The sequence below is a fragment of the Dactylosporangium sp. NPDC051087 genome, from assembly GCF_055586325.1.
The window spans coordinates 86,962-251,918 of record NZ_JBVJIJ010000011.1; the positions used below are offsets into that span (position 1 = coordinate 86,962).

General features: G+C 72.3%; 147 protein-coding genes, 1 tRNA gene, 1 other RNA gene and 2 pseudogenes. 85 read left to right on the forward strand and 66 right to left on the reverse strand.

Annotated elements, in window-relative coordinates:
- Positions 1 to 127 precede the first annotated feature (127 nt).
- The gene (locus ACZ6TV_RS21870; protein ID WP_465299050.1) at positions 128 to 2,068 is read right to left on the reverse strand and encodes a S9 family peptidase; all 1,941 of its coding nucleotides are present in this window, start codon (positions 2,066 to 2,068) and stop codon (positions 128 to 130) included.
- Between the two features lie 68 nt (positions 2,069 to 2,136).
- Here ACZ6TV_RS21870 and ACZ6TV_RS21875 point away from each other — a divergent pair, with 68 nt between their 5' ends.
- The gene (locus tag ACZ6TV_RS21875; protein WP_465299051.1) at positions 2,137 to 2,979 is read left to right on the forward strand and encodes an alpha/beta hydrolase family protein; all 843 of its coding nucleotides are present in this window, start codon (positions 2,137 to 2,139) and stop codon (positions 2,977 to 2,979) included.
- Positions 2,980 to 3,064: 85 nt separating this feature from the next.
- Here ACZ6TV_RS21875 and ACZ6TV_RS21880 read toward each other — a convergent pair whose 3' ends face one another.
- From ACZ6TV_RS21880 to ctaE, 5 genes are all read right to left on the reverse strand, one after another.
- Positions 3,065 to 3,772, reverse strand: coding sequence for an MBL fold metallo-hydrolase (locus ACZ6TV_RS21880; protein ID WP_465299052.1), 708 nt, complete (start codon positions 3,770 to 3,772; stop codon positions 3,065 to 3,067).
- A 376-nt stretch (positions 3,773 to 4,148) separates the two neighbouring features.
- Positions 4,149 to 5,783: a cytochrome bc1 complex cytochrome b subunit gene (gene qcrB / locus ACZ6TV_RS21885; RefSeq protein WP_465299053.1), complete on the reverse strand. Its 1,635-nt coding sequence runs from the start codon at positions 5,781 to 5,783 to the stop codon at positions 4,149 to 4,151.
- On the reverse strand, positions 5,780 to 6,874 hold the full coding sequence (gene qcrA, locus ACZ6TV_RS21890) for a cytochrome bc1 complex Rieske iron-sulfur subunit (protein ID WP_465299054.1): 1,095 nt from the start codon (positions 6,872 to 6,874) through the stop codon (positions 5,780 to 5,782). Before qcrA ends, qcrB begins: the two co-directional genes overlap by 4 nt.
- Entirely contained in the window at positions 6,871 to 7,737 is an 867-nt protein-coding gene (gene qcrC, locus ACZ6TV_RS21895) for a cytochrome bc1 complex diheme cytochrome c subunit (protein ID WP_465299055.1), read from the reverse strand. The genes qcrA and qcrC overlap by 4 nt, the downstream gene beginning before the upstream one ends.
- Positions 7,738 to 7,851: 114 nt before the next feature.
- A complete protein-coding gene (gene ctaE / locus ACZ6TV_RS21900; protein WP_465299056.1) occupies positions 7,852 to 8,451 on the reverse strand; it encodes an aa3-type cytochrome oxidase subunit III in 600 nt (199 codons plus the stop codon).
- 90 nt (positions 8,452 to 8,541) lie between these two features.
- Here ctaE and ACZ6TV_RS21905 point away from each other — a divergent pair, with 90 nt between their 5' ends.
- The 6 genes from ACZ6TV_RS21905 to ACZ6TV_RS21930 all read left to right on the forward strand — a co-directional run bounded on the left by ACZ6TV_RS21905 (position 8,542) and on the right by ACZ6TV_RS21930 (position 13,229).
- Complete coding sequence (locus ACZ6TV_RS21905; protein WP_465299282.1) at positions 8,542 to 9,507, forward strand: cytochrome c oxidase assembly protein; 966 nt, start codon at positions 8,542 to 8,544, stop codon at positions 9,505 to 9,507.
- Positions 9,504 to 9,896 carry a hypothetical protein gene (locus ACZ6TV_RS21910; RefSeq protein WP_354782960.1) on the forward strand — a complete coding sequence of 131 codons (393 nt, stop codon included), beginning with the start codon at positions 9,504 to 9,506 and terminating at the stop codon, positions 9,894 to 9,896. The genes ACZ6TV_RS21905 and ACZ6TV_RS21910 overlap by 4 nt, the downstream gene beginning before the upstream one ends.
- Positions 9,897 to 9,898: 2 nt before the next feature.
- Positions 9,899 to 10,939 (forward strand): anthranilate phosphoribosyltransferase, encoded by a 1,041-nt coding sequence (gene trpD / locus ACZ6TV_RS21915; protein WP_465299057.1) that lies wholly within the window; start codon positions 9,899 to 9,901, stop codon positions 10,937 to 10,939.
- 616 nt (positions 10,940 to 11,555) lie between these two features.
- Complete coding sequence (locus ACZ6TV_RS21920) at positions 11,556 to 12,356, forward strand: hypothetical protein (protein ID WP_465299058.1); 801 nt, start codon at positions 11,556 to 11,558, stop codon at positions 12,354 to 12,356.
- Positions 12,357 to 12,405: 49 nt separating this feature from the next.
- Positions 12,406 to 12,609: a hypothetical protein gene (locus ACZ6TV_RS21925; RefSeq protein WP_465299059.1), complete on the forward strand. Its 204-nt coding sequence runs from the start codon at positions 12,406 to 12,408 to the stop codon at positions 12,607 to 12,609.
- A gap of 77 nt (positions 12,610 to 12,686) precedes the next feature.
- Entirely contained in the window at positions 12,687 to 13,229 is a 543-nt protein-coding gene (locus tag ACZ6TV_RS21930; RefSeq protein ID WP_465299060.1) for a phospholipase, read from the forward strand.
- Positions 13,230 to 13,270: 41 nt separating this feature from the next.
- Here ACZ6TV_RS21930 and ACZ6TV_RS21935 read toward each other — a convergent pair whose 3' ends face one another.
- Complete coding sequence (locus ACZ6TV_RS21935) at positions 13,271 to 13,714, reverse strand: cytochrome c oxidase subunit 4 (RefSeq protein WP_465299061.1); 444 nt, start codon at positions 13,712 to 13,714, stop codon at positions 13,271 to 13,273.
- Between the two features lie 16 nt (positions 13,715 to 13,730).
- A complete protein-coding gene (gene ctaC, locus ACZ6TV_RS21940; protein WP_465299062.1) occupies positions 13,731 to 14,609 on the reverse strand; it encodes an aa3-type cytochrome oxidase subunit II in 879 nt (292 codons plus the stop codon).
- Between the two features lie 88 nt (positions 14,610 to 14,697).
- Here ctaC and ACZ6TV_RS21945 point away from each other — a divergent pair, with 88 nt between their 5' ends.
- Positions 14,698 to 15,834 carry a cysteine desulfurase family protein gene (locus ACZ6TV_RS21945; protein WP_465299063.1) on the forward strand — a complete coding sequence of 379 codons (1,137 nt, stop codon included), beginning with the start codon at positions 14,698 to 14,700 and terminating at the stop codon, positions 15,832 to 15,834.
- Entirely contained in the window at positions 15,831 to 16,040 is a 210-nt protein-coding gene (locus tag ACZ6TV_RS21950; protein ID WP_465299064.1) for a sulfurtransferase TusA family protein, read from the forward strand. The genes ACZ6TV_RS21945 and ACZ6TV_RS21950 overlap by 4 nt, the downstream gene beginning before the upstream one ends.
- Before the next feature lie 138 nt (positions 16,041 to 16,178).
- On the opposite strand, the gene ACZ6TV_RS21955 is transcribed toward ACZ6TV_RS21950, so the two are convergent.
- The 5 genes from ACZ6TV_RS21955 to ACZ6TV_RS21975 form a co-directional block, all read right to left on the reverse strand.
- Positions 16,179 to 16,586 carry a DUF4395 domain-containing protein gene (locus ACZ6TV_RS21955; RefSeq protein WP_465299065.1) on the reverse strand — a complete coding sequence of 136 codons (408 nt, stop codon included), beginning with the start codon at positions 16,584 to 16,586 and terminating at the stop codon, positions 16,179 to 16,181.
- Positions 16,583 to 16,981, reverse strand: a complete 399-nt coding sequence (locus ACZ6TV_RS21960; protein WP_465299066.1) for a thioredoxin family protein — start codon at positions 16,979 to 16,981, stop codon at positions 16,583 to 16,585. The genes ACZ6TV_RS21955 and ACZ6TV_RS21960 overlap by 4 nt, the downstream gene beginning before the upstream one ends.
- A 44-nt stretch (positions 16,982 to 17,025) precedes the next feature.
- Positions 17,026 to 18,006: a carbohydrate kinase family protein gene (locus ACZ6TV_RS21965; RefSeq protein ID WP_465299067.1), complete on the reverse strand. Its 981-nt coding sequence runs from the start codon at positions 18,004 to 18,006 to the stop codon at positions 17,026 to 17,028.
- Between the two features lie 156 nt (positions 18,007 to 18,162).
- On the reverse strand, positions 18,163 to 18,531 hold the full coding sequence (locus tag ACZ6TV_RS21970; protein WP_465299068.1) for a HesB/IscA family protein: 369 nt from the start codon (positions 18,529 to 18,531) through the stop codon (positions 18,163 to 18,165).
- 94 nt (positions 18,532 to 18,625) lie between these two features.
- Entirely contained in the window at positions 18,626 to 19,744 is a 1,119-nt protein-coding gene (locus tag ACZ6TV_RS21975) for a glycerate kinase family protein (RefSeq protein ID WP_465299069.1), read from the reverse strand.
- 56 nt (positions 19,745 to 19,800) lie between these two features.
- Between ACZ6TV_RS21975 and nadA the strand changes: the two genes are divergently transcribed.
- From nadA to ACZ6TV_RS22000, 5 genes are all read left to right on the forward strand, one after another.
- Positions 19,801 to 20,964 (forward strand): quinolinate synthase NadA, encoded by a 1,164-nt coding sequence (gene nadA / locus ACZ6TV_RS21980; RefSeq protein WP_465299070.1) that lies wholly within the window; start codon positions 19,801 to 19,803, stop codon positions 20,962 to 20,964.
- A gap of 190 nt (positions 20,965 to 21,154) precedes the next feature.
- Positions 21,155 to 22,498 (forward strand): UDP-N-acetylglucosamine 1-carboxyvinyltransferase, encoded by a 1,344-nt coding sequence (gene murA, locus ACZ6TV_RS21985; RefSeq protein ID WP_465299071.1) that lies wholly within the window; start codon positions 21,155 to 21,157, stop codon positions 22,496 to 22,498.
- A 67-nt stretch (positions 22,499 to 22,565) separates the two neighbouring features.
- Positions 22,566 to 23,189 (forward strand): DUF3043 domain-containing protein, encoded by a 624-nt coding sequence (locus ACZ6TV_RS21990; protein ID WP_465299072.1) that lies wholly within the window; start codon positions 22,566 to 22,568, stop codon positions 23,187 to 23,189.
- A 200-nt stretch (positions 23,190 to 23,389) separates the two neighbouring features.
- On the forward strand, positions 23,390 to 26,794 hold the full coding sequence (locus tag ACZ6TV_RS21995; protein ID WP_465299073.1) for a WG repeat-containing protein: 3,405 nt from the start codon (positions 23,390 to 23,392) through the stop codon (positions 26,792 to 26,794).
- Between the two features lie 38 nt (positions 26,795 to 26,832).
- A complete protein-coding gene (locus ACZ6TV_RS22000) occupies positions 26,833 to 27,831 on the forward strand; it encodes an aldo/keto reductase family protein (protein WP_465299074.1) in 999 nt (332 codons plus the stop codon).
- Between the two features lie 34 nt (positions 27,832 to 27,865).
- On the opposite strand, the gene ACZ6TV_RS22005 is transcribed toward ACZ6TV_RS22000, so the two are convergent.
- Both ACZ6TV_RS22005 and ACZ6TV_RS22010 read right to left on the reverse strand, forming a co-directional pair.
- On the reverse strand, positions 27,866 to 28,654 hold the full coding sequence (locus ACZ6TV_RS22005; RefSeq protein WP_465299075.1) for a site-2 protease family protein: 789 nt from the start codon (positions 28,652 to 28,654) through the stop codon (positions 27,866 to 27,868).
- Between the two features lie 5 nt (positions 28,655 to 28,659).
- Positions 28,660 to 28,860 carry a hypothetical protein gene (locus ACZ6TV_RS22010; RefSeq protein WP_465299076.1) on the reverse strand — a complete coding sequence of 67 codons (201 nt, stop codon included), beginning with the start codon at positions 28,858 to 28,860 and terminating at the stop codon, positions 28,660 to 28,662.
- 106 nt (positions 28,861 to 28,966) lie between these two features.
- On the opposite strand from ACZ6TV_RS22010, the gene ACZ6TV_RS22015 reads away from it, so the two are divergent.
- Together ACZ6TV_RS22015 and cobS are read left to right on the forward strand one after the other, a co-directional pair.
- Complete coding sequence (locus tag ACZ6TV_RS22015; protein ID WP_465299077.1) at positions 28,967 to 30,727, forward strand: bifunctional adenosylcobinamide kinase/adenosylcobinamide-phosphate guanylyltransferase; 1,761 nt, start codon at positions 28,967 to 28,969, stop codon at positions 30,725 to 30,727.
- Positions 30,715 to 31,461, forward strand: a complete 747-nt coding sequence (gene cobS / locus ACZ6TV_RS22020; protein ID WP_465299078.1) for an adenosylcobinamide-GDP ribazoletransferase — start codon at positions 30,715 to 30,717, stop codon at positions 31,459 to 31,461. Before ACZ6TV_RS22015 ends, cobS begins: the two co-directional genes overlap by 13 nt.
- Before the next feature lie 76 nt (positions 31,462 to 31,537).
- Here cobS and gcvT read toward each other — a convergent pair whose 3' ends face one another.
- Positions 31,538 to 32,635 carry a glycine cleavage system aminomethyltransferase GcvT gene (gcvT, locus tag ACZ6TV_RS22025; RefSeq protein ID WP_465299079.1) on the reverse strand — a complete coding sequence of 366 codons (1,098 nt, stop codon included), beginning with the start codon at positions 32,633 to 32,635 and terminating at the stop codon, positions 31,538 to 31,540.
- A gap of 117 nt (positions 32,636 to 32,752) precedes the next feature.
- Here gcvT and ACZ6TV_RS22030 point away from each other — a divergent pair, with 117 nt between their 5' ends.
- Complete coding sequence (locus tag ACZ6TV_RS22030; protein ID WP_465299080.1) at positions 32,753 to 34,312, forward strand: leucyl aminopeptidase; 1,560 nt, start codon at positions 32,753 to 32,755, stop codon at positions 34,310 to 34,312.
- Here the strand turns inward: ACZ6TV_RS22030 and ACZ6TV_RS22035 are convergent.
- Positions 34,309 to 34,617, reverse strand: coding sequence for a hypothetical protein (locus ACZ6TV_RS22035; protein ID WP_465299081.1), 309 nt, complete (start codon positions 34,615 to 34,617; stop codon positions 34,309 to 34,311). The two genes, ACZ6TV_RS22030 and ACZ6TV_RS22035, sit on opposite strands and share 4 nt — an antisense overlap.
- Positions 34,618 to 34,787: 170 nt before the next feature.
- Here ACZ6TV_RS22035 and lpdA point away from each other — a divergent pair, with 170 nt between their 5' ends.
- The 3 genes from lpdA (at position 34,788) to ACZ6TV_RS22050 (ending at position 39,031) form a co-directional block, all read left to right on the forward strand.
- Positions 34,788 to 36,170: a dihydrolipoyl dehydrogenase gene (lpdA, locus tag ACZ6TV_RS22040; RefSeq protein ID WP_465299082.1), complete on the forward strand. Its 1,383-nt coding sequence runs from the start codon at positions 34,788 to 34,790 to the stop codon at positions 36,168 to 36,170.
- Positions 36,171 to 36,218: 48 nt separating this feature from the next.
- Entirely contained in the window at positions 36,219 to 38,036 is a 1,818-nt protein-coding gene (gene sucB / locus ACZ6TV_RS22045; protein ID WP_465299083.1) for a 2-oxoglutarate dehydrogenase, E2 component, dihydrolipoamide succinyltransferase, read from the forward strand.
- Positions 38,037 to 38,131: 95 nt separating this feature from the next.
- Positions 38,132 to 39,031 carry a TIGR01777 family oxidoreductase gene (locus ACZ6TV_RS22050; RefSeq protein WP_465299084.1) on the forward strand — a complete coding sequence of 300 codons (900 nt, stop codon included), beginning with the start codon at positions 38,132 to 38,134 and terminating at the stop codon, positions 39,029 to 39,031.
- Here the strand turns inward: ACZ6TV_RS22050 and ACZ6TV_RS22055 are convergent.
- Positions 39,004 to 40,218: an extracellular catalytic domain type 1 short-chain-length polyhydroxyalkanoate depolymerase gene (locus ACZ6TV_RS22055; protein ID WP_465299085.1), complete on the reverse strand. Its 1,215-nt coding sequence runs from the start codon at positions 40,216 to 40,218 to the stop codon at positions 39,004 to 39,006. The genes ACZ6TV_RS22050 and ACZ6TV_RS22055 overlap by 28 nt on opposite strands.
- A gap of 122 nt (positions 40,219 to 40,340) precedes the next feature.
- Here ACZ6TV_RS22055 and lipB point away from each other — a divergent pair, with 122 nt between their 5' ends.
- The gene (gene lipB, locus ACZ6TV_RS22060; RefSeq protein ID WP_465299086.1) at positions 40,341 to 40,973 is read left to right on the forward strand and encodes a lipoyl(octanoyl) transferase LipB; all 633 of its coding nucleotides are present in this window, start codon (positions 40,341 to 40,343) and stop codon (positions 40,971 to 40,973) included.
- Between the two features lie 131 nt (positions 40,974 to 41,104).
- Here lipB and ACZ6TV_RS22065 read toward each other — a convergent pair whose 3' ends face one another.
- Positions 41,105 to 41,680, reverse strand: coding sequence for a DUF6928 family protein (locus tag ACZ6TV_RS22065; protein ID WP_465299087.1), 576 nt, complete (start codon positions 41,678 to 41,680; stop codon positions 41,105 to 41,107).
- 100 nt (positions 41,681 to 41,780) lie between these two features.
- Between ACZ6TV_RS22065 and lipA the strand changes: the two genes are divergently transcribed.
- Entirely contained in the window at positions 41,781 to 42,716 is a 936-nt protein-coding gene (lipA, locus tag ACZ6TV_RS22070; RefSeq protein WP_465299088.1) for a lipoyl synthase, read from the forward strand.
- A gap of 166 nt (positions 42,717 to 42,882) precedes the next feature.
- On the forward strand, positions 42,883 to 43,581 hold the full coding sequence (locus ACZ6TV_RS22075) for a DUF4191 domain-containing protein (RefSeq protein WP_465299089.1): 699 nt from the start codon (positions 42,883 to 42,885) through the stop codon (positions 43,579 to 43,581).
- A gap of 3 nt (positions 43,582 to 43,584) precedes the next feature.
- Here the strand turns inward: ACZ6TV_RS22075 and ACZ6TV_RS22080 are convergent, their stop codons facing one another.
- A complete protein-coding gene (locus tag ACZ6TV_RS22080; protein WP_465299090.1) occupies positions 43,585 to 43,953 on the reverse strand; it encodes an RDD family protein in 369 nt (122 codons plus the stop codon).
- A 182-nt stretch (positions 43,954 to 44,135) separates the two neighbouring features.
- Between ACZ6TV_RS22080 and glnA (ACZ6TV_RS22085) the strand changes: the two genes are divergently transcribed.
- Positions 44,136 to 45,560: a type I glutamate--ammonia ligase gene (gene glnA, locus ACZ6TV_RS22085; RefSeq protein ID WP_465299091.1), complete on the forward strand. Its 1,425-nt coding sequence runs from the start codon at positions 44,136 to 44,138 to the stop codon at positions 45,558 to 45,560.
- A 139-nt stretch (positions 45,561 to 45,699) separates the two neighbouring features.
- On the opposite strand, the gene ACZ6TV_RS22090 is transcribed toward glnA (ACZ6TV_RS22085), so the two are convergent.
- The gene (locus ACZ6TV_RS22090) at positions 45,700 to 48,606 is read right to left on the reverse strand and encodes a bifunctional [glutamine synthetase] adenylyltransferase/[glutamine synthetase]-adenylyl-L-tyrosine phosphorylase (RefSeq protein WP_465299092.1); all 2,907 of its coding nucleotides are present in this window, start codon (positions 48,604 to 48,606) and stop codon (positions 45,700 to 45,702) included.
- Positions 48,606 to 49,406 carry a type 1 glutamine amidotransferase gene (locus ACZ6TV_RS22095; RefSeq protein WP_465299093.1) on the reverse strand — a complete coding sequence of 267 codons (801 nt, stop codon included), beginning with the start codon at positions 49,404 to 49,406 and terminating at the stop codon, positions 48,606 to 48,608. Before ACZ6TV_RS22095 ends, ACZ6TV_RS22090 begins: the two co-directional genes overlap by 1 nt.
- A 17-nt stretch (positions 49,407 to 49,423) precedes the next feature.
- Here ACZ6TV_RS22095 and ACZ6TV_RS22100 point away from each other — a divergent pair, with 17 nt between their 5' ends.
- Genes ACZ6TV_RS22100 through ACZ6TV_RS22110 form a run of 3 tightly spaced genes read left to right on the forward strand, consistent with a single transcriptional unit; the run spans position 49,424 to position 51,640 of the window.
- Positions 49,424 to 50,326 (forward strand): S66 peptidase family protein, encoded by a 903-nt coding sequence (locus ACZ6TV_RS22100; RefSeq protein WP_465299094.1) that lies wholly within the window; start codon positions 49,424 to 49,426, stop codon positions 50,324 to 50,326.
- Positions 50,327 to 50,360: 34 nt separating this feature from the next.
- Positions 50,361 to 50,960, forward strand: coding sequence for a sulfite oxidase-like oxidoreductase (locus ACZ6TV_RS22105; protein ID WP_465299095.1), 600 nt, complete (start codon positions 50,361 to 50,363; stop codon positions 50,958 to 50,960).
- Positions 50,930 to 51,640, forward strand: coding sequence for a ferredoxin reductase (locus ACZ6TV_RS22110; RefSeq protein WP_465299096.1), 711 nt, complete (start codon positions 50,930 to 50,932; stop codon positions 51,638 to 51,640). The genes ACZ6TV_RS22105 and ACZ6TV_RS22110 overlap by 31 nt, the downstream gene beginning before the upstream one ends.
- 1 nt (position 51,641) lies before the next feature.
- Here ACZ6TV_RS22110 and glnA (ACZ6TV_RS22115) read toward each other — a convergent pair whose 3' ends face one another.
- Positions 51,642 to 52,994 carry a type I glutamate--ammonia ligase gene (glnA, locus tag ACZ6TV_RS22115; RefSeq protein ID WP_465299097.1) on the reverse strand — a complete coding sequence of 451 codons (1,353 nt, stop codon included), beginning with the start codon at positions 52,992 to 52,994 and terminating at the stop codon, positions 51,642 to 51,644.
- 170 nt (positions 52,995 to 53,164) lie between these two features.
- Here glnA (ACZ6TV_RS22115) and ACZ6TV_RS22120 point away from each other — a divergent pair, with 170 nt between their 5' ends.
- Positions 53,165 to 54,889: an NAD+ synthase gene (locus ACZ6TV_RS22120; protein ID WP_465299098.1), complete on the forward strand. Its 1,725-nt coding sequence runs from the start codon at positions 53,165 to 53,167 to the stop codon at positions 54,887 to 54,889.
- Positions 54,890 to 55,242: 353 nt separating this feature from the next.
- Complete coding sequence (gene panB, locus ACZ6TV_RS22125) at positions 55,243 to 56,073, forward strand: 3-methyl-2-oxobutanoate hydroxymethyltransferase (RefSeq protein ID WP_465299099.1); 831 nt, start codon at positions 55,243 to 55,245, stop codon at positions 56,071 to 56,073.
- Positions 56,074 to 56,124: 51 nt separating this feature from the next.
- Here the strand turns inward: panB and ACZ6TV_RS22130 are convergent, their stop codons facing one another.
- The 4 genes from ACZ6TV_RS22130 to ACZ6TV_RS22145 form a co-directional block, all read right to left on the reverse strand.
- Positions 56,125 to 57,315: a cytochrome P450 gene (locus tag ACZ6TV_RS22130; protein WP_465299100.1), complete on the reverse strand. Its 1,191-nt coding sequence runs from the start codon at positions 57,313 to 57,315 to the stop codon at positions 56,125 to 56,127.
- Positions 57,312 to 58,004: an NADPH-dependent F420 reductase gene (gene npdG, locus ACZ6TV_RS22135; protein ID WP_465299101.1), complete on the reverse strand. Its 693-nt coding sequence runs from the start codon at positions 58,002 to 58,004 to the stop codon at positions 57,312 to 57,314. Before npdG ends, ACZ6TV_RS22130 begins: the two co-directional genes overlap by 4 nt.
- Positions 58,001 to 59,413, reverse strand: coding sequence for an RNB domain-containing ribonuclease (locus ACZ6TV_RS22140; protein ID WP_465299102.1), 1,413 nt, complete (start codon positions 59,411 to 59,413; stop codon positions 58,001 to 58,003). Before ACZ6TV_RS22140 ends, npdG begins: the two co-directional genes overlap by 4 nt.
- An 82-nt stretch (positions 59,414 to 59,495) precedes the next feature.
- Entirely contained in the window at positions 59,496 to 59,834 is a 339-nt protein-coding gene (locus tag ACZ6TV_RS22145) for a hypothetical protein (protein ID WP_465299103.1), read from the reverse strand.
- On the opposite strand from ACZ6TV_RS22145, the gene ACZ6TV_RS22150 reads away from it, so the two are divergent.
- Entirely contained in the window at positions 59,812 to 62,622 is a 2,811-nt protein-coding gene (locus ACZ6TV_RS22150; RefSeq protein WP_465299104.1) for a hypothetical protein, read from the forward strand. The two genes, ACZ6TV_RS22145 and ACZ6TV_RS22150, sit on opposite strands and share 23 nt — an antisense overlap.
- Positions 62,623 to 62,676: 54 nt before the next feature.
- Here ACZ6TV_RS22150 and ACZ6TV_RS22155 read toward each other — a convergent pair whose 3' ends face one another.
- Positions 62,677 to 62,874 carry a hypothetical protein gene (locus ACZ6TV_RS22155; protein ID WP_465299105.1) on the reverse strand — a complete coding sequence of 66 codons (198 nt, stop codon included), beginning with the start codon at positions 62,872 to 62,874 and terminating at the stop codon, positions 62,677 to 62,679.
- A gap of 367 nt (positions 62,875 to 63,241) precedes the next feature.
- Here ACZ6TV_RS22155 and ACZ6TV_RS22160 point away from each other — a divergent pair, with 367 nt between their 5' ends.
- From ACZ6TV_RS22160 to ACZ6TV_RS22175, 4 genes are all read left to right on the forward strand, one after another.
- Positions 63,242 to 63,622, forward strand: coding sequence for a hypothetical protein (locus ACZ6TV_RS22160; RefSeq protein ID WP_465299106.1), 381 nt, complete (start codon positions 63,242 to 63,244; stop codon positions 63,620 to 63,622).
- 73 nt (positions 63,623 to 63,695) lie between these two features.
- The gene (aroA, locus tag ACZ6TV_RS22165) at positions 63,696 to 64,970 is read left to right on the forward strand and encodes a 3-phosphoshikimate 1-carboxyvinyltransferase (protein WP_465299107.1); all 1,275 of its coding nucleotides are present in this window, start codon (positions 63,696 to 63,698) and stop codon (positions 64,968 to 64,970) included.
- Positions 64,967 to 65,758: an inositol monophosphatase family protein gene (locus ACZ6TV_RS22170; RefSeq protein ID WP_465299108.1), complete on the forward strand. Its 792-nt coding sequence runs from the start codon at positions 64,967 to 64,969 to the stop codon at positions 65,756 to 65,758. Before aroA ends, ACZ6TV_RS22170 begins: the two co-directional genes overlap by 4 nt.
- Positions 65,759 to 65,822: 64 nt before the next feature.
- The gene (locus ACZ6TV_RS22175; protein WP_465299109.1) at positions 65,823 to 66,491 is read left to right on the forward strand and encodes a fascin domain-containing protein; all 669 of its coding nucleotides are present in this window, start codon (positions 65,823 to 65,825) and stop codon (positions 66,489 to 66,491) included.
- Here ACZ6TV_RS22175 and ACZ6TV_RS22180 read toward each other — a convergent pair.
- Positions 66,475 to 66,915, reverse strand: a complete 441-nt coding sequence (locus ACZ6TV_RS22180) for a pyridoxamine 5'-phosphate oxidase family protein (RefSeq protein WP_465299110.1) — start codon at positions 66,913 to 66,915, stop codon at positions 66,475 to 66,477. The genes ACZ6TV_RS22175 and ACZ6TV_RS22180 overlap by 17 nt on opposite strands.
- A gap of 56 nt (positions 66,916 to 66,971) precedes the next feature.
- On the opposite strand from ACZ6TV_RS22180, the gene ACZ6TV_RS22185 reads away from it, so the two are divergent.
- Positions 66,972 to 67,859 (forward strand): sigma-70 family RNA polymerase sigma factor, encoded by an 888-nt coding sequence (locus ACZ6TV_RS22185; RefSeq protein ID WP_465299111.1) that lies wholly within the window; start codon positions 66,972 to 66,974, stop codon positions 67,857 to 67,859.
- 57 nt (positions 67,860 to 67,916) lie between these two features.
- Positions 67,917 to 68,387 carry an NUDIX domain-containing protein gene (locus tag ACZ6TV_RS22190; protein ID WP_465299112.1) on the forward strand — a complete coding sequence of 157 codons (471 nt, stop codon included), beginning with the start codon at positions 67,917 to 67,919 and terminating at the stop codon, positions 68,385 to 68,387.
- 210 nt (positions 68,388 to 68,597) lie between these two features.
- Here the strand turns inward: ACZ6TV_RS22190 and rnpB are convergent.
- Positions 68,598 to 68,964: RNase P RNA component class A (gene rnpB, locus ACZ6TV_RS22195), an RNA gene on the reverse strand.
- A gap of 29 nt (positions 68,965 to 68,993) precedes the next feature.
- Here rnpB and ACZ6TV_RS22200 point away from each other — a divergent pair.
- Positions 68,994 to 69,755, forward strand: coding sequence for a sulfite exporter TauE/SafE family protein (locus tag ACZ6TV_RS22200; protein ID WP_465299113.1), 762 nt, complete (start codon positions 68,994 to 68,996; stop codon positions 69,753 to 69,755).
- A gap of 32 nt (positions 69,756 to 69,787) precedes the next feature.
- Here ACZ6TV_RS22200 and ACZ6TV_RS22205 read toward each other — a convergent pair whose 3' ends face one another.
- From ACZ6TV_RS22205 to ACZ6TV_RS22225, 5 genes are read right to left on the reverse strand one after another with little or no spacing between them, the layout of a single operon-like run.
- On the reverse strand, positions 69,788 to 71,146 hold the full coding sequence (locus ACZ6TV_RS22205) for a bifunctional RNase H/acid phosphatase (RefSeq protein ID WP_465299114.1): 1,359 nt from the start codon (positions 71,144 to 71,146) through the stop codon (positions 69,788 to 69,790).
- Positions 71,147 to 71,189: 43 nt separating this feature from the next.
- Entirely contained in the window at positions 71,190 to 71,930 is a 741-nt protein-coding gene (locus tag ACZ6TV_RS22210; protein ID WP_465299115.1) for a zinc ribbon domain-containing protein, read from the reverse strand.
- Positions 71,927 to 72,745: a Nif3-like dinuclear metal center hexameric protein gene (locus ACZ6TV_RS22215; protein WP_465299116.1), complete on the reverse strand. Its 819-nt coding sequence runs from the start codon at positions 72,743 to 72,745 to the stop codon at positions 71,927 to 71,929. Before ACZ6TV_RS22215 ends, ACZ6TV_RS22210 begins: the two co-directional genes overlap by 4 nt.
- 9 nt (positions 72,746 to 72,754) lie before the next feature.
- Positions 72,755 to 73,297: a flavoprotein gene (locus tag ACZ6TV_RS22220; protein WP_465299117.1), complete on the reverse strand. Its 543-nt coding sequence runs from the start codon at positions 73,295 to 73,297 to the stop codon at positions 72,755 to 72,757.
- A 23-nt stretch (positions 73,298 to 73,320) separates the two neighbouring features.
- Positions 73,321 to 74,553 (reverse strand): helix-turn-helix domain-containing protein, encoded by a 1,233-nt coding sequence (locus tag ACZ6TV_RS22225; protein WP_465299118.1) that lies wholly within the window; start codon positions 74,551 to 74,553, stop codon positions 73,321 to 73,323.
- Positions 74,554 to 74,746: 193 nt separating this feature from the next.
- On the opposite strand from ACZ6TV_RS22225, the gene ACZ6TV_RS22230 reads away from it, so the two are divergent.
- Entirely contained in the window at positions 74,747 to 75,394 is a 648-nt protein-coding gene (locus ACZ6TV_RS22230) for a bifunctional DNA primase/polymerase (RefSeq protein WP_465299119.1), read from the forward strand.
- Positions 75,395 to 75,674: 280 nt separating this feature from the next.
- Here ACZ6TV_RS22230 and ACZ6TV_RS22235 read toward each other — a convergent pair whose 3' ends face one another.
- The 6 genes from ACZ6TV_RS22235 to aceE all read right to left on the reverse strand — a co-directional run bounded on the left by ACZ6TV_RS22235 (position 75,675) and on the right by aceE (position 81,807).
- Positions 75,675 to 76,085, reverse strand: coding sequence for a hypothetical protein (locus tag ACZ6TV_RS22235; protein WP_465299120.1), 411 nt, complete (start codon positions 76,083 to 76,085; stop codon positions 75,675 to 75,677).
- Positions 76,086 to 76,440: 355 nt separating this feature from the next.
- The gene (locus tag ACZ6TV_RS22240; RefSeq protein ID WP_465299121.1) at positions 76,441 to 77,178 is read right to left on the reverse strand and encodes an ABC transporter permease; all 738 of its coding nucleotides are present in this window, start codon (positions 77,176 to 77,178) and stop codon (positions 76,441 to 76,443) included.
- A 3-nt stretch (positions 77,179 to 77,181) separates the two neighbouring features.
- On the reverse strand, positions 77,182 to 78,045 hold the full coding sequence (locus ACZ6TV_RS22245; RefSeq protein WP_465299122.1) for an ABC transporter ATP-binding protein: 864 nt from the start codon (positions 78,043 to 78,045) through the stop codon (positions 77,182 to 77,184).
- Positions 78,045 to 78,347 (reverse strand): transcriptional regulator, encoded by a 303-nt coding sequence (locus tag ACZ6TV_RS22250; RefSeq protein WP_465299123.1) that lies wholly within the window; start codon positions 78,345 to 78,347, stop codon positions 78,045 to 78,047. Before ACZ6TV_RS22250 ends, ACZ6TV_RS22245 begins: the two co-directional genes overlap by 1 nt.
- The gene (locus ACZ6TV_RS22255; RefSeq protein WP_465299124.1) at positions 78,340 to 78,984 is read right to left on the reverse strand and encodes a transporter; all 645 of its coding nucleotides are present in this window, start codon (positions 78,982 to 78,984) and stop codon (positions 78,340 to 78,342) included. Before ACZ6TV_RS22255 ends, ACZ6TV_RS22250 begins: the two co-directional genes overlap by 8 nt.
- An 81-nt stretch (positions 78,985 to 79,065) precedes the next feature.
- A complete protein-coding gene (gene aceE, locus ACZ6TV_RS22260) occupies positions 79,066 to 81,807 on the reverse strand; it encodes a pyruvate dehydrogenase (acetyl-transferring), homodimeric type (RefSeq protein ID WP_465299125.1) in 2,742 nt (913 codons plus the stop codon).
- A gap of 251 nt (positions 81,808 to 82,058) precedes the next feature.
- Here aceE and ACZ6TV_RS22265 point away from each other — a divergent pair, with 251 nt between their 5' ends.
- The 6 genes and pseudogenes from ACZ6TV_RS22265 (at position 82,059) to ACZ6TV_RS22290 (ending at position 86,592) form a co-directional block, all read left to right on the forward strand.
- The gene (locus ACZ6TV_RS22265) at positions 82,059 to 82,475 is read left to right on the forward strand and encodes a hypothetical protein (RefSeq protein WP_465299126.1); all 417 of its coding nucleotides are present in this window, start codon (positions 82,059 to 82,061) and stop codon (positions 82,473 to 82,475) included.
- Positions 82,476 to 82,488: 13 nt separating this feature from the next.
- Complete coding sequence (locus tag ACZ6TV_RS22270; RefSeq protein ID WP_465299127.1) at positions 82,489 to 82,902, forward strand: YjbQ family protein; 414 nt, start codon at positions 82,489 to 82,491, stop codon at positions 82,900 to 82,902.
- Positions 82,903 to 82,962: 60 nt separating this feature from the next.
- Entirely contained in the window at positions 82,963 to 83,406 is a 444-nt protein-coding gene (locus ACZ6TV_RS22275; RefSeq protein WP_465299128.1) for an NUDIX hydrolase, read from the forward strand.
- Positions 83,407 to 83,460: 54 nt separating this feature from the next.
- Positions 83,461 to 84,558: pseudogene (locus ACZ6TV_RS22280) on the forward strand (thiamine pyrophosphate-dependent enzyme); the annotation flags it as partial.
- Positions 84,559 to 84,888: 330 nt separating this feature from the next.
- A pseudogene (locus ACZ6TV_RS22285) lies at positions 84,889 to 86,055 on the forward strand (alpha-ketoacid dehydrogenase subunit beta); the annotation flags it as partial.
- 105 nt (positions 86,056 to 86,160) lie between these two features.
- Positions 86,161 to 86,592 carry a DUF3052 domain-containing protein gene (locus ACZ6TV_RS22290; protein WP_033362448.1) on the forward strand — a complete coding sequence of 144 codons (432 nt, stop codon included), beginning with the start codon at positions 86,161 to 86,163 and terminating at the stop codon, positions 86,590 to 86,592.
- Positions 86,593 to 88,120: 1,528 nt separating this feature from the next.
- On the opposite strand, the gene ACZ6TV_RS22295 is transcribed toward ACZ6TV_RS22290, so the two are convergent.
- Positions 88,121 to 90,748 (reverse strand): Hsp70 family protein, encoded by a 2,628-nt coding sequence (locus ACZ6TV_RS22295; protein WP_465299129.1) that lies wholly within the window; start codon positions 90,746 to 90,748, stop codon positions 88,121 to 88,123.
- Between the two features lie 47 nt (positions 90,749 to 90,795).
- Here ACZ6TV_RS22295 and ACZ6TV_RS22300 point away from each other — a divergent pair, with 47 nt between their 5' ends.
- Both ACZ6TV_RS22300 and ACZ6TV_RS22305 read left to right on the forward strand, forming a co-directional pair.
- The gene (locus ACZ6TV_RS22300) at positions 90,796 to 91,248 is read left to right on the forward strand and encodes a peroxiredoxin (protein WP_465299130.1); all 453 of its coding nucleotides are present in this window, start codon (positions 90,796 to 90,798) and stop codon (positions 91,246 to 91,248) included.
- A 60-nt stretch (positions 91,249 to 91,308) separates the two neighbouring features.
- Positions 91,309 to 91,380: transfer RNA gene (locus tag ACZ6TV_RS22305), tRNA-Val, on the forward strand.
- 24 nt (positions 91,381 to 91,404) lie between these two features.
- On the opposite strand, the gene ACZ6TV_RS22310 is transcribed toward ACZ6TV_RS22305, so the two are convergent.
- Both ACZ6TV_RS22310 and ACZ6TV_RS22315 read right to left on the reverse strand, forming a co-directional pair.
- Positions 91,405 to 91,815: a hypothetical protein gene (locus ACZ6TV_RS22310; RefSeq protein WP_465299131.1), complete on the reverse strand. Its 411-nt coding sequence runs from the start codon at positions 91,813 to 91,815 to the stop codon at positions 91,405 to 91,407.
- A gap of 68 nt (positions 91,816 to 91,883) precedes the next feature.
- A complete protein-coding gene (locus ACZ6TV_RS22315) occupies positions 91,884 to 93,233 on the reverse strand; it encodes a GH1 family beta-glucosidase (protein WP_465299132.1) in 1,350 nt (449 codons plus the stop codon).
- 53 nt (positions 93,234 to 93,286) lie between these two features.
- Here ACZ6TV_RS22315 and ACZ6TV_RS22320 point away from each other — a divergent pair, with 53 nt between their 5' ends.
- A complete protein-coding gene (locus ACZ6TV_RS22320) occupies positions 93,287 to 94,060 on the forward strand; it encodes an aldo/keto reductase (protein WP_465299133.1) in 774 nt (257 codons plus the stop codon).
- Here ACZ6TV_RS22320 and ACZ6TV_RS22325 read toward each other — a convergent pair.
- Positions 94,047 to 94,502 carry a hypothetical protein gene (locus tag ACZ6TV_RS22325; protein WP_465299134.1) on the reverse strand — a complete coding sequence of 152 codons (456 nt, stop codon included), beginning with the start codon at positions 94,500 to 94,502 and terminating at the stop codon, positions 94,047 to 94,049. The genes ACZ6TV_RS22320 and ACZ6TV_RS22325 overlap by 14 nt on opposite strands.
- A gap of 84 nt (positions 94,503 to 94,586) precedes the next feature.
- On the opposite strand from ACZ6TV_RS22325, the gene ACZ6TV_RS22330 reads away from it, so the two are divergent.
- Together ACZ6TV_RS22330 and ACZ6TV_RS22335 are read left to right on the forward strand one after the other, a co-directional pair.
- On the forward strand, positions 94,587 to 96,155 hold the full coding sequence (locus tag ACZ6TV_RS22330) for a methyl-accepting chemotaxis protein (protein ID WP_465299135.1): 1,569 nt from the start codon (positions 94,587 to 94,589) through the stop codon (positions 96,153 to 96,155).
- A 21-nt stretch (positions 96,156 to 96,176) separates the two neighbouring features.
- A complete protein-coding gene (locus ACZ6TV_RS22335; RefSeq protein ID WP_465299136.1) occupies positions 96,177 to 97,760 on the forward strand; it encodes a methyl-accepting chemotaxis protein in 1,584 nt (527 codons plus the stop codon).
- 49 nt (positions 97,761 to 97,809) lie between these two features.
- Here the strand turns inward: ACZ6TV_RS22335 and ACZ6TV_RS22340 are convergent, their stop codons facing one another.
- Complete coding sequence (locus ACZ6TV_RS22340; protein ID WP_465299137.1) at positions 97,810 to 100,986, reverse strand: efflux RND transporter permease subunit; 3,177 nt, start codon at positions 100,984 to 100,986, stop codon at positions 97,810 to 97,812.
- Positions 100,987 to 101,084: 98 nt separating this feature from the next.
- Here ACZ6TV_RS22340 and ACZ6TV_RS22345 point away from each other — a divergent pair, with 98 nt between their 5' ends.
- From ACZ6TV_RS22345 to ACZ6TV_RS22355, 3 genes are all read left to right on the forward strand, one after another.
- Positions 101,085 to 101,579, forward strand: a complete 495-nt coding sequence (locus tag ACZ6TV_RS22345; RefSeq protein WP_465299138.1) for a MarR family winged helix-turn-helix transcriptional regulator — start codon at positions 101,085 to 101,087, stop codon at positions 101,577 to 101,579.
- An 8-nt stretch (positions 101,580 to 101,587) separates the two neighbouring features.
- Positions 101,588 to 103,000 carry a glutamate--tRNA ligase gene (gene gltX / locus ACZ6TV_RS22350; RefSeq protein WP_465299139.1) on the forward strand — a complete coding sequence of 471 codons (1,413 nt, stop codon included), beginning with the start codon at positions 101,588 to 101,590 and terminating at the stop codon, positions 102,998 to 103,000.
- Between the two features lie 68 nt (positions 103,001 to 103,068).
- Positions 103,069 to 104,340, forward strand: a complete 1,272-nt coding sequence (locus ACZ6TV_RS22355; RefSeq protein ID WP_465299140.1) for a cellulase family glycosylhydrolase — start codon at positions 103,069 to 103,071, stop codon at positions 104,338 to 104,340.
- Here the strand turns inward: ACZ6TV_RS22355 and ACZ6TV_RS22360 are convergent.
- The 3 genes from ACZ6TV_RS22360 to ACZ6TV_RS22370 all read right to left on the reverse strand — a co-directional run bounded on the left by ACZ6TV_RS22360 (position 104,321) and on the right by ACZ6TV_RS22370 (position 107,555).
- Positions 104,321 to 105,664 carry a TIGR04013 family B12-binding domain/radical SAM domain-containing protein gene (locus ACZ6TV_RS22360; RefSeq protein ID WP_465299141.1) on the reverse strand — a complete coding sequence of 448 codons (1,344 nt, stop codon included), beginning with the start codon at positions 105,662 to 105,664 and terminating at the stop codon, positions 104,321 to 104,323. The two genes, ACZ6TV_RS22355 and ACZ6TV_RS22360, sit on opposite strands and share 20 nt — an antisense overlap.
- Positions 105,665 to 105,728: 64 nt before the next feature.
- Complete coding sequence (locus ACZ6TV_RS22365) at positions 105,729 to 106,613, reverse strand: hypothetical protein (RefSeq protein ID WP_465299142.1); 885 nt, start codon at positions 106,611 to 106,613, stop codon at positions 105,729 to 105,731.
- A 9-nt stretch (positions 106,614 to 106,622) separates the two neighbouring features.
- Positions 106,623 to 107,555, reverse strand: a complete 933-nt coding sequence (locus ACZ6TV_RS22370; protein WP_465299143.1) for a sulfotransferase family protein — start codon at positions 107,553 to 107,555, stop codon at positions 106,623 to 106,625.
- A 94-nt stretch (positions 107,556 to 107,649) separates the two neighbouring features.
- On the opposite strand from ACZ6TV_RS22370, the gene ACZ6TV_RS22375 reads away from it, so the two are divergent.
- Both ACZ6TV_RS22375 and ACZ6TV_RS22380 read left to right on the forward strand, forming a co-directional pair.
- Positions 107,650 to 108,546 (forward strand): ParA family protein, encoded by an 897-nt coding sequence (locus ACZ6TV_RS22375; RefSeq protein WP_465299144.1) that lies wholly within the window; start codon positions 107,650 to 107,652, stop codon positions 108,544 to 108,546.
- A 14-nt stretch (positions 108,547 to 108,560) separates the two neighbouring features.
- Complete coding sequence (locus ACZ6TV_RS22380) at positions 108,561 to 108,986, forward strand: hypothetical protein (RefSeq protein WP_465299145.1); 426 nt, start codon at positions 108,561 to 108,563, stop codon at positions 108,984 to 108,986.
- Here the strand turns inward: ACZ6TV_RS22380 and ACZ6TV_RS22385 are convergent.
- Together ACZ6TV_RS22385 and ACZ6TV_RS22390 are read right to left on the reverse strand one after the other, a co-directional pair.
- Positions 108,976 to 110,997 (reverse strand): diguanylate cyclase domain-containing protein, encoded by a 2,022-nt coding sequence (locus tag ACZ6TV_RS22385; protein ID WP_465299146.1) that lies wholly within the window; start codon positions 110,995 to 110,997, stop codon positions 108,976 to 108,978. The two genes, ACZ6TV_RS22380 and ACZ6TV_RS22385, sit on opposite strands and share 11 nt — an antisense overlap.
- An 81-nt stretch (positions 110,998 to 111,078) precedes the next feature.
- Positions 111,079 to 113,295, reverse strand: coding sequence for a HelD family protein (locus ACZ6TV_RS22390; protein ID WP_465299147.1), 2,217 nt, complete (start codon positions 113,293 to 113,295; stop codon positions 111,079 to 111,081).
- 110 nt (positions 113,296 to 113,405) lie between these two features.
- On the opposite strand from ACZ6TV_RS22390, the gene ACZ6TV_RS22395 reads away from it, so the two are divergent.
- The 6 genes from ACZ6TV_RS22395 (at position 113,406) to fabF (ending at position 119,696) form a co-directional block, all read left to right on the forward strand.
- Positions 113,406 to 114,464: a cellulase family glycosylhydrolase gene (locus ACZ6TV_RS22395; protein WP_465299148.1), complete on the forward strand. Its 1,059-nt coding sequence runs from the start codon at positions 113,406 to 113,408 to the stop codon at positions 114,462 to 114,464.
- Positions 114,465 to 114,515: 51 nt separating this feature from the next.
- Positions 114,516 to 115,742, forward strand: coding sequence for a PucR family transcriptional regulator (locus ACZ6TV_RS22400; RefSeq protein WP_465299149.1), 1,227 nt, complete (start codon positions 114,516 to 114,518; stop codon positions 115,740 to 115,742).
- A 184-nt stretch (positions 115,743 to 115,926) separates the two neighbouring features.
- Positions 115,927 to 117,087 carry an acyltransferase domain-containing protein gene (locus tag ACZ6TV_RS22405; RefSeq protein ID WP_465299150.1) on the forward strand — a complete coding sequence of 387 codons (1,161 nt, stop codon included), beginning with the start codon at positions 115,927 to 115,929 and terminating at the stop codon, positions 117,085 to 117,087.
- Positions 117,084 to 118,037: a beta-ketoacyl-ACP synthase III gene (locus ACZ6TV_RS22410; protein ID WP_465299151.1), complete on the forward strand. Its 954-nt coding sequence runs from the start codon at positions 117,084 to 117,086 to the stop codon at positions 118,035 to 118,037. Before ACZ6TV_RS22405 ends, ACZ6TV_RS22410 begins: the two co-directional genes overlap by 4 nt.
- Positions 118,038 to 118,126: 89 nt before the next feature.
- A complete protein-coding gene (locus tag ACZ6TV_RS22415; RefSeq protein WP_203847813.1) occupies positions 118,127 to 118,372 on the forward strand; it encodes an acyl carrier protein in 246 nt (81 codons plus the stop codon).
- A 106-nt stretch (positions 118,373 to 118,478) separates the two neighbouring features.
- Positions 118,479 to 119,696: a beta-ketoacyl-ACP synthase II gene (fabF, locus tag ACZ6TV_RS22420; RefSeq protein WP_465299152.1), complete on the forward strand. Its 1,218-nt coding sequence runs from the start codon at positions 118,479 to 118,481 to the stop codon at positions 119,694 to 119,696.
- 84 nt (positions 119,697 to 119,780) lie between these two features.
- On the opposite strand, the gene ACZ6TV_RS22425 is transcribed toward fabF, so the two are convergent.
- From ACZ6TV_RS22425 to ACZ6TV_RS22435, 3 genes are all read right to left on the reverse strand, one after another.
- On the reverse strand, positions 119,781 to 121,538 hold the full coding sequence (locus tag ACZ6TV_RS22425) for a DUF8189 domain-containing protein (RefSeq protein ID WP_465299153.1): 1,758 nt from the start codon (positions 121,536 to 121,538) through the stop codon (positions 119,781 to 119,783).
- A gap of 202 nt (positions 121,539 to 121,740) precedes the next feature.
- Positions 121,741 to 123,432, reverse strand: coding sequence for a glycoside hydrolase family 3 protein (locus tag ACZ6TV_RS22430; protein ID WP_465299154.1), 1,692 nt, complete (start codon positions 123,430 to 123,432; stop codon positions 121,741 to 121,743).
- A gap of 36 nt (positions 123,433 to 123,468) precedes the next feature.
- Positions 123,469 to 123,960, reverse strand: coding sequence for a DUF3145 domain-containing protein (locus tag ACZ6TV_RS22435; protein ID WP_465299155.1), 492 nt, complete (start codon positions 123,958 to 123,960; stop codon positions 123,469 to 123,471).
- A gap of 277 nt (positions 123,961 to 124,237) precedes the next feature.
- On the opposite strand from ACZ6TV_RS22435, the gene ACZ6TV_RS22440 reads away from it, so the two are divergent.
- Together ACZ6TV_RS22440 and ACZ6TV_RS22445 are read left to right on the forward strand one after the other, a co-directional pair.
- Positions 124,238 to 124,570, forward strand: coding sequence for a hypothetical protein (locus ACZ6TV_RS22440; RefSeq protein WP_465299156.1), 333 nt, complete (start codon positions 124,238 to 124,240; stop codon positions 124,568 to 124,570).
- A gap of 160 nt (positions 124,571 to 124,730) precedes the next feature.
- Entirely contained in the window at positions 124,731 to 126,287 is a 1,557-nt protein-coding gene (locus ACZ6TV_RS22445; protein ID WP_465299157.1) for an alpha/beta fold hydrolase, read from the forward strand.
- A gap of 119 nt (positions 126,288 to 126,406) precedes the next feature.
- Here the strand turns inward: ACZ6TV_RS22445 and ACZ6TV_RS22450 are convergent, their stop codons facing one another.
- On the reverse strand, positions 126,407 to 127,402 hold the full coding sequence (locus ACZ6TV_RS22450) for a saccharopine dehydrogenase family protein (protein WP_465299283.1): 996 nt from the start codon (positions 127,400 to 127,402) through the stop codon (positions 126,407 to 126,409).
- A gap of 61 nt (positions 127,403 to 127,463) precedes the next feature.
- Between ACZ6TV_RS22450 and ACZ6TV_RS22455 the strand changes: the two genes are divergently transcribed.
- From ACZ6TV_RS22455 to galK, 5 genes are all read left to right on the forward strand, one after another.
- Positions 127,464 to 128,120 carry a DedA family protein gene (locus ACZ6TV_RS22455; RefSeq protein WP_465299158.1) on the forward strand — a complete coding sequence of 219 codons (657 nt, stop codon included), beginning with the start codon at positions 127,464 to 127,466 and terminating at the stop codon, positions 128,118 to 128,120.
- Positions 128,121 to 128,277: 157 nt separating this feature from the next.
- Positions 128,278 to 130,446 carry a HelD family protein gene (locus ACZ6TV_RS22460; protein WP_465299159.1) on the forward strand — a complete coding sequence of 723 codons (2,169 nt, stop codon included), beginning with the start codon at positions 128,278 to 128,280 and terminating at the stop codon, positions 130,444 to 130,446.
- 241 nt (positions 130,447 to 130,687) lie between these two features.
- Positions 130,688 to 131,467 (forward strand): DeoR/GlpR family DNA-binding transcription regulator, encoded by a 780-nt coding sequence (locus ACZ6TV_RS22465; RefSeq protein WP_354782746.1) that lies wholly within the window; start codon positions 130,688 to 130,690, stop codon positions 131,465 to 131,467.
- 20 nt (positions 131,468 to 131,487) lie between these two features.
- Positions 131,488 to 132,561 (forward strand): galactose-1-phosphate uridylyltransferase, encoded by a 1,074-nt coding sequence (gene galT, locus ACZ6TV_RS22470; protein ID WP_465299160.1) that lies wholly within the window; start codon positions 131,488 to 131,490, stop codon positions 132,559 to 132,561.
- Positions 132,558 to 133,703 (forward strand): galactokinase, encoded by a 1,146-nt coding sequence (galK, locus tag ACZ6TV_RS22475; protein WP_465299161.1) that lies wholly within the window; start codon positions 132,558 to 132,560, stop codon positions 133,701 to 133,703. The genes galT and galK overlap by 4 nt, the downstream gene beginning before the upstream one ends.
- 1 nt (position 133,704) lies before the next feature.
- Here the strand turns inward: galK and ACZ6TV_RS22480 are convergent, their stop codons facing one another.
- Entirely contained in the window at positions 133,705 to 135,663 is a 1,959-nt protein-coding gene (locus ACZ6TV_RS22480; protein ID WP_465299162.1) for an NPCBM/NEW2 domain-containing protein, read from the reverse strand.
- Here ACZ6TV_RS22480 and ACZ6TV_RS22485 point away from each other — a divergent pair.
- The 6 genes from ACZ6TV_RS22485 to ACZ6TV_RS22510 all read left to right on the forward strand — a co-directional run bounded on the left by ACZ6TV_RS22485 (position 135,626) and on the right by ACZ6TV_RS22510 (position 142,309).
- Positions 135,626 to 135,871 carry a hypothetical protein gene (locus ACZ6TV_RS22485; protein WP_465299163.1) on the forward strand — a complete coding sequence of 82 codons (246 nt, stop codon included), beginning with the start codon at positions 135,626 to 135,628 and terminating at the stop codon, positions 135,869 to 135,871. The two genes, ACZ6TV_RS22480 and ACZ6TV_RS22485, sit on opposite strands and share 38 nt — an antisense overlap.
- Before the next feature lie 188 nt (positions 135,872 to 136,059).
- The gene (locus tag ACZ6TV_RS22490; RefSeq protein WP_465299164.1) at positions 136,060 to 137,145 is read left to right on the forward strand and encodes an ABC transporter substrate-binding protein; all 1,086 of its coding nucleotides are present in this window, start codon (positions 136,060 to 136,062) and stop codon (positions 137,143 to 137,145) included.
- A 77-nt stretch (positions 137,146 to 137,222) separates the two neighbouring features.
- Complete coding sequence (locus ACZ6TV_RS22495) at positions 137,223 to 138,749, forward strand: sugar ABC transporter ATP-binding protein (protein ID WP_465299165.1); 1,527 nt, start codon at positions 137,223 to 137,225, stop codon at positions 138,747 to 138,749.
- 76 nt (positions 138,750 to 138,825) lie between these two features.
- Positions 138,826 to 139,809 carry an ABC transporter permease gene (locus ACZ6TV_RS22500; RefSeq protein WP_465299166.1) on the forward strand — a complete coding sequence of 328 codons (984 nt, stop codon included), beginning with the start codon at positions 138,826 to 138,828 and terminating at the stop codon, positions 139,807 to 139,809.
- Positions 139,806 to 140,822, forward strand: coding sequence for an ABC transporter permease (locus tag ACZ6TV_RS22505; RefSeq protein WP_465299167.1), 1,017 nt, complete (start codon positions 139,806 to 139,808; stop codon positions 140,820 to 140,822). The genes ACZ6TV_RS22500 and ACZ6TV_RS22505 overlap by 4 nt, the downstream gene beginning before the upstream one ends.
- Before the next feature lie 203 nt (positions 140,823 to 141,025).
- The gene (locus ACZ6TV_RS22510) at positions 141,026 to 142,309 is read left to right on the forward strand and encodes a nitric oxide synthase oxygenase (RefSeq protein WP_465299168.1); all 1,284 of its coding nucleotides are present in this window, start codon (positions 141,026 to 141,028) and stop codon (positions 142,307 to 142,309) included.
- A gap of 10 nt (positions 142,310 to 142,319) precedes the next feature.
- Here ACZ6TV_RS22510 and rocD read toward each other — a convergent pair whose 3' ends face one another.
- From rocD to ACZ6TV_RS22525, 3 genes are all read right to left on the reverse strand, one after another.
- Entirely contained in the window at positions 142,320 to 143,531 is a 1,212-nt protein-coding gene (gene rocD / locus ACZ6TV_RS22515) for an ornithine--oxo-acid transaminase (protein ID WP_465299169.1), read from the reverse strand.
- 174 nt (positions 143,532 to 143,705) lie between these two features.
- On the reverse strand, positions 143,706 to 144,497 hold the full coding sequence (gene ddaH / locus ACZ6TV_RS22520; protein ID WP_465299170.1) for a dimethylargininase: 792 nt from the start codon (positions 144,495 to 144,497) through the stop codon (positions 143,706 to 143,708).
- 162 nt (positions 144,498 to 144,659) lie between these two features.
- Positions 144,660 to 144,875: a hypothetical protein gene (locus tag ACZ6TV_RS22525; RefSeq protein WP_327008940.1), complete on the reverse strand. Its 216-nt coding sequence runs from the start codon at positions 144,873 to 144,875 to the stop codon at positions 144,660 to 144,662.
- Between the two features lie 142 nt (positions 144,876 to 145,017).
- On the opposite strand from ACZ6TV_RS22525, the gene ACZ6TV_RS22530 reads away from it, so the two are divergent.
- The 4 genes from ACZ6TV_RS22530 to ACZ6TV_RS22545 are packed head-to-tail and all read left to right on the forward strand — an operon-like array spanning position 145,018 to position 147,016.
- Positions 145,018 to 145,392, forward strand: a complete 375-nt coding sequence (locus ACZ6TV_RS22530; RefSeq protein WP_465299171.1) for a hemerythrin domain-containing protein — start codon at positions 145,018 to 145,020, stop codon at positions 145,390 to 145,392.
- Between the two features lie 22 nt (positions 145,393 to 145,414).
- Positions 145,415 to 146,014, forward strand: a complete 600-nt coding sequence (locus tag ACZ6TV_RS22535) for a nucleotidyltransferase domain-containing protein (RefSeq protein ID WP_465299172.1) — start codon at positions 145,415 to 145,417, stop codon at positions 146,012 to 146,014.
- A gap of 10 nt (positions 146,015 to 146,024) precedes the next feature.
- A complete protein-coding gene (locus tag ACZ6TV_RS22540; RefSeq protein ID WP_465299173.1) occupies positions 146,025 to 146,270 on the forward strand; it encodes a hypothetical protein in 246 nt (81 codons plus the stop codon).
- A complete protein-coding gene (locus ACZ6TV_RS22545; RefSeq protein ID WP_465299174.1) occupies positions 146,267 to 147,016 on the forward strand; it encodes a metallophosphoesterase family protein in 750 nt (249 codons plus the stop codon). The genes ACZ6TV_RS22540 and ACZ6TV_RS22545 overlap by 4 nt, the downstream gene beginning before the upstream one ends.
- Before the next feature lie 31 nt (positions 147,017 to 147,047).
- Here the strand turns inward: ACZ6TV_RS22545 and ACZ6TV_RS22550 are convergent, their stop codons facing one another.
- Both ACZ6TV_RS22550 and ACZ6TV_RS22555 read right to left on the reverse strand, forming a co-directional pair.
- A complete protein-coding gene (locus ACZ6TV_RS22550) occupies positions 147,048 to 147,872 on the reverse strand; it encodes an RNA polymerase sigma factor SigF (protein ID WP_465299175.1) in 825 nt (274 codons plus the stop codon).
- Between the two features lie 208 nt (positions 147,873 to 148,080).
- The gene (locus tag ACZ6TV_RS22555; protein ID WP_465299176.1) at positions 148,081 to 149,340 is read right to left on the reverse strand and encodes a glycosyltransferase; all 1,260 of its coding nucleotides are present in this window, start codon (positions 149,338 to 149,340) and stop codon (positions 148,081 to 148,083) included.
- A gap of 285 nt (positions 149,341 to 149,625) precedes the next feature.
- Here ACZ6TV_RS22555 and ACZ6TV_RS22560 point away from each other — a divergent pair, with 285 nt between their 5' ends.
- Positions 149,626 to 152,088, forward strand: a complete 2,463-nt coding sequence (locus tag ACZ6TV_RS22560) for a SpoIIE family protein phosphatase (protein WP_465299177.1) — start codon at positions 149,626 to 149,628, stop codon at positions 152,086 to 152,088.
- Between the two features lie 37 nt (positions 152,089 to 152,125).
- Here the strand turns inward: ACZ6TV_RS22560 and ACZ6TV_RS22565 are convergent, their stop codons facing one another.
- Positions 152,126 to 152,743: a hypothetical protein gene (locus ACZ6TV_RS22565; protein WP_465299178.1), complete on the reverse strand. Its 618-nt coding sequence runs from the start codon at positions 152,741 to 152,743 to the stop codon at positions 152,126 to 152,128.
- Between the two features lie 98 nt (positions 152,744 to 152,841).
- Here ACZ6TV_RS22565 and ACZ6TV_RS22570 point away from each other — a divergent pair, with 98 nt between their 5' ends.
- The 3 genes from ACZ6TV_RS22570 (at position 152,842) to ACZ6TV_RS22580 (ending at position 156,595) form a co-directional block, all read left to right on the forward strand.
- The gene (locus ACZ6TV_RS22570; RefSeq protein ID WP_465299179.1) at positions 152,842 to 155,121 is read left to right on the forward strand and encodes a TRAP transporter permease; all 2,280 of its coding nucleotides are present in this window, start codon (positions 152,842 to 152,844) and stop codon (positions 155,119 to 155,121) included.
- Complete coding sequence (locus ACZ6TV_RS22575; RefSeq protein ID WP_465299180.1) at positions 155,118 to 156,122, forward strand: TAXI family TRAP transporter solute-binding subunit; 1,005 nt, start codon at positions 155,118 to 155,120, stop codon at positions 156,120 to 156,122. The genes ACZ6TV_RS22570 and ACZ6TV_RS22575 overlap by 4 nt, the downstream gene beginning before the upstream one ends.
- 131 nt (positions 156,123 to 156,253) lie before the next feature.
- On the forward strand, positions 156,254 to 156,595 hold the full coding sequence (locus ACZ6TV_RS22580) for a hypothetical protein (protein ID WP_465299181.1): 342 nt from the start codon (positions 156,254 to 156,256) through the stop codon (positions 156,593 to 156,595).
- Positions 156,596 to 158,402: 1,807 nt separating this feature from the next.
- On the opposite strand, the gene ACZ6TV_RS22585 is transcribed toward ACZ6TV_RS22580, so the two are convergent.
- Positions 158,403 to 160,727, reverse strand: a complete 2,325-nt coding sequence (locus ACZ6TV_RS22585; protein ID WP_465299182.1) for a M28 family peptidase — start codon at positions 160,725 to 160,727, stop codon at positions 158,403 to 158,405.
- A 152-nt stretch (positions 160,728 to 160,879) separates the two neighbouring features.
- Between ACZ6TV_RS22585 and ACZ6TV_RS22590 the strand changes: the two genes are divergently transcribed.
- Positions 160,880 to 161,260, forward strand: a complete 381-nt coding sequence (locus ACZ6TV_RS22590) for a DUF6401 family natural product biosynthesis protein (protein ID WP_465299183.1) — start codon at positions 160,880 to 160,882, stop codon at positions 161,258 to 161,260.
- Positions 161,261 to 161,307: 47 nt separating this feature from the next.
- On the forward strand, positions 161,308 to 161,877 hold the full coding sequence (locus ACZ6TV_RS22595; protein WP_465299184.1) for an AMIN-like domain-containing (lipo)protein: 570 nt from the start codon (positions 161,308 to 161,310) through the stop codon (positions 161,875 to 161,877).
- Here the strand turns inward: ACZ6TV_RS22595 and ACZ6TV_RS22600 are convergent.
- Genes ACZ6TV_RS22600 through ACZ6TV_RS22610 form a run of 3 tightly spaced genes read right to left on the reverse strand, consistent with a single transcriptional unit; the run spans position 161,874 to position 162,993 of the window.
- Positions 161,874 to 162,152, reverse strand: a complete 279-nt coding sequence (locus ACZ6TV_RS22600; protein ID WP_465299185.1) for a Smr/MutS family protein — start codon at positions 162,150 to 162,152, stop codon at positions 161,874 to 161,876. The genes ACZ6TV_RS22595 and ACZ6TV_RS22600 overlap by 4 nt on opposite strands.
- A gap of 5 nt (positions 162,153 to 162,157) precedes the next feature.
- A complete protein-coding gene (locus tag ACZ6TV_RS22605) occupies positions 162,158 to 162,541 on the reverse strand; it encodes a rhodanese-like domain-containing protein (RefSeq protein ID WP_465299186.1) in 384 nt (127 codons plus the stop codon).
- Entirely contained in the window at positions 162,538 to 162,993 is a 456-nt protein-coding gene (locus ACZ6TV_RS22610) for a cysteine dioxygenase (RefSeq protein ID WP_465299187.1), read from the reverse strand. Before ACZ6TV_RS22610 ends, ACZ6TV_RS22605 begins: the two co-directional genes overlap by 4 nt.
- Before the next feature lie 145 nt (positions 162,994 to 163,138).
- Between ACZ6TV_RS22610 and ACZ6TV_RS22615 the strand changes: the two genes are divergently transcribed.
- Positions 163,139 to 164,092: an ATP-binding cassette domain-containing protein gene (locus tag ACZ6TV_RS22615; protein WP_465299188.1), complete on the forward strand. Its 954-nt coding sequence runs from the start codon at positions 163,139 to 163,141 to the stop codon at positions 164,090 to 164,092.
- Positions 164,089 to 164,880: an ABC transporter permease gene (locus ACZ6TV_RS22620; RefSeq protein WP_465299189.1), complete on the forward strand. Its 792-nt coding sequence runs from the start codon at positions 164,089 to 164,091 to the stop codon at positions 164,878 to 164,880. The genes ACZ6TV_RS22615 and ACZ6TV_RS22620 overlap by 4 nt, the downstream gene beginning before the upstream one ends.
- Positions 164,881 to 164,957: the final 77 nt, after the last annotated feature.

Genomic DNA, 164,957 nt, shown 5'->3' on the forward strand with positions numbered 1-164,957 from the left:
ACGTGGCTTGTCTTCTTTTGTCTAAAAGAACACCTGGAGGAGGGGGCCTTCCCTCGCCTCCGGCCGGATGCACGGTTTTGGGGGGGGGGGGGGGGGGGGGGTCCCCCCCCCCCCCCCCCCGCCACCGTCAGACGTGCCGGCCGAACCAGTCCAGGATCGCGTCGAAGCGGGCGACCCGGTGCGACGGCCGCCCGGTGCGCGACAGCTCGTGCCCCTCGCCGGGGAACAGCAGCAGCTCGACCGGTGTCCCCCGCCGTTTCAGCGCCACGAACAGCCGCTGCGCCTGTTCGACCGGGCAGCGCCAGTCCTGCTCCGAGTGGATGATCAGCATCGGGATGTCGATCTTCCCGGCGTACGTGAGCGGGCTCTGCACCTCGAACGAGCCGCCGTCGGCGCCGTACAGCGAGTCCGCGAACACCCAGCCGATGTCCGAGCTGCCCTGGAAGCTGTCGATCGCGTTGACGGCCCGCTCGGAGACGGCGGCCTTGAACCGGTCGCCGTGCCGGCCCGCGAGCCAGGTGGTCATGAACCCGCCGTGCGACCCGCCGAGCACCCCGACCCGGTCGCCGTCGAGGTCGTCGGCGGTCAGCGCCTCGTCGAGCAGGGCGAGCAGGTCGGCGGCGGAGACCTCGCCGACGTTGCCGCGGACCGCCCGGCCGTGCGCCTCGCCGTAGCCGGACGAGCCGCGCGGGTTGCCGTAGACGACCGCGTAGCCGGCGCCCGCGTACACCTGCGCCTCGTCGAAGAGCCGCCAGCCGTACTGCGCGAACGGCCCGCCGTGGATCATCAGCAGCACCGGGTGCGGGCCGTCGCCGGCGGGCCGGACGACCCAGCCGTGGACCGGGTAGCCGTCGGGCGCGGTCCCCGTCAGCTCGACCTGGTCGAGGGCCGTGACACCGGCGGAGAAGGTCGTCAGCCTGACGTCGCCGGCGTAGACCTCGCCCCAGTCGGCGGGCCCGGCGATCGTGGCGACGAGGGTCCCGTCCGCGGTCTCGCCGAAGCCGGCGACCTGCCGCTGCCCGTCGATCACGACGTCGGGGGTTCCGCCGTCGTACGGCACGCGCAGCAGCTGGACGGCGCCGCGGTCCTCGTTGGAGAACAGCACGCCGCTCGCGGTGGCGGCGATGTCCCCGCCGGGCGCGGCGAGGGTGTACCGCTCCGGGTCGAGCAGCTGCCGGGCCGGCCCGCCGTCCAGCGGCACGGACCACAGCGACTCGTTGCGCACCACCGGGTCGACGCGGCCCTCGCCGGCGAGGCTGGCGGTGAACAGGACCGAGCGCCCGTCGTGCGCCCACCGGCACAGCCCGGCGCTGTACGTGGTGTCGGTCAGCACCCTGATGTCGCCGCCGGCGGCGGGCATGACGCACACGTCGGACGCGAGGTCGTCGCCCCACGTGTCGTGCTGGTCCGACACGAACGCCAGGGTCCGCCCGTCGGGGCTCCAGTCGGGGTCGCCGTGGCCGCGCTCACCGTCGGTCAGCTGCGTGACGGTGCCGTCGAGGTCGGCGACGTGCACGTGCGCCGGGCGGTCCAGGAGGAAGCCCAGACCGTCGACACGGTAGAAGTACCGGGTGATCCGTCTCGGGGCCTCCCCGTCCGCCCCGATCGTCTCGCCCTCCTCGGTCTTTCCTGTCCCGTAGCGCCCCGCTTCCGGTACACGGGCGGAGAACGCGATGCGGGCGCTGTCGGGCGACCAGGCCGGCGTGCCGGCGCCCAGTGGCAGGTCCGTCAGGCGGCGCGGCTCACCCCCGGCGATCGGCATGACGCACAGCTGCGGCGGGCCCTCGTGCTCCGCCTTCGCGCCCCCGGCCCGGCTGCCCGCCGCCTTCGTCGCGCGCAGGAACGCGAGCCACCGCCCGTCCGGCGAGATCCGCGGCGCGCTGTCGTGCCACCCGTGGGTGAGCTGGACCGGCTCGGCACCGCCGTCGGTCCGCAGGAGCCAGAGCTGGGAGGTGTACGAGTCCGCGGCGAACTCGAGCCGGGTCACCGGCACGACGGCGATCGTGCCGTCCGGGCCGACCGTCGGCGCGCCGGGTAGGCGCATTTGGGACAGATCGATTGGCTTCACGTTCCGCACAGTAGTCTGGGTCACAGTTCTTACTCACCAGTAACCTCCTACCCCTACCCTACGAATCCATGGAGTCGTTGGAGTTCCTGGCCCGCGGTGACGATCAGCTCGCGCTGCACCCGTTCCCGGTGGACGACGCCGCGACCCTGGCCGTCCTGTGGCCCGCGATGGGCGTCCCGGCCCGCTACTACCGGCACTTCGCCGCCGCGCTGAACGCCGCCGGCGTCGAGGTCGTCGTCGCCGACCTGCGCGGCACCGGCGCCAGCACCCCACGCCCGTCCCGCGCCTCCCGTTACGGGCTCGCCGAGCTCACCGGCGACGTCGAGGCGGTCCTGGACGCGTTGAAGCCCCGCCGGGCCGGCCGCCGGTGCGTGCTGGTCGGGCACTCCCTCGGCGGGCAGGTCTGCGCGCTGCACCTCGCGGCCCGCCACGCGGCCGGCCTCGACCCCGGCGTCGACGGGCTCGCCCTGCTTGCCGTCGGGCTGCCGTACTGGCGCTGCTACCCGGGCCGGATGGGGCCCGGCACGCTCGCCTTCACCTCGACCCTTTCGCTGACGTCCTCGGTCCTCGGCGTCTGGCCGGGCTGGGGATTCGGCGGCCGGCAGGCGCGCGGCGTGATCCGCGAGTGGGCCTTCACCGCGCGGACCGGCCGCTACCCGACCCTGGCCGGGGTGGACGTCGAGGCGGCGCTCGGCGGGGTGCGGGTGCCGGTGCTCGCGGTCGACATGGAGACGGACCAGTACACGCCCGCGCCGACGGTGGACCACCTGACGGCGAAGATGACCGCGGCGACGGTCGAGCGGTCGCACTACTCGGCGGCGGAGGCCGGCTCGCCGATCGACCACTTCACCTGGGCGCGGCACGGCACACCCCTCGCCGGGCACGTCGCCGCCTGGGCCGCCGCCCTCTGACGCCGTTCCGCCGCAGCCCGCCCGGCTTTTCAGCGCGCGGCGGCGTTCAGCGTGGCGGCGTTCAGGACGGCGGCGGCCGGGTGGGTCAGCCCGCGGCGGCCTTCAGGGTGGCGGCCGTGTGCTCGGTGAGCGGGGCGCCGTGGCCGAAGCAGGCGATCGACGGGTCCAGGGCGGCCTGCCTGCACAACGACTCGGCGGCCCGGGGCGGGTCGGTGTTGAAGACGCCGAGGATGACGGTGCCGTCCGGGGTGCGGGCGATCGTGTCGCCGGTGAAGAGGACGCCCGGCCCCGGGAGGTGGTACGCGACGCTGCCCGCGGTGTGGCCCGGCACGGCCACGGCGACGGCATCGACGCCGCCGCCCAGGTCGACGGTGTCGCCGTCGTGGAGCTCCCGGTCGACGTGGACGGGTGGCGGCGCGACGGCGGGCACGGTCGCGTGGACCTGGTCGTAGAGGTCCTGCTCCCAGCCCGGCGCCAGCAGCGGCGGCGGGACGGTCGCCTCGCCGCGGATGACCGGCGCGTCGGCGTGGTGGGCGTGGACGGTGACCTCACCCCAGGCCGCGACGTCCGCGGCGGCGCCGTGGTGGTCCGGGTGGGCGTGGGTCAGCAGGACACGGCGCAGGTCGTGACGGTGGCGGCCGAGGGACTCGACGGCCCGCGCGATCCGGGGCGCGGACCCTGGGAGGCCGGTGTCGACGAGGGTCAGGCCGTCGGGGGCGCACCAGAGGTAGGCGTGGCCGACGGGGAACGCGAGCTGATACAGGCGGCGGGGCAGCAACTCGACCAGGTCCATCCTCGGACCGTAGGCGGGGCCGGGTGCCGTTGCCCAGGCCGCTCTGCCGTCAGCAGATCCGCCACCGGCGAACCGGACGCTCAGCCGTTCGGCGGGCACACAGCCAGGCGGCGAAGCGGGTGGCGACTCATGAGGTGAGCGGGGCACGCGGCCGGGTGGCACGGTCCCGGCCCGCAGCCCGCCCAGCGGCGGGCGCGGGGTTTGTCGCGGCCGGAAGGCCGCGGTCCACGGTGACCGCAGGCGGCGGGAGAGGGAAGGCCGTCTGCGGCCTGACCGGCGGCTGACGGGAGCGACGGAGGTCCGCCACGGCGGGCGTGAGCAGGGAAAACGACGAAGCCCTCAGCTGTGGTGGGCTGAGGGCTTCGTGCGGGGTGGTTCAGTGGCCGCTGGTGATCTCTTCGCGGTCACGGTCGTGGTCGGCGTCGAGCTGGCGCGGCTTGGGGGCCGGGCCGGCCTTTTCGATCGGGTAGAAGAAGCCCTTGACCGTCGGGGCGAGGGCGCCGAGGCGGTTCATCTTCTTGGGCACGACCCAGCCGGCGTAGTCGAGGCCGTGGTGCTCTTCGTCCGCCGGGCCGTGGCCGTTGCCGGTGGGCAGCGGCTGGTGGATCTCGACGAACTTGCCGTCGGGGAGGCGGCGGATGATGCCGGTCTCCACGCCGTGCGCGAGGACCTCGCGGTCGTGCTGCTGCAGGCCGAGCGCGATGCGGAACGCCACGTAGTACGCCAGCGGCGGGAGGACCAGGATGCCGATGCGGCCGGCCCAGGTCATCGCGTTGAGGCTGATGTGGAACTTGTCCGCGAAGACGTCGTTGCCGCCGGAGATCAGCAGGACGACGTAGAACGCGATGGCCATGGCGCCGAGCGCCGTGCGCAGCGGGTTGTCGCGGGGGCGCTGCAGGAGGTTGTGGACAGACTTGTCCTTCGAGAAGCGCGCCTCGATGAACGGATAGAAGATCGGCAGCATCGTCAGGATGCCTGGTAGCACCACCGTGGGCCAGAAGATCGGCGGGATGGTGTAGCCGTCACCGTAGAAGAAGTCGAACCGGATCTCCCAGGCCGGGAAGAGGCGGGTCGAGCCGTCGAGGAACATGACGTACCAGTCGGGCTGGCTCGCCGCCGAGACGACCGCCGCCTTGTAGGGCCCGAACAGCCAGATCGGGTTGATCTGGAAGAGGCCCGCGAGCGCCGCGATCACGGCGAACACGATCATGAAGAAGCCGCCGGCCTTGGCCGCGAAGCCGGGGAACATGCGCACCCCGACGACGTTGTTGTTGGTGCGGCCGGGGCCGGGCCACTGGGTGTGCTTCTGCTTCACCAGCAGGCCCATGTGCACGCTGATCAGGCCGAGCAGCGCACCCGGGACGAGCAGCACGTGGACGATGTACAGGCGGTCGAGGATGACCTCACCCGGGAACTCACCACCGAACAGTGACGTGGTCACCCAGGTGCCGACGATCGGGATGGACAGCATGATCGCGCTGGCGATGCGCAGGCCGGTGCCGGACAGCGCGTCGTCGGGCAGCGAGTAGCCGCCGAAGCCCTCGAGGAAGCCCATCCAGAAGAGCAGGACGCCGACGATCCAGTTGGCCTCGCGCGGCTTGCGGAACGCGCCGGTGAAGAAGACCCGGAACATGTGCACCACGATCGCGGCCATGAACAGCAGCGCGGCCCAGTGGTGCATCTGGCGCATGAACAGGCCGCCGCGCACGTCGAACGAGATGTGCAGGGCGGTGTTGTACGCCTGGGACATCTCCACGCCCTTGAGCGGGGCGTAGCTGCCGTCGTAGACGACCTCGCGCAGCGACGGGTCGAAGAACAGCGCCAGGAAGATGCCGCTGAGCAGCAGCACGATGAACGAGTAGAGCGCGATCTCACCCAGCAGGAACGACCAGTGGTCGGGGAAGACCTTGTTCATCAGCCGCCGGAGCGGGGTGGCCGCCTGGAACCGCTCGTCGAGGGCCTTGGCAGAGTTTGCCGGGAGTGCCCGGACGTCGATCTTGCGCCGTTTCATGGCCGCTCCCAGAAGGCCGGTCCGACCGGAATCTTGTAGTCCGAGGTCGCGATGAAGTACCCCTCATCGTCCACCGTAATAGGCAGCTGGGGCAAGGCGCGGCTGGCCGGACCGAAGATGGGCCGCGCGTTGTCCGTGATCTGGAACTGCGACTGGTGGCAGGGGCACAGCAGGCGGTTGGTCTGCTGCTCGTACAGGCTGGCGGGGCAGCCGGCGTGCGTGCAGATCTTCGAGTAGGCCACGTAGTTCTGCCACTGGGAGCCCTTGTTGATCTCCTTGGCGTTGCCCAGCGTCGCCTCGGCGTCCACCTCGCGGAGGTGGATGAGCAGCGTCGGCGAGTCGGCCCACTTGTTGGTGGCACCGTGCGGGATGCCGGGGAAGACGGTGATCTGACCGCCGACGCTGACGTCGGCGGGGCGGATCGGGGTGCCGTCCTCGTGGGTGAGGCGCACCGGCTTGCCGTCGTTGTGCTTGGGGTCCCAGCCGGTGGTGAAGAAGACGTTCTCGCCGTTCTGCGTCGGCGCCTTGATCAGCGAGCCGACCAGGAGGGCACCGGCGACCGCGCCGAGCGGCGCGGCACCGGCGAGGAACGCCAGGCCGACGAAGCGGCGGCGCCGGAGGCCGAGCTCGTCGCCCATGTTGAGGATCGTGGCCGAGGTCAGCACCTGCTCGGTGCTGTCCGACGGGCCGTCGTGCCGCTCCTGGATCGAGACCTCTTCGGGCAGGAGCTTCTTGCTCCACACCACGATGCCGAGGCCCAGGGTGAGCAGGGCCAGGCCGAGCGTCGCGCCGAGGACCGGCGTGTAGTACGGGTACAGCGAGCGGTAGGTCGAGTCGCCTTCGCCGTACTTCCACGGCCAGGCGATGTAGGCGACCACGAACGCGGTCCCGGCCAGGCCCGTGAGCAGGAACAGGAACGCCAGGAGGCGCTCGATGCGGCGCTCCGCGCGGGTCCCCGGCACCGGGAACCGCGGCACGTAGTGCACGATCTGCACGCCGTCGCGGCGCGCGCCCTCCTTGACCAGGTCGAACCTGGTCAGCGACGCGTCACTGGCGTCGAACTCGTCGTCGGACGGGTGGTGGGTGGTCATGACTTCCCTGCAATCCACAGCGTGGCGAACACGAGCGCCGCGATACCGACGAGGAAGATGACGAGGCCTTCGGGCACCGGGCCGTACCGGCCGAGGTTCCAGCCGCCCGGGTCGCTCGCCTGGTTCTTGTTGAGGTCCTGGATGTAGGCGATGATCGCGGCCTTGTCGTCGGGGCTCAGCTGGTTGTTGCCGAACACCGGCATGTTCTGCGGGCCGGTCAGCATCGCCGCGTAGATGTCGCGGTTGGTCGAGTGCTGCAGCGACGGGGCGAACTTGCCGGAGGACAGCGCGCCGCCGCCGGTGGAGAACGCGTGGCACGAGGAGCAGTTGACCCGGTAGAGCTCGCCGCCGTGGGCGAGGATCTTGTCGCTGCCCGCGGCCTTCTTGATCTCTTCGTCGAGGCTCTCGGCGCTGGGCAGCTGCGGACCGCCGCCGAGCTCCTGGATGTACGCGCCGAGCTGCGCGGCCTGGTCCTCGTTGAACTGCGGCTGCTTGCGCTCGGCCTGCGCCTCCTGGCGCGCGAGGGGCATGCGGCCGGTGTTGACCTGGAACTCCACGGCGGCGGAGCCGACGCCGATGAGGCTCGGTCCGCGGTTGTCCACACCCTGGGCGTTGCGCCCGTGGCAGGTGATGCAGCTGACCTCGTAGATCGCCTTGCCCTCTGCCGCGGACTCGGACAGCTTCACGGTCTCTTCGGCGCGGCCGACACCCGGTGCGTACGCGGTGTAGAGGCCTCCGGCCAGCGTGAGCGCCGCGACCAGCCGCACAGCAGCTGACAACCGCCGGCGAAGCTTGCCCCGCGCCGCGCGCGCGCCACCCGGCACCAGCCGGGCAAGCGGCCGCTTGCTCTGCTCAGAAGTCATGGCCTCACCTTTGTCGTCATCACCTATGTCGTCTCGTTGCGGTCCCCGCCCGGCTGCGCCGGTCGCGGCTCTGCGGTCGTGGTCTCGGGAGCGTGTGACGCGGCCCGCGGACCGTTACCTCAGGAAGTAGATCATTGCGAACAGTGCGATCCACACCACGTCGACGAAGTGCCAGTAGTAGGACACGACGATCGCCGCGGTCGCCTGGGCGGGGGTGAACCGGCCCATGGTGGTGCGGATCAGATAGATGATGAAGGCGATGAGGCCGCCCGTGACGTGCAGGCCGTGGAAGCCCGTCGTCAGGTAGAACATCGAGCCGTAGCCGTCACCGTTGATCTTCACACCCTCGGAGACCAGGGTGACGTACTCGTTGGCCTGCCCGAGCACGAAGATCAGGCCCATCACGAAGGTCAGCGCGAACCACCGGCGCAGGCCGTGCACGTCACCGCGCTCGGCGCGGAACACGCCGATCTGGCAGGTGATGGACGACAGCACCAGGATCGTGGTGAAGGTCAGCGCGTACCAGACGTTGAGGACGTGCGTGTGCTTCTCCCACAGCTCAGGAGCCGCCGCACGGATCGAGAAATACATCGCGAACAGCGCCGCGAAGAACATCAACTCGCTGGAGAGCCACACGATCGTCCCGACACTCACCATGTTGGGCCTGGTCAGTGAGTGGATCTGGCTCTTGGCAATAGCTGGGGCCGCAGTCACGCCGTCATTATTGCCCCCCGATCATCACCGACTTTTCACGGGGTCCACCAGAGAGGGACGTTTCGGCCTCCGGCATAGGCTGTGCACGTGTTGCGAGCTGCAGAACCAGGGCCTCCGACGGCGACGGCGATCCTCGGGTCCTTCCACGTGTCGTGGCTGACGCTGCTGCTGGTCGTCGCCGCCGGCCTGTACCTGACGGGCGTGCTGAGCCTGCGCAGGCGCGGCGACAACTGGCCTGTCGCCAGGGTCGTGCTCTTCCTCGGGCCGGGTCTCGGCTCGATCGCCGCGGTGACCATGACCGGCGTCGAGGAGTACGACACGACGCTGCTGAGCGTCCACATGGTCCAGCACATGATGCTGTCGATGATCGCGCCGATCTTCCTCGCCCTCGGCGCGCCGGTGACCCTCGCGCTGCGCACGCTGCCGCCGCGCGGCCGCGGGATCCTGCTCGCCGTGGTGCACTCGCGGCCGGCCCGCGTCCTGGCGTTCCCGCTGGTCGCGTTCGGGTTCTTCGTCGTGACGCCGTTCGCGTTGTACTTCACGGACCTGTACGAGCTGACGATGCGCCACGCGTGGGTGCACGAGCTGACGCACGCGCACTTCATCGCCGTCGGCTGCCTGTTCTTCTGGCCGCTCATCGGCCTGGACCCGCTGCCGGGGCGCTGGCCGTACCCGGCGCGGGCGCTGCTGATGTTCCTGTCCACGCCGTTCCACACGGTCCTCGGGCTGACCATCATGCAGAGCAAGGAGCTGCTCGGCGGCGACTGGTACCCGTCGCTGGGCCTGGCCTGGGCCGACCCCGCGCACGACCAGGTCGTCGCCGGCGGCGTCCTCTGGGCCGGTGGGGAGATCGTCTCCGTGACGATGCTCGCCGTGCTGGTCGTGCAGTGGATGCGCCAGTCGGACCGGGAGGCGCGCCGCGTCGACCGGCGCCTGGACCGCGAGGAGCGGCAACGGCTCGAGGAGCGGGAGTGGTCCGCCCGCACCGGTATCGCCATCACCGATGACGGTACGATCCCCGAGGCACCCGCCACACGAGGAGCAGCGCGCACATGACACAGCACACGGTCCTGCTGTACAGCGACGATCCCGAGGTCCGCGACCGCATGCGGCTGGCCATCGGCAGCCGTCCCGCGGCCGACCTGTCGGTGAAGTTCGTCGACGCCTCCACCTACGCCGAGGTCGTCGGCCTCGTCGACGACACCGACGTGGACCTGCTGGTCCTCGACGGCGAGGCGACCCCCGGCGGCGGTCTCGGCATCGCCCGCCAGCTCAAGGACGAGATCACCGACCCGCCGCCGGTCGTCCTGGCGATCGCCCGCGCCGCCGACCGCTGGCTGGCGTCCTACGCGCGCGTCGAGGGCACGATCATGTATCCCCTCGACCCCGTCACCACCGGCAAGACGGTGTCGGACCTCCTGCGTTCGCTCCCCGTCCAGGGCTGAGCATGGGCGAGCGGACCTGGCCCCAGCTGCTCAACGCCCTGCTCCGGGGCGAGGACCTGTCGCTGGACGACGCCGGCTGGGCGATGGGCGAGGTGATGGCCGGCTCGGCCACCCCGAGCCAGATCGCCGCGTTCGTCGTCGCGCTGCGCGCCAAGGGTGAGACGATCACCGAGGTGGCCGGCGTCGCCGAGATGATGCTGTCCATCGCGCCGAAGGTCCCGCTGACCGCGGCGCAGCGCGACGCCGCCGTCGACATCGTCGGCACCGGCGGCGACCGCGCCAACACCGTCAACATCTCGACGATGGCCGCCGTCGTCACCGCCGCCGCGGGTGTGCCGGTCGTGAAGCACGGCAACCGCGCCGCCTCCTCCTCCACCGGCGCCGCCGACCTGCTCGAAGCCCTCGGGGTCACCATCGACCTGGGCCCGGACGACGTCGCCCGCTGTGTCGCCGAGGTCGGGATCGGGTTCTGCTTCGCGGCCCGCTTCCACCCCGGCATGCGCCACGCCTCCGCCACCCGCCGCGAGATGGGTGTGCCCACGGTCTTCAACTTCCTCGGCCCGCTGACCAACCCGGCCCAGCCGACCGCCGCGACCGTCGGATGTTTCGACACGCGCATGGCGTCGGTGATGGCGTCGGTACTGGCGGGGCGCGGCTTCTCCGTCCTGCTCGTCCGAGGCGAGGACGGCCTGGACGAGTTCACGACCGGCGCGCCGACCAGGGTGTGGGCGGTCAGCGGCGGCACGGTCACCGAGTCGGTCCTGGACTCCGCCGACCTGGGCCTGCCCCGATCGGCCCCGGGCGACCTGCGCGGCGGCGACCCGGCCCACAACGTGGCCGTGGCGCACCGCATGTTCGCCGGCGAGACCGGCCCGGTCCGCGACGCCGTGCTGCTGAACGCGGCCGCGGCGATCGCCGCCCGCGACGGCCTGTCCACCGACCTGCCCGCCCAGCTGCGAGCGGGCATCGCCCGCGCCGCGGCCGCGGTCGACTCGGGCGCGGCGACGGACCTCGTCGCCCGCTGGGCCGCCTTCAAGCCGTAACCGGCCCACCCGCGATCCGGAAGACCTCCGCGCCACCCCGGCACCAGGTCTTCCGGATCACGACCAGCAACCGGCCGCGACCGCCCCAGCGCCGCGCGACCGGCGTGCCCGCCGCCTGCGCCGGGCTCGACCATGATCCGGAAGACTTTGTGTCGCCCTGGCCGCAACAGGTCTTCCGGATCACGAACAACCCGCACGGCAACACCCACGACGCCCAGCCACCATCCCGCCCCGCAGCCCGACTCCCCCATGATCCGGAAGACCTTGAGCACCCCTGGCTACACAAACTCTTCCGGATCATGGAAAGCAACCCGCAGCGATCACGACTGAGTCAGGTCGGCCATGATCCGGAAGAGATTTCGTCGCCCTGACGACCAAAAGTCTTCCGGATCATGAAAACGCGGCGGCGAGCCACCGGGGGATGGCACGCGGATGCGTAGGAAGCTGCCGCGCGCTCTGCGCGCTGGCAGTGCGTCGCGGAGCGACGCATTGGGGGGCTCCGGGGGTGAGAATCCCCCCGGCGGGACCCGCGGAGCGTGGGGCAGCGAGCCTATCGCCGGAGGCGACAGAGCGGGTAACAGCGTGACCCAATGGTGGGGGGCGGCGTTGACGATGCGTGGGCAACACTCCTAATTCGCAGAAGAAGGCGCTGCTTTCGGCCGTTGTGGCCGGGGCGCTGACGCTCGGCTTCGCCGGCATGATGGCGAAGTCGTGCGGGGCGCCGGTCAAGGAGCAGGCGGAGGCCGCCAACCCCGCCCTGGAGCTCGTCGACAGTCTCGCGTCGCGGCTGGTGCTCGGCCTGCAGACGGACGCGACGATCCAGTACCAGACCGCGGGCGGGGTCAACGTCGTCGTGTCGCAGTCGATGCCGCGCAGGGCGTACCGCGGGGCGGGGGTCACGTACATCTCGACGCCGGACGGCACGTATCACTGCAGGACCGTGACGCCGTCCCCGTCGCCGAAGGTCAAGAAGAGCCCTCAGCCGGTCGCTCAGTGCGATGAGGGCCCGGGGGCGGACACGATGTCCCCCTCGCAGGCGAAGGCGATCAGCGACGCGTTCGGGGGCGAGTTCATGGCGCCTGAGGCGGCGATGGGCAGGCTGGCGACGATCGCGCAGGGCGAGGAGGTCCGGACCGGGACGTCCAAGCGGGGCGACGCCCAGTGCGTGTCGGTGACGGCGAGGGGCGTCCGCACGGAGACCGCGTGCGTCAACCCGGCGGGGCTGCTGGCGTACTTCGACGGCACCACGGACGCCGGGAAGTACACGCAGCTCACGTTGCAGTACACGACGCCGAGCGTCAGCGACGAGGCGTTCCTGCCGCCGGGGGCGAAGGCACCCGGGACCACGGCGGGCCCGAAAAGCCCGAGCCCGAAGGCCCCGAGCCCGAATCCCAGGCCGAGTGGTACCGAAAAGTGATGCGACACGCCGCCGGCGCTGCCTGGACGCGGACGCCGGCGGTGGCAGCGTGACGGGCATGGAGCTGCACTGCGACACCTGCTCCCGGCAGCGGATCTTCGAGCGGCCGGCCTGTTCGGACCATCCCCGGGCGACCTGCCCCGACCGGGCCTGCACGGCCTGCGGCGCGGCGATCGTGGTCGCGCCCGTCATCCTGCTGATGGACCGCCGGTCGAGGGTCACGCTCCGGCGAGGACAGCAGAAAGCGGCCTGAACGACCGTTCAGCTCTCCGTGCCGACCGTTCGGCGCAAGTTCCGCGCGGGTACACATCGAGGCTGGAGAATCTGTTCATGAATCTCCGGCGCGCCGCCGTCCTTGCGCTCACCCTTGCGCTGGCCGGCATCGTCACCCCCGCATCCCCCGCCGCCGCGGCCGGCATCAACGAGAAGCTGGCCGTCATGTCCACCTGGTCGCAGCCGACGGCCGGGAGCTACAACGCCTGGAACACCGCCCGCCAGCACCGGTCCGACTGGGCGTCCTACGCCTTCGACTGGTCGACCGACTACTGCTCGACCAGCCCCGACCAGCCGCTCGGCTTCGACTTCCGGTTGTCGTGCCAGCGGCACGACTTCGGGTACCGCAACTACAAGGCGGTCGGGCAGTTCCCGGCCAACAAGTCCCGCATCGACAGCGCGTTCTACTACGACCTGAAGGCGAAGTGCGCCACGTACAACGCCGTCGTGCGGCCCGCCTGCACCAGTCTGGCGTGGACGTACTACCAGGCCGTCTCGGCGTTCGGCAGCCTCGCGTCGGTCAGCGACGCCGACCTGCAGCGCGCCGCCGACATGAAGGAACGTGCCGAGCTCGCCGCCGCCGCCAAGTCGAGGGCATGAAAAAAGGGGGCCCCGACCAGGGGCCCCCTTCCGTCACAGCTTCAGTGCTCGGCGCCGCGCCGGGTGCCGGTGTAGTACTCGAACATCAGTCCGCACGTGGCGACGATGACCGAGACCAGCCCGACCGCCACCAGCCACCACTGGTCGAACGCGAGGCCCAGGCTGGCGGTCGCCGCGGCGAGCGCGATGCCGACCGGCCAGTAGCTGCCCGGGCTGAAGAAGCCCAGGTCGCCGGCGCCCTCGTGGATCTCCGCCTCGGGCCGGTCCTCGGGACGCGGCTCGATGCGGCGCGAGATCAGCCACAGCGCGCTGCCGACCATCGTGAGCAGCAGGCCCGACAGGATCAGCGCGACCACGCCGATCCACTCCACGCCGCGGTGTCCGGTCTGCTCGTGCGGCGCGACGTTGGTCCACCAGCCGTAGAGCGCGGCCATCGCGAACACGAACAACGCGAGCACGAAGAACAGGCGTCCTTCTGACTTCATCGCCGTGCGCCCTTTCTCAGCTCGAGGACCGCTTGGTGCGGTCGGTGTCGAACGGGTGCGTCGTCGTCGCATACCCCTGGTTCGGGAAGCCCAGCTGCGCGAGGGCCTCCGGCGTGCTCTTGCCCGAGCCGCGCAGGTCCAGGTACTGCTGGTACTGCTCCGCCGAGACGACCCGCAGCTCGAAGTTCATCATCGAGTGGTAGGTGCCGCACAGCTCCGCGCACCGGCCGACGTAGGCGCCGGCGGCGTTGTCCTTGAGCTTGATCTCGAACCTGTTCTCGACACCGGGGATGACGTCCCGCTTGAACAGGATGTCCGGCACCCAGAACGAGTGGATGACGTCCCGCGAGGTCTCCTTGAACTGCACCGACTTGCCCGCCGGGAGCACCAGGACCGGGATGTAGTCGTCGGCGCCGACCGTCGTGATCGGCTTGCCGTCCGGACCCTTGGTGTCGCTGTAGACGAACTGCCAGTTCCACTTCGAGGCGATGACCTCGACGTTGACGTCCGGGTTCTTGGACAGCCGGTCCACGTCGGTCTGGATGATCGCGGTGTAGAAGAACAACACGGCGATGACCACGAACGGCGCGACCGTGTAGAGGATCTCGAACGGCATGTTGTAGCGCGTCTGGGGCGGCAGCTCGTCGCCGCGCTTGCGATAGCGCACGACGCACCAGAAGATCAGGCCCCACACGAAGACGCCGACCACGAGCGCGGCGACCACGGACCCGATCCACAGGTCATACATGCGGTCGCCCTGCTGGGTGATGCCCTTCGGCCAGCCGAACCCGGCGAACGCGTCATCGACGGAGCACCCGGCGAGCAGGGTCGTCACCGCGACGGCCGAGACGACGAGCCCGACGGCGCGCGCGGGGCTCAAACCCTTTGAGACCACCTGCTCCTGCCTCCTTAGCAGCGCCGCGCGGCCCGTTCCCAGGTCGTCGCGCGGCAAGCCTCACCAACGCTGGCGAGCGTACTCGACCATGGGAGGTCCGCCCGGCTTGGGGTGGTCGTGTCCGGCTCGCGATAGCGTTGCGGGGGTGGGTGTCTACTTCGACGCCGCCACCGCGATGCCGCCGCATCCCGTTGCGCGGCAAGCATTTCTGGCCGCACTGGACGACGGCTGGGCCGATCCCGGCAAGCTCTACACCCCCGCCCGCCGGTCCCGTCAGCTGCTGGACGCGGCCCGGGCCACGGTCGCCGAGGTGCTCGGTGTCCGCCCCGACGAGCTGCACTTCACCGCCGGCGGCACCGACGCGGTCCGCAGCGCGATCGCGGGCGTCAGGAGGGCCCGGGGCCGCCGGCGTGTGGTGCACAGCGCGGTCGAGCACTCCGCCGTCATCAAGGCCGCCGGGGACGACGCGGTCGCGGTGCCGGTGTCGCCGACCGGCCGGGTCGACCTCGACGCCCTGCGGATCGCGCTGCATTCGCCGGAAGTGGCCGTGGCCGCGGTCCAGAGCGCGAATCATGAGGTGGGGACGGTGCAACCCGTCGCCGAGGCCGCTCGGCTGGCGGCTGCGGCAGCTGTACCGCTGCTGGTCGACGCCGCGCAGTCGATCGGCCGCGCGCCGGTGCCCGGCGGCTGGTCCCTGCTGACCGGCAGCGCCCGCAAGTGGGGCGGGCCGGCCGGCGTCGGCGTCCTCGCCGTGCGCAAGGGCACCCGCTGGGAGCCGCCCTGGGAGCCGGCGACGGACGTGCCGGCGATCCTCGCGGCCGCCGCGTCGCTGCGCGCGGTGCACGCCGAGGCCGCGGCGGAGTCGGCCCGGCTGAGCGCGCTCGTCCAGGAGATCCGCGCCACGGTCGCCGCGACCGTGCCGGACGTCGAGGTCGTCGGCGAGCCCGAGCTGCGGCTCCCGCACATCGTCACGTTCTCCTGTCTCTATGCCGACGGCGAGGTCCTGCTGCACGCCCTCGACAAGGCGGGGTTCGCGGTGTCGTCCGGCTCCGCCTGCACCAGCGACACGCTGCGGCCCTCGCACGTCCTGGCCGCGATGGGCGTCCTCACCCACGGCAACGTGCGGGTGTCCCTGCACAGCGGCGTGTCCGCCGAGGACGTCCGGCGGTTCCTCGCGGTGCTGCCGGGCCTGGTCGCCGGCGTGCGGGCGGAGGTGGGCATGTGAGCCTGGTCGTCGAGGCGCTCGGGAAGCGCTGTCCCCTGCCGGTCGTCATGCTGGCGAAGCTCGCCGCGACCCAGCCGCCGGGCACCCGCATCGTGGTGCTCGCCGACGACCCGGCCGCAGCGATCGACATCCCGGCCTGGTGCCGGATGCGCGGGCACACGTTCGTCTCCACCGAGGGCGACCGTCATACTGTCGAAGTACGCTGATCCCGTCTCGCGTGGACTGGCAGCGGACACTACGGACGGTGGCCGTCTCGAAGATCGATTAGGACGCTTCGGGTAGGGTCAGAGAAAGCGGAGCCTGACACCGGCACCCGATCGATCCGTGCCTGTCACGCGGGACTGTCACGCGGGGCGCATGCGCTTGATCAGCAGGTATGCCTCGCAGCCGAGGCAGAGGCCGAAAACCGCGTTCAGGAATGCGGCGACCAGGGCGAACGACGCGCCCACGATGCCGAGCGCCGCCGGGCCGGCGAGGTAGCCGAGCACGGTGAGCACCGTGAAGAGCAGGCCGACGGCCTGGGCGAAGCGGACCGGGGCGCCGTCCTCCCGCTCGGCCGGCGGCGCGAGGCGCGGCGCGACGAGGTAGCGGTAGAGCAGTCCGTAAGGGGTCAGCCGCGGGTCGTACGCGCCGATGGCGAAGATCACAGCCTGGGCGAGGGCGAGCCAGCCGTTGCCGGTGAGCAGGACGACGACGAAGACGATCGTGGTCAGCCCGGCGGAGAACCGGGGGCCGCGCGGGTCGAGGGTCATGCGGCGAGCACCTCCGTGACGGTGGCGCGCAGCGCGGCCCGGTCGGGCACGCCGACGGTGCGCTGCGCGATGCGGCCGCCGCGGTCGACGACCAGCAGCGTCGGCAGGCGCCAGATGCCGAGGTCGCGGACGGCGTCGAGGTGCTCGTCGGCGTCGAGCTCGACGTGGCGGACCCCGGCGACGGCCGAGGCCAGGTCGGCGCAGACGGCGCGGACCTGGCGGCACGGCGCGCACGTCGCGGACGAGAAGTGCAGCAGGGTGACCGTGTCGCGGGCCGGGCCGAGCAGGCCCGCGGGCAGGTCACCCCCGGCCGCGCGGAGCTTGCCGTAGCGGGCCCGGTAGACGAGCCCGACCACGGTGGCGAGGGCGAGCAGCGCCACGACCACGATCGTCACAGCGGCAACTGTACGCCTTTCCCTACTGGACCGATAGGGATGGTTCAGGCGGGCAGGAAGGCGCGGATCTCGTCGGCGGCGGTGTCGCCGTACGACTCGGCGATGCGCTTCGTGAACTCGGCCGGCAGGATCTCGTACTCCTGCGGGCCGACGGTCTCCAGGACCAGCGCGGCGACCATCGAGCCGACCTGCGCGGCGCGCTCCAGGCCCAGGCCCCAGGACAGGGCGGCGAAGAAGCCGGCGCGGAAGCCGTCGCCGACACCGGTCGGGTCGTTGGCGACGACGCCCTTCGCGACCGGGACGTGGATCTCGGCGGGCAGGTCGCGGCCCCGGATGAGGGCGCCGTCCTTGCCGAGGGTGGTGACGAGGACGCCGACCTTGTCCAGCAGCGACTCGGTGGTCAGGCCCGTCTTCGACTCGAGGAGTTCCTTCTCGTAGTCGTTGGTCAGCAGATACGCCGCGCCGTCGATCAGCTTGCGGATCTCCTCGGCGGACATGCGGGCCAGCTGCTGGGAGCAGTCGGCGGCGAACGGCACGCCGAGCGCCCGCGCCTCCTCCGTGTGCCGGACCATCGCGATCGGGTCGTTGGCGCTGATCAGGACCAGGTCGATGCCGCCGACGCGGGTGTTGACCGGGGAGAGCTCGATGTTGCGGGCCTCCGACATCGCGCCTGCGTAGAACGACGCGATCTGGCACATGTCGTCGTCGGTCGTGCAGACGAAGCGGGCGGTGTGGGCGATCTCGCTCACGTACACCGAGTCGCAGTCGACGCCGTGGCGGGTCAGCCAGCTGCGGTAGTCGCCGAAGTCGGCGCCGACGGCACCCACGAGGATCGGCTTGAGGCCGAGCAGGGCCATCCCGTACGCGATGTTGGGGGCGATCCCGCCGCGGCGCACCGTGAGGTCGTCGACGAGGAACGACAGCGAGACCTTGTGCAGCTGGTCGGGCAGGAGCTGCTCAGCGAAACGGCCCGGGAAGTGCATCAGGTGGTCGGTCGCGATCGAGCCGGTGACGACGATCTTCATGGAAACCTCGGTCTCAAGACAACAGGGCCTGCACAGAGTAGTAGCCGCCCGGGCTAGGGGCGCGCTCGAGTCCCACAAGCTAGAAGCATCATCAAAAGCTCTTGATCAGCACAAAGCCGCCCTCCGAAGGCTCGGAGAGCGGCTCTGGAAAGCGGCTTAGTGGAAGGAGTCGCCGCAGGCGCAGGAGCCCTGGGCGTTGGGGTTGTCGATGGTGAAGCCCTGCGCGTCGATCCGGTCGGCGAAGTCGATCGTCGCGCCGGTGAGGTAGGGCACGCTCATGCGGTCGACGACGACCTCGAAGCCGTCGTAGGTGCTGACCTTGTCCCCGTCGAGCGAACGCTCGTCGAAGAAGAGCTGGTAGCGCAGGCCGGAGCAGCCGCCGGGCTGGACCGCGACGCGCAGCCGCAGGTCGTCCCGGCCTTCCTGCTCGAGCAGGCCCTTCACCTTGACAGCGGCTTCCTCGGTGAGGCCGATGCCGGCCGGGTTGTCCGTCTGAACAGGCTCGGCAAACTTCGAAGCGGTCACGATCAAGGCTCCCTGCGGTGATGTCTACAGTTCCATCGGATGCCAACGCGGAGGCGACCGACGGCATTCCCCCCCATAGTGACACGCTTTCGTGCTAGCGGCTCCACTGCAGAGCCAGGCGTTCCCCCAGTTCTCGCAGGCCGTCGGCCGGGTGGGCGAGCGCCCGTTCGACGCTGCCGAAGTGCTCGACCAGGGAGTGCGCCTCGGTGACGCCGATGCTGGCGGCCTCCCGGCGGCCCGCGTCGACCCGCCCGGCGACGACCACGCAGGGCACGCCGAGGTCCCGTGCGGCGTTCGCCACACCCGCCACGACCTTGCCGCGCAGGGACTGCTCGTCGAAGGCGCCCTCACCGGTCACGACCAGGGACACCTCCTCCAGTTCGGCGTCGAGGCGGGTCAGCTCGCGGACCAGGCCGACGCCTGAGGTGACCCGGCCGCCGAGGGCGAGCAGCGCGGCGCCGAGCCCGCCCGCGGCGCCCGCCCCGGGCAGGTCCGCGAGGCCCGCGGGAGCGCCGGGCAGCGTCCGCAGCACGTCGGCCCAGCGGGTCAGCGCCGCGTCGAGCTGGAACACGTCCTCCCTGGTGGCGCCCTTCTGCGGGCCGTAGACGGCGCTGGCACCGTGCAGCCCGAGCAGCGGGCTGTCCACGTCGGTGGCGGCCACGATCGAAGCGGACCGCAGCCTCGGCTCGCCGCCCAGCGCGGCACAGTCGATGAGGGCGGCTCCCCCGTACGGCAGCGCGTAGCCGGACGCGGACAGCGGCGCGGCGCCGAGCGCGGCGAGCAGGCCGGCGCCGCCGTCGTTGGTGCCGCTGCCACCGAGCCCGACGACCACCGTGGTGGCCCCGGCCTCGACGGCGGCGAGCAGCAGCGTGCCCAGCCCGAAGGTCGTGGTGTGCTTCGGGTCACGTTCGCCGCCGGCGAGCAGGTGCAGCCCGCACGTCTCGGCGCTCTCCACGTACGCGGTGGTGCCGTCCAGCACCACATGGCCTTCGGCCGGGTGGCCGAGCGGGCCGGTGGCCGCGACCGTGAGGACGCGGGCGTGCGGCAGCGCGGCGGCCAGTACCCCCGCGAAACCCGGGCCTCCGTCCGACAGCGGCCGCAGGACCAGGTCGTCGCCGGGCTTGACCTTCAGCCAGCCGGCGGCGAACGCCTCGGCCGCGTCGACGGCCGGGATCGTCCCGGCGAACTTGTCCGGGCACACGAGGACGCGCATCCGGACATTGTCCACGTCACAGTTGCCTGGTAGTGCGGGCGTGGGACGATTGGGGGGTGACCTGGGCTGAACCATCGTCGACCGCCACCGCGCTGCTGCTCCTCGGCCGCGGCACCGACCCTGACACCGAGAAGGGTGTCGAGTGCCCCGGCGACCTGCCCGCACCGAGCGACCCCGGCCTCGTCGAGCGGGCGAGGGCCGCGAAGGCCGCCCTCGGTGACCGCGTCTTCGTGCTCGGCCACCACTACCAGCGCGACGAGGTGATCCAGTTCGCCGACGTGACCGGCGACTCGTTCAAGCTGGCACGGGAGGCCGCCGCCCGGCCCGACGCCGAATACATCGTGTTCTGCGGCGTGCACTTCATGGCCGAGAGCGCCGACATCCTGACCTCCGACTCGCAGCGGGTCGTGCTGCCGGACCTGGCCGCGGGCTGCTCGATGGCCGACATGGCCGCGCTCGTCCAGGTGGAGAAGGCGTGGGAGCACTTCACCGCGCTCGGCATCGCCGGTGACGTGGTGCCGGTCACGTACATGAACTCGACCGCCGACATCAAGGGCTTCGTCGGGCGCAACGACGGCGTGGTGTGCACGTCGTCCAACGCGGAGACGGCGCTGAAGTGGTCGTTCGAGCGCGGCTCGAAGGTGTTCTTCCTGCCCGACCAGCACCTGGGCCGCAACACGGCCGTGTTGAAGATGGGCATGAGCCTCGCCGACTGCGTGTTGTACGACCCGCACAAGCCCGGCGGCGGGCTGACCGACCAGCAGCTGCGCGACGCGAAGATGATCCTGTGGCGCGGGCACTGCTCGGTGCACGGCCGCTTCACCCTCGACAGCGTCCGTGACGTGCGCGAGCGGGTCCCGGGCGTCAACGTGCTGGTGCACCCGGAGTGCAAGCACGAGGTCGTCACGGCCGCCGACCACGTCGGCTCGACCGAATACATCATCCGCATGATCGAGGCGGCGCCGGCCGGCTCGGCGTGGGCGGTCGGGACCGAGCTCAACCTGGTCCGCCGGCTCGCGCTCGCCCACCCGGACAAGCAGATCATGTTCCTGGACCGCAACGTCTGCTACTGCTCGACGATGAACCGCATCGACCTGCCGCACCTCGTGTGGGCCCTGGAGGAGCTCGTCGCCGGCCGCGTGCCCAACGAGATCACCGTCGACGCCGACACCGCGCATTTCGCCAGGGTCGCGCTCGACAGGATGCTCGCACTGCCGTAGGGGACCGTCCGATCACCCTCCGGTCACGCTGAGTGGCGGCCGGGGGGTGATCGCTGTCGGAGTCACGTCTTCGTGCCATGACGGACGTGCGGTCTGCGCTCGCATGCCGTAGATGTGGTTATGCTGCTGCGCGGGTTCACGCTCCGTCAGCACATCTGCCTTCAATCCCTGCCTGCAGGAGGGTCTTTCCGTGACCAACTACGACGCCGGTGACGTCCTCACCGTGCACGGCGGCGCGCCGCTCAACGGCGAGCTGCGGGTGCGCGGCGCCAAGAACCTCGTGTCCAAGGCGATGGTCGCGGCGGTGCTGGGCGAGACCCCGAGCACGCTGTTCGACGTGCCGGCGATCCGCGACGTCGAGGTGGTCACCGGTCTGCTGGAGCTGCACGGGGTGAAGGTGACCCGCGGCCCGCTCGACGGCGAGCTGCACTTCGACACCTCCGACGTCGAGTCGGCCAACGTCGACGAGATCAACGTGCACGCCGGCTCCAGCCGCATCCCGATCCTGTTCTGCGGGCCGCTGCTGCACCGCCTCGGCCACGCGTTCATCCCCGACCTCGGCGGCTGCAACATCGGCGGCCGGCCCATCGACTTCCACATCCAGGCGCTGCGCGAGTTCGGCGCGGTCGTGGAGAAGTCCGAGAAGGGCATGGACATCACCGCGCCCAACGGGCTGCACGGCGCCAAGCTGGAGCTGCCGTATCCGAGCGTCGGCGCGACCGAGCAGATCCTGCTCACGGCCGTGCGCGCCGAGGGCGTCACCGAGCTGCGCAACGCCGCGGTCGAGCCGGAGATCATCGACCTCATCTGCGTGCTGCAGAAGATGGGCGCGATCATCAAGGTGCACACCGACCGGGTGATCGAGATCCAGGGTGTACCGCGGCTCACCGGCTACACGCACCGCCCGATCCCGGACCGGATCGAGGCGGCCAGCTGGGGCGCGGCGGCCCTCGCCACCCGCGGCGACGTGTTCGTCCGCGGCGCCCGGCAGGCCGACATGATGACGTTCCTCAACCTGTTCACCTCGGTCGGCGGCGCGTTCGAGATCGACGACACTCCGGGCGTGGGCGGCATCCGCTTCTGGCACCCGGGCGGCGAGCTCAACGCCGTCGCGATGGAGACCGACGTCCACCCGGGCTTCATGACCGACTGGCAGCAGCCGATGGTCGTGGCGCTCACCCAGGCCCGCGGGCTGTCGATCGTGCACGAGACGGTGTACGAGCGGCGCCTCGGCTACACCGCCGCGCTCAACCAGATGGGCGCCACCATCCAGACCTACCGGGAGTGCCTGGGCGGGACGCCGTGCCGCTTCGGCCGCCGCAACTTCATGCACTCCGCGGTCATCGCCGGCCCGTCCAAGCTGCACGCCGCCGACCTGGTGATCCCCGACCTGCGGGCCGGGTTCAGCCACCTGATCGCGGCCCTGGCCGCCGAGGGCACGTCCCGCGTGTACGGCGTGAAGCTCATCCAGCGCGGCTACGAGGACTTCGAGGGCAAGCTCAACGGCCTCGGCGCCCACGTCGAGCTGGGCTGACGCGGATCCGCGCGGCGGGCGCCCCGAGCGTTGGGACGCCCGCCTACTGTCCGCTACCCTTCACGGCGTGCCGTCGTTGTTTTCCCGTAAGTCAGCAGAGCCCGCCGAGGCGCCCGCCGCCGAGCCCGAGGCGTCCGAGGTCGCGAGCGGTAAGCGCCAGACGCTGAGCAAGCGCGACCTGGGCAAGACCACCCCGAAGCGGGTCGTGGCCGGCCGGCGCGTCGCCGAGCCGCCCGCGGCGAACCGGCGCGAGGCCGCCAAGAAGATGCGGGAGCGGCAGCGGGCCGAGCGGCTCGAGGCCCGCGAGGGCATGGCCAACGGCGAGGAGCGCTACCTGCTCCCCCGCGACAAGGGCCCCGAGCGGCGCCTGGTGCGCGACATCGTCGACTCCCGGCGGACCATCGGCACGTTCTTCTTCGGCACCACGTTCGTGGTGATGCTCGTGGGCTTCAACCGCAACCTCAACCCGAGCATCTACTTCGCCGCCAACGCCCTCTTCGGGGTCATGGCGGTCGCGACCGCGATCGACAGCTTCCTGATCTCCCGCACCATCAAGCGGCTCGTCAAGGAGCGCTTCCCCAGCTCGACCGAGAAGCTCGGCCGGCTGTACTTCTACGCGATCATGCGGGCCATCTCGTTCCGCTTCATCCGCAACCCGAAACCGCAGGTGAAGGTCGGCGCCAAGATCTGACCTCCGCACAGCGGGCGGATCAGGCCGGCCGGGCGGCGACGGGGCGACAACGATTCGGCGGCGGCGCCCCGCCCTACGGTGGCGTTGGACGGCTCCTAAGCCGTACCCTCCCTTCGCGACCGGACCACGATTTCACCGGGTAGGCGTGCGGCGAGCGCCGGTGCATGATGGTGCCGGAGCGGGGCGAGGAGAGCGAAGCTGTGAGCGACGAGTACCCGGGGGAAGAGCCGGGAACCGCCGCGCCCACCTGGGCCGCAGTGCCGACGATGCCGTGGGGCCGGGTGCCGGAGCAGCGCCGCGACGAGCAGTCGCCGCAGGGCCGCGGCGGGCCTGAGCACCAGGGCGGCGAGCAGCGGGGCGACGACCCGTCCGGCCGCCGCGGGCAGGGCCGGCAGTATGGCGACCCACGCTTCTCCGGCGACCCGCGCACGGCCGACCCGCGCGGCGGCGACTTCCGCGGCGGGCCCGGCGACCCGCGCACCGGCGACCCGCGCACCGGCGATCCACGCTCCGGCGATCCACGCTCCGGTGATCCACGGTCCGGCGACCCGCGTGGCGGCGACTTCCGCGGCGGGCCCGGCGACGAGCGCGGCCGCCAGCACGGCGCGCCGCAGCCGCGGTGGGCGCAGGGGCCGCAGCAGGGTGGCTATCCGGTGCAGCACCCCGGTCAGCACGGGCATCCCGGCCAGCAGCCGCCGCAGGGGTACCAGCCGCCGCCGGTCCCCCAGCAGGGGCGTCCTCAGCAGGGCGGGTATCAGGGCCAGCCGCACCCGCAGCAGGGCTACCCGCAGGGCCGGCACCCGCAGCAGGGGCGCGACGACCGGCGCGGCTACGACGCCCCGCACGACGACCGGCGCGGCTATGACGGCCCGCGTGACGACCGGCGCGGCTACGACGGCCCCTACGAGCGCGGGCACGACGGCCGGCGCGGCTACGACGCCCCGCACGACGACCGGCGCGGGTACGACGCCCCGCACGACGACCGGCGCGGCGACCCGCGGCGCGGCTATGACGGTCCCTATGACGACCGGCGTGGGTACGACGGCCCGCCGGCCGGGCACGGGCGTCCCCAGCAGCAGGGGCACGGCCGGCCGCGCAACCCCGCCCTGGACGAGCCGACCGACGAGGTCCCCCGGGTGCGCCGCGGTGCCGCCGGGACGGCCGCCCCGGCCGGTCAGGCCGGCGCGGGCCGGGCCACGGTCTACGGCGCCCCGCCGCCGGTCGACGCGCCGATGAGCGCACCGCCGGCCGGGACGACGTACGGCGGTCAGGGCCGCTCCACGGTCTACGGCACCCCGGCCCAGCACACGGCCCCGCCCTCGCACGGCGGTCCGGGTCAGCAGGGCGCGCCGCCGCAGGGACGCACGTACGGCGCACCGCAGCAGGGCGCGCCGGCCGCACGGACGTACGGCGCGCCGGTCCAGCCCGAGCCGGTCCACGGCGACCAGGGCATGGCGAACCGGCCGGTGTCCGCCGCACCCGTGTCGTCGGCGCCGGTCTCGGCAGCCCCGGTCTCGGCGGCTCCGGTGTCCTCGGCGCCGCATCCGCCGGCGGCCGGCCACGACTGGCAGGACGACCTGGGCAACCGGCCGGTGTCCTCGGCCCCGAGCTGGAATGCCGACCCCGGCAACCACCCCGTGTCGTCCGCACCCGTTTCGGCCGCACCTGTCTCGTCGGCTCCCGTGTCCGCCGCTCCCGTGTCGTCCGTCCCCGTGTCGGCCGCCCCGGTCTCCGCCGCGCCGGTCTCGGTGGCCCCCGTCTCCGCCGTGCCGGCCCAGGCCACACCGCCTCACGCGGGGCCGTCCCACGCCGGGCCGTCCCCCGCCGGGCCGCCCCAGGGGCCGCCCCACGCAGGGCCGGCGCAGGGCCTGGTGCCGGAGCAGGCGGGGCCGCCGGCGGTCGAGCAGCTGCCCGCCGACGAGCTCCTTCCGGTGACCGTGCGGCCGATGAGCGCACCGCCGCTGGACGCGCCGGACGCGCCGTTCAACGCCTTCGGGCCCGCCGGAGGCGCGGCACCGGAGGCGCAGGCGGTGGACGTACCGGCGCAGCCGCCCGAAGCCGAGGGAGCCGCCGCGGTGCAGCAGACGGCGATGGACGCCTACCGCTCCGCGCCGCTGACCGGTGCCGGGGTCGACGGGCTGCAGGCGACGGGCTACCTGCCGATCGTGCGGCCCGGCGCGGAAGGGTTCCCGGCCGAGCTCGCGGCGCTGCTGCCGGCCTCGCCGGCGCCCGCAAGGAGCGAGACCCGCGGCGAGACCCCGGGCGAGGCGAAGGCCGAGGACACCGCGGGACCCGACCCGGAGCAGGTCCTCGCCGGCTACGTGTGGCGCTTCGACCCCGACACGCTGCGTGAGCAGATCGAGGGCGACGAGGTGCAGGAGCTCACCGAGATCCGCGACTCGCTGACCACGAAGCTGAACCGCGTCGAGGACAACCCGACCCGGGCCCGGCTGCTGAGCCTGCGCGCCGTGGTGTCGCGGATCCTCGGCGACCTGCCGAAGGCGTTCGCCGACGGCAAGCTCGCCCTCGCGCACGCCGAGGCCACCGGTGAGCTGCGCCGCATCGCGATCGCCCAGGCGCGGCTCGCGCACGTGCTGCAGTGGCGGGAGGAGTTCGAGGAGGCCGACCGGCTGTTCACGCTCGCCAACTCCAGCGAGCTGCCGGACCGGCTGCGGGCCACCATGCACCAGCACGCCGGCAAGTGCGCCTACGACCAGGGCCGGTACATGGAGGCCTGCAACCACTTCGAACGGGCCCTCGACCTGCGCAAGGAAGAAGACCCTGAGCTCATCGCGCAGACCGAGCTGGCCCTCGATGCGGTGTTCCGGCGGGTCGCGGAGAAGGGCTGGGGGCCGTACCCGCGCAGCCGCGAGGACATCCTGCAGATCCGCAGGTCACCGGCGCCGGCGTTCGACGAGCAGACCCAGCGCTGGGGCTACATCGAGCCCGACGGCAACTTCTGCATCGGGCCCGGGTACCTCGACGTGCAGCCGTTCCGCGACGGCGTCGCCTGGGTGCAGCGGCAGGGGTCGCAGAACTGGGAGCTCATCGACGACACCGGCAAGCTGCTCATCGAGCCGGCCGCCGGGTACCTCGGCGTCGGCAGCTTCTCCGACGGCGTCGCCTGGGTGTCGCGGGACGGCACCAACCGGTGGATCGCGATCGACAAGACCAACGCGGTGCTGATCTCGACCGGGTTCGACGACGTCCGGCCGTTCCGGCGGGGAGTCGCGGCGGTCCGGCGGGGCGAGCACTGGGGCGCCGTCGACAGCATCGGCCGGGTCGTCGTGTCGTTCCAGTACGACGGGTTCGCCACGGCGCTGCTCGACGGCCGGTACATCGACGGCTTCAGTGACGAAGGTCTCGCCGTGGTGTCCCTCGACGGGCGCAAGGGGGTCGTGGACCGGTCCGGGCGCGTCCTGGTGCCACCGATCCACCACACGCTGATGATCCACCCGGTCGCGTTCCTGATCGCGGACGACTCGCAGCGCTGGGGCGCGCTCGACCGGCGCGGCCGGACCGTGATCGAGGCCACGTTCCCGAGCCGGATGGGCGTGACTGACGAGATCGACCGGCTGCTCGCCGACACCCGGCCGGTCATGTAGTTGTACGGCCGGCCGTCCGGTCCTGTAAGCAAGAGGGTATGGAGTTTCGTCACCTCGGCCGGTCCGGGATGCTCGTCAGCGAGATCTCGTACGGCAACTGGATCACCCACGGCTCGCAGGTCGAGGCGGAGCAGGCGACCGCCTGCGTGCACGCCGCCCTCGACCTCGGCATCACCACCTTCGACACCGCCGACGTCTACGCCGGCACCCGGGCGGAGGTCGTGCTCGGCGACGCGCTGAAGGGTCAGCGCCGCGAGGGCCTGGAGATCTTCACCAAGGTCTACTGGCCGACCGGTCCCGGCCGCAACGACCGTGGCCTGTCCCGCAAGCACATCATGGAGTCGATCGACGGCTCGCTGCGGCGGCTGCAGACCGACTACGTCGACCTGTACCAGGCACACCGCTACGACTACTCGACGCCGCTCGAGGAGACGATGGAGGCGTTCGCCGACGTCGTGCGCAGCGGCAAGGCGCACTACATCGGCGTCTCCGAGTGGCGGGCCGACGAGATCCGCGCCGCCGCCGCGCTGGCCCGGGAGCTGCGCGTCCAGCTGGTGTCCAACCAGCCGCAGTACTCGGCGCTGTACCGGGTCATCGAGGCCGAGGTCGTCCCGGCGTCCGAGGAGCTCGGCATCGGGCAGATCGTGTGGTCGCCGCTCGCCCAGGGTGTCCTGACCGGCAAGTACCAGCCGGGTCAGCCGCCGCCGGCGGGGTCGCGGGCCACCGACGAGAAGTCGGGCGCCAACTTCATCTCCGGGCTGCTGCGCGACGAGGTCCTCACCGCCGTCCAGCAGCTCAAGCCGCTCGCCGAGCAGGCCGGGCTGACGATGGCGCAGCTCGGTGTGGCGTGGGTGCTGCAGAACCCGAACGTGTCCTCGGCGATCGTCGGGGCGACCCGGCCGGAGCAGCTGCAGGACAACGTGAAGGCGGCGGGCGTGAAGCTCGACGCGGAGCTGCTCAAGCGCATCGACGAGGTCCTCGACGCGGTCGTGGAGCGGGACCCCGGCAAGACGCAGAGCCCGGCCAAGCGGCCGTGATCGGGTGTGGCCCCCTGCTCGCAGGGGGCCACGCTCACGACCAGAACCTGAAGAGCTGGAAGCCGGTGCTGACCTCGCGCTGCGGCAGGCCGAGCACGTCGCCGATGCCCAGGACGACGGTGAAGAACCAGTCGTTGATGACCGGCGACCACAGCAGCGCGATGAGCAGCAGCATCCCGTAGGGCGCGACGTGGTTGAAGCCGCGCTGCCACTGCGGGCTCAGCCACGGGAAGAGCAGGTTGCCGCCGTCGACGCCCGGCATCGGCACGAAGTTGAGGATGCTCGCCGTCAGCTGCAGGAACGCCAGGAACGCCAGGCCGGCCCAGAACGCCGGGTCGCCGCCGTTGTCCATGCCCAGCGCGAACGGCAGGACCAGCACGACGGCGAGCACCATGTTGGTGGCCGGCCCGACGAAGCTGATCAGGCTGTCCATGAAGCGGCTGCGGATCGCCGCGTGGTTGACCCAGACCGCCCCGCCCGGCAGGCCGATGCCGCCGATCAGCAGGAACACGACCGGCAGCACGATCGACAGCAGCGGGTGCGCGTACTTCATCGGGTCGAGTGTCAGATAGCCACGGTGCGCCACGTCATGATCGCCACCCTTGAAGGCGACCAGGGCGTGCGCGTACTCATGCAGGCACAGCGAAACGGTCCAGCCGGTCGCGACGAAGAGGAACACGTCGATCCCCGGGTCGCCGAACCCGGTCCACGTCAGCCATCCGGAGATGACGAACGCCGCGAGGATCCCGAGAAACAGCGCGCTCGGCCGGAACGCCTCCCGGGGCAGTCCCCCGACCCGGCCCGGCGACCGGCCGAACGCCATCGCCGTCAGCCCCCCGCCGGCAGGAGGCTCATCTTGTACTCCGTGCGCTCGTCCTCGGCCAGGATCGCGGTCGTCGCACCCTTGGCGACCAGCTCACGCCAGCTCTGGCCAAGCCAGGACTCCGCGTCGGACTGGCTGGAAAACGCCTCGTTCGGGCCGTCGACCGTCCGGCTCTCAGCGTCTTCGAACTGCCATGTCCACGCCATCAGTCACGCTCCCGTCCCAGGTAGGTAGTTTCGAGCGTATCGGGCTGACGCCGATGTGCCGATGCCGCCCACCGGAAAGTGAACCCCTGGCCATAAAGTACGGGGCATGCGGTTGCTGGTGCTCGGTGGAATCCGGTCCGGGAAGTCGGAAGTAGCGGAGTCGCTCGTCGCGGACGCGGAGCGGGTGCGCTACGTCGCGACCGCGCCGGAGCATCCCGGTGGACTCCCTGACGAGGCGTGGTCGGCGCGGCTGACCCGGCACCGGGCCAGGCGTCCCGCCGGCTGGAGCACCGAGGAGGTCGGCGCCGAGCCGGACCGCCTCGCGGACCTCCTGCACAGCGCGAAGCCCGAGGACGTCCTGCTCGTCGACGACCTGGGCGGATGGCTCACGGCGATGTTCGACGCGGCCGGCGACTGGGCCGACCCGGGCGCCCTCGACAGCCGGATCACGGCGCTCGGCGACGCGGTGCGGGCCTGCCCGGCCGCGCTGCTGGTGCTGGTCGCCCCCGAGGTCGGGTTGGCCCTGGTACCGACGACGCAGGCCGGCCGCACGTTCGCCGACGCCAACGGGCTGCTCAACCAGCGGGTCGCGGCGGCCAGCGACGGCGTCGCGATGGTCGTCGCCGGGGAGGTCACCTGGCTGCGCGGCGGCTCGGAGGTCGGCCACGCCGGCGGCCGGTTCGTGCCCGCCCCCGCGCCCGCCCCGTTCGAGTTCTCCGGCACCGTCGCCGGCGCGGTCCTGTCGACCGCCGACAGCGGCGAGACCCTGTCGTTCCAGCCGGGCATGGAGCTGCCGCTGCCCGACGAGTCGACCGCGGCCGAGGCCGGCGAACGGCTCCTCACCCTCCGCCTCAACGGCGCGGGCCTGGGCGGGCTCGTGCCCGTCGTCCGCTTCGCCGGCGGCACCCAGGGCCGGCCCGACCCGCGCCCCTGGCAGCGGCCGCGGGTCCTCGTCCTGCGCGGCGACCGGACCGGGGGGTTCGCCGCGGGCGACTCGGCCGCCGCCGCCGACCGGCGCCTCGAGGACGTCGTGGAGGGCACCGGCACCCTGGCCGTGCTCGCCGCGACCGCCGGGGCCAGCGTCCAGGCGATCGACTGCCCGGAGGCGGGCCCGGCCGAGCTGCACGACGCCCTCGACGACAGCAGCGTCGACGCGGCTCTGACGCTCGGCTGGCGGCTCGCCGACGCCGCCGCCAACGAGGGCGTCGACGTGCTCGTCCTCGCCGCGTGCGGGGCCGGCTCCGACGCGGCCGCCGCGGCGATCGTCGCCGTCCTCACCGGCGGTGAGCCGGCCGCGATGCTCGGGCGGGTCGTCGACGCGTCCGGCTTCGTCAACGACGCCGCCTGGATCCGCAAGGTCGCCGCCGTCCGCGACGCCCGGCACCGCATCCGCGCCCGCAGCCGCGAGCCGCACACCGTCCTGTCGATGCTCGGCGGCGGCGACATCGCGGTCGCCACCGGCATCCTCCTCGGCGCCGCGTCCCGCCGCCTGCCCGTCATGATCGACGGCCCGGTCGGCGTCGCCGCGGGCCTCGTCGCCCGCGACTACGGCGCGCAGACCCGGCACTGGCTGCTCATGGCCGACCACGGCGAGAACCCGACGGTGAAGCTCGCCGCCGACGTGCTCGGGGTCGCCCCCTTCCTGCAGCTCAAGCTGGCACTCGGCGAGGGCGGCACGTCGCTGATGGCGCTGCCGCTGATCAACACGGCGCTCACGCTGGCCGCGGCGACCCCGCCCCGCGAGCCGGTCGCCGAGCCGGAGGACGGGCTCACCGAGCAGGAGCGGATCGAGGCGGAGATCCAGCGGGTCGTCGCCGACTCCCCCACCGCCGAGATGCCCTACGTGAAACCGTCGTGGGAGGCCTGAGGCTCGCCCTGACCCTCTTCACCGTCGCCCCGGCCGGCGTCGCCCGCTTCGACCGGGCGACGGCCCGCACGGCGATGGCGCTGGCGCCGCTGGTCGGCGTCCTGCTGGGGGGTGTCCTGGGCGGCCTCGCGCTCGGGCTCCGCCTCGGCGGCGGGTCGCCCCTGATGGCGGCCGCGGCGACGGTGGCGCTGGCGGCGGTGTGCACCCGTGCCCTGCACCTGGACGGCCTCGCCGACACCGCCGACGGTCTCGGCTCGTACCAGCCCGCCGGCAAAGCGCTCGACATCATGAAAAAGTCGGATATCGGACCGTTCGGCGTGGTGGCGATCGTGGCCGTCCTGCTGCTCGACGTGGCCGCCCTGACCAGCGTCTACGCCCGCCCGTGGCCGGAGGCCCTCGCACTGGTCGCGGCGGGCACCGCCGCCGGCCGCCTCGGCGCCACCGTCGCCTGCCGCGCCGGCCTGCCCGCGGCCCGCCCGGACGGCCTCGGCGCCCTGGTCGCGCAGACCCTGCCGCGCACCGCCGTCGCCCTGGTCACGCTGCTCGTCGCCGCGGCCGCCGCCCTGGCCGACCCGGTCCGCGGCCCCCTGGCGGTCCTGCTGGCCGCGGCCGCCGCCTGGGCCCTCACCCGCCACGCGCACCGCCGTCTCGGCGGCGTCACCGGCGACGTGATCGGCGCGGCGGTGGAGCTGGCCACGATGACCGCCTGGCTGGTCCTCGCCACCGCCCCCTGACCCAGTCACGCGTCCGCGCAGCCCGCGGCCGGGGGCGGGTGGGACCACCTGCCGGCGGCCCCACCCGGACCACGGCTCAGCGCACGTTCGACGGCACGAACGGCGGCTTCACGACGCGGACCTGCGAGCGGCGGCCGCGGACGTCGAGGGCGACCTCCGCGCCCTCGGCGACGCCCGCGGCGGTGTCGATCAGGGCGAGCCCGATGCCGACCTTGCGGGTCGGTGAGAAGGTGCCGCTGGTGACCTCGCCGATGGCCGTGTCGCCGTCGGCCGCCAGGACGCTCATGTGGGCGCGCGGGATGCCCCGGTCCAGGGCCTCGATGCCCCACAGGAGGCGGCGCGGGCCGGCCGCCTTCTCCGCCAGGAGCGCGTCACGGCCCCAGAACTGGTCCTTGCCCCAGCCGACGGCCCAGCCGGACCGGGCCTGGACGGGGGTGATGGACAGCGACAGGTCCTGGCCGTGCAGCGGGTAGCCCATCTCGGTGCGCAGCGTGTCGCGGGCGGCGAGGCCGCACGGGCGGGCACCGCCCTCGACGATCGCGTCCCAGAGGCCGTGGGCGTCGTGGGAGGGCACGACCAGCTCATAGCCGTGCTCGCCGGTGTACCCGGTGCGGCACACGACCACGTCATGGCCGTTGAAGGCCGAGACGGTGAAGCTCATGTAGTCGTGGCCGGTGGGCAGGCCGAGGCCGGCGAGCAGCTCCGCGGAGCGGGGGCCCTGCACGGCGAGGACGGCGAAGAGCTCGTGCTGGTCGACCACGCTGATGCCGGTCGGCGCGGCCGCGACGAGGCGGCTGACCACCTCGGCGGTGTTCGCCGCGTTCGGGATGAGGAACACGTCGTCGTCGCCGAACCGGTACGCGATGAGGTCGTCCACCACGCCACCGTCCTCGGACAGGCACAGGGTGTACTGGGCCTGACCTGCGGCGATACGATTGAGGTCGTTGCTGAGGCAGCGGTTGACGAAGTCGGCCGCGCCGCGGCCGCGCACGCGGGCCTTGCCCAGGTGCGACACGTCGAACACGCCGGCGTCCTCGCGGACCGCCGTATGCTCCTTGAGCACGCCGCCTCCGGCGTATTCCAGCGGCATGTCCCAGCCACCGAACGCCGCGAACTTGGCACCGAGCGCCGCATGGCGGTGATACAACGCGGGGTGCCGCAAGGGTTGCGTCATGCCCGCAACCTATCGCGTTGGTTATCGTGTCCAGCACCCGATTCGGCGGCATGCTGAAGGTGCGGTACCACCGCAGCCGACGCTGACGCAGAACACCACCAGTGATGTGGAGCCCGAGTGACCGCCCTGAACCTGGTCGACACCGACCCCGCCGAACTCGCCGTCGACGCCGTGGTCGTCGGTGTGTACGCACATGACGGCGGTGGCGCCAAGCTGCTGCTCGCCTCCGGCGCCGAGAGCGTCGCGGCGGCGTTCAGCGACCGGCCGGGCGGCGGGCTGGCGGAGACGCTGCACGTGCTCGGCGCGACCGGCGCGGTCGGCGAGGTGACGAAGGTCGCCGCGTTCGGTGCCGTGACGGCGCCGCTGGTCGTGGCGGTCGGGCTCGGCGCGGAGCCGTCGGGTGCCGCGCCGGCGGCGGAGACGCTGCGCCGGGCCGCCGGTGCCGCGACCCGCGCCCTGGCGGGGTCGGCGTCGGTGGCGCTCGTGCTGCCGCTGTCGGACCGCGACGTGCCCACCGACGACGAGCTGACCGCCGGTGTGCGGGCCGTCGCCGAGGGGGCGGCGCTGGGGGCGTACCGCTTCGACGGCTACAAGACGAAGCCGTCCGCGGCGCGCCGCGACCCGGTCCGCAAGGTCGTCGTGCACGTGCCCGACGCCACGGCGAAGCTCGCCAAGGCGGCGGTGAAGCGGTCCGGCACGGTCACGGCGGCGGTGACCCGCACCCGCGACTGGATCAACACCGCGCCCAACGACCTGCGGCCGCCGCAGTTCGCCGAGCAGGCCGCCGAGGCCGCGACGGCGGCGCAGCTGGACGTCACCGTCCTGGACGAGAAGGCCCTCGCGAAGCAGGGTTACGGCGGCATCCTCGCCGTCGGGCTGGGATCGGCCGCCGCGCCGCGGCTGGTGCGCATCGCGTACGAGCCGGCGGGCGCGACCCGCCGGGTGGCGCTGGTCGGCAAGGGCATCACGTTCGACACCGGCGGCGTGTCCATCAAGCCGGCCGCGGGCATGTGGGAGATGAAGTCCGACATGTCGGGCGCGGCGGCGGTCGTGTCGACGATGATCGCGATCGCGGCGCTGAAGCCGAAGGTTGCCGTCGTCGCGTACGCGCCGATGGCCGAGAACATGGCGTCCGGCAGCGCGTACCGGCCGGGCGACGTCGTGACGATGTACAACGGGCACAAGGTCGAGGTGCTCAACACCGACGCCGAGGGCCGCATGATCCTGGGCGACGCGATCGCCCGCGCCTGCGAGGACGAGCCCGACTACCTGTTCGAGGTGTCGACGCTGACCGGCGGGCAGGTCATCGCGCTCGGCAAGCGGATCGCCGGGGTCATGGGCACGCCTGAGCTGTGCGAGCGGGTCCGCGACGCGGGCGGGCGGACCGGTGAGCCGGCGTGGCCGATGCCGCTGCCGGACGACGTGCGCCAGGGCATGGACTCCGAGGTCGCCGACATCTCGCAGGTCAACGCGGGCATGGACCGGGCCGGGCACATGCTGCAGGGCGGCGTGTTCCTGTCCGAGTTCGTCGCCGAGGGTGTCCAGTGGGCGCACATCGACATCGCCGGTCCGAGCTACCACTCCGGCGAGGCGTTCGGCTACTGGGCGAAGGGCGGCACCGGCGTGCCGGTGCGCACCCTCATCAGCCTGGTCGAGGAGATCGCCGCGGAAGCCTAGGGCTGCTTGTTGCGGGCGTTGTAGTCGCGCATCCGCTGCGGGTAGCCGACCAGGGCGACGTCGTAGATCGGCATGCTCAGCCGGTGCGCGAACTGCCGTGCCGCCTGAGGGTCGTCCACGCGGCGGCGGGTCCACTCGCCGTCGTGTGCGATCAGCAACAGTGTCGTTTCTGTCACTGTGGTGCGGGGCTCGATGAACCCTTCGACGCCCCGCCGAGACCGCACGAACTCCTCCAGATGCCGCAGCGCTTCGCGGCTCGAACTGCGTCCACCTGCGGCGGGTCTACTCCGGCGGAACCAGGCCACGATCCGTTTCCCTCCCCGTGAAGATCCCGCGGCGATCCCGTGCGACCGGGCACCCGGCGTGCGCCGTCGGGGCACCTACCGTCGCAGGCGGACAAGGGTGGTGACAAGATGGCCAAGGATCGTCATGCCATCACGGACCCAACAGGTCCGTGCATCACCTGGGAGAATTCGTGAGCGACCCACACGCCAACTCCTTCGACGTCCTGATCCTGGGCGGCGGCAGCGGCGGCTACGCGGCGGCGTTCCGCGCGGCGCAGCTCGGCCTGTCCGTCGGCCTGGTCGAGAAGGACAAGCTCGGCGGCACCTGCCTGCACCGCGGCTGCATCCCGACCAAGGCGCTGCTGCACGCCGGTGAGGTCGCCGACGCGGCCCGCGAGGCGGAGCAGTTCGGCGTCCTGGCGACGCTCAACGGCGTCGACATGAAGGCGGTCAACGCCTACAAGGACGGCGTCATCAGCAAGCTCTACAAGGGGCTGCAGGGCCTGGCGAAGGCCCGCAAGGTGACGCTGATCGAGGGCGAGGGCCGGCTCGTCGCCGCCGACACGGTCGAGGTGTCCGGCACGCGGTACAAGGGCAAGAACGTCGTCCTGGCGACGGGTTCCTACAGCAAGACCCTCCCCGGCCTGGAGGTCGACGGCGAGCGGGTGCTCACGAGCGAGCACGCCCTGGCCCTGGACCACGTGCCCGCGTCGGCGGTGATCCTCGGCGGCGGTGTGATCGGCTGCGAGTTCGCCAGCGCGTGGAAGTCCTTCGGGGTCGACGTGACGATCGTCGAGGCCCTCCCGCGGCTCATCGCGGTCGAGGACGAGGCGAGCTCCAAGGCCCTGGAGCGGGCGTTCCGCAAGCGCGGCGTCAAGTTCAAGGTCGGCAAGCCGTTCGAGAAGGTCGAGCGCAGCGGCGACGGCATCAAGGTGACGATCCAGGGCGGCGAGACGATCGAGGCGGAGCTGCTGCTCGTCGCCGTCGGCCGTGGCCCGACGACGGCCGGCCTCGGCTACGAGGAGCAGGGCGTGAAGATGGAGCGCGGGTTCGTCATCACCGACGAGCGCCTGCGCACCAGCGTCCCCGGCGTCTACGCCGTCGGCGACATCGTGCCCGGCGTCCAGCTCGCGCACCGCGGCTTCCAGCAGGGCATCTTCGTCGCCGAGGAGATCGCCGGGCAGCACCCGCAGGTGATCGACGAGGCCGGCATCCCCCGCGTGACGTATTCCGAGCCGGAGGTCGCGTCCGTCGGGCTCAACGAGTCGAAGGCCCGCGAGCTGCACGGCGACAAGATCGAGGTGCTGCAGTACGACCTGTCGGGCAACGGCAAGAGCCAGATCCTGAAGACCGCCGGCTTCGTGAAGCTGGTCCGGGTCAAGGACGGCCCCGTCGTCGGCGTCCACATGGTGGGCGCGCGCGTGAGCGAGCTGATCGGTGAGGGCCAGTTGATCTACAACTGGGAGGCCTTCCCGGGCGACGTCGCCCCGCTCGTGCACATGCACCCCACGCAGAACGAGGCGATCGGTGAGGCGTTCCTGGCGCTCGCCGGCAAGCCGCTGCACGTCCACTGATCATCTGGGACCCGACCGTCAAACGCACCGTTCGAGGAGACTGTTCATATGCCGGTATCGGTCACCATGCCCCGGTTGGGCGAGAGCGTCACTGAGGGCACCGTCACCCGCTGGTTGAAGGCTGAGGGCGACCAGGTGGAGGCCGACGAGCCGTTGCTCGAGGTCTCCACCGACAAGGTCGACACGGAGATCCCGTCACCGGCGGCCGGGGTGCTCACGCGCATCGTGGTGCAGGAGGACGAGACCGCCGAGGTCGGCGCCGAGCTCGCCGTCATCGGCGACGCCGGCGACGCGCCCGCCGCCGCCGAGCCCGCTCCGGCGGAGGCCGCCGAGGAGCCCGCCGCGGAGGAGCCCGCCGAGGAGCCCGCCGCCGAGGCCGAAGCGCCGGCCGAAGCGCCGGCAGAGGCACCCGCCGCGCAGGCCGCACCGGCCGGCGACGCCACGTCGCTGAAGATGCCGGCGCTGGGCGAGTCCGTCACCGAGGGCACCGTCACCCGCTGGCTCAAGCAGGTCGGCGACACCGTCGAGGCCGACGAGCCGCTGCTGGAGGTCTCCACCGACAAGGTCGACACGGAGATCCCCTCGCCGGTCGCCGGCACCCTGCTGGAGATCAAGGTCGCCGAGGACGAGACCGTGGAGGTCGGCGCCGAGCTGGCCGTCATCGGCGCGGCCGGCAGCGGCGGCGGGTCGCAGCCCGCGCCGAAGGCCGAGCCCAAGCCCGAGCCGAAGCCGGAGCCCAAGGCGGAGCCGAAGCCCGAGCCCAAGGCGGAGCCCAAGCCCGAGCCGAAGCAGGCCGCCGCGCCCGCCCAGGCCAGCGCCCCGGCGCCCGCGCAGCCGGCGCAGACGAAGCCGGCCGCCGCCGCACCGGTCGCCGCCGGCCCGGCCACGTCGGTCGCGCCCAGCGCCAACGGCAAGGCCGGGGGCGACGAGGCGGGGTATGTCACGCCGCTGGTCCGCAAGCTCGCCGGCGAGCACGGCGTCAACCTGTCGACGCTGTCCGGCACCGGGGTCGGTGGCCGGATCCGCAAGCAGGACGTCCTCGACGCCGCCGAGAAGGCCAAGCAGGCCGCCGCGGCTCCCGCCGCACCCGCGGCCACCGCCGCGGAGCCGAAGGCGGCCGCGCCCAAGGCGGCGCCGAGCCCGCTGCGCGGCCAGACCCAGAAGCTGACCCGCATGCGCGCGCTCATCGCCCGCCGCATGGTCGAGTCGCTGCAGGTGTCGGCGCAGCTGACCACCGTCGTCGAGGTCGACGTCACGAAGGTGGCGAAGCTGCGGGCGAAGGCCAAGCAGCAGTTCCTCGACACGCACGGCGTGAAGCTGTCGTTCCTGCCGTTCTTCGCCCTCGCGGCGGTCGAGGCCCTGCGGGTGCACCCGTCGGTGAACTCCTCGATCGACCTGGAGGCCGGCACCGTCACGTATCACGACGCCGAGCACCTGGGCATGGCCGTCGACACCGAGAAGGGGCTCATCGTCCCGGTCATCCGCAACGCGGGCGACCTCAACCTCGGCGGCCTGGCCAAGCGGATCGCGGACGTGGCCGAGCGGACCCGCACCAACAAGCTCAACCCGGACGACATCACCGGCGGCACGTTCACGCTGACGAACACCGGCAGCCGCGGCGCGCTGTTCGACACGCCGATCATCAACCAGCCGCAGGTGGCGATCCTCGGCACCGGTGCGGTCGTCAAGCGGGCCGTCGTCGTCAACGACCCCGAGCTCGGCGAGATCATCGCGCCGCGGTCGATGGTCTACCTGGCGCTGTCCTACGACCACCGGATCGTGGACGGCGCCGACGCCGCCCGCTTCCTCACCACGGTCAAGGAGCGTCTCGAGGGCGGCAACTTCGAGGCCGACCTCGGCGTGTAGCACCGGTATCGAGGAAGGGGCGCCCCGGTCGACCGGGGCGCCCCTTCTTTGCGTCGAATTGTGGTACGCGGGCTGCCGCTGGGCAAGATGAGCGCATGCAGATCCTCATCGCGGGCGCTTCCGGGTTCCTCGGCGGCCGGCTCGTGCCGCACCTGCGCGCCGCCGGGCACCAGGTCACCCAGCTCGTCCGCCGGCCCGCCCGCGCCCAGGGTGAGCTGCGCTGGGACCCGGCCGCGGGGCTGCTGGACGCGGGCGCCCTGAGCGGCAAGGACGCGGTGATCAACCTCGCGGGGGCGGGCGTCGGCGACCGGCGGTGGACCGAGCAGTACAAACGGACACTGCGCAGCAGCCGGGTCGACACCACCCAGACCCTCGCGAAGGCGATCGCCGCCGCCGGGGACCACCGGCCGCGGGTCCTGCTGAACTCGTCCGCGGTGGGGTTCTACGGCGACACCGGCGACCGGGCCGTCGACGAGCAGTCCCCGCCGGGTGAGGGGTTCCTCGCCGACCTGTGCCAGGTGTGGGAGGCCGCGACCCACCCCGCCGAGGACGCCGGGACCAGGGTGGCGCTGCTGCGCACCGGCTTCCCCCTGGCGAAGGACGGCGGGCTGCTGAAGCCGCTGTACCTGCAGTTCAAGCTGTTCGCCGGCGGGAAGATGGGCAACGGCCGGCAGTATCTGCCGTGGATGTCGGTGCCGGACTGGCTCGGCGCCGTGTCGTTCCTGCTGGAGCGGGAGGTGAGCGGGCCGGTGAACCTGACCGGGCCCGAGCCGGTCACCAACGCCGAGTTCTCCGCCGCCCTCGCCAAGGCGCTGCACCGGCCCAACCTGCTGCCGGTGCCGGGGATCGCGTTGAAGGCCGCCGTCGGCGAGTTCGGCGGGGAGGCCCTCGCCAGCCAGCGGGTGCTGCCCGGGGTCCTGGTGCGCGAAGGTTTCCCGTTCGCGCACCGGACCGTCGGGGCGGCGCTTCAGCAGGCCGTGTCGGCGACCACGTAGTAGTTGGCGCCGGTCTGCTGCAGGCCGTGCGTGGTGAACACGTTGTAGAGGCCCATCGCCTGGTTGGAGCCGTTGGCGTACACGTAGCCGCCGCTCTGGTGCGCCCGGCCGGCGGTGACGTGCGCGTAGTTCGACGCCCGCACGCACGGTCCGGTGGTCGGCTGCGACGTCGGGGTCTGCGACGGCGTCGGCGAGACGGTCGGCGTGCCGGTGGGCGGGACGACGCCGCCGTTGAGGCCCCAGTCGAGCGCCTGGTAGTACGAGGAGCAGATGGTGTCCTTGTAGTACGTGCCGGCGGTGCCGCACTGCTCGGTGGCGCTGCCCGGGTCGACCGGGGTCGCGTGGGTCATGCCCTGCACCAGGTACACCTTGACCTTGTCGGCGTAGTTGGCCAGGGACGTGCCGCCGGGCAGCGACGACGTGGCGGTCGGGGTCTGCGAGACGCCGAGGACGTTGGTCCACTGGTCGCGCAGCTCGGTCGCGTTCGCCGGGGCGACGGTGGTGTCGGAGGTGCCGTGCCAGATCGACACGCGCGGGCGGGTGCCGCTGTAGCCGCTGTACGCGTTGCGGACCAGGTCGCCCCACGCGGCGGGGGTCTTGTCGACGCCCGGGTTCATGCAGCTGAACGCGTTCGTCATCGAGGTGGCGCAGCGGTACGGGATACCCGCCATGATCGCGCCGCCGGCGAAGACGTCCGGGTACGTGGCGAGCATCACGGCGGTCATGGCGGCGCCGGCGGACAGGCCCGTCACGTACACCCGGCCGCGGTTGACCTGGTAGTTCGTGGCGGCGTAGTCGACCATCTGCTTCACCGACAGGGGCTCACCGCCGCCCCGGGCGGTGTCGCCGGTCTCGAACCAGTTGAAGCAGCTGGAGCTGTTGTTGCCGGACTTCTGCTCCGGCAGGACCAGCGCGAACTTCCACAGGTCGGCGTACTTGCGCCAGCCCGCGTTGTTGAAGTAGTCGGTGGCGTTCTGGGTGCAGCCGTGCATGGCCACGACCAGCGGCGCGTTCGCCGGCAGGCCGTCGGGGCGGTAGCTGTACATGGTGAGGTTGCCCGGGTTGGAGCCGAAGCTCGACACGGTCGTCAGCGTCGCCGCGTAGGCCGGGGTGGACACGACGGTCAGGCCGACGGCGGTCGCGACGGCGGCGAACACGGGCAGGATGATGCGCAACCAGCGGGGCATGGCGGTGCCCTTTCCTCTCGGGGGATGCCCACGCTAGGTGTGACGCTTCACGCACCACTATGTCCGTTGTCCACACATTCCTGGCCTGGATGCATGGTGGGGTACCGGCGTTAGGCTGAGGCGTGACCAGCATTCTGGGTTTTGCGGTGAAACGGGCCGGGCTCGTCGACTACGAGACGGCCCTGGCCGAGCAGCGGCGGATCCACGAGGCCGTCGTGGACGGCACGGCACCCGACACGGTGCTGCTCCTGGAGCACCCGAGCGTCTACACGGCCGGCAAGCGCACCGAGCCGCAGGACCGCCCCTTCGACGGCACGCCGGTCGTCGACGTCGACCGCGGCGGCAAGATCACCTGGCACGGCCCGGGCCAGCTGGTCGGCTACCCCATCGTCAAGCTCCCGGACCCGATCGACGTGGTCGCCTACGTCCGCCGGATGGAGCAGCTGCTGATCGACGTGTGCGCCGAGTTCGGCCTGGCCACGATGCGGGTCGAGGGGCGCAGCGGGGTGTGGGTCGGCGCCGACGGGCGCGGCCCGGACCGCAAGGTCGCCGCGATCGGCATCCGGGTCGCGCGGGGCGTGACCCTGCACGGGTTCGCGATCAACGCCAACTGTGACCTGTCCCGCTACGACATCTTCGTCCCGTGCGGCATCCGCGACGCGGGCGTGACGTCACTGTCCGCCGAGCTGGGCCGGGACGTCACCGTCGAGGAGCTCCTGCCGGTCGTCGAGCGGCACCTGCAGACGCTGCACTGAGGCGTGTTTGGTCAGTGGGGTCGGAGCGAGGCGAGGTCCAGGCGTCGGCTGGGGCCGCGCCGGGATACCGGTGTTGTATCCAGGCGGCGTCTGGGCCCTCCGCAGCCCGGCATCCACTGACCAGACACGCCTCAGCCGGTGACCCGGTAGGCGACGACCGGGATCAGCTCCGGGTCGACGTCGTCGAGGCGGTCGTGCCCGGCGCAGCTGAAGCCGAGCAGGCCCTGCAGCGACCGGTCGGCGAGCCCAGGGTCCGCGACGGGGTCGTCGCCCGCCTCGAAGGGCAGCGGCGCGCCCTTGTCCTCCAGTACACCCGGATCCGTGCACACGCTGAGCGACCGCAGGAGCACGCCGTCGCGCCACAGGCCGAAGCTGCACCATCCGGCGTCGCTGTGCGCGGCGTGCAGCAGCACCTGCCGGCGCCCGGCCGCCGCCAGCACCCCGTCGGCCAGCTCCGACGGCCGCTGCGGGGTCAGCGCCCAGCTGCAGACCAGGTCCAGGCCGCTGAAACAGCCGATATAGGCGACGTCCCGCGGCGGGTCGAGCGCGTCGGCGAGCAGCTCGTCGCCGATCTCCTGGAGCTCGGCGCCGGGGAAGAGCCGTCGCGCGAGCAGGCGGGTGGCGGGCTTGTCCAGGACCGGGCAGGCCCGCAGGACATCGATCGGGCTGCCGTCGGAATAGACCACCAACGTGTCGTTGAACGCCACGGTTGCGTGATTGCCGGGTGTACGGCTCGGGAAACCTCGCAGACGTGACGTCAATCGCGTTCCCGGCGGCTGGGCAGGCGTCGGGCGTAGGCTTTCCCGTGTGACCGCCGTTGTTCCGGAAGGCCGTCGTCTGCTGCGCATCGAAGCGCGAAACGCGGAGACGCCGATTGAGCGCAAGCCGCCGTGGATCAAGGTCTCCGCGAAGATGGGACCTGAATACACGCACCTGCGAGGCCTCGTGCAACGCGAGGGCCTCCACACGGTGTGCCAGGAGGCCGGCTGTCCCAACATCTATGAGTGCTGGGAGGACCGGGAGGCGACGTTCCTCATCGGTGGCGACCAGTGCACCCGGCGATGTGACTTCTGTCAGATCGACACCGGCAAGCCGGCCGAGTTCGACGCCGACGAGCCGCGCCGCGTCGCCGAGTCGGTCGCGACGATGGGCCTGCGCTACGCGACGGTGACCGGGGTCGCCCGCGACGACCTGCCCGACGGCGGCGCCTGGCTCTATGCGGAGACCGTCCGGCAGATCCACGGCCTCGTCGACGGCTGCGGCGTGGAGCTGCTCATCCCCGACTTCAACGGCGAGCCGAAGCTGCTCCGCGAGGTCTTCGAGGCCGGTCCCGAGGTGCTCGCGCACAACGTGGAGACCGTCCCGCGCATCTTCAAGCGGATCCGGCCCGCGTTCCGCTACGAGCGCTCCCTCGACGTGATCACCCAGGCCCGCACCGCCGGGCTGGTCACCAAGTCCAACCTGATCCTGGGCATGGGCGAGGAGCGCGCCGAGGTCTCCCAGGCGCTGCGCGACCTGCACGAGGCCGGCTGCGAGCTGGTCACCATCACGCAGTATCTCCGCCCGACGCCGCGGCACCACCCGGTCGAGCGCTGGGTGAAGCCCGAGGAGTTCGTGGAGCTGCGGGAGGAGGCCGAGCAGATCGGCTTCGCCGGGGTGCTCAGCGGGCCACTGGTGCGCTCGTCCTACCGGGCCGGCCGGCTCTACCGGCAGGCCCTCGACAGCCGGGCGCTGAAGGCGTAAGCGACCGGCGGAGCGATTCGGAAGGTCAGCCCCCGCTCACGCCGACGCCGAAGGCGGCGGTGTGAGCGGCCGGCGGAGCGGCTCGGGCCGCGAACCGGAAGCTCAGCCCCGGCTCACGCCGACGCCGAAGGCGGCGGTGTGAGCGTCGCCCACTAGAGTGGGTGGTATGGCAAAGGCCCAGGAGCCGGAGAAGGTTTCCTTCTTCACTCGGCTCAAGCAGATCGGCATGGTGTTCTCCTTCACCGCCAAGCGTGACAAGCTCTTCGTCCCGCTGGTCGCGGTGGTGGTCCTCGTGCCGCTCATCGCCGTCGGCGTGGCCGTCGCCCTCGGCGTGTCCTGGGTCTGGGCGCCGATCGGTGTCCTCGCGGCGCTGCTGGGCACGGTGATCGTGCTCAACCTGCGCTCGCAGAAGGCGATGATGCGCGAGGCCGAGGGGCAGCCCGGCGCGGCCGCCTCGATCATCGAGAACATGCGCGGCGACTGGCGGGTCACCCCCGCGATCGTCTCCACTACGCAGTTCGACATGGTGCACCTGGTCATCGGCCGGCCCGGCGTCATCCTCCTGGGCGAGGGCAACCCGGCCCGGGTCCGCGGCCTGATCAACCAGGAGCGCCGCCGCCTCGTCAAGGTCATCGGCAACGCCGACCTGCGCGACTTCGTGATCGGCAACGAGGAGGGCCAGCTGCCGCTCGCGAAGCTGCGCAACACGCTCGTCCGGCTGCCGCGCACCATCACCGGCAAGGACGTCAACGCGCTCGACAAGCGGCTCACCGCCCTGTCGGCGCGCCCGCAGATGCCGCGCGGCGCGATGCCGAAGAACATGAAGCCGCCGAAGGGCGCGTTCAAGGCGATGCGCGGGCGCTGAGCCCTATCGCGGAGCCGCCGGTTCCACGGACACCACCCAGGAGCCGGCGGCTTTGTCGTGCAGCCCCCGGCCGTCCTTGTCCATGATCAGCGCCGGGACGACCAGCAGCAGCAACGCGCCTCTCAGGATCGCCCTGGGCACGCCGATCGGGCCGCCTGTGGTCATTGACACACAGCGGATCCTGAACAGCCGCATTCCGAGCGTCTGACCGAAGAAGCCGAGGAAAAAGGCGTACACCACCAGGAGCAGTCCCGGCGCGGGCCACGCGACCTCCCGCGGATCCGCGAACGCACTGGTGATGAGCAGGCAAGACAGCCAGTCGACGAGCAGCGCGCCGAACCGTCTGGACAGCGATGCGCCGGTGAGTTCCACGGCGGGTCAGCCTACCGAACAGGTGGCCGTCGATGATCGGCTGAACCCACGGCGCCGAAACACAGTGGAAACAATCGAGACATGCCTGGGCAATCGCGCAGTTCTACGGTCGCGTCCAACCAGCCACCTTCACACTGAAGTGATCACCACGAGACTGGTACTGCCTGCGACCTGGAGGACGAGTGTTCGCCAATTCTGACGAGCTGCTGCGATACGTGAAGGACGAGGGCGTCCGCTTCGTCGACATTCGCTTCTGCGACCTGCCGGGCGTCATGCAGCACTTCAATGTCCCCGCCGAGTCGTTCGACGAGAGCGTGTTCAGCGACGGCCTCGCGTTCGACGGCTCGTCCATCCGTGGCTTCCAGGCGATCCACGAGTCGGACATGATGCTGCTGCCGGACCCGACGTCCGCCTTCATCGACCCGTTCCGGATCGAGAAGACCCTGGCGCTCAACTTCTTCATCCACGACCCGTTCACGCGTGAGGCCTACTCCCGTGACCCGCGTAACGTGGCGAAGAAGGCCGAGGCGTACCTCGCGTCGAGCGGCATCGCCGACACCGCCTACTTCGGCCCCGAGGCCGAGTTCTACATCTTCGACTCGATCCGGCACGAGACGTCCGCCAACCAGGCGTACTACTACATCGACTCGGTCGAGGGCTGGTGGAACTCCGGCAAGGACGAGCCGGGCGGCAACCGTGGTTACAAGACCGCGTACAAGGGCGGCTACTTCCCGGTCCCGCCGGTCGACCACTACGCCGACCTGCGTGACCAGATCGTCCAGCGCCTCCTCGGCGCCGGCTTCGTCGTGGAGCGCTCGCACCACGAGGTCGGCACCGCCGGCCAGGCCGAGATCAACTACCGCTTCGGCACGCTGCTGCAGTCCGCGGACCAGCTCCAGCTCTTCAAGTACATCGTGAAGAACACCGCGTGGGCCGCCGGCAAGACCGCGACCTTCATGCCGAAGCCGCTCTTCGGCGACAACGGCTCCGGCATGCACACCCACCAGTCCCTCTGGCTGGGTGGCGAGCCGCTGTTCTACGACGAGGCCGGCTACGGCGGCCTGTCGGACACGGCCCGCTGGTACATCGGCGGCCTGCTGCACCACGCGCCGTCGCTGCTGGCCTTCACCAACCCGACGGTCAACTCCTACCGCCGCCTGGTCCCCGGCTACGAGGCCCCGGTCAACCTGGTCTACTCGCAGCGCAACCGCTCCGCCTGCACCCGTATCCCGGTGACCGGCACCAACGCCAAGGCCAAGCGCGTCGAGTTCCGCGTCCCGGACCCGTCGGCCAACGTCTACCTGGCCTTCGCCTCCATGCTGATGGCCGGCCTGGACGGCATCAAGAACAAGATCGAGCCGCCGGCCCCGATCGACAAGGACCTCTACGACCTCCCGCCGGAGGAGGTCGCCAACGTCAAGCAGGTCCCCGGTTCGCTCGACGAGGTCCTCAACACCCTCGAAGCCGACCACGGCTTCCTCCTCGAGGGCGGCGTCTTCACCCAGGACCTGATCGACACCTGGATCTCCTACAAGCGCGCCAACGAGGTCGACCCGGTCCGCCTCCGCCCTACCCCGCACGAGTTCGCGATGTACTACGACGTGTGATCCACCCCCGCCACGCTGAACGGCGCGGCGGGTAGCTCCTCCAGACGGCGGTCACGCCCGGGCCCTCACCGGCCGGCGTGACCGCCGTTTCGCGTCCCGCCGGGCCCGGTGGCGGCCGGGCCGTGGCGGGCCGGTGCGGCTAGTGGGTGTCGAAGATGCGTTCCACCGTCTGGCGGGCCCGGCGGGCCACCCGCAGGTACTCGTCGAGGAACTCCTGGGGCTCGACACCGCCGAGGATGCGGGCCACCGCGGCCAGGTCGGGGCCCTGGCGGGGCAGCTGGTCGGTGGCCCGGCCGCGGACCAGGGTGAGCAGGTTGCGGACCCTGGAGGCCTGCTCCCAGGCGGCCCGCAGGGCGGCGGCGTCGGCCGGCTCGACGAGGCCCGCCTCGGTCGCCGCGGCCAGCGCGGCCAGCGTGCGGGGGGTGCGCAGGGCGGGGACGGTGCGGCCGTGCAGGAGCTGGATCAGCTGGACGGTCCACTCGACGTCGGCGAGGCCGCCGCGGCCCAGTTTCGTGTGGGTGGCGGGGTCGGCGCCGCGGGGCAGGCGTTCGCTGTCGACGCGGGCCTTGATGCGGCGGATCTCGTGGATCTGGTCGCGGGTGAGGCCGCCGTCCGGGTAGCGCATCGTGTCGGCGAGGGCCAGGAAGCGGTCGCCGAGCGGGGTGGAGCCGGCCACGTGGCGGGCGCGGAGGAGCGCCTGCGCCTCCCACACCTTGGACCAGCGGGCGTAGTACTGCTGGTAGGCGTACAGGCTGCGCACCAGCGGGCCCTGGCGGCCCTCGGGGCGCAGGTCGGCGTCGACGCCCAGCGGCGGGTCGGGGGCGGGGCGGGCGAGGAGGCGGCGCAGGTCCTCGGCGACGGTGAGGGCCAGGCCGCTCGCGGCGTCGTCGGCCATGCCCGGCGGGGGCTCGTAGACGAAGAGGACGTCGGCGTCGGAGGGGTAGCTGGTCTCCTCGCCGCCGAGGCGGCCCATGCCGACGATGGCGAACTCCAGGCCGGGCGAGGCCGTGACGCCCAGCGTGGCGGTGAGCGTGGCGTCGATGACGGCGGAGAGGGCGACGCCGACGGCGGACACGTCGAGGAGGCCGAGCAGGTCGGCGCAGGCGATGCGGAACAGTTCGCGGCGGCGGGACGCGCGGACGGCGTTGATCGCGGTCTCGGGGTCGTCGTGGCGGGCCGCGGCGGCGGCGAACTGGGTGGCGAGCTGGGCGGCGGTGCGGGGCACGAGCTCGGCGTCGTCGGCGAGCAGCCGCAGCGCCTCGGGGTCGTGGACGAGCAGTTCGGTGACGTACCGGGACAGCGCGAGCAGCCGGGCGAGGCGCAGCGCGACCGGGCCCTCGTCGCGCAGCAGCCGCAGATACCAGGGGGTGTTGCCGAGCTTGTCGGAGACCTGCCGGTAGGCGAGCAGCCCGCGGTCGGGTTCGGGGGCGTCGGCAAACTCGCTGAGCAGGACCGGCAGCAGCTGCCGCTGGATGGCCGCGGTCCGGGACACGCCGCCGGTGAGGGCCTCGATGTGGCGCAGCGCGCCGGCGGGGTCGGCGAAGCCGAGCAGCTCCAGGCGGGCCTTGGCGGCGCTCGCGGTGAGGCGCAGCTGCTCGCTGGGGACCCTGGCGACGGCTTCGAGCAGCGGCCGGTAGAGCAGTTTCGCGTGCAGCCGGCGTACCTCCTGCGCGTGCCGGACCCAGTCGGCGCGGAAGGACTCGACAGCGTCGCGGGCGGCGTTGGGCCGGTAGCCGAGGGCGTGCGCGAGCCAGCGCAGCGCGGCCGGGTCGTCGGGCACGGTGTGGGTGCGGCGCAGGCGTTGCAGCTGGAGGCGGTGCTCGACGGTGCGCAGGAAGCGGTACGCCCGCAGCAGCGCCTCACCGTCGGCGAGCCCGACGTAGCCGCCTTCGATGAGGGCGCGCAGGCCCTCGATGGTGGTCGGGGTGCGCAGGGACTCGTCGGCGCGGCCGTGCACCAGCTGCAGCAGCTGCACCGCGAACTCGATGTCGCGCAGCCCGCCGGGGCCGCGTTTGATCTCGCGGTCGAGCTCGACGCGCGGGATCTGCTCGATGATGCGGCGGCGCATCGCCCGGACCTCGTCGACGGCCTCGGGGCGCTCGGCGGCGGACCAGATCAGCGGCTGGAGCTCCTCCAGCCACCGGGCGCCGAGCTCCAGGTCGCCGGCGGCGGGGCGGGCCTTCAGCAGCGCCTGGAACTCCCACGTCTTCGCCCACTTGCGGTAGTACGCCAGGTGCGAGGTGACGGTCCGCACGAGCGCGCCGCGGCTGCCCTCGGGGCGCAGGGCGGCGTCGACGGGCCAGGCGACGAAACCGCAGATCTCCATGAGGCCGGCGGCGAGTGTACTGGCGGCCCGCATGGCCATCTCCACGTCGGCACCGTCGGTGCCGTTCAACGGCTCGGCGACGAAGACGACGTCGACGTCGCTGACGTAGTTGAGCTCCCGCCCGCCGCACTTGCCCATCGCGACGACGGACAGGGTGCAGGTGCCGGCGGCCGCGGGGTGCTCCAGGGTGACGATGGCCAGGGCCGCGGACAGGGTGGCGTCGGCGAGCTCCGTCAGGCGGCGCATCGTGACGTCGACGTCGGCCGCCCCGGTCAGGTCGGCGGCGACGATGCGGAGCAGTTCCCGCCGGTACGCGCTGCGCAGGAGCGGGACCGTGGACGCGTCGCGGGTGGCGTAGCCGGCGGGGCGATGGTTCTGCTCGCCCTGCAGCTCCTTCCACTCCGCGGGGTTGGCGACGAGCAGGTCGCCGAGGGTCGCGGACACGCCGAGCACCCCGATGAGCCGCCGGCGCAGCGACCGGTCGGTGAGGACGGCGTCGCGGACCTCCTCCCCCGCCGCCTCGACGAGCCGGTGCAGCTGGAAGAGCGCCAGGTCGGGGTCGGCGGCGAAGTACAGCGTGTCGAGCAGCGTCGCGGCGTCGTCGTCGGTGGGGCGGCGGGTCTCCGGGTCCCACAGCCGCAGCCCTTCCGGCCCGGCGAGGGCGGACGAGCGGGCGTCGTCGGTGAACCCGAAGCGGGCGAGGTGGCCGGCGGGGGGCATCAGGAGGGCCCCAGCAGCGGCAGGGACCGCAGGCCGCCCTCACCGCGCGGGGTGCGGCCGAGCGCGACGGCGGCGAACCGCTCGGCGAACGGCTGCCACACCTCGGCGACGTCGGGCAGCGCCGCCTCGACGCCCTCCAGGAGCTCGATCGGGTCGATGCCGAGGTCGGCGAGGGTGCCGACGCCGTCCATCGCCCACTGCGCGAACATCGGCAGGTCGCACTCGATGTGGAACTGCAGGCCCCACGCGGACGGCCCGATCCGGAACGCCTGCACCGGGTAGTGCGTGGACGCGGCGAGCAGCGTCGCGGTGACCGGCAGCTCGACGATCTCGTCGACATGCCAGTGCAGCACGTCCGGGGCGAACGGCACGGCGGCGAAGACGGGGTCGTTGTCGGCGACGTCGCGGCGGGCGACGAGCCGCACCCCGATCTCGGGGCCGGCGGCGCTGCGCTCGACGGTGCCGCCGTGCGCCTGGGCGAGCAGCTGCGCGCCGAGACAGATCGCGAGGGTCGGCACCTTGTGCCGGACCGCTTTGCGCAGCAGGCCGTCCAGCTGCGGGAACCACGGCGCGGCGCGGGACCCGTCGGGGCCGGGGAACGCGTCCTGCTCGCCGCCGAGCACGACGAGGGCGGCGTAACCGTCCAGGTCGGCGGGGAGCTCGTCACCCGCGTGCGGGCGGACGACGGCGAGCTCCAGGCCGCCGCCCGTCAGCCAGCCGGCGAGGCGCCCCGGGCCGTCGCTGGGATCGTTCTCCACCACGAGCGCCAACCGTCCCCGCGGGGACCCTTCGATCGTCACGACCCGACAATAACGGCGTGCGAGTGCTGCGACGCGGAGACGTGGTCGGTCTGGTGTCACCGTCCGGGCCGACGAGACCCGACCGGGTGGCCCGTGGCATCGAACTGCTGTCGAGCTGGGGGCTGCGGGTGCGCACGGGCCGGCACGTGTTCGACCGCAACGGATACCTGGCCGGGCACGACGACGACCGGCTCCGCGACCTCAACGACGCGTTCGGGGACCCGGACGTCCGCGCCGTCGTGTGCACCAGGGGCGGCTACGGCGCGCAGCGCATCGTCGACCGGGTGCGCCTGGGCGAGCCGAAGCCGCTCGTCGGGTTCTCCGACATCACCGCCCTGCAGCTGGCGGTGTGGCGGACCGCGGGGTGGCCGGTGGTGCACGGGCCGGGCGCGGCGTGGTTCGACGACCGGCTGCCCGCGGGCTCGGCCACCTCCCTGTGGGAGGCGCTGTTCACGTCCGGGCCGCTGCGGTCGTACACCGGCGGCGGCGAGGAGACGGGTGCGGTACGGGTGCCGGGCCCGCCGGTGCGCGGGGTGCTGCTCGGCGGGAACCTCTCGATGCCGGCCAGCACGATCGGCACCGCCGACATGCCGTCGTTCGCCGGCAGGATCATGCTCCTGGAGGACGTGGGCGAGGCGCCGTACCGGGTCGACCGGATGCTGACGCACCTGCGGCGGGCCGGCGCGTTCGACGGGGTCCTGGGGGTGGCCGTGGGGCAGTTCACGGACTGCGCGGACCGCGGGCCGACGTCCGTCGTGGACGTGCTGCGCGAGCACCTGTGCGCCCTGGGCGTGCCGGTGCTGGGCGGGCTGAGGATCGGGCACGGGGTGGGGCAGGAGACGGTCGTGCTGGGCGCGCCGGCGATCCTGGACGCGGACGTGGGCTGCCTCACCTCTCGCGCCGACCAGTCGTTCGACTGATGGCCGCGGGGCGGGGCTGGGGCACGATTACGGCATGACGTTCGTGACCACCGGGTTCGAGGGAAGGCGGCGGGCGCAGGAGCCCGACCTGCCGCCGGGGCAGTATCTGGCGCACGACTTTCCCGTGCTGTCCGCCGGGCCGACGCCCCGGCTGAGCACCGACCGGTGGGAGTTCGTGATCACCACCGAGACGGGTGAGGTGACGAAGTGGACGTGGAGGGAGTTCACGGCGCTGCCCCACGAGGACGTCACCGTCGACATCCACTGCGTCACCAAGTGGTCGAAGCTGCGGACCGGGTGGCGGGGCGTGTCGATCGACACGCTCATGGAGGACGTCGAGTCGGCGGCGGACTTCGTGATGGCACACTCGTACGACGGCTACACCACCAACCTCCCCCTCGAGGATCTCCTCGACGGGCAGGCGTGGGTGGCGTATCGCTACGACGACGAGCCGCTCACCCCCGAGCACGGCGGGCCCGCGCGGCTGCTGGTGCCGCACCTGTACCTGTGGAAGTCCGCGAAATGGGTGCACGGGCTGCGGCTGATGCTGCAGGACGAGCCGGGCTTCTGGGAGGAAGCGGGCTATCACAACTACGGAGACCCATGGCGCGAGCAGCGGTACCAGGGCGACTGACCTGGCGGAAGGCGGTGCTGCGGTCGGCGTTCGCTGAGACGGCCACGGCGCGGACCCTCGACTTCGACGTGCCCGACTGGCCGGGGCACCTGCCGGGCCAGCACGTCGACGTGCGGCTGACGGCCGCCGACGGCTACACCGCGCAGCGCAGCTACTCGATCGCGTCCTCCTCCGGCCTTTCGCTGACGGTGCAGCGACTGGACGGCGGAGAAGTAAGTCCGTTTCTAACGGATATTTACGACATCGGGGCATCGGTGGAGCTGCGAGGGCCGATCGGCGGCTGGTTCGTGTGGCGCCACGCCGACCCCACACCCGTCCAGCTGATCGCCGGCGGCTCCGGGATCGTCCCGCTGATGGCGATGATCCGCTCCCGCGCGGAGCACGGCGTCCGGACACCGTTCCGGCTGCTGTACTCCGTGCGCACCCCGCAGGACGTCATCTACGCCGAGGAGCTGCGCCGGCGGGCCCGCGACGACCGGGGGCTCGACGTGCACTACGTCCACACCCGGGTGCGCGGGTCGCGGGTCGGCGTCGCGGACGTCAACACGCACGCGTGGCCCGCCGACTTCAAGCCCGCCGTGTTCGTGTGCGGGCCGACCGGCTTCGTGGAGACCGTCGCGGACGTCATGGTGGCGCTCGGCCACGACGCCAGAGGCATCAGGACCGAGCGCTACGGCTGAGCTACATGATCCCCAGGTAGCGCTCGCGCTCGAAGGGGGTGACGACCCGGCGGTACTCTTCCCACTCGGTGCGCTTGTTCTTCAGGAAGAAGTCGAAGACGTGCTCGCCGAGGACCTCCGCGACCAGCTCGGAGCCGGCCATCGCGTCGACCGCCTGCGACAGGTTCTCCGGCAGCGACTCGTAGCCGGCGGCGCGGCGCTCACCGTCGGTGAGGGCCCACACGTCGTCCTCGGCGCCGGGCGGCAGCTCGTAGCCCTTCTCGATGCCGCGCAGGCCGGCGCCGAGCATCACCGCGTAGGCGAGATACGGGTTGGTGGCCGAGTCCAGCGACCGGACCTCGACCCGCGCCGAGTTCGGCTTGCCGTAGGCCGGCACCCGCACCAGCGCGGACCGGTTGGTGTGGCCCCAGCAGACATACGCCGGGGACTCGGTGATCCGGTTCGGCACCGACTGCGGGAAGAGCCGCTTGTAGGAGTTCACCCACTGGTTGGTGATCGCCGTGTACTCCCGCGCGTGGACGAGGAGCCCGGCGATGAACGCCTGGCCGACCTTCGACAGCTTCATCGGGTCGCTCGCGTCGTGGAACGCGTTGCGCTCCCCCTCGAACAGCGACAGGTGCGTGTGCATGCCGCTGCCGGGCTGGTCGGTGAACGGCTTCGGCATGAAGGTGGCGTGCACCCCGTGGGAGAGCGCGACCTCCTTGATGACGTGCCGGAACGTCATGATGTTGTCGGCGGTGGTCAGCGCGTCCGCGTAGCGCAGGTCGATCTCCTGCTGGCCGGGCGCGACCTCGTGGTGGCTGAACTCGACCGAGATGCCGATCCGCTCCAGGGCGAGGACCGCCTGGCGGCGGAAGTCGCGGGCGACGGCGTGCGTGGTGTGGTCGAAGTAGCCGCCGGTGTCGACCGGCGTCGGCAGCGAGCCGTGCTCACCGAGCGACTCGAGCAGGAAGAACTCGATCTCCGGGTGGGTGTAGAAGGTGAAGCCCTTCTCCGCCGCCTTCGACAGCGCCCGGCGCAGCACGTGGCGCGGGTCCGCCCACGACGGCGAACCGTCGGGCAGGGTGATGTCGCAGAACATGCGGGCGCTCTCCCCCGACATGCCACCCTCGAACGGGAACACCTGGAAGGTCGTCGGGTCCGGCATCGCGACCATGTCCGACTCGTAGACCCGGGCGAAGCCCTCGATCGCGGAGCCGTCGAAGCCGATGCCCTCCTCGAACGCCGACTCGAGCTCGGCCGGCGCGACCGAGACGCTCTTCAGCGTGCCCAGGACGTCGGTGAACCACAGCCGCACGAAACGGATGTCGCGCTCTTCGAGCGTCCGGAGCACGAACTCCTGCTGACGGTCCACGGTGGTTCCCCCACGAGCTGCGATGTCTACGGTACGGGCCGAACCGGGCAAGTCTCGCCCGGAGGTGTTACGCACAAGTTACCGGACCTGCCCATCCCGCCCAGCACTGGAGTGAACGTCACAGTGCCCGTCTCACGGCACCACCGGCGGGTCTGGTCCACACTTGGAAGATGCCACGGTTGCGCCTCGCGCTCGCCCAGATCGACCCGACCGTCGGGGACCTCCCCGGCAACTCGTCCCTGGTGCACGGCTGGACCAGCAAGGCCGCCGGGGCCGGCGCCCACGTCGTGGCGTTCCCCGAGATGATGCTGACCGGTTACCCGGTCGAGGACCTGGTGTTCCGCAAGTCGTTCGTGGCCGCCTCCAAACGCGCCGTGACCGACCTCGCCGGGCAGCTCGCCGCCGACGGCCTCGGCGAGACCGTCGTCATCGTCGGCTATCTCGACGCCGACGAGGTCGGCCCGCGCAACGCCCTCGCCGTGCTGCACCGCGGCACCCGGGTCGCCACGTACTTCAAGCACCACCTGCCCAACTACGGCGTCTTCGACGAGGACCGCTACTTCGAGCCGGGCGACACCCTCACCGTCATCCGGGTCGGCGGCGTCGACATCGCGCTCACCATCTGTGAGGACCTGTGGCAGGAGGGCGGCCCGTTCGCCGTCGCCGCCCTCGCGCGGGTCGGGCTGGTCGTGAACATCAACGGCTCGCCGTACGAGCTGAACAAGGACGACACGCGGCTCGCCCTCGTCGCCCGCCGCGCCGCGGAGGCCCGGGCGACCGTCGCCTACGTCAACACCGTCGGCGCCCAGGACGAGCTCGTCTTCGACGGCGACTCGATGGTCGTGCGGGAGGACGGCTCGCTGATCGCCCGCGCGCCGCAGTTCGCGGAGCAGCTCGTGGTCCTCGACCTGGACCTGCCGGCCGCCGTGCCGGTCCCGCCGGGCGTCGACGACGCCGAGATGCGGGTCACCCACGTGCACATCTCCGACAGCGTCACCGAGAGCGACCAGCCGGCGCCCGCCCCGGAGATCGCCGCGCGGGTCACCGACGAGGCCGAGATCTGGCAGGCGCTCGTCCTCGGCCTGCGCGACTACGTGCGCAAGAACGGCTTCCGCGGCGTCGCCGTCGCCTTGTCCGGCGGCATCGACTCCGCGGTCGTCACCGCGATCGCCTGCGACGCCCTCGGCCCGGCCAACGTCACCGCCGTGTCGCTGCCGAGCGGGCACTCCTCGCAGCACTCGAAGGACGACGCCGAGGACATGGCCCGCCGCACCGGCCTGGACTACCGGGTCGAGCCGATCCAGCCGATGGTCGACAGCTTCATGGCCAACATGGCCCTGTCCGGCCTCGCCGTGGAGAACCTGCAGGCCCGCGTCCGCGGCGTCATCATGATGGCCATCTCCAACCAGGAGGGCCCGCTCGTGCTCACCACCGGCAACAAGAGCGAGCTCGCCGTCGGCTATTCCACGCTGTACGGCGACTCCGTCGGCGCCTTCAACCCGCTCAAGGACGTGCCGAAGACCCTCGTGTGGAAGCTCGCCCGCTGGCGCAACGAGGAGGCGGAGCGCCGCGGCGACGTGCCGCCGATCCCGGAGCGGTCGATCACCAAGCCGCCGAGCGCCGAGCTGCGCCCCGGCCAGCTCGACGCCGACTCCCTGCCCGACTACGAGGTCCTCGACGCGATCCTCGCCGGTTACGTCGACGGCGACCTCGGCCGCGACGACCTGGTCGCCGCCGGCCACGACCCGGCCGTCGTGGACCGCACGCTGCGCATGGTCGACCTCGCCGAGTACAAGCGCCGCCAGAGCGCCCCGGGCACGAAGATCTCCATCAAGGCCTTCGGCCGCGACCGCCGCCTCCCCATCACCAACCGCTTCCGCGAAACCGGCGCCTAGCGAATCAACCATGATCCGGAAGACGTTGTGTCGCCAGAGCAGCACAACGTCTTCCGGATCATGAAAACCGCGACGGGAGGCACCGGGATGCCACGCGCACGCGTGTGAGGCTGCCGCGCCGAGCAGGCAGTGCGTCGCGGAGCGGCGCATTGGGGGGCTCCGGGGGTGAGAATCCCCCCGGCGGGACCCGCGCGAAGCGTGGGGCAGCGAGCCAATCGCCGCAGGCGACACAGCGGGTAACAGTGACATTTCGCATGCGACCTGCCCAGGGGCGGGGTGCGGTGCGACCATCGGGGGTGAACAGCCCGGGGACCTCAACTACGGGGCCTCGAGGAACCCGAAGGAGGACATCGATGTCCGAAGTCCAGTCGCTGTACGGCGGTGCCGTCAACCGCCGGGTGCGCACCAGGGACCTGCTCGCCGCCAAGGAGCGTGGCGAGCGCTGGCCGATGCTGACGTCGTACGACCAGTACACGGCGGCCATCTTCGACGAGGCCGGCATCCCGGTCCTGCTGGTCGGCGACTCCGCCGCCAACAACGTGTACGGCTACGCCTCCACCGTGTCGATCTCCGAGGAGGAGCTGCTGCCCCTGGTGCGGGCCGTGGTCCGCTCCACCCGCAGGGCGCTCGTCGTCGGTGACCTGCCGTTCGGCTCGTACGAGGAGGGCCCGGCGCAGGCGCTGCGCACCGGCGTACGGTTCATGAAGGAGGGCGGCTGTCACGCCGTCAAGCTGGAGGGCGGCGTGCGGGTCGCGCCGCAGATCGCCGCGCTGACCGGCGCGGGGATCCCCGTCATGGCGCACATCGGCTTCACGCCGCAGAGCGAGCACGCGATCGGCGGCTACCGGGTGCAGGGCCGCGGTGACGCCGCCGACGAGGTGATCGCCGACGCGCACGCGGTCGCGGAGGCCGGCGCGTTCGCGGTGGTCCTGGAGATGGTGCCGGGTGAGGTCGCCAAGCGGGTCACGCACGAGCTGCGGATCCCGACGGTCGGCATCGGGGCCGGCGGGGAGACCGACGCGCAGGTGCTCGTCTGGCAGGACATGGCCGGGATGCGCACCGGGAAGATGCCGCGGTTCGTGAAGCAGTACGCGGACCTGGCCGGCGCTCTCGGCGACGCCACCCGCGCGTTCGCCGACGAGGTCCGCTCCGGCGTGTTCCCGGCGGCGGAGCACACGTTCTAGGACACCTGCACCGGCCGGCGCGGGCCGCGTGACGGCCGCGCCGGCCGGGGTTCAGACCGAGACGTCGAGCCGTTCCAGGCCGCGGATGACGAACCCGGGTTTCCACTCCGGCTCGCGGTCCAGCCGCAGCGCGGGCGCCTTGGTGAGCAGCGCGCCGAACGACGCGGCGAGCTCGATCCGGGCCAGCGGCGCGCCCAGGCAGTAGTGGATTCCCGCGCCGAAGGAGATGTGCGGGTTGTCGCGGCGCTCCACGTCGAGGCGTTCCGGGTCGGTGAACACCGCGGGGTCGTGGTTGGCGGAGCCGAACAGCAGCGCCACCTCCTGCCCCTTGCGGATGGTCCGGCCGTGCACCTCGATGTCCTCCAGGACCCACCGTTCGAACATCTGCAACGGCGTGTCGTAGCGCATGAGCTCTTCGATCGCTGCCGGTACCAGCGCGATGTCGGCCTGGAGCTTGCGCAGCTGTTCCGGGTTGCGCAACAGCGCCCACCAGCCGTTTCCCGTCACGTTGACGGTCGCCTCGTGCCCGGCGTTGAGCAGCAGCACGCAGGTGCCGATGAGCTCGTCCTCGCTGAGGCCTTCCACGGCGGCGAGGGCGCTGATCAGGTCGTCCTGCGGGTCGGCGGCGCGCCGCCGGGCGAGCCCGCGCAGGTAGTCGGAGAATTCCTCGGCGGCACGGACCGCCGCGGCCGCCGTCTCCCGGGGCGGGTTCAGCTCGTACATGCCGCAGATCGCCGCCGACCAGGGCCGCAGCAGGTGCCGGTCCGGGTCGGGGATGCCGAGCAGCTCGGCGATGACGGTGACGGGCAGCGGCTCGGCGACCTCCGCGATCAGGTCACCGCCGCCCTTGGCGACGAACGCGTCGACGAGCCCGTCGGCGAGCCGCTGCACCACCGGGCGCAGCGCCTCGACCCGCCGCGGCGTGAACGCCTGCGACACGAGCCGCCGCAGCCGGGTGTGGTCCGGCGGCTCACGGTCGAGCATGCCGTTGTTGTTGAGCTTCCAGAACGGGTCGTCCTCCGCCGGCGGGGCGGTGCGGCCCATCTCCTCGTGGGTGGCGACGTGCAGGTAGGTGCGGCCGAGCCGGCGGTCCCGCAGCAGCGCGTTGACGTCCTCGTGCCGGGACACGAGGAACTGGCCGCTCGGGGAGAACCAGCTGACCGGCTCCTCGTCCCGCAGCCGGCGGTACGCGTCGTACGGGTGCGCGACGAACGCCGGCGACCACGGGTCGAACGCGTTCACAGGTCCGTCACCCGCACCCCGGCGTGCACCTTGTACCGCTTGTTGATCGCGATCAGGTTGGCGGTGAGCGCCTCGACCTGGCCGGCGTTGCGCAGCCGCCCCGCGAACACGCCCCGCATCCCGTCGACCTTCGCGGCGATGGCCTGCACCTGCAGGGCCGCGTCGCGGTCGTCGCCGAGGACGAGCACGTCCAGGTCGATCGCCGCGACCTCCGGGTCGGTCAGCAGGGCCGCGCTGACGTGGTGGAACGCGGCGCACACCCGCGCCTCCGGCAGCAGCGTCGCGGCCTGCTCGGCGGCGCTGCCCTCGGCCACCGGCAGCGCGAACGGCCCCTGCTTGTCGAACCCGAGCGGGTTCACACAGTCGACGACGATCTTGCCGCCGAGCAGCAGCGGCGCCAGCTCGGCCACGGTCGCGGCGTGCCCTTCCCACGGCACGGCGATGACGACCACGTCGGCCTGGCAGGCGAACGCGTTGTCGCCGCCCTCGGCGGTCGCGGTCACGCCCGGCAGCGCGTTGAGCTCCTCCGCCGCCTGGGCGCCGCGCTCCGCCGACCGCGACCCGAGCAGCACCGACAGGCCTGCCCGGGCGAACCGGTACGCGAGCCCGCGGCCCTGCGGCCCGGTGCCGCCGATGATGCCGACCCGCAGCGCTGACACGTCCGGCAACTCGATCTCGTCGTAGCTCATGCTTCCAGTCTTACCGTGCTGAACAGCACCTTGCGGTGGGCGGGGTCGGCCTGTGTGAGGCGCACCCGGATCCGTTCACCCAGCGGGAGCCCCTCACCTTCACACCGGGCCCGGACGGGCGGCTCGTCGAGCGCGATGTCCGCCCGGTTCTTCTCCACGTCCAGTACCGCCGCGTCGAACACCTCACCGACGCGGTGCTGCAGCAGGACGGCCTCGGCGAGGTCCACCGCACCCCGCTCCGCGGCGTTGGCGACCCGGTCGGTGCGGGTCATCACCTCCGGCAGCCGCGGCAGCGCCTCCCGCGCCCATGACGGCACCGCCACGCCCGCGTGCAGGGCGAGGCACACCTCGGTGACGTACCGGTCGGCGAGGCGCCGCAGCGGGGCCGTCACGTGCGCGTACGGGGCGGCGACGGCACCATGCAGCGGCTGCTGCGGGACCTCACCGTCGAACGGGGTGTAGCCGGCGCCGCGCATCATCTCCGCCGCCTGGTCGATGAGTGCCGCCGCCCGCGGGTCCATCGGGTCGAGCGCGGCGATGACCTCACCGGGCCCGGCACCGTCGGGCCACGGCAGCCGCAGCGCCTTCGCGGCGAGCCGCAGCTTGTCCACCGCCTCCCGCGCCGGCGGCGGCATGGTCCGCAGCAGCCCGACACCGCCCTTGAGCATGATCTGCGCGGCGGCCATCCCCGTCAGCAGCGAGATCTGCGCGTTGAACTCCTCGACCGGCACCGGCCCGCGCACGGTGAGCCGCCAGCCGTCGCCGTCGGGCTCCAGCTCCTGCTCCGGCATCGGCAGGTTGACCGCGCCCCGGTCCAGCCCGCGCTTCGTGAGCAGCTGCCCGATCTCCGGCAGCAGCTGGACCGACGGGTGCACGCTGCCCGCGCCGACGTCCCGCTGGACCTGCTCGTAGCTGAGCTTCGCCCGGCTGCGCACGGTCGCCCGGCGCACGTCGACGCCGGTCGTCGCGCCCTCGGCGTCCAGGTCGATCGTCCACAGGACGGCGGGCCGGTCCTGGTCCGGCAGCAGGCTGGCGGCGCCCTCGCTGAGCACCGCCGGGTGCAGCGGCACCTTGCCGTCGGGCAGATACACCGTCTGCCCCCGCCGCCAGCTCTCCGCCTCGATCGCCGGCGCACCCGTCGTAAACGCGGCGACGTCGGCGATCGCGTAATACACCCGGTAGCCGCCGTCGGTGCCCTGCAGGAGCAGCGCCTGGTCGAGGTCCTTCGACGTCGGCGGGTCGATCGTCACGAACTCGAGGTCCGTGCGGTCCTCGCGGTCGTCGTGCCGGTCCTGGGCGGCGGCTTCGGCCTCACGGTCGGCCGCTTCGGGGAAGCCGGTGGGCAGGTCGAGCTCTCGGCGCAGCCCGGAGAAGTCGATGCGGGCGGCTCGGATACGTCGTAAGGCCACGGCACAGTCTTACCACCGCTGCCCGTGAACGCGGCAGCGCCACGGTCCGCAGGGGACCGTGGCGCCGCCGTCGCGCGTTGTGTTACGGCCTGGCCAGGCTCGCCCAGTCCTCCGGCGTCATGCTCGACGCCTCTTCCACGTTGTTGCCGTTCTCGCGACCGGGGATGGCCTCGGTGGCCGCCCCGCCCGCGGGCACGGCCGCCGCGTTCTCGACGGTTCCGCCGGTACCGGCGTCGAGCCCACCCTCGGACACGACCGCCGGCGGCGTCACCGGCTCGGCCGCGACGGGCGCCGGCGCGCCGGCGGCCGCCTCGGGGGCCGCCTTCTTCGCCGCCGCCTTCTTGGCCGGGGCCGCCTTCTTGCTCGCGGTGGCCTTGCTCGCGGTGGCCTTGCTCGCGGTGGCCTTGGTCGTCGCCTTCACCGGCGTCGCGGCCGCGTCAGCCGCCGTCGTGGCGGCTGCCGCGGTCCCGGTCTCCGTGGCCTCGGTCGCCGTGGCCGGCGCCGGTGCGGCGGCGGCCTTCTTGCTCGGCGCCGCCTTGCTCGCGGTGGACTTCGCCGCCGCCTTGGCGGGTGCTGCCGCCGTCTTGGCGGCGGCCTTCGTCGCCGTCGCCTTGGCCGCCGTCTTGGCGGGGGCGGCCTTCGCCGCCGCCGACTTCGCCGCGGGCGTGGCCTTCGCCGTGGTCGCCTTCGCGGCCGTCGACTTGGCCGCGGACTTCGCCGGAGCCGCCTTCGCCGCCGGGGCCGCCTTGGCCGTCGTCGCCTTCGCCGCCGGGGCGGCCTTCGCCGCGGTCGACTTGGCTGCCGTCGACTTGGCTGCCGTCGACTTGGCTGCGGGCGCTGCCTTCGCGCCGGTCGCCTTCGCCGTGGTCGCCTTCGCCGCCGGAGCTGCCTTGGCGGTGGTGACCTTCGCGCCGGTCGCCTTGGCGCCGGTCGCCTTCGCCGTCGGGGCTGTCTTCGCCGCGGTCGCCTTCGCGGCCGTCGACTTCGCCGCGGCCTTCGCCGGAGCCGCCTTCGCGGTGGTGGCCTTCGCGGTGGTGGCCTTCGCCGCCGTCGACTTGGCCGCCGGAGCCGCCTTCGCCGTGGTCGACTTGGCTGCCGTCGACTTGGCCGCGGCCTTCGCCGGAGCCGCCTTCGCCCCGGTCGCCTTCGCCGTTGACTTCGCAGCCGTCGCCTTCGCCGCCGTCGACTTGGCCGCCGGAGCCGCCTTCGCGCCGGTTGCCTTCGTGCCGGTTGCCTTCGCCGTCGTGGCCTTGGCGGTGGTGGCCTTCGCGCCGGTGGCCTTGGCCGTGGTCGCCTTCGCCGCCGGGGCTGCCTTCGCCCCGGTCGCCTTCGCGGCCGTCGACTTGGCCGCGGCCTTCGCCGGAGCCGCCTTCGCACCGGTCGCCTTAGCGGTCGTGGCCTTCGCGGTGGTGGCCTTCGTGCCGGTGGCCTTCACCGTCGTGGCCTTCGCGGTGGTGGCCTTCGCGGTCTTCGCGGGGGCCGCCTTCGCCGCCGAGGCAGCCGTCGACTTCGCGGCGGCCTTGGCAGGAGCCGACTTGGCCGCGGCCTTCGCCGGGGCAGCCTTCGCGGCCGCCTTGGCCGGTGCCGCCTTCGCCGTCGTGGCCTTGGCCGCCGTGGTCTTGGCAGCCGTGGTCTTGGCCGCCGTCGCCTTCGCGGCGGTGGACTTCGCCGCCGGGGTCGCCTTGGCCGCCGACTTCGCAGCGGTCGCCTTGGTCGCCGCGGCCTTCGCCGGGGCCGCCTTCGCCGTTGACTTCGCAGCCGTGGCCTTGGCCGTGGTGGCCTTGGCGGCGGTCGACTTCGCGGCGGCCGTCGTCTTGGTCGCCGCGGCCTTCGCGGGAGCCGCCTTCGCCGCCGACTTCGTGGCTGCCTTCGCGGGTGCGGCAGCCGACTTCGCGGCCGCCTTGGCCGGGGTGGCGGCCGACCTGGTGGCTGCCTTCGCCGGGGTCGCCTTCGCGGTCACGGTCTTCGCCGGGGTCGCCTTGGCCGCTGCCGTCCTGGCCGACTTCGCGGGCGGCGCCTTCGCCGCCGGGGCCGCCGCCGTCTTGGCCGCCGTGGCCTTCGCCGCGGGCGTCGCCTTCGCCGTGGTGGCCTTCGCCGCCGTCGACTTCGCTGCCGGGGTCTTCGCCGTGGTGGCCTTGGCTGCCGTCGACTTCGCTGCCGGGGCCTTCGCCGTGGTGGCCTTGGCTGCCGTGGACTTGGCCGCAGGGGTCGCCTTCGCCGTGGTGGCCTTCGCCGCCGTCGACTTCGCCGCGGGGGTCTTCGCCGTGGTGGCCTTCGCCGCCGTGGACCTGGCCGCCGGGGTCGCCTTCGCCGTGGTGGCCTTCGCCGCCGTGGACTTGGCCGCCGGAGCAGCCGCCGACTTCGCCGCCGCCGACTTCGCCGTGGGCGTCGACTTCGCCGTGGCCGACTTCGCCGCCGTGGACTTGGCCGCCGGGGTCTTCGCCGTGGTGGCCTTCGCCGCGGTCGACCTGGCCGCCGGGGTCTTCGCGGTGGTGGACTTCGCCGGCGAGCTCGTTGCCGTCGACTTCGCCGCGGGGGTCGCCTTGGCGGTGGTCGCCTTGGCCGCCGTGGACTTCGCCGCGGGGGTTGCCGGCTTCGACGCCGCCGAACGGGACGACGGGGTCTTCGCCGTCGTGGTGCCGGTGGCCGCGGCCGGGGACTTCGCGGCAGTCGCCTCGGCGGTGGTGCCGGTGGCGGTAGCCTTGGAAGCGGCCGGGGTCGCCTTCGTCGCCGCGGTCCGCCTCGCCGTCCGGGAGGACGAAGCCGGGGTCGCCGCGGAAGACGAAGCCGGCGCGACCGACGCCGAAGAGGCCGCGGCGGCCGGCGCCGAAGAGGCCGGGGCCGCCGACGGAGCCGGGGCCGCCGAGGCAGCCGACGGAGCCGGAGCGGCCGACGTTGCCGACGGAGCCGGGGACGAGGACGACGCGGTGGCGGCCGGGGTCGAGGCCGTCGTGGTCGCGCGCGTGCGAGGGGTTGCCGTGGTCGCGCGCCGGCGGGGAGCGGCGGCGGCGACCGTCTTCGCGTCCCTGGCGGGGGTCGCGGTCTCAGCTGGGTTCACCGCGTCCGCGGCGGGAGTCGTGGTGGCCGCGCTCGTTGCGGCCGATCTCGTGGTGGCCTTCTTAGCTGCGGCCATCGTGGTCCTCCTGGAGGAGTTCTCCCGCGTCCTGCGGGATGTTCGCGGTTGGGTTGTGCGGGTGGAGACGGGTTGAACGAGGAGTCGTGTGCCGGGGCGGTTCGCGGTCGCCTTCGGCTCCGACGTGTTGCTAGCGCTTGCCTTCCCACCGTTCGTCTTCGGCGTCCCACGCCTCGTTGCGTTGTTGGACTGTCGTCAGCGCCTGTTCGGCTTCTGCCGCCGAATCATAGGGGCCGAGCCGATCCCGGCCGGCGCACATGTCGGCCTCGGACTCGACCCGATGGTGGGAAAGGCACCAGTAGTACCGCTCAGCACCGCTGCTGCTCATGACATCACTGTGCACCGCAAATGAAACACGCGCCACCGAAACCGGCAAATAGCTGGTTGGGATTCCACAGTAGACGCAACCGCCCGGCTTGGGGAGCAGACGCCCGGAGATGGTCCTGACGGCGCCGGAAACGGTCCGGCCGGAATCGGGGAATCCTTACGCTTCAACGCTTTTAGCAGAATGGGAACAACGCGCCACGGCCGGCGGAAGACACCGAAGGACGCGGATGCCTGTGGTCACGATCACCCGAGGGTGAGCCGTTCGGTGGATCGGGATTCGAGTCGGACGGGCGACCCGTCCCACCTTCGTTAGGAGGCGAACGGTCCACGGTGGACGCGGGTGCCGGGCCGCCCCGATACTCGGTGCCGTGACCACGGTTCTGGCGATCGGCGGCTCGGCCGCACCCGATGACGTCGTGCGGTCCCTGACCGGTGGACGACCCGCGCGGACCGCCGACGGGCGCGCGCTGGTGCTCTACGACGACCCCGCGGCGGCGGTCCGCGACGTGACCGGATACCTGCGGCCGCGCGCGATGACGATGGTCCGGTTCGGCCTGCACGTCGGCGACCCGGCGGAGCCGGGCGAGGGGGCCGCGGCAGGCAGACGGACACACGGCGTCGCGACCCGCCTCGCCGACCTCGCCGGACCGGGCCGGTTGCGGGTCTCGCCCGAGGCCGCCGCCGCGCTCGGCGACGAGGTGCCGCTGGAGCCGACCGGCGACGGGTCGTATCAGATGCGCAAACCCTGACCGCGGCGCCGGGTCGCACCGGATGCGCAAACCCTGACGGCGGCGCCGCCGTGGTCTGCGGGACAATCGCCGGGTGAGCCTCCATGCCGATGACCTTCCGGACGTCCTTGCCATCACGCCGCTGACCTCGCCGCCCGACGTGTCGCTGCGGCCGCCGGGCTCCAAGAGCATCACCAACCGCGCGCTGCTCTGCGCCGCGCTCGCGCCGGGCCGCAGCACGCTGACGGGGGTGCTGTTCGCCGACGACACGCACGCGATGCTCGGCGCCGTGCGGGCGCTCGGCGCGACGCTGACGGTCGACGAGGCCGCGCACACGGTCGTCGTCGACGGCGTCGACCCGCGCACGTCCACCGCACCGGCGACGATCGACGCCCGCCAGTCGGGCACCACGGGCAGGTTCGTGGTGCCGGCGGCGGCGCTGCGCCCGGGGCGCGGTGTCGTCGACGGCGCGCCGCAGCTGCGGGCGCGGCCGTTCGGCCCGCTGACCGACGCGCTGCGCGAGCTCGGCGCGACGGTCGAGGACCTGGGCGAGCCCGGTTTCCTGCCGGTCGCGGTGACCGGGCCGGTCGCCGGCGGCAAGGTCGCGCTGCCCGGGCACCTGTCCAGCCAGTTCCTGTCGGGGCTGCTGATGGCCGGGCCGCTGATGTCCGAGGGGCTGACGGTGGAGCTCACCTCGCCCCTGGTCTCGGTGCCGTACGTCGAGGCGACCACGGCCGTCATGGCGGCGTTCGGCGTCAGCGTCGACGGGCTCACCGTGCACCCGGGCGCGTACCGGGCGGCGGACTACGCGATCGAGCCCGACGCGAGCGCCGCGTCGTATCTGCTCGCCGCCGCCGCCATCACCGGCGGCCGGGTCACCGTCGAGGGGCTCGGCACCAGGAGCCTGCAGGGCGACGTGCGTTTCGCGGACCTCCTGGAGCGGATGGGCGCACGGGTCGAGCGGACCGAGGACCGGGTCACCGTCACGGGCACCGGCACGCTGCACGGCATCGACGTCGACATGGCCGACATCTCCGACACCGCGCAGACCCTCGCCGCGGTCGCGGTGTTCGCCGACTCCCCGACCCGGGTCACCGGCATCGGCTTCATCCGCAAGAAGGAGACGGACCGGATCGCCGCGGTCGTCACCGAGCTGCGCCGCGCCGGCGTCGACGCCGTCGAGGACGCCGACGGCTTCACCGTCAACCCCGGGCCGGTCGCGCCGACGGCGTTCCACACGTACGACGACCACCGCATGGCGATGAGCCTGTCGCTGCTCGGGCTGCGGGTGCCGGGGATCGAGATCCGCGACCCCCGGTGCATCTCGAAGACCTACCCGACGTACTACGTCGACCTGGCCCGCCTGTGAGCGATCTGGCCGCCGACCTGGCCCTCGCCCGGCGGGCCGCGCTCGCCGGGGCCGAGGTCGGCCTGCGGTACTTCGCCGCGCTCGCGGAGCTGCCCAGGGAGCTCAAGGCGGACGGCAGCGTCGTCACCGAGGCCGACCGGGCCGTCGAGGTCGCCGTCCGCGCCGTGCTCGCCGAGGCGTGCCCCGGCGACGCGATCCTCGGCGAGGAGGGCGGCCTGACCGGCACCGGCGGCCGCCGCTGGATCATCGACCCGATCGACGGCACGGCGATGTTCGTCGCCGGCGACGACCGCTGGCTCGTCCTCGTCGCCCTCGAGGAGGACGGCGAGATCGTCGCGGGGGTCGCCGCCGTACCGGCGCAGGGCACCATCTGGTGGGCCGGCCGCGGCGCCGGGGCGTACCAGGGTGGCATCGGCGACGACGAGGGACGGCGCCTGCGCGTGGACCCCGACGGGACCGACACCCCGGCCGGCGCCACGGTCGGCGTCATCCCCGACGACTACGTCCACCGGCCCGAGCGGGCGCTGCTCGAGCCGCTGACCGCGGTGGCCCGCACGGTGCCCTGGCCGGCGCACGCGGCGCTGCTCGTGGCCGGCGGCCGGCTCGACCTCGCGGTGCAGACCCGCGGCCAGATCTGGGACTTCGCCGCGACGTCGCTGATCGTGCGAGAGGCCGGCGGGCAGTACAGCGGCTTCGACGGGCGGCAGGCGCCGGGTGCGGGCCCGTCGCTGTTCTCCAGGAGCGCACCGCTGCACGCGGCGACCCTGGAGCTGCTCGGCGGGTCTTGACACTCATCAATGTGTTCGTCCAGCATGTCCGGCGGGGTCCAAATCAACCACGCTTGGAGTAGCCGTGCGCCGTGCCCGGGGGTTGCTGTCCGCCGCTGTTCTCCTCACCGCGATGCTGGTGCCGGGGGTCGCGCACGCCGAGCCGAGCCCGGGCGCGTCGCCCCCCGGCGGGGCCGCGGCGGCGACCGACGACGACCCGGCCGCGCACGGGCTGCGGCGCACCCCGCTCGACCTCGGCGGCGGGGTGCAGGCGAACTCCCTCGCGCCGACCGGCATCCCGGGCACGTCGACCTGCCGGCGGTACTACCTGTTCAGCCACCGCGCGGCACGCTACATCTCGGAGGAGCAGGGGTACACCGGCAGCAACAAGAACATGCTCCGCGCCCGGCAGACCGCCGGCGGCCTGGGCACCTGGGAACATTTCAGCCTCTGCTCCTTCAACGGCCGCAGCGACCTCATCTTCATCCAGGCCACCTCCGGCTACCTGGTGACCGCCGAGTACGGGTACAGCGGCAACCTCAAAGGCATGCTCCGCGGCCGCGGCGAATGGCCGAGCGACTGGGAGATCTTCGAGGTGTGGTCCGACGCCGGCAAGTACTTCCTGCGCAACCAGGCCACGAAGGGCTGGGTCAGCGTGCGGGTCGACATGACCGGCAGCTACCTCAACATGGTGCGCGGCAACGGCACCAGCGCGGGCCCCTGGGAGCAGCTGGCCATCACGCCGGTCGCGTGAACGCCGTCAGCTCCCGGCCGACCAGCTCGTTTGCCTCCCGCCAGGCCTGCACCCAGATCGGCGTCATCCGCAGGTACACGTAGCGCGGCCCCGGCCTGAACCCGGCCTTCTCGGCGAACGCGTCGAGCACGTCCTGGCTCAGGCCGCCGGCCGGCACCGTCTGCGCGGCGCACTCGATGAGGACCACGTCACGGGTCGGCCCGACGGCGACGCGGGCCCGCCCGTTCGCGGCGATGTTACGCGTCGTCGGGTTGTTGGGCGCCGTGCAGAACAGCAGCGCCTCGCCGTCCCACAGGAACGACAGCGGCACCATGCACGGCTCCCCGTCCGGCGACGCCGTCGCCACCCACGCGTCGACGTCGTGCTCGAGCCGGTGCCGCGTGTCGGCGACGCGCTGCTCGGTGCTGCGTGCGGGCTGATCCATGCCGCTCCCCCTCGTGGTGTTTGCCTTTTCGGCGTCAGACTATGACGCTGGGCGGCGTGAGTGATCTGCTGGCCCGCCGCTTCGAGGAACACCGCGGCCACCTGCACGGGGTGGCACTGCGGATGCTCGGCTCCCACGCCGAGGCCGACGACGCCGTGCAGGAGGCGTGGCTGCGGCTGAGCCGCGCCGACCACGCCGCCGTCGACAACCTCGGCGGCTGGCTCACCACGGTCGTCGGCCGGATCTGCCTGGACCTGCTGCGCGCCCGCAAGACCTCCCCGGTGGCCTCCTTCGACCCGGCGGCCTCCTTCGACCCGGTGGCGTCCTTCGACCCGGTGGCGTCCTTCGACGGCCCGCCGGCCGACCCCGAGCAGCAGGCGCTGCTCGCCGACGAGGTGGGCCGGGCGATGCTCGTGGTCCTCGACACCCTCACGCCCGGCGAGCGGCTCGCGTTCGTCCTGCACGACATGTTCACCGTGCCCTTCGAGGACATCGCCCAGATCGTCGGCCGCTCCCCCGCCGCCGCCCGCCAGCTCGCCAGCCGCGGCCGCCGCCGCGTCCAGGGCGTCGCCCCTGTCGCCGACCTCCCCCGCCAGCGCGAGGTCGTCGACGCGTTCCTGGCCGCGTCCCGCGCCGGCGACTTCGAAGCGCTGCTGGCCCTCCTGGACCCGGAGGTCGTCCTGCGTGCGGACGCGGCCACGGTACTGACCGGCGCCGCCCCCGCGGTCCACGGCGCGCACGACGTCGCCACCACCTTCAGCGGCCGTGCCCGCGGCGCCCGGATCGCCCTCGTCGACGGCTTCGTCGGCGCCGTCTGGTCGACGGGCGGCACCCCCCGCGTGGTCTTCGACTTCGTCGTCGCCGACGGCAAGGTCGTGGAGATCGAGCTCCTCGGCGACGCCGCCACCCTGGACCGCCTCGAACTGACGGTCCCGTTCGCGTAGCCGGCCCCCGTGGCACGCCGAGTCTCGAGCACGTCCCCCCGCCGACGGGAGCAACCGATGAGCCGCCCGCTGCACTCCGTCTCGGTGGCCGCCGTCGTCACCGACGACGAGGGCCACGTCCTGGTCGTCCAGCGCCGCGACAACGGCAGGTGGGAGATCCCCGGCGGCATCCTCGAACTCGGCGAGTCCATCCACCACGGCGTCCGCCGCGAGGTCCTCGAAGAAACCGGCGTCGAGATCGAACCCCTCCGCCTGACCGGCGTCTACAAGAACCTCGACATCGGCGTCGTCGCCCTCGTCTTCCGCGCCGCCCGCACCGGCGGTCTCGCGACCCCGACGGAGGAGTCCGCCGCCGTCGAGTGGTGGCCCCTCACCAAGGTCGAGCCGAACATGGACCCGACGTTCGCCGTCCGCGTCCACGACGCGCTCGCCGACCAGGACACCGCCGTCCGCGTGCACACCGACACCACCGTCCTGCCCGAGGCACCGGCCGCCACCGGCCGATCGGAGCCGCGGCAACAGCCGTGATCCCCTGCCCGGTCCTGCCGAGCCCACGCGATCGTCGCGCCGGGCGGCGGGGTGGGAAGGCGGCCGGTCGGATCGGCAGGGATCGGGCGCGTTTGGCGCAGAAGCTGCCGCGCGGAACGCGCTCGGCAGTGCGCCGCTCGCGGCGCATTGGGGGTCTTGGGTGAGAATCCCCCAGCGGGCCCCGCCGCGAAGCGGTGGGGGAATTGCAGACGGACGAGTCGACCTGTACGCCGGGTTCTGTCCCCGCTGGTGGCGGGGGGCGGCCATCCATCTCGGCCTGCCGTTGCCGGCAGGCTCTAGCGGTCTACCCGCAGGCTCGGGCGGGCAGCCCTCGAACGCCTGCGTCTGACCTTGCTCCGGGTGGGGTTTACCTAGCCGCCCCGGTCACCCGGGGCGCTGGTGGGCTCTTACCCCACCGTTTCACCCTTACCCTGCCCGAAGGCGTGGCGGTCTGTTCTCTGTGGCACTGTCCCGCGGGTCACCCCGGGTTGCCGTTAACAACCACCCTGCCCTGTGGAGCCCGGACGTTCCTCGGCGGCACCGGTGAAGGTGCCGACGCGGCCGCCCGGTCGACTCGTCCGTCGTGGTGTCTATGGTAGGCGGACCATGAATCTTGCTGACATCGCGCTCCTGTCGGGTGCCGGGCTGGCCGCCGGCACGGTCAACGCGATCGCCGGCGGCGGGTCGCTGATCACCTTCCCCGCGCTGATCGCGACAGGGTTGAGTCCCGTCGCCGCGAACGTGACGAACTCGGTGTCGGTGTTCCCCGGCTATGTCGCGTCGGTGTACGGCAGCAGGGCCGACCTCGACGACCGGCGGTCGGTGCTCAAGGTCGCGCCGACGGCGGTGGTGGGGGCGTCGCTGGGGTGCCTGCTGCTGCTGGCCACGCCGGCGAGGGCGTTCGAGCTGGTGGTCCCGTTTCTGGTACTGGCCGCCGCGACCACCCTCGCGTTGCAGGACCGGCTGCGGAAGGTGGTCGGGCATCCGCGGGACATGTCGCCGCGGCGCAGGGCGCTGAGCCTGCAGGCGATGGTGTTCGCCGGCTCGCTGTACGGCGGGTACTTCGGCGCCGCGCTCGGCGTGATGCTGGTCGCGGCGCTCGGGCTGGTGCTGGACCGGTCGATGGCCAGGATCAGCGCGTTGAAGAACGTCGTGTCCGCGGTCGGCGGGCTCGTCACGGTGGTCGCGTTCGGGGCGTTCGGGCCGGTCGACTGGGCGGACGTGCTGGTGGTCGCGCCGACCGCGATGATCGGCGGCTACGCCGGGGCACGCCTCGCCAGGCGACTGCCGTCCGCGGTGCTGAAGTGGCTGATCGTCGCCTTCGGCACGGTGGTCGGTCTGGTGCTGCTCTACCGAGCCGTCGCCTAGACAGCCGCTCTACCGGGCCACCGGGCCGTCGCCTAGGACAGGTGCGCGGTGTCGTTGACGGTACGCACGGCGACCCCGCCGTCGGGCCACGAGTCGACGATCGACACGCCCGCCGGGTCGAGGTACAGCCGGTACATGAACGCGTCACCGGCGGCGAGCGCGTCGCGGAGCATCGACTTGATCGGTGTCACGTGGCTGACGACGGCGATCTGCCGCCCGGCGTACTGCTGCTGCAACCGCCGCAGCGCGCGCCTGACCCGGATCGTGACCTGCTGCAGGGACTCGCCGCCGGGCGGCGCGACGAGCGGTGAGGCGAGCCACCGGTCGAGCTCGCCCGGGTAGGCGGCGCGCACCTCGCCGAACGTCATCCCGTCCCATTCGCCGAAGTCGCACTCGACGAGGTCCTGCTCGACGACGACCTCGATGTCGCCGCCGGCCACGATCGCGGCCGCGGTCTCCTGGCACCGTCGCAGCGGCGAGCTGACGACGGCGGCGAGGTCGGGGGCGACCACCCGGACCCGTCCGGCGGCGCGGGCGGCCTGGTCGCGACCCCGGTCCGACAGCGGGATGTCGGAGCGCCCCGAGTAGCGCTTCTCCACGGTGTACGACGTCTCGCCGTGCCGCACCAGGATCATCCGCAACGGGGAGCCGGTCGCCGGCGGCGCCCACGACCGTGCCACGGGCTCCGGCGACGTGCCATCGGCTTCGGTCCCGGTGACCGACGCCCGCACCCCGTCGGAGGCCGCACCGGCGTCGGCGGACGGCGCATCGACCGACGCCCGGCCGGACGACGGCGAGACCGACGGCGCGGCCGAGGACGGCGAGACCGAGGGCTCGGACGACGACGGCGAGACCGAGGGCTCGGACGACGACGGCCGGCCGGGGCCGGACGCCGCGGCGGCGACCGCCCGTGCGGCGGCCCGGCCCGGTGAGTCGGGACCCGCGACCGGTGCCGCGACCGGTGCGGACGGCGCGACCGGAGCGGGCGGTGCGGAGGCGCCGTCCATGGCGGCGTTCGCCAGGCGGTCGGCGTGCTTGTTCTGCTCGCGGGGGATCCACGAGTAGCGCACGGACCGGAAGCCGCCGGCCAGCTCGCCCGCCTGGGCCGCCAGGGGCCGCAGGCCTGGGTGCTTGATCTGCCACCGGCCCGACATCTGCTCCACGACGAGCTTCGAGTCCATCCGGACCTCGACCTCGTCGGCGCCGAGCTCGGACGCCGCCCGCAGGCCTTCGATCAGGCCGGTGTATTCGGCGACGTTGTTGGTGGTGACGCCGAGGCGGCCGAGACGTTCGGCGAGGACCTCACCGGTGGAGGAGCGCACGACCGCGCCGTAGCCGGCGGGGCCGGGGTTGCCCCTGGACCCGCCGTCGGCCTCGATCGTGACCTTCACAGGAAGGACCCCGGGCGCGGGAAGGACCCCGGGCTCGTGATGCTCACAGGCCGGACTCCGCGGTCCGGACGAGGATGCGCCGGCATTCTTCGCAGCGGACGACCTCGTCGGGGGCGGCGGCCTTGACACGGGCCTTGTCGCCGCCGGCGAGCTCCAGGCGGCAGCCTTCGCAGCGGCCGTGGCGGAGCATGGCGGCGCCGATGCCGCCGCTGCTCTCGCGGATCTTGTCGTACAGCGTGATGAGGTCGGCGGGCAGGTCCGCGGCGAGGGGTTTGCGGCCGGACCGGCGGAACTCCTCGTCCTTGGCGATCCCGGCGATGGCTTCGTCGCGGCGCTGCTCGGTGGCGGCGCGCACCGAGCGGGTCTCGGTGAGCCGGCCGGTGATGTCGTCGAGGGTCGCCTGCGCGGTCTCCCGCTGCTCCATCAGCTCCAGCTCGGCGTCCTCCAGCTCACCCTGGCGCCGGTTGAGGGTGGCGATCTCGTGCTGCAGGGCCTCCAGCTCGCGGGCGGGGCCGGTGCCGGCGTCGAGGCGGGCCTGGTCCTTGTCCTTGCGGGCGCGGACCTGCTCGGCGTCGCGCTCGAGCCGGTTGATGTCGCGGTCGAGGTCGTCGACGGCGACCTGGGCGCGGACGCGCTGGTCCTCCATCGTGGACAGCTCGCGGGCCAGCCGGTCGAGCTCGGCGTGCTCGGGCAGCGCCTTGCGCTTGTGCGCGAGCTGGGTGAGCGCGATGTCGATCGCCTGCAGGTCGAGCAGGCGACGCTGAGCCTCTGGGTCAGCCTTCACGAGTTGCCGTCCTCCAAAAACGTCGGAGCGTCCGGCGAAGCGACGAACGTCCACGGTGAGGTGTCCACATCGGACACGATGGTCGGCAGGCCGGTCTCCTGCCGCAGGAACGCCGCCACGTCGTCGAGCCAGGGCCGCTCGGACGCCCAGTGCGAGACGTCGAGCAGCAGCGGTCCGCCGCCCGCGAGGTGCTCGTGTGCCGGATGGTGGCGCAGATCCGCAGTCAAGTATGCGTCAACCCCGGCCCGGGCGGCGTCGGCGAGGAACGCGTCCCCGGCACCGCCGCTCACCGCGACCGTCTGCACCGCCGCGGTCGGGGGCCCTGCCACCCGTACACCTCCCACGGCCGAGGAGACCAGAGCGGCGAGGTCCGACAGGGCCATCGCAGATGGCAACCGGCCGACGCGCCCGTGACCGCGGCCGGTGTCGGCGATCGGGACCAGGGGGCGGACGTCGAGCAGCCCGAGCCTGGCGGCGAGCGCGTCGGACACGCCGGGGTTGGCGACGTCGCCGTTGGTGTGCGCGGTGTGCAGGGCGATGCCCGCCTTGATCATCCGGTGGATGACGCGGCCCTTGTACGTGGTGGGCGCGACGCTGGACACGCCGCGCAGCAGCAGGGGGTGGTGGGTGAACATGAAGTCCGCCCCGGCGGCGATCGCCTCCTGCACGGTCCGCGGGTCGCAGTCGACGGCGAGGAAGATCCTGGTGACCTCCGCGGACGGCTCACCGAGGGTGAGACCGACGCGGTCCCAGCTCTCGGCCCAGGACGGCGGATACCGCTGCTCGAGCAGCTCGACGAGTTCGGCGACAAGCACGGCGCGAGGTTACTCCACGCTGGGACCGCCGAGGGCGTCGACAGGCAGATGCCACGGGAAGCTGGCGGTGCGCTTCTCGCCGGTGCCGGGCGGGTGCAGGGGCAGCACGTCGTCGCCGTAGAGGACGGTGACGCCCCACGAGCGCAGCTTCGAGATCGACTCGCCGAAGGCGGGGTGGCGGGCCATGGCGGCGTTGGTGAAGGGCACCGCGACGATCGGCAGGCCCATGCCGAGGCCCTCGACGAGCAGGCCGAGGGCGAGGGTGTCGGCGATGCCGGCGGCCCACTTGTTGATCGTGTTGACGGTGGCCGGGGCGACGATCAGCGCGCCCGCCTGCGGGAGGATGTCGGGGTCGCCGGGGTACTTGTAGCGGTGCCGGACGGGGTGCCCGGTCTGTGCGACGAGGGTCGGGATGTCGAGCCACTTGAGGGCGTCCGGCGTGGCGACGACGCAGACCTCCCAGCCTTTCGCCTGGGCGAGAGACACGAGCTTGCTGGCATCCTGCGTGACGGGCGATCCGCACGTCACGACGTATAGGACATGACCGGCCATGCGGGCATTGTGCTACTCCCGGGCTACACCCCCACGCTCATGTTCTCGGCGAGTTCCGCGACGGGCGCGGACGGGGTGCCCCGGGTGCGTCGCAGCACGTCGCTGAGCACCTCCCTGGCGAGGGGCCGGCAGCGGATCTCCGACGGCGCGAGCCGGTCGCCCTCGAGGAGCATCTCGCTGGCGAGGTCGATGTCGCCGAGGATCGCGTGCGCGCGGGCCTGGTCCAGGTAGTGGTGGGCGCGGCGCTCGGGCAGCAGCGCGTGGAAGGCCTCCAGGTCGAGGCCTTCGTGGACCTCCACCGCGTAGCGGCCCTCGCCGAGCTCGACGGCGGCGGCGGCGCGGTGCAGCTGCACGTTGGTCGGCCCGAAAGAGGACCAGTAGTAGTTGTGGTCGCCGTCGAGGCCCTTGGCGGCCTCCTCCGCCCCGCCGAGGAGGTCCCGGACGGTGGCGCCGTCGCCGATGCGGGCCGCGGCCATCGCGCCCTGCAGCAGCAGCATCCCGTAGACCGAGAGGCGCTCCGGTGCGCAGTCGTTGCCGTTGGCTCCGGGGGCGAGCCGGTTGGCGATGTTGACGTTGATCTCCAGGGCGGGCCGGGACCGGCCGAGGGCGAGCAGCGCGAGGGCGACGCGGGTGGTGGCGGAGCCGGCGAGGAGCTGGTCGCCGGCGCGCTGCGACACGGCGATCGACCGGTCGGCGGCGAGCCAGGCGAGCTCGTGCTCGCCGAGCTTGCGCAGCGCCGAGGAGGCGATCTGGTAGACCTGCCCGAGCAGGTGGGCGGCCTCGCGGCTCTGCCCGCCGTCGGCGTAGGCGGTGTCGGCGGCCTGGGCCTCGCGCAGCAGGCGCGGCAGGGTGCGGGCCAGCATCCCGTACTTGGCGTGCTGGTAGCTCAGCCAGGCGTGGGTGACGGCCTTGCGCATCTCGGCCAGGGGCGGCGGCTCGGGCGGCGCGTAGAAGAAGGCGCTGATCTGGTCGTACCGCTCCAGGGCGGCGCGGATCTCCTCGACCTCGACCTGGTCGACGCAGTTGACGCTGTCGGGCCGCCGCTCGGGGTCCTTGCCGAGCAGGATCTGCACGTCCAGCTGGAGCACGTCGGCGATCTCGTAGACCACCGAGAACTTGTCCAGCCGCCGGACGCCGCGCTCGACCTTGTCGACCCAGCTCTTCGACTTCCCGAGCCGGTCCGCGAAGACCTGCTGGGACATCTTGCGCCGGTTCCGCCAGTAGGCCACGCGTCGGCCGATCGGCAGCTCATCCACGCCGCTCACCTCCGGGGGTCACCCGCTCGGTCGACATCGCACCTTTTGTGCGGTTCGTCCGGCATCCGTGCTCATAGGTTCCAATGTGCAACTTGCAGCCCCCGTTGCCATTACCAACGACGCACACGGCGTCCGGTGACGCGACGTGGTCCTGTGGGCACTTTCGAGTGATCTCCCCTGCTAGGAGGAGCACATGCGGTCCTGGGAACGCGCCAAACTGCGCAAAGCGGCCCTGCGCTACGTCGAACACGGCTGGCACGTGCTGCCCGGCGCCTACCTGGTCGGCCAGCACGCCGGCCGGCACGCGAAGGAGCGGCGCTTCGACTGCGGCGAGGTCGGCTGCCGCACCGTGGCGTGCCATCCGGTGCCGTCCAGCTCCCGCGCGCCGAGCCGCTCCCCCGCGGTCGTCGCGCGGTGGTGGAGCCGGAACCCCTACACGGTGCTCTTCCCGACCGGGCACGCCTTCGACGTCCTGGAGGTCTCCTCGGCGCTGGGCCGGGCCGCGCTGCTCGGCGACGGCTTCGTCGCGGCGCGGGGGCCGGTCGCCGTCGCCCGGCGGAACGGCCGGGACGACCGCTTCTTCTTCCTGGTGCTGCCCGGGCACGGGCTGCTGCCGGAGCTCGCCCTGCAGCCCGACGTGGTGCTGCACGGGCAGGGCTCGTGGGTGCCGGCCGCGCCGAGCCCGCAGTTCGGCGGGCGGGTCCGCTGGGAGCTGTCCCCGGAGACGCACGGCTGGCGACCGGCGGAGCCCTACGCCGTGCAGGCGCTGATGCTCGACGCGATCGGGGCGGGCCCCATGGCGAACACGGGGGCGCGAGCCACCTGGCGTTCCGCCGCGTAACACCACCTCAGCCGGCGGCCGGTCCTCTCGGGGGGACCGGCCGTTGCCATGTCCACTGCCACGTCTACTGCCACGCCCGCGCCCGTGCGCGCACGGGCGATCCGCCGAGCGGCGGACGTCCCAGAGCTCGCTAGGCCTTGGAAAAGATTCACGTGCAGAATTCATGCCGCTGCCCAACGTAGCGCTGGTGTAGCCCTACGTCGACCCTTGCAACACGAGAGAGTTACTCAACGGTTGGCGAACTACTTACTCAACGTTGAGTGTTGATCTACTCAAAAGATCAGTAGCTGACCGCCACGTCGACGGTCGTCACCACCCGGCTGATGGCGTCGCCGGCCCGCGGGTCGGGCACCTCGGTCGGCTCGGCGGCCGGGTCGACCCGGACGATCCGCCCGCCGTCGGGCAGCCGGACGCCGCGCGCGGCGAGCAGCGCGGTCAACGCACCGTAGACGAACGCCTCCACCCGCTCGGGCTCGGCCCACGCCTGCAGCCCGATCCGCCAGCGGACCTGCCGGGCCCACGGCAGCCGCGAGCGCACCGGCGCACCCACCGCCTCCACGAGCAGGACCGGCAACTCACCGCCCAGGTCCTCCGGGCGCGCGGTGACCAGGGTGGCGTCCGAAAGGTGGTGCTGCGCGCGCAGGTACGCCACGACGAGATCGACCGCGTCCGGCTGCGCCACGGCCGTCACCGCCCTCGTCACCCTCGTCGTCGCCCCTGTCCGCGCCCTCCGCGAGACCAACGGAAGCCGCACCGCCAGGTCGCGGTACCACAGATACATTTCATGTTCCCCGAAGAAAGGATTCACCGGCGATCGGAGAAACGGTGCGTCCAGTCGTATGGTTCGGCAATTCTCCACCGCTGGCTGTCAGCACCTCGACATCGCCTCGGCCTTGCGCCGTCGCAGGCCTGCGGTATCAGGCTAGCGACCTGGGAAGATCGATGTGCGCGCAACGCCGGGATCGAGGAAATCGTGTTCTTTGTGGCATACATCGGCGTCCTCCGATCGGCTGTGGTTCACCGATCGGAGGGCGCCGGGGTGCGGATCAGCTGAAGCGGGCTCCCTCGTCGCGGCGGTGCGCCCAGGCCGCGAGGGCCGCCGCGCCTGCCGTCCAGCCGAGCAACGCGACCATCGAGGTCGTCGACACCTCGAAGTCGCTGACGGCGGCCCAGACCAGCTCGGCGGCGCCGCGGGTCGGCAGGTAGGGGGCGATCGTCTCGACGAACCCGGGCGCTTCGCCCGGCGACGACAGCAGCCCGCCGCCGAACGCCAGGGGGAAGAAGATGATCTGCGCGACGGCGAGGGCGGCCTTGGTCGGCAGTGCGTAGCCGATGGCGAGGCCCATGAACGTGAACGGCAGGGCGCTGACCACGACCGCGCCGAGCGCGAGCAGCAGCTGCGCCGGCGTGGCGGTCGCCGCGGTGAACAGCGCGCCGATGACGACGACCGGGATCAGCGAGATGAACATGAACGTCAGCCCGGACAGGATCCGGCCGGTGAACGCGGCGGCAGGCCCGGCGGGCAGGGTGCGGCTGAACGGATCCCACGGCTGCGAGCGGTCCTCGGCGACGCCGACGCCGTAGGTGAACAGCGAGCTGGTCATGACGGCGAACATGACCATCGAGGCGGTGGCGAAGGTCGCGCCGACCGGGTCGTCACCGGCGAACGGCACGACGAAGAACAGCATCGACGCGGCGGGGAAGAACGCGCCGCCGACGACGGCGACCGGGATGCGGAGCGTCTCCAGGATGCGGAACCGGGCGTGGGTCAGGGCGAGCGGCATCGGTCAGGCTCCCGTCAGGGTCAGAAAGGCCTCTTCGAGGGTGGTCGGCTGGACCCGCAGCCCGCGGAACGGCACGCCCGCGGCGACGAGGTCGCGCACGAGCCGGTCGGGGTCCGGGGTGAGCAGCGAGGTGCGCCCCTCGGCGTGCTCGACGCCGACCACGCCGGGCAGCTCCGGCAGGGTGGTCTCCTCCAGGCTGACCCGGTGGATGCCGACCATGCCGCGGATCGCGTCGACGGTGTCGTCGGCGAGGACCCGGCCGCGGCCGATGACGACGACCCGGTCGGCGAGGGCCTCGATCTCCTCCAGGTAGTGGCTGGTCAGCACGACGGTGCCGGTCCGCCCGTACTCCCGGACGTGGTCCCACAGCTCGCGGCGGGCCTGCACGTCGAGGCCCGTCGTCGGCTCGTCGAGGAAGACGAGGTCGGGGCGGCCGACGAAGGCGAGCGCGACGGCGAGGCGCCGTTTCTGCCCGCCGGACAGCCCGCCGGTCTGCCGCCCGGCGACCTCGGTGAGGCCGAAGTCGGCCAGGAGCTCGCCGGTGGGGACCGGGTCGGCGAAGTGGGCGGCGACGAACGCGACGCACTCACGGACCCGCAGCGTCGCGGGCAGCCCGGTCTCCTGCGGCGTGACGCCGACGCGGCGCCGGGTCGCGGGGTCGCGGGGGTCGCCGCCGAAGAGCTCGACGCGGCCGCTCGTCGGGCGGCGCAGGCCGACGAGAAGGTTGATGAGCGTCGACTTGCCGGCGCCGTTGGGGCCGAGCAGCCCCACCACCCCGCCGGCGGGGATGTCGAGGCTCACGCCGTCGAGGGCCACCTGGTCGCCGTAGCGGCGGGTGACGTCGACCGTTCTGGCGAGCAGGTCCATCAGGACTCCTTCGGAGGGTCGAGGAGGGCGCGCACCGCCGCGGTGTAGTCGTCGAACGCGACCCGTCCGCGGGCGGTCAGCGCGGCGGAGGTGGTCGGGGTGCGGCCGCGGAAGGACTTGGCGACCTCGACATAGCCGGCCTGCTCGAGCTTCGTCAGGTGCACCGACAGGTTGCCGGCGGTCATGTCGAGGATCTGCTGGAGGCGGGGGAAGGTCATCCGGTCGCCGTCGGCCAGGGCGGACAGCGCCGCCATGATCCGGAGTCTCGCCTGCGCGTGGATCACGGGGTCGAGGTCAGCCACGCCGCCGCCGCTCGCGTGCCCACATGATCAGCCCGAACAGGGTCAGGCCGCCGCCCCCGCCGACGGCGACGAGCAGCGAGTGCCAGCCGGGGCCGAGGGCGACGCCGGCGATGTTGACGACGGTGAGCCAGGCGCCGAGGACGAACATGTCGCGCGACAGCCAGATCGCGGACCCTGCCATGTACATGACGGCGACGGTGCCGACGGACACGCACGCCCACAGCAGGCCCTGCTCCTCCTGCGGCAGGTATTTGACGAAGCGCCCGGTGGTGGAGCCGACGCCGGCGAACGCGAGGAACCACGCGAACCCGTAGGCCGTGCCCTGCCACGTCGAGCGGCCCTCGACGCCGCGGCCGCGCCGGGCGGAGACCACCGCGGTGCTGATCATGGCCAGGACCATCGCGGCGAACAGGGTGACCAGGGGCAGCCAGGCGGGGAGGTCGACGAAGACCCGCCCGTCCGGCCCATACCGCAGGAACAGCAGCCCGTAGCCGACCAGCCAGGCGACGCCCCACGGCAGGTAGTAGCCGAGGGGGTTGAGCGAGACGGTGCCGGCGACGGCGGCCCGCTCCTGCTGGATGAGGGCGAGGGACTCCGCGGGCGAGGCGGGTGGTGCGTCGTCATCGACGGGGGTCATGCAAAGAACTTTACGCCATAAACCTGTTTACCAAAAGAGAGGGGATCGATGTGCTCGATCCCCTCTCGCTGACCTGCGATGTTACGAGTCGCCGCCGGTCTCGCCCACCGGCGCGGCGTTGACGTCGTCGATCGCGTACTTCTTCGCGGCCTCACCGGCGACCGACGCCGGGACCTCGCCGCGGCGGGCGAGCTGGCGCAGCGTGGCGACCACGATCGACTCGGCGTCGACGTGGAAGTGCCGGCGCAGCGCGTGCCGGGTGTCGGACAGACCGAAGCCGTCGGTGCCGAGCGAGGTGTAGTCGTTCGGTACCCAGCGCGAGATCAGGTCCGGCACGGCCCGCATGAAGTCGGAGACCGCGACGACCGGGCCCTCGGCGCCTTCCAGGGCCTTGGTGATGTACGGCACCCGCGGCTCGTCGGTCGGGTGGAGCAGGTTGTGCTCCTCGGCGACGACCGCGTCGCGGCGCAGCTCGGTCCAGGACGTCGCGGACCACACGTCGGCGGACACGCCCCACTCCTCGGCGAGGAGCTTCTGCGCCTTCAGCGCCCACTGCATGCCGGTGCCGGAGGCGAGGATGTGCGCCTTCGGCCCCTCCTGCGCCGACGCCTGGTACCGGTACAGGCCCTTGAGCAGGCCCTGCACGTCGAGTTCCGCGGGCTCCGCCGGCTGGAAGATCGGCTCGTTGTAGACCGTCAGGTAGTAGATGAGGTCCTCGGGCTTGTCGCCGTACATCCGGTTGACCGCGTTCTCGGTGATGTGCGCGATCTCGTAGCCGAACGCCGGGTCGTAGGCCACCACGGCCGGGTTCGTCGCCGCGATGAGCAGCGAGTGACCGTCCTCGTGCTGCAGGCCCTCACCGTTGAGCGTGGTGCGCCCCGCGGTGGCACCGAGCAGGAAGCCGCGCGACATCTGGTCGGCGGCCGCCCAGATGCCGTCGGCGGTGCGCTGGAAGCCGAACATCGAGTAGAAGATGTAGACCGGGATGATCGGCTCGCCGTGGGTGGCGTAGCTGGTCGCCGCCGCGGTGAAGGACGCGACCGAGCCGGCCTCGTTGATGCCCTCGTGCAGGATCTGCCCGTTGGTGGACTCCCGGTAGCTCAGGAACAGCTCCCGGTCGACCGGCGTGTAGTTCTGCCCGTGCGGCGAGTAGATCTTCGCGGTCGGGAAGAGCGAGTCCATGCCGAACGTGCGGGCCTCGTCGGGGATGACCGGCACCCAGCGCCGCCCCATGCCCTTGTCGCGCATCAGGTCCTTGAGCATGCGCACGAACGCCATGGTCGTGGCGACCTTCTGCTTGCCCGAGCCGCGCTTGATGTCGCCGTACACCGACGACTCCGGCAGCTTCAGGTCCACGTGCGTCGTGCGCCGGTTCGGCACGGAACCGCCGAGCTCGGCGCGCCGCTGCAGCATGTACTGCATCTCGTCGGACTTCTCGTCCGGGCGGTAGTACGGCACCGCGTACGGGTTGTCGCCGATCGCGCTGTCGGGGATGTCCAGGTACAGCCGGTCGCGGAAGTCCTTGACGTCCTGCAGGGTCAGCTTCTTCATCTGGTGCGTGGCGTTGCGGCCCTCGAAGTGCGAGCCGAGCGTCCAGCCCTTGATCGTCTTGGCGAGGATGACCGTCGGCTGGCCGGTGTGCTCGGTGGCCGCCTTGTACGCCGCGTACAGCTTGCGGTAGTCGTGGCCGCCGCGCTTGAGGTTCCAGATCTCGTCGTCGGACAGGTGCTCGACCATCTTGCGGGTGCGCGGGTCGCGGCCGAAGAAGTGCTCCCGCACGTACGCGCCGGACTCCGCCTTGTAGGTCTGGTAGTCGCCGTCCGGGGTCTTGTTCATCAGGTTGACCAGCGCGCCGTCGGTGTCGGCGGCGAGCAGCGGGTCCCACTCCCGGCCCCAGACGACCTTGATCACGTTCCACCCGGCGCCGCGGAAGAACGCCTCGAGCTCCTGCATGACCTTGCCGTTGCCGCGGACCGGGCCGTCGAGGCGCTGCAGGTTGCAGTTGATGACGAACGTGAGGTTGTCCAGCTCCTCGCGGGCGGCCACGCCGATCGCGCCGATCGACTCCGGCTCGTCCATCTCGCCGTCGCCGAGGAAGGCCCACACGTGCTGCTGGCTGGTGTCCTTGAAGCCCCGGTTGTGCAGGTACCGGTTGAACCGCGCCTGGTAGATCGCGTTGATGCCGCCCAGACCCATCGAGACGGTCGGGAACTCCCAGAAGTCGGGCATCAGCCGCGGGTGCGGGTAGCTGGGCAGGCCCTTGCCGATGCCGCCGTGCGACAGCTCCTGGCGGAACCCGTCGAGCTGCTGCTCGCTCAGGCGGCCCTCCATGAACGCGCGCGCGTACATGCCCGGGGAGGCGTGCCCCTGGAAGAAGATCTGGTCGCCGCCGCCCGGGTGGTCCTTGCCGCGGAAGAAGTGGTTGAAGCCCACCTCGTACAGGCTGGCGGCGCTGGCGAAGGTCGAGATGTGACCGCCGACGCCGACGTCGGGACGCTGGGCGCGCTGCACGAGCATCGCCGCGTTCCACCGGATGTAGGCGCGGATGCGCCGCTCCACGTGCTCGTCGCCGGGGAACCAGGGCTCACGCTCCGGCGCGATCGTGTTGATGTAGTCCGTGGTGGTGAGCGGCGGCACGCCGACCTGTCGCTCCCGCGCGCGCTCCAGCAGGCGCAGCATCACGTACCGTGCGCGCTTCGTGCCGCGCTCGTCGATCACTCCGTCCAGCGACTCGACCCATTCGGTGGTCTCCTCCGGGTCGATGTCCGGCAGTTGACTCGGCAGGCCGTCGCTGATCACTGGGCGCTTGCGTTCGGTGGACACAGGCGTTCCTTCTAGGTGTAGGACCGTTCGCCGCTGCGGTGAGCCGGCGGCGACCGGTCGGGATGGCCTCGGGGTGTACTTGTTGAGGCAATGTGTGAGCCCATGTCCCATCCTGCCTGCCCCCAGTGCGATCCGTCACGTCTACGGGGCGCCAACTGCGACGCGCGACACGATACCGGCGGGTAACTTCTGGGTGACAAAACCGCGACCGAACGATCATCCGGGCCGCCCGGATCGGCTACGGTGCGGCCGTGTCCGACAACTCCGCCTGGTGGCTGCTGATCCCGGTCCTCTGCGTGGGCGCCGCGATCGTCACGGTGGTCCTCGTCATCACGTTCGTCGTGCGCCGGGTGATCCGGGGCGCCGCGAACGCCACCCTCAACAACTCGTTCGGCGGCGGTGGCGGGTACCGGCCGGGCGCGTCCGGCGCCGACCCGCTCGGCCCCGACTGGACCCCCGACGGCGGCGGTCAGCCCTTCCCCGGGGGGCACCACTTCGGCGGGCACGACGCACACCAGGGGCACGTGCACGGGTGGGGCCACAGCATGGACCACGGCCATTCCCACTCCCACTCGCACGACTCCGGGTCGTCCTGGTCCTCCTCCTCGGACTCCGGCTCCTCGTCGTCCTCCTCGGACTCGGGGTCGTCCTCGTCCTCCAGCGACTGACAGACTGGGGTCCATGCACTCCGAGGTCATCACCGTGCGCACCGGCTCCCGGCCGGTGGTGCGCGACATCACGGACGAGGCCGCGCGGTTCGTCGCCGCGCACGCGCCGGACGGCAACGGGCTGCTGCACGTGTTCGCCCCGCACGCCACCGCCGGGATCGCGATCATCGAGACCGGCGCCGGCAGCGACGACGACCTGCTGCGCGCCCTCGACGACGTCCTGCCCACCGACGACCGCTGGCGGCACCGGCACGGCTCCCCCGGCCACGGCCGCGACCACGTCATGCCGGCGTTCGTCGCGCCCTACGCGACACTGCCCGTCCTCGGCGGGCGGATCGCGCTGGGCACCTGGCAGTCGATCTGCCTGGTCGACCCCAACGGCGACAACGCCACCCGCCAGGTCCGCCTCAGCTTCCTGCACGGATGAGTCAGGAATGAACCGCGTTTCTGCCGGGGTTCCCGGCCCGCAGGCGGGAGGATCGCAGACGTGATCGAGCGTCGCGTCGCCGTCGTGTTCCTCGTCGACCCGCAGGGGCGGGTCCTCATGCAGCACCGAGACGCCCACGCGAAGGTCTCCCCCAACCAGTGGGCGATGCCCGGCGGCAAGATCGAGGACGGCGAGACGCCGGAGGAGGCCGCCCGCCGCGAGGTGCGGGAGGAGACCGGACTCGTCGTGACCGGGCTCGAACACTACGTCACCGGCACCCGGCCCTCGGTGACGACGGCCGACGGTCTCGTCGAGATGCACGTGTACTACGCGGCGACCGACGCCACCCAGGACGACATCGTCCTCGGCGAGGGCCAGGCGATGGTGTTCCTCACACCTGAGGAGGCACTCGCGCGGGACCTCGGCGTGACCGCGGCACTTCTGGTGCCGGGCTTCCTGGAGTCTTCGCAGTACAGGGCACTGGCCGGGCGCACCGGACGGTGACCGCGGCGGCACACCGCGCCGCACCGGACTGGCAGACGAAGACCAATTTCGGCCATGCTGTCGAGCGTGACCACCCCTCAGGACCTCGACGAGCGGTTCCGCGCGGAGCTCGCCGGGCTCGTCGCCGCCACGGTCATCCGGGACCTCGACGAGCCGGTGCGGGACGACACCGCGCTCACCGGGGTGCAGGCCCGGGCGTTGTACGACGCCCAGTGCACCAGCCGCCATCTCGACCTCGCGGCCCGCTGGCTGCGCGGCTTCAACGCCGGCTACTACACGATCGGCTCCGCCGGCCACGAGGGGAACGCGGCGGTCGCCGCGGCGCTCCGCCCGACCGACCCAGCCCTGCTGCACTACCGCTCCGGCGGCTTCTACTGCATGCGCGCCGCCCAGGTCCCCGGCAGCGACCCGATCCGCGACGTGCTCCGCGGGGTCGTCGCGTCGGCGAAGGAGCCGATCGCCGGCGGACGGCACAAGGTCTTCGGCCACCCCGACCTGCACGTCGTGCCCACCACCTCGACGGTCGCGTCGCACCTGCCCCGCTCGGTCGGCGTCGCGTACGCGCTGGGCCGGGCCCGCCGCCGTAGCCCTGCCGCCGCCCTCGCGGGCGCCGCCCCGGGCCCGGGCACCGGCAACGGCCACGGCTGGCCCGGCGACGCCCTCGTCGTGTGCTCCTTCGGCGACGCGTCGATCAACCACGCCGCCGCGACCGCGGCCTTCAACACCGCCGGCTGGTGCGACCACGTCGGGCTGCGGCTGCCGCTGCTGTTCGTCTGCGAGGACAACTCCCTCGGCATCAGCGTCCGCTCCCCCGAGGGCTGGGTCGCCGCCGCGCTCAGCAGCCGCCCCGGGGTGCGCTACTACACCGCCGACGGCTGCGACGCCGCCGCCACCTACGACCGCGCCGCGGAGGCCGCCGCGTGGGCGCGGCGCTTCCGCCGGCCCGCGATCCTGCACCTCACCACCGTCCGGCTGATGGGCCACGCGGGCGCGGACGCGGAGATGGCCTACCGCTCCCCCGGCGAGATCGCCGCCGACCTCGCCCGCGACCCCCTGGTCCGCACCGCCCGGCTCCTCGTCGAGGCCGGGGTCGCCACCCCCGCGGAGCTGATGGCCCGCTACGACGAGCTCGGCTGGGACGTGCGGCAGGTCGCGGAGGAGGTCCTCGGCGAGCCGAAGCTGGCCAGCGCCTCCGAGGTGACCGCGCCCCTCGCCCCGCGCCGGCCGGTCCGGGTGTCCAGGGCCGTCGCCGACGCCGCCGCCGACCTAATCGACGAGACCGTGGACCCGGACGCGGGCAGCGACATCGACGACGACCTGGAGCTCGCCGCGCAGGATCCGTCGCTCGCCGACGACGCGCCCTTCCACGCCGCCGCGTCGCACCGCGCCCCGGACGTCTTACCCGACGACGCGGACCTTCCTGATCCTGAGGCTGCCGGGGAAGCCGGAGATCAGCAGGCCTCTCCGCCGGACGGGGACCACCGCGGCAACGGCAACGGCAACGGCAACGGCAACGGCAACGGCAACGGCAACGGCAACGGCAACGGCAACGGCAACGGCATCGTGCATCCGCCGACGCGGGCGGCGGCGTTCAACGGGCGGCTGCCCGAGCGGGCCGGGCCGCTCACCCTCGCCCAGACGATCAACGCCGCCCTGACCGACGCCATGCTCGCGTACCCGCAGATGGTGGTCTTCGGCGAGGACGTCGCGGCCAAGGGCGGCGTCTACGGCGTCACCAAGGGGCTGCGGGACCGCTTCGGCACCGCCCGCGTCTTCGACACGCTCCTGGACGAGACCTCGATCCTCGGGCTCGGCCTCGGCGCCGGCCTCGCCGGGATGCTGCCCGTGCCGGAGATCCAGTACCTGGCGTACCTGCACAACGCCGAGGACCAGCTGCGCGGCGAGGCCGCCACCATGCAGTTCTTCTCGCAGGGCGCGTACCACAACCCGATGGTCGTGCGGGTCGCCGGCCTGGCGTACCAGCAGGGCTTCGGCGGCCACTTCCACAACGACAACGCCCTCGCCGTCCTCCGCGACGTCCCGGGGCTCGTCGTCGCCGCGCCCGCCCGGGCCGAGGACGCCGCCCCCATGCTGCGCACCTGCCTGGCCAGCGCGGTCGTCGACGGCAGCGTCTGCGTGTTCCTCGAGCCGATCGCGCTGTACCACACCCGCGACCTGCACGGCGACAGCGACAACTGGTGGCTGTCGGAGTACGCGCCACCCAGCGAGTGGTCGGCGATCCACGTGCCGATCGGCCGGGCCAGGGCGTACCACAGCGGCCCGAACGACGATCTGACCATCATCACCTTCGGCAACGGCGTGCGGATGTCGCTGCGGGCCGCGGCGCGCCTCGCCGAGGAGGGCGTCACCTGCCGCGTCGTCGACCTGCGCTGGCTGTCGCCGCTGCCCGTCGGTGACATCATCAAGCACGCCTCCGACACCGGCCGCGTCCTCGTCGTCGACGAGACCCGCCGCTCCGGCGGCGTCGGCGAGGGCATCATCGCCGCGCTCGTGGACGCCGGCTACGTCGGCGTGGCCCGCCGGGTGGCCGCGGTCGACTCGTTCGTGCCGCTCGGACCCGCCGCCAACCACGTCCTGGTCTCCGAGGAACAGATCGTCCAGGGAGCGAAATCGCTGTTGGCCCGGTAGTTTGGACCTTTATCTTTTGAATCGCATCGGTGCGCCACTTGCGTTGACGGCCCGTACTGTGTGGACTACGCGCTAACAGTGGTGTGCGACAGGAGGCAGTGGACAGTGAACGCGACCGCGGGTCAGGCCGAGGTGAAGAGCCTGGCGGACCGGTTCGGCGTCGAACCGGGCATGGTCGTTATGGAGATGGGGTACGACGACGACGTCGACCAGGATCTCCGCGACGTCCTGATCGACCGGTGCGGTGACCTGGTTGACGAGGAGACCGACGAGGTCGTAGACGTGGTGCTGCTGTGGTGGCGCGACGACGACGGCGACCTGGTCGAGACGCTCATCGACGCGCTGGGCCCGCTCGCGGACAACGGCGTGGTGTGGCTCCTCACCCCGAAGGCCGGCCGGCCCGGACACGTCGAGCCGAGCGATATCAACGAGTCGGCTCCCACCGCCGGGTTGCAGCAGACCTCGACGGTCAACGCCGGCAAGGACTGGACCGCGGCGCGCCTGGTCGCACCGCGCGCCGCGAGGTCCCGCCGCTAGCTCGTCGGTGCGCTCGCCGGCACCTTCCCCCACCCGAGGAAGCTGAAGGCGAGCCCTGACACCCACCCGCCCCCGCTCTTCGTCCGCAGCGGCCGCCGGGTCGATGACTCCTGCCCTCCTCAGGGCCGGAGAGCGGACAATTCCAGCGATCCGGCGGGTCGTGCGGCTCTGCCTTCCCACGGCCGGCACGCACGGGTGGCGTTGCCGGCTCGAGCGGCGGGGTCGAGCAGAGCACACCCGCCCGGCCGAGGATCGCGCCCCATCGGGATCGGCGCCGGCCTCGCGGGGAGGGTGGGGTCGGGTTGAGGAGCGAATCGCCCCCGGCCGTCCCACCTCGCCGAACCACCCAGACCGTCTCGATGCCTCCGCATGACGCCGACCCCGTCCGGGCCTCGCTCACGCGGGGACGCCGGCAGCCTGAGGAGCGGGGTCGGGCCGGATCGAAACCGGCCGCTCGCCTCACCTCGACGGCCCAACCCCGCCCGGACCCGCGAGGCTCCGCCCTGCCGCCCCGCAGCACGCGCGGGACCGGCGTCGGTGTCTCCGCACGACGCTGACTCGTCCAGACCGGGCCCGCACAGGGACGCCAGCAGGCCGACGAACAGGTCGGGCCAGACCGAAGCCACCCGACTCGCTCCGGCCGGCCCGCATCGCCAAACCACCCGGACGAGCGAAGGTCCGCCCCGGCCGCCTCCGCACGAACCACCCGGACGAGCAAAAGCCCCGCCCCGGCCGCCTCCGCACGACGCAGACCCCACCAGGCCGAGCCCACGCAGGGACGCCGGCAGCCTGCGGAGCACGTCGGGGCAAACCGCAACCGGCCGCCCGACTCACCCCGACCGGCCCACCCCCGCCCGGACCGGTGAGGCTCCGCCCTGCCGCCCCGCAGCACGCGCGAGACCGCCTCGGTGTCTCCGCACGAGGTTGACTCGTCCCGGGCCCGCACAGGGGCGCCAGCAGGCTGACGAACAGGTCGGGCCAGACCCGGAGCCACCCCGACCCGCCCGACTCGCTCCGGCCGGCCCGCATCGCCCAACCACCCGGACGAGCGAAGGTCCGCCCCGGCCGCCTCCGCACGAACCACCCGGACGAGCGAAGGTCCGCCCCGGCCGCCTCCGCACGAACCACCCGGACGAGCAAAAGCCCCGCCCCGGCCGCCTCCGCACGACGCAGACCCCGCCAGGCCGAGCCCATGCGGGGACGCCGGCAGGCTGAGGAGCACGCCGGGGCAAACCGAAACCGGCCGCCCGACTCACCTCGACCGGCCCGCTCCCGCCCGAACCACCCAGACCGGCGATGCTTCGACCCGGGCCGCCTGCTGCCCTGCCACCTCCGCAGGACGCGCAGGACCGCCTCAGTGCCTCCGCAGGACGTCGGCCTCCGTGTCAGGCCGGGATTGCGCAGGAGCGGGCGGCAGGCCGAGGAACGGGTCGGGTCAGGCCGAGCCATCCGAACCGTCCCACTCCGGCCGAGTTGCCCGGGCGAGCCCGCCCAGGCCGCAGCTCGCCGTCGCCGCGACGTGGAGAGGTCAGGTTGAGGACTTGGTCGAGGTCGGTTTCCAGCTGGGGGTGGGTGACGGGGAGTTCGACCAGGACTTGGAGGGGCTCGGGTTGGTGGTGGGGTTGCCGCCGCCGGAGTTGGACTGGGGCTGGTAGACGCGGACGTCGGAGAAGGTGACGTCGGCGGCGTCGCCCGGGGTGAAGGCGCCCAGGTTGACCTTGCCGCGCTTGATCAGGTCGTTGACCTTGGTGCCGAGCTTGACGCCGTTGGCATAGACGGTGATCTCGGTGCCGATGACGACCAGGGCGACATACGGGTCGCCGGGCGACTTCACGGGCCACGAGGCGAGTTCGTTGTTCTGGCTCGGGGCGGCGTCGCCCAGGGCATACAGGCGGATGACGCCGTCGCACACGCCGACGGTGTAGGCCTTGTCGCCGGTCCTGACCCACATGCCGCCGCAGCCGCTCTGCCGGCGGACCTTGGCCTCGATGCCGACGTCGGTCATGTTGACGTTGAGCGGGTCCTTCAGCGTGCAGCCGGTCAGGCCGCGGCTGGCCGTGACGACGTGCAGGTCGTCGCTGCTCGCGTCGCACCTGCCGCCCTCGGACTCGTCCTGTGAATACCACAGCTCGTGCAGCCCGCGGTCCGTGTACTGCTTCCAGTTGCCGGGCACCCAGGACGGCTTGCTCTCCCGCGAATACGCCGGGAGCTCCTGCACGTCGGCGGTCGCCGACGGGGCCGGGCCGGAGCTCGGGGCGCCGGAGCTGGACTGCTGCGCGACGTCGTTGTCGCCCTTGTTGTTACTGACCTCGTCGAACACCACGTAGCCGGCGAGCGCCAGCGCGAGGACGAGGATGCCGACGAGCAGCGGGATCGCCACGTTGCGCCGGCGGGGTGGCGGGGGCGCCTCCTCCCGCGGCATCGGCGCATAGGTCATCGGCGACGCCGACGGGGACATGTAGGTCTGCTGGACCGCCTGCGGCGGCCGGGTGAACTGCGGCGGCTGCGGCTGCTGGACCGGCGCGTGCCCCTGCTGATAGCCCTGCTGCACCGGCGGCGGGGTCATCGGGCGGAGCCGCTGCGTGGCCTGCGCGTCGGCCCCCGGACTCACCGGCGCCGCACCGGCCGGGAAGCCGCCCTGCTGGTAGCCCTGATACACACCGGGCGGGCCGCTCACGGGAGGCGCGGGCGGGGCACTCATCGGCGCGTTCGCCGCGGGCGGGGCGCTCATCGGCTGGACGCCGCCCTGATACGCCCCGGGCGGGCCGCTCACCGGCGGCGCGCTCATCGGCATGCCACTGACCGGCGGCGCGCTCATCGGCGTGCCGCTGACCGGTGCGATCCCGTTGGGCGGCGTGCCGGGCCCCTGCTGGAACCCCGCGGGATACCCACCCTGCTGCCCGGCGGGCGGCGCCGGCTGCTGCTGCGCCGCCGCGGCCTGAGCCCCACCCGCCTTGCCGAACACGTCGCCGGCAGCGGCCGCCGCCCCGGCACCCGCCGCGGCCGCGGCCGGACCGCCCTGCCCACCGGCGCCCGCCGGAGCACCCGCCGGCGGCCCGGAGGCGGCACCCGCGGCGGGCTGCACCCCGACGCTGACCCAGGCGCGGAGACTGCCCTCGGCGACCACCATCTCGGGCTGCTCGATGATCGTCGGGGCGACCCCGAGCTCCTTCTGCAGCAACGTCGCCACGAGGGGGATCCGGCTCGACCCGCCGACCAGGAACAGCCCGGCGAGCTTGCTGTTGTCCAGCCCCGCCCAGCGGACCACGGCGGCGGTGGTGCGGACCGTCTGCTCCAGCAGCGGCCGGGCCAGGTCCTCGAACGCCTCACGCGTGATGTCGACGTCGGCCGCCGCGATCGGCACGTGCAGCCCCGTCGTCGGGGTCCGCGACAGCATCTCCTTCGCCACGCGGGCGTCGTCCCACAGCAGGCGGCGGTGCCGCCGGTCCTCGGTGGTCTGCGGGCTCTCCAGCCGCGCCCACACCGGCGGGTCCTCCAGCTTGCGCTTCGCGTGGTCCACGATCAGCGCGTCGAGGTCGATGCCGCCCAGGTCGTCGATGCCGTCGACGGCCCGGACGTCGAAGCCGTCGCCCGCCCGGGTGACGACGCTGGCGTCGAACGTGCCGCCGCCGAAGTCATACACGAGCAGGCCCTGCTCGGCGGTGAGCGGCCGCTGCAGCACGCCGGCGAAATAGTGCGCGGCGGCGACCGGCTCGGGCATGAGCGCGGGCTGCGGCAGCCCCGCGATCGTCGCGCCCTCCACGAGCGCGAGCCGCCGGGACACGCCCCACGCCGCCGGGTGCGTCAGCGTCACCGCGCCGACCTGCCCGCCCGCGACCCGCCGGGCCTCGGACGCGACGTGTGACAGCACCGCCCCGATCAGGGCCGGGACCGTGAACTCGCGGTCGCCGAGCAGCACCGTGCCGTCGTCGATGCGCCGCTTCGGGCTGGCCTCGAACCGCGCCGGGTCGACCCGCGCGGCGTGCACCGCGTCGCGGCCCACCAGGACCTGCCCGTCGGGCTGCGCATAGACGCAGGACGGCAGCAACGGCGAACCGTCGAACAACAAGGGGCGGACCCGCCCATCCGGCCACGCGAGCAGCGCAACGGTATGGGAGGTCCCGAAGTCGATGCCCAGACGCGGACCGGCAGCCATGCGGGCGAGTGTAGGCCCCCGGTACGACAAGTGGCATGCTCGTGTCCATGACTGTCGGCGTCGGCGGCGAGGCCCCGGACTTCGCGCTCAAGGACCAGAACAATCAGGAGGTCCGGCTGTCGGATTTCCGCGGGCGCAAGGCGGTCCTGCTGGTCTTCTACCCGTTGGCCTTCACCGGCACCTGCCAGGGGGAACTGTCGACAGCCGGCGATTTCCAGACCGACACGGTGCAGGTGCTGACCGTCAGCGTCGACTCGCCGTACAGCCACAAGGTCTGGGCCGACCGGGAGGGCTATGACTTCCCTCTCCTGTCGGACTTCTGGCCGCACGGCGCGGTCGCCCAGGCGTATGGCGTCTTCAACGACAAGGCCGGATTCGCCAACCGGGGCACGTTTCTCGTCGACACCGCCGGTGTCGTGCGGTTCGCCGAGCAGGTCGGCCCCGGTCAGTCCCGGGACCAGGACAAGTGGCGCACAGCGATCGCATCGTTGCAGATCTGATACACAGCTGATACCGACTGGGTCGGATGGGACGCGGCAGGTAGCATCAGCAGCACTCCGGGGCGCGTAGCTCAGTGGAAGAGCACCCGCCTTACAAGCGGGGGGTCGTTGGTTCGAACCCAACCGTGCCCACACTTCACCCGGACGACCGGCGCTCTAGCGCTTGTGCGGGCACTGGTGCAGCGGCCGCCGCGGGATGCGGGCGGGGCGGCGGATCGACACGAGACGGTTCGGCCGGAGCACCGGCTGCTTCGCCGTCAGCGGCGCGGTCTGTGACGTCGCCGTGCGGGACACCGCGGCGAGGTGCGACGACAGCGCGGCGTGCAGCAGCGTCGGCGACTGGTGCGCCGAGGCCGGCGCGCGGCGGTTGCCGCCGGTGTAGGCGGCCGCGCCGCCCGACGGTGACGGCGGGGCGATGCGCTGCGCCGGGATGCGCCGGGTGGTGTCCGGGGGCGCCGCGGCGGGGACCGGCTCGTCCTTCTCCGGCCTGGTGACCACGAACGCGACGATCGCCGCCACGACGACCGGGACCAGGTAGAGCAGGGCTCCGGCGTATTGCTCGGTCACGACGACGTCTCCCAACGCTGCGCACAACTGACCTGCGCAACGCTACGGATTGCCCCGCATCGAATGTGTCATCCGGTCGGTCCGCCCTGCAAGTCCGGGCGGGGTGCAGCTGAGGTGCAGATCCCCCGGTACCACTCGAACGAGGCCCGCCTGGTCCGCTCCTGGGTCTCGAAGTCGACGTGCACGAGGCCGAAGCGCTGCTCGTACCCCTCGGCCCACTCGAAGTTGTCCAGCAGCGACCACGCGCAGTAGCCGCGCACGTCGACGCCGGCGTCGATCGCCTCGCGGATAGCGGCGAGGTGGCCCTCGTGGTAGTCGATGCGGAACTGGTCGTCGACCGGCGCGTAGGAGCAGCCGCTCTCCGTGATCCAGATGGGCGGCAGCTGCGCACCGTACGTGTCGCGGAGGTTCACCAGCAGGTCCCGCAGCGCGGACGGCACGACGGGCCAGCCGAAGTCGGTCGTCGGGTAGCCGGGGATGCTCTCGGCGCGGCTGAACGGCAGGTCCTCGCCGGGCTGCGGGGCGCTGACGAGGCTCGGGTTGTAGTAGTTGACGCCGAGGGCGTCGATCGGCTGGGAGATGACCTGCAGGTCGCCGTCCATGACGATCGAGTCGATGTCGGCGCCGGTGAGGGCCTCGACGATCGGCGGGTACCCGCCGAGCAGGATCGGGTCGGTGAAGAGCCGGTTCTGCACCAGGTCGTAGAACATCGCGGCGGTCTGGTCGTCCTCGGCGTCGCCGGCGGGCCACACCGGCGAGTAGTTGTTGGCGAGGGTGATCGGCGCGGACGAGACCCTGCGCAGCGCCGACACGGCGAGGCCGTGGCCGAGGAGCTGGTGGTGGATGACCGGCAGCAGGTCCATGCCGAGCCGCAGGCCGGGGGCGTGGACGCCGAGGACGTGCCCGAGCGACAGGTGGATGTACGGCTCGTTGAGCGTCACCCACAGCTTCACCCGGTCGCCGAGGGCCTCGCCGACGAGTTCCGCGTACTCCCCGAAGCGCATCGCGGTGTCGCGGTTGCCCCACCCGCCGAGGTCCTGCAGGGCCTGCGGCAGGTCCCAGTGGAACAGGGTGACGAGCGGGTCGATGCCGCGGGCGAGCATGCCGTCGACGAGCCGGTCGTAGAACGCGATCCCGGCGGCGTTGGCGGGGCCCTCACCGGTCGGCTGGACGCGGGACCAGGAGACCGAGCAGCGGTACGCGGTCGCGCCGAGCTCCTGGATCAGGTCGAGGTCGGACTCCCAGCGGTGGTAGTGGTCGCAGGCCACGTCCCCGGTGGCGCCGCCCCTGGTCGTGCCGGGGGTGCGGCTGAACGTGTCCCAGATGGACGGTCCGCGGCCGTCCTCGTCCGCCGCGCCCTCGATCTGGTACGCCGCGGTCGAGACCCCGAACCGGAACCCTGCAGGAAAGTCCGACATGACCGCACGCTACCGCTTCGGATCACCGCCGGGAACGGGGCAGTATTGGGCGCATGGCACATGAGATCCCGACCGCCGAGCTCGCCCCGGGCGTGCAGCTGCCCACGATCGGCTTCGGCACCTGGCAGATCACCGGGAAGTCGGCGTACGAGTCGGCCCGCACCGCGCTGGACGTCGGCTACCGGCACATCGACACCGCGACCATGTACGGCAACGAGGAGGAGCTCGGCAGGGCGCTGCGGGACAGCGGCGTGGACCGTTCGGAGGTCTTCATCACCACGAAGCTCCCGCCGTCGCAGGCGGGCCGGGAGCGGCAGACGATCGAGGCCAGCCTGAAGGCGCTCGGCGTCGACCACGTCGACCTGTGGCTCATCCACTGGCCGCCGGCGCGCGGCAAGTCCGTGCCGGTCTGGGCGCAGTTCCAGGCGGCCCGCGACGCCGGCCTGACCCGCACGATCGGGGTCAGCAACTACGACGCGGCGCTCATCGACGAGCTGACGAAGGAGACCGGCGAGACCCCGGTCGTCAACCAGGTCTCGTGGAGCCCCCGCGAGCACGACGAGCAGTTCCTGGCCGACATGCGCGACCGGCGGGTGGTCGTCGAGGGGTACAGCGCGCTGAAGAACACGCCCCTGGACGACCCGCGGCTCGTCGCGGTCGCCGAGGCGCACGGCGTGACGGTGGCGCAGGTGGTGCTGCGCTGGCAGCTGCACCAGGACATCGTGATCATCCCGAAGTCGACGCACCGGGAGCGCATGGAGCAGAACCTGTCGGTGCTGGGCTTCTCCCTCACCGCTGAGGAACTGGCGACCGTCACGTCCGTGTGACGGCCCGGTCGACCCTTGCCCGCCAGCCCCCTTCGCGGGGCTGGCGGCGCAGCCTCGCGAGGGCCTCGACCGCGCCCGTCACCAGCTCGCCGTAGTCCGGGTCCGGCCCCTTCCGGATGAGGAACGCCAGGCCGGCGGAGTTGCTGGCGGCCCACCCGGTGCGCCGCCCGACCCGGTGCGCCGCGTCCGCGCCGTACGCCGTGACGAGCTGGATGTCGAAGGGGTGGCGCACCTCGCCGCCGTCCCTGGTCACCACGATCCGCGCCTGCGCCAGGGTGTCGTCCCGGTTGAACAGCGCCCGCCACCAGCGCTGCCTGGGTGCCTCCACGACGACCTCGACGCCCTGGCCGTGCTCGCCGGCGTCGCGGGCGGCGGCGACGGCGCGCACCAGGTCGACGACCTTCGCCGGGTCCGACCGGCGGAAGCGCACCCAACTGTCCACGGCGTCATCTTCGCGCACGCTTTTCCTCAGGTGTCCACTCCGTCGGTCGTTCAGCCGGGGAGAACATCCGAAAGGACGTCGCTGATGCGCCGCTGGCTCGGCTCCCGCCGCCTGTACACCAAGATCCTGTTCGTCGCGGCGGTCGCCATCGCTGGAACGGCCGCCACCGGGGTCTTCGCGCTCGCCGGCATCGCGGACCTGAGCGACACGCGCAACCACGAGGTCGGCAGGTCGGTGCCGTACATCACCGCGCTGAACACCGCCGCCCTGACCGCCAAGGCCGCCGCCAACGACGAGCGCGGCTACCTGCTCGGCGGCGACACCACGTTCCGCGACGAGGCCCTGGGCCGCCAGGAGGGCGTCGACGCCGCGCTGCGCTCCGCCGCCGCGATCGGCGACGCCGGGGAACGGCAGGCGATCGCCGGGATCCAGGCGGCCGTCGACGCCTGGTTCGCCGCGCTGCGCACGGAGTTCACCCTGTTCGGCACCGACCGCGCCGCGGCCGTCACCGCCGCGTTCGGTCCCAACCGCGACCTGCGCAAGGTGTACGAGGGCCTGATCGAGCGGGAGACCGCCCGGGCGAACGCGGCGCTGATCGCCGGCAAGGACTTCGGCGACACGGTGTCGTCGGTCCGCCTCACGGTCGTCGTCCTGCTCGTCGTCGCCCTCGCCCTGGCCGCCGCGCTCGCCCTGTACATCGCCCGGCTCATCGTGCAGCCGCTCGGCCGGGTCTCGCACGTCCTGCGCGCCGTCGCCGACGGCGACCTGACCCAGGAACCGGACGTCGACCAGCGCGACGAGGTCGGGCGGATGGCGGACGACCTGCGGACCGCCATCGGCAACCTGCGCCGGACGGTGGCCACCCTCGCGGAGCACTCGACGGTGCTGGCCAGCGCCTCCGAGGAGCTCGCGACCACCAGCCGGCAGAGCTCCGAGGGCGCCACGACCGGCGCCCGCCAGGCCGCCTCCGTCGCGGGGCTCGCCGCCGACATGTCCGGCGCCATCTCCACCGTCGCCGCCGGCGCCACCGAGATGGGCGCCTCGATCCGCGAGATCGCCCAGAGCGCCACGCAGGCCGTCACCGTCGCCGGCCGGGCCGTCGACGTCGCCGGCACCACCACGACGGTCATGAGCAAGCTCGGCGAGTCGTCCGCCGAGATCGGCAACGTCATCAAGGTGATCACGTCGATCGCCGAGCAGACGAACCTCCTGGCGCTCAACGCCACCATCGAGGCGGCCCGCGCCGGCGACGCCGGCAAGGGCTTCGCGGTCGTCGCCTCCGAGGTCAAGGACCTCGCCCAGGAGACCGCCCGGGCCACCGACGACATCAGCCGCCGGGTCGCCGCCATCCAGTCCGACACCACCGGCGCCGTCGCCGCGATCGAGGAGATCAGCGGGATCATCGGGCAGATCAACGAGTACCAGACGACGATCGCCTCCGCCGTCGAGGAGCAGTCCGCCACCACGGAGGAGATGAGCCGCAGCGTCGAGCAGGCCGCCGCGACCGGCAACCAGGTCGCCGCCACCATCGGCGAGGTCTCCACCTCCGTGCAGCTGACGACGGCCGGTCTCACCGAGGCCGACCGGGCCGCGGGCAGCCTCGCCGAGCTCTCCGGCAGCCTCCGCACCATCGTCCAGACGTTCCGCTACTGACCCCGTTGGAGGGCACCCCGGATGAGTACAACCGCAGCATCGCCGCGTGGCGGGGTCGGTGCCAAGATCTTCGGCGCGGTACTGGTGGTCGTCGTGATGTCCGCGGTCGTGGTCGGCCTGAGCTTCGCCGGGCTCAAGCGCCTCGCGGACGGCGGGCAGGCCGTGTACGACGACGGCGTCCGGCCCACCCAGACGCTCGCCCAGCTGCGCGCGGACGTCCTCGCCGACCTGAACACGACGGTGAAGTACTTCATCTCCAACGCCGAGTGGCGGGCGAAGCACCTGGAGCAGATGAAGGCGCTCGACGCCCGGATCGCCGCGTCGATGCAGCAGTACGCCGGGGAGACCGCCGACCCGGCCAGCTTCGAGAGCCTCCGCAAGGACTGGGCGTCGTACCAGCAGATCCGCGACAGCGAGGTCCTGCCCGCCGCCGACAAGAGCGACCTGGACGGCTTCTGGACCGGCTACAACAAGTCCGAGCTGCTCACCGACGACATGAACAAGCGCTTCGAGGCCCTCGTGGCCAGCCAGGCGGCCGCCGCCGCGGCGGAGGCGGCCGCGGTGAAGGACAAGCGGACCAGCACCAACTGGATGGTCCTGGGCTGCGCGGCGCTGAGCCTGCTGCTCGGCCTCGGCGTGGCCTGGCTGGTCACCCGCGTGGTGGTGGGCCCGCTGCGCCGGGTCACGAACGTGCTGGAGGCGGTCGCCGACGGTGACCTGACCCGCCGCGCCGACGTGCGCCGCAACGACGAGGTCGGTCAGATGTCGGCCGCGCTCAACCGGGCGATCGGCAGCATGCTCACGGCGGTCACCACGATCAGCGCCAGCGCCGCCGCGCTCGGCGGGTCGTCGCGGAGCATGAGCGGCATCAGCGACAAGCTGGCCGGCGGCGCCGCCCAGACCGCGCAGCGCGCCGGCGCCGTCCGGCACTCGGCCCAGGAGGTGGCCGGCCACGTGCAGACCCTGGCCGCCGCCGCGGAGCAGATGGGCGCCGCGATCCGGGAGATCGCCTCGAGCGCCGGCGAGGCCGCGGGCGTGGCCGGCGAGGCGGTCGCCTCGGCGCGGGAGACCACCGGCATCGTGGGCCGGCTCGGCGAGTCGTCGTCGGAGATCGGCAACATCGTCAAGGTGATCACGTCGATCGCCGAGCAGACGAACCTCCTGGCGCTCAACGCCACCATCGAGGCGGCCCGCGCCGGCGACGCCGGCAAGGGCTTCGCGGTCGTCGCCTCCGAGGTCAAGGACCTCGCCCAGGAGACCGCCCGGGCCACCGAGGACATCGCGTCGCGCATCCAGACGATCCAGGCGGAGACGACGGCGGCGGTGGCCGCCATCGAGGGGATCACGCAGATCACCGACCGGATCAGCGACTACCAGACGACGATCGCCTCGGCGGTCGAGGAGCAGACCGCCACGACCGGCGAGATCAGCCGCAGCGTGTCGGAGGCGGCGGCGGGCGCGGACGAGATCGCCCGCAACATCGGCGGCGTGGCCGACGCGACCGAGTCGACGAGCCAGACCGTCGAGGAGTCCCGCACGACGGCCGATTCCCTGGCCCGCATGGCGGCTGACCTGAACGAGGCCGTCGGGCGCTTCCGGGTCTGAGCCACGCGAACGGCACGGCCCCCCTCACGTGAGGGGGGCCGTGCCGTGTTCAGTGCGACGGTGCCGGTTCGAGCGGGTCGACGCGGTGCCGGCCCTCGCCCTCGTCCTCCGGCGCCGGTGCGGGCGCCGTCTCCGGGGAGGCGTGCCGCCCCTCACGCTTGAGCCGGCGGCGCTCCTTGACGCCCTCGACCATGGTGTACAGCGTGGGCACGAGCACCAGGGTCAGCAGCGTCGAGCTGATCAGACCGCCGATGACCACGATCGCGAGAGGCTGGGAGATGAACCCGCCCTCGCCGGTGAGACCGATCGCCATCGGGGCCAGGGCGCAGATCGTCGCGACGGCCGTCATGAGGATCGGCCGGAGCCGGTGCCGGCCGCCCTCGATGACCGCCTGCCGGACGGGCATGCCGCCCTCCCGGTACTGGTTGATGAGGTCCATCAGCACGATCGCGTTGGTGACGACGATGCCGATGAGCATCAGGACGCCGATCATCGCCGGCAGGCCCAGCGGGGTGTTCGTCGCGAGCAGGAGCAGGATCGCCCCGGTCGCGGCGAACGGGATCGAGACCAGCAGGATGAACGGCTGGGCGATGCTGCGGAACGTCGCGACCATGATGATGAAGACGATCGCGATGGCGGCGAGCATGGCCAGGCCGAGCTGCGCGAACGCCTCCTGCTGGTCCTCGGTGACGCCGCCGAGGGTGACGGTCGCGCCGGCCGGCAGGGTCAGCTTGTCCAGCTTCTTCTGCAGGTCCGCGGAGACCGTGCCCAGGTCGGAGCCCTCCGCCCGGCCGGTGACCGAGGCGCTGCGGTTGCCGTCGATGCGGGTGATGGCGACCGGGCCGGCCCCCTCCTTGACGTCGGCGACCTGGTCGAGGCGCACGAACGGCGTCGTCGCGCCCTGCACCGGGACGGCGAGCGCCTTGAGCGCGTCCAGGGTCGCCGGGGCCGGGCCGGAGCGCAGGATCAGGTCACGCTGCTGGCCGTCGACGGTGAGCTGGGCGAGGTTCTGCCCGCGGTAGGCGGCGCTGACGATGCCGCCGATCGCCGCGTCGGACAGCCCGTATTTCGCGGCGACGTCCCGCTTGACCCGCACGTCGATGCGCGGGTTGCTGGCCGCGAGGTTGCTCTCGACGTCGGCGATGCCGGGGGTGCCGGCCATCGCCTCCTGCGCGGCCTTGGCGGCCGTGGCGAGGTCGTCGGTGTTGTTGGCCTTGATCACGACCTCGAGCTGGTCGGTCGAGCCGCCGCCCCCGCCACCGGCGGTGACCTTCACGGTGCCGAACGCCGCCTGGTCGGCGACCTGCGTGCGCAGCTCCTCGATGACCTTGTCGACGTCGGCGTCCTCCTTCGCGGTGACCGAGAAGTTGGACGTGTTGCCCGACTGGGCGCCGGCGAAGCCGAACCCGGCCGAGGCGCCGATGGTGACCTGGTAGGACTCGATGTCGCCGCGGGCGCCGAGGAGGTCCTCGACCTTCTTCGCGGCGGCGTCGGTGACGGCGAGGCTGGAGCCGACCGGCAGCTCCTGGGAGATGGAGAACTCCGTCTGCCCGCTCTGGTCGATGAAGTTGGTCTTGAGCAGGCCGGCCAGGCCGATCGTCACGAAGAACACGAGGATGCTCAGGCCGACGGTGATCCAGCGGGTCGCGCGGCTGCGGGTGACCCAGCTGATGACCGGCACGTAGGTCCGCTGGAGGCGGCTGCGCTCCTCCTTGTCGAGGGCCTTGGCCAGGATCGCCTCCCGCTCCAGGGCGCCGACCTGCTTCGGCGGCTTCAGGAACCAGTACGCGAGGACCGGCACGACGGTGAGCGAGACCAGCAGCGACGCGACCAGCGCCACGGTGATGGTGATCGCGAACGGGCGGAACAGCTGCCCGGCGAACCCGCCGACGAGACCGATCGGGAGGAACACCGCGACCGTGGTCAGGGTGGAGGCGACGACGGCGCTGGTGACCTCGCGGACGCCGGTGAGGATGGCGTGGCGCTTCTCCTCGCCGTACTCCAGATGTCGTTTGATGTTCTCCAGCACGACGATGGAGTCGTCGACGACCCGTCCGACGGCGATGGTGAGCGCGCCGAGGGTGAGCAGGTTGAGCGAGTAGTCGCCGAGCCACAGGCCGATCAGGGCGACGACGACCGACAGCGGGATCGACACCGCGGTGACGAGCGTCGAGCGCAGCGACACCAGGAACACCAGGATCACGATGACGGCGAAGAGCAGGCCGAGCGCGCCCTCGGTGCTGAGGCTCTTGATGGACTTCTCGACGAACGGCGCCTGGTCGAAGACCGACGTGATCGCCGCGTCGCCGCCGAGCTCCTTCTTGAGGTCCTCGAGCTTGTCCTGCACCTCGTGGCTGATCTTCACGGCGTTGCCGTCCGGCGACGCGGTGACCGCGATGCCGAGGCTGGGCTTGCCGTCGGTGCGGGTGATCGACGTGGTCTCGGCGGCCTTGAGCTCGACCTTCGCGACGTCGCCGAGCTTCGCCGTGGGCGTGACGTTGAGGTTCTTCAGGTCGTCGAGGGTGGCGAGGGTGCCGCCCACCTGCACGTTGAGCGACCGGTCGCCCTCGGTGAGGGTGCCGGCGGGGAAGGACACGCCGTTGGACTTGAGCGCGGCGGTGACCGTCTGCGCGTTGACCCCGGCCGGGAAGGCCTTCGCCGGGTCGAGCGTGATCTCCACGTCCTGCTTCGCGGCGCCGGTGACCTCGACGGCGCGCACGCCCTCGATCCCCTGCAGCGCGGGCACGACGATGGCGTCGAGCTGCTGGGCGAACGCGACCTGGTCGCCGGACTTGCTGGCGGCGAGCACCACGGCCGGGAGGTCGTCGGTCGAGCCGGCGATGACCTGCGGCTCGACGGTCGACGGCAGCGTCGACTTGATCCGGTTGATCGACGTCTGGATCTTGTTGGTGATGTCGTCGATGGACGAGCCGAACTCGAACGACACCTGGACCGTCGCGACACCCTCACGGGTGGTGGAGGTGATGTCGGTGAGTCCCGGCACGCCCTGCAGCGCGTTCTCGATCGGCTTGGTGACCTGCTCCTCGACGATGTCCGGCGACACACCCGGATAGGGCGCCAGGACGAACGCGGCAGGGAAGTCGATCGACGGGATGAGCTGTTGCTTCAGTGACGGGATGGCAATGGCGCCGAAGCCCAGGACGACGATCGCGATGATCGCGACCAGCCCCCGGTTCGCCAAACTGAGCCGGGCGAGGAACGACATGTCTGGAGTCTTCTTCCGATCGGCTAAGACAGACGTTAGTTCGTGTGATGCTAACCGTTCGCCTCGCACAAAATGGTTACAGGGGGTACAACTTCCCTGTGAAGACTCACAGGGAAGCGCTCCTGGACCGCGTGATGGCGGCGGAACAGCGGCTGCGCGGCCTGTTCGCCTACGACCGCACGAATCGTCTGTTCTCAGTAAACCTCACGATGCAGCAGCTCAAGGTGCTATTGCTGCTTGCCCGGCAGGACGGGATCCCCTCCCAGGAGCTCACCCGGCTGCTCGGCGTGACGTTGGCCACGCTGTCCGGGATCGTCGACCGCCTGGTGGCGCACGGCTACGTCACCCGCGTCGAGGACCAGCACGACCGCCGCATCCGCAGGATCCACCTGGCACCCTCCGGCCGGGAGATCCTCACCGAGATCATGGACAGCGGCACCCGGGCGCAGCAGCGGCTGCTGAGCCGCCTCGACGACGACACCCTGCTGATGCTGGAGACCGTCCTGGCCCGGCTGCTGGACGCGGCCCGCGAGGACGCCCTGGAGCAGGGCGTCGAAATTCCCGATGACGAGGCCCGTAGTCTGGAGGTGTGACGGTTCGCGTGCGTTTCGCTCCCTCCCCGACCGGGATGTTCCACGTCGGCGGTGCCCGTTCGGCCCTGCAGAACTGGATCTATGCCAAGCAGCAGGGCGGGGTGTTCGTGCTGCGGATCGAGGACACCGACGCCGCGCGCAACCGTCCGGAGTGGACCGAGGGCATCCTCAACGCCCTCGGGTGGATCGGCATCGCCCGCGACACCTACGAGGGCCCGTATTTCCAGTCGACGTATGCGGAGCAGCACACCGCCGCCGCGCACGAGCTGTACACCCGCGACCTGGCGTACTACTGCGACTGCACCCGCGAGCAGGTCCAGGAGCGCGCCGGCGCCCAGTTCCGCGGCTACGACGGCTTCTGCCGCGACCGCAAGCTCGGCCCCGGTGAGGGCCGCGCGCTGCGCTTCCGCACCCCCGACGAGGGCTCGACCGTGGTGGTCGACCTGGTCCGCGGCGAGCCCACGTTCGACAACAAGCTCATCGAGGACTTCGTCATCGCCCGCGCCGACGGCTCCGCGGTGTTCCTGCTCGCCAACGTCGTCGACGACATGACGATGGGGATCACCCACGTCATCCGCGCCGAGGAGCACCTGCCCAACACGCCGAAGCAGCAGCTGCTGTGGGCGGCGCTGGGCAAGACCCCGCCGGTGTGGGCGCACGTGCCGGTGGTCGTCAACGAGAAGCGCCAGAAGCTGTCGAAGCGGCGCGACAAGGTGGCCCTGGAGCAGTACCGCGACGAGGGCTACCTCGCCGACGCCATGCGCAACTACCTGATGCTGCTGGGCTGGGCACCGGCAGGCGACCGCGAGATCGTGCCCTGGTCCGTGATCGAGGACGAGTTCCGCCTGGAGGAGGTCAACCCGTCGCCGGCGTTCTTCGACGAGAAGAAGCTCCGCGCGTTCAACGGGGAGTACATCCGCGCCCTGTCCCCCGACGCGTTCGCCGACGCGTGCCGGCCGTGGCTGACCGGCACCCCGGTCGCGCCCGGCGGGACCCCGGTCGCCGCTCCCCCGTGGGACCCGGCCGACTACGACCCGAAGGTCTTCGAGGTCCTGGCCCCGCACGCGCAGACCCGCATCGCGCTGCTCGCCGAGATCGTGCCGAACGTGGACTTCGCGTTCCTGCCGGAGCCGCCGGTCGACGAGGCCGCGTGGGCGAAGGCGATGAAGGACGGCGCGGCCGACCTGCTCGGCGCGGCGGTCGCGGCGTTCGAGACGGCCGCGTGGGACGCGGAGTCGCTGAAGACGACCCTGGAGGCCGTCGGCGCCGAGCGGGGGCTGAAGCTCGGCAAGGCGCAGGCGCCGATCCGGGTCGCGGTCACCGGCCGGTCCGTCGGGCTGCCGCTCTTCGAGTCCCTCGAGGTCCTCGGCCGCGACCGGACGCTCGCCCGCCTGCGCACCGCGCTCGCCAAGCTGCAGTGACACCCGCCGGGCCCGGTCACCTCGTCCAACTGGTGTAAGCCGGGCCCGCGCGGGTAGCGGTTCGCCTCGTGAGAAGCCTGGTCCTGCTCGCCGTGCTCGCCGGTGCCGTGCTGACGGCGCCGCCGCCGGCGCTCGCCGAGACGGCCGCCCCGCGCACCGGCATCCACGTGCGCGACGGGCGGCTGGTCGAGGCCGGCGGCAGCGACCTCGTGCTGCGCGGCGTCAACCACGACTTCATGTGGTATCCCGACCGCAACAGCTCCTTCGCCGCCATCAAGGCCGCCGGCGCCAACGCCGTGCGGGTCCCGTTCGGCATCGGTCACCAGTGGCGGCGCAGCGACGCCGGCGACGTCGCGAAGGTCGTCGAGCTCTGCCGGGCGAACCGGCTCATCTGCATCCTCGACGCCCACGACACGACCGGCTTCGGGCAGGACAAGAAGGCCGCGACGATCGCCCAGGCCGTCCAGTTCTGGCTCGGCGTGAAGAGCGCCCTGGTCGGCCACGAGGACCACATCATCGTCAACATCGCCAACGAGCCGTTCGGCAACGGCACGACGATGCCGTGGACCCAGCAGACGTCCGACGCGATCCGCGCGCTGCGCGCCGCCGGCTTCAAGCACGCGCTGATGGTCGACGCGCCCGGCTGGGGCCAGGACGAGTCGTTCGTCATGCGCGACAACGCCGAGAAGGTCCGCGACGCCGACCCGATGGGCAACACGCTGTTCGACATCCACATGTACGGCGAGTTCGGCACCGCCGCGAAGGTCAACGCCTACCTGAGCTCGTTCACGGACCGCCGCCTGCCGATCCTCATCGGCGAGTTCTCCGGCGAGCACCAGTGGGGCGACCCCGACGAGGACGCGATCATGGCGTACGCCGAGGCCCGCGAACTGGGCTACTTCGGCTGGTCGTGGAGCGGCAACGACAAGCAGTTCAGCTACCTGGACCTGGTCGACAACTTCGACGCGGCGAAGGTCACCGCCTGGGGCCGCCGCTTCATCTCCGGCCCCAACGGCCTGACCACCGACACCCGCGAGGCCACGGTCTACCGCAACGCCGTGACCTCGCCGAGGAAGGCGCCGCAGGACGTCCGGGTGCTGGACGTGACCAGCTCGACGGTCACCATCGGCTGGAAGCCCCGCCGGTACGCGACCTACCAGGTCGTCGCCGTGGAGGGCGCGACGGAGACCCGGGTCGCGACGACGAACCGGGCGACGGTGACGCTGCCGCGGCTGCGCGGCTCGACGGACTACACGTTCGCCGTCTACTCCCGGGACCTGCTCGGCACCCGCTCGCCGCGCTCGGCGATGGTCGCCGCGGTCACGACCCCGGCCCGCTGACGGCCGGACCCGGCCCGCCTTCGGCCGCCGCGCGTTCCGCCATCGGCAGCAGGGTGCGGCTGCGGCCGGGCCTCGGGTACTCGACCGCCGCGGCGGCCAGCCTCGTGGCGTGCTCGCGCTGCTTCTGCCAGTGCCCGTACAGCGCGCCCTGCTGCGCGAGCCGGGACACCGCGCGGATCGTCCCGGGGTCGACGTCCCCCGGCGGCGCGTCCCGCCACGGCGTGCCCGGCAGCGGCATGAACACGTGCGAGTGGATGCGGGCGCCCAGCCCCGCCAGCTCCTGTGCGAGCTTCAGCGACGCCTCCGCGTCCGCCGGGTCCTCCCCCGGCATCCCGAAGATCATGTCGACGTTGATCCGGAACCCCTCGGCGATGCCGATCCGCACCGCCCGCCGCACCGACTCGACGTCGTGCCCGCGTTTCGCGGCCTCCAGGACCCGCTCCGACCCGGACTGCGCCCCCACGATGAGGTTGTCGTTGGCGCAGTACCGCTTGACGAGCCGCAACGCGTCGACGGTCATGTGCTCGGGGCGGATCTCACTGGGGAACGACCCGAAGAACACCCGCCCGTCCGGCCCGATCCCCTCCTTGCAGCTGGCGAGGAGCTCCTCGACGGCCGCGAGGTCGGGCTCCTCCCCGTCGGTCCCGTAGGACAGCGACGTCGGCGTGATGAACCGCACGTCCCGCTTCCCCAGCTCCCGCATCCGGTCCACGTGCCACCGCACGTTCTCCACGCTGCGGTGCCGGAACCGCGCCGAGAACATGAACGGCGTCTGGCAGAACCTGCACGCGTAGATGCACCCCCGGGTGATCTCGATGGGGTTCATCCGCTTGTACGTGAGGGGAAACGCCCGGTACGTGCCCAGCGGCTCCTTGTGCGCCTTGCCGGTCCGGTGCAGCTTCCCGTGCTCGTCCCGGTGGACGAGGCCGGTGATCCCGGCCGGGTCCCCGCCGCTGTCGACGAGGTCCAGGAACGTGCGCTCCCCCTCCCCGACCGCGGCGACGTCCCACCCGGCGTCGAGGGTCTGCACCGGCTCGGCGGTGGCGTGCACGCCGCCGGCCAGGTGGGTCGCTCCCGGCGCCTGCGCCCTGATCGCCGCCAGCTCCTCGGCGAGCGCCGCCGCGTCCGGCGAGTAGAACGACCACAGGACGAGCACCTTGGCGCCGCCGGCGGCCTTGATCGCCTCGACCGTGGCCTGCGCCGTCTCCGCGAACACCACCTCGTACCGCGTCCGCGTCTCGTGCTCCTCCAGCGCCGCCAGCAGCGTGTGGAACCCGTAGGTCACCGCCTTGCGGTACCGCAGAATCAGCACGAGGTCGCTCACCCGGCAGATTCTAGAATCCGCGGGTGACGGCGCCGGAGCGGCGGGGCGGCCGGAGCGGGCGCCGTCAGGTCGTGACGGGCTCCGTGCGGAGTTCGTGGGCGCCGTCCTCGCGGGTCACCTCGTAGTACAGGCGGCCGGGGATCGTGGTGAGGTAGCGCAGGCCGTGGGGGGCGTGGGGGGAGCCGCACGGGTCGGCGGGCGACGCCGTCAAGGGTGAGAACAGGCCGTCCGCGCCGAGGGTGCCCGTCGCGGTGCCGGTGCGTTCCTCCCAGTTCTCCTCCGCGGTGGCGCGGCCGTCGTACGTGGCGCTCAGGGCGCCGTCGCGCACGGTCACGGCGGAGAGGCGGACGCCGCGGGCGTCCCAGGTGCCGGGGCGGGGGGCGAGGGCGACGCCCCGCCACGTCCAGTCGATGCCGTCGGGGCTGGTGGCGTACCACGTGGACATGCGGTCGGCGTGTTCGGCGGTCTCCAGGGGGTGCACCGAGGCCCACAGGTGCCAGCGGCTGCCGTCGAAGTGCAGGACCGGGTCCTTGACGCCGTGCTCGCCGGAGCCGGGCAGGACCGTGAGCGCCGGGGCGTCGCCGAGCTTGCCGGGCTCGTCGGCCTCCAGGAGGTCCACCCGCCAGTGTTTCGTGCCGGGGGTGGCGACGCTGACGTACAGGCGCCAGCTGCCCTCGGGGGTGACGACGAGGGCGGGGCGTTCCAGGGACGCGCCGCCGAAGCGTTCCTTCGAGACCTCGCAGACGGTGGTGAAGTGCACGCCGTCGTCGGCGCGGGCGATGACGTTGGCGTAGCCGCGGCCCGAGCCGATCGGCCTGCGCAGCCGGTACGCCAGGAACACCGACGCACCGTGCGTGACGGCGCTCGGGCCGCCGGCCCAGTTGCCGGGGCCGCCGGCGGGCGGGGCGACGACGACGCCGGAACCTGTCAGGCGGGGCAGCGCGACCAAGGGAAGCTCCTAGTGGTAGTTGCTGGCGTGCTCGAGGCTCAGCCAGTCGGCGTACGACTCGCCTGCGACCTCCTGCAGCAGCTCGATCTCCTCGACGAACCGGGGCAGCAGCGCGGCACGCTGCTCGGCGGTGACCCTGGGGCGCCTGCCGTGCTCGCGGTGCAGCAGCGCGAGCAGCGGGGTGCTGAACGCCCGCCGCACCGGCACGGGGAAGCGATGCCCGATCCTCCCACCGTTGCGCAGCAGGAACCGCAGACCGGCGTTGGCGCGCGTGTCGGCGACGTACCGGCGGACGTTCTCCGGCGGGATCCGCGCGACGTGCCCGGTGGCGACGCCCAGGAAGGCGCAGACCCGGTCGACGGTCGCTCCCGGGTTGTCGCGGAGGTCCTTGTACCGCAGCAGCAGCACCTGCTCCCGCGGGAAGTGCTCCAGCAGGTGCCGCAGCCGGCTGCCGTACTGCCCGAGGGCCGTGTAGTGCCAGAAGTCCGCCCAGCCGGCGGCGGTGCGGGCCGGCTCCAGCGCGACGGCCTTGAGGAAGTCGGCCTCGGACTCCAGGCCGGCGCCCCACAGGTGGGACCAGTTGGAGTGGGCCCGGTCGACCGGGTCCCGCAGCAGCAGGACGATCCTCGCGTCCGGGATCAGCCGCGCGATGCGCTTGTGGGACTCCAGGTCGTACAGGTAGAACGGTGTCGCCTCGCCGCGCAGGGTGCCCGCGGGCGCCGGGTCGAACAGGGCCTCGTAGTCCGCCCGCCGCCACACGTGCTCCTGGTAGGTCTGCCGGTCGCCGGGCCCGCCGCGGCCGGGTGGCGGGCCGTCGGACAGGAAGAACTTGGGTTCCTTGACGTCGGGCAGGAACAGCTGCGGGTGTCGTACCAGTGCCGCGTGCAGCGCCGAGGTGCCGGCCTTCGGTACGCCGGCGACCAGGAAGTCCGGTAGCGCCATCCTCGCCCCCTTACCTAGTTCGCAGATAGGAAAGCTAGCCTAGCCGCCCCGAACGAGGGACGACAACGGCACGCGCCGATGTCATGCTGCTGCGATGAGCGTGGTCTCCGTGATCAACTACAAGGGCGGGGTCGGCAAGACCACACTGACGGCCAACCTCGGCGCCGAGCTCGCCGCCCGCGGGCGCAAGGTCCTGCTCATCGACCTGGACCCGCAGGCGAGCCTCACGTTCTCGTTCTACCGGCCCGCCGAGTTCGAGTCCCGGCCCACGATCCTGCCGTGGTTCGACGGGTATCTCGCCACCCGCACCGCCGAGCCGCTGCACAAGTACGTGGTGAGCCCCCGCGAGGTCAACGCCGTGGTGCAGCCCCTCGGCGGCCGCCTGGACCTGCTCGCCGGGGACCTCGGGCTCATCGAGGTCGACCTCAACCTGGCCGCGGCGCTGGGCGGCGCCCGGCTGCAGACCGGCAACCCCCGCTACCTGCCGCTGCACCGGCTCGTCGCCGACGCCCTCACCGACCACGCGTTCGACGGCTACGACTCGATCCTCATCGACTGCGCGCCCAACTTCAACATGGTCACCCGCACCGCGATGGTCGCCAGCGACCACGTCATCGTCCCGGCCCGCCCCGACTACCTGTCCACCCGCGGCATCGACTACCTGCGGGCCCGCATGACCCGCCTGGTCGAGGAGTACAACGCCGCCGCCCCGCACCCGATCAACCCCGAGATCATCGGCGTCGTGTACACGATGGTCCAGTACACCGGCGCCGGCCCGCTCATCTCGCAGCGCACCTCGGTCAACGAGACCTCCCGCATCGAGATCCCCGTCTTCCGCCAGACGGTCCGCGACAACAAGACCGCCGTCACCGACGCCGGCGAACGCAGCCTCCCCGTCGTCCTCGCCCCGCCCGGCACCGCGTCGATCGAGACCCTACGATACGAGTTCCAGCAGCTGACCAGCGAGTTCCTGGCGCGCACCCGGATCTGAGGAGTGTTCCCGCGATGACCGACCCCGCCGACCTCGCACACGACGTGCTGCTCAAGGTCGCCGCGTTCGTGAAGTCCCTGCCGGCCGCGCAGCTCGCCGACCTCGCCACCGGCGCCGCGACGCTCACGCTGGTCCCCCGCGGCGGCCGCCCCGCCGCCGCCCGTCCCGCCGCCGCCCGCCCCGCCGCCGTCCCGAAGCCGCTGTCCCGGCCGGTCGCCGAGATCGAGCGGATGCTGTCGGAGATCGGCACCCGGGCAGCCGCGGTCCAGTACCTCAACGACGAACGCCTCACCGTCGCGCAGCTCCGCGAGCTCGCCAAGGTCCTCGGCGTCGCCCTGCCCGGCAAGGCCACCAAGGAGTCCGTCACCAACCGGATCGTCGACTCCGTGGTGGGCCGCCGCCTCGACTCGGCCGCCATCGACCGCATGGTCACCCGCTGAGGTCAGCGGCGGCAGCGGGCGGCGTGGACAGCGCCCGCAGGTCGGTGGCGTCGGGAGGGACCTCGATGTCGCCGATGAGGACGGGCAGGCCGAGGGACTGACCGAGGCGGGCGACGGCCTCGGCGGCGCGGGCGTCGTGAGCGGGCCGGGCGCCGGTGCTGAGCAGGTCGACCGGCAGGCGGGGCAGGCTGAGCAGGTCGGCGAGCGTGGCGTCGCGGACGGCGATCCGCACCCCGAGCGCCCGCAGCCGGGTCACCACGTCGCGATCCCCGGTCAGCGCGCTCGCCGGTACCTCCAGGACGAGGTCGGCGGCGGCGGCCCCGGCACGGGCGAGGGCGGCGCTCACGTCGGCCACGAGCCGGGGATGGCGCACCTGCGGACCGGTGAGGGCCACGACGACGTACCGGCCGGCCCCGTGCGACTCCCGCCAGCGCACGGTCTCCTTGACGGCCCGGTGCAGGGTCCGGTCGCCGAGCGGCGAGCGGCCTGCCGGGGTCGCCGTGGCGCCCACGACGGCGCCGGTCAGGGAGCGCAGGGGACGGAACGACAGCTCGGTCTCGCCGGGTGCCTCGGTGTGCTCCGCGGTCTGCCGGCCGCCGCCGCGGTGCTTCACGGCGTACATGGCGACGTCCGCGCGGTGCAGCAGGGTGTCCGGGGACACCTCGCCGGGCTCGCTCACCGCGACACCGATGCTCGCGGTCGCGGTCATCGGCGGCGTCCCGGCGACACCGGGATCGGCGATCGCCCCGGTGACCCGCCGGGCCAGCGCGGCGGCGGCCGCGGCCGCGCCGCCCCGAGCGTCGCGCACCACGATCGCGAACTCGTCGCCGCCGAGGCGGCCGACCACGTCGCCGGGGCGGACGCTGCGGCGCATCGCGGCGGCGACCGCGACCAGCAGCGCGTCGCCGGCCTGGTGGCCGAGGGTGTCGTTGACCTGCTTGAAGCCGTCGAGGTCGATGAGCAGGACGGCGACGGGGTTGCCGTGCGCGTGGTGCAGCGCGCGGGACAGCTCGTGGTGCAGCCGGGCCCGGTTCGCCAGACCGGTGAGCGCGTCGGTCTCCGCGGCCTCCGTGCTGTCCCGCTGGGCGAGCAGCTGCCGCAGCACGACCAGGCCGGTGATGCCCATCCCACCGGCGACCAGGCCCGCCCACGGAAACAGCCGCCGCTCCTGCACGGCCGCCGCGGCCAGGAGTCCGTACCCGGCGGCGACCGCCACGTACGGCAGCTTGCCGGCGACCGTGCGCCGTGGCGGGCCGATCACCGCGGCGGGGTGCGACGCCTGCCGCCAGAGCTCGACCGCGGCGACCGTCAGCAGGAAGTGCACGGTCAGCCAGATCACGAAGTCGAACGTCGAGCGCCGCACCTCGGCGACGTGCGCCTGGGCATAGCCGAGGTACGCGTCGCCGGCGAGGAGCGCGAGCACGGCGCCGCCGATCGCGCCCAGCACCCGGCGGGAGATCTGCCCGGTGCCGCGCAGCAGCGCCCGGGCCAGCCCGAACAGGACGAGCAGGTCGACCACGGGGTAGGCGGCCGCGGCGAGGATCAGCCCCACCGACGCCTGGTGGTGCGCGAGGGCGGGCCCGATCACCAGGTACCAGAGCACCATCGACGCCCCGATCACGACGGTGCCGGAGTCCAGCACCGTCTTCCACCGGTCCCGCCCGGTGGCTTCGCGCAGCGGCACGAGGAGCAGCGCGGCGAGGAACACGGGCATGACGGCGACGTGCAGGGCGTCACCGGCCTGCGGGAACGACGCCGTGCCGGTCATCATGAAGGTCAGGGTGATGGTGAGAGTGCCGGTGAACGCCGCGGTGAAGCCCCACGCCGCGCGCCGGGCGGACGGGTCCAGGCCCGGGTGGCGGGCGGCGCGCATCCCGGCCGCGACGGCGACGACGTCGAACCAGAGCATGGCCGGTCCGGCGACCTTCTCGGTGCTCGGCACGCCCCCGTCCCCGGAGGCCACCGCCGCGACAGCGGCCAGCGTCGCGGCGTAGACCACGCTCTGCGCCACGAGCAGCCTGCTTCGACCCAAGGGGGACGCCTCCCGTCTGTACCTTCCTCTTCGACCGCCGGCGGCGGAAGCTGAGGCAGGTCAGTCGCGGCGGTGCCGGCCCGAGGGGCGGGACCGGTCGGCGCGCTCGTCGAGCAGGGCCGCGGTGCGCTGCAGGACCTCGTCCCACATGGGGACCGGGGCGCCGCCGGTGATGAGGGCGGCGAGGTCCTCGGCGAGGCGGTCCAGCTGGGTCATGTCGAGGGTCGGGTCGGCGTCGGGTTCGACGACGGTCCGCTGGCGGGGGATCCTGGCGGTGACGTCGGGGCCGGGCTCGATCGGCAGCGGGTCGCCGGCGCAGACGATGTCCAGGTAGCGGATCGTGCGGGTGAGGGCGACGAACAGCAGCCGGTGCCCGCGGTCGTCCTCGGCGACGATCTCCTCGGGTTCGACGACGATGACGGCGTCGAACTCCAGGCCCTTCGCCTCCTGGGGGCTGACGAGGTTGATGGCGTGGTCGAGCTCACCCTGGTCGGCGCGGCCCCACTGCAGGTCGTTGGCGTGCAGGGCGAACTCGACCTCGGCCCGGCAGGCGGCAGGGCAGACGATGCCGACGAAGCGGCCGCCGAGGGCGTGGTCCTTCGCGATGAGGGCGGCCCGGCCGGCGCGTTCGGCGGGTTCGACGACGTGGACGCCCGGGTCGGCGGGGCCCTCCCGCACGGCCCTGGTCGGTTCGACGTCAGGGGCGGCGACGTGCAGCAGCTCGGCGGCCAGCTCGTACACCTGGCGGGGGACGCGGTAGCCGTACCGCAGCCCGACGACGACCTCGGGCAGCCGCGACGGCAGGTGTTCGGTGACCTCGCCCCAGTGGTCGCGGGCCCACGCGCCGGTCGACTGGGCGAGGTCGCCGACGATCGTGAGCGAGCCGGTCGAGCTGCGCCGGGCCACGGCGCGCAGCTGCATGGGCGAGAGGTCCTGGGCCTCGTCGACGACGATGTGCCGGTAGCTGCGCGACACGCCGTTGAGCAGTTCTTCGAGCTCGTCGAGCAGCGGCAGGTCGGTGTTGCTCCAGATCTGCTCCGACAGCTTGTCGGCGCCGCGGCGGTGCAGCAGCGCGAGCTCGTCGGGGGTGAACTCGTCGGCGGCGGCGTTGGCGAGCCTGGCCCGGGAGCCGAGCAGGGTGCGCAGGAACGCGGCGGCGCTCTGCAGGGGCCAGAGGCGTTCGAGGAGGTTCTCGACCGGGCCGAGGCGCTCCGGGTCGCCTGCGCCGCCGCGGGCCCGGACGAGGTCGCCGAGCTGGGCCCTCAGGCGTTGGCGGCGTTGCGCGTACGTGCCGCCGGCCTGACGCGCGGCGGCGACGGCGGCCGCGACCTCGACGCCGGACAGGGTGACGAACGCGCCGTCGAACAGCATCCGCTCGGCGGGTTCGGGGGTGCCGACCCGGTTCTCCAGGGCGCGGGCGAGCAGCCGGGCCATCCGCGCCTCACCCTTCAGCCGGCGGGTCTGCGCCGGCTCCGGCCGTCCACGCTGGACCGGTGGGCCGAGCTGGTCGATGTCCAGCTGCGCCACGTCGGCGTCGCCGAGGCTCGGCAGGACGGTGCGGATGTAGCGGGTGAAGGCCGGGTGCGGGCCGACGACGAGGACGTCCTGCGGTTTGAGCCGGTCGCGGTGGTTGTACAGCAGCCACGACACGCGGTGCAGGGCGACGGCGGTCTTGCCGGTGCCGGGGCCGCCCTCGATGACGAGCACCTGGTCCAGGGGTGAGCGGATCAGCCGGGACTGGGCGCCCTGGATGGTGGCGACGATGTCGGTCATCGCGCCGGTGCGGGCCCGGTCGAGCTCGGCGAGCAGGGCGTCGTCGGGGCCCGAAAGCTCCGCGACGGCGGCGGCGAGCTGGGCGAAGACGACGTCGTCGAAGTCGCGGATCTGGTTGCCGTCGCACTGGAAGGTGCGTTTGCGCTGCAGGCCGCGCGGGTCCTCGTGGGTCGCCTCGTAGTAGAGGGCGCCGATCGGGGTCTGCCAGTTGACGACGAGGACCTGCCGCTGGTCGTCGAAGACCGTCTCCCGGCCGATGTAGAACGTGTCGTCGACGGCCGGGTCGGCGGGGGTGCAGTCGATGCGCCCGAACGCGACCTGCTCCTCCGGCGGGGCGATGCTCTCCTTGCGGCCGCGGCGGAAGACGGCGAGGCGGCGGCCCGCGCCGGCGTTGGCGGCCGCGTCGGGGAGCTCGCCGAGCTCCGCCCGGGCGCGTTCGCGGTGCTTGCGGGCGAGGTCGAAGTGCTGCTGCTCAGACGCCAGCTCAGCCGACTTGGACTCCACAGCCCGCCTCTCCGCGATCTTGGCCACGCTATGTGATCTCCAGATTACCCGCAGAAAGGGACTGCGGTCGATCCCCGTTTGGTGGGCACATCGGCGGGTAGCGGCGGGCCGTGCTGCATCCACGCATACGAACAGCGCATCGTTCCGGCCTGCGCAGCGAGACACTGATCAGAGCGGCGTTCCTCGCCCTGCTGCTGTCACTGCTGGGCGCCGCATACGTCTCGGTGGAGCCCGCCTACGGCGCGAGCGGCATCAAGGCCGAACGCGGGCATCTCGTCGAGGCCAACGGGGAGCGCCTGGTCCTGCGCGGGGTGAACCACGGGTGGTACTTCAACAAGGGACCGAAGTCCGTGTTCGCGGACATCAAGGCGAGCGGCGCGAACTCGGTGCGGGTCGCGCTGTCCAGCGGCACGACCTTCCCGGCGACGAGCCCGGCGGAGGTCGCCGGGATCATCGGCGAGTGCCGGGGGAACCGGCTGATCTGCGTGCTCGACGTGCACGACACGATGGGCTACGGCACCGAGCCGGGGGCCGCGACGATCGCGCAGGCCGTCGACTACTGGCTGACCCTGCGCAAGGTGCTGCTGCGGCAGGAGTCGTACGTCGTCATCAACATCGCGAACGAGCCCTCCGGGCACGCCGTGAACGTCGACTGGATCGGCGACACGAAGACGGCGATCCAGCGGCTGCGCTCCGCCGGGCTGCTGCACGCGATCATGGTCGACGCGCCGAACTGGGGCAACGACTCCTTCCACGTCATGCGCGACCACGCCGCCGAGGTGTTCGCCGCCGACCCGGAGCACAACACGGTCTTCGACGTGCACATGTACGGGCCGTTCGACACGCCGGGGAAGGTGTCGGACTACCTCGACGTGTTCGTCCGGCAGCAGCTGCCGATCGTCGTCGGGGAGTTCTCGGCGATCCACCAGTACGGCGACCCCGACGAGGACGCGATCATGGCGTACTGCCAGACGCACGACCTCGGCTACCTGGGCTGGGCGTGGAGCGGCAACAGCCCCGAGTACCACTACCTGGACATGGTCGACGGGTTCCGGCCGGGGAAGCGGACCAGCTGGGGGCGGCGCCTGATCGACGGCCCGAACGGGCTGCGGCAGACGTCGAAGGAGGCCGGGATCTACGGCGGCTTCTGGCTGGCGGCCAGACGATGAAAGATCCGCCGCGACTACTGTTTCCCGGCCCGGCGATGGAAAGCTGTGCGGGTGAAGAACCAGGAGCTGCCGGGAGGGCGCGACAGCCGAGGGAACCTCGAAGCGAGCGTGCGCTCGATCGAGCGGGCGGCCGGCGCCCTCGCGACCGCGAGCGTGGCGCGGATGGACGAGACGCTGCCCTGGTTCCGGGAGCTGCCGGCCGACCAGCGGGCGTGGGTGATGCTCGTCGCGCAGGCCGGCGTGCGGTCCCTGGTCGAGTGGCTGCGCAACCGGCAGGAGGGCAACCCGCTGCCGCCGGACAACTCCGACGAGTTCTTCGACGCCGCCCCCCGCGCCCTGGCCCGCTCGATCAACCTGGGCCAGACGGTCCAGCTGATCAGGGTGACGATCGAGGTCGTCGAGGAGCAGCTGCCGCTGCTGGCCGCCGACGGCGAGGAGGCCGGGATACGCGAGGCGGTGCTGCACTACAGCCGCGAGGTCGCGTTCGGCGCGGCCCGCGTCTACGCCCGCGCGGCGGAGACCCGGGGCGCCTGGGACGCGCGGCTGCAGGCGCTGCTCGTCGACGCGCTGCTGCGCGGCGACTCCTCCGACGTCCTGGCAAGCCGGGCCGCGGCGCTGGGCTGGGCGGACGCGCCGCCGGTGGCGGTCGCGGTCGGCCGGTCGCCGGGCGGGGAGGCGACCGCGGTCCTGCACACCGTCTACCGGGCGGCCCGCCGGATCGGCGTGGAGATCCTCGGCGGCGTCCACGGCGACCGCCTGGTCGTCGTCCTGGGCGGCGCACCCGACCCGATCGCGGCGACCGAGCGGCTGCTCGTCGGCTTCGGCGAGGGCCCGGTCGTCGTCGGCCCGGCGGTGCCGTCGCTGGACGAGGCCACCGAGTCGGCCCGCGCGGCCCTGGCCGGCTTCCGGGCGGCGCCCGCGTGGCCGGCCGCGCCCCGCCCCGTCGCCGCCGCCGACCTGCTGCCCGAGCGGGCCCTCGCCGGCGACGCGGAGGCCCGCCGGATCCTGCGGCAGGACATCTACGGCGCCCTGGTCCGCGCCGGCGGCGAGCTCCTGGAGACCCTCGACGCGTTCTACGCCGGCGGCGGCGTGCTGGAGAGCGCCGCCCGGGGACTGTTCGTGCACCCGAACACGGTCCGGTACCGGCTGCGGCGCATCGGCGAGGTCACCGGTTTCGTCCCGCTGGTGCCTCGTGACGCGTTCGCCCTGCGGATCGCGCTGACGATCGGCAGACTGGATCCGTTCGCACCCGCGCCGCCGAACCCGCCGCCGCAGTGACCCATTTCATCGCCGTCGTGACGCAGGTCGCAGGGCAGGTGAACATAGAATTGCGGTGGGTGACGGCATCATGCTGTTGGGGCAACACCACGCAAACTCTTGTAGGGTTCCTACAAACGACGTGGTCCACTTTGGTGCGTCGCGCTACCCGCGCGATTGACGGAAATCCGGAAAAGTCATAGACGTGCTCGCCGTACTCGCCCCAGGGCAAGGCTCCCAGAAACCCGGCTTCCTGACTCCGTGGCTCGCGCTGCCCGGCGCGGAGGCCCGCCTGCGCTGGTGGTCCGTCCTCGCGGGCGTCGACCTGGTCCACCTCGGCACCGAGGCGGACGCCGAGGAGATCAGGGACACCGCCAAGACCCAGCCGCTGCTCGTCGCGGCGGCCCTGCTCGCGGCCGAGCACCTGCCGATGTACGACGCGACGGTCATCGCCGGGCACAGCGTCGGCGAGCTCGCCGCCGCCCACCTGGCCGGGGTGTTCAGCCCCGAGGCCGCCGTCACCCTCGCCGCCGTCCGCGGCCGGGAGATGGCAGCCGCGTGCGCCCTCGAGCCGACCGGGATGAGCGCGATCCTCGGCGGCGACCCCGACGAGGTCATCGCCGCCGTCGAGTCCGCCGGCCTGTATCCGGCCAACCGCAACGGCGCCGGCCAGGTCGTCGCCGCCGGTTCGCTGAGCGGCCTGGAGAAGCTCGCCGCCGAGCCGCCGGCCCGCACCCGCATCATCACGCTGCAGGTCGCCGGCGCGTTCCACACCCCCTACATGGCGCCCGCCGAGGACGCCCTCGCCGCGATCGCCGCCGGGGTCACCGTGTCCGCGCCGACGAAGCTGCTGCTGTCCAACCGCGACGGCACCATCGTCGAGCACGGCCCGAGCATGCTGCAGCGCCTCGTCAAGCAGGTGACCGCGCCGGTGCGCTGGGACCTGTGCATGGCCCGCCTCGCCGACCTCGGCGTCACCGCCGTCATCGAGCTCGCCCCGGCCGGCACCCTCGCCGGGCTGGTCAAGCGCACCATCAAGGGCATCGACATCGTCACCGTCAACACGCCGGACGACCTGGCCGCGGCCCGCGACGTGATCACCCGGCACGGCGCCCACCCGGTGCTGGAGCCGCACCCCCAGGGCAACGTGGTCCTGGCGACGGCGGCAGGCACGTTCACCCCCGCCGAAGGCCTGGTCGAAGGTGCCGAGGTCGGCGACGGGCAGCGCATCGGCGCGGTGCAGACCCCGCAGGGCCCCGTCGACGTCACCACCCACGGCGCCGGCGTGCTCGCCGAATGGCTCGTCACCCTCGACGATCCGGTCGCGCCCGGCCAGCCGCTCGCTCGCATTGGAGACCAGCTATGAACCAGCCGACGGGGTCCAAGATCCTCGCGTTCGGGCACTACCAGCCGTCGCAGGTGGTCACCAACGACGACCTGTCCAAGGTGATCGAGACCAACGACGCGTGGATCCGTGACCGGGTCGGCATCGCCGAGCGCCGCGTCGCCGGCGCGGAGACCGTCGCCGACATGGCGACCGCCGCCGCCGGCAAGGCCCTCGCCGCGTCCGGCCTCACCGCCGCCGACATCGACCAGGTCGTCGTCGCGACCTGCAGCTCGATCGACCGCTGCCCCAACGTGGCGACCCGCGTCGCGGCGAAGCTCGGCATCACCGCGCCCGCCGCGTACGACCTGAACACCGCCTGCTCCGGGTTCTGCTACGGCCTGGCCAGCGCCGACCACGCGATCCGCGCCGGCGCCAGCCGCAACACCCTGGTCATCGGCGCGGAGAAGCTGTCGGACGTCACCGACTGGACCGACCGCACCACCGCCGTGCTCTTCGGCGACGGCGCCGGCGCCGCGGTCGTCACCGCCACCTACGGCGACGAGCCGACCGGTGTCGGCCCGGTCGTCTGGGGCTCCGCCCCCGAGAAGGGCGACGTGCTCAAGATCGAGGGCTGGCACCCGTACATCAAGCAGGAGGGCCAGTCGGTGTTCCGCTGGGCGACGACCGCGATCGCCCCGTTCGCGCAGGCCGCCCTGGACCGTGCCGGCGTGCAGGGCAAGGACATCGCCGCGTTCGTCGCGCACCAGGCCAACACCCGCATCATCGACGGCATCGTGAAGCGGCTCGACCTGCCCAACGCGATCATCGTCAAAGACCTCGTCGAGTCCGGCAACACGTCGGCGGCGAGCATCCCCCTCGCGCTGTCGAAGGCCATCGAGCGGCGTGAGGTACCCTCCGGCGCGCCGGTGCTGCTGTTCGGCTTCGGCGGCGGCCTGACCTACGCGGGCCAGGTCGTCCGCTGCCCGTAGGACGGCGGCGTTGTCCCGGCAGCGTGCTTTTGTTTCAACAGCGTTCGACTTCGCGTCGAGGTTGCGTCAACCCAAGGAAGGAAAGCTCTATGTCCACCCGTGAAGAGATCGCCGGCGGTCTCGCCGAAATCCTCGAAGAGGTCGCCGGGGTCAACCCCGACGACGTCGCCGAGGAGAAGTCGTTCACCGACGACCTGGACGTCGACTCGCTGTCGATGGTCGAGGTCGTGGTGGCGGCGGAGGAGAAGTTCGGCGTGAAGATCCCGGATGACGAGGTGCCGAACCTCAAGACCGTCGGTGACGCCGTGTCGTACATCGTGAAGTCGCAGGCCTGACAGCCGTTGCCGCGGTCTCGGGTCGTCGGACGGTCACCCCGGACCTGCCCGAGACCGCGTCAAGAAGGTCAGCCCGCATGTGGGTCAGCCAGAGAGGTGTAGTGCTGTGAGTGTTGAGGTCGTCGTCACCGGACTCGGGGCCACCACGCCCCTGGGCGGGGATGTCGCATCCACGTGGGATGCCATGCTCGCCGGGAAGTCGGGGGTGTCAGCGCTGACCGAGGACTGGGCCGCGCAGCTGACCGTGCGGATCGCCGCGCAGTTGGCCGTCGAGCCGAGCACGGTGATCGACCGCGTCCAGGCCCGCCGGCTGGACCGCTCCGAGATGACCGCCATCCTCGCCGCGCGTGAGGCGTGGGCCGACGCCGGCTCCCCCGAGGTCGACAAGCTGCGGCTCGCCGTCAGCGTCGGCTCCGGCATCGGCGGCGCCCAGACCCTCCTCGCCCAGGACGACATCCTGGAGGCCAGCGGCCCGCGCAAGGTGTCACCGCACACCGTGCCGATGCTGATGCCCAACGGCCCCGCCGCGTGGGTCGGCCTGGAGCTCGGCGCGCAGGCCGGCGTGCACTGCGTCGCGAGCGCCTGCGCCACCGGCGCCGAGGCCATCGCGCACGCCCTGGACCTGATCCGGTGGGGCCGCGCCGACGTCGTCGTCGCCGGCGGCACCGAGGCGGTGATCCACCCGCTGCCGATGGCCGGGTTCGCGTCGATGCGCGCCATGTCGATCCGCAACGACGAGCCCGAGCGGGCGTCCCGCCCCTGGGACAAGGGCCGCGACGGCTTCGTCCTCGGCGAGGGCGCCGGCGTCATCGTCCTGGAGCGCGCCGACCACGCCCGTGCCCGCGGCGCGCGGATCTACGCCCGGCTCGCCGGCGCCGGACTCACCTCCGACGGCTACGACATCGTGCAGCCGCACCCGGAGGGCGACGGCGCCGTCCGCGCCATCGACTTCGCGCTCCGCGACGCCGGAATCGCCAAGTCCGACGTCGTCCACGTCAACGCGCACGCCACGTCGACGCCCGTCGGCGACCTCGCCGAGATCAAGGCGCTGCACCGCGCCCTGGGCGACCACCCGCTGCTCACGTCGACCAAGTCGATGACCGGGCACCTGCTCGGCGCCGCCGGCGCGGTCGAGTCGATCGCGACGATCCTCGCCATCTACCACGGTGTCGTCCCGCCGACGATCAACCTCGACGAGCCCGACGACGAGCTCGACCTCGAGGTCGCCGCGCACAAGGCCCGCCACCTCGACATCCCCGCCGCGCTGAACAACTCGTTCGGCTTCGGCGGCCACAACGCGGCGCTGGTCTTCGCCCGCGCCTGACGTTTTCTGCCGAGGAGGGCCGGGGGCGTCGCCCCCGGCCCTCCTCGCTGTCCTGCGCCATCCCGGCCCTCGTTGTCCCGCGCGTTATGCGGGCAGGGTCTGCCACGGGCCGAACGGCTGGGTGACACCCGCCGCCACCTGGGTCCTGATGCGCAGGACACCGTCCATGCCGACGGCGGCCAGCAGGACCACCCCCGACGGGTCGACGGCGACGGCCGGCGTGTCGATGAACGGCCCGCCGTCCAGGTCGCTCCACGTCCACACGCCGCCCGTGTACACGCCGACGGACAGCACCCCGCCGCAGGTGCGGCTCAGCAGCATCGGGTCCCGGCCGGTGACGGCCGGTCCCGTCGTGCCGGGACGGCCGGCGGCGGTCACGACCGTGTTCCAGCCGGCGGCCGGCGCCGTCTGCCGGTTGATCACGACCTCACCGCCGACCGACCGGTAGACGACGGCGGCGGTGCCGTCCTGCAGCAGCACCGTCCCGGGCGGCGACGCCGGTCCCGTCCCCGGGAACGTCGTGTTGAGCACGATCGTGCCGCCGACCGTGTTCTGGTACCAGTGCAGGATGCCCGTGCGGGTCGACGCGACCAGCTCGACGCAGCCGCTCGGGTTCGTGACCGCCGACAGCTCGCCCTGCACGTCGCTGCCGCCGAGGTCCGCCCACGCCGCCGGGAACCCCGCGTTCACGGCCGTCTGCGTCTTCGCGGACACCCCGCCGCCGCCGTTGCGGACCGCCAGCAGGATCCGCCCGTTGCCGAGCAGGACGCAGCTGGCCGCGCCGACCTGGTCGGCGTTGCCGTAGGCGGTGTTCGGGTTGCCGAGATCCACCCACGAGGTGGCCCACCCGCCGTTCACCGCCGTCTGGTACGTGGTGACGATCTTGTGGTCGTTGAGGCGCCGGCCGAACACCTGCAACCGGCCGTCGGCGTTGACCCCGGCCGTGATCGTGGACGCCAGCTCCCCACCGGCGCCGCCGAGCACCACCGGCGCGTTCCACGCCCCGCCGGGCGACTGCCACCACGTCCACAGGACCCCGCCGCGGACGACGAAGAGCTGCAGCCGGCCGTCGGCGTTGCGGCCGATCCACGAGCTGCCCCGCGGCCACCGCAGGTACGTCGAGTCGACCCAGCCGGAGTTGTACACGCCGCTGTCGAACGCCGCGTACGCGTTGATCATCGACTGCTTCGCGGCGCGGTCGACCGGGTGCAGGTCCGGCGGCGAGTCCTGAATCGTGTAGCAGCGGTGGTTGACCAGCGGCAGCGCGTCGCAGTGCACGGCGGCGGCCTGCGCGGCGAGCTTCGCCACGGCGATGTGGTCGGCGTGGTCGGGCGCGTACCGGGCGTCGGGCAGCGGGTCGAGGGTGTGCACGACGCTCGGCTGGTAGCGGGCCATCAACCCGGTCAGGACCCCGACGACGTCGGCCTTCACGCAGCTGAACGTGCGGGTGACGATCCCGCCGGTGACGAGGACCGTGGTCCGGCTCTGCCCGGCGTTGACCGCGTCGAGCCCGCCGTCGGGCAGGTTGACGAAGATCAGCTCGACCGGTGCGGCGGTGTCCTGCAGGACGTACCGCTCGACCTGCCGGCCGGACACCCACAGCGCGTCCCCCGCCCACGCCGGCGTGCTGATCCCGCACATCTGCGCGTACGCCGCCATGACCCCGAGCTGCCGGTTGCGGGCCCGCTGCCCGTCGGTGCTGCCGTTGCCGGTGAGCTGTCCCGCGGTGGCGTACACCGTGACCACCGGCAGCTGCGCGGCGATCGAGGCGGACACGTCGGGATTGATGAAGAACAGGTCGTCGTCAGGGTGCGCGACGACGTGCATGACGTGGTTCGGCATCGAAAGTTCCCCCCATTCACCTACATCGGTGGTGACACCACGGTCCCGATGCGTGACCCCGCACCGCAACGGCCGGGCGGGTGCGTCCGTGACGCGGGAAGACGGCGGAGATCACCGGACGTCAACGCGGAGACATCCGATCTGCGGGACAGGCATCCACCGAACGGTGACCGTCCCGCCGCGGCGAGGGCCGCTCAGCCGCTCAGCCGCAGGCGGTCGCCGGGAGTCCCTGGACGGGCACCGGCGAGCGTCCGGGCGCCTTCGCCTTACCGACCAGGACGTCGGCGAGAGCAAGCATCGACGCCTGCGAGGAGGAGTACGTGGCGAGGAGGGTCCCCTTCGCCGAACGCAGCACGTACGGGGTGTCGACCGCCACGGTCACCGCCGCCGACCCCGAAAGGTCGGAGGTGCCCTTGCCGTAGCCGACGAGCCGCACCTCCGACCCGCCCTGCTGGACCACGGTCGCGCCGGCGGCGGTCAGGGCGGCCTCCAGCCAGCCGCGGGCGGTCTCGCTGCCCGCGCTGGTGACCCGGACCTGGCCGGTGACCAGCGCACCGGAGCAGGGGCCGCGCAAGACGGTGACGGCCGCGGCGGCGCTCGCCCGGGCGGCGGATCTCCCGGCGTCACCGCCGACGACCGACGCGTCGGGCCGCGGCACGGCGGCCAGGCGGAACTTCAGCGTCAGGATGCGGGTCGCGGCCTCGACCAGGCGCTGCTTCGGCAGCCGCCCGGAACGCGCCGCGTCCAGGAGCCCCTTGTACGCCTCCGTCAGCTTCGGCGGCATCAGCAGGATGTCGTTGCCGGCCAGCACCGCCCGGACCGCCGCCTCACCGGGACCCCACCGCTCCGCCGGCTCCATGTTCAGCGCGTCGGTGATCACGACCCCCTGGTACCCCAGCTTCGTGCGCAACAGGTCGATGAGGACCTTGCTGGAGAACGACGCCGGTACACCCGGATCGATCGCCCTGACGTCGAGATGACCCGACATGACCAGCCCGACACCCGCCCCCGCGGCGGCGACGAACGGCGGCAGGTCGCCCGCCTCCAGCGCCCCCACGTTCTGGCTCAGGACCGGCAGGCTGCTGTGACTGTCCACAGTGGTGTGCCCGTGGCCCGGGAAGTGCTTGACGGTCGCGGCGACCCCCGCCGCCTGCAGCCCCTTCACGGCCGCGGTCACCTGCCCGGCGACGAGCTTCGGGTCGCTGCCGAAGGACCGGGAGCCGATGACCCCGCCCGGCTGGACACCGAGCACGTCGGCGTCGGGGGCGAAGTCGACGTTGATGCCGATGGCGGCGAGCTCGGTGCCGGCCGCCTTCCACGCGGCCTCGGTCAGCGCCGGGTCACCGCCGGCGCCGAGCGCCAGCGCGCTGGGCAGCTGCACGACACCGTCGCGGATGCGGGTGACCTGCCCGTACTCCTGGTCGGTGCCGATGAGCAGCGGAACCTTCGCGGGCAGCCCGAGCGCCGCCGCCTGCAGGCCACCGGTGAGCTTGGCGACCTGCGCCGGCGACTCGACGTTCGTGGTCTTGTTCGTCCCCGCGGTCGGGTCGTCGGCGCTGCTGGACACCAGGATGATCCCGCCGAGGTGGTACTTCCTGACGATCTCCGCCGGGGTGCCCGCGCCGGCGTACGCCTTGTTCGCCGACACCGACCCGGAGGAGACCTTGTCGGCGGCGTTGCCATACGCATACGGCATCAGCAGCTGCCCGACGAGCTCCTCGTCGGACAGCTTCGCGACGAGCTCGGCGGCCTGCCGGGCCGGGTCACCGCCAGGCTTGACGGCCGAGTCCTGCGCCGTCGCGGACGGCGCCGGCGACGCGGTCGTGCCGTCGGTGCACCCACCGAGCAGGGCAGCGGCCAGCAGCAGTCGGGGCAGGGTTCCGGGACGCGGCACCGTGCCACTCAACCACGCACGTGCAACTTCCCCCAATCACCCGACCCGGGTGAGGAGCGTCATGGACATGCCGTCGGCGGCGTGCCGGTAGGGCTCCAGCTCCGCGTCCCACGGGCCACCCAGCGCCTTCTCCATCGCGTGGGCGAGCGTCTCGTACCCGCGGGACGTGGCGATCAGATGCCGGAGTCGGTCTTCGGACAGCACGATGTCGCCGTTGGCGCTCGTCGACCCGTGGAAGAGCCCGCGCCCCGGCACGTGCATGAACCGCTCGCCGTCGACCCCGGAGCTCGGCTCCTCGGTGACCTCGAAACGGATCATCGGCCACTGCCGCAGGGCAGCCGCCAGCTCGCCCCCGGTCCCGGTGGCACCGGACCAGGAGCATTGAGCCCGGCGAGCCGACGGCTCGACAGGCTGCGGCGTCCACTCGAGTCTGACCGGCGCTCCGAGGACGCGCGCGATCGCCCACTCGACGTGCGAAGACACGGCGAGCGGTGACGAGTGAACGTATATGACGCCACGCGTGGGCACGTAGGACCTCCCGGAGACCGAGGTGCGTCTTCCCCTACGACCTCGAACCCGGCTACCACACGTGCGCCCTGTAGCTATGTGCTTGTGGGACCCATGATGACGATGTTGCGCGCGGTGCGCCAGAGAATCGGCAACTCGGGCCCTACGAAATGTCCAACGGGAGGAGCCTTCACCAGGTAACGCGTTTTTTTCGTCGAACCCGGCGGGTGTTACAGTTTCGCTGTCTGGCGTCTTCGTCGGCCTTCCACAGCTTCAGCCTCGACAAGGAGTTCCCGCCGTGGCGAACAACACCTCAAAGACCGCGCGGGCCTCAGTCCGCGCAGGCCAGGCCGGCGCGTCCGGCGCCCTGAGCGTGCTCGGTGAGTTCAAATACCTCATCCCGCTCAACGGCGGCAAGCACGTCTACGTGCGCAACCTGACCAACGGCAAGACCAACCGCCTGGCGACCTCCTCCGACGCGTTCGTCGAGGAGATCCGCGTGCTGGCCGGCGCCGGCCACGCCTCCAAGCTGCGGGTCGAGCTGCAGGCACTCAACGTCGCCCACCCCAGCCACGGCTGGGACGCGACCGAGCAGCGCCTCGTCGACGCGGGCGTCTTCGAAGCCGCCTGACGTCACGGGCCGCGCGTCGCGCGGCACATGACCACCACAGCCGCCGCCCGGCCCCGCCGGGCGGCGGCTGTGCGCTGTCCCGGCCCCTGCCTGCCTCACTCCTGAAATACTCCCGACGATCACCGGGGTAACCTGACGTACTTCCGGGTAACAATGGTGTATGGGTACCGTCGTCTCCCCCTCCACCGTGAGGCTCGCTGACGGCGCCCGCCTGTACAGCGTGCTGTACCCGCCCGCGCCCCCACCCGCCGCCGGTCCCGGCCGCGGCGGCGCCGCGCAGACCCCCGTCACCGTGGTCTTCCTGCACGGCTGGACGCTCGACAACCGCCTCTGGCGCCAGCAGATCGCCGACCTCCCCGACCGCGTCGCCGCCCTGGTCCGCCGCCCCGTCCGGATGGTCGCCTTCGACCTGCGCGGCCACGGCCGCTCCTCCGCCACCTCAGGCACCGACGCGACCCTCGAACAGCTCGGCGACGACCTCGCCGAGGTCATGACCCAGCTCGTCCCCGACGGCCCGGTCGTCCTCGCCGGCCACTCCCTCGGCGGCATGGCGATCATGGAGTACGCACAACGCCACGCCGCCGCCTTCGCCGCCCGCGTCGTCGGCGTGGTCCTCGTGTCGACGTCGGCCGAGGGCTCGTCCCGCACCAGCTACGGCCTGAGCCCGCGCCTCGCCCGGGTCATGCGCGTCCTGGAGGTCCAGGGCGCCGGCCTTCTCGCCCGCTCGGGCGCCTGGCGCCCCCACCGCCGCCTGATGCCGCTGCTCTCCCCCGGTGTCCGGTGGCTGGTCTTCGGCGGCCGGGTCGACACCTCGTGGGTCGCCCTGACCGCGTCGATGGTCGGCAACGCGCCACTGTGCGCGATCGGCGGCTTCCGCCCGTCGGTCGACCTGCACCACCGCGTGGAGACCCTGGCCGCGATGCGCGGCCTGCCGGCCGCGGTCCTGGTCGGCAGCTTGGACCGCCTGACCCCTCCCGCCTGCGCGGCCACGATCGCCGGCGAGCTCCCCGACGCCGAGCTGATCACCTGCGACGACGCCGGCCACATGCTGCCCATCGAACGCCCCGACGTGGTCACCGACGCGATCGCCGAGGTCATCCGCCGCGCCGCGGGCACCACCCGCATGGTCCGCCAGCGCACCCGCACCGCCACCACCGGCCCCGCGACCGCGAGCCCCGCCGCAACCCCCGCCGCAAGCCCCGCCGCAACCCCCGCCGCAACCCCCGCCGTGAGCCCCGCCACCGACGGCGCCGCTACGACGAGCCCCACCCCGGCTCCCGCCGCGAGTCCTGCCGTGAGCCCCGCCACGGTGGGCCTCACCACCGCGGGCCCTGCCGTGAAGGGTCCGACAGTGAAGAAGCGCCTCACCGCGAAGCGGCCTGTCACGAGGTCCGTCCCGGGCAACCCCACCGCGAGGTCTGCCGCGCCAGGCACCACCACGAGATCCACCACGACCAGCCCCGCCACAAGGTCCGCCACAAGGTCCGCCGCGACCAGCCCCACTCCGACCGGCCCCACCCCGACCAACCCCACCCCGACCGGCCCCACTCCGACCGGCCCCACAGTGACCAGCCCCAGCGCGGCCGGCTCCGTGAACGGCACCGCGGCGCGCACCGGCTCGGCACGGCCCCGCCGCCCGGCGCCCGCGGACGACGCCGCGACGAGCCGCAAGACGACGTCGGGCACCTCGAAGGCCGGCGCGACGCTGAGCGCCTGACACGAGTAGGGCGACGTCCGAAAAGCCCGTCCGTCCTACCGCTCAACCCAAACGGTACACCCACCGACCAAATTTCTTGTCGGCGCCGCCAACCACTATAGATAAAAGGTTGGCCGCCGTCAGTGTGGCGGGGTGACCGTGACGCCGTCGAGGGTTTGGGCGAAGGCTGGGCCGAGGGCGGTGGCCGGGGTGTGGGTTCCCGGTGGGATGCCGCCGGCGAGCACGGCCTGCACGGCGCGCAGCGACGCGTCCGCGGTCAGGGCGTAGGCGTTCGGGCCGGTCAGGGTCGCGGTGAGGGTGTTGCCGGCGGCGTCGGTCACGCAGGCCCACACCTCGCAGCCGGTGCCGGAGCGCCGGGTGTCGGACGGGCCGCCGGCGGGGATCAGGGCGCGGGCGGCGGCGCGCAGCGGGGGGAAGCGGAGCAGGCGGGCCAGGCCGGCGTTGCGGGGCAGCCGCATGTACACGGTGATGTCCGGGATGCCGGTGGAGTGGTGGGCGGTCACGAGGTCGCCCCAGCGGGTCGCGCCGACGGTGCGCGGGCCGGACGGGAACGGCACGGTCCGGGACGGGGTGCCGAAGGGGGTTTCGACCAGGGTGCCGCCAATGCGGCGGCGGCCGCCCGAGGCGGCCTCGGTGAGGCTGGTGCGGGCGGTGCCGCGGCTGAGGCCGCCCGGGGCGTCGAACGCGATCTCCAGGCTGACGGCGTCCGGCATCGCGGCGGCGAGCGTGGCGGCGAGGCAGTCGGTGGGGACGACGTCGAAGCCGGCGCCGGTGAGCAGGACCACGCCGGCGGTGACGGCGCGTGACGACTGGGCGAACATCCAGTCGAAGACGTCGAGTTCGCCGGTGATGTCGAGGTAGTGCACGCCGGCGGTGAGGCAGGCCTCGACGAGGGGGCGGGCGGTGGCGGCGAAGGGGCCGGCGCAGTTGACGACGGCGTCGACGCCGGTCAGGTCGGGGGCTGAGAGCGGGAACGCGCGGTGCGGCAGTCCCAGTTGACCGGCGAGCGTCTCGACGGCCGGCAGTGACCGGCCGGCGAGGACGGGCCGGGCGCCGCGGGCGGCCGCGAGCCGGGCGAGCAGTGACCCGCTGTAACCGTTCGCGCCATACACCATCCACTTCACGGTCGCCACGGTATGAGAAGGTGGACAGGGCGACCACCGCGGGGAGGCGACTGTGCATCACATCGAGACGTGGATGGCCACGCTCTCGCCGGTCTGGGTCTATCTGCTGGTCGGCGGGGTGATCGGGATCGAGAGCATGGGCATTCCGGTGCCCGGCGAGATCACGCTGGTGACGGCGTCGTTGCTGGCGGTGACGACGAAGATCGACCCGTGGTGGGTGGCCGGGGCGGCGTCTGCGGGCGCGATCATCGGCGATTCGATCGGCTACTACATCGGCCGGCGCGGTGGGCGGCATCTCCTGGAGCGGGCGGGGCGGCGGTTCCCGAAGCATTTCGGGCCGGCGCACCTGGCGAAGGCCGAGCGGGCGTTCCAGCGGTGGGGTGTGTGGGCGGTGTTCTTCGGCCGGTTCATCGCGTTGCTGCGGATCCTGGCCGGGCCGCTCGCGGGTGCGCTGCGGGTGCCGTATGGCAAGTTCCTGATCGCGAACGCGCTCGGGGGTCTGACCTGGGCGTTCGGCACGGTGTTCGCGATCTATTCGGTGGGCCGGGTGGCGGAGCGGTGGCTGAAGGACTTCTCGTGGATCGCGCTGGCGCTGGCTGTGGTCGCGGGGCTGGCCACGACGTTCTACCTGCGGCGGAAGGCGGCCGCGGAGGCGCGGGCCTTGCGTGAGGAAGCCGAGCAGGAGCCGGCACCGACACCGACGCCGTAAAGGCACCGGCGCCGCGAAGGCACCGGCACCGCGAAGGCACCGGCACCGCGAAGGCACCGGCACCGTGAAGGCGCCGTAAATGGGACGAAGCGTCGGCTCCCACACCGTGAAGTAGGCTCGTAGGGTTGTTTTTTAACCCGGTGCTAGGGGTGGGGCGTTGAACGACGCGGTTCGCGAGTCGGAGATCGCCGCCGAGCAGGCATACCTGGACCGGGTCTACACCCGTCTCGACCAGCTGCGGATCACCGCGGCGGAGGTCGAGCGGGAGGGTTACAGCCTGGCCAGGGTCGGCAACTTCGGCGCGCTGGTGGAGCGCGACGCGATGGTCTACCACGCGGCGAAGCGGCGGCGGGCGCTGGAGAGCGAGCACGACGGTCTCGTGTTCGGCCGGTTGGATCTCGGCCCTGACGGCCGGTCCGGTGACGGCAAGGACGCGGCGTCCGCGGATCCGGTCGTGCCCGGTGGCGAGGTGCGGTACATCGGCCGTCTCGGGCTGCGTGACGAGACCTACGAGTCGCTCGTGGTGGACTGGCGGGCGCCGGCGGCGGCGCCGTTCTACCGGGCGACCCCGGCGGACCGGATGGGGGTCGTGCGCCGGCGGAGCATCCGCAGCAGCAACGAGAAGGTCGTCAGCATCGAGGACGATCTGCTGGATCCTGAGGCCGCGCCGGGTGACATGGCGGTGATCGGTGACGGGGCGCTGCTGGCGAACCTGTCGCGGGCGACGGGCACCGGCATGAAGGACATCGTCGCGACGATCCAGCGGGAGCAGGACGACGCGATCCGGTCCCCCAGTCTCGGGGTGACGATCGTGCGGGGCGGGCCGGGCACCGGCAAGACGGCCGTGGCGTTGCACCGGGCGGCGTATCTGCTGTATGCGGACCGTAACCGGTACGAGTCGGGTGGGGTGCTCGTCGTCGGGCCGTCGGACGTGTTCGTCGGCTATGTGTCGCGGGTCCTGCCGTCGCTCGGTGAGGACACGGCGTCGCTGCGGTCGCTGGGGCAGCTGCTGGAGGGTGTGCAGGGGTCCCGGCACGAGCCGCCGGAGGTGGCGGCCGTGAAGGGGTCGTTGCGCATGCAGCGGGTGCTGAGCCGGGCCGCGCGGGGGCCGGTCCCTGACTCGCCGGAGCGCCTGCGGTTGCTGTACCGCGGTGAGCTGCTGGTCCTGGAGCGTCCGGCGTTGGACGATCTGCGGCGTACGGTGCTCAATCTCGGGGTGCGGCGTAACGCGGCGCGGGCGAAGGCGGCCGGGCATGTGCTGGACGCGTTGTGGCGGCAGAGTGTGGAGTTGCTGCCGTCGGGGCGGCAGCAGAAGCGTGAGGAGTTCGCGCCGGATATCGCGGAGCGGCCCGAGTTCGTGGCGTTCATGCGGGCGTGGTGGCCGGTGATGCGCCCGGTGGAGGTGCTGGGCTGGCTCACGGACCGTCACCGGTTGTCGCGGTGGGCGAACGGGGTGTTGAGCAACCGGGAGATCGCGGTCCTCGCGGGGTCGATCCGGCCGGACGACCCGTCGGTGGAGGACGTGGCGCTGCTGGACGAGTTGCAGGAGCTGCTCGGTGACCCGCCGGTGCGGAAGCGGGTGGCGCGGGATCCGTTCCATGTCGCGGACGGGGTGCGTGAGGTCACGACGTATGCGGACCGGATGGCGGCGGCGCGGGCGCAGGCGGTGGAGCGGCCGGCGGACTACCGTGACTATGCGCACATCATCGTGGACGAGTCGCAGGACGTGTCGCCGATGCAGTGGCGGATGATCGGGCGGCGCGGGCCGAATGCGACGTGGACGATCGTCGGGGATCCGGCGCAGGCGGCGTGGGGTGACGCGGCGGAGGCGGAGCGTGCGATGGACGGCGCGATCGGCTCCCGGCGCCGGTCGGCGTTCACGTTGACCACGAACTATCGCAACTCGGCTGAAATTTTCGAGGTGGCCGCGCGGGTGATCCGCAAGGCGCAGCCGGACATCGAGCTGCCGACCGCGGTGCGGTCCTCGGAGGTGGAGCCGGTCCTGGCGACCGTGGCGGCGCCGGAGCTGGAGGCGGCGACCCGGGCGGCGGCGCAGACGCTGCTGGATCAGGTCGAGGGGACGGTCGGGGTCATCACGCCGACGGCCCGCCGGGACGAGATCGCGAAGTGGGTCGACGGTCTCGACGGGGACGGGCGGCTGCAGACGGTCGGTGCGCTGGACTCGAAGGGCATGGAGTACGACGCGGTGCTGGTGGTCGAGCCGGCGCAGATCAGGGACGAGGCGAGGACGGGTTTCCGGACGTTGTACGTGGCGTTGTCCCGGGCGACCCAACGTTTGACCACGGTCGGAACCGCGCCCTTCTGAACATCGTTCGCACAGTTCTCTGTTCGAGTTTGTTGACTTCTGGTCGGCTAGGTTCGAAGCTGTAGCGCATGCGAGCGCATCCAGCCGCCTGTTGTGGTGGTGTCCACCCGGCCGTGAACTTCGGCCGGGCCACCGGGGTGCACACGGTCCTTGGCGACGTAACGTCTGCGTTGGAATCTGCGATGGGTTTTGCCATCCGCGCAGCCGCGCCAGCCGCTGCGCCTGCGAAGGGAACGGCGTGATGCTCGCACAGCAACGTCAAACGGCCATTCTGGATCTGGTGCGCCGGCACGGTGGTGTTCGGGTGAGCCAGTTGGTGCGCCAGTTCGGCGTGTCCGACATGACCATCCGCCGCGACCTGGAGGCGCTCGCCGACCGCGGGCTGGTCGACAAGGTCCACGGTGGCGCCACCATCGCCGGTCCCGGATCCACGGAGGAGCCGGGTTTCGACGCGAAGTCGGTGCGCCAGCGCAACGAGAAGGCTGCGATCGTCGAGCGGGCCGCGAAGCTCATCGAACCGCACACGGCGGTCGCGTTGTCCGCCGGCACGACCACCGCGGCGCTCGCCGCGCATCTCGTGGATGTCCCGGGACTGACGATCGTCACCAACTCGATCCCGGTCGCCGACACCCTGTATCACGCCGGGCGGCCCGACCAGACGGTCGTGCTCACCGGTGGTATCCGCACGCCGTCCGACGCCCTCGCCGGCCCGGTCGCCGAGGCGGCGATCGGTTCGCTCAACGTCGACGTGCTGTTCCTCGGTGTGCACGGCATGAGCCCGCGCACCGGTTTCACCACGCCGAACCTCATGGAGGCCGGCACCAACCGCCTGATGGTCTCCGCCGCCCGCAGGCTGGTCGTGCTGGCCGATCACACGAAGTGGGAGATGGTCGGTATCGCGACCATCACCCCGCTCGACGAGGCGGACATCCTCATCACCGACGTCGGGCTCGCCGCCGAGGCACGGGTGCAGCTCGCTGAGCGCGTCGGTGAACTCATCGTGGTCGATCCGAACGGTTAGCCACCCCAACTGGAGAACGAGTGAAGCGCACGGTCACCCACCTCGCCGACGGTCGGGAACTCATCTATTTCGACGAGCGTGACGACGCGTCCCGGGACAGCGTCGATCAGCGGGAGCTACCGCCCCCGCCCGCGGCGTCGGAGATGCGTCACGACCCCATCCTCGATGAGTGGGTGGCCATCGCCGCGCACCGGCAGTCCAGGATCTACCATCCTCCGTCGGACGAGTGCCCGCTGTGCCCGTCGACCGCCGAGTGGCACAGCGAGATCCCGGCGCCGGAGTACGACGTGGTGGTGTTCGAGAACCGGTTCCCGTCCTTCAGTCACCGGGTCGGCCCCGAGCAGGGTGACATCCTGCCGGGGCTGGTGCCGACGCGGCCGGGCGCGGGCCGCTGCGAGGTGGTGTGCTTCACCTCGGATCACAACGCGTCGTTCTCGTCGCTGTCGCCGGCGCGGGTGCGCACGGTGATGGAGGCGTGGGCGGACCGCACCGCTGACCTGTCCACCCGCGACGACGTCGAGCAGGTGTTCTGTTTCGAGAACCGCGGGACCGAGATCGGTGTGACGCTGCCGCACCCGCACGGGCAGATCTACGCGTATCCGTTCGTGACGCCGCGGACCCGGCAGATGCTGGCGTCGGCCAGGGCGTACGAGGGCGGCAACCTGTTCGCCGACGTCCTCGCGGCGGAGCGTGCCGACGGGACGCGGGTCGTCGCGCAGAACGCGCACTGGACGGCGTTCGTGCCGGCGGTGGCCCGCTGGCCGTTCGAGGTCCACCTGTACCCGCACCGGCAGGTCGCGGACATCCCGGCGCTGACGCCGGCGGAGCGGGACGCGTTCGCGCCGATCTACCTGGAGGTGCTGCGCCGCCTCGACGGCATGTTCGAGCTGCAGATGCCGTACATCGCGGCGTGGCATCAGGCGCCGGTCCGGGTCGACCGGCACCTGGCCTACCTGCACCTGCAGTTGTTCAGCACCCGCCGGACGGCGACCAAGCTCAAGCATCTGGCCGGGTCCGAGTCCGGCATGGGTGTGTTCGTCAACGACGTGCGGCCGGAGCAGGCCGCCGCGATGCTGCGGGAGGTCCAGCTGTGACGACGGCCGCGGAACGCCTTCACAAGCAGGAGGCCGGCAGGGCCGGGAGCGTCTGGGTGAGCCCTGGACGGGTCAACCTGATCGGCGAGCACACCGACTACAACGACGGTTTCGTGCTGCCGTTCGCGTTGCCGCACGCGACCGCCGTCAGCGGCACCCGCCTGCCTGAGCGGCGCTGGGAGGTGACGTCGGAGCAGACCGGCGAGTCGGTGACCTTCGATCTGAGCGGAGGCCTGAGCGAGAAGGTCGAGGGCTGGGCCGCGTATGTGGCGGCCGTCGTGTGGGTGTTGCGGGAGGCCGGCGTGGACGTGCCGGGTGCCCGGTTGACGATCGCGTCGGATGTACCGTTCGGTGCCGGCCTGTCGTCGTCGGCGGCTCTCGAGTGCGCGACGATGGCGGTGCTGGTGGACCTGGCGGGTGCCGACCTGCCGATGCGGGACCGGCCGAGGCTGGCGCAGCGCGCCGAGAACGAGTACGTGGGCGCGCCGACGGGGATCATGGACCAGGCGGCGTCGACGCTGTGCCAGGAGGGTCACGCGCTGTTCCTGGACTGCCGGTCCCTGGCGACCGAGCAGGTCCCGTTCGACCTCGCCGCCGCCGGGCTGAAGATCCTCGTCGTGGACAGCAAGGCGCCGCACGCGCACGTCGACGGCGAGTACGCGGCCCGCCGCCGCGCGTGCGAGGAGGCGGCCGGGATCCTGGGCGTGACCGCGTTGCGTGACATCGACGTGGCGGCGTTGCCGGACGCGTTGGCGAAGCTCGACGACGAGACGATGCGCCGGCGGGTCCGGCACGTGGTGACCGAGGACCAGCGGGTCCTGGACACGGTGGCGGTGCTGCGCGCCGGTGACCTGCGGGCGGCGGGGCCGCTGATGACGGCGTCGCACGAGTCGATGCGCGACGACTACGAGATCACCGTGCCGCAGGTCGACACCGCGGTGCGGGTGGCGCTGGAGCACGGCGCGCACGGCGCGAGGATGACCGGTGGCGGGTTCGGCGGCTGCGTCCTGGCCCTCGTCGACGAGGACGCGTGCGACTCGGTGGAGGCGGCGGTGCGGGAGGCGTTCGCCGCGAACGGGTTCACGCCCCCCGACACCTTCGTGGTCACCCCCGGTCAGGGGACCTACAACTGCAACACGTGAGCTAGCAGACGAGCCGGGCGTCGGCCCAGTCGGCGTGGTCGTAGTCGATCGAGCCGGCGCCCGAGGTGACCAGCCGCAGGTTGCTGCGGCCGGACACGGCGACGTCGACGGCGGCGGGTGCCGCCGCGGTCACCGTCGGGCTGGTCCACAGCGTGACGCCGTCGGCGACGACGCTGAACACCACACCGGTCGACTGGGTGCCGACCTCCGCGTCGAGGCCGGCGACGGCGGTGAATCGGCTGCAGGTGCCGCCGAGGGGGACGGTGACGTCGCTGGCGGCGTGGACGCCGACACCCTTCGGGTAGGTGACGCCGCCGACGGTGATGACGCTGCCGTCGCCGGCGGCCGCCTCACCGTTGGAGGTGTCGCGTTCCGCCGGGCCCCAGCCGTTGGTGGCGGTGCCCCACGTGCGGTCGCTGACGGCCGCGCCGGTGCCGGTGCCGCCGCAGACGAGCGTCGGCGTGCCCCAGTCGGCGTGGTCGTAGGCGTCGCCGTTGCGGGCGTCGGTGACCCGCAGTTCCAGGGTCAGGTAGCCGCCGGTGGAGACGGTGATCCTGGTCGGTGCCTGCCCGCCGGTCTTGACGCCGGTGTAGCCGAGGAGCCGGCCGTCGCCGTACACGGCGAACCGCACGGACCCGTTGGTGCCGACCTCTGCGTCGACGCCGACCTGTGCGGTGAACGTGCGGCAGTTGCGTCCGAGGTACACGTGGACGGCGGAGTTGGCGTGCCCGCCGATGCCCTTGGCGAACGTGGTCCCGCCGACGTTCAGGGTGCCGCCGTCGCCGGTGCCCTGCTCGCCGTTGGCCCGGTCGCGTTCGACCGGTCCCCAGCCGTTGCTGGAGGCGAGCCACGACAGGTCGCTCACCTGGAGCGTCCCGGACGCCGGTGCGCCGGCGAGGGTGCCGGCGCGGGTGACCCGGAACATGGCGACGCCGTGCGACGGGACCGTCGCGGACAGCGTCCCCGACGTGGTGCCGGTGGCGCCCGTCCACAGGTTCTTCGTCGTGTACGAGCTGGACCCGCCGAGGCCGATGGCGGCGGTCGTGGTGGAGATGGTCGCCGAGCCCGAGCCGCGGTTGAACAGGACGGCGGCGACGGAGCCGTCGCTCATCGGTTTCGCCCACACCTCGGTGTCGCCGTTGTCGACCATGCGGCGGCCCTGTGAGCCGCCCCAGTCCTGGTTGACGGCGATGACGTCGGCGTTGCGCAGGACGTTGAGGGTGGCGGCGGGGACGCTGCGCAGGTCGTTGCCGAGCAGCAGCGGCGAGGACAGCAGTGACCAGAGCGAGAAGTGCGCGATGTTCTCGTCGTTGGTGAGGGGGCCGTTGCCGACCTCGAGCATGTCGGGGTCGTTGTAGTAGCCCTTGCGGGCGAACGTCTCCAGGCCGGCCTGCTGGTCCAGCAGCGAGGTGACGCTGCCCCAGCTGGCGTTGATGTCGCCGGTGGTGCGCCACAGGCTGCCGCCGGTGTTGGGCGCGAACTCCCAGGGCGCGTCGTCGCCCCAGTTGCAGATGCTGTAGACGATGTGCCGTCCGGTGGCTTTCAGCGCGTCGCCCATCGCCTTGTACCGCTGTGCGGCGGGCCGGCCCTGGTTGTTGCAGTTGTCGTACTTGAGCAGGTCGACGCCCCACGACGCCCAGGTCTGCGCGTCGGTGACCTCGTGGTCGAGGCTGGCCGGCAGGCCCTGGCAGGTGGCGGTGCCCGCCGAGGAGTAGATGCCGAGCTTGAGGCCGCGGGCGTGGACGTAGTCGGCGATGGCGGCGATCCCGCCGGGGAAGCGGGTCGGGTCGGGGCGCAGCCGGCCCTGCGCGTCGCGGGTGGGTGCCATCCAGCAGTCGTCGATGTTGACGTACGTGTAGCCGGACGCCTTCAGGCCGGTGCTCACCATGGCGTCGGCGGTCGCCTTGATGAGGTTCTCGTCGATGTTGCAGCCGAACCGGTTCCAGCTGTTCCAACCCATCACGGGGGCGGTGATGGGGCCGGGCGGCGGGGTGGCGGTGGCGGCCGCCGGTTTTGTCGCAATCGCAGTGATGACAGTTGATGCGACCAGCGCCGTGGCGGCGGCCGTCAGGGCGCGTGCAAGCGCCCGGGGACTTCGGGTCATCCCAGCTCCCAAGGTCGGTGAGATCGAAATTGTTGAATATTGTGGCATAGAGGAGGCCGAATGAACACGTTCGATCGCCGGGATGTCGGGACAACTTCGCCAAGGTCTCGAACATGTGACAGTTGGTGTTTGGTTTTGGTCGGGTGGGTGGAAAGTCTTGACAGAAAAAGTTGGAGGATGAGTGAATGCGGTACACCCCGAACGCGGCGCACCTCGCGCCGCGGTCCCCCTCGCTCAAGGGAGTGACCCGACATGATCGATATGCGTGGCCGCTGGCGGCCCGCCCTGGCCGTTCTCAGCGCCTCCGCCCTGCTGATGACCGGCTGCGCGAAGTCCGAGGACGACCCGGCCGCGAAGTCGACCGCCGACAGTTCGGCCGCGGCGCAGGCGACGAAGTCCGCCGAGGCCGGCGGCTCGACCTGTGACCTGACGAAGTTCGGTGGCCAGAAGGTCGACCTGAAGACGGCCACCATCGGCTTCTCCCAGTCGGAGAAGGAGGCCAACCCGTTCCGCATCGCCGAGACCCAGTCCATCAAGGACGAGGCGGCGAAGCTGGGCATCCCGGCCGCGAACCTGAAGGTCACCAACGCGGACTCGAAGTTCGACAAGCAGATCACCGACGTCAGCACCCTGATCGACCAGGGCGTGCAGCTGCTCGTCATCGCGCCGCTCAACTCCGACGGCTGGGACTCGGTGTTCCAGAAGGCGTCCGCGAAGAAGATCCCGATCGTCACGATCGACCGGAAGATCAACGCGAAGCACTGCACGGACTACCTGACGTTCATCGGTTCGGACTTCGCCGAGCAGGGCAAGCGCGCCGCCGACAAGATGGCCAAGGCGCTGAACAACACCGGCACCGTCGCCATCCTGCTGGGCGCCCCCGGCAACAACGTGACCACGCTGCGGACGCAGGGCTTCAAGGACCAGATCGCGAAGGTCGCCCCGAACATCAAGATCGAGTTCGAGCAGACCGGCCAGTTCTCCCGCGAGGAGGGCCAGAAGGTCTCCGAGCAGCTGCTGCAGTCCAAGCCGAACATCAACGGCATCTACGCCGAGAACGACGAGATGGCCCTCGGCGCGATCACCGCGCTGAAGGGTGCCAGCAAGAAGCCCGGCGACGTCAAGATCGTGACGATCGACGGCACGAAGGGCGCCGTCCAGGGCATCGTCGACGGCTGGATCTACTCGGTCATCGAGTCCAACCCGCGCTTCGGCCCGCTCGCCTTCGGCACCGCCACCAAGTTCTTCGGCGGTGAGCCGATCGCGGAGAACATCATCATCTCCGACCGCGAGTACGACTCGACGAACGCCGCGGCCGACCTGGGCCTCGCGTACTGACCTTCTGACCGTTTGCAATGGAGCCCAGGTCGGGGATGATCCCGGCCTGGGCTTTCTTTCAAGATGGGACCCCTCGCATGTCCGCACCGGACGCGCCGCTGCTCGAAGTGGTCGGCGTCAGCAAACAGTTCCCCGGGGTACGCGCCCTCGACGACGTCTCGTTCACCCTGCGCGCCGGTGAGGTGCACGCCCTCGTCGGCGAGAACGGCGCCGGCAAGTCGACCCTCATCAAGGTCCTCACGGGCGTCTACCAGCCCGACGGCGGCGAACTGCGGCACCTGGGACGGCCGGTCACGTTCAACGGCCCGCTCGACGCCCAGGCGGCCGGCATCTCCACCATCTACCAGGAGGTCAACCTCGTCCCGCTGATGAGCGTGGCGCGCAACCTCTTCCTCGGCCGGGAACCCCGCAACCGGCTCGGCCTCGTCGACGTCGCCAGGATGAACCGGGACGCCGCGGAGATCCTCGCCGGGTACGGCATCACCTCCGACGTGCGCCGCCCCCTGGGCCTCATGGCGCTCGGCGCGCAGCAGATGGTCGCCCTCGCCCGGGCCGTCATGGTCGACGCCCGCGTCGTCGTCATGGACGAGCCGACGTCCTCGCTCGAACCCCGCGAGGTCGAGACGCTCTTCGGGGTCATCGCCCGCCTCCACGAGCGCGGCGTCGGCATCATCTACGTCAGCCACCGCCTCGACGAGCTGTACCGCATCTGCGACCGGGTCACCGTCCTGCGCGACGGCAAGCTCGTGCACACCGGCCTCATCAAGGACCTCGACCGGCTGCAGCTCGTCTCGCACATGCTCGGCCGGCCCATGTCCGACGTGCGCAAGGCCGGCTTCACCAGCTTCGGCGGTGAGCACGCCGCCGCCGACAGCCGGCCCGTGCTGCGGGCCACCGGCCTCAACAGCCGGCACAAGCTCACCGGGATCAGCTTCGAGGTCCTCCCCGGCGAGGTCGTCGGGCTCGGCGGCCTCCTCGGCGCCGGGCGCAGCGAGACCATCAAGGCCGTCGCCGGGGCGCTGCCGCTGGACAGCGGCACCGTCGAGGTCGACGGCGCCGTCCTGCGCCGCCCCAACCCGGTCGCCGCGCTCAAGGCCGGCATCGCCGTGCAGCCCGAGGACCGCAAGGCCGAGGGCCTCGCCCTGGGCCTGTCGATCCGGGAGAACATCGCCCTCGCCGTCCTGCCGCGGCTGTCCAGCGCCGGCGTCGTCTCCGAACGCAAGATCGACAAGATCGTCGAGACCTTCATGACCCGGCTGCGGGTCAAGGCGTCCGGCCCGCACCAGCGCGTCGGCGACCTGTCCGGCGGCAACCAGCAGAAGGTCCTCCTCGCCCGTCTCCTCGCGACCGGGCCGAAGGTGCTGCTGCTGGACGAGCCCACCCGCGGCATCGACGTCGGCGCGAAGGCCGAGGTGCAGGCGCTCATCGACGAGCTCGCCGCCGAAGGCCTCGGCGTCGTGCTGGTCTCCTCCGACGCCGAGGAGCTCATCGAGGGTTCCGACCGTGTGGTCGTGCTGCGCGACGGTGCCGTCGCCGGCGAGCTGCGCGGCGACGAAGTGACTACGGAGCATCTGATGAACGTGATCGCGGCGGCGGCGTCATGACCGGCCAGCGAAGCGCCTCGGGCCGGTCATCGGCAGGACAGCTTTGGGGCAGGCGCCCGGAACGGAGTGAGGACGCATGACCGCGCCCACCCTGTCGAAGAGCGACGAGAAGCCCCGCGCCGGGTTCGACGCCGCCACCGTGCGCCGGCTGCTGCCCGCGTACGGGGTCTACGTCGCGCTGGCCGTCCTCGTGCTGTTCAACATCGTGTACACCGACAACTTCCTGGCCTGGAACAACTTCCGCATCCAGCTGGTCCAGGTCACCCCCGTCGTCATCGTCGCGCTCGGCATGGCCCTGGTCATCGGCACCGAGGGCATCGACCTGTCCGTCGGGTCGGTCATGGCGCTCGGCGCCGCCCTCATCCCCCTGTACCTCGGGTACGGGATGGTCCCGGCGATCCTCCTGGCCGTCGTCGGCGGCCTCGTCGTCGGGCTCGTCAACGGCAGCCTCGTCGCGTTCGTCGGGCTCCAGCCGATCGTCGCGACCCTCGCCATGCTCGTCGCCGGGCGCGGCGTCGCCCTGGTCGTGTCCGACGGCAAGTACAAGGACATCCGCGACAAGGACTTCCTCGCCATCGGCACCGACGCGTTCCTCGACGTGCCGTACACGGTGTGGATCGCCGCCGTCCTCGCCGTGCTCGTCGGGTTCGTCATCCGGCGCACCGTGTTCGGCCGGCGGCTCCTCGCGATCGGCGACAACCGGGCCGCGGCGCAGCTCGCCGGCGTGCCCGTCAAGCGGGTCCTGATCACCGTGTACGTCATCGCCGCCGTGCTCGCCGCGGTCGCCGGCGTGATCCAGGTGTCGCGGATCGGCTCCGCCGACGCGTCCCGCATCGGCCTGCTCATCGAGCTGTCCGCGATCACCGCCGTCGTCGTCGGCGGGACCCCGCTGACCGGCGGGAAGATCCGCGTCCTCGGCACCGTCGCCGGCGCGTTCCTCATGCAGCTGCTGACCGCGACGATGATCGCCAACAACCTGAAGGACTCGACCGCGCAGATGGTCCAGGCGGTCATCATCCTGGTCGCGGTCTACACGGCCCGTGAGCGGAGGACCCGATGAGCCAGACGCTGGTCACCCCCGACGCGACGGTCGAGAAGGCCGAAGCGGCCTCGATGCGCACGGAGCGGATCGTCGAGCTCGTGCAGCGGCAGGGCGCCCTCGCCGTGCTCGGCATCGTGATCGTGGTCGGGCTCTTCGCGTACGACAACTTCCGCAGCTTCGACAACGCCGGCACGGTGCTCGTGTCGGCCGCGCCGGCGGCGCTGATCGCGCTCGGCATGACCTTCGTGATCATCTCCGGCGGGATCGACCTGTCCGTCGGCTCGCTGTACGTGCTCGGCGGGGTCCTGGCCGCGTGGGCGTCGCAGTACGGCGTCGTCGCCGCGTTCGCCGCGCCGCTCGTCGCGTGCGGGCTGTTCGGCCTCGTCCAGGGGCTCGTCATCGCCTACGCGCGGCTGGCGCCGTTCATCGTGACCCTGGCCGGGCTGCTCGGCGCGCGGGGGCTCATGCTCGCCCTGTCCGGTGAGGGCCGCACCACGTACCTCGTGGACGCCGGCGCGTTCAAGGACTTCGGCAAGGGCGAGCTGCTCGGCGTCAAGTACTCCGTGTACCTGGTCGTGGTGCTGCTCGCGATCGGCATGGTAGCGCTGTACCGCACCCGCTTCGGGCAGTCCGTCTACGCCCTCGGCGGCAGCGAGGACGCGGCCCGGCTGATGGGGGTGCGCATCCGCGGCACCCAGATCCGCGTCTACGTCCTGTCCGGGCTGCTCGCCGGGCTCGCCGGGGCGATCAACGCGGCCCGGCTCGGCTCCGGCGTCACCGTCCTCGGCACCGGCATGGAGCTCGACGCGATCGCCGCCGTCGTCATCGGCGGCACGCTGCTCACCGGCGGCGCCGGCACGCTCGGCGGCACCATCGCCGGGGTGCTGCTGCTGCAGGTCATCCAGAACCTGATCAACCAGGACGGCGGGGTCACGTCGGCCTGGCAGACGGTCATCAGCGGGGCGTTCATCGCGCTCGTCGTCGTCGCGCAGACCTACCTGGCGAAGCTGCGGCGGGTCGCCTCCGGGTAGACAAATCAGGCTTTTCGGCCTTTTGGGCACTCCGGTCGGTACGTTCGGCCGGAGTGCCCTTGCCGTTTGCACCTTGCATCCCTGACTCACGGACATGTCCCGCACACGGTGTGCGACTCTGCCCCGGGTGAGGCACCGAACATGAACTCCTTGCCGCGTCGGAACTACCCCAGAGGCGTCACCGTCGGCGTTGGGAGGTCAGTGTGAGCGTGCCTGGATACCGCGACACTCCAGGTCAGCAGTGGGATCCGCACCTACCGGTGGATCTGCGGGAGGCCGAGGACTTCCTCGACCAGTACTACCGCGAGAACCCGCAGCGGGGCGACAGCCGGGAACGCCTCGCCCGCGTCGCCGACGAGATCGCCGAGACGGGCACCTACACCCAGACCTACGCCGAGCTCGTCTTCGGCTGCCGGGTCGCCTGGCGCAACGCGAGCCGCTGCATCGGCCGCCTGTACTGGCGCAGCCTCGTCGTGCGCGACCTGCGCAAGGTCAGCGCCCCCGACGAGATCTTCGAGGAGCTCGTACGGCACCTGCGCCTCGCCGGCCAGCGGGAACGCAACGTGATCCGGCCCGTGATCTCCGTCTTCGCGCAGCATGTCCCGGGCCGCGACGGCGCCCGCCTGTGGAACGAGCAGCTCATCCGCTACGCCGGGCACCGCCAGGCCGACGGGCTGGTCACCGGCGACCCGCGGTACACGCAGTTCACCGAGACGCTGCAGCAGTACGGCTGGCGCGGCAAACCCGACAACCCCTTCGACGTGCTCCCCATCGCGATCGAAGCCCCCGGCGGCGACGTGAACCTCTACGACCTGCCCGAGCACGCGGTCTGGGAGGTGCAGATCGAGCACCCGACCCTGCGCTGGTTCGCCGAGCTCGGGCTGCGCTGGCACGTCGTCCCCGCGATCGCCAACATGCGCCTCACCATCGGCGGCGTCGACTACCCCCTCGCCCCGTTCAACGGCTGGTACATGGGTACCGAGATCGGCTCGCGCAACCTCGCCGACGCCGACCGCTACAACCTGCTGCCGGTCATCGCCGAACGGATGGGCCTGGACACCAGCACCGAACGCTCGCTGTGGCGCGACGGCGCGCTGCTGGAACTGAACCGCGCCGTCCTGTGGTCCTTCGACCAGGCGGGCGCCCGGATCAGCGACCACCACAGCGAGTCGGAGCGTTTCCTCGCCCACATCGCCAGCGAGGAACGCGCCGGCCGCGAGGTCCCCGCCGACTGGAGCTGGATCGTCCCGCCGATGAGCGGCGCCGCGACCGGCGTGTTCCACCGCTACTACCACGAGGCGGACCAGCGCCCCGCCTTCTACCTCGACACCGACGCCCGTGAGCTCGGCCGGCGCGGCCGCTCCCCGGTCGTCCCGCAGGTCCCCGACGAGCCGGCCGCGTGCCCGTTCCACGAGGCCGCGGCGGCGCCCGGTGAGGGACCGGTGGACCAGCGCGGCTGGTTCGGCCGGCTGTTCCACCGTCCCTGACCGGCGGGCCTCAGGCCTTGAGGACGGCCTCCAAGGCGTCGACGGCGACGTCGACGTCCTCGGTCGTCACCTGCAGCGGCGGGGCGAGGCGCAGCGTCGAGCCGTGGGTGTCCTTGGCCAGGACGCCCCGGGCCATCAGCGCCTCGCACGCCTGCCGGCCGGTCATCAGGGCCGGGTCGATGTCGATGCCGGCCCACAGGCCGCGGCCGCGCACGGCGGTGAGGCCGTTGCCGACCAGGGCGTTCAGGCGCCCGTGCAGGTGGGCGCCGACGGTCCTCGCGTTCGCCTGGTACTCGCCGGTGTTCAGCAGCCCGATGACGGCCCGGGCCACCGCGCACGCCAGAGGGTTGCCGCCGAACGTGGAGCCGTGCTCGCCGGGGCGCAGGACACCCAGGACCTCCCGCGAGGCGGCGACCGCCGACACCGGCACGATGCCGCCGCCGAGGGCCTTGCCCAGCACGTACATGTCGGGGATCACCGGCGCCGAGGCGAACGTCTCGCCGGTGCGGCCCAGACCCGACTGGATCTCGTCGGCGATGAAGAGCACGTCGCGCGCCGAACACAGCGACCGCACGCCCGGCAGGTAGTCCGCGGGCGGGACGAGGACGCCGGCCTCGCCCTGGATGGGTTCGATGAGCACGGCGACGGTGGTGTCGTCGATCGCGTCGGCGAGCGCGGTCAGGTCGCCGTACGGCACGATCCTGAACCCGGGCGTGTACGGGCCGAAGTCGGCGCGCGCGTCCTGGTCCGTGGAGAAGCTGATGATCGTCGTGGTGCGGCCGTGGAAGTTGTCGGCCGCCACGACGATCGTCGCCTGGCCGTCGGGGACGCCCTTGACCTTGTAACCCCACTTGCGGGCCACCTTGATCGCGGTCTCCACGGCCTCGGCGCCGGTGTTCATCGGCAGGACGAGGTCCTTGCCGCACAGCGCCGCGAGCTCCTCGCAGAACGGGCCGAACTGGTCGTGCAGGAACGCGCGGCTGGTCAGCGTGACCCGGTCCAGCTGGGCGTGCGCGGCGGCGACAAGCGCCGGGTGCCGGTGGCCGAAGTTGAGCGCGGAGTAGCCGGCGAGGCAGTCCAGGAAGCGGCGGCCGTCGACGTCGGTGACCCAGGCGCCCTCACCGGAGGCGATGACCACCGGCAGCGGGTGGTAGTTGTGCGCGGTCCATCGTTCGGCCCGCTCGACCGCGGGAGCGGTGAAACCCGATACGAACGTGGTCATGCCGCCACCTCCGCTTCGCTCCGGCGTCGGCCTGACCCGGACACTGCGCTGATGATGCCCAGCCCTACGCTGCGCTCCGGCCTGGTCATGCCGCCACCTCCGCTTCGCTCCGGCGTCGGTCCGACCCGGACACTGCGCTGATGATGCCCAGCCCTACGCTGCGCTCCGGCCTGGTCATGCGCGCACCTCCAACGTGCAGCACTTCGGTCCGCCGCCGGCCTTGTGCAGTTCGGACACGTCGACCGGCACCGGCTGGAACCCTTTCGACGCTAGCTCCCCCGCCAGCCGGGTGGCGGCGGAAGGCAGGACGACCCGGTGGCCGTCGCTGACGGCGTTGAGCCCGAGGACGGCGGCGTCCTCGGCGGTGGCGATGACGGCGTCGGGGTACAGCCGGCGCAGCACCGCCTGGCTGCCGGGCGAGAACGCGCCCGGGTAGTAGGCGACGTTGGTCGGCGACAGGACGGTCAGCGCGGTGTCGAGGTGGTAGTAGCGCGGGTCGACCAGCTGCAGCGTGATCACGGCCCGGCCGAACAGCTCCTGCACCTCGGCGTGCGCGGCGAGCTCGGTGCGCAGGCCGGTGCCGGCGAGGAGGTGCTCACCGGCGAGGAGGATGTCCCCCTCGCCCTCGTTGACGCTCTTCGCGGCGTGCACGTCGAAGCCGTTGCGCTCGAACCAGGCGAGATAGGCGGGGCCCTCGTCGGCGCGCTCGGGGTGGCGGAACTGGGCGCCGTAGACCTTCCCGTCGACGACGGTGGCGCCGTTGGCGGCGAAGACCATGTCGGGCAGGCCCGGGATCGGGTCGATGAGGTCGACGGTGTGGCCGAGCGACAGGTAGAGCTCGTGCAGCCTGGTCCATTGCGCGACGGCGAGGCCGGCGTCGACGGGCGCGGTCGGGTCCATCCAGGGGTTGATCGCGTAGTCAACGGCGAAGTGCGTGGGTCGACACATCAGGTAGCGACGGCTCATGCGTCCAAACCTAGGCGCGGCACGCCCGGCGTTCCATTGCGGAAAGCTGCTTCTTGTCGTCGTTTTCTTGTCTTGTACGACAGACATCCGGCGATTCGTTGCGCAGCGACCCGCAGCGGGCGGCCCTTTCGAGGCCGCCCGGAGCCGTCCGCGGAACGCGGGTCAGCGCAGCTCGCGCCAGTCGCCGGGCTGGGCGAGCAGGCCCGAGACGCAGTCCATCGCGGGCTCCTCCGCGTCGAACTCGTAGGTGCGGGCGCGCCCGTCGGCGCCGCCCTCACGCGACTCGACCCACCAGTGACCGGCGTCCTCGAAGAGATAGACGTCGCGGCGGGCGAGCCGCCCCCAGGTGCCGTTCCACCAGTGCTTCCTTCGCTCCATGAGGAGATATTCGAACACACGTACCAACCCCGATGGAAGCCCGCCACGCCCATATCGATCAGGTCGGCTGTGTGACGGTTAGCCGGGTGGCGGGCAGGGTACGCCAACGCATGCCTGAGCCACGGAACCTGGGGAGCTGACCATGGAGCAGGATCTCGTCGGCCTGCTCGTCGCCGAACACCGCCGGCTCGAGTCGCTGTTCGCGGAGATCGAGACGGCCGGGTCGCCGGACACCCGCCGGGCCGCGCTGCACGCCGCGATCGCGATGCTGGCCGGGCACACCGCGACCGAGGAGCGGCTGCTGCACGCGCACCTGCCGGCCGAGCTCGCCGACTACGAGGCCGCCGAGCACCGCCGCATCGACGACCTCGCGGCCCGGCTGACCGCGCTCGACGACGCCGACCCGGCGTTCGGCACGCTGCTGCCGGCGCTGCTGGAGGCGGTCCGCGAGCACGTCCAGGAGGAGGAGACGGAACTCTTCCCGCGCCTGCCGCAATCGGTGCGTGTGACGCAATGACCTGACGGGTAAGCCTCTGTTCATGGCAGTTCCGGAAGACAGGCAGCCGCTGATCGCCACGCTGAAACGCGCGGCGTTCCACTTGAAGGACTCGGGCATCCCGTTCTGCCTGGCGGGCAGTTTCGCCGTCTACGCGCGCGGCGGCGAGTCCGTCGACCACGACATCGACTTCCTCATCAAGGCCGAGGACGCAGAGCGGGTCCTCACGGCCCTGGCCGAGGTCGGGTTCCGCGGCGAGGTGCCGCCCGAGGGCTGGCTGGTGAAGGCGTTCGACTCGGTGGGCGACGAGGACAACCTCATCGACTTCATCTTCTGCCCGGTGCAGCGGCCGGTCACCGACGCGACCCTCGCCGACACCGACGTGATCGCCGTCAACGCCTGCCACATGCCGGTGCTGTCGGCGACCGAGCTGATGATCCACAAGGTGCTCACGTGGTCGGCGCACTACTGCGACTACGCGCGCGGGCTACCGGTCGCGCGGTCGCTGCGGGAGCAGATCGACTGGCCACGGGTGTACCGGGAAACGGCACACTCGCCGTACGCGCATGCTTTCCTGTTCTTGATCGACCGCCTCGGCGTCATGTCGCTGGACGAGACCAGCGCCCTCGCCGCTTCCCTGTGAGGAGGCACTCGTGATCATCGACCAGCACGTGGAGAGCGAGCTGCACCAGCTGCTCATCGAGGACGCCCGCATCGCCGAGCAGGGCATCCGCGTGGTCCGCACCGAGGACGGGGTCGGCCTCGTCGGCGAGGTGGAGAGCGCCGAACGCCGCGACCTGATCTGCCAGGTCGTCCACGAGGCGTTCCCCGACCTGCCGGTGCACTGCAACATCGGGCTCACCAGGGTCCACGAGCCGCAGGACGTGGAGGAGCTATGACGTTCGACGAAGGTAGCGTCAGGGTCGCCGCGGTCGGCGACGTCCACCTCGACGCGGATGTCCTCGGCCGGTACCGGCCGGCGCTGGAGCACATCGGCGACAAGGCCGACATGCTGCTGCTGGCCGGCGACCTGACCCGGCACGGCACCGCCGACGAGGCACGCTGCGTGGCGCAGGAGTTCGGCGGCCTCCCGGTGCCGGTGATCGCGATCCTCGGCAACCACGACCACCACTGCGACCAGCCGGCCGAGGTGACCAAGGTCCTCCAGGACGGCGGGATCACCGTCCTGGAGTGCACCGGCACCGTCCTGCGGGTCGGCGACGTGCGCGTCGGGATCGCCGGGACGAAGGGCTTCGGCGGCGGGTTCGCGGGCGCGTGCGCGAGCGAGTTCGGCGAGCCGGAGATGAAGGCGTTCACCCGGCACAGCCGCGAGCTGGCCGAGCGCTTCGGGGTCGCCCTCGCCGGCCTGGACGCCGACGTGCGGATCGCGCTCACGCACTACGCGCCGGTGCCGGAGACGCTGCTGGGCGAGCCCCTGGAGATCTACCCGTTCCTCGGTTCCTATCTGCTGGCGCAGGCGATCGACTCGGCGCCGGCGGTCGGGCTCGCCGTGCACGGGCACGCGCACGCCGGATCGGAGCGGGGGACGACGCCCGGCGGGGTACCCGTCCGCAACGTCGCCCACCCGGTGATCAAGCAGGCGTACAACGTGTATCAGCTGTCGTCGGTGCTGGCACCCGCGTAGCGGCACCGCCGGGGCGGCGCCGCGGCAGCCGCTACGGCGGCGTGACCAGGGCGCCGCGCAGGTGGGTCAGGGCGTGGGCGAGCAGGCGGGACACGTGCATCTGGGAGATGCCGAGCCGGTCGGCGATCTGCGTCTGCGTCATGTTGCCGAAGAAGCGCATCGCGATGATCCGCTGCTCGCGCTCCGGCAGCTGCGCGATCAGCGGCCGCAGCGACTCCCGGTCGTCGACGGCCTCCAGGTCGCGGTCCGTGCCGCCGAGCAGGTCGGCGAGCTCCCCACCGGCCTCGTCGCCGCCGCCCGCGGGCGCGTTGATGGACAGCGCCCGGTAGGCGTGGCCGGACTCGATGCCCTCGATGACGTCCTCCTCGCCGACGCCGAGCTTCGCCGCCAGGTCCGCGACGGTCGGCGAGCGGCCGAGCTCCTGCGCGAGGTCGCCGGACACCTTCGAGATCTCCAGGCGCAGCTCCTGCAGGCGGCGCGGGACCCGCACGTCCCAGCCCTTGTCCCGGAAGTGCCGCTTGAGCTCGCCGACGATCATCGGGATCGCGTAGCTGGGGAACGCGGCGCCGCGGGCCGGGTCGAACCCGTCGACGGACTTGATGAGCCCGACGTTCGCGACCTGGTGCAGGTCGTCCAGGGGCTCGCCGCGGTTGCGGAAGCGCCGGGCGAGGTATTCGGCGAGCGGCAGGTGCAGCTCGATGACGCGGTCCCGGACCCGGTCGCGGGCGGCCCCCGCGGGCAGCTGCGACAGGAGCGTGAGCAGCCCGCGCGACTCGGCGTCGGTGTCCTTGCCGGTGCGGGTGCGGGTGCGGGACCTGGAGGTGGGCGTGACTGGACGGTGAGCGGTGACGGTCATGGGGGATCCCCCTGCCAGCTGCCGCGGCCGCCCGCCATGGACGGGGGCAGGGGCCACGTGAGGATGTCGCCAGCAGACGCCTCGGTCTCGAGCGCCCGGCGCACGCCCGCCGCCGGCGACCGCGACTGTTTGACGATCGCGCCGATCAGCCGTTCAGCTGATGTTGCGGGTCATACAAACGTACGCCTGGCGCTCGGTGATGACAAGGTTACGAAGCGACGTCGGTGAGTGCCTCGTCGTCGGCGTCCGCGTCGGCCTCGGCGTCGGCGCCCACGTCACCGGCGCCGGTCACCGCCCGGTAGACCCGTTCGACGTCGGTCGCGGTGCGGTCCCAGGTGTACCGGGAGCGGACCCGGTCGATCGCAGCGCTGGCGTAGCTCATCCGGCGCACCTCGTCGCCGAGCAGCCCGCGCAGCGCGCCGGCCATCGCCGGCACGTCCCGGGGCGGCACGAGCAGGCCGGTGACGTTGTCGATGACGCTCTCACCGATGCCGCCCACCTCGTACGCGACGACCGGCACCCCGCACGACATGGCCTCCAGCGGGGTCAGGCCGAACGGCTCGTACCAGGGGGCGCACGCGAGGACGTCGGCGGAGCGGTACCAGCCGGGCAGCTCCTGCTGCGGGACGGCACCGACGAGCCGGACCCGGTCACCGACCCCGAACCGGTCGGCGAGCTCCATCAGGCGGCGGGCCTCGGGGTCACGGTCGATCCGGTCCGGTGCCGGCCCGCCGACGACGACGAGCTCCGCGCCCGGGACCCGGCGCAGCGCCTCGACGAGGTCCGCGAAGCCCTTGCGGGGCACCAGCGGCCCGACGCTGAGGATGCGGCGCATGCCGGGACGCAGGTGGTCGGCACGGGGACCGCTCGGCGCGAACAGCTCACCGTCCACGCCGGACGGGACGATCACGGTGTCGGAGCGGCGAATCCCCATCCGGCCGAGCTCGCCGACCTCGTCCTCGCACTGCGCGACGACACGGTCGGCCATCGTGCCGAGGGTGCGCTCCAGGCCGACCCGCGAGTCGGGGCTGGTGTCGTGGTCCTTGAGCAGCCGCCGCTTGACGGTGCCGAGCCCGTGGTACGTCTGCACGACCGGGATCCGGTGCTCGGCGGTGGCGGTGAGGGCGGCGAGGCCGCTGAGCCAGAAGTGGGCGTGGATGACGTCCGGGCGGACCGCCTCGTCGCGCCAGTGCGCGGCGAGCCACCGCCCGAAGTCCCCGACGTGCGGCAGCAGGGCGTCGGTGGGCAGGTCCTCCGCGGGTCCGGCGGGCACGTGCTCGACGGTGAGACCGGCGGTCCTGACCACGTCGTCGGGGGCCGCGGCGGCGCGCCGGGTGTAGACCCGCACGTCGTGCCCGCGCCGCCCGAGCGCCTCCGCGAGGGCGGTGACATGGGTGTGCTGGCCGCCCGTGCCCGAGCCGCCGAGCGCCAGCGGGCTCGCGTGCACGGACACGACAGCGATCCTCAACCCGCACCCACCCACGACGAAGATGCCTCCTGCACCGCGCGCACCTCCACCTGGCCGACTGCGCTGACCTGCCAACGCCCCTACCCGGGCCGGTTGGTGGTAAACATCAACGGTCGAGTCGCAACCGGCTCGGGTGACACCGGGGCCCGCTCCGGGTTCACGACGGGGTTCAGCAGCACGGGCGAGGATGTGGAGGGCATGGTGGCCAAGCCGTCGGGCACTGGTCGGTCGGGTGGCGGGGCGTCCCCTGCGTCCGCACAGGCGCCTGCGCAGGCCGCCGGGCAGGTGCCGGCCGAGGGGGGCAGCGCCGAGCCGGCCGAGGCCCTCGCCGCGCTCGTCGCGAAGCTGCGCGCCGAGCTCACCGGCGTCCGCACCGCGATGCGCAACCGGGCGGTGATCGAGCAGGCCAAGGGGGTGCTCGTCGAGCGCCTCGGGGTGAGCCCCGACCAGGGGTTCGACCAGCTGGTCCGGCTGTCGCAGCGCACCAACATCAAGCTGATCGAGGTCGCCGCCGCGATCGTCGGCACCACCTCACCCGACCCGGACGCACCCGATGTGGTGAATCTCATCGACGACGAGCTGCGCCAGCACGTCGCGCGCAGCCGCACCCGGACGGCCCAGCCCTCCTCCGCGACGGACGTGCCGCCACCGGCCGCCGAGAAGCCCCGCCGGCGGGCCAGCCGCAGCCCCGAGGTCGAGGCGCTGCAGTCGCAGCACCAGCTGCTCAGCGCCCGGATCGCGGCCGCCCGCGGCTACGACGAGATCGCCGAGGTCCTCGGCACCGCGCCGACGGCGTGGCCCCCGCCGACCTCGATCATGATCACGCTGCTCGACCCGGACGGCGCGCAGCGCGGCGTCGGCGCGTTCGGCATCGCCGGCGAGGTCCGCAGCCGCTGGTCCCGGATCCCCCCGGACCCGGCGCTGCCGCTGGTCGTCGCCGTCCAGGAGGTCGAGACGATCTGGCTCGTCGGCGGCGACGAGGTCACCCGCCGGTTCCCGGTGATGGGCCAGCTGCCGTTCAGCGGCGACACCGTGCTCGCCTCGCCGCTGATCTCCGGCGAGCGGGTCCTCGGCGGGATCATCATGAGCTGGGCCGACGGCCTCCCCGACGGCGACGAGCTGCGCCGGTACGTCGCGGCCCTGCTGGAGCCCGTCGCCCGGCAGGTCAACACCCTCATCGGCGACGAGATCGCCAGCGCCTGGTTCCACGTCGAGGGCGAGGAGAGCGCGCAGGCCGCCCCCGCCCAGGTGTGGCTGCCGACCGTCGTCGACGTGCTGCACAACCCGGCGGCGCTGCTGTCCCCCGTCACCGTCGACGGGCAGCTCGTCGACTTCCGCGTCGAGTACGCCAACGTCATGGCCAGGCAGGTCCTCGCCACCGCCCGCGTCGACCCGGACGAGGCCACGCTGCTCGCCGCGTATCCGACGCTGGGCAGCGCGACCCTGCTGCCGGAGTTCGCCCGGATGCTGCAGGACGGCCAGCCGCGCCGCCTGGAAGGGCTGCGCGCCGACCCGCGCACCGACGGCGTACCGACGACGCAGACCATCTCCGTGCACGCCGTGCGGCTGTGGGACCGGGTGTTCGCCGTGTGGCGGATCGCGACCGAGGCCGACCTGCTCTACGACCAGCTCCTGCAGGCCGAGCGGATCGCCGGCGTCGGCTCGTTCTGCTGGGAGCTGCGCGACCCCGAGCCGCGCTGCTCCCCCGAGCTGATCCGGCTCTTCCACGGCGGCCGCGACGCCGCCCGCGTCCCCGTCGACGAGCTCACCGCCAGCGTCCACGCCGACGACCTCCTCGCCGTCCAGGACGCCGTCCGGCGCACCATCGTGGAGGGCAAGCACCTCCTCGCCGAGGTCCGCGGCGCCGGCCGGGTCAACGGCCGCCGGCTCCGCCTCACCGCCGAGCCCCTCTTCGACGACACCGGCAACGTCAACGCCGTGCGCGGCACCGTCCAGGACGTCACCGAGGAACGCGCCATCGAGGCCCGGCTGCGCCGCGCCGAGGAGGCCCTCGCCGCGCAACGGCACCGGGTCGCCGACGAGCGCCGCGCCGCGCAGGCCCTGCAGAAGGCCCTCCTGCCCACCGACCCCGAGCTCGGCCACATGCAGGGCGTCGAGATCTGCGGCCACTGCCGCTCCGCGGACCGCGTCGGCACCGTCGACGGCGACTGGTTCGACGCCACCTCGCTGCCCGACGGCGGCACGATCCTCGTCCTCGGCGACGTCGACGACCGCGGCCTGTCCTCGATGACGACGGCGGCCCGGCTGCGGTACGCGGTCCGCGCGTACGCCGCCCTCGACATGTCCCCCGGCGACATCCTCAGCGCCGTCAACGGGATGCTCTGCGCGATGGAGGTCGAGCACACCGCCTGCCTGGTGGTCGCCCGCTACTCCCCCTCGACCCGCGAGCTGCGCTGGGCCGCGGCGGGGCAGGTGGCGCCCATCCGGTACACCGCCGCCGGGCAGGGCACCGTGCTCTCCGGCCCCCTCGGCCTGCCCCTGGGCGAGGTGACCGAGATGCGCTACTCCGACACGACGGTGACCCTGGACCCGGGCGACCGCGTCCTGCTGTACACCGGCGGGCAGGCCCGGGTCGACCGGCGCCGCGGCGGTGGCCTGGACCTGGTCCGCCGGGCCGGGGAGCACATCGACCTGAGCGACTTCGACGCGGTGGTCGAACACCTCGTCAAGAGCCTCAGCGTGCCCGACGACGAGGACGTCTGCGCCATGCTCGTCCACGTGCCCTGACGCTCCCGCTGCTCCCGCTGCTGCGGCAGCCGCGGGGTCAGGCGGTGCGGGTGTCCCAGTCCCAGGGCAGGCCCAGGCCGTCGAAGCGGCCCAGGGCGTCCCGGTGGCGGGCGGCGATGACGACCCGGTCCGGACCCAGGTGGGCGAGGAGGTCGTCGTCGCCGTAGTAGCGGGTCTCCGGCGACGGCCAGCGCCACAGGGGGTCGTCGAGCTCGCGGAGGCGGAGCCTGACCTGGCGGAGCTCGTCCGGGGCGGGTGACATGCAGACGAGGCCGTGCAGCGGCGTGTACGTCGCCTCGTAGACCGCGGCGTACACGAGGAACCTCGACAGCGGCAGCCCCGTCCCGACCGTGTCGTTCTCGATCACCTGCGGGTCGGCGGCGCCCGGCACGTACGAGTACCAGTCGTCGATCCCCGACCAGAAGCGGACCAGGCCGGACGACCCCGACCCGGACCCGTGCAGGTCGGCGGGCGCGGTCATCACGTGGTCACGGCTCAGCGGCAGCGAGTACCTGGCCGCGACCCGGTGCCACTGCGCCAGCGGCTCCGGCATGTCGGGCAGGTCGAGGGTGCTGCGGGGGCGGTCTGGCAGGCCGTACCAGCGGGAGACGAAGCGGCCGAGGCTGTCGTCGGCGATCACGTCGAGCTCGTACACGCCCCAAATCATGCCTGGTGACCCACCGTTGCTCATTCGCGACCAAAAGCTAAACCATCATGGTTACGAATATTCATGAAATCTTGTACTCTCCGCCCGTGCCGGAACCTGAAGAAGCCCGGCCGGGCGTGGTGGAGACCGCCCCGGAGACCACGGAACCCGTCTCCCAGCAGCCCGCCGCCCCGAAGGCCACGAGCCCTGCCGCCTCGAACGTGACGGAACCCGCCGCTCCGGACGCCGTGCAAACGCCGGACGCCGCTCAAACGCCGGACGCTGCGGAAACACCGGACGGCGCGGATGCCGCCGACGGCGCGGCCGTGGAGGACGTGGACGCGACGCTCAAGGACGAGAGCGTCCGGGAGCTCGCCGCGCAGTTCGAGGACGAGAAACCGGGCCGGCGCCTCGGCGGACCCGTCGAGGCAGGGGTCACCGTGGTCGCCGCGGCCTCGGCGCTCCTGGTCCTGTGGCAGGTGTTCCGCCCCCTGGCGCAGGGCGGCCAGTACTACCTCGCGTTGTTCCTCACCGGCGTGCTGCCCTTGGTGTTCGTCGTCTACCCGTCGGGCATCAGGTTCCGTCGCGGCACCGCGGCACGTCCGGCCGCCGGTGGTCGTACCGACGCGGAGAACGACAACCGCAGCGGCGGACCGAGCCCGGTGGACTGGCTGCTCGCCGCGGTGACCGTCGCCGCGTGCGCGTATCCGCTGCTGCCCTTCGCCAGTGGCGGCTACAACGCGTTCATGGACCGGCAGGGGCAGCTGGACCCGCTCGACGTGGCAATGGGCACCGCGCTGCTGCTGCTCGTCGTCGAGGCGTGCCGGCGCACGACCGGCTGGGTGCTGCCCGCCGTCTGCGGCCTGTTCCTCGCATACGACTACTACGGCGGCTACCTGCCGCAGACCTGGTCCCTGGCGCACCTCGGGCTCGACTTCGACCAGATCGTCGACGCGCTCTACAACTCGCAGAGCGGCTTCTACGGAACTCCGCTGGACGTGGCGGCCTCCTACATCGTGCTCTTCACCATCTATGGCGCCGTCCTCGACGCGTCGGGGGCGGGCGCGTTCTTCGTGGAGCTGTCGGTGGCGGCTTTTCGCAGGTCACGCTCTGCCGCGGGGCGCACCGCCGTCGCCTCGGGCTTCCTTCTCGGAACCGTATCAGGCTCTGGAGCCGCCACCACGGTGAGTATCGGCGCGGTCACGTGGCCGATCCTGCGGCGCGCCGGATACCCCGCGGACCGCGCCGGCGGCATGCTCGCCGCCGCCGGCGTCGGGGCGATCCTGTCCCCGCCGACGCTGGGCGCGGCCGCGTTCATCATCGCCGAGTACCTCGACGTGTCCTACCTGTCGGTGCTCGGCTGGGCGACCATCCCGACGCTGCTGTACTACCTGGGCATCCTCCTCGCCGTGGAGATCGACGCCCGCCGCTTCGGGGCGCGGCCGGTGCGGCTGCGGGTGCGGTCGCCGTGGAGGCTGCTGGGCCGGTTCGGGTACCACTTCGCGTCGCTGCTGGTGATCATCGTGCTGCTGGCGCTGGAGCAGCCCGCGACCCGCGCCGTCATCTACGCGACCGTCCTCGCGGCGGCGCTCTCCTTCCTCGACCGCCGGCACCGGCTGACCCCGTGCCGCCTGCTGGAATCCCTCGCCGCAGGGGTCCGGGGTGTACTGCCCGTCGTCGCCGTCTGCGTCGCCGCGGGCATCATCACCGCCAGTACCACCAAAACCGGCCTCGGACCGCAGATGTCGAGCCTCATGGTCGACTGGGCGCAGTCCCTCGCCACTGGGCACACGGCGGTCATCGCGTTGACGGCCGTGTTCGCCGCCGTCGCGCTGACCCTGCTCGGGCTGGCGGTGCCGGTGACCGCGTCGTTCATCATCGGCTGGGTCATCATCGGCCAGGCCCTGCTGAACCTCGGCATCGACGAGCCCGCGACGGCGATGTTCATCTTCTACTTCGCGGTGCTGTCCGAGGCGACGCCGCCGACCGCGCTCGCGTCCGTGGCCGCCGCGGCCGTCACCGGCGGCAGGGTCTTCCCCACGATGTGGCAGACGCTGCGGTACGCCCTGCCCGCGTACCTCGTGCCGATCGCCTTCGTCGTCACACCGGCGGGCCGTGGACTGCTCGGCTTCGGCGGCTGGGACGACATCGCGTTCGCGTTCACGGCGTCGGCGCTCGGGGTGTTCGCGCTGTCGGTCGCCGCGGGCGGCTGGATCCTCGGCGTCGGCCGGGCCGGCGCGGTGCCGCGCGTCCTCGCCGGTCTCGCCGCCCTGTCCCTGCTGTGGCTCTCCCCATGGACGGTCGCCACCGGCGTCGCACTGCTGCTGGCGGCTCTTGTTGCACGGTTCTTTTCGGAGCGTCGTTTCCCGAAGGAGGAATCTGCGTGAAGTCCCGGATCCTGCTCGTCGCACTGCCCCTGATCGCGCTGGCCGGCTGCGGGGGCCGGCAGGACGCGAACACGAAGGCGACCGACACCGCCGCGGCGATCACCTGCGAGGTCACCGCCGACACCCGCATCTCCATCGCGACCGGCAACACCACCGGCGTCTACTACGTCGTCGGCAACGCCCTCGCCACCCAGGTCACCAAGGCCACCAACGACAAGGTCAAGGCGACCGCCGCCGAGACCAGCGCCTCCGTCGCCAACATCCAGGGCCTGGACAAGGGCACGTACCAGGTGGCGTTCTCCCTCTTCGACAGCGCCACCGACGCCGTGCAGGGCAAGGCCGCCTTCGACGGCAAGCCGGTGAAGATCGCCGCGCTCGGCCGCATCTACGACAACGCCACCCAGGTCGTCGTCCGCAAGGATTCCGGCATCACCTCCATCGCCTCGATGAAGGGCAGGCGCATCTCGACCGGCTCGCCCAACTCGGGTACCGAGGTCATCGCCAAGCGCATCCTCACCGCCGCCGGCCTCAACCCCGACACCGACATCCAGCCGCAGCGCCTGGACCTGCCGAAGACCACCGAAGCGATGAAGACCGGCGCGATCGACGCCTTCTTCTTCTCCGGCGGCCTGCCCACCGGCGGCGTCACCGACCTCTTCACCACCAGCGCCGACAAGGTCCAGCTGCTCGACCTCGGCAGCCTGCTCGCGGAGATGCAGAAGCTCGGCCCCGCCTACCAGGAGGGCACGATCCCCGCCTCCGTCTACAAGACCCCCGCCGACGTGAAGACCATCGTGGTCCCCAACGTCCTGCTGGTCCGCGAGGACATGGACGCCAACCTCGCGTGCGTACTGACGAAGACCCTGGTCGACAAGCGTGAGGACCTCGCCAGGGCGAACGCCGCCGCCAAGGGCATCACCCTCGAGACGGTCCGCAAGACCGACCCGGTCCCCCTGCACCGCGGCGCGGTGGCCGCCCTCGACAAGGCCGGCGCCAAGTAGCCGACGTGACACCGCGGGCCGCTCCGGCCGGAGCGGCCCGCCGGGTTATCCAGCCAGGTTATCCAGCCGGGTTATCCACAGGAAGAAGATCTTGCTTCCGTGGGGGTGTGGTGGCTCGTACCGTCGGAGGTATGAGTGCGGCGGTCACGATCGACGATGTGTGGCGGGTCCACGGCGACTGGAAGGCGATGCGGGAGGCCGCCGTGCGCCTGCGCGAGGAGCGCCACGCGACCGCCGACGCCCTGCGCAGGTCGGCCGCCCTGCTCCGGCACGGTCAGGAGCTGCTCGGCGCCATCCTCGACCGCGTCGACGTCCCGATGACCCTGCACGACGACGGCCGCCTGACGTTCTACCCGGCCGACGCCGCCGACCTCGAATCCCTGCGCCGGGCCGAACTCGCCGCCCGCGAGATCCAGGCCGCCCTGTCCACCATCCTCGCCCAGCACCGCGCCACGGCCGACCACGGGCACTGACGTCTGCGGTTTGCTCACGACGCCCGCCCGGACCGCCGCGACCCCACTGTGGCGGCGTCCGGCTGGGCAGTTGAAGGGTTCGTCTTCGACTTGGGGCACCTCGCCCGCCGGGACACGACCGACGGCTCACCACCTTGCCGGCCGCGCGAAGCGGTTTGCGCCGGACACCTCTTCGCCGCGTCGGGCGACCGGGGCGATCACGTGCCGACTGGGGTCCGCACGAGCACACCGAACGACACGGCGGGCGGCTCGCAGCCCCGTCCTGCCCACAACCCGGTGGATCGCCGGAGTGCTGATCCACCGGGTTCTGCCAACCGATCATCACCATGCCGGCCACGCCGAGGTGGACGGGCGGCCCCACCGAACGGGCCACGGGTCCGGGCGACGAACCCGCGGCTCAGCTGAGCGCGGACCGCGCAGTGGAGCGAACACCGCCGCGGCACCCCGTCGCACCACATGCGGGTCAACTGTCGATGCGTCGGTTGTGCGGCGAGCCGACGCTCCCGCAGTGCGCCGTCGTTGATCCGGAAGAGTTTGTGTAGCCAGGGGTGCACAAAGTCTTCCGGATCATGGCGCGGGGCGGGTCAGGCGGCGGCGGTTGATGATCTGCGCCGCCCGAGGACCTCAGATCGCGACGCGGTGGACCTGCTGGGTGGGGTGTTCTCGGCACCTGTAGCGGCCGGCTGGGATCGGGTCGGTTGCCTGGGCGGGCTCGGCGTCGCCCCACTGCAGATCTCGGCCTGGGTGCATGAGCATCCGGCCGACGCGGCCGAGCGAAGCAGGAAGCGGCAACGGCAGGCGAGCCACCGCGCCAGCCGCGACGGCGCACATGCCACGGTGCAACCCGGCGGCCGCGACCGCACACGAGCCACCGCACGCCCCCGGCAAACCACTACCGCACACGAGCCGCGCACGCCTCGGCAAACCACGACCGCACACGAGCGGCCGGGCAGTCGGCGAAACGCGACGGCACACGCGTCGCCACGCGGCCGCGACGACTCACACGCCACCGCGTACTCCGGCAACCACGACCTCATACGTGCCGCCACGCCAGCCGCGACCGCACACACGCCAGTGCGCAACCTGGCGCCCGCGACACACGAGCCGTCAGGCAGTCGGACAGTCGGGCAATCGGCGATGGGGCAAGTCGGCGAACGCGACTGCACACGAGCAGCCGGGGATCGGCGAACGCGACATGAGCTGTCAGGACGGGCAGGGCGACCATGGCAGCACGGGAGCGCGACGGCACAGGAGACCGACCTGGAAGCGGACGCCCCCCGCCGCGCCGGGGACCGGTATGGAACAGGGCGGCGCGGTGGTGGCTGGGGCGGAACAGAGCCGAGCACACCCGAGCAGGGCACACCCGAGCAGGGCCGAGCAGGCCCAGGCGGCCCGAGCAGAGCCGAGCAGCCCGAGCGCGCCTGAGCAGGCCGAGTAGGGCACGCCCGGGCAGGGCCGGGCGGAGCCGAACGCCCGGGCAGGGCCGAGCGGCCGAGCCGAACCGAACGCCCGAGCCGAGCCGAGCAGGACCGAACGGCTGGGCAGAGCCGAACGCCCGACCAGGACCGAACGCCCGACCAGGACCGAACGCCCGACCAGAGCCGGGTGACCCGAGCAGCCCGAGCGCGCCCGAACACGCCTGAGCAGGTCGAGTAGGGCACGTCCGAGCAGGCCGGAGCAGGAATCCCGAGCAGAGCCGAACGGCCGACCAGAGCCGGCCGACCAGAGCCGAGCGGCCGAGCAGAGCCGAGCGGCCGAGAGAGCCGAACGGCCGAGCGGAGCCGAGCAGAGCCGAACGGCCGGGTGGTCAGATGGTGGTTGTGGTGGCCACGGCGGCGAGTTCGCTGGAGTGGCTGCCGAAGATGCCGACGGACGGGGGGCGGGGGGTGAAGCCGGGCAAGGTGTCCAGGCCGTCGCTGCCGTCGACCAGGCGGAGCTTCAACGGGCCCGGGCCCTGCAGGACGAGGGTGACCTCGATGCCGTCGGTGGGTGGGCCGTGGAAGACGACGCCGAAGCGGTTCTGGTCGGTGAGGAACGGCACGGCGGGGCGGCCGGCGACGGTGGCCTGCTGGACGCGGTGGGAGCCGACCTCGCCGTAGAAGGAGACGAAGCGGACCGGGCGCTGGGAGGCGAGGCGGAACGTGACGGTGCGGCGGTCGCCGGTGGTGGTGTCGGACAGGACGGTGGCGGTGGGGGCCGGGAGCGGGGCGGCCTGGGCCGGGCCGACGGACAGGTCGCCGGCGGGCAGGACGGGGAAGAGCTCGTCGAGGGAGCGGTGGTCGCGGACGTAACGCGAGGTCCAGGCGCCCGGCGACCGCTCCAGGCTGACCCAGGACGCGGTGCCGGTGTCGCGGTCCAGGGCATACATGAGGTGGGTGGGCTCGGGGTGGCCGGGGTCGAAGCGGTCCGCGACCATGCCGGTGGTGGTGCAGGCCAGGGCGGCCACGAGCGCCACGAGGGCGGGGGCGGCGCCGAGGACGCGGTGCCGGTCGGCGCCGGCCGGGCGGAACAGGGGCTCGAACGCGGGCAGGGCGGCGAGGCCGAGCAGCACGGCGAAGAGCGCGGGGGCGGCGCCGGTGGCCAGGCCCAGGGCGGGGAAGAAGAGGGCGACGGTCGGGGCGAGGATCAGCACGGCGACGCCCGCGCCGGCGGTGAGGACGGCGGTCGCGAGCCAGGGGCGCGGCACGTGGAGCGCGGCGATGCCGGCCAGGGCGCCGAACAGGGCGGGCAGCGCGACGAGATAGGAGCCGCCGGGGATCGCGGCGGCGAAGACCAGGCCGAGGACGGCGAGCAGGCCCAGGGCGCCGGTGGCGAGCGGGACCGGGCCGAGCCGGCGGCGGGTGAGGGCATACCAGGCGAGCAGGACGGCGGCGGTGAGCGCGACGACGCCGAAGCGGAACCAGGTGGGCCTGGCCGGGTCGAGCAGCTCGCCATAGCCGGGGCGGATCGCGACCAGCAGCGTCCACAGCAGCTGGGCGGCGACGGCGACGGCGATGAGCGGCACGAGGGCGAGGCCGAGGCCGGCGAGGCTGCGCGGGACCGAGGTCAGGCCGCGGCGGCGGGCCAGGAACACCAGCGCGGCGACGGCGATCAGGGCGAGGGCGGCGATCGGCCAGGTGAGCGCCGACGGGTAGCGCACCAGCAGGCCGGCGAACGGGAAGTAGACCGCGTCGCCGGAGGCGGGGCGCAGCAGCGGCGGCAGGTCGGCGCCGCCGAGGGTGCGGGTGAGGGCGAGCGCGTTGTCGCCGTGGTGCTGGAGGCTGGCCCTGTCCATCGTCGACGGCCGGTCGAACGGGCTGTGATAGACGCTGGAGCCGTCGATGTAGGCCGTGTTGAGGCCGGTGAAGCGGGACTGCCCGAGGAACGGGGTGAAGTCGGTGTCGTTGGACAGCAGCCGGTAGACCTCCACGGCGAGGCTGGTGCCGACGGGGTGCGGGGTGCGGGCATAGACGTCGATGAGGTCCGCGTTGCCGACTGAGGTCTGGAACATGACGGCGGGGCCGCTGCTGCCGCGGGCCTCGAAGTTGAGCACGACCGACGGCTTCTGGCCCAGCGGGTGCAGGCTGACGAACGCCTCGGCGCCGCACAGGCAGGCCTCCTCGGCGTCGGTGAACAGGAACACGACGTCGTTGCGCGGCGGGGCGCCGGTCGTCATCGCGCGGGCGACCTCCAGCAGGGTGCTGGTGCCGGCGCCGTCGTCGTTGGCGCCGAAGCTGACCTGGACGGAGTCGTAGTGCGCCATGAGGACGACCTGGCCGGTGGAGGCGGAGCCGGGCAGCACCGCGACGACGTTGCGGACGCGGGCCATGCCGCCGTCGCCGAACTTGCCCGCGTTGACCCCGACGGCGTCCTGGACCTCCGGGCGCAGGCCCAGGCCGGTGAGGGTCGTCACGATGTGCTCGCGGACCCGGTCGGCGGCGGGGCTGCCGGTGACGTGGACCTCCTGACCGACCCGCTCGACGTGGGTGAACGCGCGGGCGGCGGAGAACTCGCCGGTGGGCGCCGACGCGGGCCGGGGCGCCGGCGGCTGGACGTCGGCGATGCCGAGGAACGCGAGCAGCGCGAGGACGGCGAGGGCCGCGGCGGCCGTGAGGGTGCGCCGCGGCGGTGCGGCGAAGGAACGGTCGGACAAGGGGTGCCTCCTGGGGGGTGAGCACATTCTGCACGCCGCCACCGACAAAAAACGCCGGGATGTCGCCCGTACGGAGTGCAGTGGGTCATGAACGGGTGCCGGATGGTTGTTGGGGGTCCCAAGCGGCTCCGGACTGCCTAGCGTCATCGTCCATGAACAACGAACGCACCCCCGCCGCCCCGGCCGCCTTCGACGCCGGCTACCTGGCCACCGCCGAGCTCGACGCCCGTTACTACCTCGACCAGGTGATGGCCATGGTCGGCGTCGACGGCCTGGTCGAGGCCCTGGCGCAGCCGTTCCTGCTGGCGAAGGTCGACCAGCACGCCGCCGCGGTCCGGCAGAGCATCACCGCCGCCGGCAAGGCCATCGACTCGATCTCCCTGGCCGGGTACGCCCGCAGCGTCATCGCCGTCCACCAGCGTCACGGCCGGCCGCTGCCCACCCCGGACACCATCGACTGGACCGACGCCGACTGGACCGTCCTGCGCCTGGTGTCGGTCTGCTCGCTCGCGGACGCCGCGGACGCGTTCTGACGCGGTCCGGCAGACAACCGGACAACCCATACGCGCGTCGATAGGCCATGACTCGCCTGCCCGCACTCGCCCTGATCGTCCTGCTCGCCGCCTGCACCCCGGAAGTTGCCGGGACGAGAGGAACACCGGCCAGCAGATCACCTGAGACAAGTACACAAGCCGCGAAATCAAGCACACGAGCCACAAAAGGCACCTGGAGCACCAAGGTCAGCGTCGACCACACCCCGGCCGTCCCCCCGGTCCCGGTCCTGGTCGAGGTCCGTGCCGGTGACCACGCCGCCGAAGGCTTCGAGCGGGTCACCTTCGCGTTCCGGGGACCCCTGCCGTCGTACACCGTGAACATCACGAAAACCGTCGTCAGGGACGGATCCGGAGCCACCGTCGACCTGCCCGGCGACACGCTGCTGAGCGTCGTGTTCACCCCGGCGGGCAGCGAGGCCGGCACCGGACGCGAGGCCGTCGGCTTCCGGCGGCTGCTGGTGTACGAGCAGGTCGGCGCCTTCGAGGGCTACGTCACCTACGGCATCGGCCTGAAGGGCAAGGACGCCCACTTCCGCACCGGCGAGAGCACCCGCCCCGACGGCACCCATGTGGTCGCCTTGGACGTCGAGGTCTAGCGCCGCCCGCGACCGGTCGACTCGTTCCACCGGAAGTGCACGAAGAGCCGCCCGAAGTTGTCGGAGTCCTTCTCGACCCGGTGGTAGAGGGCCTTGATCTCGCGCTGGTCCAGGAAGCGCAGGACCCGCTTCTTCAGCGCCCCCGAGCCCTTGCCGGGGATGATCTCGACGAGGGTGGCCCGCTTGGCCACCGCCTCGTCGATGATCGACTTCAACGCGCGGTCGATGTCGCCGCTGCGGTTGAAGATGTCATGCAGGTCCAGCTTCAGCTTCACGCACCCTAGTTTGCCACCGCCGCGGCGACCGGCAGGCCCGCCCGCTTCCACGCCTGGAAGCCGCCGGCCAGGTCCGTGGCGAGGTGCAGGCCGAGGTCCTGCAGCGCGGCGGCGGCGAGCGAGGACGTGTAGCCCTCGGAGCAGAAGACGACGACGGGCAGGTCGTAGCGGTCGGCGACGGGCAGCCGCGCGTCGCTGCGGGGGTCGAAGCGCCACTCCAGGACGTTACGCTCGACGATCAGCGCGCCGGGGATCTCGCCTTCGGCGGCCCGCTGCGCGGCGGGGCGGATGTCGACGAGGACCGCGCCGTCCGGGACCTCGGCGGGGGTCACCCGGGTCAGCCGCTCCCGCGCGGAGGCCAGGATCTCGTCGATCGAGCGGCCGCTCACCAGTCCGCTCCCGCCTGCTGGACGGCCTCGACGGACAGCCGGCCCTCGTGCAGCCGGTAGCGGGTCATGACGGTCAGCGCGGGACCGTACGCGTGGATGGTGACGGCGGGGCGGGTGCCGGCGTTGACGACCCGGTGCACGTGGTGGGCGCCGAAGCGGCGGCCGGACCCGGCGGTCATCGTCGTGTTGAGCAGTGAGCCGTCCCGCACGGTCTGCTCGACGACCTCGCCGGACACGACGGTGAAGGCGCCGGCCGAGCCGCCGTGGTCGTGCAGGTCGGTGGCCTGGCCGGGCAGCCAGGTGAGCAGCCACACCTCGTGGTCGTCGGCGGTGTACAGCTTCCCGTACCACCGCGTGCGCGGGTCGTAGCGGGGCTCGAACGGCCAGGAGGCCGGGTCCTCGGCGTGCCAGCGGGCGACGGAGAGCAGGTCCGTCCGGGTCGAGACAGTCATCGCAGATTCTCCAGTATTCGCATCTACTTAGTAGGAATTACTACCACATCGGGCCGCCGTGTGCGACGGGGACAGGCGGATGTGCGCGAAATGACAGCGGTGTCGGGCACCCTGACGGAGGACACACCAAAGGGGGAACGTCACCATGAGCTTCGCTTTCCAGGCCACCGGCCTGGTCAAGCGCTTCGGCACGACCACCGCCCTGGCGGGCGTGGATCTCGCCGCCGAGCCGGGCACCGTGCTCGGGGTCCTCGGGCCCAACGGCGCCGGCAAGACCACCGCCGTGCGCATCCTCGCCACCCTGCTGCGCCCCGACGCCGGCACCGCGACGGTCGGCGGCCACGACGTCGTCAAGCGGCCCGCCGAGGTCCGCCGGATCAGCGGGCTGACCGGCCAGTTCGCCTCCGTCGACGAGGACCTGACCGGGACCGAGAACCTGGTCATGATCGGCCAGCTGCTCGACCTGCGCCGCACCGACGCCAAGCACCGGGCGGCGCACCTGCTCGCCGAGTTCGACCTCAGCGAGGCCGCCGACCGGCAGGTCAAGACCTACTCCGGCGGCATGCGGCGCCGCCTCGACCTGGCCGCGAGCCTGGTGGGGCGGCCCGCGATCGTCTACCTCGACGAGCCGACGACCGGCCTCGACCCGGCGAAACGCGAGGACGTCTGGAACATGGTCCGGGCGCAGGTGCGGGAGGGCACCACGGTGCTGCTCACCACGCAGTACCTGGAGGAGGCCGACGCGCTCGCCGACGAGATCTCCGTGATCGACCACGGCAAGGTCATCGCGCACGGCACGCCGGCCCAGCTCAAGCACATCGTCGGCGGCCAGACGATCAGCGTCCGCCCGGCCGACCCGGCACACATGGGCATCGTGGAAACGATTCTGACGAAAGCCGCGAACAACGCCGTCGAGTCCCGCGGCCGCGGCGTGCTGTCGGTGCCGGTCAGCGACGCGAAGGTGCTCGGCACCGTCATCAGAAGCCTGGAAGAGCAGGGCGTCGACGTGATCGAGCTGTCGCTGCACCTGCCGAGCCTCGACGAGGTCTTCTTCACCCTGACCCGTGGCACCGACAAGAAGCAGGAGGTGACGGTGTGACGACGCTGACCGCGGCCGTCCCGGGACGCCCGTTCGGCCTCGTCAGGCACAGCCTGGTGATGGCCAGGCGCAGCCTGATCAAGACGATGCGCACGCCGGAGCAGCTGCTCGACGTGACGCTGCAGCCGATCATCTTCATCGTCCTGTTCGTGTACCTGCTGGGCGGCGCCATCGCCGGGTCCCGCCACGACTACCTGCAGTTCCTGCTGCCGGCGCTGATGGTGCAGAACGTGCTCTTCGCGTCGGCGCCGACCGGGGTCAGCCTCAACACCGACATCAAGACCGGCGTCTTCGACCGCTTCCGCAGCCTGCCGATCGGCCGGTCCGCGCCACTCATCGGCGGTGTCCTCGGCGACATGATCCGGTTCGTGGTGTCGATCGTGGTGATGCTCGGCTTCGGGTACGCCCTCGGCTTCCGCTTCGGGACCAACCCCCTGGCGGTCCTGGCGGCGTGCCTGCTGGTGATGTTCCTGGCGTTCAGCTTCAGCTGGATGTTCGTGCTGCTCGGCATGCTGGTCAGGGAGCCCGGCGCGGTCCAGGGCCTCGGCTTCGTGATCATGTTCCCGCTGACGTTCGGCACCAACGTGCTCGTCCCGACGAACACGCTGCCCGGCTGGCTGCAGGCGTGGGTGAAGGTCAACCCGGTCGCCGACGCGATGCAGGCCGCCCGCGGGCTGATGGTCGGCGGCCCGGTCCTCGACGCGGTCGTCAAGACCGTCCTGTGGTCACTGGGCATCCTCGCGGTCTTCGCGCCGCTCGCCGTCCGCGCCTACCGCCGCAAAGCGTGAGATGAGCTCCAGCGGCGGGGGGGGGGGGGAGGGGAGGGGAGGGGGGGGGGGGGGGGGTGGGGGTGTGGGGGGGGGGG

What these genes read in the sequence shown, in the direction of transcription:
- ACZ6TV_RS21875 (WP_465299051.1), top strand. Translation starts at nt 2,137, where the DNA reads ATGGAGTCGTTGGAGTTCCTGGCCCGCGGTGACGATCAGCTCGCGCTG.
- ACZ6TV_RS21880 (WP_465299052.1), bottom strand. Translation starts at nt 3,772, where the DNA reads ATGGACCTGGTCGAGTTGCTGCCCCGCCGCCTGTATCAGCTCGCGTTC.
- qcrB (WP_465299053.1), bottom strand. Translation starts at nt 5,783, where the DNA reads ATGAAACGGCGCAAGATCGACGTCCGGGCACTCCCGGCAAACTCTGCC.
- qcrA (WP_465299054.1), bottom strand. Translation starts at nt 6,874, where the DNA reads ATGACCACCCACCACCCGTCCGACGACGAGTTCGACGCCAGTGACGCG.
- qcrC (WP_465299055.1), bottom strand. Translation starts at nt 7,737, where the DNA reads ATGACTTCTGAGCAGAGCAAGCGGCCGCTTGCCCGGCTGGTGCCGGGT.
- ACZ6TV_RS21910 (WP_354782960.1), top strand. Translation starts at nt 9,504, where the DNA reads ATGACACAGCACACGGTCCTGCTGTACAGCGACGATCCCGAGGTCCGC.
- trpD (WP_465299057.1), top strand. Translation starts at nt 9,899, where the DNA reads ATGGGCGAGCGGACCTGGCCCCAGCTGCTCAACGCCCTGCTCCGGGGC.
- ACZ6TV_RS21930 (WP_465299060.1), top strand. Translation starts at nt 12,687, where the DNA reads ATGAATCTCCGGCGCGCCGCCGTCCTTGCGCTCACCCTTGCGCTGGCC.
- ACZ6TV_RS21935 (WP_465299061.1), bottom strand. Translation starts at nt 13,714, where the DNA reads ATGAAGTCAGAAGGACGCCTGTTCTTCGTGCTCGCGTTGTTCGTGTTC.
- ACZ6TV_RS21945 (WP_465299063.1), top strand. Translation starts at nt 14,698, where the DNA reads ATGGGAGGTCCGCCCGGCTTGGGGTGGTCGTGTCCGGCTCGCGATAGC.
- ACZ6TV_RS21955 (WP_465299065.1), bottom strand. Translation starts at nt 16,586, where the DNA reads ATGACCCTCGACCCGCGCGGCCCCCGGTTCTCCGCCGGGCTGACCACG.
- ACZ6TV_RS21965 (WP_465299067.1), bottom strand. Translation starts at nt 18,006, where the DNA reads ATGAAGATCGTCGTCACCGGCTCGATCGCGACCGACCACCTGATGCAC.
- ACZ6TV_RS21975 (WP_465299069.1), bottom strand. Translation starts at nt 19,744, where the DNA reads ATGCGCGTCCTCGTGTGCCCGGACAAGTTCGCCGGGACGATCCCGGCC.
- ACZ6TV_RS22000 (WP_465299074.1), top strand. Translation starts at nt 26,833, where the DNA reads ATGGAGTTTCGTCACCTCGGCCGGTCCGGGATGCTCGTCAGCGAGATC.
- ACZ6TV_RS22005 (WP_465299075.1), bottom strand. Translation starts at nt 28,654, where the DNA reads ATGGCGTTCGGCCGGTCGCCGGGCCGGGTCGGGGGACTGCCCCGGGAG.
- ACZ6TV_RS22010 (WP_465299076.1), bottom strand. Translation starts at nt 28,860, where the DNA reads ATGGCGTGGACATGGCAGTTCGAAGACGCTGAGAGCCGGACGGTCGAC.
- ACZ6TV_RS22015 (WP_465299077.1), top strand. Translation starts at nt 28,967, where the DNA reads ATGCGGTTGCTGGTGCTCGGTGGAATCCGGTCCGGGAAGTCGGAAGTA.
- gcvT (WP_465299079.1), bottom strand. Translation starts at nt 32,635, where the DNA reads ATGACGCAACCCTTGCGGCACCCCGCGTTGTATCACCGCCATGCGGCG.
- sucB (WP_465299083.1), top strand. Translation starts at nt 36,219, where the DNA reads ATGCCGGTATCGGTCACCATGCCCCGGTTGGGCGAGAGCGTCACTGAG.
- ACZ6TV_RS22050 (WP_465299084.1), top strand. Translation starts at nt 38,132, where the DNA reads ATGCAGATCCTCATCGCGGGCGCTTCCGGGTTCCTCGGCGGCCGGCTC.
- ACZ6TV_RS22055 (WP_465299085.1), bottom strand. Translation starts at nt 40,218, where the DNA reads ATGCCCCGCTGGTTGCGCATCATCCTGCCCGTGTTCGCCGCCGTCGCG.
- ACZ6TV_RS22075 (WP_465299089.1), top strand. Translation starts at nt 42,883, where the DNA reads ATGGCAAAGGCCCAGGAGCCGGAGAAGGTTTCCTTCTTCACTCGGCTC.
- ACZ6TV_RS22090 (WP_465299092.1), bottom strand. Translation starts at nt 48,606, where the DNA reads ATGCCCCCCGCCGGCCACCTCGCCCGCTTCGGGTTCACCGACGACGCC.
- ACZ6TV_RS22105 (WP_465299095.1), top strand. Translation starts at nt 50,361, where the DNA reads ATGACGTTCGTGACCACCGGGTTCGAGGGAAGGCGGCGGGCGCAGGAG.
- ACZ6TV_RS22110 (WP_465299096.1), top strand. Translation starts at nt 50,930, where the DNA reads ATGGCGCGAGCAGCGGTACCAGGGCGACTGACCTGGCGGAAGGCGGTG.
- ACZ6TV_RS22120 (WP_465299098.1), top strand. Translation starts at nt 53,165, where the DNA reads ATGCCACGGTTGCGCCTCGCGCTCGCCCAGATCGACCCGACCGTCGGG.
- panB (WP_465299099.1), top strand. Translation starts at nt 55,243, where the DNA reads ATGTCCGAAGTCCAGTCGCTGTACGGCGGTGCCGTCAACCGCCGGGTG.
- npdG (WP_465299101.1), bottom strand. Translation starts at nt 58,004, where the DNA reads ATGAGCTACGACGAGATCGAGTTGCCGGACGTGTCAGCGCTGCGGGTC.
- ACZ6TV_RS22155 (WP_465299105.1), bottom strand. Translation starts at nt 62,874, where the DNA reads ATGAGCAGCAGCGGTGCTGAGCGGTACTACTGGTGCCTTTCCCACCAT.
- ACZ6TV_RS22180 (WP_465299110.1), bottom strand. Translation starts at nt 66,915, where the DNA reads ATGGATCAGCCCGCACGCAGCACCGAGCAGCGCGTCGCCGACACGCGG.
- ACZ6TV_RS22190 (WP_465299112.1), top strand. Translation starts at nt 67,917, where the DNA reads ATGAGCCGCCCGCTGCACTCCGTCTCGGTGGCCGCCGTCGTCACCGAC.
- ACZ6TV_RS22200 (WP_465299113.1), top strand. Translation starts at nt 68,994, where the DNA reads ATGAATCTTGCTGACATCGCGCTCCTGTCGGGTGCCGGGCTGGCCGCC.
- ACZ6TV_RS22220 (WP_465299117.1), bottom strand. Translation starts at nt 73,297, where the DNA reads ATGGCCGGTCATGTCCTATACGTCGTGACGTGCGGATCGCCCGTCACG.
- ACZ6TV_RS22230 (WP_465299119.1), top strand. Translation starts at nt 74,747, where the DNA reads ATGCGGTCCTGGGAACGCGCCAAACTGCGCAAAGCGGCCCTGCGCTAC.
- ACZ6TV_RS22240 (WP_465299121.1), bottom strand. Translation starts at nt 77,178, where the DNA reads ATGCCGCTCGCCCTGACCCACGCCCGGTTCCGCATCCTGGAGACGCTC.
- ACZ6TV_RS22245 (WP_465299122.1), bottom strand. Translation starts at nt 78,045, where the DNA reads ATGGACCTGCTCGCCAGAACGGTCGACGTCACCCGCCGCTACGGCGAC.
- ACZ6TV_RS22255 (WP_465299124.1), bottom strand. Translation starts at nt 78,984, where the DNA reads ATGACCCCCGTCGATGACGACGCACCACCCGCCTCGCCCGCGGAGTCC.
- ACZ6TV_RS22270 (WP_465299127.1), top strand. Translation starts at nt 82,489, where the DNA reads ATGCACTCCGAGGTCATCACCGTGCGCACCGGCTCCCGGCCGGTGGTG.
- ACZ6TV_RS22295 (WP_465299129.1), bottom strand. Translation starts at nt 90,748, where the DNA reads ATGGCTGCCGGTCCGCGTCTGGGCATCGACTTCGGGACCTCCCATACC.
- ACZ6TV_RS22300 (WP_465299130.1), top strand. Translation starts at nt 90,796, where the DNA reads ATGACTGTCGGCGTCGGCGGCGAGGCCCCGGACTTCGCGCTCAAGGAC.
- ACZ6TV_RS22315 (WP_465299132.1), bottom strand. Translation starts at nt 93,233, where the DNA reads ATGTCGGACTTTCCTGCAGGGTTCCGGTTCGGGGTCTCGACCGCGGCG.
- ACZ6TV_RS22320 (WP_465299133.1), top strand. Translation starts at nt 93,287, where the DNA reads ATGGCACATGAGATCCCGACCGCCGAGCTCGCCCCGGGCGTGCAGCTG.
- ACZ6TV_RS22330 (WP_465299135.1), top strand. Translation starts at nt 94,587, where the DNA reads ATGCGCCGCTGGCTCGGCTCCCGCCGCCTGTACACCAAGATCCTGTTC.
- ACZ6TV_RS22335 (WP_465299136.1), top strand. Translation starts at nt 96,177, where the DNA reads ATGAGTACAACCGCAGCATCGCCGCGTGGCGGGGTCGGTGCCAAGATC.
- ACZ6TV_RS22340 (WP_465299137.1), bottom strand. Translation starts at nt 100,986, where the DNA reads ATGTCGTTCCTCGCCCGGCTCAGTTTGGCGAACCGGGGGCTGGTCGCG.
- ACZ6TV_RS22370 (WP_465299143.1), bottom strand. Translation starts at nt 107,555, where the DNA reads ATGGCGCTACCGGACTTCCTGGTCGCCGGCGTACCGAAGGCCGGCACC.
- ACZ6TV_RS22375 (WP_465299144.1), top strand. Translation starts at nt 107,650, where the DNA reads ATGAGCGTGGTCTCCGTGATCAACTACAAGGGCGGGGTCGGCAAGACC.
- ACZ6TV_RS22380 (WP_465299145.1), top strand. Translation starts at nt 108,561, where the DNA reads ATGACCGACCCCGCCGACCTCGCACACGACGTGCTGCTCAAGGTCGCC.
- ACZ6TV_RS22410 (WP_465299151.1), top strand. Translation starts at nt 117,084, where the DNA reads ATGAACCAGCCGACGGGGTCCAAGATCCTCGCGTTCGGGCACTACCAG.
- ACZ6TV_RS22415 (WP_203847813.1), top strand. Translation starts at nt 118,127, where the DNA reads ATGTCCACCCGTGAAGAGATCGCCGGCGGTCTCGCCGAAATCCTCGAA.
- ACZ6TV_RS22425 (WP_465299153.1), bottom strand. Translation starts at nt 121,538, where the DNA reads ATGCCGAACCACGTCATGCACGTCGTCGCGCACCCTGACGACGACCTG.
- ACZ6TV_RS22445 (WP_465299157.1), top strand. Translation starts at nt 124,731, where the DNA reads ATGGGTACCGTCGTCTCCCCCTCCACCGTGAGGCTCGCTGACGGCGCC.
- ACZ6TV_RS22450 (WP_465299283.1), bottom strand. Translation starts at nt 127,402, where the DNA reads ATGGTGTATGGCGCGAACGGTTACAGCGGGTCACTGCTCGCCCGGCTC.
- ACZ6TV_RS22465 (WP_354782746.1), top strand. Translation starts at nt 130,688, where the DNA reads ATGCTCGCACAGCAACGTCAAACGGCCATTCTGGATCTGGTGCGCCGG.
- ACZ6TV_RS22485 (WP_465299163.1), top strand. Translation starts at nt 135,626, where the DNA reads ATGTTGCAGCCGAACCGGTTCCAGCTGTTCCAACCCATCACGGGGGCG.
- ACZ6TV_RS22480 (WP_465299162.1), bottom strand. Translation starts at nt 135,663, where the DNA reads ATGGGTTGGAACAGCTGGAACCGGTTCGGCTGCAACATCGACGAGAAC.
- ACZ6TV_RS22490 (WP_465299164.1), top strand. Translation starts at nt 136,060, where the DNA reads ATGATCGATATGCGTGGCCGCTGGCGGCCCGCCCTGGCCGTTCTCAGC.
- ACZ6TV_RS22495 (WP_465299165.1), top strand. Translation starts at nt 137,223, where the DNA reads ATGTCCGCACCGGACGCGCCGCTGCTCGAAGTGGTCGGCGTCAGCAAA.
- ACZ6TV_RS22500 (WP_465299166.1), top strand. Translation starts at nt 138,826, where the DNA reads ATGACCGCGCCCACCCTGTCGAAGAGCGACGAGAAGCCCCGCGCCGGG.
- ACZ6TV_RS22505 (WP_465299167.1), top strand. Translation starts at nt 139,806, where the DNA reads ATGAGCCAGACGCTGGTCACCCCCGACGCGACGGTCGAGAAGGCCGAA.
- rocD (WP_465299169.1), bottom strand. Translation starts at nt 143,531, where the DNA reads ATGACCACGTTCGTATCGGGTTTCACCGCTCCCGCGGTCGAGCGGGCC.
- ddaH (WP_465299170.1), bottom strand. Translation starts at nt 144,497, where the DNA reads ATGAGCCGTCGCTACCTGATGTGTCGACCCACGCACTTCGCCGTTGAC.
- ACZ6TV_RS22525 (WP_327008940.1), bottom strand. Translation starts at nt 144,875, where the DNA reads ATGGAGCGAAGGAAGCACTGGTGGAACGGCACCTGGGGGCGGCTCGCC.
- ACZ6TV_RS22530 (WP_465299171.1), top strand. Translation starts at nt 145,018, where the DNA reads ATGGAGCAGGATCTCGTCGGCCTGCTCGTCGCCGAACACCGCCGGCTC.
- ACZ6TV_RS22535 (WP_465299172.1), top strand. Translation starts at nt 145,415, where the DNA reads ATGGCAGTTCCGGAAGACAGGCAGCCGCTGATCGCCACGCTGAAACGC.
- ACZ6TV_RS22545 (WP_465299174.1), top strand. Translation starts at nt 146,267, where the DNA reads ATGACGTTCGACGAAGGTAGCGTCAGGGTCGCCGCGGTCGGCGACGTC.
- ACZ6TV_RS22550 (WP_465299175.1), bottom strand. Translation starts at nt 147,872, where the DNA reads ATGACCGTCACCGCTCACCGTCCAGTCACGCCCACCTCCAGGTCCCGC.
- ACZ6TV_RS22580 (WP_465299181.1), top strand. Translation starts at nt 156,254, where the DNA reads ATGAGTGCGGCGGTCACGATCGACGATGTGTGGCGGGTCCACGGCGAC.
- ACZ6TV_RS22590 (WP_465299183.1), top strand. Translation starts at nt 160,880, where the DNA reads ATGAACAACGAACGCACCCCCGCCGCCCCGGCCGCCTTCGACGCCGGC.
- ACZ6TV_RS22595 (WP_465299184.1), top strand. Translation starts at nt 161,308, where the DNA reads ATGACTCGCCTGCCCGCACTCGCCCTGATCGTCCTGCTCGCCGCCTGC.
- ACZ6TV_RS22610 (WP_465299187.1), bottom strand. Translation starts at nt 162,993, where the DNA reads ATGACTGTCTCGACCCGGACGGACCTGCTCTCCGTCGCCCGCTGGCAC.
- ACZ6TV_RS22615 (WP_465299188.1), top strand. Translation starts at nt 163,139, where the DNA reads ATGAGCTTCGCTTTCCAGGCCACCGGCCTGGTCAAGCGCTTCGGCACG.